Raw genomic sequence first — 226692 nt, forward strand, 5'->3', positions numbered from 1 at the left:
TGTTCGGGGCGGACATGGAATCCGACGCGCAGGAACTGCGCTTCGCCGCGCCGCATATGTATCTCAGCTGGCGCCTGAAAGACGAGGGCGCTGACCGGCTCCGGTTCGAGCAGATCCCGGATGCACCTGTGGTCGCCGCGCTGGCCGAGGAACATGGCGCCCGCTGGCTGAACCGCGCGGACGACGCAGCGGCGGCTGGCCCGTCGTCAGGCGGCTGAGGACGGGCGTGCCTTGATGCGGGCGTGATAGGCCAGCACATTTGGATGCTCCTCCCCGGCGCGCAGGTTCACCCATTTGGCGAAATCGATCGCGACGAAGGCGGTGATGTCCGCGATGGTGAAGCGATCGATCGCGACATGGTCCCGCCCCTCCAGCCGCCTCTCAAGCCTGTCGAGCCAGTGCCGGGCGAGCGAAAGCCCGCGTTCGGTGAGCCCCGGGATGCGCGGCGTGGCCGGGGCAGCGCCTGCTGCACCGCGTTCGGAATAGGCTTCGGCTGAATTGCGGAAGGCGGCCGCGATGTTGAAAAGGCCTTCGAATTCCATCTGGCGTTGCTGCTGCTCGACTTCGGCCTGTTCCCATGGCGTGCAGCCGAAAAGATTCGGTTCCGGATTGAGCGCTTCGAAATAGCGGCAGATGGCGATGCTTTCATCCAGCACCCTGCCGTCCTCCAGCACCAGCGTCGGAACCACGCCGCGCGGATTGATCGCCAGATAGGCCGCAGACAGATTTTCCCCCGACGGAATGTCGACCGGCACCATGGAGATGTCGATCCCCTTCTCCGCAAGGAAGATTCGCACCCGACGCGGATTGGGGGCCTTTGCCATGTCATAGAGTTTCATCGGTCTTTTCATTCCTCCCGATTGTCGTTATACGCGCGCCCACCATGCAAGGTCACGTCTTCAAACAGTTGATGCGACGCGGCTGACCGCCGCGCGCCCCGCATATGGGCGCAGCGCGGCGGGCGGGTGGCTGGCGGCCATCCGGCGGGGCTGAAGCCCCCAGAGACAAGAGGCAGGCCGGGCGATGCTTCGGATACCGCCTCTGGAAGTTCAAACTTCCTTCATGGCCTCGAAACAAATCAATTGCATGGACATGCCTGTGGACTTTCTATCTCAAGATGCTGTGGCCCCTGAACGGGTGGCCGAACTTCTGGACCTCTGTTTCGGGCCTGCCCGTCAGAAGCGCACAGCCAGCCTGCTGCGCGCCGCAGCGACGCGCATCGATCGTGCCAGCTTCGTGGCGCTGGACGGCGATGATCTGGTCGGCAGCGTGGAATGCTGGGAACTGGAGTGGCGGCACCCGATGGGCAACCGCCGCATCGCGCTGCTGGGGCCGCTGGTTTCCCACCCCGACCGGCGCGGGGAGCAGATCGGCGTGCGCCTGATGGATCTTGCGCTCGCCGAACTGGATGCAATGCATCTGCCGGTCATGCTGATCGGCAACGAACCCTATTACAGGCGCTGGGGCTTTTCGGCGCAGCATACCGGAGAATGGATCCTGCCGGGGCCGGTTGATCGCGACAGGCTGCTGCTTCGGGCCAAGGCAGGCCATCGTCTGCGCGGGCCCGCCCAACTGATGGCGCACGGCGTCGGCAGCGCCGCCGCCTGAAGGCGGCCTCTACGCGCTCCTCGCATCCGCACACCTCGCAGCTTCGATGCTTGACGACAGGTGCGGCCGGCCGCATGTCCGGCGCATGGTCTCGACTGCGGAACCGATCAGGCCGGAGGCGCTGGATCTTTCCCGCGCGAGCCTTGCGGATATCGCAAAGGCCGTGGCCGAACGCCGCCTGCCGCCGGTGGAGCAATGGAACCCGACCCATTGCGGGCACAGCGACATGCGGATCCGCGCTGATGGCAGCTGGCTGCATGGCGGTACGCCCATCGGCAGGCCTGCGCTGGTGAAGCTGTTTTCCACCATCCTCAGGCGCGAGGCGGACGGGCGTTTCGTACTGGTCACGCCGGTGGAGAAGCTGGACATCGAGGTGGATGATGCGCCGTTCCTTGCGGTCGAGGCCTTGAGCGAGGGCGAAGGGCGCGAGCGCCGGATCGCCTTCCGCCTGCTGACGGACGACATCGTGATGGCCGGGCCCGATCATCCGCTGCGGCTGGAAACCGCGCCCGATGGTTCCCCCCGCCCCTATCTTCATGTGCGCGGTCCGGCCGACCGGGCGCTGGATGCCCTGATCAACCGCCCCGTCTTCTATCAGCTGGCCGACCTGGCACTGGCTGAGCAGGAACGGCTGGGCGGGCGGCTGGGCCTGTGGAGCGGAGGCGCCTTCTTTGCCTTCGCTGATTGACCGCGTCCGGGCTGGTCTGCTGGCGTCAGACAGCCCGGTTCTCACCGGGGACCAGGATTTCGGCAGTTTCGGCACCACGCCATCCGGCCTGCTGGTCCCTGCCGCCGTGCTGGTGCCCATAATCCGCGCGTCGGAACCGCGCCTTCTTCTGACAACGCGGACCTCGCACCTGCGCAACCATGCCGGGCAGGTGGCCTTCCCTGGCGGTCGCATCGACACGGCTGACGAAGGGCCGGTGGCCGCCGCCCTGCGAGAGGCGCAGGAAGAGATCGGGCTGGAGCCGTCGGCCGTGGACGTGATCGGCATGGGCGACCCCTACCAGACCGGAACCGGTTATTCGGTGCAGCCCGTCGTCGGCGCAATCGAACCGGGCCTGTCCTTTTCCCCCAACCCGCATGAGGTGGCGGACCTGTTCGAGGTGCCGCTGGCCTATGCGCTGGACAGGCGCAACCATCTGCTCCGCGAGGCGGAGTGGCAGGGCCGGCTCAGGCGATACTATGTGATTGAATATGAAGGACGGATGATCTGGGGTGCAACTGCGGGGATGCTGGTGAACCTGGCGGCACGGCTGGCATGACGAGGCTGGATCCCGCATTGTGGTCCGGGCGGCCCGGCATGGACAAGCTGTTGCGTGCGCTATCCGCCGAAGCGGGCGAAACGCGGCTGGTGGGCGGTGCCGTACGGGACTGGCTGCTGAACCTGCCCGCATCCGATCTGGACTTCGCGACACGGCTTCCGCCGCAGACCGTGATCGAACGGCTGGAAGCGGCGGGCATCCGCGCCGTGCCGACCGGGCTTGCCCACGGCACCGTGACAGCGGTTGCCGGCGGCGCGCCCTATGAAGTGACAACGTTGCGCCGCGACGTAAACACATTCGGGCGCCATGCCGAAGTGGCCTTCACATCCGACTGGCAGGAAGATGCGGCCCGGCGGGATTTCACCATCAACGCGCTTTATGCGGACCCGCTCACAGGCGAACTGTTCGACTGGTTCGGCGGGCTGGACGATCTTTCCGCGCGCCGGATCCGGTTCATCGGGGAACCACTGGCCCGCATCGCGGAAGATCATCTGCGCATCCTCAGGTTCTTCCGTTTTTCGGCGCGCTTCGCGCCCGAGCTGGATGACAAGGGTCTTTCGGCCTGCGCAATGCGGGCAAATGACCTGATGGCCCTTTCGCGCGAACGCATCCGCGATGAACTGCTGAAGCTGCTGGCCCTGCCCGCCCCCCAAGCCACCGTCTCCGCCATGCTGGCGCATGAGATCCTTAAGCCGGTTCTGCCCGAAATCGAGCCTGCGAGGCATGCCGACCTGGAGCGTCTGATCGCTGCGGAAATCGCCGCACACCTGCAGCCGGACAGCTTGAGACGACTGGCAAGCCTTCTTCCGGAAGATCCTGTTATTGCATCTGAAATCGGATCCAGATTAAAGCTGTCCAATGCAGACAAGGCACGTCTTGCGCACGCCGCCTGCCGCACATCCGTTCCAGCCGATCCGCGGGTGCTTGCCTATTCGATCGGCCCGGCAGCGACGCAGGATCGGCTATTGCTGACGGCCGACGACCGGGCTGCGCAATGGGCTGGCCCCCTGTCGGGCTATGTCCGCCCGCGCATGCCGGTTTCCGGAAAGGATCTGATCGCAATGGGCCTGGCGCCGGGGCCTGCCGTTTCCCGACGGCTGGCAGAGGTGGAGCAACGCTGGATCGAAGCCGGATTTCCGCCCGACCGGAACAGGGTGATGGCGATCGCGCGCGACGTGCTGGGATTGCGCTGATGGACCTGAAACTATCGGTTCTGGATCAATCCCCGATTGCCGAGGGTGGAAGCGGTGGCCAGGCCTTGCGCAATTCGCTGGAGCTTGCGGCGCTGGCGGACAGGCGTGGCTTTCATCGCTTCTGGATGGCAGAACATCATGCCACGCCCGCACTTGCATCCGCATCTCCGGAAGTCCTGCTGGCCGCGATCGGCCGCGAAACGAAGCAGATCCGCATCGGCACTGGCGGGGTGATGCTGCCGCACTATTCCCCGTTCAAGGTCGCCGAAAGCTTCTCCATGCTTGAGGCGCTGTTTCCCGGCCGCGTGGATCTTGGCCTTGGGCGTGCGCCGGGCGCCGACCAGTTGACCGCCTATGCCCTTCAGCAGGACCGACGGCAGCGAACCGCCATGGAGTTTCCGCAACAGGTGCAGGAGCTGATGGCCTATTATGATCGCACGCTGCCGCAGGATCATCCGTTTCGCCATCTGGCGATGACTCTTCCAGGCGGAGAGGCGAAGCCTGACATCTGGATGCTGGGCTCCAGCCCCGACAGCGCGGACCTCGCCGGTGTCCTTGGCCTCCCCTATTGCATCGCCGATTTCATTGCGGGTGAAGTGCCGCAGCTGGCCGACCGCTATCGAGCGACCTTCCGGCCCTCGGCCCGTGCCCGGCAGCCGCAACTGATGGTGGCCTGCTGGGTGGTTGCAGCCGAAAGCAGTGAGCGCGCGCACTGGCTTGCCGGGCCTTCGCGGATGATGTTCGCACATCTGCAGCAGGGCCGGCTGATCCCGGTGCCCGAACCGGCCATCGCCGCCGACTGGCTTGCCCGAAACCCCGTGCCGACACCGGCCGCCCGCCGGCCGATCGTCGGCACTGCGGGGGAATGCCGGACGGCGCTGGAGGCGAAGGCCGCGATCTACGGGGCCGAGGAATTGATGCTGGTGAATATCCTGCACGGACATCAGGACCGGCTGCGCAGCCACGAGCTGATCGCGGACGCCTTCGGGCTCTAGCCGCCGCGCGGGATCTGCCGCACCATCACCACCTCATCGACGGCGAACGCATGGGTGAAGTGGCCTGGCCGTGTCGCGGCTTCCGCGATGGCTCCGTCCATCCGGATCGCCAGCACCCCTTCGATGAGGCCGCCGGATCTGAGCAGAAGGCTGACACTTTCCGTGCGACCGGATCCAAGGGCGGCCCAGGCCGTTGCCAGCAGGGACAGGCCGATCCGTGTCGGCGCGTCCTGCCGCACGGATGGCGAAGAACCCATTCGGAACGCGCCATGCCCGCCCAGATCCATTGTCCGCGCCTGCCTTTCAACCTGTGACGGGGTATTCCCCCACAGGTTTACGGCCGCCAGCGCAGCAACTGAAGGCCGCCGGCGTCAGCCAGCTCCGCCGTTGGCTTTCAGATAGGCGATCAGATTCGCACGCTTCTGGGGGTCCGCAATGCCGGCGAAGGCCATTGTGGTGCCAGGCACCATTGCTCGCGGATTCTTCAGATATTCGAACAGCTTTTCTTCCGTCCAGACGATCCCGCTGCCCTTGTTGGCATCGGAATAACGGAAATCCGAAACATGCCCCGCAGTTGCGCCGATCACCTTGTGCAGGGATGGCCCCACGCGGTTTTCGCCTTCCTTCAGCGAGTGGCAGGCCTGACACTGGATGAACACCGTCTTGCCGGCAGCGGCATCGCCGGTGAGTTCGGCGAACACCTCCGGCACAGGGGCGGACGCCGGCTGAACGGGCGCGGCCGGTTCCGCCGGAACGGGCGCCGAACCGGAAACCTCGGCTTCAGGCGCCGCAGCGCCGGGCTCCTCCGTCTTCGAGCCGCAAGCAGCCACCAGCGCGAACAGCGCGACCGAAGCGAACATCCCCGGAATTCCCTTGCTCATCATTACCCCTTCAAAAATGAACTGTGCCCCTCAACCGGATCAGACCTATAGCCGGGCTGCCGCCTGCTGCAAACGCGCCCGGGCCTGAGGAATGGATGCGTTGCGAAAAGGCGTCAGCGGCGCGGCGGCAATGCCAAGCCAGCCGATACCGCAGCGATCGGCAGCTTGTCCGATGGATACAGCTCTCTTAGCGGTTCGGATTGAGCCGTTCCTGCGGCGACTGATAGCGGCCGGAGCCCGTGATGACGACGATAGTCCTGATTTTGGGCGATCAGCTTACGCCCGGCATCGCCGCGCTGAAGGCAAGCGATCCCGCCGACACGATCGTGCTGATGGCCGAAGTGCAGGCTGAGGCATCCTATGTGGGCCATCACAAGAAGAAGCTAGCGCTGATCTTTTCCGCCATGCGCCACTTCGCAGACGAATTGCGGCAGGAAGGATGGACCGTCGATTATGTCACGCTGGACGACCCCGACAACACGCACGACCTTGGCGGGGAAGTGCGGCGGGCGATGCACCGCCACGGCGCAGACAGGATCAGGGTGACGCACCCCGGGGAATGGCGGGTTCTTGAAGGCATGCGTCTATGGAACCCCGCGCCCGAAATCCTGCCGGATGACCGGTTTCTTTGCAGCCCAGCGGAATTTGCCGAGTGGGCCGACGGGCGGAAAGCCCTGCGGATGGAATATTTCTATCGCATGATGCGCCACAAGACCGGCCTGCTGATGGATGGTGACAAGCCGATCGGCGGACAGTGGAACTTCGATCACGACAATCGCAAGCCCGCGAATGCAGATCTGTTCATGCCGCGCCCGCAACGCTTCGCACCCGACGGCACGACGAAGGCCGTTCTGGCATTGGTGGCGGACCGCTTTGCCGGGAACTTCGGCGATCTGGAACCGTTCTGGTTCCCTGTTACCCGCGCCGATGCCGAACGGGCTGCTGCCTTCTTCATTTCACACGCCCTGCCCCGCTTCGGCGACTATCAGGACGCCATGCTGACACGGGAATATTTTCTCTATCACAGCGTTTTTTCACCCGCGATCAATCTGGGCCTGCTGGATCCGCTGGCCCTGTGCCGCATGGCCGAGGAGGCCTTTCACCGCGGCCATGCGCCGTTGAATGCGGTGGAAGGCTTCATTCGGCAGATTATCGGCTGGCGGGAGTTTGTGCGCGGAATCTATTGGCGCGAAGGGCCCGATTACGTCAGGCGCAACGCGCTGGAAGCGTTCCGCTCTCTGCCGGCTATGTACTGGAACGGGAACACCGGCATGGCGTGCATGGCAGCCGCCATCGGGCAGACCAGGGAGGAAGCCTATGCGCATCACATCCAGCGACTGATGGTGACCGGCAATTTTGCCTTGCTCGCCGGCGTTGACCCACATGAACTGCACCAATGGTATCTGGCAGTCTATGCGGACGCCTATGAATGGGTCGAAGCACCCAACACGATCGGGATGAGCCAGTTTGCCGACGGCGGACTGCTTGCATCGAAGCCTTATGCCGCCAGCGGTGCCTATATCTCTCGCATGTCCGATTACTGCGGGTCCTGCCGCTATGATGTGAAACAGAAAGTGGGCGCCAATGCTTGCCCGCTGAACGCCCTTTACTGGGATTTTCTGGCGCGCCATCGCGAACGCTTTGCCGGCAATCCGCGCATGGCCCAGATGTATCGAACCTGGGATCGCATGGCCCCGCAACAGCAAGCCGAAATTCGCGGTCAGGCTCAGGGCTTCCTTGCCAGGATCGATGAACATGGGAGTGACAATTCGTATCAAGGGCTAGCCCAGAATTGAACAGACGCGGCAAGTTCGTGGCCGAGAAGATCTCAGTCCAGCTCGTGGACCAAATGGTGAAGCGGGGCTATCATTCGCCAAAACTAATCGATCACCTCGTCATCAGGTGCGTACTGCCATCGCTTTCGGTGAACGACATCTTTGCGGTTGCCGATCAGCCTTGGGTAAGCAGATGGACATTATTTTTAACTGAATACGCCAGCGGCCTGATATCAGTGGAAGCCTGCCACGAATGCTGTGGCCGTGAGTGTGACGTGGACATCTAGCGGCGGATACAATTCGAAGGCCCTCGGCTCACGCGAGAAGTTCCAAAGCCGGAACAGGCACCATTCGGATCGGCGCTCGTCCGCCACCGCAAGCTCGTTGCGAGTGATGTGGAAAGGCGTCCGTTCCCACCCATTCGTCGTCTTCACCTCGATCAAGCGCACCTGACCATCTGGCGTGAAACTCGCGATGTCATAGCCCGTGCCATCGCCGTCCTCCTCAGACACCCAACGAACCTTTCGCGCCAAGTCATTACGTCCCGCAGATCGTAGCGATGCCCACTCATGCGCCAGAACACGCTCCTCTCCGGCGCGACCAAGGGAGCGATTGCGCTCATCCCGGCCTGCCACGTCGAACTTCCTAGCGATGTGCAACATTTGCTCCAGTTCCTGCGGAGGCGGCTGGTTCGACAGCGTTGGGGGTGGTCCGATCCAGATCGGCGCGGATTCCTGAAGGCCTGTCGCCGCGCGCGAGTCTGGCAGACGGCCAAGCCATGCTGGATTTTTTGCTAACCAACGCGCCACCGCGTCGACGAGCGACATTTGAAAATTGAACGCAGGCTTGTAGCCGGAGATCCAGTCCTCGCCGAGCCCCTTCAGAACCGCGCTGATGTTCTGGTGCTTGAACTCGATTGACCCCTCCGAGCGCCCGTTCAGCAACGGCAGGAGCGTAAGGCGGTGCTCCGCCTTGTTGTACGGAAATCCGAATATGTCTTCAGCCAGCATCGCGAAGTAATCCGAGACGATCAGATCGTTCTCCTGATCGGTCCAAGGCTCGCTCGACATCGGACTAGGCTGCTGAAATCGCGTTCAATTGTCAACGAAAGTCAAAAACCACCGGGTCCTTGATACCCTTCATAGCGACGGGCTGTGAACGGCTTACCCCATCGGTTCAGAAGCGGTGGAGCTTGACGTGGTCTGCTAGCGATTTTAGCCTTATGAAGATGGGAGGCGGCACCGGCTCGAACACAGGCACGGCTGGTTCTGTATGAATCGTCAGCACAACGTTCTCGACATTCATGGTGTCGCGCTTACCGACTGCGATCCGAAACTCGCCCTGCCACGCAAAGCCTTCGGGTTTGATGAGGACCAACCTTTCGGGGAGCGCCCAATCAGCACCCGGTTCCCTGCTATGCTCACGGTAGTCAACCGTGTCGCAAACGACTTGTTCATAATCAAACTGTGAGGTGGCCTGCGCTCGCATTTTCAACCGCCGCACCAGTATGTCCGGGTCCGGTATCTCTACACAGAACGGGCCGAATTTTTCAGCCAGTTCGGAGGACAGTATATTGCTGGCACAATAGATGAATATATCGTTCTGATTGACTGAAGAATTAAAGCTGCCGCCTTCAAGCGTGATAACTCGCCCGTCCTCCATATTCATGACTAGCCCGTCCTTCGGAGCATAGGTCAAAATGCCGTCGCGTGGATCTCCTCGAACCCCATCGGCTTCCCGCGCCCGGAAATGGGAAAGGGGCTGCATCATCAATTCGCCCTTATTGATAAGTGCCCGCGCGTGCGCTTCCTCGGTGAAGTATTTGTAGATCGCCATGCGAACACAATGCCATGGCTCGGCATTGTGGTCACCATGTGCTGGGCTCCAGCGCCGGGAACCAGCGCGCAACAGCACCACAGCCCTCGCTAGGGGTGCTCCCCAACGGGTGACAAATTCAGCCCAAACAGACCTATCCCTCTTGGGGCGGGCTATCTGCATGAGCGCTTGTTTTTACTTGGTTTTGGCGGAGTCGGAGGGATTCGAACCCTCGGTACCGGTTACCCAGTACGGCAGTTTAGCAAACTGCTGGTTTCAGCCACTCACCCACGACTCCGAGCAGCAGCAGACGGCGGGCTATAGAGAGGGAAGCCCGCCGTTGCAACCGGCCGCTAGCGGCCAATTCCACTATAGTTGAGGCCGTGGCGCGCCATTTCCTCAGGGCGATAGACATTGCGCAGATCCACCACCACCGGTGAGCGAAGCAGGCTCTTTACCCGCGCCAGATCCAGGGCGCGGAAAGCGTCCCATTCCGTCACCAGCACCATCGCATCCGCGCCTTCCAGGGCGGCATAGGGGCTGTCGGCATAATCGACATTCTGAAGCACCAGCTTGGCCTGTTCCACCCCTTCCGGATCGAAAGCGGAAACATTCGCGCCGGCATCCTGCAACGTCTGGATGATCGCAATAGCCGGGCTGTCGCGCATGTCATCGGTGTTGGGCTTGAACGTCAGGCCCAGCACGCCGATCTTCTTGCCCCGCACGTCGCCCCCGGCTGCGGCGATCACCCGGCGGCCCATCGCGCGCTTACGGGTATCGTTCACCTGGGCCACCGTTTCGACGATTCGGACGGGGGCGTCATTGTCCTGCGCTGTCTTGATCAGCGCCAGCGTATCCTTGGGGAAGCAGCTGCCGCCATAGCCGGGGCCGGCGTTCAGGAATTTCGAGCCGATGCGGTTGTCGAGCCCGATCCCGCGCGCGACATCCTGCACATTGGCCCCCACCTTCTCGCACAGATCCGCAATCTCGTTGATGAAGGTGATCTTCACCGCGAGGAAGGCATTGGCCGCATATTTGGTGAGTTCCGAGGTGCGCCGGCTTGTCACCATGATCGGCGCCTGATTCAGATAGAGCGGACGATACAGTTCTTCGAGGACGGCCTTTGCGCGATCATCCTCGACCCCGATCACGATGCGGTCCGGCCGCTTGAAATCCGCGATGGCCGCGCCTTCGCGCAGAAATTCCGGATTGGAAGCCACCGCGAAATCGGCTTTCGGGTTGGTTTCGCGGATGATCCGTTCCACTTCGTCCCCGGTGCCGACGGGAACCGTCGACTTGGTGACGACCACCGTGAAGCCGTCGATGTTCGCGGCAATTTCCTTTGCCGCCGCATAAACATAGCTGAGATCGGCATGGCCATCGCCACGGCGAGACGGGGTTCCGACGGCGATGAACACGGCCTGCGCGCCATTCATGCCCTCGGCAAGATCAGTCGTGAAGCTGAGACGGCCGGCCTTCACGTTCGTTTCCACCAGATCGTCGAGCCCGGGCTCGAAGATGGGCATCACATTCGCCTTCAGCCGCTCGATCTTGCCGGGATCCTTGTCGACGCAGACGACATCATGGCCGAAATCCGCGAAGCATGCGCCGGACACCAACCCGACATATCCCGATCCGATCATGGCGACGCGCATGCTGCTTATCCATTCCTGCCGTTGTAACGGGCTCTCGTTAGCCGTTGCAGCATTGCTGGCGCAAGCGCTCCGGCTGGTTAAGGCGCAGCGCGCCCCTGCGGCGCGGCCCCGGCCGGTGCTGTGTTGCCTGGCACTGTCTGGGCTGGCGCTGACTGGGCGGCGCGCCTGGCTGCTTCGGCCGCCGCCTCGTTGATTGCTGCCGCTTCCAGCCGTGACAGGGCCGTGTCGGCTTCCAGCAAAAGCTGTGCATCACCCAGCCACTGGCGGGTATCGGCCGTCTGCGGAAGCGGCTTGAGCGCGGCGATTGCCAGCGTGACATCGCCGGCAGCCATGGCTTCGCGCGCATTGCGGATATGGGCATTGAAATCGAGCGGCTTCGTCCCGCCTTCGGTCCGCACGGTGACCAGGCTGCCCAGACGCGTCTTGAGACGATCCCACCAGTTCTGACTGGCAGGGCTGGCTGCCTGCGCGTCGGCAATCGTCTGAAGCCGCAGCTGCAGGCTGTGACGGGACTGCGGCGAGCGCGACCAGGCCAGAAGCGCATCAAGGCTGGCGGAATCCGTTGCGCGATATCGGGCCTCCAGCGCAGGCTCCAGCTGAGTCAGCGGTCGGCCGGCCTCCAGCATGCGCCGCGTGACGCCCAGCAGGAAAAGATCCCGCAGGCGTGCGTCTTCCATTGCCAGCGCGCTGCTCGTGCGCTGCTGATCTGCCGCCAGCGCGTTCATCGCAGCCAGGACTTCACCCATCCGCATTTCCAGTGTGGCAATGCGCGAATCAACCGCAGTCACATCCGCCGCAGGCGCCTGAGCCGGCAGGCTTGCGGGCCTGGCGCCGCGTGCTTCCAGCTGTTCGACCCGTTCGGTGAGCCCGCCCACGCGCGGATCCGGTGCGGGCACGGATTCGCTGCGCAGTTCGGCAGGCAGGTGGCTTCGCGCCGCACGCTCGAACACGGGGCTGCCGATCAGGCCCAGCGCGAAGGCGAGCAGGCCGGCAGAAATCAGCCAGGGCCAGATCGGCCGAGCGCCCCTGCGCTTCGCCTCTTCCTCGCGCGCGGCAAGGCTGCGGGCGGCAAGGCGATCCAGTTCATCAAAGGAGCCATTAGTCATGCGGCAAGCCTTGCCACAGCCCCAAAGCTGCGGCCAGTGCCTGCTCCCGCGCGGGCATTGCCGCAATCGCGATGTCGCGCCAGCCCGGCCCTGCCGCAGCGGCAACGGCCGGGCTTAACGCGACGATGCGCTGGCCGGCGACCGGCACATCATGCGTCTCCAGCAGTTGACGAAAGTGCCGCGCCGTCCGCGGCGAGAACAGGAGCGTTGCGAACAGCGAGCCGGACCGCAGAGCCAAAAGCGCGGAATCTGGCAGGGCGGGCACAAGGCGGGCTGCATAGACCGGCACGCGGATCAGCCTCGTGCCCGGGGGGCTGGTGATCCGGGCCGTCTGCTCCCCTGACAGATGCAGGATCCGTGCACGACCGTCGGCAGCCGCGCGCGCAACGATGGCGCTGCCATCGGTTGCGCCGGTCGATACGATCCGAAAGCCGGCTTTCTCCACGGCTTCCTTCGTATTTGGCCCCACAGCATAGGCTGGCAGGCCCTTCAATGCGGGCGGCAGGCCCATCGCGAAGGCTGGCGCGCGGGCGCTGGTGAACAGAAGGCTGTCCGGCGCGGCATCCGCCGGCACGGACCATTCGATCGGCACGATCTCCAGCAACGGGGCGGCAAGGGTGTCGAAGCCGGCAAGCCGTGCGGCCTCCGCCGTTCCCGCCACCTCTTCGGCTGGGCGGGTCAGCAGCAGGCAGGGTCTGGTCAAGTCGCCGCCTTCTCCAGCGAAGCCAGGATTGCGGGGGGCGCCTGATCCAACAGGATCCGGGCCAGCTCAAGCCCCAGTTCGTGCGGATCACCCTGCCCCGCAACTTCCGCGCAGACCTGTTCCTGCCCGTCCGGGCTCAGCAGTTCGGCCCGCAGGCTGATCGCCTCCGCCGCCAAGGCGTGAACGGCAACCGACGTATGGCAACTGCCGCCCAGCCCTTCCAGAACCGCGCGTTCGGCCGTTAGGGCGCGGAATGCGCCGGCATCGTTCACCTGTGCCAGAAGGGACAAAACGCGGGTATCGGCCGGCCGGCATGTCATTCCCACGATCCCCTGCGATGCCGCCGGGAGCCAGTCCGTCAGTGGCAGCGGCGCGCCCGCCTCTATTCCAAGCCTGTCGAGCCCGGCAGCGGCGAGAAATGTCGCGGCGACCCGCCCTTCCCGGATGGCGCGAAGGCGCGTCTCGACATTGCCCCGAAGACTTTCAACCCTGAGATCCGGCCTGCGATTCAGCAACTGGGCCGCACGCCGCGGGCTGGATGTGCCGACGATGGCGCCCGGGGCGATCGCCTCGATCGCATCCGCGCCGATCAGCCTGTCGCGCACATCGGCGCGGGGAAGCACCGCGGCCAGGGCAACGCCATCTGCCAGCCGCGTTTCCACATCCTTCATGGAGTGAACCGCGAAATCGATTTCCCCGTCGATCAGGGCCCTGTCCAGTTCCCTGGTCCACAACGCCTTGCCGCCGATTTCCGCCAGTGGCCTGTCCTGGATCCGGTCTCCGGTCGTCTGCACGGGAATGATGCGAATCTGATCATCCGAAAGACCATGGGCTGCCTGAAGGGCAGCGGCAGCCATCCGGGCCTGCGCCATCGCAAGTGGGGACGATCGGGTGCCGAGACGGAGCGGAGCCAGAAGTTTCACGCGGGCTCTTCTGCCCTTATCCCGCCCCTGCGCCAAGCCTGGAATGCGCACGATTGTCAACAAACAGGCTTGAAATATGAATCGGCTTCATGCAAGGCGCAAAAACTTCGTGGCGGCGGCACATCTGTTTTCGCCGTTCACGGGTTTGCGGCCGCAAGGTCCCAGTTTTGGGTTCGTCCCCATGGCCTGCAACAACTTGGGACATGTGCCCGATCAGGAGGTCAGAATGAACAAGGCTCTCACCATCGCTGCTGTTGCCAGCCTCGCCGTCCTCGCCGCTTGCGGCGAAAAGAAGGCCGCCGACGCGACCGCCGAAGCCGCTGCCGACACGGCTGCCGCTGCCGACGCCACCGCTGAAGCTGCTGCCACCACGGCTGACGCCGCTGCGGCCACGGTTGACGCTGCTGCCGACACGGCCGCTACCGCTGCCACCGACGCTGCTGCCGGCGCGACCGCCGCTGCCGCCGACGCGACCGCTGCTGCTGCTGGCCAAGTCGAAGCGGCTGCTTCGGCTGTCGAGCAAAAGGCTGCTGAAGTCGCCAAGTAAGCGACTCTCAGGCTGAAAAGCGGAAGGGCCGCGATCTTCGGATCGCGGCCCTTCTTTTTTCCTTGTGCATTGATGACCGGGCGGATGCGCCTCAGATCTCGACCTGGGATCCCAGTTCCACCACGCGGTTGGTGGGCAGCTTGAAGAACTCCATCGCGGATTCCGCGTTGCGCAGCATCCATGCGAACAGCTTTTCGCGCCAGATCGCCATGCCCGGCCGTTCCGAAGGCAGCAGGGTCTGGCGGGCCAGGAAGAAGCTGGTATCCATCATCTTGATCTGCGGCCCGCAGTTTTCCACGATCTTCAGCGCGGCGGGCACATCGGGTTGCTGCATGAAGCCATAGCGCAGGATCATGCGGTAGAAGTTCTCGCCCAGATCGACGACTTCGACCCGGTCCTCAAGATCCACGAACGGAATCTCGTCGATCACGACTGTCAGGATCAGGATGCGCTCGTGCAGCACCTTGTTGTGCTTCAGATTGTGCAGCAGCGCGTGCGGCACCCCCTGCGGTGTCGATGTCATGAATACGGCTGTGCCCGGCACGCGCGTCGCGGCGCGGGCGGCGGACTTGATGAACACCTCCATCGGCATGGCCGATTCCGTCAGGCGCTGGTTCATCAGGTAACGGCCCCGCGACCAGGTGGTGAGAAGCGTGAAGGCAAACAGGCCGATCGCCAGCGGGAACCAGCCACCGTCGGGAATCTTCGTCAGGTTCGCGCTGAAATAGGCCCCGTCGATCACCAGGAAGGCGCCGATCACGAGCCCGGCCAGCAAGCGGTTCCATTTCCACACATAGAGGATCAGGATCCCCATCATGCAGGTGGATATGAACATCGTGCCCGTCACGGAAATTCCGTAGGCAGCCGCCAGGTTGGACGAGGTTTCAAACCCGAGCACGAGGATGATCACAAGAACCAGAAGGGTCCAGTTGATGAAGGGGATATAGATCTGCCCCTGTGTCGACGCCGAGGTGTGCAGGATCCTGAGCCGTGGCAGATAACCGAGCTGAACGGCCTGCCGCGTGATCGAGAAGGCGCCCGAGATGACCGCCTGGGAGGCGATGACCGTGGCCATGGTGGCGAGGATCACCAGCGGAAGGCGCAGATGTTCCGGCGCCAGCAGGAAGAAGGGGTTACGGATGGCAGACGGATCCCCGATCAGCAACGCGCCCTGCCCCAGATAGCACAGCATGAGCGACGGCAGCACGATGGTCATCCAGCTGAGCCGGATCGGATTGCGGCCGAAATGCCCCATGTCGGCATAGAGCGCTTCGGCCCCCGTCACCGCGAGCACCACCGACGAGAGGGCAAGGAACGCCAGCAGCCCGTCCGTCCGGAAGAAATTGAAGGCATGGTGCGGCGAAAGTGCCTGCAGGATCATCGGGTTGGCGAGGATGTTGGTGACGCCCAGCGTCGCCAGCGTCAGGAAATAGACAAGCGTGATGGGGCCGAACAGCGCCCCCACCTTCGACGTGCCATAGGCCTGGATCAGGAAAAGGGCCACGATGATCCCGATGGAGATCGGAAGAACCAGCGGCTGGAGCTTGGCTTCCACAACCGTCAGCCCCTCGACGGCCGACAGCACGGAAATCGCCGGCGTGATGATGCTTTCCCCGAAGAACAGGGCCGTCGCCAGGATCCCCAGCACGACCACCCATGGCGCCCAGCGCCGGCCATGGCCATGGCGCATCAGCAACGCCTGCAGCGCGATTGTGCCGCCCTCCCCCCGGTTGTCCGCCCGCAGGATGATGCCGACATATTTCACGGTGACGATCAGCATCATCGTCCAGAAGATCAGACTGATGACACCCTGGATATGATAGGGATCGACCGGCAGCGGATGATGCCCGGCAAAGGTTTCCCTGAGCGCATAGAGCGGCGAGGTGCCAATGTCGCCGAAGACGACACCCAGCGCACCAAGCATCAATTTCGGCAACCCATCCTTCGCATGGGTTGAGCCGCCATGGCCTGCTGTTGCTGTCGTCATCCGCGCAAGACCTGCGCTGTTGTCCCGAACCGTTGGAAGCGGCAAGCGAATCTCATATCTTCACCGTGCAACGGCGGCCTCTTGCGAGGTCTGACAGTCCGCGCGCTAGCACCGTTTCGCACCAGCAGCAACGGGGGGTCAGAGGAAGGCGTAGGGCCCGCCCTTCTCCAGCGCGCGCTGGTAGGCCGGGCGCGCCTGAAAGCGGCGGACCCAGGCCTCGATGGCGGGAAAGCTGCCACGAACGCCGAACGCGCCGGCAACCTCGCCGACGAAGCTCATCTGGATGTCCGCCCCGGTGATGTCGTTCCCCACAAGCCAGTCACGACCCGCCAGCTCCGATTCCAGCCAACCAAGGTGCCGTGCGATCTCGCTGTCGATCCGGGGTTGCAGCGGCGCACCGCCCTCTCCCAGCCGGCCGACATAGAGCTGAAGCATCAGCGGCAGCATGGCAGAGCCTTCGGCATAGTGCAGCCACATGATGTAGCGATCATGATCCGCACTGCCGTCCCGGGGCGCCAGACGGCCGCCGCCGGCGCTGCGGATCACCGTTTCGATGATCGCGCCGGATTCGATCAGCAGCCGCCCGTCCAGTTCCAGCATGGGCGACTTGCCCAGCGGATGCACAGCCTCCAGCTCGGGCGGGGCGAGATTCGTGACCGCATCGCGCTGGTATTTCAGGATTTCGTACGGCAGCCCAAGCTCTTCCAGCAGCCAGAGAACCCGCTGGGAACGGCTGTTGTTCAGATGATGGACAAGGATCATCGCGCAGACTCCTCCCCAGGGGCAGCCATGCCGGATTTCGGCATCATTCCCTGCCCCACCCCCATCTGCTTCATCGTTTCGGCCGCCGCAATCTGGCGATCGAGCAAGGGGCGCCATGGCGCATCGGGCGTGCTGCGGGCCTGCAGGGCGCGCCAGGTTTCCAGCGCCCGATCCACATCGGCCGATTGCAGCCAGGCCAGCCCCAGGAAATAGCTTGGCGCCGGATGGTCGGGTGACAGGCGCGCCGCGCGATCGAAGGCCAGCCGCGCGGCCGGAACCACCTCTCCATCGGCATGCGCAACCAGCGCGACCCCCATCTGCACCCACAGATCGGCATTGCCGGGAATCGCCTCAAGACCGCTCTGCAGCGAGGCGACGGCGGTTTCCGTCCGCTTCGCCCGGATCAGCGCGTCAGACAGGGTCAGCCAGGCCCGCACGTCGCCGTAATTGTCGAGAAGGGCCTTGGAGGCCTGTTCGGCGAGCGGGGTCAGTTCGGGATTCGGCACGAACTTCGGCGCCGGGGCGGACGGAAGCCCCGGGCGTCCGACGATCGCATAGCCGCCAAGGCCGGCCGCAAGCACGATCGCGACGGCGAGGATCTGTGGCCACTTCACCGGCGGAACCTCCGTGCGACCAGAACCAGGCCGATCGCAAGGAACAGCAGCGGCGCGGCCCACAGCAGGGCCGTATCCTGACGTGCGGGTGGCACGAAACTGACCCAGTCCCCGTAGCGTTCGACAAAGAAGGCGCGGACGGCTTCCGGTTCCTCGCCGGCGGCGATGCGTTCCCGGACTTCCGCACGCATCGCCTGCGCCTGAGCTGCGTTCGAATCCGCGATGGTCTGGTTCTGGCAGGTCAGGCAGCGCAGTTCGGCCATCAACGCCCTGGCCTTTGCCTCCTGCGTGGCATCGGCAAGCGGCACGTCCGGTGGCGGCGGCGGTTCCGCGACAGCGGGAGAGGCTGCCAGCAAAAGCAGCAGGGCAATTGCGACCGGCCTCATCGTGCCTTCTCCAATTCGGCCAGCAGCAGGTCCACATGTTCGGGACGGATCTCGCCCAGATGCTGGTAACGGATCACGCCGTTGCCATCGACAACATAGGTTTCCGGCACGCCAGACGCCCCGAAGGCCAGCATCATCCGGCCGCCGGGATCCTGCCCGATCCGGCTGAAAGGATTGCCGTGTCGTGCAAGGAACGCCTCAACATCCTGCGGCCGGTCCCGAAGTGCGATTCCGTGGATGGTTGCGCCAAGCTGCTGCAGATCCTGAAGCCGGGGCGCCTCGACAGCGCATGGCAGGCACCAGCTGGCAAAGATGTTCACCAGCACGGGCCTGCCACCCTTCAGATCCGCAAGCGCCAGACCCGGCGCGCCGGCGACCCCTTCCAGCGCGAAATCAGCAAGCGGCTTGCCGATCATCCTGCTGCGGATCACCTGCTGCTGTGGCGCACCCAGATGGTTCGCCATCAGCGCGACCAGCCCGCCGAACAGCAGCAGGGGCAACAGCCAGACAAGGCGGAAACGGCCGCGCACCTCAGGCGGCCTGCATCGCAGGGGCGGCGCGCCTGGCAGCGCGCGGGAAGCGCGCCCGCACGCGGCCGCCCAGCGCCAGCAGTCCGCCGAACGCCATCAGCAGCCCACCCCACCAGATCAGGCGGACCAGCGGCTTCACCCACAGGTGGATCTGCCAGCGGCCGGAACCGTCCGGTTTGCCCAGCACGGAATAGACTTCGCCACCCCACCAGCCTGCGCGGCCCGCTTCCGTCGTTTCCTGGGGCGGGGCCACGAACATGCGCGATTGCGGCTTCAGCACCGCCACGGGCCGGCCGTCCCGGCGAATATCCAGCGTTGCTTCGATCGCGGTCCAGTTCGGGCCGGCCACCGGGCGGACATCGACGAGTTCGGCCGTCCAGGGGCCCATCTCGATCGCATCGCCCACCCGCAGAGAGACCAGCGCTTCCCGCTGCAATGCGCCGGATGCCGTCGCGCCCAGGATCGACACGGCGACCCCCAGATGAGCAAGCGCCATGCCGGCGACATTCAGGGTCAGCCCACGCTGTAGCAGAAGCGAAAGGCTGGCGACGCCCAGCCAGGCTGCGGCGCCAAAGCCGACAAGAGCGCCAACGCCGCGGACGCCAAGAGGCCAGACGGCAATGACCGCCACGGCCGCCACCGCAAGCCCGGCGGGCAACAGACGGGCCGAAAGATGGCCCGTCGCGCTCCGCCGCCAGCCCAGATGCGGGGCAACCGCCATCAGCGCAGCGGCAAGGAACAGCATCGGCAATGTGGTGCGGTTGAAATAGGGCGGGCCAACCGAGATCTGCGCACCGCCCGCCGCTTCCAGCGCCATTGGATAGAGCGTCCCCAGCAGAACCACGCCGAGGATGGCCGACATCAGCAGATTGTTGGCGACGAGGGCGGATTCCCGGCTGATCAGCGCGAACTGGCGCCCTTCGGCTACCCGTCCGGCGGCCAGCGCATAGATGGTAAGGGCGCCGCCGATATACAGCGCCATCAGCAGCATCAGGAACAACCCGCGCGAAGGGTCGACGGCGAAGGCATGGACCGAGGTAAGAAGGCCCGACCGCACGATGAAAGTGCCCATCATCGACAAGGAGAAGGCCGCGACCGCCAGCAGCAGTGTCCAGGCCCGCAGCGCATCGCGCTTCATCACGACGGCGATGGAATGCAGCAGCGCGGTGCCCGCGAGCCAGGGCATCAGCGCCGCATTCTCGACCGGATCCCAGAACCACCAGCCGCCCCAGCCAAGTTCATAATAGGCCCAGAAACTGCCAAGCGCGATGCCGAGCGTGAGGAAGGCCCAGGCGCCCGCCACCCAGGGGCGCGTCGCGCGGGCCCATGCCGGACCCACCTTGTCTTCCAGCATGCCGGCAACCGCGAAGGCGAAGGCAACGGAAAAGCCGACATAGCCGAGGTAGAGAAGCGGCGGGTGGAAGGCGAGCCCGGGATCCTGCAGCAGTGGATTGAGCCCTTGCCCTTCGGTCGGCGCCGGCGAAAGGCGTTCGAACGGGTTCGAAGCGATCAACAGGAAGGCAAAGAAGCCCAGCGCAACGAAGGCCTGAACCGACAGCACCCGGGCACGGAAGCGTGCGCCAAGCGTCGCGGGGGCCAGCGCCACGGCAGCGCCCGCCAGCGCCATCACCATTACCCACAGCAGCAGCGAGCCCTCATGGTTCGCCCACACACCCGTCAGCCGGTACATGTCGGGCTTCAGGCTGTGGCTGTTGCTGGTCACCAGCTTCACGGAAAAGTCGGACACCCAGAAAGCCCAGGTGAGCGCGCCAAAGGCGAACAGTGTGAGAAGCGCCTGCGCGACAGCCGACGGCCGGGCAAGGCCGATCAGGCCTTCATCCCCGCGCCACAGGCCGATCGAGGGGGCGAGTGCCTGCAGAAGTGCCGCTGCAGCGGCAAGCCACAGCGCCAGATGGCCAAGTTCGGGGATCATGCCCCGCCGCCCTGCCCGGAACTGCCCTTCCCGCCGGGATGCCCCTGTTCCTCCAGCTTTTTCGCGACTTCGGGGGGCATGTAATTCTCGTCATGCTTGGCGAGGAGTTCCTGTGCGACGAACCGCCCTTCGGAATCGAGGCTGCCCGTCGCGATCACGCCCTGATTTTCCCGGAACAGGTCCGGCACGATTCCGCGATAACTGGCCGGTGTTTCCGCGTGCATGTCGGTGACGGTGAAGTTCAGCACCAGTCCATCCGCCGAGCGGCTGACGGAGCCCGCCTTGACGAGGCCGCCCAGCCGGAATGTCTCCCCCGGCGAAGGGCGATCCGTTGCAAGGTCGGACGGCGCCTTGAAGTAGGCGGCCGTGTCCTGCAGCGCAAATGTAGCGACAAGGCCTGCCACAGCCAGAACAGCCAGCGCCGAGAGCGCCAGCACCAGCCGCTGCCGCTTGGGTTTGGGTGCTGCCATCAATCTTCTCCGCCCAGCGCGCGTTCTGCCCGGCGAAGACGCAGCAGAGACCAGATGACAAGCCCGCCAAGGCCCGCGAACGTCACGGCATAGGCGGCCACGATGAAGGGAAGATGCGGCATCGGTCCGGCCCTCTCAACCAGCCCGCGCCGCGCGGCGCAGCGCGCGCATTTCCAGGCGTTGCTCGGCAATCAGGGTCCGCATGCGGATCAGCACCAGGCTTGCGAACAGCAGAAGGAAACCCAGAGCCGACAACAGAAGCGGCGCCAGCATCTCGGGATGGATGGAACTGCCCGACAGGCGGATCGAGGCCGGCTGGTGCAGGGTATTCCACCATTCCACGCTGAACTTGATGATCGGCAGGTTGATGGTGCCCACGATCGCCAGGAAGCCCGCCATCTTCAGACCGCGCGACTTGTCCTCGTGCAGATGAATGAGGGCGATGACCCCAAGATACAGAAGGAACAGGACAAGCATGGAGGTCAGGCGGCCATCCCACACCCACCAGGTTCCCCAGCTGGGCTTGCCCCAGATGGCCCCGGTGATCAGGCAGATGGCCGCGAAAGTTGCGCCGACGGGCGCGATGGCGCGCACGCTGAGGCTGGCCAGCGGATGCTTCCACACCATGCCCGACAGCGCCGCAATCGCCATGCCCAGATAACCACCCATCGCGAACCAGGCCGCAGGCACATGCACATAGAGGATCCGCACCATGTCACCCTGCAGATAATCCGGCGGTGCCAGGAACAGGCCACGCGCCAGCCCAAGCCCAAGGAACCCAAGGCCCGGCAAAAGCAGCCAGGGGGTCAGGACCGTTGCGAACCGCTGGAATCGAAGCGGGTTGGCCAGTGCGTGGAAATCAGGGGCAGGCATGTCGTTGCAATCGGCCCTAGCATGGGAATTCGCAAGCCGTCAGCCCCACAGCTTGCCGCAGGGCGATCGCCGACGGCCCGCGCCGACGCGGCGATGGCATGTCTTACCCCCTGGAAGCGCGGAGCGCCGCACCCGCCGCAAAGGGGGCGATGGCCGCCAGCAACAGCGCAGTCGCGGTCGCCAGCCCCAGGGCGCCCGGTTCGGACGGACTGCTGCCGAAAAGAAGCAGCGGAATGGCCAGCGGCACCACCAGCAGCGCCACCAATCCGGCGCCACCGCGCGCGCCCAGCGTGACGGATCCCGCCACGATCGCCAGCGCCGACAAGCCCAACGCCCCTGCCAGAAGCCCCGGCAGAAGATGGCGGAGCGAATCGATCGGGTAACCGAGCAGCAGCGAAGCGATCGGCGCCGCCAGCAGCAGCGGCAGGCCGAACCCCAGCCACAGGGCGACAAGCCGGGCCGCCGCCAGCGTTTCCGCCGCAATCCCCCGCACCAGCAGCTGATCCAGCGTGCCGTCGGCCGAATCGAGCGCGAACAGGGTGGAAACAGGAATCAGGCTAGCCAGCAGCGCCCCCACCCACAGGATTCCGGGCGCGAGCCTCGCAAGCAGCCGGGGTTCCGGCCCGATGGCGAAGGGCAGCAGCAGAGCCACCAGCAGAAAGAAAAGAAGCGGCATCAGCCACTCGCCCGGCCGGCCGGCCATCAGCGACAGATCCCGCAGGATCAGTTTTCCGAACAGGCTCACTTGCGGAACAACGCGTCCGCCACCGAGCGGAATGCAGTCGCCGAATCGCGCTTGGCCTTCGTGCGCGCGATTTCACCTTCAAGAAGGGAAATCCGTTCGGCCAGTTCGTCCACCGACAGCCTGTCCAGATCTTCCCGCATCAGCTGGGCGAGCGGGCTTTCCGGCCGCCGGGTCAGGAAATCTTCAACGTCCATGGGCGCCTCCTGACGGGCACTCTTGCACTTTCGCGCGCGGCCCAGCAACGATTGCCGCATGACAATTCCCAGCCTGATGCGTGCGATTGACCCGGCCCGGCCCGGCGGCCCCGATGTGCTTGAAATCGTGGAAAGGCCAGTGCCCCTGCCCGGGCCCGGCGAAGTGCTGATCCGGGTACATGCCGCCGGCGTGAACCGGCCGGACGTGCTGCAACGCATGGGGCGCTATCCGATGCCGCCCGGCGCGCCGTCGATCCTGGGCCTGGAAGCCGCCGGCGAAATCGTCGCGCTGGGCGACGGTGTTGACACCCTGACGGTCGGGGATCCGGTAACGGCGCTCGTCGCGGGCGGGGCCTATGCCGATTATGTGACGGCCCCGGCCGTGCAGTGCCTGCCGGTGCCCCCCGGCATGCGATTCGCCGAAGCCGCCACCCTGCCCGAAACCTGGTTCACCGTGTGGGCCAACCTGCATGAACTGGCGCACTGCCAGTCCTGCGAATCGCTGCTCGTGCATGGCGGCACATCGGGCATCGGGGTGACGGCGATCGATTTCGCCCGCCTTCGCGGGCTTGAGATCATCGTGACCTGCGGAACCGATGCGAAATGCCAGGCGGCGCTGGAAAAGGGCGCCACCCATGCGATCAACTACCGGAATGGTGATTTCGCACCGATTGTCCGGGATCTCACCGGCGGACGCGGCGTGGATGTCGTGCTCGACATGGTGGGCGGCGAATATTTCCCGCGCAACCTCGCCGCCCTGAAGGAAGGCGGGCGACATGTTTCCATCGCGTTCCAGATGGGCGGGCGGCTGGAACTGGATATCGCCTTCGTGATGCGCCGCCGCCTGCACATCACGGGCTCCCTGCTGCGTCCGCGCAGCGTCGCGGAGAAGGGCCTTCTGGCCGATGCGCTGAAGGCCGAAGTCTGGCCGCATTTCGCCGATGGAACCCTGAAGGCACATCTGTTCAGGGAATTTCCGCTGGAACAGGCGGAAGCCGCGCACCGTCTGATGGAACAGGGCGGGCATGTCGGCAAGATCGCCCTTACCCTCACCTCTGCGGGAGGTTGACGAGACACCCTCTCGCAGCGCCATTTCACATCATGCGTCACGCCTCGGCCATCAAGCAGGAACTCGCGACCCTTGGCGCGGAAACCGAAGTCGGTTTTCGCGCCGGGCCTGCCGCGACCGCCCGTATCCGCGAACTCGCCACAGAGCTCGAACGGATGAATCCCACACCGGAACCAGCCCGCGCTTCCAGCCTGCTCCGCGGCCGCTGGCGGCTGCTCTATTCCAATTTCGAGCTGCAGCGGCGCACAACGCTGGCCCAGCTGTCCCTCGGAACGCTTCCGGCGGATCCGGTCGAGGTGGTCGAGCTCTACAACGAGATCGACCCCCGGACCGGTCTGTACGACAATGTCATCTACATCCTGTTCGAGGACGGTACCCCCGGCACGATCGTGATGGCGGGCCGTTACGAGGCTGAGGACGATCAGACCATCGACATCCGCTATACGGATGCCCTGCTGTTCGGTCCGGGATCACCTCTGCGGATGCCGGCGACGGGTGTTCGGGTCGATTCCCTGAAGACCGACGTGACCTATCTTGATGACGGCTTCAGGCTGGTGCGCGGCGCCTATGGCAGCCTCTACATCCTTGAGCGGCTGGATCCGGCGCCGATGATGTGGAGCCGCGACAGCTGATCGCCGCCGACAGCGCGCAATCCCCCCTGACATTGTTCAGGTCGCCCTGCCGCCGCTCTGTCGCCTATGCCCATTGCCGTGCCCGCATGCAGGGCCTGATGGGGAGACCAAGATGAGCGATAAGCCCGACGGCGTTGGCCGCGAAGTTCTTTACGAAGTCGTCGAAGGCCATATCGGCCTTGTGCGACTGAACCGCCCAGACAAGCGCAACGCCGTGAACGGCGACCTTGCAGCCGCAATGGACTGGATCGTGAAAGAGACGGAAGCGAATCCCGACATCCGCGTCGTGATTCTCGCCTCCACCTCAGACGGGGCCTTTTCGGCCGGCGCGGACCTTTCGGAAATTTCCAAGGGCCGCGGTCACACGCTTTCCACGCCGGATGGCGGTTTTGGCGGCCTTGCCCGGGCAAAGCGGGAAAAGCCGTGGATCGCGGCAGTTGCCGCCCCGGCGCTTGCCGGCGGATGCGAACTGGCGCTGAGCTGCGACATGATCGTTGCTTCCGACAACAGCCGCTTCGGCCTGCCCGAAGTGAAGCGCGGTCTGTTCGCGGGCGCCGGCGGCGTGTTCCGTCTGACCCGGCGTCTGCCGGCGGCCATCGCTTATGAACTGGTCGCGACTGGCGATCCGATCGACGCTCCGCGCGCCTATCAACTGGGGCTTGTCAATCGCCTGACCACCGCGGACAAGGTTCTGGACGAAGCCATCGCCCTGGCGAAGGCGATCAGCGTCAATGCGCCGCTGTCGGTGCGCGAGTCGCTGAAGGTTTCGCGGATGAGCTTCGACGCGGCCGAAGAAGAGCTGTGGAAGATCTCCAACAAGACATCCGCACTCGTCTTCAGCTCGGAAGATGCGAAGGAAGGCCCCATTGCCTTCCTGGAAAAGCGGGCTCCCGTCTGGAAGGGTCGCTGAAGAATGCTGGAAGGGCCGGAACGCCGGCCCTTCCCCTACCGAAAGTCCACCCCCATATCCTGCCGCACGCAGGGAATTTGGGGGCGAAATGAATCACAAACGTGGTAGACCCCGCAGCCGTCGTGCCGGCTGCAAGCTGTGCAAGCCCTGGAAAGTGAACGGCTATCGCACCGAGAGGCGCGACGGCGAGAAGTTCAGCGACCACCGCCGCCGGACGGGGGCCGCCCCGGAATCGGGCGATCAGGCCGGATCGACGTCAGGCTCCAGCAGGCGGTGCAGATGAACCACCACATATTTCATCTGCGCATCATCCACCGTCCGCTGGGCTTCGCCGCGCCAGGCGGCTTCCGCAGCCGCATAGTCCGGAAAGATGCCGACGATATGCAGGGCCGACGGATCCTCGAAATCATGGCCGCGCGGATCTTTCACCCGGCCGCCGAACACAAGATGCAGTTTGCTCATGCCGCGGCCTCTAGTGCGCGGAATTCCTCGGTCAAGCGGCTGAGCGTGGATTGCAGCCATGCATCGAACTCAGGCCCCTCCCACGCGCGATGGTCGCCCTGCGCATAGGCCAGCGCGTTGCGGTGATAGAACAGGGCGTTCATCCGGTTGGCGACCCAACTGTTGGCCATGCGGATCACCTTCGCCGGGCTTCCCACCACGATCGAATTGGGCGGCACGATCGTCCCGTCCTTCACATAGGCGTGCTGGCCCACGATCGAATTGTCACCGATGTGGGAGCCGCCGTAGATGGTGGCATTGATGCCCACGAGCACATTGTTGCCGATTGAAGAGCCGTGGATCGTGGCATGATGGGTAATCGAGCAATGGCTTCCGATCACCACCGGCCGGCCAGGGTCGGTATGAATCATCACGAAATCCTGGATGTTCGTGAAGGCCCCGATCTCCACATGCGCGGCTTCCGACCGGATCACCGCATTGCACCAGATGGAACTGCCCTCCGCCATCCGCACTTTCCCGTAGAGGAGTGCACTGGGGTGGACGAAGGCAGCCGCCGACAGATCAAGTTCGCTGTTCCCGCTCATGGCAGGCAGGTTATTTGGCCTTCTTCATGAAGTCCACCAGCGCATCGAATCCGTTCTTTTCGATATAGGCCTTGAAGTCAGCTTCCTGGGTCAACGCGACGTTCACACCGTTCACGGTGATGTTGGAAACCAGCGGCTTCGCACCAGCTTTCACCTGCCAGATCGCATCGATCGGTTTGCCGCCCTTTGGGTCGCTGATGCGCGTGAACACATCCACTTCGCCGCGGGTTCCGCGCGGAACGCTGCGAACGACCGTGACCTTCGCGGTGGCGAAATCATACAGCCGGTCCGAATAGGTGTTCACAAGGAAGTCCGGAAGCGCCGCGCGATAGGCGTTCACCTGCGCGTCCGTCAGCTTGATGGGGCTACCGGGCGCCCGATAGGCACGAATCAGCCGCAACCCGGTGCCGTCCACATCGAAGTTGGCGCGCAGCAGACTACGGAACTTCGCCCGCGCCTGATCCTTCGACAGGCTTTTGTCGCGCAGCACCGCGAAGGCCTGATTGGCGAGATCGTCGATGAACTCGCTGGCGGCCTTCTGTTGCGCCGCAGTCGCGGGACCGGTGGCGGCCGATTGCGCATACGCGGGGGCGGCCATCAGCGCAGGGGAAGCAAGCGCGATCGAAATGGCAAGTGTGAATGGCTTCAATTCCAGGCTCCGGTTCTTGGGGGCGGGCACTGAAAAGGGGCCAGCCTGACGGCCAACCCCTTTCCATAAAACGACTTTCTGCCTGCTGAACGCCGGATCAGGCGCGGCGGCGGCCGGATGCCGGCAGAAGTGCGCCGATCAGCGCGCCGGCGGCCAGCGCCACCAGCACCACCGTCGCCGGATTTTCCTGCGGCTGCTTCTTCGCCCAGTCCCCGGCTTCACCTGCCGCGATCCTTGCCTTCTCGGCCGCTTCGCGCGCGGCTTCAGCGGCTTCATGCGCTTTCTGCCGGGCAACGACGGCAGCTTCCGCCGCGCGCTCCTTCGCGTCTGCCGACAACTCGGCCGCCCGCGAACGGGCCGCATAATAGCTGCCTTCCGCCTTCTCCGTCAGGTGGAGGGCCTCTTCCTTTACCTTGCCCCAGGCAGACGCCACCTTGGCGGACGGAACTTCATCCGTGTCGGTCATCAGGGGATCCTCCATATCATAGGCCGCATACAGCGGGGTTGGCTTCCGGCGGGTCGCGAACCAGACAAGGCCGGCAGCCGCCAGCCCGACGAGCCCACCCCCCGCGACAAGGGTTCGATTCTCGCGCACCCAGTCCATGCTGTCGTGCACCAGATCTTCGGCAATGTTCAGTACGTCATCCGTCACGCGATCCACCTCCGCCCAAGCCATGTCCTTTGCTTCCTGCACCAGGTTGCCGGGCCGCATGCGAACCGACAGTTCATCCAGATTCCCGGCCAGACGCATTCGTCTGGCACTGGCTTCGGCACGAAGGGCCTCCATGCGGGCGTCGTCCGCTTCAGGCTGCTTCACGCACGCCTCCGCTTTCGTCCGGCCGAACCTTAGCCTCGGGCAAGGGGGCCCGATCCGCCAGACGATCCAGATCCCGCCCCATCCGCTTCAGCACCCGCTCAGGCAGAATGGACTGCCCTGAAACACCTTCAAGGCCCCTGGAAATCAGCAGCCAGCCGGCCCCCAGGCTGAAGGCTGCAACGACAAGCAGGGCCGGCAGCAAGCCGATGAACTCTGCAAGCGCGACCACGGCCGCGATGGTCAGGAACACAAGCGCCATCAACGCAAGCATTCCACCGACGAGAATCTTCGCAGATTCGCGGCCGATCAGCCGGATGTTGCGTTCGGTTTCCGCCCTGGCAAGCGCGGCTTCGGCCCGGACGAGGCCGCCGGCATCGGCGACAACCTCGGTCCAGGTTTCGACGATCGAGCGCCGCCGGGGTTCGGCCGCGCCTGTTTCGTCGCTGTCGAACTCAGGCCTCGCGTCCACCAGAGCCCTTCAGGAACCGCGCCAGGGCAAAGCCGATGACGGCCGCAGCCCCCACCGCAATCGCGGGGTTGTTGCGCACCACGCTGCGGGCGTCCTCGGCAATCTCGCCCACTTCCTTTTCGCGAAGCTTCACCGAGAATTTGTCGATCGACTCAGCCGCCTTGCGGGCGAACTCAGCCGCCTTGGCGTTGCCACTGTCGGCAGGCGAATCCCCGAGCTTGCCGGCGATCTGCCGTGCCGCGTCGGCCAGACCCGCCAGCCCTTCGGCTGCATAGTCCTTGCCGGTCGAGGCCGCTGTCCTCGCGCCTTCGCCAGCCTTTTCGAAGATCTCCGCCGTGCCACCCTTCACTTCGACGATCACGTCCGACGCCTTGTCGGCCGCCTTCTTCGAAGCCTGGCTGGCCTTGCCGGCGACATCGTCAGCCAGGTCGGTAATGGTCTTGCCGTTGGTTGCCATGGTCAGCTCCTAATCCAGCGCCCCGGCTTACAGGGGCAAAACCTCTCTCGCCCATCAAGTTAGGATGGCTGCCGGCCGGTTCCAACCCCCCTTGCGGGGAATGGTGCCGGCCGGCGGGGGATCAGAGGACTTCGAACAGGCCTGCGGCGCCCATGCCGCCGCCCACGCACATCGTCACGACAACATGCTTCACACCCCGGCGCTTCCCTTCGATCAGCGCATGGCCGACGAGCCGTGCCCCGGACATGCCGAACGGATGGCCGATGGAAATGGCGCCGCCGTTGACGTTCAGACGGTCCATCGGAATGCCGAGCTTGTCGGCGCAATAGATCACCTGCACCGCGAACGCCTCGTTCAGCTCCCAAAGGCCGATGTCGTCCACCTTCAGGCCATTCTGCTTCAGAAGCTTCGGGATCGCATAGACGGGGCCGATCCCCATTTCGTCGGGCTCAAGGCCGGCCACCGCCATGCCCGCATAGCGGCCCAGCGGCTGAAGGCCCCGTCGCGCGGCCTCACCGGCTTCCATCAGCACGGCGGCAGAAGCGCCGTCCGAAAGCTGGCTCGCGTTGCCGGCCGTGATGTTCAGCCCGGGTCCGCGCACCGGCTGCAGACCCTTCAGGCCCTCCAGCGTCGTTTCGGGCCGGTTGCCTTCGTCCTTCGTCAGCGTGATCACATGCTCGGAGACTTCCTTCGTCTCCTTGTTGACCATCTTCATTGTCGCCGTCACCGGCACGATCTCGTCGTCGAACTTGCCGGCCTGCTGGGCAGCCGCAGTGCGCATCTGCGACTGGTAGGCATATTCGTCCTGCCGGTCGCGGCTGATGTTATAGCGCTTCGCAACCACCTCTGCGGTGTCGATCATCGGCATGTAGATAGACGGGTGCATCGCAACCAGTTCCGGATCGCCTTCTGCCCGGAACCTGTCATTCTGGACCGTCGAGATCGAGTCGACACCCGCGCCCATTGCGATCTGCTGGCCGTCGATGATGATCTGCTTGGCCGCCGTCGCGATCGCCATCAGGCCCGACGAGCACTGGCGATCGATGGTCTGGCCCGAAACCGTCACGGGAAGGCCGGCGCGCAGCAGGGCGGTGCGGGCGATGTTGCCGCCGGCCGATCCCTGCGTCAGCACGCAGCCCATCACAACATCCTCGATTTCCGGCCCTTCCAGCTTCGCGCGCGCCACGGCCGCTTTCACGGCATGGCTGGCCAGCGTCGGGGTCAGGGTGGCGTTGAACGCCCCGCGGTGCGCCTTTCCGATCGGCGTGCGGGCGGTGGAAACAATGACGGCTTCACGCATTCTGGTTCTCCCCTGGAATAATCAGTCTGGCCGGGCACGACACCCTGTCCGCATCACACATAGGCGAGCGTGACCCACTCTGCTGCGAGTGCGGGCTTGTCCTCGCCCTCGATCTCCACCTTCACCTCGACTGTCGTCTGAACGACCCCGGGCGAACGCTCGCTCACGTCCTTCATGGTGAAATGGCCGCGAACCCGCTTCCCGCTCTTCACCGGGGCCAGGAAGCGCACGGAGTTCAGGCCATAGTTCACACCCATCTTCGTGCCTTCGATCCCCGGCAGCACGCCATAGGCCATGGCGGACAGCAGAGAGAGGGTGAGATAGCCATGGGCGATGGTGGTTCCGAACGGCGTCTGTTTCGCCAGTTCCGGATTGACGTGGATGAACTGGTGATCGCCCGTCGTCTCGGCGAACTGGTCGATCCGCGCCTGGTCGACCAGGATCCAGTCCGACGTGCCGAGTTCCTTGCCCTTCAGCGCCAGATAGTCCGCAAGTGGAAGTCCCCGCCCCATATCTCTCTCCCAGAATTGGCGTTTCGAATGGGAACCGTCCTTGCCGACTGCCCCTTCCCTGCGCAACCCCGCATTGAAGAGGACGCGGCCGCCGCTGTCAGGCCCGGGCCCGCGCGTGGCCGGGCGGCAATGCGGTCCCGCCGCCGGGCGGGTGCGGATCGACGATTTGCCCGTCCGGTCCGGCAAGGAAACTCATCTGCGCCGGGAAGGCGAAACTGATCCCAAGCTCTCCGAACCGGCGAATCGTCGCGATCATCACCGCCTGCCGCGCATCGAACATGGCTTGGAGGTCGGCCTTCTGCACCGTGAACACCAGTTCATAATCCAGCGCAGAGGCCGCGAACTGGAACAGATGCGCCCGGTCGAACCGGCAATCGGCCACGCCATTCACGATCCGCTCCAGCTCTGCCGGGATGCGTTCCAGCAGTTCCGGATCCGTCTGGTAGATCACCTCGATCAGGATCACCACGCGGCGGTGCGAGTAGTCTGCAAAGTTGTTGATCTGCTGATTCAGCAGATTGGCGTTCGACATGACCACGACTTCGCCGGAAAGCGCGCGCAGCCGCGTGGTCTTGAGCCCGATATGCTCCACCGTGCCGATTGCACCCTGCGGCCCGCCGATCTGGATCGTTTCCCCGCGCCGGAACGGCTGATCCAGCAGGATCGAAAGCGCTGCGAACAGATCGGAAAAGATGCCCTGTGCAGCAAGGCCGATGGCAATACCGCCGATCCCGAGGCCAGCGACAAGCGCGGTGACGTTCACGCCCAGATTGTCGAGCAGGATGATCAGCGCGAATGCCCAGACAACGACATTGATCAGAACGGTCAGCACGCCGACTGCAGACGACATGGTGGCGTCGCCGGTCTGTGCGGCCGCCTTGCGTTCCACCAGCGCGATCAGGAATTCCCGCACCCAGAAGGCGCCCTGCACCGCAGACGCCACGGTGAACAGGAAGGCGATCAGCGATTCCCATGCAGCCGGCGCCTGGAAGAAACTGGTTACGATCCTGGCGGATACCATCACCAGAAAGAAGCTGCGGGTGCGGGATGCCACCCTCAGCGCCACCCAGCCCCAAGATCCGAACACGGTGCTGCGCGAAAGCCGCCGCCGCGCCCAGCTGCGCAGCGTCCAGAACAGGCCATAGAGCAGCGTGCCCAGAACAAGCCCCGCCAGCAGGCCCAGACTATCCGTCTGCAACCAGTGGAAAAGTTCGCGGGTCAGCTGCTCGGTCTGGTCGGGAAGGCTCAGCAGGTCTTCGGCGGCCTTTTCGGCAAGCGGCCCTGCCTTGCTGGTCGATGCGTCGGTGGAAACTGGATCTGCCATGGCGCCATCTAGCCGCACCCCACTAGCCGAGGCAAACGGCCCGCCCTATGTCGTTGGGCATGTCGTTACCCGATGAATTCCGGTCGCAATCCGGTGATGCGCCAATCGCGCTCATGACCGGCGGCGCGAAGCGTGTCGGACGCGCGCTGGCGGAAGCACTGGCCGCGCGCGGGTTCCGGATCGCCCTGCACTTCAACCAATCCCGGCCAGAGGCGGAGGCGGCCGCAGCCGCAATCAGGTCCGCAGGGAACGCGGAGCCGATTCTGGTTCAGGCGGACCTGCAGGAAGCGGATGCCCCAGCCCGCATCTTCGCGGCGTTGCCCGCCGCGCCGTCCTTGCTGGTGAACAACGCCTCCCTCTTCGTCCAGGACAGTTTCGGCCGGATCGATCTTGAGCTCTGGCAACAGCATATGACGGTCAACCTTCTGGCCCCCGTGCTGCTGTCCCAGGCGTTTGCGTCCGCCCTGCCCCCGGATCGGAACGGCCTGATCGTGAATCTGTCGGATGCGAAGCTGTCCAGCCCAAATCCCGATTTCTTCAGCTACACGATTTCCAAGATGGGGCTTGCCGGCGCGACCGAACTGATGGCGCGAACCCTTGCGCCGCGGATCCGCGTCAATGCCATCGCGCCGTCGGTCACGCTGGTGTCCGGTCCGCAAAGCCGCGCCAACTTCGAGAAGGCGCATGTGATGAACGCGCTTGGCCGGGGGGTCGATGTGTCGGATCTTGTCCGCGCGCTGATTTATCTCGTGGAAACCCCGACTGTCACAGGCCAGACACTCGTGATCGACGCCGGCCAGCGTTTCCTCGCCCTTCCCAGGGATGTCGCCTATATGGTTCACCCATGACCGTGATTCCCCTTTCCGACGGGCGCCACCCCGTCCTCACGCCGCGTACGCACGAAGTGATCCTGGAAGATCTCGAGCTGATCGCTGACATCGGTTTCCACGACTTCGAGGTCGGCGTTCCGCAGCGCCTTCTGGCGACAGTCAGGGTCAGGCTCGATCTGGCCCACTGGCCGGAAGCCGACACCCGTGAGGCAAGCTGGAACTATGATTTCATCCGCACGGGTATCCACGCGCTGATGGATGGCCGGCGCTTCAACCTGCAGGAAACGCTGGCGCAGGAAATCTTCGACATGATCGCGGGCAAGCCCGGCGTCATCGGGCTGACGGTCAGCCTGCGCAAGCCCGACGTCTATCCGGATGCCCGGGCCGTGGGTGTGCTGCTCTCTTCGGATTAACCGGGCGTCCGCCCGCAGGCGCCGATGCGGCGCTTCGCCAGCGCCCAGTCTGCGGTCAGTGCCGGGGATGATGCGAACGCAACGGGCAACTGATCCGGCATTCCGCAGGCAAGGCCGCGCCAGAGCAGCGTTCGCGGCTGCACCGGCTGGGCCATCTCCACCAGATCGCCCGTTGCCACCAAAACGGTTTCACGCGCGCCCGGCGCCCGGGTGACGACCAGAGTCAGCGGGGCGCCGCCTTCCGTTCGCAGGAAGAACTGGCTTTCGGATGCGCCGGCAACATCCCCATCGCTGTGGAAGGCATCCCGAACCCCGGTGACCATCAGGCCGGTCGCACCGGGCTTCAGTGCCTGCTTCAGCACATCGCGAACGATGGCGTCCGCCTCCGCACTCCAGGGCTGTTGGCCCGAACGGCTGATCAGTGCCAGCGGCTGAACGGCGGGATCCGACCCCCCGTCCAGCGGGCGCGCGAACACCAGCACATCGGCCTGCTTGCCGAAGGGTGGGCGCCCCCTGGCGTCGGCGGGGCCTTGCCACCGCCAGGCCGCCTCGGCCGGCAGCACCGAAGGCGATTTGAGCGCCGCGGAAAGACCGGCGCGGACAAGCGCGCGAACCTCTGCCGGCGGAACATCCGGCGCCTCCTTGCGTGACAGCCGGTCCACCCGGTTGACGGATGCCCGGATCACGACAGGGCTGGAAAGGGCGAGATCGGCCCAGTCCGTCCAGGTAAGGGGCGTCGCAGCCGGCGGCGATTGCGCAGGCGCGGAGGCAAACGGCACGAAGGCCGCAAGCACACACAACAGGGTCGGGCGCAGCAAAAGCATGTAAAAACGCGGCTACACGAAAAGCGGTTGCGGCTGAAAGAGGCCAGCGGTATCAAAACTGCATCCGGATCGCAGTTTGCCGCGATCCGGCCCGATGCAAGCCCAAGGGACCAGAAGGGCACGACGGCCATGAAGAGCCGCAGCTAGGGCCGGGTCAATCGCGGGCATATTCAGGTTGCGCGCCCGGAAGGTCAGCCGGTAAGGGTGCGTCCGAATCGGATGTTCCATCTTTCCGGGCGTTTTGGTCCACAGTTTCCGCTTTTTTGGAATCGGTGGCATCTGAAGGCTCGGACGCCTGTGGGGGGCGTGATCGGAACCTGAGATTAACAGGGTCGGGTTTCACTGCCGAACGGCCGTGATTACCTTGCCTTGTAGTGGAACTGCGACTTCTTTCCGAGGTCGTGATTGAACTGGGCAGGCAGCCCTTCATTGGGCCGCGCAGCTGAGAGGGAGTGGCACTGAGCCTATGTCGTATCTTCAGCAGGAAGGCATCAGCAAGCGGACGTGGTACGCGATCATTGCGGTCGCGATTCTCCACGTTCTGCTGGGCTACGCCCTGATTTCGGGCCTTGCCATCAAGGCCGTGAAGGTCATCACCGGGCCGCTGGAAACGGTGAACATCGAAGAGCAGGCGCCGCCGCCGGACGAACCGCCGCCGCCGCCGCCGAAGCTCGAAGATATTCCGCCGTATGTCCCGCCGCCGGACGTGCAGATCGAAACTTCTGCACCGCCGCCGCCGACCATCACCACGCAGACTGCGGTTCCGCAACCGCAGCCGACCGTGACGGCACCGCCGGCACCGCCGGCACCGCCGGCGCCGGCCGCCGTTCCCGGCACGCCGCCGCAAGCCATCGCGCGCACCTTCACCGTTTCCGAAGACGATTACCCGGACGCTTCGCGCCGGGCCGGCGAAGAAGGTGTGACGAGCGTGCGTGTGACGGTTGGCACCGATGGTCGCGTGAAGGCCTGTTCGGTCACCAACTCGAGCGGGTTCTCCCGCCTCGACGAACGGGCCTGCCAGATCGCCGAACGGCGCTGGCGCTTCAAGCCCGCCACCGAAAACGGCCAGCCCGTGGAAGCGACGATCACTCGCAACTATCGCTGGCAGCTTCGGGAAGGCCGCTGAGGCGGTTTCGCGGACCAAGACCAACCGAAATCCTTGAACAACCCAATTTACGCTAGAGGGACTTAAACATGGCTGCTGTTACCACCGAGAACCCGTACGGCCTGGTTGCCGCACTCGAACAGGGCGGCATCATCGCCCAGGTCATCTTCGGCATCATGGTGCTGATGTCTGTCGTGTCGTGGTACATCATGTTCACCAAGTGGTTCGAACAGAAGAAGATGCTCAGCGAAGCTGCTGATGTCGAAAAGAAGGTCTGGTCCGCGACCAGCCTGAAGGAAGGCACCGCGAAGCTCGACAAGAACTCGGCGTTCCGCCAGCTGGCCGAAGACGGCCTGCGCGCTTTCGATCACCACGAAGGCAAGCTGACCGACCAGATCGACCAGCACGAGTGGGTGACGATGACGCTGAACCGTTCGGCCGGCCTCATCGGCACGAAGCTTGGTTCGGGCCTGTCGTTCCTCGCCTCGGTCGGCGCCACCGCTCCGTTCATCGGTCTGCTCGGCACCGTCATCGGCATCTACCGCGCCCTGATCAACATCGGGATCTCCGGCTCGGCCGCCATCGACAAGGTCGCTGGCCCCGTCGGTGAAGCCCTCATCATGACGGCCATCGGTCTCGCGGTCGCGGTTCCGGCGGTGCTCGGCTACAACTACCTGGCCGGCCGCAACAAGACGATCATGGAAAAGCTGAACACCTTCGCGGCCGACGTGCACGGTTACCTGCTGTCGGGTTCGCGCATGGCCCGTCAGGCGCCGGCTGCTCCCGCCGCCGCTCCCGTCAAGAAGTAAGCGCGTCTCGCGCACCGCCAAGGGGAATTACCCATGGGAATGAGCGTAGGGGGCGACAACGAAGAAGGCGCCCTGATGTCGGAAATCAACACCACGCCCCTTGTGGACGTGATGCTGGTTCTCCTCATCATCTTCCTGATCACCGTGCCCGTCGTTATCCAGACGGTTCCGGTGGAACTGCCCAAGGTGGCAAACATCGTCACCATCACCAAGCCCGAGAATGTTCCCCTGTCGGTGGATGCGAACTGCGACATCTTCTGGGGAATGGGCAAGATGGAGTCGACCGAGCAACTTCGGGAAAAGGGCGCCAACTATCTCCTCGAGGAAGTCGAGAAGCAGAAGGCGGCCGGTGCGAAGATCGAACTTCCGGAAGTCCATATCCGGGGTGATGCGAGCACTGAATACCGTTGCATCGGCGGAGCCATCTTCGCCATGCAGCGGGCCGGTTATCAGAAGATCGGTTTCATCTCGAACCCGCCCCCCGGCACCGTGCCAACCCGCTAAGAATCCGGAGAAATATCATGGGAATGTCAGTGGGATCCGGTGGCGGCGAAGACAAGCCAATGGGCGATATGAACACGACGCCGTTGATCGACGTCATGCTCGTTCTGCTCATCATGTTCATCATCACCATTCCGATCCAGACCCACGCGACGAAGCTCGACCTTCCGCCGCCGACCAACCTGCCGAACGACATCAAGCCTGATTTCAACCAGGTGAACATCGACTTCCTGAACACGATCTACTGGAATGATCAGGAAGTCACGCTCGAGCAGCTGAATACCTACCTGACGCAGGTCGGGCAGATTCAACCGGCGGAATCGCAACCCGAGCTGCGGCTCAAGCCGGACCAGCTGGCCCGGTACGAGATCGTCAACAAGGTTATGGCGATGGCGCAGCAGGCTGGAATCCAGAAGATGGGTTTCGTCGGCAACGAGGCTTACGCGTAAGCGAACGCCTTCCGGACACCACGGCAAAGGGTATCGCCCGGCGCCACAGTGTTCCGCACAAACCAAATGGAAAGGCGGGGTTTCGGCCCCGCCTTTTCTTTTTTGGGGCCTGCCTATTCTGCACGGCAGGCCCCGCCCACGAGGGGGCCTGCCCCGGCCTCAATTCGGGCGGCTGTTCATTCAGGCGAATAGTTCCGCCAGGCCGGCCTGCCACGCGCAATCGGGCGACGGCTGCCGTCCTTCAAAGGGACGCATCGTCAGACGCCCGAATAACCATATCGCAGATAACGAAGCCCGAGGTTCCTCCCGAGCCTTGTTCCTGTTGCAGCCTCTGTTGCGTTCAATCCCGGCTGGGATCCAGCCCGGCAAACTGCAGGCTCGCCAGCCGGGCATAGAGGCCCTCTGCCGCGACAAGTTCCTCATGGCGTCCGATCTCCACGATCTCGCCCTTGTCCATCACCACGATCCTGTCCGCATCCCGAACCGTCGCAAGGCGGTGCGCGATCACCAGGCTGGTGCGGCCCTGCATCAGATGCTCCAGCGCTTCCTGCACGGCGGCCTCGCTTTCCGCATCGAGCGCGCTGGTTGCTTCATCAAGCAGCAGGATGGGGGCGTCTTTCAGCAGGGCGCGGGCAATTGCGATCCGCTGGCGCTGCCCACCGGACAGTTGCGCCCCACCCTCCCCCAGTTCGGTTTCCAGCCCTCTGGGCAGGGCTCGAAGGAAGCCGGCGGCATTGGCGGCTTCGGCGGCGGCCCAGATATCCGCTTCGCTGGCGTCCGGTCGGCCGTAAAGGATGTTCTCCCGTGCGGATCCCATGAACACAACGGCTTCCTGCGGAACGATCGCGATCCGGGCGCGGATTTCTGCCGGATCGGCCAGACGAAGATCGACGCCGTCCATCAGCACGCGACCCTCGGCGGGATCATAGAAGCGCTGGACCAGCTGGAACAGGGTCGTCTTGCCGGCACCCGACGGGCCGACGACGGCAACCCGTTCCCCCGGGCGGATATCCAGGCTGAATCCGTTCAGCGCGGCCATGTCCGGCCGGCTGGGATAGCGGAACGAAACCCGATCGAACTGAAGGCGGCCCTGCGATGGCTGCGGCAGGGCGACCGGGTTGGCGGGCCTTGTGATCGCCGGCCGCTCCGCCAGCAACTCCCGCAGACGCGCGGATGCACCCGCTGCCCGAAGGAAATCACCATATACCTCGGTCAGCGCCCCGAACGCACCCGCCACAAGCGCCGCCGCCAGCACGAAGGCCGTGATCGTTCCGCCGCTCATCCGGCCCGCGATCACGTCGCGCGCACCTTCCCAAAGCACCAGCGTGATCGCACCGAACACCAGCGTGATCACGATCGCCGTCATCACGGACCGCAAAGAGATGCGCCGCTTCGCCGTGGCGAAAGCGGCTTCGGCTGCTGCGGCAAAGCGCCGGGTTTCCCGATCTTCCGCGCCGAAGGCCTGCACGACCTTGATGGCACGCAACACCTCGGACACGATTGTGCCCACGTCGGCCACCCGATCCTGGCTCTTCTGCGAAAGCGCCCGCACCTTGCGGCCCATGAACACGATCGGCAGGATAACGACCGGGATGACCACCAGCATCAGCGCGGTCAGCTTTGGGCTCAACCAGAACAGGTAGAGGATTCCGCCAAGGCCCATGAACAGGTTGCGCAGCGCCACGGAAACAGATGTCGCGACCACCTGATCGATGATGCTGGTATCCGCCGTCAGTCTGGAAGCGATTTCCGATGGCCGGTTCAGTTCGAAGAAGGCCGGATCCAGCCGCACCAGATGCGCCTGCACATCGCGGCGCAGGTCGGCAACCACGCGTTCACCCATCCAGCTGACGAAATAGAAGCGCGTCGCCGTGGCCAGGCCCATCACCAGCACGATCGCCAGCATGCCCATGAAGTAGGGCGCGATATCTGCGCCGGCCCCGGCCCCGAAACCCTTGTCCACCACCAGTTTCAGGCCTTGCGGGATGGCCAGCGTGGCGCTTGCCGCAACGATCAGCGCGACCAGCGCGGCGGCGATCTGCGGGGGATAATTGCGCGCATAGCCCCACAGCAGGCCAAGGTTGGTCAGCTTTCGAGAGGGCGGTGCCTCGAACGATCGGCGGTCGGGGCTGGGTGGCGGCGCGGGGGCGGATGGAGCATTCACGCGGACCAGATAGGCGCTTGGCGGTCCCGCCTCAATCACCCCACTTGCCAATCCACGCTTCAGGCAGGCAAATTCCGGCATCGAGGGGGTATTGAAGGATGGGACCAGCCGAACTGATCGCCATGGCCGCCAGTTTCAGCCTGCTGGCGGGCTGGCGCCTCTATGCAGCCGTTCTCGTGGCCGGCATCGCCATGTTCTTCGATCTCATCCCCCTGCCCGAGCATCTGGCCACCCTGAAGGTGCTGGGCAATCCATGGGTGCTGGGTGTCGCCCTCATCGGCGCCGTCGCGGAGTTCCTCGCTGACAAGATCGCCTGGGTCGACAGCGCATGGGATGGCGTGCACACGATCATCAGGCCGCTGGGCGGCGCGCTTCTGGCGCTGGCCATCATCGACCCGGCGCAGCCTGTCTGGCAGATCGTGGTTCTGCTGCTTGGCGGGGGCTCGGCGCTGCTCTCGCACGGGGCCAAGGCCAGCACGCGCGCGGCCGTCAACGCCAGCCCCGAACCCGTTTCGAATGTGATCATGTCCTCGGCGGAAGATGTGGCGACGACAACGGCTCTGCTCGTGGCACTGGCAAATCCATGGATCGCCCTTGGGCTCGTGCTGCTGCTGCTGGCGGTTACCGTCGGCATCTTCTTTGCCGTCAGGCGCTTCGTGAAGGATGTCGGCGATCTCTTCCGGACGCCCGAACCGCCCGGCCCCAAGGGCTGAGGCAGGGGCGGAACGCCCCTGCCCTTCCAGCTATTTTCCGTCCTGGAACAGCGCCTTGCGCGGCCCCAGATAGCCGAACAGATAAGCAGCCACCTTGCGCATCTGGATTTCTTCGGACCCTTCCGTGATGCGATAGCGGCGGTGGTGCCGGAAGATATGTTCGAACGGCTTGTGGCGCGAATAGCCGATGCCGCCATGCACCTGCATCGCCCTGTCTGCCGCCTCGCACACCAGCCGGTTCGCCCAGTAGTTGCACATGGAAATCTTGTCCGACAGCTGCTGCTCGATCGCCTCGTGCGGCAACCGGTCCATTTCCCACGCCGTCTTGTAGATCAGCAGACGCAACATCTCGCACTGGGTCGCCAGCTCGACCAGAGGGAACTGGATCGCCTGATTCTTCGAAAGCGCCTCGCCGAACGGTTTGCGCTCCCGGGCGTAGCGCACGCTTTCCTCGACGCAGAAGGTCGCGGCCCCCAGGGAGGACGCCGCCTGACGGATGCGGTTCTGGTGCACAAAGCTCTGCGCCAGCGCCAGTCCGCCTTCCGGCGGCCCCAGAAGTGCTGTTTCAGGCACCCAGACGTTGGTGAAGCTGACACGCGGGTGATCCGTCGGCATGTTGAAGGTCCACAGATACTCCTCAACCTTCACGCCGGGTGTGTCGCTGGGCACCAGAAGGCAACTGATGCCACGCGCCGCGCCATCTTCCCCCGATGTACGGCAGAAAGTGGCCACATGCGTCGCCACATGCATGCCCGTCGTCCACATCTTCTCGCCGTTGATCAGCCAGCCCGGCACACCATCGCGCGTTTCCCGAACGGCGCGCGTTTCCATGTGGGTCGCGTCCGAACCATGGTTCGGCTCCGTCAGGCCGAAGGCGGTGATGCGGGTTCGGGCGAAGCCGCCAAGGATGAACTCTTCCTGCTGGGCCTTGGTTCCGAAGGTTTCGAACATGGCGACAAAGGGGAAATTGCCCACGATCGAATGTTCATTCTGAAGATCATTGTGCAGGCCCAGGCCCTTGCGGGCGAAATGGTCGCGGATCACCGCCATCCACAGGTTGGAACCATCCTTGCCACCATATTTTTTCGGCGCGGAAAAGCGCCAGTGGCCGGCCTTGTCGGCCCGGATCGCGGCTTCGCGCAGCAGCGATTCCCATTCGTGGCGCGGCAGGCCGCCATTTTCGAAATCGGTACGCGCCCATTCGCGGCGGTGATCGAAGAAGCGGATATTGTCGTCCGCATTCTCCAGCGGCTTGATCTCGGCATCGATGAAGGCATCCAGCTCGGCAAGATAGGCCTTCAGATCCTCTGGCAGCGAAAAGTCCATGGTCGGTTCTCCCTCCGCGCCACATTGCGCACAGCAGCCGCTCAGGCCACTTGGCGAATTGGGGAGCGGACGCGCGCCAGAAGCAGAATACTGACCAGCAGAAAGACGATCGCGACCGCAATGCCGGGCCTGACGGAGCCCGTGATGCTGGCGATCAGACCAACCAGGGTCGGACCGACGAAGGCGGTCGCCTTGCCCACGAAGGAATAAAGCCCGAAATAGGCCGCGATCCTTTCGCGTGGGGCCAGCATCGCCATCATCGTGCGCATCCCCGCCAGCGTGAAGGCCGCCCCCAGCGCAATCAGCGCGCCCGACGCCATGAAGCCCCATTCCTGCGGCGACACAAGCGGCACCCCCAGCGCCACGCCGGTCGGAACGCCCAGCAGCCGCCCGGCGTCCGTCAGGATCACGGAAACCGTACCTGTGAACATCAAGGCCAGCCCCAGCAGCGACAGCCGCCGGGGCCCGATCCACCCATCGATGAAGCCCCCCGAAAATCCGCCGATGACCCCGAAGCTGGTGATGACCAGCCCGAACCGGGCAAGCGTGTCGGCTTTCCAGCCGAAGGCTGCCGCCCCCAGAACGGCCCCGAAGGCGAAGATGACCGCCATGCCATCGGCGGAAACCATTCGCACGATCAGGAAAAGCCGCATGTTCCGATCGGCCCAGGCTTCGCGCAATGTCGCCTTCAGGTCGTGCAGCCCCTTCCGGATGGATGGCCGCTCATCGCCCTGCCGATCCGTCCCGACCAGCAGGAATGGCCCCAGGAACAGTAGCACGGCCCCTGCCGCGATCGGCCCTGCCATGCGATCCACTCCATTCTCGACATCGGCCAGAAAGGCCGGCGGCGCCGAAGACAGCGCAAGCACGATCAGCAGCACAGCAATCCCGGCAAGCTGGCTGAAGCCGAACGCCAGCCCCGAAAGAAGCCCCATGCGTTCCGGTCGGGCTGCCACAGGCAGGAAGGCATTGCCGAACTGGTTCATCAACTCGACAGAGACGCCCGCGACGAAGATGGGAATGGCGACCGCCAGAAGCGGTGAGCCCGGCGCGGCAAACCAGAGCGAGAGCGCCGACAGGAAAGTGACCAGCCCGGCCCCGCCCAGCCAGGGCTTCAGCCGGGCGCCGGAATCCGCAATGGATCCAAGAATGGGCGCCAGGATCGCGATCGCAAGCCCGGCCGCCCCCAGCGCATAGCCCCACATGCTCGCGCCCTGCGCCTGTGTCGCGGCGATCGTGCCGGCAAAATAGGGGGCGAACACATAGCGCTGGACAAGGTTCAGATAGGGCTCGTTGGCGGCTTCGGTCATCGACCAGGCCGCTTCCTGCCGGGTCAGCCGGGCCATGGTGTCACTCTCCGCGCATCGATGGGCCAGGGTTCCATCCGCCCATCCTCATCCGCGATCCACAGCACGTCGTGGAGATTCACGGTCGGATCGACATGGCCCGGCCGAAGCCAGACAAGGCTGCCTTCCGCCGGCCAGTCCGGCCAAGGGAAGCCGGGATCGGCATCCAGCGCAGCCACCGCCGCAAACCCTTCGGATTTCAGCCGCCCTTCCGCCGATGGATGGACAAGTGCGCCATGCTCGTCGCCCTGGAAACGGAACCGGGCACCTGCCGGTGCGCCGGCCACCAGCCGCGCAGGCGGTCCGTCTGCCGAAAGCGCCTTCAGCCCGGCATCCAGGGTGATATGGCTCTTGTGCTGCACGGAAACCACGGTGGCCGCCAGCAGCAGCGCCGTTTCATACGGTGCACCGGCTGCGGCATAAGCCACGTCCATCAGTGCATAGGAACCGGCCTGCAGTTCCGTGAAGATGCCTGACGCCAGATCCAGGCCGGCGGTGCCCGTTCCGCCGCCGCTGATGATTGCGGGCGGAAGACCTTGCGACCGCAACATGGACACCAGCGCACCAAGACGGCCCATCGCCTGCCGGTGCGCCGCCGACCGATCCGGATCCGCCTGCAGATGGCCCAGATAGCATTGCACGCCTGCCCATCGTCTGCCTGTCGCCAGAATTTCGCGCACAAGCGCCGGGGCAGCCTCGAAGCTGGTCCCGCTCCGGTGTTGTCCTCCATCCACATCGACCAGCAGGTCGATCGTCCGGGGCGCCATGTCGATCTGGGAACGGCTGTCGACAACGGCCGCAACCCGGACCCCGCGCGAAGCCAGCGCCTCCAGAAGCGGCCAGCCCCAGGGCGGAACGGGCGCAGACAGCAGCAGGTCGCCGATTCCGGCGGCCGCAAATGCCTCCGCTTCCCCGACAGTCTGGCAGCAGATCCCGATCGCCCCCAGCTCAAGCTGACGCCGTGCAAGCCGACTGCACTTCGCCATCTTGCCATGCGGTCTCAAGGCAACCCCGGCGACATCGCACGCCGCCTGCATGGCGGCCAGATTGGCTTCCATGGCGGCTCGGCGCACGATCAGTGCCGGTGTGCGCCCTGGCCGAAGCTTCGCAACGAAGTCCGTCAGCGGGTCCAGGGCAGCCGCTCCAGATCGACATTGCCACCCGTCAGGATCATCCCCACCGCTCCGCCCGCCGGTTTCCACGCGCCTTCCAGAAGGGCAGCGAGCGGCACCGCACTGCTGGGTTCGACAATGATCTTCATCCGTGACCAGATCAGGCGCATCGCCGCCACGATCGCCGTCTCGGATACGGTCACCACATCCCTTGCCATCGCGCGCATCACGCCAAAGGTCATCTCGCTCATCGCCGTGGTCAGGCCGTCGGCTACGGTCGCCACCGGCAGCACCTGCGGCTGCAGGGCGCCCAGCCTGAAGCCGCGCGCGGCATCATCGGCGGCGAGAGGTTCCGTGCCGATCACCGGCACGTCCGGCAACAGTTCGGCTGCCGCCACCAGCGTGCCCGCCAGCAGCCCGCCCCCGCCGACAGGGCAGAGGATGGCACCAAGCGGCTCATTCGCGTCTGCGATCAGTTCCAGGGCAACGGTGCCCTGCCCCGCCGCGACCATTCGGCTGTCGAACGGGGGAATCAGCGCCGCGCCCGTCTGGGCCACGATGGCATCCGCCGCGGCAAGCCTCGCTGCAAGCGTCGGCTCACATTCCACGATCCTGCCGCCATAGCTCGCGACAGCCGCCTTCTTCGGATGGGGCGCGGTGTTCGGCATCACGACATGCGCCGGAATGCCCCGTTCCCTTGCGGCCAGCGCCAGCGCGGCTGCATGGTTGCCACTGCTGTGCGTGACAACGCCACGGGCGGCTTCTTCCGACGAGAGCGCCAGCACCGCATTGAAAGCCCCCCGCGCCTTGAAGGCGCCTGTCCGCTGGAAATTCTCGCACTTGAAAAGGATCCGGCATCCGGCTGCGGCGTCAATCTCTCGGCTGGTCAGGATAGGTGTGCGATGCACATGGCCGGCGATCCGTGTTTCGGCGATACGGATGTCGGCAAAGGTCGGAGTTGTGGTCATGCGGCCTGACTTTGCGGGCAGGCGGGCGGCTGGTCAACGCGGGCCGGAATTTTCGCACATCCAAGGTTGATTCCGGCCGGCATGGCGCCGGGTTAGCCGATGCTTCACTGGTGGGTATTTTGAACAGGAAATCCGGCGGTGGCTGGGGTGCCAGGATTCGAACCTGGGAATGGCGGTACCAAAAACCGCTGCCTTACCGCTTGGCTACACCCCAATGCCGGCTGTTACAGGAGGGAGGCCCGAGGGGCCGATCCGTCCGGAGGCGCGCTGATAGCCGGAACATCGGGGTGCTTCAAGCCCCGATTTGCGTCCTTATACCGCCCGGATACGAGAGGTGGATATGGCGAACCACAGCAGGGCGAAATAGGCTGCCAGCGTGAACATCAGCCAGAACAGTGCGGTGCCCGGAAATGCCACCGCCAAGAGGTTCGGAACGGCAACCAGCGCAAGCACCCATGGCAGCGGCCGCGGCCAGCCCCAGCGGGCATAGAGATAATGATGCAGATGATCACGGCCCGGCGTGAACGGGCTCTTGCCCTGCCACAGGCGGAGGATGATCAGGCGTAGCGTATCGAACACCGGCACGGCGAAAATCAGCGCGATATCGTCCGCCCGGACATCCGCGAACCCATGATTCCAGGCATAGATGCCCAGCAGGCCGAACATCGCGGACAGTCCGTAGCTGCCATTGTCGCCAAGGAACAGGCGCCCCTTCATGTTGAAATGGAACAGAACCACCAGCGCGCCGGCAATCGCGGCCATCAGCGGCACCATGTGCGACGGCAGCCTCAGCATCAGGATCGCAGACCAGATCAGGGCCTGGCCGATCACGAGGCCGTTCTTCCCGTCGGCCATGTTCACGGCATTCAGCAGCCCGACAAAGCACAGCAGGGTGAAACCAATGCCGACCAGCCCCGGCATCAGGATCAGACTGGACTGGCCCGAGAACAACAGGAAACTGATCGCAAAATCCGGCACCTGCGCAACCGCGGCCAGCAGGAAGGCGGCGGCGATCATCAGGCGGATCCGCGCGGAAAGACCGAACCTGTCATCCATGGCGCCGACAAGGAAAAGGCCGGTCACTGTCAGCACGAACCAGAACAGAACCGATGCCTGCGCCTGATCCGTGACGAACAGCAACGCACCAACCGCAAGACCGGCCGCGCAAACCAGGGCCAGCCCGCCCACAAGCGGTGTCACACGCGCATGCAACTTCCGTCCGCCTTCAGGATCCGGAAAATCCAGCAATCCCAGAGCCGTTCCGATCGGCATGGCCCAATGGGACACGACGAGCGCAACAAACGCCCCCAGCATCGCAAAGGGGACAGCCAGCAACATCAGTTGTTCGCCAGCACCGCCACCGTTGCAACCGATGTCGCAAGCTGTGCGATGATGGCTGTCACGTCCCGGAAGACCGACAGGCGGTAAAGCGGATCGATATTCTTCGGCACGATGATCGTGGTTCCAGGCGGCGGCGTACCGCCCCCGCGGCCGCTCGCACGGATCGGCTGGGCCATGCCATTTGGCAGCACCATGAACGCCCTGTCGTCATCTGCCGTCCGCTGCATGCCCCCGGCCTCCCGCAGATAGGATTGTGCGGGCTTGCCCTCCACGAATTGCAGGGCGCCCGGATTGTTCACGTCCCCAAGGGCCAGAACATAATTCGGCCGCTTCGGAATGAAAATGCTGTCCCCGGGTTCAAGGATCGTATCCAGGTCCGGTCGCAGTTCCAGAACGCGCGGGTCCGCTTCCACAACCATCCGGCCTGGTGCTTCGGCCGTGCTCAGTGTCTGGATCAGCGCGGCGGCACCTGCCAGCCCATCGCCACTCGACTGGCTCGAACGCGCCGCAATCGCCAACAGGCTGTTGTTCAGTTCGCGCGCGGTCCGCCTGAACCCTTCCTCCTGCGCCTCCTTCACACTCCGGCGGGTAAAGACGGCGCCATAGGCATAACCATAACTGGTCAGGCCGCCCGCCCGCCGAAGCAGCTCGGATAATTTCTCGCCCTTGCGAATGGAATAGAGCCCTGGTCGCGCGACTTCACCCGACAGCAGGATACCCGATCCCTCGAAGGCGCCCTGGCGTGCGTTGAAGCGGATATCGTCCCCGGGCATCAGGGTGGTCACAGCCATCATGGGGCCGCCCGTTTCCACCTGCACACGCTCGGTCGAGCCGCCCGTGCCCCGGTTGATATCAAGCACCAGATCAGTGGCGCCGACGATCAGCCCGTCCGCGACCATCGAAAGGTCACGGGCCGATGCCGCATTGCCGACGGGATAAGCGCCCGGCCGCCTGACTGCGCCGCCGATGCTGACGCTGTGCTCCAGCAGAACAGGCAGAAGCTCGGGTTCGTCTTCGAACACCTTCGGGCACTCGGGGACGGCCTCTTCGTCGGCCTTTCGGCTCTGTGTTCCTGAGACCGCCTGGTCGATCGTCCGACGGCTGGTCTGGCCCAGTGCCGCGCCGACAGTTCCCAGCTTCGCGCCTTCATTCGACACCACCACCAGCCCGGCCCTGGTAACGGCGTTGAAGCGCGAGGCCTCCGTATCCTTCACCAGAGTCTCGAGGCGTTCCAGCGAACGGCATTGCGGAATCGGGTTCGGCTGGCCCAGAACGACCTGCCGCACCGCAACGCTGTTCATGAACTCGATGTCCCGACGCGAGAAGAGGAACAGCCGGTCCTCGCTCTGCAGCGACGTGGAGGAAGGTTCCCGCAATTCCCTCGCAAGATTGACCATCTGGAAGTAACGGGCGCCGCTTGAGGGATCCCGCCGGATCAGCACCGCCCCCAGCTGATAGGTGTCGCTGCGCAGATCGCTGGGTGATCCAACCAGTTCGGCGATCGTCCCTGCTGCAACCAGTGGCCGAGGCCCGGCATTGTCGACATTGCCCGCCAGTTCCACGCGTCCCGTCGCGCCGCCGGCAGAGCCGCCGAACAGCTGCACGGCATCGCCGGCATAGACGGTCGCGCCAAGGCCAGGTGCCCGAACGAAGGTTTCGGTTCCCTCAGGGCCGATCCGGCTGATCACCACCTGCGCACCGCGCTGGCGGATCGCGCCGCCCGCGAAGCCGACTACCGCACTGACCGTGGGAGATCCCCGCAGTTCGTAGATGCCCGGCCGCGCAACCGCGCCGGTCACAGCAATCGTCGGACCGATCACCGGCACGATCACCTTGTCGCCATCCTGCAGGCGGATGGTTGGCGGCGAACCGATTCCCAGAAGACCGTAAAGATCGACCGTCACCGTGCCGCCGCCCGGGCGAACGACACGCACATGCCGCAGGGAGCCAGACCGACGGATGCCCCCGGCCTGTGCCAGAGCCGTTCCCACATCCGAAAGGGATGTCAGGCTATACTGACCCGGCCGCTCCACTTCGCCACCCACGAACACGCTGATGGCGCGAACTTCGCCGACCGAGACGTAAACGTCGGTCGCCAGAAGCGTCCGGCGCGTTTCCGCAGCCAGGTCGTTCCGCACGCTGCCAAGCGAGCGCCCCGCCGCCGGTATCGGCCGCAAATCGCCGACAACAAGCTTTCCGTCACGGTCAACGCGCACCGTCTGCGTACGATTCGTGGCGCCGCGGAAGCTGACCTGCACCTGATCGCCGATGCCCAACACATAGTCGTCGCCGATGGCCCCCGCGCGTGTGCCTGTCGGCGGCGGGGCTGACTGGAAGAAATCATAGCCGAACTGACGCAGATTCTTGTCCTGCAGCCGCAGCCGGTAGTCCTGCTCGATCTGGGAAGGCCTGTAGATTTCGCGCAGATGTTGCCGCGCCTCGGCGCGCCGGACTTCCTGCTCCTCCAGCGTGTCCACCCGCGCACCCGGGACTGAAACCTCGGCGCCAACCGCCTGCGGAAGAGACGATGACGACTGGACCGCCTGTTGCGCGACCCCATCGGCGCCGAGCTGGGATTGCAGGCTCTGAAGAAGACGCGGATCGAGGGATTGCGCCAGAGCGCCGCCCCAGGGCAGGGCAACTGAAACAGAAAGCAGGAGCGCGACCGGACGTTTGAAACAGTACATGGGTCGCACCAGCGAAAACTCCTGCGGTTTGGCGTCGTTTAGGAATCTCGCCCCTGACGGTCAACCATGACAGGCAACGCATCAGTGGGAAATCCAGCCCATCTCCCTACAGAGAAATGTCGGACGCGTCCCGCACGGAAAGCAGATTCCGGACTTCACGGGCCGCCACCTTGTCTGCCGAGCGAGCGACCGAATCCTGTACGGGCCCAGGCTGATCCGCAGCCAGGCCGAGCCCCAGGAACATTGGCGCCAGCAGGAAGAACAGCAGAGCCGCCCCGAATATGCCAAGCACCGCCCAGACGGAGAGCGCGCGAACCCGCCCGCCGTCTCCTTCACCTTCGATCACCACCCCAGTACACCCATGACCAAACTGCCGGACCTCATGCACCGTTCCATGCCCATGAATTTGTGGCGCAGCCATTTCACGAACCAGGACAACAAGCACGCTTAACCAGAAGACAAGTTTAAATTTTCCTCGAAGAATATGAGGAAGTTCTATGATTAATGGACCTTTGCGTGCAGTGCAACATAAATTCGCCCACAAGTTCGGAAATGGCGTCGAGACGGAGCCCTGAGGCAATGGTCACGCCATGACCCCGCAAATTCCCGCAGCATGCAGCCCACCCCTCCGGTCAGGACGCTTGCCGGGGGACCGACAACACGCCAAAATCAGGCAGCATGGCTGACGCATCCACCTCCTCCCTTGGCGCTTCTCGCGCCTCCCCGCTTTTCCTGCGTGAACCGGAAATCCGACGTGGAATCGAACTGCTTTACTTCGGATACGCCAACATGATCCGGGGCGCCGATGCCATACTGGAAAACAGGGGACTGGGGCGCGCCCACCATCGGGCCCTCTATTTCATTTCCCGTCAGCCTGGCCTCGCCGTCTCAGACCTTTTGCGCCTTCTTGCGATCACAAAACAGTCGCTGTCGCGGGTGCTGGCAGATCTCGTGTCCGCCGGCTTCGTTGCTCAGGCGGTTGGCACGCACGACAGGCGTCAGCGTCTGCTGACGCTCACGCCGGAAGGCGCCGCGCTGGAAGGCCTGCTTTTCGAAGCGCTGAAGGAACGGATGGCAGCCGCCTACGCACAGGCAGGACAGCAGGCGGTCGGCGGATTCTGGGCTGTGCTGTCCGGCCTTATTCCGCCTGAGGAACGGGCGATGGTTGAGGAACTGGATCGCCGCTCCCGCGCGGGCGGGGCAGCGGCAGCCGGCTGAGCAGCGACGTCAGGCCCGGAAGGCCGACAAGGTCCGGGCTCGGCCCGTTCAACTCCGCATCCTCTGCCCGGCCAAGCAGCCGATCCAGCGCGGCCATCGTTGCCGACATGTCGGCGCTTTCATCCTTCGCCCAGGATCGGAACGCCTGAACGCAAAGCCCTGAAAGAACCGCCAGGCGCAACCGCCCCCGCACACCGCGGATATCGACTCCCGCAGCCTGTGCCAGACGGCGGACATGAAAGGCGCCTTGCCCGGCAAGCAGCAAGGCCACAACCGGATCCCGGCTTTTCCAGATCGCAAGCGCCGCTGCGCGTCGGGCCTGCAAGGCATCGAACCCCTGCATCAGGCCATCGAACAACCTGTCCCGAACCGAGCCCTGCGCCGCCTGAGCCCCAGCGACAGCATCGGCCGCGACACGATCCAGAAAGGCGGCGGTGGCCTCGATCCGGTCGCCCAGCCGCCGCACAAGCTCGTCGGGCTCCGTACCGGCGCGAGCCGCGACAGCTTCCGCCGCAGCCCGTCGCCAGCCGGCTTCGCCGATCTCGGCCAGCCAAGCGTTCAGCAGACTTTCCCTTTCGGTCGTCACAGCAGCAGACCCTGCTGCGGCTTCGGCGCAACCGGGGCCTGCGCCTGCTCCCCATCGGCCGCAGCCGCCAGCTGCCGTGATCGCTCCGTGGCAGCCCGCACGGTCGAGCGCATCAGGCTGCTGAGAAGCCCGTCACCGTCCAGACGCTGCAGACCCGCAGCCGTCGTCCCGTTCGGGCTTGTCACCTGATCCCGCAGCTTCGCGGGCGAAAGGTCGGATCGGGCCGCCAGCTCCGCAGCGCCGGCCACGGTCTGCAGGGCAAGCGACTTGGCGATCCCCTCCGGCAGGCCTACGGCCTCCCCCGCGTCCGCCAGCGCCTCGATGAAGCGGAACAGATAGGCAGGGCCGGATCCGGACAGGCCCGTGACAGCGTCGAACTGATCCTCGTCCTCAAGCCACAGCCAGCGGCCGGCAGCCTCCGCCATCCATTCCACGGCCGCGCGCACCCCGGCCCCGGCCCCATCCGCATACAGGGCCGTCATGCCCCGCCCGATCCGTGCCGGCGTGTTCGGCATCATCCGCACCACTGCAGCAGCCGGAAATGCCGACTTCAGCGTCGCGATCCTGACGCCAGCCAGCATCGACAGAATGGGTGCATCCCCGGCAGCCGTGGCGATGGCAGGCCCCGCCTGCGCCAGCATCTGCGGCTTGATCCCCAGCACCACAATCGTCGGGGCGCCCGACATCGCCATCGCCTGGCCCGGATCGTCGGCCACGGGCCCAGCAAACCCTGCCGGCAATCCGCGGGGATCCGGATCGACAACCGTCACAGAGGCGGCCGGCAGGCCGGATTCGATCCAGCGCGACAGCAACGCCCCCCCCATTGCCCCGCACCCCACCAGCCAGGGGCGCCGCAAAAGGGACGGAACCGGATCAGGTTCGAAATGAAACATGATCCGTCTCTAGAGATGGAAGCCGGCATGAGCAAGACGAGCCTTTACCCATTGCCCTGAAAGGAAAAACCTTGCCATCAAAAGCTGCACGGCAGCCCGCTCGCCACTGGTCGGAAGACAGCTCGGCCACGCTTCGGGCCCTTCTAAGCTTCAATCCTATGCAAGCCTTAGTATTTCACCGAAGTTTCACAAAATTCGACCACAAGCCGCGCACCCTGCTTGACCAGATCGGCCTGCTGGGTCAGTGAGGAGGTCGGTCGGCGCATGATCGCCCGGCGATATGTCAAAAATTGACCGAAAGATCGGTGAATTAGTGAATACTTTGACAATTTCCGATCTTCCCGACCGCAAACTGTTTGCCGGGCCGCGGGTGCGTCGCCTGCGGATGGGAATGGGCCTGACGCAAAGCCGGATGGCGGCAGACCTGGGGCTCTCGGTTTCCTATCTGAACCTGCTGGAACATAATCAGCGCCCGCTTACGGCCGCCGTTCTCGTCAGGCTGGCCGACACTTACGACATCGATGTCCGCCAGTTCACGGCCGCCGATACGGATCGCAGGGCGGATGATGTCGCAGCAGTCCTCGTCCGTCAGGGCGTGTCGGCCGGGCGGCCCGACATCCGTGAATTCACAGAGCAGTTTCCCGAGATCGCGAATGCCCTTCTCAGAATGGCGGAGGCCGGGCCCGAACGCCGGGATATGCCGGGCGCCGGCGGTGCCCGGCCGCCCTCCCCGCTCGAACTGGTTCGCGCCAGGCTGCTCGACCGGGGCAATCATTTCGCGGATCTAGACGCCCATGCCGAAGCGCTGGCTGATGAACTTCGCCATTCAGGCCAGTCACTTGATGGCGCCGTCCGCGAAAGGCTTCGGGCCCGCCACGGCCTCAATGTCCGGATTCTTCCGTGGGACGTGATGCCCGATCGCCTGCGCCGCCACGATCACCACAACCGGCAGGTGCTTCTGTCCGAAGTGCTGGATGGTGCTTCCCGCCTGTTCCACCTCTGCGTGCAACTGGCCCAGCTGGAAGCCCGGCCGCTGATCGAGGAAGAGGTGAATGCGGCTGCATCCCTGCTCTCACCGGGCGGCGCTGTCGCCGCTCAACTGATGGGCGCCAATCTCGCCAGTTACTGGGCGGCGGCACTGATGATGCCCTATGGCCGGTTCCATGCCGCCGCCGAATCTCTCGGCTACGACATGGAGCTGCTGCAGGCTCGCTTCTCTGCCGGATTCGAACAGGTCGCCCACCGGCTGACCACGCTGCAACGCCCAGGCGCGCGGGGCATCCCCTTCATGCTGCTGCGGACGGATCGCGCCGGCCAGATTTCCAAGCGGCTTGCCGCGGGCCGTCTTCCCTTTGCGACCGGCGGCGGGCAATGCCCGCTGTGGATCCTGCATGAGGCGTTCGAACAGCCCGGACGAATCCTCACCCAGGTGGCCGAAGTGGAAGGCGGGGAACGGATGTTCACCATCGCCCGCACGGTTCGACCGCAGATCACGCCATGGGGCGCCGAACGGCCCCGCTTCGCGATCGCGCTTGCCTGCGCGCTCGATCATGCGCGCGGGCTCGTCTATGCAGGCGGGGTCGACTTCGAGAGCAAGGCGGTCGTTCCCATCGGTCCCGACTGCCCGGCCTGCACCCGCGCCGATTGCCGCCAGCGGTCCGCGCCGCCGGCCGGCGCAAACCTTCACATCGATCAGCATGGCCGGGGGCTATCGCCCTATGGCTTCACCCCGACAACCACAGGAGAGCAGCGAGCATGATGACCGGCATCGAGATCAAGGGCGAGATGAAGCCCGGCTTTGACAGCATCCTGACGGAACCGGCGCTGGTCTTCATCGCACAACTGCACCGGATGTATGAACCCACCCGCCAGTCGCTGCTGCGCGCCAGGGCAGACAGGCGGCGCTGGTGGGCCGAAGGCAATCCGCTGGATTTCGCGCCGGAAACCTCCTCCGTCCGCGACGGGAACTGGAAGATCGCCGGAACGCCCGCCGACCTGCAGGACCGGCGGGTGGAGATCACCGGCCCCTGCGACCGCAAGATGGTGATCAACGCCCTGAACTCCGGGGCACGATGCTTCATGGCCTGCCTGGAAGACGCCACGTCGCCGACATGGCACAACATTGTCGACGGCCAGATCAACCTGCGCGATGCGGTCGCCGGCACGATCAGCCTTGAAGACAAGGGCAAGACCTACAGACTGAATGACAAGACCGCCGTGCTGATCTGCCGCCCGCGCGGATGGCACCTGCCCGAAGCTCATCTGGAAGTCGATGGAGAGGAAGTTTCCGGCGCAATCTTCGATTTCGGGCTATATTTCTTCCACAATGCCCGCGCGCTGCTGGCGAAGGGGTCCGGCCCCTATTTCTATCTGCCGAAGATGGAGCATTATCTGGAAGCCCGGCTGTGGAACAACATCTTCGTCACGGCCCAGTCGATCCTTGGGCTGCCGCTGGGTACCATCAAGTCCACGGTGTTGATCGAAACCCTGCCCGGCGCCTTCATGGCAGACGAGATCCTCTATGAACTGCGGGATCATATCGTAGCGCTGAACTGCGGCCGGTGGGATTATATCTTCAGCTATATCAAGAGCCTGAGCCACGATTCCACGAAGATCCTGCCGGATCGCGCAGCCGTGAACATGACGGTTCCGTTCATGGCGAAATATGCCGCCCATGTGGTGCGCACCTGCCACCGGCGCGGCGCCCATGCGATGGGCGGCATGTCCGCCTTCATCCCGGTCAAGGATGATGAAGCGAAGAATCAGGCGGCCTTCGCGGCCGTGAAGGCAGACAAGGAACGGGAAGCAACTCTTGGCCATGACGGCACCTGGGTCGCGCACCCCGGCCTCGTTCCGGTGGCGATGGAAGTGTTCGACCGCCTGATGCCAGGCGCGAACCAGCTGTCGAAGCTGCCGGAAGGTACGGCCTCGGCCGAAGACCTCACCACACCCAGCGAAGGCCCGAAGTCGGCTGCGGGCCTTGCGATGAACGTGAATGTCGCGATCGGCTACATCGCGGCCTGGCTGCGTGGCCAGGGCGCGGTGCCGCTGCACAACATGATGGAGGATGCGGCCACCGCTGAAATCAGCCGCGCCCAGCTCTGGCAATGGCGCCACCACGGCGTCAGCCTGGATGACGGCACGAAGGTAACGGGCGCCCTCATCAACGACGAAATCAAAACCCAGCTGAAGGTCTGGAAGGATGCCGTCGGCGACAATTTCTACGAAGCCGGCAAATACCGCGAAGCCGCCACGATCCTCTCGGATCTGGTGATGGCCCGCGATCTGCCGGACTTCCTGACGACACCCTGCTACCGCAAATTCATGGCTGGCTAACTGACTGCATGGCCCGGGTTCCGCTGGATTCAATGCCCGCACCGGGCAGCCGCATGGCTGACACCCGGAGGACAACTCCCAGACGAACAGGCAGCGGATCGTGCAAGCGATCGGCTGCCTGTATTTGCGTCTGGACGGCATCTGCCGCGCCCACTAGAGAGCCCGCCCATGGCCAGACTGTATGACAGCCGAAAGCGCATCCTGATTACCGGTGGCGCTGGATTCCTGGGTTCTCACCTGACGGACCGGCTTCTCGACGCCGGGCATGAAGTCCTGTGTGTGGACAATCTGTTCACCGGGACCAAGCGCAACATCGAGCATCTGCACGGGCACCCCCGCTTCGAGTTCATGCGCCATGATGTGACGATGCCCCTCTATGTCGAAGTGGACGAGATCTACAATCTCGCCTGCCCGGCTTCTCCCGTGCATTACCAGCACGATCCAGTTCAGACGATCAAGACATCCGTTCATGGCGCCATCAATATCCTAGGCCTTGCCAAGCGGCTGAAATGCAAAGTTTTCCAGGCGTCGACGAGTGAAGTCTATGGCGACCCTCACGTCCATCCCCAGCCGGAGGAATACTGGGGCAATGTCAACCCGATCGGCATCCGCTCTTGCTATGATGAGGGCAAGCGCTGCGCGGAAACCCTGTTCTTCGATTATCATCGACAGCATGACGTCCAGATCAAGGTGGCGCGGATCTTCAACACCTACGGCCCGCGGATGCACCATGCGGATGGGCGCGTGGTTTCCAACTTCGTTGTCCAGGCCCTGCTGGGCGAACCGATCACAATCTATGGTGAAGGCCAGCAGACGCGGTCATTCTGCTATGTGGACGACCTGATTTCCGGCTTCATCAAGTTGATGGACAGCCCGGCCGATGTCACCGGCCCGGTGAATATCGGCAATCCGAACGAGTTCACCATCAAGGAACTTGCGACCCGGGTTATCGCGCTGACCGGATCGAACTCGGAACTGGTCTTCAGGGATCTGCCGAAGGATGATCCGCAGCAGCGACAACCGGACATCAGCAAGGCGCGGAAACTCCTCGGCTGGGAGCCGGCAGTCGAACTCGAAGAAGGCCTGTCGGCCACGATAGACTTCTTCCGGAAGAGGCTTGGTGAACTCTGAGACCGTTCCGCCCCATTCGCCCTCGCGCATAGCCATCATCGGAACCGTGGGCGTGCCGGGGCGCTACGGCGGGTTCGAAACTCTTGCGGAAAATCTGGTCGACTGGCACGCATTACATGCGTCGTCCTCAGATCTTGCCGTCTATTGCTCGAAACGCGGATCGACACTGCGGCCATCGCGTCACAGGAACGCCGAACTCCGCTGGATCGGGCTGGACGCCAACGGCCCGCAAAGCATCCTCTATGATTTCGTCTCGTTGCTGGATGCCGTGCGTCGCGGCGACCGGCGCCTGCTGATTCTTGGTGTGTCCGGCGCGATGATCCTGCCGCTTGTGCGGCTGGTGCCGCGGGCGCGGATCATCACAAATATCGATGGCATCGAATGGCAACGGGCCAAGTGGCGGGGTCTTGCAAAGTGGGTGCTCCGCCTGTCGGAGTGGTTCGCGGTTCGCTTTTCCCATACCGTCGTCGCCGACAACCAGGCCATCGCAGACTATGTGGCCGATCACTATGGGCGCGACAGCCTTGTCATTCCCTATGGCGGGGATCATGCCCTTCTACATGCTGCCGACAGCGCCGCCGCTGCGGGTCTCCCCGACCGCTATGCCCTCGCTCTTTGCCGTATCGAGCCGGAAAACAACGTCGACATGATCCTGGAGGCATGGCGTTCGGTTGGTTCCCTTCCGCTGGTGTTCGTCGGCAACTGGGCGGCCAGCGCCTATGGCCGCGAACTCAAGGCCCGCTACACCGCAGTGCCGGGTATCACGCTGATGGATCCGGTCTATGAACCGGCTGCGCTCAGAGCCATCCGCGACCGGGCGACCCTGTATGTTCACGGCCATTCCGCAGGCGGAACAAACCCATCGCTGGTGGAAATGATGCACTTCGCGATCCCGGTGCTGGCGCACGGCTGCAGCTTCAACCGGCACAGCACCGAGGGCCAGGCGCTCTATTTCCACTCCGCAAGCGACATCGCTGCAGCGGTCGCTTCGCTGGATGCCGACCTGTCCGGAAAAATCGGCACCGCAATGGCCGAGATTGCCGGCAGGCGCTATCGCTGGGACGACATCGGCGCACGGTATTTCACGTTGCTTCAGGATTGATCGAGCCATTTCCATGACTTGCCCTCCGACAGGAAAGCAGTGGACATGAAAGTCGTTCTCCTCATGGGCGGCGTGGGGAACCGGCTGTTCCAGATCGCACGGGCGTGGGATCTCAAGGCGGCCGGCCATGATCCGATTCTCGTTCCGGTGGAGGCCTTGCCGGAAATCGACTGGTTTGCCGGCCGGTTCCTTGGCTGGACGCGGCACCGGCACTGGGCCGATATGGATCTTCTGGCCCGAGACATGGGCATGACGCGGCGCGACCTGTCAGCATCAGCCCGGCTTGCCATCCTGGCCGAGCTTGTCCTCACGCGGCTGCCGGGCGGAAAGGCCCGCTTCAACCTGTCGCTCGACGCCGACGACCGGACCGCTCAGATCGGCTATTTCCAAGGCGCCGGCTGCCTAAGCCCGGCAAGCGTGGCGGCCGTCAGCGATGCCTTGGCAAACATGCTGCCACTTTCCGGCCACCCCACGCATACAGCCGTTGTGCACATCCGGGGCGGGGATTTTGCCCAGGAAGACCGGCTGTCGGCGGCCGAGGTGCATCGTTTCGGTTCTGCCACCGGCGCTGCGTGCATGGGCGTCACCAACGATCCCGCCTATGTGAACGCGCACTTCCCTGCGCTCTCGCTTGCCCCCTCCACGGGGGCGCTCGACGACTTCTGCACACTCTGCAAGGCGCAAACCATCATGCCGTCCAACTCAACCTTCTGTTTCTGGGCCTGCACAATCGCGACCCGTCGCAGCGGGGCGAAGCTCTGGTTCCGGCCGCCCGATTCCTACTGGGACCTGCTCGACCCGTCTGCCTGGCATCCGGAGGCCCTGAATGGACAAGGCGTTGCGACCCGTGGCGTCTGATCAGGCCTGCGCGGAACCCGTCACCAGCCGAAAGCGCGTGCTGGTTATCGCCTACGCCCTTTCGCCCGTGCTCGGCTCGGAATATCGATCAGCCTGGGAGCTTGTTCAGCATTTCGCGGCCCGACACGACGTGACGGTAATCTTCGGCGACAGCGACGGGCTGATGGGCGGCTTCGATCATTTCGATGCCCATGCAAAATCCAATCCCCTGACCTTCACACCGGTCAGGATCTTGCCGACCGACGGGGAACGGCGGATGGCGGAACGCATGCTGCGCATGCCGTGGGCGCTCTTTTTCCCGGCGCTCCTGAAGCGCTGGCACGCGCGGGCATTCGAGGAGGCTCAGGCCCTCCATGCGCACACCCCGTTCGATGTGGTGCACCAGCTGGGGCCGATCGGTTTCCGCAATCCCGGCTTTGCCTGGAAGCTCGGCTGCCACAGCTACTGGGGCCCGATTGGCGGCGCACAGTTCATCGACCGGCGGATGATCCGCAACAAATGGTCCGCCTATCATGCCGAAGCGCTGTTCCGGAACCTGTCGGTCCGTCTGCAGGGACATAGCCGGTATATTGCGAAGGCGGCGCGCGGATTCGACAGGCTGAGCTTCGCGACAGTCGAGAATGCGGCGTATTTTCAGGCCCGCTTCGGTCGAACCGGGCCCATCATATCCGACCAGGGCCTGACCTTGCCCGTCCTCGCGCCGGCAGAGGGTCAGGTACGCGAAGGGCCACTCCGGGTGGCTTGGGCAGGCAGCCTGACGCCCCGCAAGAATGTGGCCGCGCTGATCGAGGTGGTGCGCACAGCCGATCCCGACATCCGGTTCGATGTTATCGGAGACGGGCCGCTCGGCCCGGACATCGCAGAACTCGCCAGGCTGCACTCCAATCTGACGGCGCACGGACGGTTGCCACGCCCGCAGGTGATGAAGATCCTTCAGGCGGCCGACGTGATCCTGCTGACATCGCTGTCGGAAGCGAACACAGCCATCCTGTTCGAAGGACTGGAAAATGGCTGCATTCCGATCACGCCCGCCATCAACGGGTTCGTCTCCACCCTGACGGACGACGTGGCCTTCCTCATCCGCCAGGGCGATCCGGACAGAGCGGTCGCCGACACGGTGGCAGCCTTGCGCACACTGAAGGATCCGGATGTCCGCCAGCGCTACCGCGAGGCGCTTGGCAGGCACCTCGGCACCCTGACATGGGAGCGTCTGGGCGAAGCGCATGAGGCCAGCTATGTCTGACGGCCGGATGAAGATGGCGCTGGCAATCGTTCGCGCCAACGGCGTCGGCGGCATCGCATGGGCGCTCGGCATGGCGCTGATGCTTGCCAGGGCAAATCTGAAGCTGCTGCTCTCCCTCAGCCCGCCCGGACTGATATTCGCCGGCCGGATGGCGCGCCTCCAGGGCATGCGCCACGCCAGCATCGGGCGCCATGCCCGGATCGCCGCCTTTTGCCGGATAACGGCCTGGAAGGGCGGCGTGATGCGAATCGGGCGCAATTTCAGCCTGGGCGAAGGCTCGATCATCGAAAATGGCTTCAATATCGCCGCGAAAAAGGGCCTGATCGAAATCGGCGACAATGTCGGCATAGGGGCGTTCAGCTTCATTTCCTGCCCCAGCCTCGTGCGCCTGGGCAGCGACTGCATCATCGGCCAGTATTTCTCGGTTCACGCGCAGGATCACAGGTTCGGCGGGCAAGGCTTGATCCGGCTCCAGGGCACAACCGAACAGGGGATCGAGATTGGCGACAATTGCTGGATCGGCGCGAAGGTGACGGTTGTGGACGGGGTGACCATCGGTTCGGGCTGCGTGATCGCGGCGGGTGCAGTGGTGACACGCAGCTTCCCCGACAACAGCGTCATCGGCGGCGTGCCCGCGCGCCTTCTGCGGCAGAGGGACTGATGCGTTACTGCCTGCAACATCTGAACGACCTCAGCGGTTCGCCGCTTATCCTGCGCGAGCGGCTGGACGCCATGCCTGCCGACGAACCGGTCACGCTGATCACCAACCAGACACAGGGCTTCCTATCGGGCTGGACGGGGCCGACCGTGCGGTTCCGTTATGTGAAGCACGACGGCCGGGTGCTGCGCTTCCTCTCGTTGACGGCCTGGTATCTGAAGGCGGGCGCATGGCTGCTGTGGCATCTGAAGCCGGGCGACAGCCTCACGGCCTCCACCCTCATCAGTTCGCCGCTGCTGGCGCTAATTCGCCTCAGGCGAGGCGTGGACGCCGAACTGATGGTGAACGAGATCTTCTTCCGGGTTCCCGTCTGGCGGGAAATCGGCCTCCGCATGGCGCGTTCCCCTCGCGTGCTGAAGACTTACCTCAGCCGCTTCGTCGAGCAGACATGGGGCTTTGGCGAACCCAGCCGGATCATCTATCCGAAGCTGCGGCGGGAGCTTGTCGCCCTGTCCGATGCCACGCCGATCCCCCCAAAGGACCGGGATTGCCTCCGGTTCTTTCTGGTCGGCTCGCAAATCGAGGCGAAGGGCTATCGCCTGTTCATCGAGATTGCGCGCCACTTCGCGGCACTGGGCGCCCGCCACCGCTTTCATCTGTTCCTGGCAGGCAATCCCGACCGGTTCGCCGCAGACTATCCACCGGAATCGCTGCCGGCGAACCTGACTGTCACCTTCAACGACTCCTCGCCTGCCATCTTCGCCGGCCAGGACATCTTCCTCGGCCTTACCAACACGGCGCTCTGGCTGGAAACTTTTGGCCAGACCTTTGCCGAGGCGATGATGATGGGCAACATCGTGATCGTACCCGACAAGGGTGCGCAACTGGAGTATGTGGAAGACGGCATGTCGGGCTTCCTGTTCCGTGAACATTCGGTCGCCGGCGTGCTGGAGCAGGTCGACCGGGTGCTTGTGCATGGGGATCTGGACAATCTGGCTGCCCAAGCGCGCCGGTCCATCCGCAGCTTCTACGGTCTGGACTGAGCCTTGGACCGCATTCCGTTCCGGACTGCGGCGACAGGCTGAGCGCACGCCTGTGGACACCAGCATTCTCAAACTTTCTCTGCTGTCCTCGGCCTTTCTGTTCCTGGGCATGGTGGCCTTCATCCTCAACAGGCCCTTTGCCTGGAAACGACCGCTCCTCGGGTTCCTCATTCCGCTGCTTGTCGTCGCGGTCCACTATGTTCTCGTCGGCTACTCGGTCAGTGCTGCCAACACATTTGCGCTGCTGAACGGGCTTGCCCTGCTGGCCGTTGCGGCAACAGGTTCCGCGGCACTTTCGCCCGAAGCCTTCCTGACCGGCCTTCGCCGATTTGTGCTTGTCCTGACCTTTCCGTTCCTTCTCTATCTGCTCGCTCTGCAACTGAGCGGTACAGGCCAGGACGACGTCGGAAACTTCATCGGCTTCACCGAAAATTCGAACATGATGGGCGGCTATCTCGCCCTTCTCATGTTCCCGGCCGTTGCACAGAATTTCCTGACGGCACCCGGCCCGCGGGCCAAGCTTGTGCCGTTCCTGTCGGGCGTCATCATACTGTTCCTGATTTATGAGACGGCCTCGCGCGCGGCGCTCCTGTCCATCATCTGCGGCCTCGCTTTTGTGGCGTTCTTCTCCAAGGCCCTGCCGCGACGGATCCGCCTGCTCATTATCCTGAGTGTGCTGGTATCTCCGCTCTTCCTCACCACCTTCATCCAGAAGAACGAGGATCTTACGCTCTTCTCGACCCGCCTCTTTCTCTACACGCTGCGCTTTGAAGCGATTTCCAGCAGCCCCTGGGTCGGCTGGGGCCTCGCGGCCGACGTGAACAACACATACAATGCCACAAATATCTTCCCGCCCCAGGAAAAGGGAAACACGATCCTTCAGCTGATGGAGGAGTTCGGCGTACCACTTGGAGCGCTGTTCACACTTGCCATCACGCTCGTCATTCTCTCGACCGGCCGACGCCTGTCGAAGGTTCGCGCGATGGTCTGGGTTCCCATCTTCCTGGTCGCGGCCTGGGTGCACTCCATGTTCGAAACCTGGATGTTCAATTTCCAGTCGCTGCTGGCAATCTTCTTCTGGCTTACCCTGATCGTGGCGACGTTCCACGCACAGAGCCTGAAGCCCCGTCGAACGGTGCGCCAGGAGCCCCTGGTGGGAACCACATGACCCGGATTCACGGCAGCAAAGACGGCAAGCTGCTTGGCGAACCTGCTTCTTCCCCTGTAGTGGCCCTGCTACGCGGCAGCTTCCTGCGGTACCCATTGCCAATTCGCGCTGAAGGACGATCATGAATTCGGACCAGTCGGCTCTTCCCCCTGCATCCTTCTTCCAGATCCTTCGTGCCCACGCCGGTTTGCTGGTAGCGGGCCTGCTGCTGGGCCTTGGGGCGGCCATCGCATATGTGAATCTCGCGGAGCGGCGCTATGCAATCACGATGGTACTCGTCCCCACCGAGGACAGCAGCGTAGCCCTGAAATCCATGAGCGGAAGTCTGGGCAGCCTTGCTTCGCTCGCCGGGGTCAACCTGCCCGGCGGCGCGGATTCCCTGAATTTCGAACTTATGCCCGACGCCCTGGTCAGCCGGGAAACTGCCGCAGCGCTCGCCAGCGATCCTGAGATGCTGAAAGGCGCCTTTCCTTCACTTTGGGACAACACAAGCAACAGCTGGCGCGAACCCGCGGGCCCTCTGCGGCCAGTGAAGAAGGGCCTGAAGGGTATCGCAGCCGCCGTGCTCGGCCTGGATGTCGAGCCTTTCTCTGCGCCTGGGGCAGAGGATATGCAGGAATTCCTTCAAAAGCGGATGAGTGTGAGCACGGATCGCAAGCGGCCGGTGCTAACAGTGTCGATCCTCCATAAGGATCCGGAATATGGGAAGGAGCTGCTGCACCGCGCCTGGTCCGCAACGGATCAGCGCATGAAGCAGGCTTCGCTTGCGCGCAGCACTGCGAACATTGACTATCTCACGCGCCGGCTCGCCGAAACGCAGACCATGGAATACCGGCTCTACCTGAACACCGTTATGTCTCAGGAGGAAAAGCGCCGCATGACGACAAGCAGTTCGCTGCCCTATGTGGCAGAGCCCTTCGGTGCGCCGGTTGCCTCCGTCCGGCCGGTGTCGCCAAACATTCTGCTCGCGCTTGTCTCCGGATCGCTCGTCGGCCTGTTTCTGGCGTTTGGTATCATGATCGTCCGTCGGCGCGAGGATTTTGCCCGGATGGTTGGCGCCCTGTTGAAGAACGACACGGCTGCATGAGGCGCGCCACGCCGGAAGGCCGCAGCTGATGCTGCTGTCCCTGCTCAACAGCGCGATCACCGTCCTGAATGCCGCCGGTTTCCTGCTGATGGCGGCCGGGCCGGAACTGCTCGAGTATATCGTGGTGTCGTCGATCTTTTCCGTCGCATCGCTACTCTACAGCTGGCTGCTGCCGGCTGCGATCGCCTACGATCCGGCGCGAATGGGCCATCTGAGGCTGATGCAGTTCATCACGGTGGGTATTGCGTCGTTCATTATCCTCTATACCCATTCATCGCTCATCGGTTTTATCTTCACAGCCATGATGCTGATCGAAGCGGCCGTCTTTCCGGGGCACATGCTGCTCTTCCGATCCCGCACTCAGCTATTTATTCGGTCGGAACTCGTCCGCAGCATCGCCAATTCGGCCGCACTTCTCGTCACGCTAGCCTTCTTCGGCGGAAGCCCGCAAAGCTATGTCCTATTGCTGCTGATCAACGTGGCCTGCGCCTCGCTGCTTCTGATGGCGACGCGGACACATCTTCCCCCATCGCTGATACCCGCGCCGCCCTCGGCCCTCTTCGCGGTCGGGTTACGCCAGTTCTGGAGCCGCCAACTGCTTGCAATGCTGATGGCCCGAGGACTTGAAACATCCGCACTGATCGGCCTCAGCCGAATTGAAGCACTCTCTCCGGTGCTCAGCCTGAAGATCGGCATGTCCCTCTCGTCTGCCCTGTCGATGAACGCCCGCAACCGGCCGCTGCCGCTGCTGATCGGCGTCCACATGCTAGTCTATACGGGGGGAACGGCATTCATCCTTCTACTTCAGCGGATTAAGGGCCTAACCCTGCCCGAAACATTGTTGCTGATCTCACCGATGAACGCTCTCACGATGCTGCCTGTAATCCTCGTCGCGTTCGTGCTGAACATTGTCGGCCTTCGCCTCTCCGCGTCAAAGCCCGCGGCACTTGGCGAGCCCTGAGTGCCACGCAATGCGGCGCACCAATCCAATTTATGCGGAGGGCATTCGATCTGATGGAAATGATGTCCGCAGGATCCACCCGTGCAACCCGGATATGTAATCTGGGTATCAACGCGCCGATGCTTGACCTTGATCCTCGTCGGCCGGGACATAGGCGCTTCATGCCGCGATCTGCGGGCGCAGCCGATTGAGCTTCCTATCCGCGTGCGTCGGGCATTTCGGCATCGGCTGCTATTCCGCCCCTCTGAACCCGGGTGAACATATGGCAAGGTTCCGCAATATCCTGCGGATAATGGCCCTTGGGGGATCGTTGCAGTCCATGGGATTACTCATATGGCATTTAAGTAAATATAATTCGAGGTTAACAAATCATTTTGACATTATAAAATTACAAATCGAAATTAATTTATTAACGCCTATTTATAATTGAACTATTTATTATACAAATTTCATCTAAAATTCATGAGTGTGACTATTTGATGTCAATAGATATACCGACTTTCCACGGATGCAGAATCCATGCGTTCCGCAGTGCTTCACGGCAACCCCTGCAAAGGCATCGGTATCATGCACACGACCAGCCTTTCTTTTCGAATTCCAACCCCCTAAGGCAACCCTTCCATGCAGACAGACATTCATCCGAAACGACGGATCCACCGTTCCGCAGTTGCCTTTGATCCGACGCATTGCCAGCAACGGAGCGCGCGGAGGTGAAGACAGGAATTTTCGACCTGACCGGCGCACGGGTATGGGTTGCCGGACACCGTGGAATGGTTGGTTCAGCTGTTGTGCGCCGGCTGGCAGCCGAACCCGTGGAATCCGTCCTCACTGTCAACCGCTCCGAAGTCGATCTGCGTCGCCAGTCCGAGGTCGAATCCTGGGTCACCAAAAATCGTCCCGATGTGGTCGTACTGGCGGCGGCGAAGGTGGGCGGCATCCTCGCCAATGATCGGTATCCGGCAGATTTCCTGTTCGATAATCTCGCTATCCAGAATGCCGTGATCCGCGCATCGGCCGATCTTGGTGTCCGCAAGCTGCTTTTCCTCGGATCGTCTTGCATCTACCCCAAGTTTGCCCCTCAACCGATCCCGGAAGAAGCCCTGCTGACAGGGCCGCTGGAGCCGACAAATCAATGGTATGCTATCGCAAAAATTGCCGGAATCATGATGTGTGACGCCTTGCGGCAGCAGAACGGCCTCGATTTCATTTCGGCGATGCCCACCAACCTGTACGGGCCCGGCGACAATTACGACCTCGAGTCCAGCCATGTCATTCCCGCGCTGATCCGCAAGGCGATTGCCGCCCGCGAAGCGGATGCCGAAACCATGACGGTATGGGGCAGCGGAACGCCTCGCCGGGAATTCCTGCATGTCGATGATCTGGCGGATGCCCTTGTCTTCCTGTTGAAATCCTTTTCCGGCAAAGGGCCAATCAACGTCGGCACCGGAACCGATGTAACCATTGCCGAGCTGGCCCGTACGATTGCTGACGCTGCAGGCTACAAGGGCCGCCTGGTGTTCGACACCAGCAAGCCCGATGGCACCCCGCGCAAGCTGATGGATGGCAGCCGGCTGGCGGAACTGGGGTGGAAGGCCAGCATTGACCTGAAGACCGGCATTGCGCGCACGATCGCGGAACTACCCGCCACTGTCGGCGGTCGTGTCTGATCGCACAAATCTGAATCCTCAAGGAGTATCGTGTGACAAAAACAGCCCTCATCACCGGCGTTACCGGGCAGGACGGCGCCTATCTGTCTGAATTGCTGCTGGCAAAGGGCTATGTCGTTCATGGCGTGAAACGGCGCGCCTCGTCGTTCAATACGGCCCGTGTGGATCATCTGTACCGCGACCCCCACGAGGGCCCGACACGGTTCCACCTGCATCATGGTGACATGACGGACGCCACCAACCTGATCCGCCTGGTTCAGGAAGTGCAGCCTGACGAGATCTACAACCTTGCAGCACAGAGCCATGTGCAGGTCAGCTTCGAGACTCCGGAATATACGGCCAATGCGGATGCGCTTGGAACCCTCCGCCTGCTGGAAGCGATCCGGATCCTGAATCTGGAGAAAAAGACCCGCTTCTATCAGGCCTCGACATCAGAACTATATGGCAAGGTCCAGGCTGTTCCCCAATCTGAAACTACGCCCTTCTATCCGCGCAGTCCCTATGCTGCCGCCAAGCTCTATGCATATTGGATCTGCGTGAACTACCGCGAAGCCTATGGAATCTTCGCGGCTAACGGCATCCTGTTCAACCACGAAAGCCCCCTGCGCGGCGAAACCTTCGTGACACGCAAGATTACGCGCGCCGTTGCCGCCATCGAGCTCAGGCAACAGACCCGCCTGTATCTCGGCAACCTCGATGCCAAGCGCGACTGGGGGCATGCCAGGGACTATGTGGACGGCATGTGGCGGATCCTCCAGCACGACCGTGCCGACGACTGGGTACTGGCAACCGGCGAGACTACGACTGTTCGCCAGTTCGTCGAACTGGCCTTCGCTGAAGTCGGGCGCAGGATCATCTGGGAAGGCGAAGGGGTCGAGGAAGTCGGCCGGGATGCCGCCAGCGGCGATATTCTGGTTGCGATTGATCCGGCCTATTTCCGCCCGACAGAGGTTGATCTGCTCCTCGGCGATCCGTCCAAGGCCGAACGCGAGCTCGGGTGGAAAAGCAGCACGCCCCTGCGCGACCTGGTGAGCGAAATGGTGAAATCGGACATGGCCATCGCCAGCCGGACAGCCACGCACCAGAGCTAGAAGCGCCTTTCGGCCTCACCGGCCCGAACCTGCCGGACAGGTGGCGCGGGATTGCCCTGATCGACCGTGCGGCGTTGCTTCCGCACGGCATCAGGCAGACCCATCAGGCCTGCGACATGCCCGATCGCCCGTAGAGGTCGGCCAGCCGGACGATATCATCCTCGCCAAGATACCCCCCCTGCTGGATCTCGATCAGTTCCAGAGGCTCGGGCCCGGGATTTTCCAGACGGTGCACGGCCCCCAGCGGAATGAACACACTTTCGCCCGCCGATAGCTGGCGCACCCGATCATCGACCTGCACATCGGCCACTCCTGAGGCGACAACCCAGGTTTCGGCACGCTGCGCATGCTTCTGCAGGCTCAACTTTGCGCCCGGCTTCACCGCGATCCGCTTCACCTGCCAGCCATCACCCTGACCAAGGCGTCGATAGCTGCCCCAGGGCCGCCGGACCTCATGGCTTGTCCGTGTGAGTTCGAGCCCTTCATCCTCGATGCGTTCAACCACCTTGCGGATCTCCTCCGCCCGATCGCGCGGGGCGATCAGAACAGCGTCCCCCGTGGCAACCACCACCATGTTCTCAAGCCCGAGTGCCGCGACGAAGGGGCCGCCATCGTTGCGCACTAGGCTGTCGCGGCAATGCACAAGCGCGCCCGCCCCGCGGAGCACGTTTCCGTCGCAGTCAGGTGCCGTCACACGCCACAGGGCATCCCAGGATCCAACGTCCGACCACCCCATGTCCACGGGAACCACGCTGACAGCATCGGATCTTTCCATCACCGCATAGTCAATGCTGATCGACGGAATAGTGGCGAACGCATCTGCGCAGGGCCGCCAGAAAAGGCCGTCCTGAACCATTCCATCCATTGCGGAACGGGTGCCCGATGCAACTTCGGGCGCGTGGCGCTCGATCGCATCCAGCAGCGCATCCGCCCGCAAAAGGAAGATGCCGGCATTCCACAGCATACCGGCCTTCACATAGGCCTCCGCCGTCGGCGCATCCGGCTTTTCAACGAACCGCCGGACCGGCAGCACGCCAGTGCCATCGCCGCTGGCAGGCTCGATATATCCATAGCCCGTCGCCGGCTCGCTCGGCCTGATCCCGAAGGTCACCAGTTGCCCGGCCGCGGCCTCCGGTGCCGCCTGTTCGATTGCGTCGCGAAAGGCATCCTCGTTCCCGATCAGGTGATCAGACGGCATCACCAGCATCAGCATGTCAGGCCGCCCCTGCCGCACGTGCCAGAGTGCGGCCGCCGCAATGGCAGGCGCCGTGTTCCGCCCCTGCGGTTCCAGGATCACAGCTTCCGGCTGCACATGCACATGCAGCAGCTGCTCGCTCACAAGGAAGCGATGAGCTTCGCCTGAGACCACCAGCGGGCGTCCGAAACGAAGCTGGGCAGTTGCATCCCTGACCCGAAGCGCCGTGGCCTGAAGCATGGTTTCTTCATGCGCCAGAGCCTGAAGCTGCTTGGGCATGTCCGCTCTTGAGAGCGGCCAGAGCCGTGTTCCCGAGCCTCCGCAAAGAAGCACGGGGGATATTTCAAATGCCGTCAATCCGGCCTCCATCGCTCAACACTGCGAACAGGCGCCTAGCCCCCATGCCAGGCGGGCACAACCCGTTGTGACCCGGCGCCACCCGGGATGAAAGCGTCCTTCCGCAGATGCGCGCGCCTACCGCCCCACCCATTTCCCCGGCCGCTTTTCCACGAAGGCCGCCATGCCTTCCTTCTGATCCTCGGTCCCGAACAGGCCGTGGAACAGGCGGCGTTCGAACAGCACGCCTTGCTGAAGCGTCGTCTCGAAGGCGGCGTTCACCTGTTCCTTCACGGCGATCGCGGCCAGTGGCGGCATGGCGGCGATGGCGTCCGCTGTCTTCAGCGCTTCGGCCAGCAGGTCGGCAGCCGGAACCACCTTCGCTACCAGACCGGCAGCCTCGGCTTCCGCTGCATCCATCATGCGCCCCGTCAGGCACATCTCCATCGCCTTCGCCTTGCCGACCGCGCGGGTCAGCCGCTGGGATCCCCCCATGCCCGGCGTGACGCCCAGCTTGATTTCGGGCTGGCCAAACTTCGCGCTGTCAGCCGCGATGATGAAATCGCACATCATCGCCAGTTCGCAGCCGCCGCCCAGCGCATAGCCGGAAACCGCCGCGATCACCGGCTTGCGGGTGCGGATGAACAGATCATATCCGGCGAAGAAATTGCTGCCGAACATGTCGCCGACGCCCTGCGGCGCCATTTCCTTGATGTCCGCCCCCGCAGCGAAGGCCTTCTCGCTGCCTGTCAACACGGCGCAGTTCTGCGTCCGGTCCGCATCGAACGCGGCAAAGGCCGCCAGCAGATCCGCCAGCACCTGGCTGTTCAGCGCATTCAGCGCCTGCGGCCGGTTCAGCGTGACCAGCGTGACAGCACCCTTGCGTTCAACCAGCAGCGTTTCATAGGCCATGATCTTGTCCTTCCAGTCTGGTCCTGCCCTGCCACATCGCGAACCGCGCCGCCAACAGGGGGGCAAGCCGGTCATAGCTCGCCCAGTCGTCAGCCACGCTGTACGCATTCGCGGCTTCGGCAAAACTCTTCGCATAGTCAGGCACATAGGATGGCTCGCCCGCCTCATGCCGATCCTCGTCGTACAGATAATAGGCCCGGGTGAAACGATTGCCTTCGTCCGAAAGGGACTCCGCAGTCAGCCTGCCCGCGCAGTTCAGGAAAAGCCAGGCGCCCGGCGTGTCTGACCGGCCAAGCAGCGCCTCCAAGCCATCCGTATGTGCGGCGCCGCCATGGCCGTTCAGCAGCATCCATGCCAGGAACAGGCCGATGTGCGTGCCGCCCGCCACCGGGTCCAACCCCTCAGGGAAATCGCCACCGGAATGCCAGCTTGCGTCATCATAGATCATGCCGGCAGCCCCACGGCTCGGCGCACCGCCCGCGCCACGCAATCAGCGGCGCGTGTGCCCAGTTCCGCCATCCGTAGCGGCTCCACACGGACAGGCGCTTCATCGGACAGGCTCATGGCGAACAGCACATCCCCGTCGAACGGCGTATGGATGGGGCGGATCGTGCGAGCAAGGCCGTCGTGCGCCATCATGGCCATCCGTTTCGCAGCCGTTCGGGTCAGCGGAAGGTCGGTCACGACCGCACCGATACAGGTGTGGCCCTCTCCGTAAACGGCCCTGCCCTGAAGCTTCGGCATTGGAACCGGGCCGTCCAGCGGCGGCTCGCCGGGTTCGACTTCCCCGAAGCAGTTCACAGCCACCAGCGCCGCCACCTGGCCGCCGCCATCCATCGCCGCGCGCGCAATCCCGATACCGCCCGCGCGGCTCCCGGCCCGCGCGCCGAACGCAGCTCCCACCGCCCCTTCCGCATCCCTATCGGCGGCGGACGCATAGGCTTCACGCGCAAGCCGGCGATAAGGCGCCTCTCCGCCGCCAGAGCGCGCCCAGCTCTTGTCGCCGCCGTTGGCCAGATCGAACAGGATCGCAGACGGGATCACCGGCACCGTCAGGCCGGCCGCCACGGGCAGACCGATCCCGTCCTTCGCCATCAGAAGCGACAGTTCGGATGCCGCCTCCAGCCCGAACACCGATCCGCCTGCCAGCACCAGGCCATGCACCCGCTCGACCAGCGTTGTCGGCTCAAGCGCGTCCGTTTCCCGCGTCCCCGGTCCGCCGCCGCGCACGTCGACGCCCATCACCACTGGGCAGTCGGGCACCAGCACGGTCACGCCCGTCCGCGCCGTGGCGCAATGGGCATGACCGATGCGAAGGCCGGCCAGCATCAAAGAAAGCCGACTGCGTCCCGGACTTCGCGCATCGTTTCACGTGCGACGATCCGCGCCGCTTCCGCGCCGTCTTCCAGCGCCCGGTCAATTGCGGCGGGGGCTGCCAGCAGTTCGCGGTAACGCGCGTTCATGGGGGCCAGCTGTTCCACCAGCAGGTCGCCAAGCGCAGGCTTGAACAGGCCGAAACCCTGCCCGCCGAATTCCGCCAGAACATCCGGGATCAGCCTGCCCGAAAGGGTCGCGTAGATCTCTACTAGATTGCGCGCTTCCGGGCGGCCTTCCAGCCCCTTCTCGTCAAGCGGCAGGGGTTCCGGATCGGTCTTGGCCCGCTTCACCTTGTTGCGGATCTCCTCCGCGCTGTCGATCAGGTTGATCCGGCTCTGGTCAGAGGGGTCGGATTTCGACATCTTTGCATTTCCGTCGCGCAGCGATTTCACCCGCAGCGCCTGCGGCGGCATGATCGGCTCTGGCAGAGGGAACAGCTCGACGCCGAAATCATTGTTGAACTTCGTCGCGGTGTCCCGCGCCAGTTCCAGATGCTGCTTCTGGTCCTCGCCCACGGGCACATGTGTTGCCTTGTAAAGCAGCACGTCAGCGGCCTGCAGCACGGGATAGGTATAAAGCCCGACAGAGGCGCCCTCGCGATCCTTGCCGGATTTTTCCTTGAACTGGGTCATCCGGTTCAGCCAGCCGATGCGCGCCGTGCACCCCAGCACCCAGGCCAGCTCCGCATGCTCCATCACGCGGGACTGGTTGAACAGCACCGCCTTTTCGGGATCGATCCCGGCCGCCATCAACGCAGCCGCGATTTCCCGCGTGGAACGCCTCAGATCGGCCGGATCCTGCTTCAGCGTGATCGCATGCATATCGGCGATGAAGAAGAAGGCCCGATCACCCGGCTTCAGCGAATCCTGCATCAGCGCCCAGTTGCGGATGGCGCCCAGATAATTCCCCAGGTGCAGGTTGCCAGTCGGCTGGATGCCGGAAACGATCAGCATGTTCATCCTCTGCGAAACGAATTCAGAAGCTGCTTCGGATCATAGGCGCCGATCAGCAGGCCGCCGCCGGCATAGACCAGCCCGCCCGCGCCCACCAGAAGCAACATGCCCAGTGCGCGGCTGATCAGCGTTCCTTCCGCCATCGGCAGGACAATTCCGTTCAGCGCCCAAAGCAGGGTTGCCATCAGCAGGGCCGCCAGCAGCATGCGCGGCGCCGCCCGCTTCAGCCCGTCATCCGGATGCCAGGCGCGGCGATGGATCAGTACGCCGGCCAGCAGCACAACGTTGAACCAGGCCGAAATCGAAGTCGCCACCGCGATCCCCACATGGTCCAGCATGCGCGAAAGCAGGAGGTTCCCGAACAGGTTCAGCGCGATCGCGGCCAGCGCGATATGCATGGGCGTCCGCGTATCGCCCCGCGCATGGAAGCCGGGCGTCAGCACCTTCACCAGCATGTAGGCGACAAGCCCGCTGGAAAAGGCCCTCAGTGCAGCGGCGCAGGCGATGCGGTCCGCCTGGGTGAATTCACCGTGCTGGAACAGGGCGGCCACGATCGGATCCGCCGAAACCATCAGCGCGACAGAGGCTGGAAGCCCGAACAGCAGCACGAACTCCAGCCCGCGGTTCTGCTGATGGATGGCCGCCTCGGGGTTTCCCGCCCCGATCAGCCGCCCCATCGTCGGCAGCAACGCCACCCCCATGCCCACGCCAATCATTCCCAGCGCCAGCTGGTTCAGCCGGTCCGCATAGTAAAGGTAGGAAACGGATCCCTGCGGAAGGTTGCGCGCCGCGATCATCGTGGAAACCAGCAGGTTGATCTGCGTCGCCCCCGCACCGATGGCCGCCGGGCCGATCCGCTTCAGCAGGGTCTTCACCTCCGGCGTCAGCTTCGGCCAGGTCAGGCGCGGCAGCACGCCGATGCGCCAGCAATCCCAGCTAAGCCAAAGGAATTGCAGCACCCCTGCTATCGCGATGGCGGCGGCCTGCGTCGTGGCTGTCTCCACGGGCGTCGCACCCCTGAACAGCAGGAAGCCGCCGATGAAGGTCAGGTTCAGCAGCACAGGGGCCGCCGCATAGACCCAGAAGCGACCCAGCGCATTCAGCAGCCCGCCCAGCAGCGAGGCGAGCGAGATCAGCATCAGATAGGGGAAGGCAAGCCTGGTCAGCTGAACGGTCAGGGCCAGCTTCTCCGGGCTGCGATCCTCGAATCCGCCGGTCATCGCCCACACCACGGGGCCGGCGGCCGCCATGATCACGATGGTAAAAACCAGCAGCACGGGGAACAAGACGGCCAGCGCCTGCTCCGTAAGCCGGACGGCGCTTGTAACCCCGTCGTCCCTCCCGTCCTGGCCCAATTTCTGGGAAACAAGCGGAACGAAGGCGGCCGAAAAGGCCCCTTCCGCAAACAGCGACCGGAACAGGTTCGGCAAGCGGAAGGCCACAAGAAAGGCGTCGGCGGCAAAGCCGGCCCCCAGATAGCGCGCCATCAGGATCTCGCGCACCATTCCCACAATGCGGGAAAGCAGCGTCATGCCGCCAACCGTGGTTGCAGCGCGGATCAGCGACATGGGCCAGCCGCCCCCGTCATGCGCAGTTCAGGCCGGCTGCAGGTCAGGCGTGGCCGAAGGTTTGCGCACCGGCGCCCCGCGCTTCCAGCTGCCGCAGATACAGGCCGCCGAAATCGATCGGCTCCAGCATCAGCGGCGGGAAGCCGCCGTCGCGCACGCAATCCGCAATCACGCGACGCGCGAAGGGGAACAGGATGCGCGGGGCTTCCACCACCAGGAACGGCTCCAGCGCTTCCTCGGGCGCACCCACCAGCCGGAACAACCCGGCGTAGAGGAGCTCGACCTGGAAGGCCAGCGTCCCGCTGTCCTGCGCCCGGGCGGACGCCTCGATCTTCAGCTCCACCTCGTACATGTCCTGCCCACCGGCCCGGGCATTCACGTTCACGTTGATCTCGATCTTCGGCTGTCCCTGCATCTGCAGCGAACCGGGCGCGTTCGGGTTCTCGAACGACAGATCCTTTACATATTGTGCGAGGATGCCGGCCTGCGGGGCAAGATCCGCGCCATTGGCAAGGGCTTCGGCGGCTTCTGGGGTGATTTCGGTCATGAACGAGCTCTCGGCTGGGCAGGCATTAGCCCGCCATGGACAATCTGCCGCGCGGGCTAGCAGCGCAGGCCTTTCGCCGCAAGCGCCGGCCCGACCCTCAGCCGCCCCCGGCGCACCGCCGGCAGGCTTGCACTCCGCCCGAGTTTCCCTATTTCTGCGAAAGAACGAAATGCAATCCGTCCCGTTTGCGCCGTCAAAGGTGTATTGGGGCGATTGCCGCCGGCCACCTTCTGTGAAATGAGGAGCCGGCACATCAGGGCGTCATGACATGCAGAGCGGTTGGGTCGAAATCTTCTTTCTGGCGATGCTTGCAGGCTTCATCGGCCTCAGGCTCTACCATGTGCTCGGCCGCCGCACGGGGCATGAAAAGCCCGTCGCCGATCCCTATCGCCCCGCAAGCCCCGATACCCTTCGTCCGGCCGGGCGCTCGCGCAATGAACCGGAATCGCCGATCACCATCGATCTGCCGGCCGACATCGACCCAGATGTCCGCCCCGGGCTCGAACTCATCGCGCGCGCCGATCGCAACTTCGTGCCGGAACGCTTCCTCGCCGGCGCACAAGGCGCCTATGCAATGGTGCTGGAAGCCTTCTGGAAGGGCGATGCCGATCAACTGGCCGATCTCGTCTCCGACGAGATGCTGGCGAACTTCCGGGCCGCCATCGAAAACCGCAAGGCCGCTGGCGAGCGATTCGAGAACCGGCTGCTCCAGGTCGATCGCGCCCAGATCGTCGGCGCGCACATGAACGGCGCCATGGCCGAAGTGACGGTCCGCTTCGATGCGGAAATCGTGTCGGTCACGCGGGATGCCGAAGGCCGGGTCATCGCCGGCGATCCGGGCAAGTCCGTCGAAACCCACGACCTGTGGACGTTCAGCCGCCACACGACCTCGTCCGATCCGGCCTGGCTTCTCGTCGACACCGACGAAGAGGCGTGATCCCGGAATCCGGGCGTCCCGCGCGGCGCGCGGCGGCCCTGCTCGTCTGTGCGCTGCTTGGTGCCTGCGCCCGTCAGCCCGCGCCCCGTCCTGTCTCTCCGCCGCCGGAACCTCAGGCCGCAATCATCGTCGCGCGCGCCTCCGGCCCGATCGCAGGCTTCACCGCGACGGCAGAGGCGCTCGAAGCCTTCCGACGCGCCTGCCCGCGCCTGCTCAAGCGCGAGGATGGCTCCGGCCTCACTCGTCCGTCGGACTGGCAGCCGGCCTGTGAAGACCGACAGTCCGACGCTGCCACCTTCTTCGCACGGCACTTCACTCCGGTCGTTCTGAACGACGGACGGGGGCTGGCGACCGGCTATTTCGAGCCGGAGATTGCCGGTCTGTACGGGCCTGCGCCCGGCGCAGCCCCGGTTCTCGCGCGGCCGCCCGAACTGGTCGACCTGAACCTGAAGGACTGGAATATCCCCGGCGGGATCATCCGGGGCCTGGTCAAGGGATCCCGTGTGGTCCGGGCGCCGGACCGCGCCGCCATCGAAGCGGGCACATTCGCGGGGCGAGGGCTTGAACTTGCCTGGGCGGCCGACCCGGTCGACCTCTTCTTCCTGCAGATCCAGGGCTCCGGGCGGCTGTCCATGCCTGACGGCCGCACGCTCAGGATCGGCTATGATGGTCAGAACGGCCATGCCTATGTCGCCATCGGCAAGCTGTTGAAGGATCGCGGCATCCTGCCCAGGCCTGGCATGGCCGAAATCAAGGCCTGGCTTCGCGCCAACCCGGCGGAAGGGACGGCGCTGATGCGGGAAAATCCCAGCTACATCTTCTTCCGCAGACTGTCCGACACGATCGACGGCCCCATCGGGGCGCTCGGCGTGCCGCTTCTGCCCGAAGCGAACGCCGCCGCTGATCCGGCAACCATCCCGCTCGGCGCCCCCGTCTGGATGGAAACGATCGTGGACGGCCAGCCCTTCAACCGCCTGCTTGTCGCCTCCGATACCGGCGGCGCGATCCGGGGCCCGAACCGTTTCGACATCTTCTTCGGGGCCGGCGCCGAAGCCGGTCGAAAGGCTGGCCCGCTGGCTGCGCCGCTGGAAGCACGGATTCTGTTGCCCAACAGCGCAGCGCAGCGCCTCAAGCCATGAGCCGGCGGCTCGCGCCCGACGAACAGGCGCTGTGGGCGCTGGTCGCAGCCACCGTCAAACCACTCCACCCCCAAGGACATGCGGATTCCGAATGGCATGCCGATGCGCCATCGACGTCAACCGCGCCGGCCCGGCCGATCGCAGTCGATCGGCACCGCGTCGGCGCGATCAAGGCCAGGCCAGCCCCGGCTCCCCTGCCCGCCCCCGCCCGCCAGCACAGCGAATCGCTTGATTCCAGCTGGGACAGGCGCCTGTCGTCCGGCAAGGTGGTGCCGGATCTGGTGATCGACCTGCATGGCCTTCGCCGCGAACAGGCGCGCCACCTTCTATACGAGCGAGTGGCGGACGCGGAGCGACGGGGACTTCGCCTGATCCTGGTGATCACCGGCAAGGGCCACAACCCGGCCCCCTCACCTGCGGATCTGATGGAAGGAAAGCCGGCGCGCGGCGCGATCCGCGCCGATCTGCCGCGCTGGCTGGGGGAAGACGGGCTGTCATCGCGCATCGCGGCCGTTCGCCGGGCCCATCCCAGGCACGGGGGAACAGGCGCCGCCTACCTGATCCTGAAGCGCCGGCGCGGCTGACACCCGCCTGCATGGCTCCTGCGAAAGTCGCGGAGGGTCTCGGCGCCCGGCCCGGCTTGGCAAGCCCGAAACCCCATGCTACGGCCCGCGCGAAAGCATCGGGTGGCCTTCGGGGGCCGCACGGCCCGGCTTTACTGTTTCTCCCGCCCGCGACAAGGCATGATGGCCTGCCGTGGGCGATTGCACATCACCGCCGGGCGTTTCCAACGGGAAGGCTCCGGCACCAGAAAGACAAGAGGCTGTTGGTGGATCTGAACAACATGCGCGTGTCTGTGGCGGCGGCCGGTCTTCCAGGGCGCTATGCGGCGGCCCTCTTCGATCTCGCGCAGTCCGGCAAGGCTTCGGCGAAGACACTGGATGCCACCGCGAAGGATCTCGCCACCCTGAAGGACGCACTGGCCGAATCGGCCGATCTGCGTGCCCTCACCACCTCGCCGGCGATCAGCCGCGAACAGGCCGGCAAGGCGGTCGCGGCCCTTGCCCCCGCGCTCGGCCTCACGGATCTCACCGCCCGATTCCTGGGCGTCCTAGCGCAGAATGGGCGTCTTGCCGTGCTGGCAGACGTGATCCGCCAGTTCGAACTCATGCTTTCCGCCCACAAGGGGTCCACCACGGCGCAGGTAATCGCCGCCCACAAGCTGACGGCGCCGCAGAAGAAGGCGCTGGAAACCAAGCTGAAGGCCCGCACGGGCCGCGCAATCGCGGTGGATGTCACCGTGGATCCCTCGATCCTCGGCGGCCTCATCGTCCGCATCGGTTCCGAACAGATCGACAGCAGCATCAAGACCCGGCTCACGCGCCTCGGTCAGCAAATGAAAGGCCAATAAGAGATGGATATCCGCGCCGCGGAAATCTCCCGCGTCATCCGCGACCAGATCTCGAGCTTCGGCACCGAAGCCGAGGTGTCGGAAGTCGGCCAGGTCCTCTCCGTCGGTGACGGCATTGCCCGCGTCCATGGCCTCGACAATGTCCAGGCCGGCGAGATGGTCGAGTTCCCGGGTGGCATCAAGGGCATGGCCCTGAACCTGGAAGCCGACAATGTCGGCGTCGTGATCTTCGGCGCCGACACCGGCATCAAGGAAGGCGACACCGTCAAGCGCACCGGCACCATCGTGGACGTGCCGGTCGGCAAGGGCCTGCTCGGCCGCGTCGTCGACGCGCTGGGCAACCCGATCGACGGCAAGGGTCCGATCGAAGCCGCCGAGCGCCGCCGCGTCGAAGTGAAGGCGCCGGGTATCATCCCGCGCAAGTCCGTGCATGAACCGGTGCAGACCGGCCTGAAGGCGCTTGACGCCCTGGTCCCCGTCGGCCGTGGCCAGCGCGAACTGATCATCGGCGACCGCCAGACCGGCAAGACGGCCGTCGCGCTCGACACCTTCATCAACCAGCGTGAAGCCAACAAGGGCGACGACGAAGGCAAGAAGCTCTACTGCATCTATGTCGCTATCGGGCAGAAGCGCTCCACCGTGGCGCAGATCGTCCGCGCGCTGGAGGAAAACGGCGCGATGGAATATTCCATCGTCGTCGCCGCAACCGCCTCGGAACCGGCCCCGCTGCAGTTCCTCGCGCCCTACACGGGCTGCACCATGGGGGAATTCTTCCGCGACAATGGCATGCATGCCGTCATCGTCTACGACGACCTTTCCAAGCAGGCCGTCGCCTATCGTCAGATGTCGCTGCTGCTGCGCCGTCCGCCGGGCCGCGAAGCCTATCCGGGCGATGTGTTCTACCTGCACAGCCGCCTTCTGGAACGCGCCGCCAAGATGAACGACGCCAACGGCAACGGCTCGCTGACGGCCCTGCCCATCATCGAGACCCAGGGCGGCGACGTGTCGGCCTATATCCCGACCAACGTGATTTCCATCACCGACGGCCAGATCTTCTTGGAAAGCGGCCTGTTCTATCAGGGCATCCGCCCGGCCATCAACGTCGGCCTCTCGGTCAGCCGCGTTGGCTCCGCCGCGCAGACCAAGGCGATGAAGAAGGTCGCCGGCTCCATCAAGCTGGAACTCGCCCAGTATCGGGAAATGGCCGCCTTCGCCCAGTTCGGTTCCGACCTCGACGCCTCCACGCAGAAGCTGCTGGCCCGCGGCGAGCGCCTGACCGAGCTGCTGAAGCAGCCGCAGTACAACCCGCTTCCCTTCGAGGAGCAGGTCGCCTCCATCTTCGCTGGGGTGAACGGCTATCTCGACGGCGTGCCGGCCAGTGCCGTCACCCGCTATGAAGCGGGCCTTCTGTCGGACCTTCGGACCAACCACCCGAACATCCTGAAGGATATCCGGGACACGAAGGACCTGTCCGACACCACGAAGGCTGCGCTCAAGGACGCGATCGCGGCCTTCACCAAGACCTTTGCCTGAAGGAACGACTAGATGCCTTCATTGAAGGATCTGAAGGTCCGCATCGCCTCGGTGAAATCCACGCAGAAGATCACCAAGGCGATGAAGATGGTTGCAGCCGCAAAGCTGCGCCGCGCACAGGAGCGGGCCGAACAGGGCCGCCCCTACGCCGCGCGCATGGATGCGGTGATTGCCAGCCTTGCCGCCAAGGTGTCGATCGGGCCCGGCACGTCGCCGCTGCTCGCCGGAACCGGCCGGGATCAGGTGCACATGCTTGTCGTCGCAACGGCCGAGCGCGGCCTGTGCGGCGGCTTCAACACCAACATCGTCCGCGCCGCGCGCCGCCATGCCGCAGAGCTTGAGGCGCAGGGCAAAACGGTGAAGCTGTTCCTGATCGGCAAGAAGGGCCGCGCCGCCCTGGTGCGCACGCATCGCGCCGCCATCGTTGAAACGGTTGACCTGTCCGCGCACAAGACGGTGGGCTTCGATATCGCCCAGGGCATCGCCGCCGATCTGATCGCCCGCTTCAACGCCGGCGAATATGACGTGGCGACGCTTTTCTATTCCGAGTTCAAGTCCGCCCTGGTCCAGGAACCGCAGGCACAGCAGCTGATCCCGGTGAAGGTGCCGGAAGCGGCACCCGCCGGAACGGCTTCGGCCGTTGTCGAATATGAACCGGACGAAGAGGCGATCCTCAACGACCTGCTTCCGCGCAACGTGACGGTCCAGCTGTATCGCGCGCTGAACGAGAATGCGGCTTCCGAACAGGGCGCCCGCATGACCGCGATGGACAACGCCACCCGCAATGCCGGGGACATGATCAACCGCCTGACGCTGACATACAACCGCACGCGCCAGGCCGCGATCACCAAGGAACTCATCGAAATCATTTCGGGCGCAGAAGCGCTCTAACCGACGGGACAACAGCTCATGGCAAGCACCACCAACAATGTCGGCCGGATCACCCAGGTCATCGGCGCCGTCGTCGACGTGTCGTTCGAGGACAATCTGCCGGAAATCCTCACTGCGCTGGAAACCACGGTCGAAGGCCGCCGCCTCGTCCTGGAGGTTGCCCAGCACCTGGGTGAAAACACCGTGCGCACGATCGCCATGGATTCGACCGACGGCGTCGTCCGCGGCCAGGAAGTGACGGACACCGGCTCGCAGATCCGCGTGCCCGTCGGCCCGCAGACGCTGGGCCGGATCATGAACGTGATCGGCGAGCCCATCGACGAGCGCGGCCCCGTGGGCGCCACGCAGACGGCCCCCATTCACGCGCCGGCCCCGGAATTCACCGACCAGTCGACGGAAGCCGCCATCCTCGTCACGGGCATCAAGGTCGTCGACCTGATCGCCCCCTACGCCAAGGGCGGCAAGATCGGCCTGTTCGGCGGCGCCGGCGTGGGCAAGACGGTTCTGATCCAGGAACTGATCAACAACATCGCCAAGGGCCACGGCGGCTATTCCGTGTTCGCCGGCGTGGGCGAGCGCACCCGCGAAGGTAACGATCTCTACCACGAGTTCCTCGATGCGGGCGTCATCGCCAAGGACGCCGATGGCAACCCCACGCCGGAAGGTTCCAAGGTCGCCCTGGTGTTCGGCCAGATGAACGAGCCGCCGGGGGCCCGCGCCCGCGTCGCCCTCTCCGGCCTCACCATCGCGGAATATTTCCGCGACGTGGAAGGCCAGGACGTGCTGTTCTTCGTGGACAACATCTTCCGCTTCACCCAGGCCGGCTCGGAAGTGTCGGCGCTGCTGGGCCGCATCCCGTCGGCCGTGGGCTATCAGCCGACGCTCGCCACCGACATGGGCGCGCTCCAGGAACGCATTACCTCCACCACCAAGGGCTCGATCACCTCGGTGCAGGCCATCTACGTTCCCGCCGACGACTTGACCGACCCGGCGCCTGCCACCTCCTTCGCCCACCTCGACGCGACCACCACGCTCAGCCGCCAGATCGCCGAACTCGGCATCTATCCGGCCGTGGACCCGCTGGATTCCACCAGCCGGGTGCTGGAGCCGCGCATCGTCGGCCAGGATCATTATGAAACGGCCCGCGCCGTCCAGCAGATCCTTCAGAAGTACAAGTCGCTGCAGGACATCATCGCCATCCTCGGCATGGATGAACTGTCGGAGGAAGATAAGCTGGTCGTGGCCCGCGCCCGCAAGATCCAGCGCTTCCTCAGCCAGCCGTTCCACGTTGCCGAAGTGTTCACCGGCCAGCCCGGCGTGTTCGTGCAACTTGCCGACACCATCAAGGGCTTCAAGGCCATCGTGAACGGCGAATATGATCATCTGCCCGAAGCCGCCTTCTACATGGTCGGCACCATCGAGCAGGCCGTCGAAAAGGCCCAGCGCCTGGCGGCGGAAGCCGCGTAATGGCCGATCTGCACTTCGAACTGGTCTCGCCGGAGCGGCTCGTCCGCTCCGGCCCGGTCCATATGGTCGTGGTGCCCGGCACCGACGGCGATTTCGGTGTCCTGGCCGGCCATGCCCCGATGATGAGCACGATCCGCCCCGGCGAGATCGCCATCTATGCCTCGGCCGGCGCCACGCCGGAACGCATCCATATCGAAGGGGGCTTCGCCGAAGTCTCCGAAAAGGGCCTCACCATCCTCGCCGAAAAGCTGGAGCCGGTGACCACCCACTGACGTGAAGCGCCCGCCCCGGCCGCGCGCCGGGGCAGGCAGCCATCCGTCTTCAACGCCTGTGCGGCAAACCGCCAGCGAAACAGCCTTGTCCAACCCGCCAGGCGGATCTCCGCCATCGGCAGATCGCTTTCCCGGCCGGCAAGGTTCACCCCAAGTATCAGCCCGCGGCCCGACCCCGCGCCCCGCTTCTTGCGGTCAATCCCTCATCTGCCAGTGTTGACAGCCGCGATCGCCCGGCCTTTCCTGATCGCGGAAGGGACTATTCATGCGCGATGCCGCAGTCGAGATCGCTCCGGGCCGCTACCGGGAAAGCCAGGGCCGCTGGTTCGAGGATTTCCGCGTGGGCGACATTTACGAGCACCGCCCCGGCCGAACCATCTCGGAGGCGGACAACACATGGTTCACCCTGCTCACCATGAACAGCCACCCGCTGCATTTCGATCATGAATATGCCGCGAAAACCGAATTCGGCCGCCCGCTCGTCGTCTCCACCCTCACGCTTGCAATCCTTACCGGCATGTCGGTGTCCGATGTCAGCGCCAAGGCCGTCGCCAACCTGGGGTGGACGGATATCCGCCTTCCCCACCCCGTCTTCCACGGCGACACGCTATATGCGGAAAGCGAGGTGACCGAGCTGCGCGACAGCGAAAAGCGCCCCGCGCAGGGCATCGTCACCATCCGCACCACAGGCCGGAACCAGCATGGCACGGTGATCTGCACCTACCTGCGCACCATGCTTGTCTGGAAGCGGGGCCACGGCCCCGACAGCCTCTGAAGGGTCCGAAAATGGCCACAGCCTCAGCCCCGCGCACCATCGACCCGGCCTTCGAAGCCCAGTTGCTGGACAGCATCGAACGCTGGACCGATCGGGAACTGAAGCCCATCGCCCGGCGGCACGACATCGAAGACCTCTACCCGGAACACCTCATCGATCAGATGCGCGAACTGGGTCTGTTCGGCGCGACGATCGGCCAGCAATGGGGCGGGCTCGGGCTGCCGGCCGCCACCTATGTGAAGATCGTCGCCGCCATCTGCCGGGTCTGGATGGCGCCAACCGGCATCTTCAACTCGCACCTGATGCTGGCCCACGCCATCGAACGCGCCGGCACGCCCGAACAAAAGGCAAAATGGCTGCCGCGCCTTGCCAGCGGGGAGTTGCGCGGCGGCCTCGCCCTGACAGAGCCCGGCGCCGGCACCGATCTTCAGGGCATCCGCACAACAGCCCGCCTCGATGGCGATCACTATGTGCTGAACGGCCAGAAAACCTGGATCACGAACGCCGTGAAGGGCGATGTCGTCGCCCTCCTCGCGCGCACTGATCCCGCGGCAGAGCCGCGCCACGCAGGCATGGGCCTGTTCATCGTCGACAAGCCGCGCGAAGGCCTCTCCACGCCGGCCAAGCTGCCCAAGATGGGCTATCGCGCGATCGATACCGGCCCGATCTATCTTGACAATGTGCGCGTGCCTGCGGACCAGCTGATCGGCGGCATCGAAGGCCAGGGTTTCTATCAGGCAACCGGTGGTCTTGAGCTGGGCCGCATCAATGTCGCTGCGCGCGGCGTCGGAATGGCTGAAGGGGCGCTCGATCTCGCCACCGCCTATGCCCAGCAACGCCAGACCATGGGCAAGCCCATCTCAGCGCATCAGGCGATCCAGCTGAAACTGGGGGAAATGGTCACCCGGGCCCGCGCTGCCCGCCTCCTCACGCTGGACGCGGCAGACGCCTATGACCGGGGCGAGCGGTGCGACATGGAAGCGGGCATGGCGAAGTATTTCGCCTCCGAAGCTGCCCGCGACAATGCCGAGGAAGCGATGCGGATCCACGGCGGCAACGGCTTCAGCCAGGATTATGAGGTCGAACGTTTCTACCGCGACGCGATGCTGCTGATCATCGGCGAAGGCACCAACGAAATGCAGCGCATCATCGTGGCCCGCCAGTGGGTGAAGCGGAACCCCGCCTGATGCACCTGCCGCTGTCGGGCGTCCGCATCCTCTCGGTCGAGGCCTATGGCGCCGGCCCCTATGGCACCATGATGCTGGCCCAGCTTGGGGCGGAAGTGATCAAGATCGAACCGCCAGGCCGGGGCGACAGCGCGCGGGATACCGGGCCCCATTTCCTGGGCCCCAACGACAGCCTCTTCTTCCAGACGTTCAACCTGAACAAGCGATCGCTGACGCTGGATCTGAAATCGCCGGATGGGCAGCAAATCCTGCACCGGCTCGTGGCGACGGCCGATGCCGTTACCAACAATGCAAGGGGCGATCAGCCGGCGAAACTGGGGATCGACTATGCCACGCTCGGCCCGATCAGGCCCGCCATCGTCTGCGTCCACGCCTCCGCTTATGGCCGCCAAAATGAACGCGCCGCCTGGCCCGGCTATGATTACCTGATGCAGGCCGAAGCCGGTTTCCTCTCCGTCACCGGAGAGCCCGGCCAGCCGCCGACGCGTTTCGGCCTCTCCATGGTGGATTACATGACCGGCCAGATGCTGGCGACGGCAACGCTCGCGGGCCTTCTGGATGCCCGGGCCAGCGGAAAGGGGCGCGATTACGACATTTCCCTGTTCGACGCCGCCCTGCACCAGACAAGCTATCCCGCGACCTGGTACCTGAACCGGGGCGATGTCACGGGCCGCGCCCCGCGATCCGCACATCCGTCCGTGACGCCCTCGCAACTGTTCCGCACGGCAGACGGCTGGCTGTTCGTGATGGCGCAGCTTCCCAAATTCTGGAGCCGGCTGGTCGAAGCCCTCGATGCCCCCCAGCTTGCCGCAGACCCGCGCTTCGAAACCGTCGCGGCCCGGCTCGCAAACCGCGATGCGCTGACCACCGAACTGGACCGCATCTTCGAAACCGCGCCAACAGCCCACTGGATCGGCCTTCTGGGCGGCATCTGCCCCGTCGCCCCCGTCAACGACATCCGGCAGGCGCTGGAAAATCCTTTCGCAATCACCGAAGGGCTGATCGAACCGGTTCCGCACCCACTGGAACCGTCCATGCGCGTGCTGGCCAATCCCGTCCGTATCGATGGCCGCCGGCTGCCGGCTCGCCCAGCGCCGGCGCTGGGCGCAGACACGCAAGATCTGCTGACAGAACTGGGCTACTCCTCCGGCGAAATCCAGCGACTCACCGGCAACGGAACTGTCTGATAAGCCAGACAAATCTGCCAGATTGTGTCGGTTTGGCAACAGTCGTTCAGCAAATTCTCCAGATTGAAGCATGACGCTTTCATGACAGATGTGACTGTCCCATCCTCTGTTCATGTAATGGTCAGATTCGGGGAAAAGTAATGCGTTCAATCCTCCTTATCGGCGCCTCTCTGGCTGCCCTCGTGTCCACACCGGCACTTTCCCAGGCCGAAACCGCCGCCACCGATAGCGCTGCCGACGAAATGATCGTCGTCACCGGTTCGCGGATCTCGCGCCCCAATCTTGATTCCGCAGTGCCCATCTCTACCATCACCGCGCAGGAACTGCGGGAAACCGGCGAAGTATCGCTTGGCGACACGCTCAACCTGATGCCGCAGTTCCGCCCGACCTACAGCACCCAGAACTCCGGCCGCTTCATCGGCACCGCCGGCATCAGCGCACTGGATCTGCGCGGCATGGGCACGTCGCGCACGCTGGTGCTGCAGAATGGCCGCCGCCACGTCTCGTCACAGCCCGGCCAGCAGACGGTCGATGTGAACACGATTCCCTCGGAACTGGTGGAACGCGTCGATGTCGTAACCGGCGGCAACTCCGCCCTCTACGGCTCCGACGCCGTTGCCGGCGTCGTCAACTTCATTACCAAACGGGATTATGAAGGGCTCGAAATCCGGGCTCAATCCGGCCTGTCCTCGCGGTTCGACCGTGGCAACTATTACCTCAGCGTCACAGCCGGCAAGAACTTCGCCGATGGCCGCGGCAACATCGCCGCGAATGTCGGCATAAGCTCCGCACCGCCTCTTTTCTTCGCCGACCGCGACGGGCAGACAGGCGCCTTCTCCGGCCGCCGCCAGTTCCAGTTGACGGAAAACACCACCTTCTCTGGCCCGAACAACACCACGGAACCTGCGGCTGGCAACGGCATTCCAGACACAACCCTGCTCTCGGGCCTGAAGAATGCCGGCATCTCGACGGGTGGGGCCATCACCTCCGTCTGCACAGGCTCCGCAGACCGTCGGGCTCTCAACTGTTCGGGCATCCTGTCGCCCTCGTCGCGCAACGCCGACGGCTCGCTGAATTACACCGAACTGGGGAACATCTTCGTGTTTGCCCCGGATGGCAGCCTGGTCAAGAACAATGGCACGCTGGATTTCCGCCCGTTTGGCTCAGGCAACTTCCAGGGTGGCAGCGGCTCGACGCTGCGTGAAACCGGCCTGCTTCAGGTCGGGCAGACGAACTACACCGGCAACCTTCTGGCTTCCTACGAATTCAGCGATGCCGCCCGTCTGTTCTTCGAAGGCAAGTTCGTCCGCTCGGAAGCAATCCAGGAAGGTCAGCCGACTTTCTCGTCCGGCGCGCTGAACCCCACCTTCTCCATCAACAACCCCTTCCTCACCCCGCAGGCCCGCGCCCTGCTGGTGCAGAGCCTGGCGCCCGGCGCCACCGGCTTCACCATGCAGCGCTTCAACATCGATTTCGGCGGCCGCGGCGAAAACCACAAGCGCGACGTGTACCGGATCGTTACCGGTCTCGAGGGCAACTTCCTCGACTCCTGGCGATACGAAGTGTCGCTGAACTACGGTCATGCGGATACCTTCTACCGCACACGCGGCAACGTGAATCTGGCGAATTTCACCCGTTCGGTGAATGCCGTGCTGAACAGCGCAAACCAGATCGTCTGCGCGGTGAACGCAGACGCCATCGCCACCAACGACGATCCGGCGTGTGTCCCCATCAACCTTTTCGGCGTCGGCAAGCCGTCGGCAGCGGCGCTGAACTACATCGTCCACGAATCCAGCCGGAAGCAGTGGGCCGAACAGTTCAACGCACTCGCCTTCGTGTCGGGGGATTCCGCGAAGTGGTTCGAACTGCCCGGCGGTCCGGTCGGCTTCGCGATCGGTGCCGAATACCGCCAGGAAAACAGCTTCTCCGCCTATGATCCGTTCACGGCCGGCGGTGGCACCTTCCTGAACGCCATCGCCACCTTCGATCCGCCGAAGCTGGAAGTCTGGGACGGTTTCGGTGAAATCCGCCTGCCGATCCTGGCAGAGGTGCCCTTCTTCCATGAACTGTCGCTGGAAGGCGCAGCGCGGGTTTCCAACTACAATGTTGGCAACACCGGCACGGTCTGGGCCTACAACATCGGCGCCATCTGGGCCCCGGTGCCGGATGCCCGCTTCCGCGCCAGCTACGCCAAGGCCGTCCGCGCGCCGACCCAGACGGATCTGTTCGGATCGACCGCACAGACCTTCCTGAACGGCCTCATCGACCCCTGCGGCCAGCAGAACATCAACGCCAACCCGAACCGGGTGGCGAACTGCGCAGCCGCCGGCGTGCCGACAACGCAGACCTTCACGGTCGGCGGGACGACGACGACAGAACCCTTCACCAATCGTCCGGCTTCGGGCATCCTCGGCCTGTCGGGCGGCAACCCCGATCTCGAGGAAGAGCGTTCGACCAGCTGGACAGTCGGCGGCGTGTTCCAGCCGCGCTGGGTGCCGGGCCTGACGCTGTCGGTCGATTACTACAACATCGACATCGACAATGTGATCGTCACCATCGGTGCGCAGACGATCATCAACCAGTGCTATGACAGCCCCGACGGCATCAACAACCAGTTCTGCAAGGCGATCACCCGGAACCCGAACGGCACCTTCGCGGGCCAGCAGAACGTGCTGCACGGGGGCGGTCAGGCCAACTTCGCCACCACCGGCAACTCCTTCCTGCAAGGGCCGTTCAACTATGCACGGCAGACAACGGAAGGCGTGGACTTCGACCTGGCCTATACCTACCCCAGCAAGGGCGACTGGCGCCTGAGCGCCCGTGCAACCGTGGCATGGCTGATGGGCCGTGACCAGTTCACCTCCGTCACGGAACCCGATCGCCGCACCCGCATCAAGGGCACACTGGGCGATCCGGAATGGAACGCCCGACTGAACATGACGCTGGGCTACAAGGCCGTCGATTTCGTGTGGACCATGCGCTACATCGACAAGATGACGATCGCGCCGAACTACGGCACCATGCTTTCCGAGCAGGATCGCCCGCCGACGAACGCCGACAATTTCCCGAAGATCTGGTATCCAGCCTACACCTACCACGACTTCCGCATTGATGGGAAAATCGGCAACCACTCGCTGTTCGTCGGTGTGGACAACGCGTTCGACGCGCTGCCGCCCTACGACCTGCTCGGCACCGAAGCCGGCGCGCCCTACACCAACACGGGCCGCTTCTTCTATGTCGGCGCTCACCTGAAGTTCTGATCGGCAATCTGCCTGGAACGACGAAAGGGCGGGGTCTTTACCCCGCCCTTTTTTCATGCACGCCTGCCGTGCGGTTCACGCGATCCGCGCTTCACCCTCCCCACCCCTACAGGTGGCGAACGCCCGCACATGTGGCATCGCACCCTCAAAGAGGAGACCACGCACATGCTCGACATTCGCCACCGCACGGCCTTCAATGAAGACCACAACGCCTTCCGCGATCAGGTCCGCAAGTTCTTCGACAAGCATCTTGTCCCCAACCTCGATCGCTGGGAAGAAGATGGCCTGGTGGATCGCCAGTTCTGGCTCGCCGCCGGCGAAGCCGGGCTTCTGTGCCCCACCGTTCCGGAAGAACTCGGCGGCCTGGGGCTCGATTTCGGCTACAACGCCGTCATCGATGAAGAGCTGGCATATCTCGGCTCCTCGGCGGGCATCACGCTCCAGTCCGACATCGTCGCCGACTATCTCGTCAACTACGGCTCCGACGAGCAGAAGGCGAAGTATCTGCCCAAGATGATCACGGGCGAATGCATCACCGCCATCGCGATGACGGAACCGGGCGCCGGTTCCGATCTTCAGGGTGTGCGCACCACCGCCCGCCGCGACGGCAACCATTATGTGATCAACGGCTCGAAAACCTACATCACCAACGGCCAGAACTGCGACATGGTGATCGTCGTCGCCAAGACGAATCCCGATGCTGGCTCCAAGGGCACCAGCCTCATCATCGTGGATGCCGGCACGCCTGGCTTCTCCAAGGGCCGCAACCTCGACAAGATCGGCCAGAATTCCGCCGACACGTCTGAACTCTTCTTCGAAGACGTGCGCGTGCCCATCACCAACTGCCTGGGCGCTGAAAACCAGGGCTTCATCTACCTGATGAGCCAACTGCCGCAGGAACGTCTTTCCATCGCCGTTGGCGCCATGGGCGGCGCCCAGCGCGCTTTCGACGAAGCGGTGAAGTTCGTCCGCGACCGCAAGGCCTTCGGCAAGCCGATCCTCGATTTCCAGAACACCCGCTTCGTGCTGGCTGATCTGAAGGCCAAGCTGCAGGTGGGCTGGGCGCACCTCGATGTCTGCCTGAAAAAGCACATGGCCGGCGAACTGGATGCGTATGAAGGCGCGGCAGCCAAGCTGTGGCATACCGAGCTGCAGTGGGAAATCTGCGACAAGGCACTGCAACTGCATGGCGGCGCGGGCTACATGAACGAATATCCGATCGCCCGTCTGTGGCGCGACGCGCGCGTGCAGCGCATCTATGGCGGCACCAGCGAGATCATGAAGGAACTGATCGGCCGCAGCATCTGAGGTTCAGGGGCGGGGGCCAGGCGCCTCCGCCCTGCCCTCATTCGCCGGCAAGGAGATCCCGCACGAAGCCGGCCAGCCCGCGCTGCCGTTCCCGGCGCAGCCGCTCCGTCGTCAGGATGGAGCGGATCTCGTGCAGGCACTGGCCGGGATCGTCATTCACCAGGATATAATCATATTCGGCCCAATGGCTGATCTCGTCGGCCGCGCGGCTCATCCGCTGGGTGATCACGTCCTCGCTGTCCGCCGCGCGGGTCCGCAGGCGCGATTCCAGCTCTTCAAGGCTGGGCGGCAGCAGGAAAATGGAAACAAGGTCGCCGCCGGCCTGGCTCTGCCGAAGCTGCTGGGTGCCCTGCCAGTCGATGTCGAACAGGATGTCCCGGCCTTCGCTCAGTGCCGTTTCCACCGGGCCGCGCGGGGTGCCGTATCGGTTGCCGAACACGGTCGCCCATTCCAGGAACTGCCCCGTCTGCACCATGTGGTCGAACTGGTCCTGGCTCACGAACTGATAATCATGGCCGTCGATCTCGCCCGTGCGCGGCTTGCGCGTCGTGGCTGAAACCGACAGCGAGATCTGAGGGTCCGTCGCCAGAAGGCGCTTGGTCATGGTGGTCTTTCCCGCACCGGACGGGCTGGAAAGGACGAGCATCAGCCCGCGGCGGGCACCGGGAATCGACATGGCAAGCGACTAGAACATGCCGGCGCCCGATGGAACCCCGGCCGGAAGCGAACAGGTCAGCTCTGCCGGATCGGCGAACCGCCAGCTGCCATCGGCATAAGGCCACGAAGCGGTCGAAGGCGGCACGGAAGGCGGGGTGAGGGCCCGGTTGCGGCAAACGCCGGCACCGTTGCCAGCATCCCGCCAGCCAATGCGCCCCCGGCCAGCAGATTCCGGCTCGGGATGTGCTTGTGTCAGCCCCCTGTCGTCATTGTCTCCGGGCGAACGAGCCGCCGGAACTGCGACTCCGTCACATGGCCCAGCTTCAGCCCCGCCTCCAGCAGGGTCGTCCCCTCGTGGTGCGCCAGCTTGGCGATCTCGGCCGCCTTGTCATACCCGATCTCGGGCGCCAGCGCCGTCACCAGCATCAGCGACCGGCCGACCAGCTCCGCGATGCGTGCCCGGTTCGGTTCCAGCCCCTCCACGCACCGCGCTGCGAAGCTTTCCATGCCCACCGCCAGCAGATCGATGGAGCGCAGGATATTGGCCCCGATCAGCGGCTTGAACACATTCAGTTCAAGATGCCCCTGAAGCCCCCCAACCGTCACCGCGACATGATTGCCCATCACCTGGGCCGCCACCATCGTCAGCATCTCACTCTGCGTGGGGTTCACCTTCCCCGGCATGATGGAGCTTCCCGGCTCGTTCGCGGGCAGCTCCAGTTCGCCCAACCCGGATCGCGGCCCGGAACCCAGCAGGCGGATGTCATTCGCGATCTTCGTCAACGCCACGGCCAGGCTGTTCAGCCGCCCGGAAAAATCCACCAGCGTGTCGTGGCTCGCCAGCGCCTCGAACTTGTTGGGCGCGGTTTCGAACGCCACCCCGGTCAGCACGCTGATCTCGCGCGCGAAATCCGCGCCGAAGCCGTCGGGCGCGTTCAGCCCGGTGCCCACTGCGGTCCCGCCCTGCGCCAGCTTCGTCAGCGCATGCGCAACCAGCGGCTCCGTGCGCATCCGCGCCAGTTTCAGCTGCGCCACATAGCCGGAAAACTCCTGACCCAGCGTCAGCGGCGTCGCATCCTGCAGGTGTGTCCGCCCGATCTTCACGATGTCGGCCCAGCTTCCGGCCTTGGCCAGAAGCGCCGATTCCAGCCGCTCCAGCGCCGGGAACAGCTTCCGCCGCGCCGCCAGCACAGTGGCCACATGCATCGCGGTCGGGAAGCTGTCGTTGCTGCTTTGCCCCATGTTTACATGGTCGTTGGGATGAACCGGGCTCTTTCCGCCGCGCCGGCCGGTCAGCAACTCGTTCGCGCGGCCCGCGATCACCTCGTTCACGTTCATGTTGCTCTGGGTGCCGCTGCCCGTCTGCCAGATCACCAACGGAAACTGGTCGTCCAGCCGGCCGGCGACCACTTCAGCCGCAGCGGCTTCGATCGCATCCGCAATGTCGGGGGCAAGCCCATGCCTGCGGTTCACCCGCGCAGCCGCCTGCTTCACCAGCGCCAGCGCATGCACCAGGCCCACAGGCATTCGCTCGGTGGCGCCAAAGGGGAAATTCCCGATGGATCTCTGGGTCTGAGCGCCCCAGTAGGCTGTGTCGGGCACCTCGATCGCGCCCAGGCTGTCGGTTTCGGTGCGGCTCACTTCTTCCGCTTGAAGTCGAACGAAACCACGTTCGACCCGGCTTCGCTGTCCTCCACAGGCGGAGGCGGCGGTTCGTCGGCCGGCTCCGGCATGGTCACCACGAACTGAAGCGCGAAATTCACCGCCGGATCCACAAAGCCCGTGATGGCCTTGTAAGGGATCGAAAGCTTGGCCGGCACCTGATTGAAAGTCAGCCCCACCTCGAAATGCTCGTCATCAACGAGCAGATCCCAGTACCGGTGCTGCAGCACCACCGTCATCTCTTCGGGATAGCGTTCCAGGAGATGCTTCGGCATGTCCACGCCCGGAAACCGGGTGCGGAACGCGATGAAGAAATGATGGGCTCCGGGCAAGCCGCCACCATCCGCCACATCACCAAGCACACGCCGCACGACTTGGCGAAGCGAATCCTGAACGATCTCATCATAAGGGATGAGGCTGTCCGGTGGTTCCTGATTCTCGGGCGGTTCGGTCACACGCCACAAGTGGCCTTGGCGCCAGTAAGCGTCAAGGGGCGGGAAAGCATGCGGAGAGGGGTTCGTGGCATCATCAGCCGTCTGGGTGGGATGCAGGCGCTTCTGTTGCCCGGCGCGCCTGCGAGCCGCTGGAATCCGATTCTGTTACCGGGTTCGGCCCGAACCCTGCTCAAGCGTTGTAACCAAGGCCGTTAGGCCAACAGGTTACGCAGCAATCGCAAATGCCTCGTTGTCGTTGGCATTTGTGGGTTTTGAACGGTTTAACGGCGCATTCAGGCCGGGCAAAAATACCGTCGTTCCGCACACGTCTATCCTGGTTCGGCCCCGTCAGAGGCCTCGCCCTGCAATCGCTCGCATGGCGGGGCTTTTGGTGGAGCCGCCGGGTACTGCCCCCGGGTCCGCTGTGAGTACTGGTACGGCATCATTCATCACCATCTCCGCCCGAAGGCGGCAATGGCGATATAAGCCCAACGATCCGGAAATGTAAGGGCCTGGGCGGTCAGCCACGCCCCGTCAGGGCCAGATACCGGTCGATGACGGAATCGTTGATTGCATCCCAGTCATAGGCCTGTGCGCGCACGAAGCTGGCTTCGCCGTGGGCGCGGCGCAGATCGGGGTTGCGCACATAAGCCTCCACCGCATCCGCAAAGGCGCCGATGTCGCCGGCCGGCACCAGCCGCCCCGAAACCCTGTCCGCCACCAGAGAGGAAGCCCCGGTCGCCCGTGCCGCAATCGGCGGCACCGCGCACGCCATGGCTTCCAGGGTGACGTTTCCGAAGGTCTCGGTCACGCTGGGGTTCAGGAACATGTCGAAACTGGCATAAGCCCGGCCCAGCGCCGCCCCGGTCTGGAAGCCGGCGAATGTCGCGCCCGGAACCTGCCCCTCGAACTCGGCGCGCGCGGGGCCGTCCCCTACGACCAGCAGATGATGCGGCACACCGCGCCGTCGCAGCTCGGCCATGGTCGCCGCCACCACGTCCAGGCCCTTTTCAAGGACCAGCCGCCCCACGAACCCGATCACAGGCACGTCATCGCTGATCCCCAGGCCGTGGCGCCAGCCCATGTCGCGCGCCTCCGGCGTGAAGATCTTTCGATCAACCCCCCTGCTCCAGATCCGGATCTTGTCTGAATAGCCCTCGGCCCTCAGCACATCCGCCATGCTGTCCGAAGGCGCATAGATTTCCGTCAGGTCGCCGTAAAAGCTTTTCAGCAACCGTTCCACGCCACGCCGGATGAAGCCCATCCGATAATAGTCGAAATAGGTTTCGAACCGGGTGTGAACGGATGCGACGACAGGCAGCCCCTGCCCCTGCCCCCATTTCTTCGCGTCATGGCCCAGCCAGTCCGGCGCAGACAGATGCACGATATCCGGACGGAAGGATTCCAGATCGGCCTTCACCGCGCGCGGCAGGCCCAGCGCCACCCGATATTCGCCCCGCCCGGGGATCGGCACGGATGGCACGCCGATCAGCGTCCCCGTCGCCTCGAAAGCCGGCACATCCACCACCGGCGAATAGACCCTGGGCTCCAGTCCACGAACCAGCATCCGCCCCACCAGCCGGTTCAGGGCCTGGTTCGCCCCGTCCTTCACATAATTGTAGTTGCCCGAAAACAGCGCGACGCGCAGCGGCCCATTTTCAACACCCATGATCACGCCGCCTAAAACCAGACTGTGGCAGACGTGCGGCATGAAAAGGGGGCCGGCGGCTGGCAGCCACCGGCCCCCTTCAATGCTGGCCTGATATCAGGCGGCCGTGTGCGCCAGCGTCCGCTTGCGGCGGGCCGCAAGTCCGATGGCGCCAAAGCCGATGATCAGCATCGCCCAGGTCGCGGGTTCGGGCACGGCGCCCGGATCGCTGATCTGGTCGACAGAGCTTGCGATGATGGCCGCATTGCCGTTGGCGAAGCGGGCCAGCACCTTTGCCGGATTTTCCCCTGTCAGCTGCGCGCCAAATTCCACGGCGGATGGATTGTAGGGGAAAGTGGTGTCAGCCGTGATCGGGCTGGTCTGGCCGGCCGGCGTCAGATCGATGGTCAGATTCGATCCGCCTTGTGCATAGCCACTGACGCCCGAATGCCCCTGCACCAGCCCGATGGGATTGTTGCCATCGTCGTTCGCGGCATAGGCCGCGAAGGCGCCCCGATATTCACCGATATAGCCCTTGCCGTTGCCGTTCAGCACATAGGTCAGCGCGTTGGTGAACAGGGCCGCCGTCTCCGCGCTGTTCGGGATGTCGTCCTGCCAGTCCCCGTTGAACAGCACGACATTGCCGGTCACATAAGCCTTCACGTTCGCCGCAGCCGCAACGGAAAGACCAACCCCGAAGCTGTAGCCGTCGCGCGTATAGACGAAGGCATCATAGCTATCGAGGAAGCCGGCCGTCGCCAGCTGGGCATCGGTCACATAGGTTACGGTGTGGCTGTCATCGTACAGTCCGCCGATGAAATTTTGCCCGAAAACAGCCAGGTTTGCGGCCTGTGCGCCGGAAGCAGCAGCCAGCAGCGCTGCGCCGGCAAGTGCAAGTCTGAAATTCGACATTCGGATCCTCCTGTTGGAACTGCCCACCCCACAGATCCAGCAAAATCCATGCCGACCGATCAGATAAATTTTCCCTATGATTCTCAGATAATTACAATGCCAGAAGCACATGCCATCTGAGAGTTTCGTAAAAAAATCTTACGTCTACTGGGTAATAAAGTGGCGCAACAGATACAATCCGCAAACAGAAAGACCCCCGCGGCGTGCACCGCGGGGGTCTTTGCTTCAGCCTCTGCCCGTGGCGTCAGGCGTCGGCGGTCGCGTCGCTCGCCGCCGCCAGCGCCGCCTGCTGCGCCCGAAGCGCAGCATCGCGGCTCGTCGCCGTCACCCGCAGGCGGCCCAGCGCCGCCCCGGTGCCGGCCGGGATCAGGCGGCCGACGATCACATTCTCCTTCAGGCCCTGCAGCGTGTCCGCCTTGCCCTGAACGGCCGCCTCGGTCAGCACGCGCGTCGTTTCCTGGAACGAAGCGGCTGAGATGAAGCTGCGGGTCTGCAGGCTCGCCTTGGTGATGCCCAGCAGCACCGGCTTGCCTTCCGCGGGCCGCTTGCCTTCCGCAATGGCCTTGGCGTTTGCCTCGTCCATTTCCTCGCGGTCGACCTGCTCGCCCTTCAGCAGCGTGGTGTCGCCGTCGTCGGTGATTTCCACCTTCTGCAGCATCTGGCGAACGATCACTTCAATGTGCTTGTCGTTGATCTTCACGCCTTGCAGTCGATACACTTCCTGAATTTCCGAGCAGAGATATTCAGCCAGCTTCTCGACACCCAGCACATCCAGGATGTCGTGCGGGTTCGCAGGGCCGTCCACGATGAAGTCGCCCTTGCGCACAAGGTCGCCTTCCTGAACGGACATGTGCTTGCCCTTCTGCAGCAGATAGACGATCGGCTCCGAACCGTCCTCGGGGTGCAGTTCCACGCGGCGCTTCGCCTTGTAGTCCTTCCCGAACACGATCCGGCCATCCACCTTGGCGATGATGCCGTTGTCCTTCGGCACGCGGGCTTCGAACAACTCGGCGACCCGCGGCAGACCGCCGGTGATGTCCCGCGTCTTGGCGGCTTCGCGCGGCATCCGCGCCAGCACGTCGCCCGCTTCCACCCGCTGCCCATCGGAAACCGAAAGGATGGCGCCCACCGGCAGCAGATAGCGGCCGGCTTCGCCGCTGCTGTCGTCCAGCAGCGTCATCCGCGGGCGAAGATCGTCCTTCGCCTTGGATGCCTTCCATTCCGAAACCACCTTCTGCGCAATGCCCGTGGCGTCGTCGGTTTCTTCCTTCAGCGTCTGGCCGTCGACCAGGTCCTGATACTTCACCACGCCGGATTTGTCGGTGATGATCGGCCGGGTGTAAGGGTCCCACTCGGCAAGCCGCTGGCCCTTCTTCACCTTTTCCCCGTCCTTCACCGACAGGATCGCACCGAACACGATCTTGTGAACCGAACGTTCGCGCCCTTCGGCGTCCACGATCACCAGTTCACCACCGGTCGGCGCCATGCCGATGATCCGGCCCTTGCTGTCCTTGATGACCGGCAGGTTGCGGTACTGTGCAACGCCGTCGACAGGCGCGTCATGGCTGGATTGCTCGCTCACCTGTGCGGCGCCGCCGATGTGGAAGGTGCGCATCGTCAGCTGCGTGCCGGGTTCGCCGATGGACTGGGCGGCAATCACGCCGACAGCCTCGCCGATGTTCACCGGCGTCCCGCGGGCAAGATCCCGTCCATAGCAGCGGCCGCAAACGCCCTGCTGGGCTTCGCACACCAGCGGAGAACGGATCTTCACATCCGCGATGCCGGCATCCTCGATGGCCTTCACCATCTTCTCGTCCAGCAGCGTATCGCGCGCGAACAGCACCTCGCCCGTCTTCGGATCGACGATATCGTCGCACACGGTCCGGCCCAGGATGCGTTCCGCCAGCGTCACGATGACAGAGCCGCCTTCGACGATGGCCTTCATCATCAGCCCGCGCGACGTCTCGCAATCGTCCTCCAGCACCACGCAATCCTGCGACACGTCGACAAGACGGCGCGTCAGATAGCCCGAGTTCGCGGTCTTCAACGCGGTATCCGCCAGGCCCTTCCGGGCACCGTGCGTGGAGTTGAAATACTCAAGGACGGTCAGACCTTCCTTGAAGTTGGAGATGATCGGCGTCTCGATGATCTCGCCCGAAGGCTTGGCCATCAGGCCGCGCATGCCGGCCAGTTGCTTCATCTGGGCCTGCGAACCCCGCGCGCCCGAATGCGCCATCATGTAGACGGAGTTGATCGCCCGCTGGCGCCCGGTCTTGGGATCGATGGGCGTCGCGGAGATTTCCTTCATCATCTCCTCGGCGACCTTGTCGCCGCAACGCGCCCAGGCGTCGACCACCTTGTTGTACTTCTCGCCCTGCGTGATCAGGCCGTCCTGATACTGCTGCTCGAAGTCCTTGGCGAGCGCGCGCGTCTCCTCGACCAGCGGCTCCTTCGTCGCCGGGATCACCATGTCGTCCTTGCCGAACGAAATTCCGGCCTGGCAGGCGTGGCGGAAGCCCAGCGCCATGATCGCATCCGCGAACAGCACGGTCTCCTTCTGCCCGGTATGGCGATAGACGGTGTCGATCACATCGCCGATCTCCTTCTTGGTCAGAAGGCGGTTCACCGTTTCGAAGGGCACCTTGTGGCTCTTCGGCAGGCATTCGGCGATCAGCATACGCCCGGGCGTGGTCACGAATCGCTTCATCGCGGTGTGGCCGGCCTCGTCCGTCTGCGGAACGCGCGCCTCGATGCGCGTATGCAGCGTCACCACGCCGGCTGTCAGCGCCGCATGCACTTCCGCCATGTCGGCGAACAGAGGCAGCTTCTCGCGCCGGGTGCCGTCCGGCAAGTCGATATACTCGGGCGACTTTTCCTGCCGCTCCATGGAGAGGTAGTAGATGCCCAGAACCATGTCCTGCGACGGCACGATGATCGGCTTGCCGTTCGAAGGGCTGAGGATGTTGTTGGTGGACATCATCAGCACACGCGCTTCCAGCTGCGCCTCAAGGCTCAGCGGAACGTGAACGGCCATCTGGTCGCCGTCGAAGTCGGCGTTGAAGGCGGCGCACACCAGCGGGTGCAGCTGGATCGCCTTGCCTTCGATCAGCACCGGCTCGAACGCCTGGATGCCAAGGCGGTGCAGCGTCGGCGCCCGGTTCAGCAGAACCGGATGCTCGCGGATCACCTCGTCCAGGATGTCCCAGACTTCCTTGCGCTCCTTCTCGACATACTTCTTCGCCTGCTTCAGCGTCATCGACAGGCCCTTGGCGTCCAGCCGAGCGTAGATGAACGGCTTGAACAGCTCCAGCGCCATCTTCTTGGGCAGGCCGCATTGGTGCAGCTTCAGTTCCGGGCCTGTCACGATAACCGAACGGCCGGAATAATCGACGCGCTTGCCAAGCAGGTTCTGCCGGAACCGGCCCTGCTTGCCCTTCAGCATGTCGGACAAGCTCTTCAGGGGCCGCTTGTTGGCGCCCGTGATGGTGCGGCCACGGCGGCCGTTGTCGAACAGCGCGTCAACGGCTTCCTGCAGCATGCGCTTTTCGTTGCGCACGATGATGTCCGGCGCGCGCAGTTCGATCAGCCGCTTCAGGCGGTTGTTCCGGTTGATCACGCGGCGGTAAAGGTCGTTCAGGTCGGATGTCGCGAAGCGGCCACCATCCAGCGGGACCAGCGGGCGCAGTTCCGGCGGGATCACGGGGATCACCGTCAGGATCATCCACTCGGGCCGGTTGCCGGATTCCAGGAAGCTCTCGACGATCTTCAGCCGCTTGATGATCTTCTTCGGCTTCAGTTCCGACTTGGTCGTCGCCAGTTCCTCGAGGAGCTCTTCCTTCTCGGATGCGAGGTCCAGTTCCATCAGCAGTTCGCGGATCGCCTCCGCGCCGATGCCGGCACGGAAGGCCTCCTCGCCATACTGGTCCTGGGCGTCCAGATACTCGTCCTCGTTCAGAAGCTGGAACTTCTTCAGCGGGGTCATGCCCGGCTCGGTGACGATGTACATCTCGAAATAGAGGACGCGCTCCAGATCCTTCAGCGTCATGTCCAGCAGCATGCCGATGCGGCTGGGAAGCGACTTCAGGAACCAGATGTGGGCAACGGGCGCCGCCAGTTCGATATGGCCCATCCGTTCCCGACGGACCTTCGAGACCGTGACTTCAACGCCGCACTTCTCGCAGACGATGCCCTTGTACTTCATGCGCTTGTACTTGCCGCACAGGCATTCGTAATCCTTGATCGGGCCGAAGATACGCGCGCAGAATAGGCCGTCACGCTCGGGCTTGAACGTGCGGTAGTTGATGGTTTCGGGCTTCTTGATCTCCCCGAACGACCAGCTGCGGATCTTGTCGGGCGACGCGATCGAGATCTGGATCTGATCGAACGTCTCCGGCTTGGCGGCCGGCGAGAAAGCGTTGGGAACCAGTTCGTTCATGATTTCTCCTCGCCCCCCTTGAAGGGGGGCTGATCAGATTCGGATATCAGGCGTCGGCGTCGGTTGCTTTCAGCTCGACGTTCAGGCCGAGCGAGCGCATTTCCTTCACCAGCACGTTGAAGCTCTCGGGGATGCCGGCCTCGAAGGTGTCGTCACCCTTGACGATCGCTTCATAGACCTTGGTGCGGCCGACCACATCGTCCGACTTCACCGTCAGCATTTCCTGCAGCGTATAGGCCGCGCCATAGGCCTGCAGCGCCCAGACTTCCATTTCCCCGAAGCGCTGGCCGCCGAACTGGGCCTTGCCGCCCAGCGGCTGCTGAGTAACCAGGCTGTACGGCCCGATGGAGCGCGCGTGGATCTTGTCGTCCACCAGGTGGTGCAGCTTCAGCATGTAGATGTAGCCGACGGTCACCTTGCGGTCGAACGCCTCGCCGGTGCGGCCGTCGAACAGCTCGACCTGTCCCGAACTGTCCAGCCCGGCCAGTTGCAGCATGTGCGACACATCCGCTTCCTTGGCGCCGTCGAACACGGGCGTCGCCATGGGAACGCCCGGCGTCAGGCTGTCCGCGAACTTGATCAGGTCCTCGTCCGTCATCGCCGCGACATTCGCCTGCTCGCCATACACGGCGTCCAGGTTTGCACGCAGCTTCGCCAGGTCACCCGCGGCATCGGAAACCGCCGCTTCGTTCTGGTGGCGGATCGATTCCAGGAGCCCGGCCACCTGGCGGCCAAGGCCGCGCGCGGCCCAGCCCAGGTGGGTTTCGAAGATTTGCCCCACGTTCATCCGCGAAGGCACGCCCAGCGGGTTCAGCACCAGATCGACGGCCGTGCCATCTTCCAGGAACGGCATGTCTTCCGACGGCAGGATGCGGGAAATCACACCCTTGTTGCCGTGGCGGCCGGCCATCTTGTCGCCCGGCTGAAGCTTGCGCTTCACGGCAACGAACACCTTCACCATCTTCAGCACGCCCGGCGGCAGTTCGTCGCCACGCTGCAGCTTGTCCTTCCGGTCTTCCAGCCGTTCCGCGATGGACTTCATCGCCTCGTCATACTGGGCCCGGCTGGCTTCCAGGTTCGCCTGGCAGTTGTCGTCGGCAACGCCGAACTTCCACCATTCGCGCTTCGGCTGCTCGTCCAGCAGCGCCTCGTCGATGACGGCGCCCTTCTTCACGCCCTTGGGGCCGGTCACCACCGTCTGCCCCAGCAGCATGTCCTTCAGGTGCGCGAAGGTCGCCCGGTCGAGGATGCCGCGCTCGTCGGCCGCATCCTTTTCCAGCCGGTCGATTTCCTCGCGCTCGATGGCCAGCGCCCGCTCGTCCTTGTCGATGCCGTGGCGGTTGAACACCCGCACTTCCACGATGGTGCCCGCCACGCCCGGCGGCAGACGCAGCGAGGTGTCGCGCACGTCGCTCGCCTTTTCACCGAAGATGGCGCGCAGCAGCTTCTCTTCGGGCGTCATCGGGCTTTCGCCCTTGGGCGTGATCTTGCCGACAAGGATATCGCCCGGCTCGACCTCGGCGCCGATATAGACGATGCCGGCTTCATCCAGGTTGCGAAGCGCTTCCTCGCCGACGTTCGGGATGTCGCGCGTGATGTCTTCCGGCCCAAGCTTGGTGTCGCGGGCCATCACTTCGAATTCCTCGATGTGGATCGAGGTGAAGATGTCCTCGCGCACGATGCGCTCGTTGATGAGGATGGAATCCTCGTAGTTGTAGCCGTTCCAGGGCATGAACGCGACGAGCGCGTTCCGACCCAGCGCCAGCTCGCCATACTGCGTGCTGGGGCCGTCGCAGATGATGTCGCCCTTGGCCACCACATCGCCCACCTTCACCAGCGGACGCTGGTTGATGCAGGTGTTCTGGTTGGAGCGCTGGAACTTCATCAGCGTGTAGATGTCGACCATGGTCTTGCCCGGCTCGACCTCTTCCGTCGCCCGGATCACGATCCGGCCGGCGTCCACCTGGTCAACGATGCCCGCCCGGCGGGCGGCGATTGCAGCGCCGGAATCCCGGGCCACCGTCTCTTCCATGCCGGTGCCCACGAACGGCGCTTCGGCCTTCACCAGCGGCACGGCCTGCCGCTGCATGTTCGATCCCATCAGCGCCCGGTTGGCGTCATCGTTTTCCAGGAACGGGATCAACGAGGCGGCGACGGACACCAGCTGCTTGGGCGACACGTCCATCAGCGTGATCTGCTCGCGCGGGGCGATCAGGAATTCGCCGGCTTCGCGGGCGGAAACCAGATCCTCCACGATGCGGCCTTCGGCATCCAGCTCGACGTTCGCCTGCCCGATGGTGTGGCGCGCTTCCTCCATGGCCGAGAGGTAGATCACCTCGTCGGTCACCTTGCAGTCCACCACCTTGCGGTACGGTGTTTCGATGAAGCCGTACTTGTTCACCCGGCTGAAGGTCGCCAGGCTGTTGATGAGGCCGATGTTCGGCCCTTCCGGCGTTTCGATGGGGCAGATCCGGCCATAATGGGTCGGGTGAACGTCGCGGACTTCGAAGCCCGCGCGTTCGCGGGTAAGCCCGCCCGGCCCGAGCGCCGAAACACGACGCTTGTGCGTCACTTCCGACAGCGGGTTCGTCTGGTCCATGAACTGCGAAAGCTGGCTGGAACCGAAGAACTCGCGCACGGCCGCCACGGCCGGCTTCGCGTTGATCAGATCGTTCGGCATCACGGTGGAGATGTCGACAGACGACATCCGCTCCTTCACCGCGCGCTCCATGCGCAGCAGGCCGACGCGATAGCTGTTCTCCAGCAGTTCGCCCACCGAACGCACCCGGCGGTTGCCCAGGTTGTCGATGTCGTCGATCTCGCCCTTGCCGTCCTTCAGCTCCACGAGCGTCTTCACGACGGCGAGGATGTCCTCGTTGCGCAGCGTCGTCAGATCGTCCGGCGCGTCGAGGCCCAGACGCATGTTCATCTTCACCCGGCCCACGGCGGACAGGTCATAGCGCTCGGGGTCGAAGAAGAGGCCGGCGAACAGCGCTTCGGCGGTTTCGCGCGTCGGCGGTTCGCCGGGGCGCATCACGCGATAGATGTCGGCCAGCGCCTGGTCGCGCTCTTCGGCCTTGTCCGCCATCAGCGTGTTGCGGATCCAGGGGCCCACGTTCACGCCATCGATGTCCAGCACGTCGACATGGGCGAAGCCCGCATCGGTCAGCTTGTCCAGATGCTCCTGCGTCAGCTCGTCACCGGCCTCCACATAGATGGCGCCGGTTTTCTCGTTGATCAGGTCAAAGGCAGAGAAACGACCAAGGATCTCGTCGGCGGGCACCAGCAGCGTGGTCACGCCTTCCGTCTGCGCCTTCTTGGCGGCGCGCGGCGTCACCTTCTCGCCGTCCTTGAACAGAACTTCGCCGGTGTCCGCGTTCAGCACGTCGAACGTCGGCTTCTGGCCGCGCCACTGCTCGACCACGAAGGGCATGCGCCAGCCGTTCAGCTTGGTGTCCCGCTCCCAGCGGACGGTGCCGTAGAAGTGGTTCAGGATCTCCTCGCCACTGAGGCCCAGCGCATACAGCAGCGACGTGACCGGCAGCTTGCGCTTCCGGTCGATCCGCACGTTCACGATGTCCTTGGCGTCGAATTCGAAGTCCAGCCAGCTGCCACGATAGGGGATCACACGGGCCGCGAACAGGAACTTGCCGCTGCTGTGGGTCTTGCCGCGGTCATGGTCGAAGAACACGCCCGGCGACCGGTGCATCTGGCTCACGATCACGCGCTCGGTGCCGTTCACCAGGAAGGTGCCGTTCTCCGTCATGAGCGGCATGTCGCCCATGTAGACATCCTGTTCCTTGATATCGATGACGGAGCGGGTGCCGGTATCGGCGTCCACCTCGAACACGATCAGGCGCAGCGTCACCCGCATCGGGGCGGCGAAGGTCATGCCGCGCTGGCGGCATTCCTCCATGTCGTACTTCGGGTCTTCCAGCTCATAGTTCACGAAATCCAGCTCGGCGGTGCCGGCAAAGTCGCGGATCGGGAACACCGAGCGAAGGGTCTTCTCCAGGCCGGATACATAGCCGATCTCGGGGCGCGAACGCAGGAACTGCTCATAGCTCTCGCGCTGAACCTCGATCAGGTTCGGCATCTGCACGGCTTCGGCGATATTGCCGAAAACGCGGCGGATGCGGCGGGTTGCGCGGAAACGATTCGCAGCGGAACGGGTGGGTTCAACGGCCTTGGTCGCCATGTGGCACGGGTCCTTCGGTCAAGAATTCTTGTGCGCGATCGAGACACGAAAAGCCGCATGACCAAGGCGTTACCCCGGCTGCGGCTGTGCGCGTATCCCGAAACACTCCGGCCCAATGCGTGAAGGCGCTGCGCGACGGCGCCCCTATCCCGAACTGAAGTGAGGCAGCGCCTATAGAAAGGCTGCCGGTGCCTGTAAAGGGTCAGCCGGCTTCGCAGCAAACCGCCGCCATCCTCGCCCTGCCGGCATCTGCATCGAATATCGATAAATCGTCTTGACAATGACAAGTCACAGATTATTGATTTTCGATATTTCATGTATCGGAGTTCGATATGTCCTCACGTCCAGGCTTCGCTCTCGCCACCAGCCGCATCATCTGTGTCGCGGGCATGTCCATCTCGATCCTCGTCGCAGTGGCCCTCGGCCTGACGGCCATCGCCCTCGCGCTGGGCTGGCCGCAACTGCTGGTAGAGGCTGCGGAAAAGGGCATGACCGCCAGGATCGCCGGGCTCCAGCCCTGGCTCAGCCTCGTGCTTGTCGGCGCCACCACCATCCTCGCACTGACGGCAGCCGTATTCCGGGATCTGCTCGCAGTGCTGGATGGCGTATCACATGGCGATCCGTTCACGGCGGACAGCAGCCTGCGCTTGCGGCGCATCGGCTGGATTATCCTCGGCATCCAGGGCGCAGGCTTCCTCACCGGCCTCGCCGGGCACGCCATCGCCCGCCATACGGACATTGGCGCCAGCTTCGAATTCTCCTTCACCGGCCTGCTCGCGGCGCTCCTCGCCTTCGTTCTGGCCGAAGTGTTCGAACAGGCCCGGCACCTGCGCGACGATCTGGAAGGCACCGTCTGATGCCGATCACCGTCCGGCTCGACGAGCTGCTTCATGCCCGCCGCATGACGCTGACCGATTTGTCCGAAAAGGTCGACATCACGCTGGCGAACCTTTCCATCCTGAAGACCGGCAAGGCCAGGGCGATCCGCTTCTCGACGCTGGCGGCGATCTGCGCGGCGCTGGATTGCCAGCCCGGAGATCTGCTGCACCATATCCCTGACGAGGAGGGTCAGTAGCCGGTCAGATAACGGGAACGGGTGCCAAGCAGGCGCTTCACCAGCAGCAGGATGGCAAGGCACAGCGCCAGAACCAGCGCCGCGGAAACCAGGATCGCCAGCATCACGGCCCATGCCGGCTGCGCCGTCGGCACAATCGGCCCGATGGCGTGTGCGATCAGCCGCAGCAGGGGGCCGTGCAGGAAGTAGATCCCGAACGAGGCGGCCGCGACCAGCCCCAGGAACCTGCGCGGCTGTCCGTCCGGCGGCGGCCGCCAGCCGGACAGCCAGGGCAACAGCAGGCCGGCAAGCGAAAGCCGGAAGATGTAGAAGATGCTTTCCCGCAACGAGGTGAACCCCACCTCGTCCAGCCCGGCCAGATGCAGCAGCAGCAGCACCAGCGCCGATATGGCCGCCACCATCCCCACAAGGCCCGCTTCCGCGTGCAGCCAGGCAATCGTACGTGGCAAATCCCGCCCGGCCAGCATTCCGCAGCAATAGACCCCCGCGAAATAGACGAGCATCTGCGCTGACAGCATCGTGCCTGTCCGGGTGAAGATCAGCGGCAGGCACAATATCAGCAGCGCCAGCGCGTCCAGCCTCCGCTCTGTCATCACCCGCCACAGCAGCGGGCTCAGAGCATAGAGAGTCAGGATCACGGGGATGTACCAGAATGTATTCCAGGCATCGCCGAAGATCAGGTTCCGCAGGATCGACACCGGCAGGCTTTCGGAATGCCGCGATCCCGCCAGCCACAGGATGGTCGTCAGCCCGGCCGTCATCACCAGATAGGGGGCCCCCACATTGGCAAGCCGCGCGCGCAGGAACGCCCCGTGCGGCCGCCCGGCGAACAGATGCGCGTAAAGGATGCCGGATATCAGCGCGAAATAGATGGTGCTGTTGTGGAACAGGATATCGGTCGCGACGCCCACATGCTGCGCGGCGGGCGAAAGCGGCTTTGCCAGCCCACGGTTCAGCATGGCGTTCGCCGAATGCAGCAGCACGATCGCCAGGATCGCCAGCCCCCGCATGTCGTCGATCGCCTGAAGATGCCCCTGTCTGCGCCCCCCTGATGCCGTCATGGTCCGGCGCCCCCGCCGCACAACCGCCCGGCCTGTCGAAGCGGATGCTCCTGCGGTAACATGCTGGGTGGTGGAACCGGGCAGCAGCGGGCCGGATCGGCGCTGCCGCCCCGCTGCAGGGGCGGAAGGTTGAGCGCCAGGTTCAGCACCGCCACAGCGGCCAGCGGCAGACCGTGCAGACCACCCAGCCCTGCCGCCGCGCCGATCACCAGCAGGAACAGCCACTGCGGGCTGTACAGCAACACTTCCCCGGGGTTGAAGACCAGATAGAACAGGAAAAGCGCCCCCGTTCCGGCAAGGCAGGCCAATGCCAGATCACGGCTGCGCCTGATCCCCAGGGCCCGAACCACACCGATCGCCAGCAGCAGGGCAGACAGCCCCATGCCAGCCAGGCGCAGCCGATCCGCGCCGGCGAGAAGACCCGCCCCGTAACGGCACTGCACAAGATCCAGTGGCGCCACCAGCGCATACAGCCAGAAGCCTGCGGCATAGTCCGCGAACAGCCCCATATCCCGCACGCCATCCAGCGTGGCATAGCGCCTCGCATATCCCAGCCCCCAACCGTCGGAAACCAGCATCGGCAAGGCCAGCGCCAGCAGCGCCGCGATGGCGGCAGGGCCGGCCAGATCCCGCATCAACCGACTGTCGTCCGGTAGTCCGCTCCGGCGCAGGGCGGCATATAGCGGCAGGATCGACATCGCCGGGGGATTGGCCAGCCCGGCCGCTGCAACCGCCAGCCCCGCCCCGATCACGCCCCGCGCCCCTGCGCATCCGCGCGCCAGTTCCCCCATCGCCAGCACGGCCAGCGCGGAAACCGCGAACGTCACGCCATAGCTGTCCGTCACGCCGAACAGGGTGGCCGGGCCGAACAGCGACAGGAAGAACAAGGTCGCAACCAGCGCCGTCCACCGCCCCGTCACATTGCGGGCCAGAAACAGGAACATGGCGGCCGCGCCAAGCCCCTGGATCAGCGCCAGCCCGGCGGAGGTCGCCTGCCGGGGGTTCAGTCCCGCCCTCGCCAACGGTTCCGAAGCGGTCGCCACCAGCACAACGGCCATCGGATGCTTCCGCAGGCGCAGGCCCCTGTAGATCCCCTTGTCCAGCGCCGCACCGATCGTGGCGTTGTCGGCGCCCAGCACGCAGTTGTTCACAGCATAGGCTGACCGGCTGGCTTCCAGCCGCTGATATGACAGGGCCGCCACGGCCAGAAACAGCAGGGACGTTATCAGAACCAGCTTGCGCCCACCCCCGCTGTCCATCGTGCCGGGGGTCACCAGGCCAGAAGCAGGATTGCGGCGATCAGCGCCCCGCACAGCAGGCTCTTCAGATCCGTGGTGGCGAACACCACCGGGTCCTCATGAAGGTCGCCGCGGTTGGCCAGCAGCAGCAGTCGCAACAGCCAGTACAGCAGGATGGGTGCCACGAACCACAGCACCACCGGCTTGCTGTACACCGCCAGCACCTCCGTCTCGCCGATGTAACGCGCGAAGATGGTGACGGAAGCCAGCGCCGCAGCCCCCGCAAGCGGCAGCAGGATGCGCAGATCCTCTGTGCGATAGGCGCGATTGGGCGCCTGATCCGTCCCGCCGATCCCCAGCGCCATCAGTTCGGAATGCCGCTTGATCAGCGCAAGGGCCAGAAACAGGAACATCGAAAAGCCGACCAGCCATTCGGTGGGATCGGCCCCGATCGCCTCGTTCCCGGCCAGCACCCGAAGCGTGTACAACAGGCACAGGATCACGACGTCCAGCGCCAGCCGCCGCTTCAGATAGAGCGAATAGCTCAGCGTTCCAACCAGATAGGCCCCCAGCGCCACAAGGAAGGATTGCGGCAGGAACAGCACACCGATCGCGATCGCGCCGGCCGTCAGCAGCGGGATCAACGCCCAGGCAAGCTGCGCGGAAAAACGGCCGGATGCCAGTGGGCGGTGGCGTCTGGCCGGATGCGTCCGGTCCGCCGACATGTCCACCAGATCGTTCACCAGATATCCCGCCGAAGAGGCAAGGCAGAAAGCCGCAAACCCCATGGCAGAGGCCAGAAGCGCCTGCTCTGTGAACTGGTGCCCCACCACCATCGGCGCGAACAGAAGAAGGTTCTTCGACCACTGATGAACGCGCAACTGGGATGCAAGCTGGGCAAGCTGCTCACGCGCGCCTGCGGCGCGGGCTGGAAACACGGCTCGCTTCGTCTCGTTCTCAAGCCTCGCCAACGTGGCCACTCCCCCAACAGACAGCCCACAAGCCTGCGCGTCGCCCCTGTCCGCCGCAGAGACTGCAATCTAACCCATCGCGCCGGGCGGATGTTGTGACCAAAAGGGGCATAGCCCCATGCGCAACGCCTTGGGGGAACATGCGCGGCGCGCATGCGAAAGGGGCGGCCCTTCGCAGGACCGCCCCTTCATTTTGCCTGAATGCGTCGAAAGACTTACTTGAGTTCGACGGTCGCGCCGGCTTCCTCGAGCTGCTTCTTCAGCTTCTCGGCTTCTTCCTTGTTCACGCCTTCCTTCACGGCCTTCGGAGCGGATTCCACCAGGGTCTTCGCTTCGGTCAGGCCCAGGCCGGTGATGGCGCGGACTTCCTTGATGACGTTGATCTTCTTGCCACCGTCGCCGGTCAGGATCACGTCGAACTCGGTCTTTTCTTCGGCGGCCGGGGCAGCAGCGCCACCAGCACCCGGAGCAGCGGCAACAGCCACGGCCGCAGCGGCGGAAACGCCCCACTTTTCTTCCAGCAGCTTGGCCAGTTCGGCAGCTTCCAGAACGGTCAGGGCGGACAGGTCTTCAACGATCTTGTTCAGGTCAGCCATTTTCGTACTCCTTGATCTCTATCAGGCGGCGGCGCTGTCGCCGTAAGCCGCAAACACGCGCGCCAGCTTGGCGGCCGGGGCCGTCGAAAGCTGCGCAATCTTGGTCGCAGGTGCGTTCAACAGACCCACCAGCTTCGCCCGGAGCTCGTCGAGCGACGGAAGTTCGGCAAGCGCCTTCACCCCGTTCACATCGAGAAGCGTGCCCGCCATCGAAGCACCGACGATTTCGAACTTGTCGGTGGTCTTCGCGAACTCGATTGCGATCTTTGCAGCCGCAACCGGATCGACGGACGTGGCAAGACCGACAGGGCCGACCAGAAGCTGGCCGATATCCTGATAGGGCGTGCCCTCCAAGGCAATGCGGGCAAGCCGGTTCTTCGTCACCTTGAACTGCGCACCAGCTCCGCGCATCCGCGTGCGCAGGTCGGAAACCTGCGCAACGGTCAGACCGTGGTTGCGGGTGATCACCACAACCTGGGTCTCACCCAGCGTCTTCGCGAGATTGGCGACCAGCTCTTTCTTCTGGTTCCGATCCATGCTCACTCCTTGCACATCGCTGCCCCCCCGGATTGAGGAACAGCAAGAAGAGCCAGAGGCCTGGATGGAGTCCGGGCCCGCTGGCCCGCCCGAAAAGGATCGCCGGCAGCGAAACCATTGGTTCGCCGCAATCCCTCAAGCCATCGCACGGCAACAGAGGGCCAAAGCTGTTCCTCGTCTCATGCAGGCCCATCTGGCTTAAACCCGGCCTCCCTTACGGGACTGGGGCACCTGCAATCTCGGACGGCGTCGCAGGCCGAAGCCTGCAAACGGAACGCGCGCTATAGAGGATTCGCCTCACAGGTCAAGATCGCCCGCGCGAACCCTGCCCGCAAGCGCCCTGCCCGTTCGCGCGCCCCTCCACAAAAAGAGGCCAGGGATCGCTCCCCGGCCTCCGCTTGTTCGGTAAGGTGGACTGGATCAGGCCCCGACGGTCGCCGGATCCACTTTCACGCCCTTGCCCTGGGTTGAGCTGAGAGAGATCTTTTCCACATACTTGCCCTTTGCGCCCGAAGGCTTGGCCTTCACCAGCGCATCCAGGAACGCCGTCAGGTTTTCCTTCAGGTCTTCCTGGGCGAAGCTCGCCTTGCCGAGACCGGCGTGGATGATGCCCGCCTTCTCGACGCGGAACTCGATCTGGCCGCCCTTGGCAGCCTTCACCGCTTCGCCAACGTTCATGGTCACGGTGCCCAGCTTCGGGTTCGGCATCAGGCCCTTGGGGCCCAGCACCTTGCCCAGGCGTCCGACGAGGCCCATCATGTCGGGCGTCGCAATGCAGCGGTCGAAGTCGATGGTACCGCCCTGCACGATTTCCAGCAGGTCTTCGGCGCCAACCACGTCGGCACCGGCTTCGCGGGCTTCATCGGCCTTCGGGCCGCGGGCAAACACACCCACGCGCACCGTCTTGCCGGTACCCTTGGGCAGTGTCACCATGCCGCGAACCATCTGGTCCGCGTGGCGGGGATCGACGTTCAGGTTGACGGCCACTTCGATCGTCTCATCGAACTTGGCGGTCGCGTTCGCCTTCACCAGGCCCAGCGCCTCGTCAACGGGGTACAGCTTCAGCGGCTCGACGGTCGAGGCGAGAGCCTTGCTCTTCTTGGTCAGCTTGGCCATCGGATCAGCCCTCCACCACTTCAAGGCCCATCGCGCGGGCGGAACCTTCGATGGTCTTCATGGCCATCTCGATGTCGTTCGCGTTCAGGTCCTTCATCTTCGTCTCGGCGATCTCGCGGATCTGCGACTTCTTCACCTTGCCCGCAGGCGCGCCCTTGCCGGGCGTCGTCGCGCCGGATTTCAGGCCGGCCGCCTTCTTCAGAAGGAAGCTCGCCGGGGGCGTCTTGGTGATGAACGAGAAGCTGCGGTCGGCATAGACGGTGATCACCGTGGGGATCGGCATGCCGGGCTCGAGGCCGCCGGTGGCAGCATTGAAGGCCTTGCAGAATTCCATGATGTTCACGCCGCGCTGACCCAGCGCCGGCCCGATCGGCGGGCTCGGGGTGGCCTTACCAGCTGCAACCTGCAGCTTGATATAGCCAGTGATCTTCTTTGCCATATCACTTGCTCCAAATCAGGGCCGGGTGGCGAACCACCCTTCCCTCCGGTTGTGCGGCCGTGTGGTGCAAACGGATCGGGGCAAACCCCTCGCCTCCCACGATGTCACCCCCGTCCGACCGCGGCGCGGGGGCCTGCATCCCTTGCGGGAATTACTTGGTCTTCTCGACCTGCTCGAAGTCCAGCTCCACCGGGGTCGCCCGGCCGAAGATGGAAACGGAAACCTTCACGCGCGACTTTTCGTAGTCGATCTCTTCCACCAGGCCGGAGAAGCTGGCGAACGGACCGTCCAGCACCTTCACCGAATCCCCGATCTCGAAGTTCGCCTTCTTCTTCGCCTTGGGCGCAGCGGCGTCGGCCTCAGCCTTGGTGTTCAGGATGCGCGCCGCCTCGGCTTCCGAAATCGGCTGCGGCTTGCCCGAAGAACCAAGGAATCCAGTCACCTTCGGCGTGTTCTTCACAAGGTGATAGACCTGGTCGTTCATTTCCAGCTTGGCCAGCACATAGCCGGGGAAGAATTTCCGCTCGCTCTGCACCTTCTTGCCGCGCCGAACTTCCGTCACCTTCTCGGTGGGCACCTCGACCGCCTCGACCATGCCTTCCAGCCCCAGCCGGGCCGCGTCCGACACGATCTGGTCGCGCACCTTGTTCTCGAACCCGGAATAGGCGTGAATGATGTACCAGCGCGACATGAGGATTACGCTCCCAGACCCAGGAAGAACTTGACCGCCCGGCCCAGCACCTGGTCGACGCCAAGGAAGAAGACGGCAAGGATCGACGTCATGATGAGGACGAGGATCGTCGTGCGCACGACTTCAGGACGCGACGGCCAGACGACCTTCGACGTTTCCTGCCTCACCTGCCGGACAAACTCGCCCGGGCTCGTCTTCGCCATTCGATTCAACCTTCCATCCGCCGCCGGTTCCCACCCGAAGCATTCCGCCCCGCGCTTTCACCAACGACAACTCCCGGCAGACGCCCCTCTTCTGCGGGGCACCGGCCGGGCCAGAAAACTTGCCCGCCCTCCAGCGACCTGGGGTCTCCAGACGCCTCATTCAAGACGTCTTCTCCCAAGGCGTTGGCAGGAGTGGAGGGACTCGAACCCCCGGCCCTCGGTTTTGGAGACCGATGCTCTACCAACTGAGCTACACTCCTACGGAGCGCGGGTGCGGGGCTATAGGCGACCGCGCGTTGTGAGGCAAGCGGCAAGATGCCATGGCCGGCTCACTCTCGAACCTTGGGAATTCCGCAGCTTCGGCAGCATCTTCAGAATGTGCCGGGCTGGAGCGGGTAGCGGGAATCGAACCCGCGTATTCAGCTTGGAAGGCTGCTGCACTACCATTGTGCTATACCCGCCCACGCCACGCAGACCTAACCCGGCGCCAAGGCCGCCGCAAGCGCGACTGCGCGCCGGCGCCAGTGCGCCGAACATCGGCCTTCGGCCGATGCCCGCACAGAAGTGGTGGAGGGGGTTGGATTTGAACCAACGTAGGGAAAACCCGGCAGATTTACAGTCTGCTGCCATTGACCGCTCGGCCACCCCTCCGAACCCTTCGGTGCGGGAGGCGGGCAAATGGCGAATGGGCCCCGCCTTGTCAACACCGCAAAGCCGTGCGAGCCCTGTGCCGGGCAGGAAAAGCACCGGGGAAGGAGAAGGCATTTGCGCATATTGGCCTGGATCGCAGCAATCCTGTCCGGCCTGGTTCTGGCCGCCCTCCTCGCTGTCCGCCTCAGCCCGGAACCCGGCGTCTGGGTCATACGGCAGGTCTTTGATCGCGGAGACGCCGAACTCGCCGCAGCATCGGCCGGGCATGTCCCGCCGGGCGTGATCGCCCGCAGGGATCTCCGCTACGGCACCGATCCGGATGAACGCTTCGACCTCTTCCTGCCGCCGCCCGGTACGCCCCGGCAGGCGCCCCTCATCGTCTGGGTCCATGGCGGCGGCTTCGTCGCGGGCAGCAAGTCCAGCGTCGCCAACTGGCTCTCGGTGCTTGCGGGCCATGGCTATCCGGTCGTGTCAGTCGAATACCGGCGCGGTGCCAGCGCAGCCTATCCCCTGCCCGTTCGCCAGGTGAACGCGGCAATCGAACATGTCGAAGCCAAGGCCGCCGAACTCGGCGTCGATCCATCGGCCATCATTCTCGGGGGTGATTCGGCGGGCGCCCATATCGCCACCCAGCTGGCGGTCGCCATCACTGATCCGGCCTATGCCGAAAAGCTCGGCGTCAGGCCGTCGATCCCCCCGGGCAGGCTACGCGCCATGCTGCTCACCTCCGGCATCTACGAACTGCCCGATCTGGATGGCGGCGGCCTCATCGGGGCCTTCGTCCGCGCCGCCTTCCGCGGCTACACCGGCGAAACCGATCCGGCAAAAGTGAAGGGTGGAGAGCTGTTTTCTACCATCGATCATGTCGGCCCGACCTTCCCGCCCAGCTTCATCACCGGCGGCAACGCCGATCCGCTCACCGCGCAGGGGCTGAAGCTGGCACACAGGCTGGAAACTCTCGGCGTGAAGACAGACACGCTCTTTTTCCCTGATGCCTACCAGCCCCCACTCGGTCATGAATATCAGCTACGCCTGAACACAGCGGAGGGCCGTCTCGCATTTCAGCGCATGCTGGCCTTCCTTTCGGCGCAACAGGCCCCTCAGGCGAAGATCGCGACGGACTGACGTCCCCGCATCAGCGGCCGGCCGGCCTCGTCCCACATCCCCATGTCCTGCCCGGCATAGCCGTCTCCCACGCCGTCGTCGCGCGAATGCAGCAGCATCCAGCCGGATCCGTCCGCCGTCTCCGGATCGAACAGATCGAAGCTCCAAGTCATGGTGCTGATCATCGCAGGCCCCACGAAACGGGTGAAGCTTGCAGGCGGTAGCGCGTCACCCATCGCCACCAGCGCTACCTGCCCGGGCGTCACGGGCTCGGCATGCCGCACCCACAACAGCAGATCCCCGCTGTCCGCCCCCGAAAAGGGCAGCAATGGCCCGGCCAGGCGCTGGTTCAGGTGCCCTGCAAAGGCCGGCCCCATTCCTTCGGGCCACAGGCGCGGGCAATCCTCCGGCGCGCGCCAAACCGGCGGCGGCGGCGCCACGGCGGCATAGCGGCTCTCCCTCGAAGCGCCGAAGGCAAACAGGGCCCGCAGCGCCACCACCCCGCCCGAGAGCAGGTCGCAGCTCATGAAAGTCACCGACTTGCCCTGCCGGATCATGCGCGGCTGCAGCAGCACCTCGCCCGCCGCCGGGCCGATATAGGCCAGTTGCCCCGATCGCAGCTGCGGCAGGCCCGGCACCGCCAGTTCGCAGGCCCTCAGCGCCAGCGCCGCCGAAAGCCCGCCATACAGGGTCCGCCCCTGCAGCCAGTCGTCCGTCGGCGTCGTCGCCCAGCCGTCATCGCGCGCCGTAAGCCCCGTGATCACCGATTCAAAGCTTGCCATGGCCACTCCTTTGCCAACCGCTGTCGTGCGGGCTTTCCTCTCGCGCCACCCATGGCTAGTGACAGGGCCGCCCGATCGCGGGCCCGGGAAGCAGGAACATGGGACGAAGACCGAACAAGCGCCACGGCACCGCCAATCGCACCGATCCGAACCGGCCGCGTCTCTACGGCCGGCACGCCGTCTATGCCGCGCTCGACAATCCGGAACGCAAGCTCAGGAAACTTTACGGCACGCACGAGGAACTGGCGAAGATCGTGATCCCCGAAGGCCTGCAGGTCCAGTTCGGGGATGGCCATGACCTCGCCCGCCTCGTGCCGGCGGACGCCCCGCACCAAGGCCTGGTGCTGGAAGTCGAGCCGCTCGAATCGCCCTGGCTCGACGAGGTGCTGGAAAACCCGGATCCAAAGGCCCCGCTCGTCCTCCTCGATCAGGTGACGGATCCGCACAATGTCGGCGCCATCATCCGCTCGGCGGCGGCATTCGGCGCCCGCGCCATCATCACCCAGGATCGCCACAGCCCCCCCGAATCCGGCGCACTCGCCCGGGCAGCCTCCGGCGCGCTGGAGGTGTTGCCCTGGGTCCGCGTGGTCAACCTCGCCCGCGCGCTGGAGGAGATCGCAGAGGCCGGCTACTGGCGCATCGGCCTTGCCGGTGAAGCAAAACTGACGCTGGCCGAAGCCCTCACCCCGCAGCCGCAGGCCATCGTGCTGGGTGCAGAGGGTGAAGGCATGCGCCACAACACCCGCGAACATGTGGATGTGCTGGCGAAGCTTCCCATCACCCGCGCGGTCGAAAGCCTGAACGTCTCCAACGCGGCAGCCATCGCGCTTTACGCCGTGGCGAGCCGATAAGCCCGACGCCCGTCACCCGAGGGACCCAAACAGAACCCGGCGGCAAAGCCGCCGCAAGGCCGACCGGCCGCCGCGCCAGGTGGCGCGAAAGCCTAGGGCCGCGGATGCGGCCCACCCGGCGCCTGAGGGACAAAACAAAAGCCGGTGGTGCAGCCACCGCAAGCGCGACCGCGCGCCCGAAGCGAAGCGGAGGAAAGCCAAGGGCCGCGGATGCGGCCCGCCCGGCGCCTGAGGGACAAAACAAAAGCCGGTGGTGCAGCCACCGCAAGCGCGACCGCGCGCCCGAAGCGAAGCGGAGGAAAGCCAAGGGCCGCGGATGCGGCCCGCCCGGCGCCTGAGGGACAAAACAAATACCGCTGGCGCAGCCACCGCAAGGCCGACCGGCCGACCGCAGCGAAGCGGAGGAAGCAAGCCGGACGGAAGCCCGGCGCCCGCAGGGGCTAAATCAAAACAACGCCTCGTCCCAGATCGGGTCGATCTTCCCGCCCCAGGGGCCGTGGAAGCGCTCCAGCCAATGTTCGGCCAGCGTCTGGCCGCTGTTGGCGATCTCCCACAGCGGGGTCAGGAACCCGGACTCGCTGTCGCCGATGCCGTTCTCGCGCGCGCGCCGGTCCAGTCCGCCCGAAGCGATTGCCAGCACTTCCTTGGCCAATGTCTGCAGGCTCTTGCCATCGGGCGCGGTCGCCTTCAGCGCCAGCCTCGGCACTTCGTCGCGCATGCGTTGCTGGCCTTCGATGTCCCAGCCCTTCACCAGATCCCAGGCCGCATCCAGCGCGGTGCCGTCGTACAGCAGGCCCACCCACAGGGCCGGCAGCGCACAGATGCGGTTCTGCGGCCCGGAATCGCTGCCGCGCATTTCCAGATAGCCCTTCAGCCGCACCTCGGGGAACGCCGTCGAAAGATGGTCCTTCCAGTCGCCATATGTGGCGCGCTCACCGGGCAGCACGTCCAGCCGGCCCTCGATGAAATCGCGGAAACTCTTGCCCGCCGCGTCCAGATACCGGCCATCGCGATAGGCGAAATACATCGGCACGTTCAGCGCATAATCGGCATAGGCCTCATAGCCGAAGCCCGCGTCGAACACGAAGGGCAGCATGCCCGTGCGTGCAGGGTCGGTATCCGTCCAGATATGGCTGCGATAGGAAAGGAACCCGTTCGGCCGGCCTTCGGTGAAGGGGGAATTGGCGAACAGCGCCGTGCCCAGCGGCTGCAATGCCAGGCTCACCCGGAACTTCTTCACCATGTCCGCTTCGGAGCCATAGTCCAGGTTGGTCTGCACGGTGCAGGTGCGCTGCATCATGTCCAGCCCCAGCGCGCCTACGCGCGGCATGTGCCGCCGCATGATGGCGTAACGTCCCTTGGGCATCCACGGCAGGGCCTCGCGCGTGGCGACGGGGTTAAACCCCAGCCCCAGGAAGCCCAGCCCCAGCTCCTCGCCGATCGCCAGGCATTGCTCGCGGTGCCGCCCGGTCTCCGCGCAGGTCTGGTGCAGGTTTTCCAGCGCCGCGCCCGAAAGCTCGAACTGCCCGGCCGGCTCCAGGCTCAGGCTGCCGTCCGCGCCGGTCGCGGCGATGATCCGGCCATCCTCCAGCACAGGCTCCCAGCCATAGCGACCGAAGGCCGTCAGCAGGTCGCGGATGCCGTTCGGCTCTTCCCACGATGGCTGGCCATGATCGCGCGTGCGGAACACGAATTTCTCATGCTCGGTTCCGATCCGCCAATCGGATTTCGGCTTTTCCCCCCGCTCGAACAGCCCGATCAGGTCGGCCTTGCTCTCGATGGGGGCTCCGTCCCCGGCCGCTTCCAGCTTGTTGCTCATGCGCCGCGCCTTAGCCGCGCCCGATGCCCCGCGCCAGCCCGATTCTGAGTGGCGCTCAATGTCCACCAGACAACTGGAATTGCGCGATTGCCGCAACGACCGCGGTATCCGCCCGCAGGATGCGCGGCCCCAGCGCCAGCCGCCTCGCCTGCGGCAGCGCCAGCACCGCCGACCGCTCGGCAGGCGAAAAGCCGCCCTCCGGCCCGACCAGGATGGCGGCCGGCGTCGAAGGCTTCAGCGCGTCCATCGCCGCCCCGCCCTCCTCATCCGCAAACAGCAGTGCCCGCCCCGCGCCCCATCCCGCCAACAACGCCGGCAGCTTCACGGCATCGGCCAGTTCCGGCAGCGCAGTGCGTCCGCACTGTTCGGCTGCCTCCACCATGTGCGCGCGCAGCCGTTCGGGCTTCAGCCGGGCGTGGTTGGTCCGCTCGGTCAGCACCGGCACGATCCGCCGCACCCCCAGTTCGGTCGCCTTCTCGACGATCCATTCGAAGCGATCCGCCCGGATCGGCGCCGTCAGCAGCCAAAGGTCGGGCGTTTGCTCCCGCCCGCGGATCATCGCGCCCACGCGCACGCTGACCCGGCGACGGCCCACGTCCGCCACTTCGGCGGCCCATTCCCCCGTCCGGTCGTCCAGCAACCGAAGTTCGGCGCCCCGGTCCAGCCGAAGCACGGTGGCCAGATAATGCACCTGCCCCCCTTCCAGCTCGAACTCGGCCCCTGCCGCAAGCGGCGCGTCCACGAACAGTCTGGGAATCTGGCGCATGGCGCGGCGCTAGCACGCAAGCTAAGGCGGTTCCATGGCGCTCACGCTTGCAATCACCGGCGGCACCGGTTTCGTCGGCGGCCACACGCTGGAACGTGCGCAGGCGCGCGGCCACGTCGTTCGTGCGCTCGCTCGAAAGCCGCAGGCCGCGCGCGAAGGCCTGAGCTGGGTGCCGGGCACCCTCACGGATCCGGCCGCCCTGGATGATCTGGTGGCCGGCGCGGATGCCGTGATCCACATCGCAGGCGTCACCAACGCCCCGTCACGCGCGGGGTTCGAGGAAGGCAATATTCTCGGCACCGCCCATGTCCGGCGCGCGGCCGCAGGCCGCCCTCTGGTCCATGTCTCGTCCCTGTCCGCACGCGAACCGCAACTGTCCACCTATGGCTGGTCAAAGCTGATGGGCGAACAGATCGCGCGTGGCGCGGCCGGCCCGGTCACGGTCGTCCGGCCACCTGCCGTCTATGGCCCCGGCGACAGGGAGTTTCTGGAACTGCTGCGAACCGCCCGCACCGGCCTTATTCCGATGCCCAGGGCCTCCGTCGCGGCGATGATCTACGGCGCGGATCTTGGCGAGGCCCTCGTCGCCCTCGCGGAGGATCTGATCGGCCCTGCGCGCGGGGCTGGGCAGATCTACGAGATCGACGATGGGGCCGGCGGCTACACACCCGCGCAGGTGGCGGATGCGATCGGCGGCGCGCTGGGCAGACAGGTCCGGCCCGTGGAGGTGTCCGCCCCCATCCTCCACCTGGCCGCGATGGGGGACACCGCCTGGGCCCGGCTGAAAGGCACACTGCCCCGAATCAGCCGGGATCGCGCCGCCTACATGTCCCACCCGGACTGGTCAGCCGACAGCGGCGCCCTTCGCACGCTCGGCATCTGGCAACCCGCCACCGGCCTCGCCGAAGGCATGGCCGAAACCGCCCGCTGGTACCGGGCGCAGGGCCTTCTGCCCTAGCCGTGCCGGTTTCCCCGTCCGCATTCCGCCACAATCTGCGCTAAAAGGGGCATCAAACCCGCATTCCGGAGACACATGATGGATCGCGCCGCGACTTACGCCCGCCTGACCGAACTGATCGAGCCCTTCAACAAGAAGGGCATCCCGCTGGTGGAAGCCACCAGCTTCGCCGACGATCTGGAGCTCGACAGCCTGACGGTGATGGACCTCGTCGCCAACATCGAGGACGAATGGGACATCAACATGCCCCTCAATATCCTGCCGGATCTGGAAACCGTCGGCCAGCTGGCGGATGCCGTGGTCAAGCTGAAGGGCTGAGGCGCATGACCGACCTTCTCTCGAAGTTCGATCCCTACATCGCAGAGCACAAGGGCCTGCTCGACACCGGCGTGAACGACCCGTTCGGCGTGGTGATGACACAGGTGCTGTCGCCGACCCGCGCCGTCATCAACGGGCGGGAAACGATCCTCGTCGGCACCTACAACTACATGGGCATGACGTTCGATCCGGACGTTATCGCCGCCGGAAAGGCCGCGCTCGAATCCTTCGGCGCGGGCTCCACCGGCAGCCGCGTGCTGAACGGCACCTTCGCCCCGCACATCGCGGTGGAACAGGCTCTGAAGGACTTCTACGGCACGAAATCGGCCATCGTGTTCAGCACGGGCTACCAGGCCAATCTCGGGATGGTCTCAACCCTTGCCGGCAAGGGCGATTACATCATCCTTGACGCCGACAGCCACGCCTCCATCTACGACGGCTGCAAGCTGGGCAACGCCGAAACCGTCCGCTTCCGCCACAACAATGTGGAGGATCTGGACAAGCGCCTCGGCCGCCTCCCCCCCGAAGCGGGCAAGCTCGTCATCCTCGAAGGCGTCTATTCGATGCTGGGCGATGTCGCCCCGCTTCCCGAACTCGTCGCTGTCGCAAAAAAACACAACGCCATGACGCTGGTGGATGAAGCCCACGCCATGGGCTTCTTCGGCAAGCACGGCCGCGGCGTCTACGAGGAAATGGGCCTCGAGGACGAGATCGACTTCGTCGTCGGCACCTTCTCCAAGTCGGTCGGCACCGTCGGCGGTTTCGCCGTCTCCAACCACCCGAAGTTCGAAATCCTGCGCCTGGTGTGCAACCCCTATCGCTTCACGGCTTCGCTCCCCCCCGCCGTGGTCGCCACGGCAGAGGCGAGCATCCGCAAGCTGATGAACGCGGGCGCCAAGCGCGACAATCTCTGGGCCGTTTCCCGCAAGTTGCACGCGGGCCTGAAGGCCGCCGGCTTCCGGATGGCAACGGAAACCCCGGAATCCGCCATCATCGCCGTGCTGCTGCCCGATCAGGAAAGCACCGTCGCCATGTGGCACCAGCTGCTGGAGCATGGAATCTACTGCAACATGAGCCGCCCGCCGGCGACGCCTGCCGGAATCTTCCTGCTGCGCTGCTCGCTCTCGGCCGCCCACAGCCTGGACGATGTCGACGTGATCGTCAGCCGCTTCGTCGCCGCGCGCGACAGCCTCTCGTCCATGCCCGCCTGACCGGAACAGCCCTCCCCTCGGGGGGCTCAGGCATGCCGCCAGAAACCCGCATCAACAAAGACAACAACCACAAGGGGAGAGACTGATGCACTTTGCTTACCCGCACGCGGCCCTCGCCACCGGCCTCGCCATCCTGATCTATGTCTGGACCGGATTCGTCGTCGGCAAGGCCCGGAAGCTTCACGGCGTGGACTATCCCAACACCCACGGCCCCGACGATTTCAACCGTGTCTGGCGCGCGCACCAGAACACGCTGGAACAGCTGGTGATCTTCCTGCCCTCGCTCTGGCTGTTCGCGCTCGTCGTGAACGAACTGTGGGCCGGCATCCTCGGCCTGGTCTGGGCGGTGGGCCGCATCCTCTATGTCCGCGGCTATATCATCGCGGCGCCGAAACGCGCACCCGGCTTCACCATCGCCATCCTCGCCACCGCCGTCCTTCTGTTCGGCGCGCTGGGCGTGGTCATCTCGCAACTGTTCAGCTGATTAAGGGCGCCCCGCTTGCCGCGACAGGCGGGGCGTTCTAATCCCTTCCCCCAAGGGAGAAGGGGAAAATATGGCCGAAGCTGCGGGTGATCAGCCCATCGATTTCAGGCGCGACCGCCTCGTCATCGTCGCCTCGTCGCTTGGCACCGTGTTCGAATGGTATGATTTCTTTCTCTACGGCATCCTGGCGGCGCTGATCGGCCGCCTGTTCTTCCCGATCGACAACCCCACTGCCGCCACGCTTGCCAGCCTTGCCACCTTCGGTGCGGGCTTTGGCGTCCGCCCGCTGGGCGCCATGCTGTTCGGCCATTACGGGGATCGGATCGGCCGCAAATACACCTTCCTCGTCACCATCACCGTGATGGGCGCGGCAACCGCGCTGATCGGCATTCTCCCCACCTATGCGCAGGCAGGCCTCTGGGCCCCTGCCCTCCTCGTGCTCCTGCGGCTTCTGCAGGGCCTCGCCCTTGGCGGCGAATATGGGGGCGCCGCCATCTATGTCGGCGAACATGCCCCGAAGCACCGGCGCGGCGAATATACCAGCTGGATCCAGATCTCGGTCGCCGGCGGCTTCCTCCTGTGCCTCGTGGTCGTCCTCGCCACCCGCTCCGTCATGAGCGTGGAACAGTTCGACGCCTGGGGCTGGCGGATCCCCTTCCTCCTCAGCCTGGTGATGCTTGCCATCTCCATCTACATCCGCATGCAACTGTCCGAGAGCCCGGTGTTCCGGGAAATGAAAGAGGCTGGCAAGACCGCGAAAAACCCCATCGTGGAGGCCTTCTCCGACAGGTCCAACATCGGCAACGTCCTCGTCGCCCTCTTCGGGGTCGCGGCCGGTCTCACTGTTGTCTACTACACCAGCCAGTTCGGCACGCTCTATTTCCTCACCGGAACGGCAGGGGTCAGCGAAACCGAAACGCTCATCTACCTCGCCGTGGCGGCCATCTTCGCCGCTCCCTTCTATGTGCTGTTCGGCATGCTGTCCGATCGCATCGGCCGGAAGAAGCTGCTTCTCGTCGGCTACGGCCTCTCCATCCTCCTCATTTTCCCGCTGTTCCACCTCATGGCGGACGGCGCCAATCCCGCGCTCGCCCGCGCCACCGCCGCCAGCCCCGTCACGCTCGAGCTTCCGGACTGCGAGTTCCGCATCTTCGCACGCAAGCAAACGGAAGAGTGCGCGAAGGCGCTCGGCTTTCTCACGAAGCGCGGTGTCGCCTACAGCCGCCAGGACGCGCAGACCGTCGCCCTCGTGGTCGGCGATCAGCGCGTCGAAGGCTTCGACGAAGCCGCCTTCGCCGCCGCCCTGAAAGCTGCCGGCTATCCGGAAAAGGCCGATCCGGCCGAAAAGCAGCGCTGGAAGATCATCCTCGCCGTCTTCGCCATCATCACCCTGTCCGCGATGACCTACGGCCAGGTCGCGGCAATCCTCGTCGAACTGTTCCCGGCCAGGGTGCGCTACACGTCCATGTCGATTCCCTATCATATCGGCACCGGCTATTTCGGCGGCTTCCTGCCCTTCATCCAGCAGCTGATCGTCGTCCGCACGGGCGATCCGTTCGCCGGACTCTGGTACACCGTCGGTGTCGTCGCCATGGCCTTTGTCGTCAGCTTCATCTGGCTGCCCGAAACGAAGGATCGCGACATCCGGGCCTGACGCCGCTGACAGTTGCGCCGACCGCCCCGCCGCACGATGCTGGCGCCCGAAAAGGGAGACAGGCAGATGGGTCCACTGCGCGGAATAAAGGTGCTCGATCTCAGCCAGATCGTCTCGGGGCCGATGGCAACGGCGTGGCTCGCCGATCAGGGCGCGGATGTCGTCAAGGTCGAAGCCCCGGCGGGCGATCCTGTCCGCTTCGTCGGCGCGAAGAAGGGCCGTGTCTCCGCCCTCTATGTCAGCGTCAACCGCGGCAAGCGAGGCGAGCTTGTCGATCTGAAGCAGGCCGAAGGCCGCGCCCGTCTGGAAGAGCTGATCCGATGGGCCGATGTGCTGGTCGAGAATTTCCGCCCCGGCGCCATGGACAGGCTGGGGCTGGGCGAAGCCAGTTGCCGCACCCTCAACCCCCGCCTCATCTGGTGCGCCATCACCGGCTTCGGCCAGGATGGCCCCTATTCGGGCCTGCGCGCCTATGATCCCGTGGTTCAGGCCGCATCGGGCCTTGCCGCCATCCAGGCGGATCCCGATGGCACGCCCCGCCTCGTCGGCACCATCATCTGCGACAAGGTCGCCGCCCTCACCGCCGCACAGGCGATCACCGCTGCGCTCTTCCACCGGGAACGCACGGGCGAGGCACAGCGCATCGACATCGCCATGCTGGATGCCGCCGTCGCCTTCACCTGGCCTGAAGGCATGTACAACCAGTCCTTCACCGATCCGGCGGATCCCGCGCCCGAATATGCCAGCCTCGGCCGGCTCTGGCAGGCGGCAGACGGGCATGTGGCGCTCGGCGCCCTGCAGGATATCGAATTCGAAGCCATCCGCGCGACACTCGGCCACCCGGAAAGCCTGTCAAATCCCGCCTACGACAGTTTCGAAGGCCGCCTGGCCGACTATCCGGCCGTGCAGGCAGCGATGGAGGCAGAGGTCGCAAGGCACAGCCGCGAACGGCTGATGCAGGGTTTCACCGCCCATGGCGCCGTCGGATGCGTCGTCAACAGCCGCGAAGACCTGCTCAGCGACCCGCAGGTCGTCCACAACGGCTGCCTGGTGGAAGTGGAGCAGCCCGGCTGCGGGCCGGTCCGCGTTGCCCGCCACCCGATCCGCTTCTCCGCTTCCCCGGCTGCCGCCGTGCCCGGCCCCGCGCCCGATACGATCCGCTAGATCCTTAACGCGCCAGCTTATCCCCACCCAAGAAGGTTAGTCCTCCGCCGGGCAATTGCGCATCGCAGCAGCCGCACCCATATTGCGCATCTATGACCAGTATCGACCAACTGACCCGTCCGATCCTTCCTTTGCGCGACATCGTGGTGTTTCCGCAGATGATCGTGCCGCTCTTCGTCGGCCGCGAAAAGTCGGTGAAGGCGCTCGAGGCCGTGATGCAGGGCGAGAAGACCATCTTCCTTCTCAGCCAGAAGAATCCGGCGGACGAGGATCCGGCAGCCGATGCCCTTTATGAAATCGGCACCCTCGCCACGGTGCTTCAGCTGCTGAAACTGCCGGACGGAACCGTAAAGGTTCTGGTCGAAGGTCAGCAGCGCGCGCGCAGGCTCCGCATGGAGGAAGGCGGGGAGTTCCTAACGGCTGAGATTGAGCTTCTGACCGACACCAACACCGAATCGCCCGAGGTCGAGGCGCTGATGCGCTCCGCCGGAAAGCAGTTCGAAACCTATGTGAAGGCCGCCAAGCGGATCTCGCCCGAAGTGGCGCTGCAGGTCGGTCAGATCGAGGAGGCCGGCCGCTTCGCGGATTCGGTCGCTGCGAACCTCAACCTGAAGATCGCGGACAAGCAGGCGCTCCTGTCCGAAATCGATGTCGCGAAGCGGCTGGAAATGGTCTTCGGCTTCATGGAGGGCGAGATCGGCCTTCTGCAGGTCGAGAAGAAGATCAAGAGCCGGGTCAAGCGCCAGATGGAGAAGACCCAGCGCGAATACTATCTGAACGAGCAGCTGAAGGCGATCCAGCGCGAACTGGGTGACGGCGACGAGGAAACCGACGAAGCCGCCGAATACGAAGCCCGCATCCGCAAGACGAAGCTCTCGAAGGAAGCCCGCGAAAAGGCGCTGGCCGAAGTCAAGAAGCTGAAGGCGATGAGCCCGATGTCGGCGGAAGCCACCGTCGTGCGCAACTGGCTCGACGTGCTGCTGTCGCTGCCTTGGGGCAAGGCCTCGAAGGTCAAGCGCGACATCGTCGAGGCGCAGAAGGTGCTCGATGCCGATCACTACGGCCTCGAAAAGGTGAAGGACCGGATCGTCGAATATCTGGCGGTCCAGGCCCGGACCAACAAGCTGAAGGGCCCGATCCTGTGCCTCGTCGGCCCGCCCGGCGTCGGCAAGACGTCGCTCGGCCGCTCCATCGCCAAGGCCACAGGCCGCGAGTTCATCCGCCAGTCGCTCGGCGGCGTGCGCGACGAAGCCGAGATCCGCGGCCACCGCCGCACCTACATCGGCTCAATGCCGGGCAAGATCGTGCAGAACCTGCGCAAGGCCGGCACGAACAACCCGCTGTTCCTGCTGGATGAAATCGACAAGCTGGGCCAGGATTTCCGGGGCGATCCCGCATCCGCCCTGCTGGAAGTGCTGGATCCGGAACAGAACAACAAGTTCAACGATCACTATCTCGAAGTCGATTTCGACCTTTCGAACATCATGTTCGTCACCACCGCGAACAGCTACAACATGCCGTCCGCCCTGCTGGACCGGATGGAAATCATCCAGCTGTCCGGCTACACCGAGGACGAGAAGGTGGAGATCGCAAAGCGCCACCTGATCCCGAAACAGTATGAGGCGCACGGCCTGAAAACCCGGGAATTCGCCGTCACCGACGAGGCGCTCAGGGATCTCATCCGCTACTACACGCGCGAAGCCGGCGTCCGCACGCTGGAACGGGAACTGGCCAAACTCGCCCGTAAGGCACTGCGCCAGATCCTTGAAAAGAAGGCGGAAACCGTCACCATCACGCCCGAAAACCTCAAGGATTTCGCGGGTGTGCGCAAGTTCCGCTTCGGCACTTCCGAAAGCGAGGACCAGATCGGAATGGTCACCGGCCTCGCCTGGACATCCGTTGGCGGCGACCTGCTCACCATCGAATCCGTGACGGTTCCCGGCAAGGGCGTGATCAGCACCACCGGCAAGCTGGGCGAAGTGATGAAGGAGTCGATCACGGCCGCCTTCAGCTTCGTGAAGGCGCGCTCGGCGGCTTATGGCATCCACCCCTCGACCTTCCAGAAGAAGGACGTCCACGTCCATGTGCCCGAAGGCGCGACGCCGAAGGACGGCCCGTCGGCCGGCATCGCGATGGTCACCTCCATCGTCTCGACGCTCACGGGCATTCCCGTGAAGCGCGAGGTTGCGATGACGGGTGAGGTCACGCTCCGCGGCCGGGTGCTGCCCATCGGGGGGCTGAAGGAAAAGCTGCTGGCCGCCCTGCGCGGAGGCATCACCACCGTGCTCATTCCGGCCGAGAACGAGAAGGACCTTGAGGAGGTGCCTGCCAATGTCCGCGAGGGCCTGAAGATCATTCCGGTCAGCCATGTGGACGAGGTGCTGAAGGTCGCCTTCGCGCGCCCCGTCGAGCCGATCGAGTGGAACGAGGCGGACGAGAAGGCGGCTGCTCCCGTGCCGCCCACCCCACCGGCCACGCCGGCAGCGCCGACCACGCACTGATAAGGAACAAGGCTGTTGACAGGCGGCGGGTCATCCCTTACCCGCCGCCGCTCACCGGATGGAAACGGGCGCGTAGCTCAGCGGTAGAGCACTGCTTTCACACGGCAGGGGTCACAGGTTCAATCCCTGTCGCGCCCACCATCCGGTCTTCCCGCCACGCGCTCCACGGCCTATCCTCTGGCCAACCAGAACGGAGCGACGCAGCATGAACAGCCAGTTTGTCCTCACCATCATGGGAGAGGACCGCCCCGGCCTCACCAGCGCCCTGTCCGCCGCCATCTTCCGCTGCGGCGGCAACTGGCTGGAAGGACATCTCTCCCGCCTTGGCGGCCTGTTCACGGGCGCCGTGCTGGTTGCCCTCCCGCCAGAGCGGACCGCCGATCTTCTGGCCGCGCTGGCCGCCCCCGATCTGGCCGTGCTGAAAACCGAACTGCTGCCGGCCCGCGAAGGAAACCAGCCGGGCAGCACCCTCCGCCTCTCTCTCACCAGCGCCGACCGGCCGGGAATCGTGAACGAACTCAGCCTTGTGCTCGCCCGGCTCGGCGTCAACATTGTCGAACTGAAAACCAGCGCCGCCGAAGGCGCCTGGCAGGGCTCCCCCATCTTCCGCGCCAGCGCACAGATCGCCCTGCCGGCCGGCCTCGGCCATGCCGAACTGCAGGAAGCGCTGGAGCAATTGTCCGGCGATCTGATGGTGGAACTGGAGCCGGCCTGACTGCCCCCGGATGCGCCTCCACCCCTCAGACAGGAAGGCCATGGCACTCGCGGCCGTGATCCTGCTGCACCTCGGGGTGTTCATACTCCTCCTCCGCCCGATCCTCGTGCCGGTCGCCCCCCCGGCCGAAGCTCTCATCCTCTTCGACGTGCCGCCACCTCCAGCGCCCGCGCCGGAAGCGGAAAAGCTAGGCACGCCCGAACCCGAAGCCGCCGCAGCGCCGCCGGCCCCGCGCGCAAAGCCCAGGCCGGTCGCGGCGCCCCCGCCACCTCTTCCCTCACGGCCCGAACCCTCACCCGTCGCCCCGGCGCCTTCCACCGGCACTGAAACGCAATCCGGTGCTGCCGCCGCTGGCCCCGGCACGGGGGCCGCCGGAACGGGTTCCGGCACTGGCACAAGCAACGCCGGCGCCGGCCAGGGCGGTGGCGGCGGCAAGGTGCGCGCACGCTGGAAATCCGGCCGCATCGACAGGCGCGATTACCCGGCGGATGCCGCCCGCGCGAACCTCGGCGGGCAGGTCACGGTGCATCTCGAAATCAGCGCGGAAGGCCGTGTCACCGGCTGCACGGTCGCCCGCTCCTCCGGCATCCCCACGCTCGACTCCACCACCTGCCGCCTCATCCGGCAGCGGTTCCGCTACGTACCCGCACGCGACAGCCTCGGCAACGCCGTCCCCGATCTCGTCGGCTGGCGGCAGGACTGGTGGCTGGAACCCCCGCGCTGAACGGTCTAACCTTCTATCCGGAGGCCTCGCATGACAGACTTGATCACAGACGCGCAGACCCTGCTCCCGGATCTGATCACGCTCAGACGCGCCATCCATCAGGAGCCTGAAGTGGGCCTCCACAATCCGAAGACGGCCGAAAAGATCCGCGCCGCCCTCGCCGGCCTGCCGCTCGAATGGCGGGAGGGTCCGTCCACGTCCGGCCTCGTCGCAACGCTGCGCGGCGGCGCAAACGGGCGCACAGTCCTGCTTCGCGGCGATTCCGATGCCCTGCCCATGCAGGAAGATACCGGCCTGCCCTTCGCTTCGGAAATACCCGGCGCGATGCACGCCTGCGGCCACGACAGCCATGTGGCGATGCTCGTCGGCGCCGCCCGCCTTCTCGCCGCCCGGCGGGCGGAACTGCCGGGCACCGTCCTCTTCATGTTCCAGCCGGGTGAGGAAGGCCATCACGGCGCCCGCTTCATGCTGGAGGATGGCCTTCTCGATCCGCTTCCGGATGCCGCCTTCGCGCTGCACGTCATGCCCAACGCTCCGCATGGGCTCATCAGCGGCCGGGCAGGCCCGCTGATGGCCTCGGCAGACAAGATCCGAATTACCGTCAACGGCCGCGGCGGGCACGCCTCCATGCCGCATGATGCGCTCGATCCGGTGCCCATCGCAGCCGAAATCGTCCTCGCCATCCACAGCTGGGTCACCCGAAACGTCTCCATCGCCGATCCGGCCGTCGTCACCATCGGCGAAATGAAGGCCGGCAGCACCGACAATGTCATCCCCGAAACCGCGATGCTCTACGGCACAATCCGCACCCTCAGCACAAGGCAACGCACCGCCGTGCAGGCAGGCCTGAAACGGCTGGTCGAAGGGATCGCCGATGCCCATGGCGCATCGGCCAGCGTGGCGTTCCGGCAGGGCTTCCCGGTCACCGTCTGTGATGCAGCCGCCGTCGCCTTCGGGGAACGCACCGTGAAGGACCTGCTCGGCGAAGAATCCTGGCACACCCTGCCAGCCCCGATGATGGGGGCAGAGGATTTTTCCTACGTGCTGGAAAAGCTGCCCGGCGCGATGTTCTTCCTCGGCGCGTCGCACGAAGGGGCCGACTGGCGCGGCTGCTGCGCCCTGCATTCGAACCGCATGGTGCTGGATGAAAGCGTCATGGCGCGGGGCGCGGCGGTCCACGCCGCACTCGCCGCCCGCTTCCTGGCCGAGGGCTTCGGCTGAAATCCCCTACAGCCGGATCCCCACGCGCGGGGCCAGCCAGAACATTCCCAGATACAGCAGTGCCGCCAGCCCGATGGAAAGCGCCATCGCCAGCCAGAATCCGAAGCCGCTGCGCAGCAGAAACGGCAGCAGCAGGAACATCGGCATGGACGGCAGGAGGAACCAGAAGGCGCTGGTCGAAAGCTGCGCGACCTTTTCGGTGTCCCGTGTGCCCGTCCACAGCCACAGGAAGGTCAGGATCGAAACCAGCGGCAGCGAAACGATCAGCCCGCCTACCGCAGGCCAGCGGCGCGCCGCTTCCGAGGCGATCGCGATGATCGCCCCGGAAACCAGCGCCTTCATCAGAAGCAGCCACATCGTCGGCTATTTTCCGCCTTCCAGCGCCGCCTTCAGCCCCGGCGCATATTCCGCCCCGTGCGGCACCTGCGCGGAAGAGGCCTTCACCGTTCCGCCGATCGGCTCGGCCCGGCCGCCGATGCACTGGCTCAGGAAATTCTCCGCCACCGCCATGAAGGCAATGTTGTTAACCGGGCGGGCAAAGCCATGGCCTTCATCCGGGAACAGCACATAGGTCACGGGAATTTTCTTTGCTTCCATCGCGGCCACGATCTGGTCGCTTTCCGCCTGCTTCACGCGCGGATCATTCGCCCCCTGCCCGATCAGCAGCGGCTTCCGGATCCGGTCGGCATAGGTCAACGGAGAGCGCTCCTTCAGCCACTTCTGACCTTCGGGCGTCTGCGGATCGCCCATGCGCTTCACCAGCTGCTTGTAGAAGCTCTCCCAATAAGGCGGCACGGTCGAAAGCAGCGTCTGCAGGTTCGACGGGCCAACGATATCCACGCCGCAGGCAAAGGTGTCCGGCGTGAAGGTCAGCCCGGCCAGCGTCGCATAGCCGCCATAGCTGCCACCCATGATCGCAACCCGCTTCGGGTCCGCAAAGCCCTGCGCCACCGCCCAGTTCACGCTGTCGATCAGATCGTCGTGCATCTTCGCCCCCCACTCGCCGTTGCCGGCGTTGGTGAAGGCTTTGCCGAACCCGGTGGAGCCCCGGAAATTCGGCTGCAGCACGGCATAGCCCCGGTTGGCCAGGAACTGCGCATAGCCATCAAAGCCATAGCTGTCGCGCGCCCAGGGGCCGCCATGCACCAGCAACACCATCGGCAACGGCTTGTCGGGCCGGCTCTCCACGCCTGCGGGCAATGTCAGGTAGCTGACGATTGTCTTCCCATCACGAGACAGGATTTCCACCGGCCGCATCTGCGCCAGCGGCGCCCCCACCAGTTCGGGCCGGCTGTCGAACAGCTTCGTCAGCACCTTCGCCTTGCGGTCGTACACGAAGGCCGCGGCGGGGGCCGTCGAATTGTCGGTGGTCACGATCCAGCGATCGTCCGCCTCCGTTCGCGAGGAAAGCAGCCAGTTCCCCATCTTCGCCTTCAGGAAGGCGATGTCATCCGCCACGGCCGGGTCCAGCACCGTCCATTCCGGCTTCAGATAGTCATAGCTCGCCGCCTCGACTGTCTTCGTAACCGGATTCACCAGCAGATTGCCCAGGTCCGCCTTCGGATTTTCCGAAACCAGACGCGTCTTGCCGGTCGCCCAGTCCATTGCGAACAGCGCGCCGGTGTCCCGATTGCGGCTGTCGATGAAATACAGCGTCTTCCCGTCGGCCGTGAAATGCTGGATGCCCGTCGTCTGGCTGTCGTCCAGCCCATAGGTCAGGAACGGCTTGTCGGCGATCCTGCCGCCGTCGATGCGGAACACATCCTGCCCGCCTTCCGCATTCGGCCGCACCGCTGCGCGCAGAACCAGCTCCTCATCCGCCACGAAGCCGGCATAGCCCTCGTTGCGCATCACCTCGGTCAACTGGCCGGTCTTCAGGTCCAGCGACCAGACATCGTGCCACTTCGCATCGCGGTTGTTCAGTCCCACCAGGATACGATCCGGATGCCTGTCCGACATGCCGACGATCTGCACCGTCGTTTTCTGGAAATCCGTCAGCAGCTTCGGTTCGCCGCCCTCGGCCCGCACGCCATACAGCAGGAAATCCTCGTTCCCGCCGGCATCGTTGATGAACAGGATCATCGAACTGTCCAGCGCCCAGAAATGCTGGCGGATCGGTCGCTTCGTTTCCGCCGTCAGAGCCCGCGCCTTCGAAAGATCGCCTGCAGGCGCAACCCAGATGTTCAGCACCCCGTTGTTCGGGGCCAGCCAGCTCACCCATTTGCCGTCGGGCGAAAAGCGCCCTTGCGCTTTCGTCGGGTTCCCGAACAGCTTCGTCCGTTCGATGAGGGGGGTATCAGTCATCGCAGATCCTTGTGCAGATGCGGGAACAGCCGTCGCGCACAGCAGCGCAGCGAGCCCAGCCCTGATGGCGGTCGTCATCAATCCGTCTCCCTTGTTGTCAGCAGGCCGGTTCCCCTCAGCCCCGGCTGGCCGTCCCCGCAGCCTAGGCAAGCTGCTCCCGCCGGGCAAGTGCCACAGCGACACCCCGCCCGATCGGGCGCGGGCAAAAAGAAAGGGCGGAGGTTTCCCTCCGCCCTTCCCTGTTCTCTGGCTCGACGCCGGACTTAGAAGTCCATGCCGCCCATGCCGCCCATGCCGCCCATGCCGCCCGGCATGCCGCCGGCAGCCGGCTTGTCTTCCGGCAGTTCGGCGATGGTGGCTTCGGTCGTGATCAGCAGGCCAGCGACAGAAGCCGCGTCCTGCAGCGCCGTGCGGACGACCTTGGTGGGGTCCACGACGCCGGCGGCGACGAGGTTTTCATACACGTCGGTCGCGGCGTTGAAGCCGAAGGTGGTTTCCTTCTGCTCCAGCAGCTTGCCGGCAACCACGGCGCCGTCATGGCCGGCGTTCGCGGCGATCTGGCGAACCGGGGCCTGCAGCGCGCGACGGATGATGTCGATGCCGCGGGTCTGGTCGTCGTTCACGCCCTTCAGGCCGTCCAGCGCACGGGTGGCATAGAGCAGCGCGGTGCCGCCGCCCGGAAGGATGCCTTCCTCCACGGCTGCGCGAGTGGCGTGCAGGGCATCGTCAACCCGGTCCTTGCGCTCCTTCACTTCCACTTCCGTCGCGCCGCCAACCTTGATAACGGCAACGCCGCCGGCCAGCTTCGCGAGCCGCTCCTGCAGCTTTTCGCGGTCATAGTCGCTGGTCGTGGTTTCGATCTGCGCGCGGATCTGCTCGACGCGTCCCTTGATCGCGTCGGCCGCACCGGCACCGTCGACGATGGTGGTGTTGTCCTTGTCGATCGTCACCTTCTTGGCCTGGCCCAGCATCTGGAGCGTCACATTCTCCAGCTTGATGCCCAGATCTTCGCTGATCATCTCGCCGGCGGTCAGGGTGGCGATGTCTTCCAGCATCGCCTTGCGGCGATCACCGAAGCCAGGCGCCTTCACGGCGGCAACCTTCAGGCCGCCACGCAGCTTGTTGACCACCAGGGTCGCCAGCGCTTCGCCTTCGACGTCTTCGGCGATGATCAGCAGCGGACGGCCCGACTGCACCACCGCTTCCAGCACCGGCAGCAGAGCCTGCAGGTTGGACAGCTTCTTTTCGTGGATCAGGATGTAGGGGTTGTCGAGCTCGACCTGCATCTTCTCCGCGTTGGTGATGAAGTAGGGGGAGAGGTAGCCGCGGTCGAACTGCATGCCTTCAACGACATCCAGCTCGAAGTCGAGGCCCTTCGCCTCTTCCACGGTGATCACGCCTTCCTTGCCGACCTTCTCCATGGCTTCGGCGATCTTCTCGCCGACTTCCTTGTCGCCATTGGCCGAAATGATGCCGACCTGGGCGATTTCCGCCGAGTTCGCGACCGGCTTGGAACGGCTCTTCAGGTCTTCGACGATCTTCGTCACGGCCAGATCGATGCCGCGCTTCAGGTCCATCGGGTTCATGCCCGCCGCAACCGACTTCAGGCCTTCGCGCACGATCGCCTGCGTCAGCACGGTGGCCGTCGTGGTGCCGTCGCCGGCCAGGTCGTTCGTCTTCGAAGCGACTTCGCGCACCATCTGCGCGCCGATGTTCTGATACTTGTCCTTGAGCTCGATCTCCTTGGCGACGGTGACGCCGTCCTTGGTGATGCGCGGGGCGCCGAAGCTCTTTTCGATCACGACGTTGCGGCCCTTCGGCCCCAGCGTCACCTTCACTGCATCGGCGAGGATGTCCACGCCCTGCAGAATGCGCTCACGGGCGTCGCGCCCGAACTTCACGTCCTTGGCTGCCATATGCTTCGTTCCTTCCAATTGTCATCCCCGCGCACGGCGGGGATCCGGTTCCCGTGAAAAGCGTCCTCAGCCGATGATGCCGAGGATGTCGCTTTCCTTCATGATGATCAGATCCTTGCCGTTCAGCTTCACTTCCGTGCCGGACCATTTGCCGAACAGGATCTTGTCACCGGCCTTCACATCCAGCGGAATACGGTCGCCGTCTTCATCCTTGGTGCCCAGGCCCACGGCGATCACTTCGCCTTCCTGCGGCTTTTCCTTGGCGGTGTCCGGGATGATGATGCCGCCGGCCGTCTTTTCCTCGGCCTCGATGCGGCGAACCAGCACGCGGTCGTGCAGCGGGGTGAAATCCACCATGTCGGTCCCTCTTTATTGCCTGGACTTCGGTTCGAAGTCGCTTGCGTTGAATTTCGGGCAGGCGCCTACAGCTCCCGCCCGCATTTAGCACTCACCCTCGGGGAGTGCTAACACAAGGTCAGATATGGTCGCTCCCCTGCCCGGTCAAGGGCACGCCAACCATGAAATTTTGATGTCCGCAGCCGCCTCGGGGCGACTGACCCACTTGCCATTTCCGCAACGCCCGCCACACTCCCTCTCAGTTGCGTAGAAGGAGTTCCAGGGTCGTGCGTTTCATGTCCGTTGCCGCGCTGTGCACCACAGCGCTCGTCGCCCTGACCCCACAGATTGCAGTCGCGCAGGATGCGCAGGATCTTGCCCGCAAATTCGGCGCAAGGCCAGGCGTGGAAGATGCCGCCCTGTCGCCGGATGGCCAGCGCATCGCCTATCTGGCGCCAGCCAGGGGACAGGGCGCCGTCGTCCAGGCGGTCGACCTCGTTGAAAGTGCAACGCCGCAGGCACTGTTTGCCGCCAATGGAGAGCCGGTCCGTCTGCAATGGTGCAACTGGGTCACACCGGAGCGTCTTGTTTGCCGCATGGGCGGTATCAAGACGGACGGCAACGATCTCTCCACCTTCTCGCGCATGCTCGCGATCAATCGCGATGGCTCCAACGTTCGGGAATTGTCGAATCGTCAGACCGCTTACTCCATGTCTTCGCCGGATTATGGTGGCGGCGTCATTGACTGGTTGCCAGACGATCCAGACGGCAAGGTTCTCATGCAGCGGCAGTATGTGGAGGAATACGCAACCGGACGGGCCGCAGCCAAAACAGATACCGGCCTTGGCGTTGACCGCGTCGACACCAACAATCTCAGGGTAACACCTGTCGAGAGGCCCGAGCGCCTCGGTTCAGAATTTATCACCGATGGCCATGGCACTGTCCGAGTGCGCGGCCTGTTCGAGCTAAAGGGCGATGGCTATGATTCCGGTTTCCGGCGATATTTCTATCGCCTGCCGGGCAAGAGCGAATGGAAGCCGCTGTCCACCCGCAACACCATGACGGATGAAGGCTTTGACCCCTACGCCGTCGATCGCGACAAGAATGTCGCCTACGGCTTCGACAAGTATCAGGGTCGGCAGGCATTGTTCAGCCTCTCGCTCGACGGGGCCGACACGAAAACCCTCATCGTCGCACGCAAGGATGTCGATATCGACGGTCTCGTCCGCATCGGCCGCCATCAGCGTGTCGTCGGCGCCAGCTACGCAACCGACCGGCGCACAGTGGACTATTTCGACCCGGCCATCTCCCGGCTGCACGCCAGCCTCTCGAAGGCCCTGCCCGACAAGGGCCTTCTCAGCATCATCGATTCCTCCGTGGATGAACAACGGCTGCTGATCATCGCCAGCTCAGACAGGCACCCCGGCACCTATTATCTGTTCGACCGCGCCGCCAAGAGCCTCAGTCCCGTCCTCACCGTCCGGCCCCAGCTGGAAGGCATGACGCTCGCGGAAATGAAGCCCATCGAATATCCGGCGGCGGACGGCACGATGATCCCCGGCTACCTCACCCTGCCGCCGGGCAAGGAGCCGAAGAATCTGCCGGCCATCGTCCTTCCCCATGGCGGCCCCTCCGCGCGGGATGAGTGGGGCTTCGACTGGCTGAGCCAGTTCTACGCCGCAATGGGCTATGCCGTCCTCCAGCCGAACTTCCGCGGCTCGGCCGGCTACGGCGACGCCTGGCTGCAGACAAACGGCTTCCAGTCCTGGAAAACCGCCATCGGAGACGTGTCGGACGCCGGCCGCTGGCTGGTGAAACAGGGCATCGCCGATCCGAAGAAGCTGGGCATCGTGGGCTGGTCCTACGGCGGCTATGCGGCGCTGCAATCCGCTGTGATCGATCCCACCCTGTTCAAGGCCGTGGTGGCCATTGCGCCCGTCACCGATCTCACCAAACTCAAGGATCAGTACCGCCGCACCTCCGGCCGCACCACCGCCTTCGATTTCATCGGCGCCGGCCCGCACATCATCGAAGGCTCGCCAGCCCAGCGCGCCGCCGAGATCAAGGCCCCGGTGATGCTGTTCCACGGCGCGCTCGACGTGAACGTGGATATCGCCCACTCAAGGCTGATGGCCGAAAAGCTGAAGGCCGCAGGCGCCGCGCCGCGCCTCGTCACCTGGGACAATCTCGACCACTATCTGATCGACAGCGAAGCCCGAACGAAGATGCTCTCCGAAAGCGAAGCCTTCCTGCGCCAGTCGTTCGCGCACTGAAACGGTCGGGGCCGGCGCACGCGCGCCGGCCCCGTTCCGTCACTTGCCGCCGCTCAGCGCCATCGCGCCCTGCGCCGATCCGGTGTCCGGCACGATCTCGCCGTCGCGGTCGCGGATCTTCGCGATGTTGGCGGCCACCGTCTCCGGCGTCAGCGCGTCACCGGCGGCATGAATGCCCTTCGTCAGCGTCACATGGGCGGCCTCGAACCCGCCGCCGCCCGCGTTCAGGATCACGTTCGAAGGCGCATCCTCGCTCACCAGATACAGCGACGCCGGCGCCACCGTCTCGGGGCCCATCTTCGCCAGCATCTCGGGCGGCATCAGGTCTTCCGTCATGCGCGTCGCCGCCAGCGGCGCGATGGTATTCACCTTCACATTGTATTTCGCGCCTTCCAGCGCCAGCGTCTTCATCAGGCCCACCAGCGCCAGCTTGGCGGCGCCATAATTGGCCTGGCCGAAATTGCCGTAAAGCCCGGTGGAGCTCGTCGTCATCAGGATCCGGCCATAGGCCTGCTCACGCATCAGATCCCAGACTGCCTTGGTGCAGATCACGCTACCCATCAGGTGCACGTCCACCACCGCCCGGAAATCATCCAGCGTCATCTTGGTGAAGGTCTTGTCGCGAAGAATGCCGGCGTTGTTGATCAGGATGTCGATCCGCCCCCACTTCGCCTTCACGTCCGCCACCATGGCGAAGATGGCGTCGGCGTCGGTCACGCTCGCCCCGCTGGCCATGGCCTCGCCCCCGGCCGCCACGATCTCGTCCACCACCGCCTGGGCGGCGGTCACGCTGCCACCGGTGCCGTCCCGGGCGCCGCCCAGATCGTTCACCACCACCTTCGCGCCCCTCGCCGCGAGGTCCAGCGCATAACGGCGACCAAGGCCGTTGCCCGCGCCCGTCACGATGGCAACACGATTGTCAAAGCGGATGGTCATCAATGCACTCCCTCAGAACATTTGCTGCCGGCTCTCTAAAGGCCGGGCAGCCGCCTTGGGAAGCCCCGTTCAACCCGCCATTTTAAGGGAGGCGTCCGAATCCAGCGCATAGCCGGCAGACCTGACCGTGCGGATCAGATCCGGCAATCCGTCCCCGTTGATCGCCTTGCGCAGCCGGCGGATATGCACGTCCACCGTGCGCTGCTCCACATAGACATCACGGCCCCACACGGCATCCAGCAGCTGCTCGCGGCTGAACACGCGGCCCGGATGCTCCAGGAAATGCCGCAGAAGGCGGAACTCCGTCGGCCCCAGCTGCACCGATTGCCCGTCGCGCGTCACCTTGTGCGCGCTGGTGTCCATCGCGATCCCGGCATATTCCAGATTGCCGCCGGAAAGCGCCGGCCGCAGCCGCCGCAGCAGCGCCCGCACCCGCGCCACCAGTTCGCGCGGGGAAAAGGGCTTCGTCACATAATCGTCCGCGCCCGTTTCCAGCCCCCGCACCCGGTCACTCTCCTCGGCGCGGGCCGTCAGCATGATGATGGGCAGCCCCGATGTCTCCGGCGCGCGGCGCAGCCGTCGGCACACCTCGATCCCGGAAAGATTGGCGATCATCCAGTCCAGAACCACCACGTCCGGCCGGTCCTCCTCGGCCAGAACCAGCGCCTCCTCGCCGTCCGGGGTCGAAACGACATCGAACCCCTCCTTGTCCAGGTTGTAGCGGATCAGCTCCACCAGATTGGCGTCATCCTCGACCAGCAGGATCTTCGGGCGCATGTTCGCAATTCTCCAATCGCCCGCACAATGCGGACGCTACGGCTTCGGTCTTCGCGTCGTCGGGCTGAACGGCCTTCGGTCGTCCAGGCGGGGTCAGTCGGTCACGTCAGGGGCTGCGATCGTCGCTGTGTTATCCGTCTTGGGGCGATCCCCCAGCTGCGCGCCCGTCACGGAAAAATACACCATCTCGGCCAGGTTGGTGGCGTGGTCGCCGATCCGCTCCAGGTTCTTGGCGATGAACAACAGGTGCGTGGCCGGCGTGATATGATGGGGATTTTCCATCATGTAGGTCAGCAGCGAACGAAACAGCGAATTGTAGAAATCATCCACCTGCTGATCCCGTTCGGCCACGGCGCGGGCCAGTTCGGGGTCGCGGTCGACATAGCAATCCAGCGCGTCGCGGATCATGCTGGCAGCCGCCCGCGCCATTTCGGGGATGATCACCCCGGGCCCGATGGGCGCGGCCTGGGTCAGCACCGGCACCCGCTTGGCGATGTTCTTGGCATAGTCGCCGATGCGTTCCAGCATGGCGGAAATCTTCAGCGCCGCCACGATCTCGCGCAGGTCGTCCGCCAGCGGCGCACGCAGCGCGATCATGGAAATCGCCAGCTGCTCGGCCTCCCCTTCCAGGGTGTCGATCTCGGCATCCTTCGCCACAACCTCCAGCGCGGCGTCGATGTCGCGCCGCACCAGTGCGCTCACCGCGTCGGTCGTCTGCGCCTCGGCAAGCCCGCCCATCTGCCCGATCAGTGAACGCAGCTGGTGGATCTCGTCATCGAAGGACTTAACCGTATGGGCGGAAGGGGCACGATCCATCATCTGTCTCCTCAGCCGTACCGGCCGGTAATGTAATCCTTGGTGCGGGTTTCCTTCGGATTGGTGAAGATCTCCCGCGTGTCGCCATATTCCACCAGCGTTCCCAGGTGGAAGAAAGCGGTCTTCTGGCTGACGCGCGCGGCCTGCTGCATGTTGTGCGTCACGATCACGATGGCATAGCGGCCGCGCAGTTCGTCGATCAGCTCCTCGATCTTGGCCGTCGCGATCGGATCCAGCGCGGAAGCCGGCTCGTCCATCAGGATCACTTCCGGGTTCACGGCGATGGCCCGCGCGATGCACAGCCGCTGCTGCTGCCCGCCGGAAAGCGCCGTTCCGGAATCGGCAAGCCGGTCCTTCACCTCGTCCCACAGACCCGCGCGACGCAGGGATTTCTCCACGATCACATCCATGTCGGGCCGGCTTCGCGCCAGCCCGTGAATGCGGGGCCCATAGGCCACATTCTCGTAGATGCTCTTGGGGAACGGATTGGGCTTCTGGAACACCATCCCCACCCGTGCCCGCAGCTGTACCACATCCATGCCAGAGGAATAGATATCCTCGCCGTCCAGCCGGATGTCGCCCTGCACCTTCGCGCCGGCCACCGTGTCGTTCATCCGGTTCAGGCAGCGCAGGAAGGTCGATTTCCCGCAGCCCGAAGGCCCGATGAAGGCCGTCACATCCTCGCGCGTCACATCGATGGACACGCCCTTGATCGCTTCGAACTCGCCATAGAAAACGCGCACGTCGCGCGCCGTCATCTTCAGGGAATTTGCGGTGGCTGGCGCATCCGCCGCCGTCGTCAGGCTCAAGTCGTTCACCAGCGCACCTCGAAACGGTTCCTAAGATAGATGGCAAGGCTGTTGATCGCCAGAAGGAACAGCAGCAACACGATGATCGCGCCGCTCGTCTTCTCCACGAAGCCCCGGCTCACATTGTCAGACCAGATGAAGATCTGCACCGGCAGCGCGGTCGCGGGCTGGGCCAGCCCCTGCGGCACCGATGTCAGGAAGGCCCGCATCCCGATCATCAGCAGCGGCGCCGTTTCGCCCAGCGCCCGCGCCATGCCCAGGATGGTGCCCGTCAGCATGCCCGGCAGCGCCAGGGGCAGCACATGGTGGAACACCACCTGCACCGGCGAAGCACCGATCCCCAGCGCCGCGTCCCGGATCGAAGGCGGCACCGCCTTGATGGCGGCCCGGCTGGCGATCACGATCACCGGCAGCGTCATCAGCGCCAGCGTCAGCCCGCCCACCACAGGCGCCGATCGCGGCATGTTCATCGTGTTCAGGAACACGGCCAGCCCCAGCAGACCGAAGATGATCGAAGGCACCGCCGCAAGGTTGTTGATCGAAACCTCGATGATGTCCGTCCAGCGGTTCTTCGGCGCGAACTCCTCAAGGTAGATCGCCGCCAGCACCCCCACCGGAAAACTGATCAGCAAGGTCACGATCAGCGTCAGGAAGCTGCCCTTCAGCGCGCCCCAGATGCCGGCCAGTTCAGGATCCACGGAATCCGCGCCGGTCAGGAACGTCGTGTTCAGCACAGTGCGGATGTCGCCCTTCGCCTCCAGCTGCTTCCATGCCGCGATTTCCGCCGCCGTCACCGGCAGGTCGCCTTCCTCGGCGGTCAGATCGATCCGTCCCTTGGCCAGCTGGTCCAGGTTCGATGTCGCGATCACCCACATCGGCACCGTGGAACCGATCATCTCGGGGTTCGCCTCCACCGCGCGGCGCAGCGCCAGCCAGGCGCCGTCGGAAATGATCTCGGCTTCATCGCCATGGGCTTTCGCCGCGCTGTCCGCCAGCACGCCCTGGAAGTTCGCACGCCGCAGCAGGGCGGGATCCGCCTTCGCCTGCGCCGCCGTCACGCCCAGCCGCACCGGGTCGATCACCACGGGCACCGATACCTCGGTCTGGCGAAAGCTGGTCCAGCCGCTCGAAACGATGCTCGCCATCAGGAACACCAGGAACCCGGCGGCCAGCGCCAGCGCCCCCATGCCCGTCAGCTTGAACAGCCGTTCCTGGCGGTAGCGGCGACGGATCCGCGCCTGCATCTGCGGCGAGGCCCAGGCCGTCGGCGTCACGGCGGCCGGTGCGGTCGAACGATCAGTCATAGGCTTCCCGATACTTCTTCACCACGGCCAGCGCGTAGATGTTCAGTGCCAGCGTCACCAGGAACAGCACCAGTCCCAGCGCAAAGGCGGACAGCGTCTTGGCGCTGTCGAACTCCTGATCGCCCGTCAGCAGCGCCACGATCTGCGCGGTCACCGTCGTCACGCTGTGGAAGGGGTTGGCGGTCAGGTTCGCGGCAAGTCCGGCTGCCATCACCACGATCATCGTTTCCCCGATGGCCCTGGAAACCGCCAGCAGCACGCCGCCCACGATCCCGGGAAGCGCAGCCGGTATCAGCACCTTGCGGATGGTTTCCGAAGGTGTCGCGCCCATCGCCAGGCTGCCATCCCGCATCGCGCGCGGCACCGCCGTCAGCGCGTCATCCGCCATTGAGGACACGAACGGGATGATCATCACCCCCATCACAAGGCCGGCGGCCAGCGCTGATTCCGAACTCGCATCCGATATACCGATGGAAATCGCGAAGCTGCGCACCGCGGGCGCCACCGTCAGGGCGGCGAAAAAGCCGTACACCACGGTCGGAACCCCGGCCAGCACCTCCAGCATCGGCTTCGCCCAGCGCCGGAAGCCCGGGGCCGCATATTGTGTCAGGTAGATGGCCGTCATCAGCCCCAGCGGAATCGCAACGACCATCGCGATGATCGCCCCGATGAACACCGTTCCCCAGAACAGCGGCACGGCCCCGAACGCACCCGACGATCCCACCTGGTCCGCACGGATCGCCGTCTGCGGGGACCATTTCGTGCCGAACAGGAATTCCGTCGGGCTCACCATCTGGAAGAAGCGAAAGCTCTCGAACACCAGGCTGGCCACGATTCCGAAGGTCGTCAGGATGGCAACAAGGGATGCCACCACCAGCAGCCCCATGGTCAGCCGCTCCACCCGCGTCCGCGCCCGGAAATCGGGCCGCAGCCGCGAAAGTCCCCACATCGCGCCGGCGGCGCCCAGCGCCAGCGCCCCAAGGCCGAACACCAGACCATAGCGCAGCGAAGCCGCCTTCCACACGGCGGCGGCCGCTTCCGCATGCGGGTTGAAGGCGGCGGCATAACTTCCGCTCACCAGTCCGCGTACTTCGGCCAGGAACGCCGCCTGCTCAAGATCGCTCGGCCCGACAGCACCCCCCGGCACGCTCGCCAGCACCTCGCGGGAAACCAGCCCCGGCCCGGCAATGCCCCATGCCGCCAGCAGAAGCAGCGCCGGCAGCAGCGCCAGGATCGCCACGAACGCCCCATGATAGCCAGGGCGTGAATGCACGGCCCCCACCTCGGCCTTGCGGCTTGCCGCAAAGCCGATCCCGCGCCGCCAGCCCATCCACCAGGCAAGTCCGCCCAGCGCCAGAACCAGCAAGAACCCAAGACCCAGCGTCATTCCAGGTCGCCTTTCGTCAGCGGGGTCAGCTCGGCCGCCCGCACCCGGTTCTCGGCCCGCACCCCATCCGGCGCCGGCACCAGCCCGCGCCGCTGCAGATAGCCGCCGGGCCCCCAGGCGCGTTCGCTCGTATATTCGTCCAGGAACTCCCTCAGCCCGCGAATGGCCTTCACATGCTGCGCCTTCACATAGATGAACAGCGGCCGCGATGCCGGATAGCTGAAGTCGGAAATCGTCTGATAGGTCGCCATCACCCCGTCGATCGGCACGTCGCGGATCGTATCAAGATTGCGCTCCAGAAAGCTGAAGCCCAGAACGCCGATCGCGTCCGGATTGGCGCCAAGCTTCTGCACGATCAGATTGTCGTTCTCGCCTGCCTCCACATAGGCGCCATCCTCGCGGATCCTGTTGCAGATTTCCTTGTGGCGCCCTTCGTCGGACTTCTTCAGCGCCTTCATCGCCGGGTCGGTGTCGCAGCCGGCCACCATGTACAGCTCGTTGAAGGCGTCCCGCGTGCCCGATGTCGGCGGCGGTCCGATCACTTCGATCCGCGTCGCCGGCAGGGCCGGATTCACATCCTTCCAGGTGCGCGCCGTCTGTTTCCGGCCGAACGGTTCGGCCGCCAGCGCCGCATAGACATCCCGCAGCCTCAGTTGCAGCGTCGTGCCCTTCTTGCCCTGCACCAGAACCACACCGTCGATGCCCACCTTCACCTCGACGATGTCCTTCGCCCCGTTCGCCTGACAATCCGCCAGCTCCGAAGGCTTCATCCGCCGCGAAGCGTTCGCCACGTCGGGAAAGCGCGACCCGACGCCCTGGCAGAACAATTTGATGCCGCCCCCGGTGCCGGTCGCTTCCACGATAGGCGCCAGATATTCGGGATTGTTGCGGCTGAAGTTCTCGGCGACAGCCGTCGTGAAGGGAAACACCGTGGACGATCCGACGATCCGGATCTGCGTGCGCGAATCACCGCAGGATGCCAGCAGCCCCGCGGCTGCGACTCCCAATATGACAGGCCGGATCATCTTCAACGGTCTCAAGGAAATTCCAAACATTCACAATAGCTTGTCTGCACACCTCAAGCAGTGCGACAGGGCCGCGCCCCGCTCTCTAGAGCCGGACGATGGGGCTTATGTGACAGCAGCGTTGCGGTTTTGTGACGATACCCCCGCAACCCCTGCCGCATCCCCTTCCGCCACCCGCACCGGCAGCAGAACGGGCAGCAGGAAGGAAACGCATGTTCCTTCGCCCTGCCGGCTGGAAATCTCCAGCCGCCCCCGGTGTCGCTCCACGATATGCTTCACGATGGCCAGTCCCAGCCCGGTTCCACCCATCGATCGTGATCGCCCGGTGTCGATGCGATAGAAACGCTCGGTCAGACGCGGCAGATGCTCCGGCGCGATGCCCTCGCCCTGATCCGTCACCGAAACCCGCACCATATCCTCGCGCCCGGCGTGATCCCGCATGGCCGAAACCGTTATCGGCGTTCCCGAATGGCCATATTTCAGCGCGTTCGAAACAAGGTTGTGCAGCACCTGAAGGATCTGGTCCCGGTCGGCCACCACGGGCGGCAGGTCGGGCTCCACCTCCAGCACCAGCTTGCGGCCGTCCGCCTCCAGCCGCATCGCCAGCGTCTTGCCCACGTCCAGCAGCAACGGCGGCAGGTCCAGGAAGGTCTGCGGCCGCACATATTTGTCCAGCTCGATGCGCGAAAGCGACAGCAGATCATCGATCAGCCGGCTCATACGCCCGGCCTCTCGGCTCATGATGTCCAGAAAACGCCGCCGCGCGGGCTCGTCCTCGGCCGCCGGTCCCAGCAGCGTCTCGATGAAGCCAGAGATATTGGCCAGCGGCGTGCGCAGTTCATGGCTGGCGTTCGCCACGAAATCCGCCCGCATCCGCTCCGTCAGCCGCGCCTGGGTCACATCGGTGAAGCTCAGCAGCAGCCGCCGGGAATCCGGATCCAGCGCGACAACCCGCACCCGGAAGGCGCCATCCTGCGCGCCCAATGTGGTCACCTCGCGCACGAGCGGCGATTCCCCCTCCAGTCCGCCGCGAACAGCCTCCACGACCACAGGATGCCGCACCGTCTGCCGAAGGTCACCACCCACGATGCGCTGGCCGAACAGGCCCAGGGCCCCTTCGTTCGCCGCCAGCACCCGCCACCCGGCGGAAACCACAAGCGCCGGATCGGCAAGGGCCGAAATGCTGATCTGGTCGCCCGCTTCGGCAGGCGTCAGAATCCCGGCCCGGGGTTTCAGGGGCAAGCGGTGTTCATCCTTCGCTGGTTGCGACTGAACCACACGATAGACCAGGAACATGACAAGTCCGATAACCGGAACGAACAGCAGCGGTGAAATCGCGGCGCGATCGGCCAGTGCCCCGGCCAGCACCCCCAGCGCAACCACGGCGCCCGACAGCAACAGGCGGATCACACTCATGGCCTGTTGCTGCCTCAGCCCTGCTTCAGCCTGGCGACAACGCCTTCCCCCATCTGCCCCATCACGTCGAACAGCATGTCGGGATTCTGCCGCTTCAGGTCCAGCAGTGCCATTTCCGGCCCCTGTCCGCCCACGGGGATCTCGCGCTGTCCTCTGGCGAAGCCGTCCAGTATGATGGCGGCCGCCTCGTCGGCGGAAATGCCGGCGTCCACATCATCCTCGCCCGCGCCCTTGGGGGTGCCGTCCGCCGTCAGCGCCCGCGCGCCGATCTCCGTCCGGACGAACCCGGGCACGATCGTCGTCACCCGGATGCCCCGTCCACCCACTTCCGTCCGCAGGGCATCGAAAAAGCCCATCACGGCATGCTTCGCCGCGCAGTATCCGGTTCGCTGCGGGGATCCAACCTTTCCCGCCACGCTGGCCACCGCGGCCACATGCCCGCTGCCCCGCGCCAGCATCTGCGGCAGCACCAGCTTGGTCAGGTGAACCGGCGCGAAGAAGTCCACCTCCATGATCGTGCGATAGACCTCGAAGGCCGTGTCCTCCGCCAGGCTGCGCTGGGAAATGCCGGCGTTGTTGATCAGGATGTCCACCGGTCCCGCTTCCTGCACGATCGCGGGCAGCGCATCGTGATCGGTCGCCTCGAACGACAGGATCTGATGGCTCGGCACGTCCGCCGCCACGGCCGCCAGCGCATCCCGGTTGCGCCCGGAAAGGATCACCGTGGCGCCCTGCGCGCCGAAGGCCCGCGCCAGTCCGGCGCCGATACCCGAAGACGCGCCAGTGATCCAAACTCTCTGTCCGGCAAAACTCATTGCATGGCTCCCCAGGGCGGCACCACCGGTGCGCCCATCAACATCGGATGAAGAAAGGTCAGCACGGCCCACAGCGCAACGCCCAGGATCACCGGAACCGGCCCCGGCCAGATAGCGCTCCAGGGCTGCCACCCCGCCACCTGCGCGCCCAGCGGGAAAAAGCTGGTCTGCGCCTCATATCGAACCCAGGTTTCGCCCATCTGCCGCCGCTTGCGCCCGTCCTGGTGGGCCGCCCCCGCCAGCGCCAGCACACCGATCCCGATCGCAAGGATCACCGTCGGCAGGCTGCCGGACAGCGTCGCATGCACAAAGGCCCAGATCGCGAAACTCCACATCATCGGATGCCGGGTGATCCGCATCACGCCCGAAGGTGGCGCGGCGCTCTGCGGCACCCCGGCCAGCGCCTTGTTCGCCGGCGTCAGCGATCCCGCAAACAGAATGGAAGCCGCCAGCATCAGCACCGATGAAGGCAGCCAGGCCCATTGCGGCGCCACCCAGATGATCTCGGGCGCAAGCCCGCGATAGATCCAGATGGCCCCGCCAAACAGCACAAGGGAAATCAGGGAATACAGCCCCTGAAATCCCTTTTCGCCAACCATGGCCACCAGCTTCATCCTGACCGGCCTTGCCGCCAGCAGGATATGGCTGGCAACGAAAGCCGCCAGAAGCCAAACAAACATCGTCATCCCGGCATCTCCTCCCCAAGCGACTGCCGAACGAAAGCCCGGCCTATCGGCGATAGGCTTCCGGCAACTGCGTCCTGTCCCGGCCCGGCAGATACCGCTTCGCCAGCTTCGATTGCCGGCTTTCCAGGCTCTGCGGCACGCCCCGGATGAACATCTGTTCAGGATGAGAGGACAGTTCCAGCGGATCGCCGTTCCAGATCACCACATCACCGCTCGAGCCCGGCTTCAGAATGCCCTGTCCCGCCAGCCCGAAGATCTCGGCGGGGGCCCGGCTCACCGTGGCAAAGGCCTGGTCCCAGGTCAGCCCTGTCGCGCCCGGCAGCCTCGCCTGCGCCACCATGTTGCCGGCATAATGGGTCAGGTTGCGCGGCTGGAACGAGGCATCGAGGTCAGGTGTGCCCAGCGCAACCTTCACCCCCGCCGCCACCAGCCGGCCCACGTTTGATTGCGTGGCCGCCAGCGATTCGAATGCGTCCGGCCTGTTCTGCATCCCCAGCGTGATCACCGGAACGCCGGCACGGGCGATCTCGTCGGCCACCAGCCAGCCCTCGTTCGCCGAAACCAGCACCAGCTTCAGCCCCGGATACATCGTCGGCAGCTTCAGCACCTGCCGGATGTCGGATGCGCGATCCACCCGCACCATCAGCGGCTGCGCGCCCCGCAGCACCAGCGTCAGCACCTCCGCATCCTCGCGCGTCAGGCGCAGATCCTTCGACTGGTCATGTTCGCTGAACCGGCCCTGCTGGAAACGCCGCGCCTCCTCCAGCGCGTTGGTGATCTCCGCCCAGGCCGCCGCCCGCGATCCGCCCGAAAGCGCCGCGCCGCGTTCCCCGTATGCCACATACTGGAACGCCTGCCGCTTCAGCGGCGCGGTCGCCCCTTCCGCCAGCGACAGCACGAAGCCCTGTCCTGCAAACAGCGTCCGCCCCGGCGCCGGCCCGACAATGGCCGTCGTCACACCACCGGCCCGGGTCACGGGAATCGATGTCTCGGCCGGGTTCAGGGCAGCATCCAGCATCAGCGCCGCGTTGGAAGCGGATTGCCTGGCCGAATTGTCATTGGCCGAATCCTCCCCATTCACTTCAGACGTGCCGATCTGGCTGATGCCCGCGATGATTCCGGGCGTCACCCACTTGCCGCTCGCATCCACCACGCGGAAGTTCGCCGGCACAGCCGTTCCCGCAGGCCCCACACCCACGACGACCCCGTCATTCATCAGCACCACGCCGCCTTCGATCGGGGCGCCATTGTTCGTCACCACCCGGCCGCCCGTGATTGCGATGCGCTCCTGCGCCATCGCCGGAAGCGCAACAGAGGCGAGTGACAGAACGATCAGAAACCTGTTCATTTCCGATCTCCCTCACCCGGCTGGCCCAGTTCAAAGTCGCTCACAGGCCGCCGCCCCGGATCCTTCGTGTCGTACATCAGCGCTCCGTCGATCCACACCATCTCGGGCCGCGAATAGACACTCAGCGGATTGCCATTCCACAGCACCACGTCCGCCTGCTTGCCCGGTTCCAGCGAACCCACCTTGTCCGCAATCCCCAGGGCCTTCGCCGGATTGATCCCAATCCAGGTCCAGGCTTCCTCGTCCCTGATCTGCAGGCCCATCGCCCGGCCATGGCCCAGCGCCTTCGCGGTTTCCTGATTCAGCCGCTGGATCCCGTCGGCATCGTCCGAATGGGTCACCGCGCACCCGCCAGAGGCATGGAGGAAGGGCAGATTCTCCTGGATGCCGTCATAGCTTTCCATCTTGAAGCCCCACCAGTCGGCCCACATTGCGCCGCAGATGCCTTCCTGCTTCATCAGGTCGGCGATCTTGTAGCCCTCGACCGCATGGTGGAACGCACTGATCCTGTATCCGAATTCCTTCGAAAGCTGGATCATGTTCGCCATCTCGTCGGCGCGGTAGCAGTGGTTCTGGATCAGGATCTCCCCGTCCAGCACGCCGGCAAGCGTTTCCATCTGCAGGTTGCGCTGCTGCGGCGTCTTGGCCGCCTTCATCTTCGCCTGGTAATCGCGCGCATTCGCCCAGGTCTGCCGTGTCATGGCGATGTTGCCCATGCGCGAACCCGGCATCTGGCTGCGGCTGCCGTAAACCCGCTTCGGATTTTCCCCGCAGGCCATCTTCAGCGTCCAGGGGGCTTCGGGCATCAGCATGTCCTGCGCCGTGCGGCCATAGACATTCTTCAGCGTCGCCCCGCGCCCGCCGAACAGGTTGGCGGAACCGGGCAGCACATGCAGCACCGTCACCCCGCCGGCCAGCGCCCGCGAAAAGCCCGGATCCTGCGGCCACACGCCATGAATGGCCCACACCTCCGACCGCACCGGCCCGGTCACCTCGTTGCCGTCCGAATGCGCCTGCACGCCGGGGGAAGGATAATTCCCCAGGTGGGAATGGATGTCGATGATGCCGGGCGTCACCCACTTGCCCGCGCCGTCGATCAGCGTCGCGCCGGCCTGATCCACGGTCTGGCCGATCGCCGTCACCTTGCCGTTCTCGAAGCGCACGGCGCCATTCTCGATGCGCCCGCCCTTGCCGTCATAGATGGTCACGTTGCGGATCACCGTCGGCACGCCCGGCCAGGCCTTGTAGGTCGATCTCAGTTCGGCTTCGGCTTTCGCGCTTCCACCCTGAAGCGCCGGCACCGGCGCCGGGGAAGCCGCCTGCTTCCCGCCACTCGTCGTCGCACACCCTGCCAGCAACGCCGCCAGCAGCCCAACACCTGCAATCCGCATCAGTTCACCTTTCCGGGGTGCACGCCGGCCGCCGCCGGTTCCCCAATCTCAGCCTCGCCCGCAACCGCGTCGTCCTGCAATGTATCCAGATGCATCAGCCGACGGATCAGCGGGCTCACCACCAGCACGGCCACGCCCACACCGACACCAAGCCAGCCAACATTGGCATAGACTGCCAGCACCGACTCCTTCGTTGCCGTGCCCTCATGGCCGCCCGTGGCAGATGCAATAAGCCCGGCCGCAAAATTGCCAGTGGCCGAGGCGAAGAACCAGGTTCCCATGATCAGGCTCGCCATATGTGCCGGTGCCAGCCGGTTCATCGCGCTCAGTCCAACAGGGCTCAGGCACAGCTCACCGGTCGTCGCCAGCAAGTACAGAAGGAAGATGAAGATCACCGGCACCAGATCGGGCGCAGCCGCCGCACCCCATACCAGCACCAGGAAGGAAAGCCCCACCAGCACCAGCGCAATCCCGAACTTCGCAGGGCTCGAAGGCTCCAGACCCCGCTTCGCCAGGAACAGCCACAGCGCCGCGAACAGCGGCCCCAGCAGGATGATGTAGAAGGCGTTCACGCTCTGGAACACGCTGGCCGGTACGTCGATGCCGAAGATGGTCCGGTCCACATGCCGGTCGGTGAACAGGTTCACGCTGCTGCCATGCTGCTCGAACAGCGCCCAGAACAGGATCGATCCGCAGATCAGGAACAGCGCCGCAAAGATCCGGTCCCGATCATGCGGCGGCAGCTTCGTCACCGCCGTGAAGATCACATAAGCCACGAGCAGCGCTCCGAACGCGCCCAGCAGGGTTCCCACCAGTTCCTGATTCTGGATCATCCACCAGACCACACCAACGCACAGCACGCCGCCCAGATAGATCACCCATTCCAGCGGCATGCCCATCACAGGCTTCTTAAGCAGCGCCGGGTCTGCGGCCTCGCCACGCCCTTCCAGCCACGGCTTGCCGATCACGAACACCACCAGCCCCAGCAGCATTCCCACGCCCGCCGCGCCAAAACCATAGGCCCAGCCATAGGTCTCCCCCAGCCAGCCCGCGATCAGCGCGCCCAGGAAAGCGCCCAGGTTAATCCCGATGTAGAAGATGGTGTAGGCCGGGTCACGCCGGGGGTCCGTCCGGCGATACAGCTGCCCCACGATCACCGAGATATTCGCCTTAAGGAACCCGCTGCCCACGATGATGAAGGAAAGCGCCAGCCAGAAGGCGTTGATCGCAGGGTCGGATTGGCCGCCGCCGCCTTCCACCGCCATCAGCAGATGCCCGAACGTCAGCAGCACCGCCCCGAACAGCACCGCCCTCCGCTGCCCCAGCCAGCGATCCGCCAGATAACCGCCAATCACCGGCGTGATGTACACCAGTGCCGTGTACGCCCCATAGATCACCCCTGCCTCGCCGTCCGAGAACAACCAGTGTTTGGTCAGGTAGAAGATCAAGAGCGCCCGCATCCCGTAATAGGAAAAGCGCTCCCACATCTCGGCGAAGAACAGAACGAACAGGCCGCGCGGATGTCCCAGCCATGTCGGCCGGCCCGGCTCGCCTGCGATTGCCGCAGCCTTGTCGGTCACTCAAATCTCCCTGGCGTTGGCCCGTCTGGTGCGGGCCCCGTGCATGAACGCTTGATGCGGCTCCCCGCCCGTCAGCGCAACCCCAAACGCGGCGAAACGCATGCACCGCCCGCATCACCCCCTCCCAATATCTCCATTGGAAAATCGGCCCGCTGCGCCGCACAAGGGGGGCGAAAGGATTTCCCGAATGAGCAACCCGACGCGTTTCGAGGGCACAGACGCTTACGTCGCGACAGACGATCTGAAGATCGCGGTCAACGCCGCCGCCACGCTCCGGCGCCCGCTGCTGGTGAAGGGCGAACCCGGCACCGGCAAGACCGTCCTCGCCCACGAAATCTCGAAGGCGCTCAATGCCCCGCTCCTCGAATGGCATGTGAAGTCCACCACCAAGGCGCAACAGGGCCTCTACGAATATGATGCCGTCGCCCGCCTGCGCGACAGCCAGCTGGGCGATCCCCGCGTCGCCGACATCGCCAACTACATCCGCAAGGGCAAGCTCTGGGAAGCCTTCACCGCCCCAACCCTCCCCGTCCTTCTGATCGACGAGATCGACAAGGCCGACATCGAATTCCCGAACGATCTCCTCCAGGAACTCGATCGGATGGAATTCAACGTGTATGAAACCGGCGAGACGGTGAAGGCGAAGCAGCGCCCGATCGTCGTCATCACCTCCAACAACGAGAAGGATCTGCCCGACGCCTTCCTGCGTCGCTGTTTCTTCCACTACATCCGCTTCCCCGATGCCGATACCATGAAGGCCATCATCGAGGTGCATTTCCCCGGCATCCAGAAGGCCCTCGTCCGCGAAGCCCTCACCATCTTCTACGACATCCGCGAAGTCCCCGGCCTCAAGAAGAAGCCCAGCACCTCCGAACTCCTCGACTGGCTGAAGCTCCTCCTCCACGAGGATCTCCCACTCGACATCCTCCAGTCCCGCGATCCGAAGAAACTCATCCCGCCCCTCCACGGCGCCCTCCTCAAGAACGAGCAGGACGTCATGCTCTTCGAACGCCTCGCATTCATGGCTCGCAGGGAAAGCGCAAAAAACTGAAGTGCCCGGGCGCGCGGGCGCCCGGATCAGAACTGCATGGCCGGAATAGTAAACCATAGTTCACAATCCCGGCCTTGCCCGCCCCCACCCCGCGCCATAACCTTGGGGCAAGGCCGGAAAACGGCCGCTGATCAAAAACAATCCGGGTCGAAGGCGCGAAAATGTCAAACAAGGGGCAAGCCTCCTCAATCCAGCTTCCGGCCGTCGGCGCGGATCTTCAGGATCAGCCGGTCGAAACGCTGGTGGAACAGCTGCTCGGCCGATGGAATGGCCGCGGCGCCCCCCATTCGGTGCTGGCGAAGGCCGCCCGTGTAAACCGGGAATTCCGCACCCAGCATGCGTCTGTCCGACATGATCGCCAGTTCGTCTCCAACCTCGCCTTCCTCACCGCATTCCTGGGCGGTCTCGGCACCGTCACCATCGGCATGACGCTCGCCGAACTGCCCATCAGCTCGGCGGAACTCCTGTCCCGCATGCTGGTACTGGGCCTCCTGATCGGCGCCTGCGTCTCGCTCGCGACGCGCGGCGGGCACCGCCTGCCGGTGCAACTCGCCATCCTCGGCGTCTTCGTGGCGATCCTGTTCGAAGGCCCGCCGTCCGATTTCGCCCTGCGCGGCTGGGACAAGACATCCGTGATCATCGGCACGGCGCTGATCGCGGCAAAGGCGATGCGCCTGTTCGCGGATCGCCTGCTCGATCGCCACGAGGCGCGCCTCCTGCTCGAAGCCGCCGGCCGGCGCTGAGGCGGCCGCATGGCCCGGCGTCAGGCCTGGCCTCGATGCAGCAGTTCCTTCACATAGGCCGCCGCCATCTTCACCAGTTCGCCTTGCAGGCGCCCCCTCGAATCCGCGTCGTCAAACTGGATGATGGCGTCCACCCCCGCCAGAATGGCCTGCATCAGCACGCGGGATGCGGCGATCCGCGTCGGTTCGTCCAGCAATGGATTGCGGGCCAGGATCGAGTCCGCAATCGCCATCTCGATCCGGAGGTTGGAAGATATCCACACATCCGAAAGCTCGGGCGAGAGGCGGGCATATCGTTGCAGCCGGCGATCGGCCGGGGTGCTCGCGGCCAGCAGCAACCCCACCGCCTGTCCAACCAGAACATCGACGCTGAGCCCGGCAAGCAACATCGCCTCCAGCGGCGCATCGACCAGTTCCATCGCCTCCTGCGCCAGCGCCCGGAAGATATCGCTCCGGTTCGCATAATAGCGATAGATCGAACCCACCGGCACGCCTGCCCGCTCGGCGATCTGCACCGTGCCGATCTCCTCGGGCTCATGCGTCTCCAGTAGCGAGTGGGCGGCGTTCAGGATCGCGCGGCGGGTCGCCAGCGCACGGGCCTGGGTCGGGGTCTTGCGGTTCATCGACACCTCGAAAAGCGCGCGCCCTACTGAGGCGCGAACGCAAAGGCAACAAAAATGAATTCATTTCAACTTTTGGCTTGCGCCCTGTCGGAACCCATGCGAGCAACATCCCAATTCTGCCCGGGGGAGGGAGCAGCATGACCAATCGTCCCGTCAAAGCGGCCCTGTTGTGCGGCGCGCTGCTTCTGGCTGCCTGCAAACCGCAAGCGGCTGATCAAAAGGCGGGCGAACGCCCCGCCCCGGCCACCGCGGAGGCGACCGAACGGTTGCTCGAACAACTGGTGACGGCAAAGCCGGGGGATGTGATCCGCATTCCCGAAGGTTTTTACAGCCTTGATCGCTCGCTCAGCCTCTCCAGCCCTGGCGTCACCATCCGCGGCGCCGGGATGGACAGGACGATCCTCTCCTTTAAGGGCCAGATCGCGGGTGCCGAAGGCCTGCTGGTGACGGGCGGAAACTTCCTGATCGAGGATCTCGCCATTGAGGATTCAAAAGGCGACGCCCTGAAGATCAACGGTGTGGAAAATGTGATCATCCGCCGTGTCCGCACCGAATGGACGAACGGGCCCGACACCGGGAACGGCGCCTATGGCATCTATCCGGTGCAGACGAGGAATGTCCTGATCGACGGCTCCGTTGCGATCGGCGCATCGGACGCGGGCATCTATGTCGGCCAGTCCCGCGACATCGTCGTGAAGAACAGCCGCGCCGAGTTCAACGTGGCCGGGATCGAGATCGAGAACAGCGTGAACGCCGACGTGTTCGACAATGTCGCCACCAACAACACCGGCGGCATCCTGGTGTTCAACATGCCCAACCTGCCCGCCGTCGGCCATACCACGCGGGTTTTCAGGAACCGGATCTTCGCCAACAACACCGGGAACTTCGGCGCCAAGGGCACGGCGGTCGCCTCTGTCCCCGCCGGATCGGGCATCGTCATCAACTCGAATGACCTGGTCGAGATCTTCGACAACGACATCGCCGACAACGCGACGGCCAACATCATCGTCTCCAGCTATTTCTCGACCGGCTACATGACGAAGGAAGGCGTTGCCGACAGTTTCGATCCCTGGCCACAGGGCATCCATGTCCATGGCAACCGCTTCAGGGGCGGCGGAGATTCGCCCGGGACGATCGAACTGAAAGCGCTGAAAACAATGAAGTTCGGCCTGAACGGCCGCCTGCCCGACATCCTGTGGGACGGGTTCGCCAATCCGAAACCTGCCAAGGGCACGCCCGCCGTGCTGTGCGTGAACAATGCGCCGGCAGAGGTGCTGAACGCCGACGGCCCGAACAAGTTCAAGAACCCTGCCATCAGCACCGCCCATGCCTGCACCCTGCCGCCGCTGCCCGCCGCGGTGGTGGACACCAGCTGGGCGTCATCCCCCGGCCAGTGATGCGCATCGCGGCGCTTGCCGCCCTGCTGCTGCTGGCCGCCTGCGGCCGGCAACCGGGCGTTGCCTTTCACGAAACGGCGGATCCGGCCTCGCTTGCGGACTGGGGCGTCCTCTCGCGGGAGGGCGACATGTTGCGGCTGGCCGAGGGCGTCATGCCCTATGAGCTCGCCACCCCGCTGTTCACGGATCATGCCACCAAGCTGCGCACAATCTGGATACCGCAGGGCAAGGCGGCCGCCTACAATGCGGAAAAGGCGCTGGATTTCCCCATCGGCACCATCCTCACCAAGACCTTCTACTACCCGCTCGATCCCGAAGGCCGCGCCATCGCCGCCGATGGCCCCGCACAGCTGAACGGCAATGCGCTCGATGTCTCCCGCGTGCGGCTCGTCGAAACCCGGCTGCTCGTCCGGCGGCAGGCAGGGTGGGTCGCCCTGCCCTATGTCTGGAACGCTGAAGGCACACAGGCGAAGCTGAAGCGCACCGGCGGTGTGCAGGCCATCACGCTCGCGCCCCATGGGGCGGAACCGGGCGGCGACTTCGCCTATGTGATCCCAAATGCCACCCAGTGCGGCTCCTGCCATGTGCCCGATGCGCAGACGAAGGCGATGTCCCCCATTGGCCCCACTGCCCGCAGCCTCGACATTGCCTCCCCTTTTCTCGCCGGCGCGCCGAACCAGCTGAAGGTGATGGCGGATGGCGGCCGCCTGTCCGGCCTTCCGGCCGCACCAACGCACCTGCGCAACGTCGACTGGACGGATGAGTCCCAGCCGCTGGAGGCGCGCGCCCGCGCCTATCTCGACACCAACTGCGGCCATTGCCACAGCGCCACCGGCCCTGCCCGCACCTCCGGCCTGCATCTGGACGCCGCCGCCACCAACCCGCGCGCGCTGGGCCTGTGCAAACCGCCGGTCGCAGCCGGGCAAGGCACGGGGGACCGGCTGTTCGACATCGTGCCGGGACAGCCGGACCAGTCCATCCTCCTCTACCGCATGCAAAGCGTGAAGCCGAACGAGATGATGCCGGAAATCGGCCGCACGACCGCCCATGCAGAGGGCATCGCGCTGGTCGGCAGCTGGATCGCCGCGATGAAGGGGCAATGCCACGCAGGCGGCTAGAACTGCCTTCAGGAAAACAGGCGGCTGAAGCCGCTTGCGGGGCACCCGCCCGCCCGATAGCGATGGGGGCATGAAAACCCGCCTCCTCGCCACCGCAGCCCTGCTGCTCCTGTCCACCCCGGCGCTCGCTGCGAAGCCCGCCGATCCGCTGGCCGGGACCGTGCAGCAGGCAGGCCTTCTTCCCGTGCATGTGGACAAGGCAGGCGGGCGGATCCTGCTGCAACTGCCCGCGCCAAGGCCCGACGGCGTCTCCGCGCGCCTCCTTTATATGGCGCAGCTGCGCACGGGCGTCGGCTCGGCGCCGCTCGGCCTCGATCGCGCCCGCCCTGGCCCGGCCAATATCCTCGCCATCCGACGCCTGGGAAAGAAGGTCGCCTTCGAACTGGAAAACCCCCGCTTCCGGGCGACGAACGCGCCAGCCCCAGAACAGGCCGCCGCGCGCGACGCCTTCGCCGCCTCGACCCTGTGGCTGGGGGACGCGATCCCCGGCCCCGGCGGCACCCTCCTCGTCGACATCGCCCCCTTCCTCGCACGGGACGCGCAGGATGTGACGGGCGATCTGAAGGGCGCGGGCGAAAAGAACTGGAAGCTCGCGCCCGAGCTGACCGCGGCCGACCCCAATGCCGTAAAGGCCTTCCCCGACAATCTGGAATTCGAAGCGCGGCAGACCTTCACCTCGGATTCCGCAGGCCCCGAAATCCGCAACATCGCCCCCGATCCGCGCCAGATCAGCCTCACGGTCCGGCACAGCTTCATCCGACTGCCTGAACCCGGCTACACCCCGCGCCGCTTCGATCCGCGCGGCGGCAGCTTCGCGACGCAGGTGGTCGATTTCGCCGCCCCGCTGGGCAGTCCCATCGTCCATGAGCTCGCGAACCGCTTCCGGCTGGAAAAGACGGATCCCGCCGCGCCACGGTCCCGCGTGAAGAAGCCGATCCTCTTCTATATCGACAACGCCGCGCCCGAACCCATCCGCACCGCGTTGCTGGAAGGCGCGCGCTGGTGGGAAAAGGCGTTCGAGGCCGCCGGCTACATCGACGCCTACAAGGTGGAAATCCTGCCAGAAGGCGTCGATCCGCTGGATATCCGCGTGAACGTCGTGAACTGGGTGAACCGGGCAACGCGCGGCTGGTCCTATGGCTATGCCGTCACCGATCCCCGCACCGGCGAAATCCTGAAGGGCACAGTCCTCCTCGGCTCCCTGCGCGTGCGGCAGGACATGCTGATCTTCGAAGGCCTTGTCGGCGCCGACAAGGTGGGAACGGGCGGACCGAACGATCCCGTCAATGCAGCCCTCGCCCGCATCCGCCAGCTCTCCGCCCATGAAGTGGGCCATGCGCTGGGCCTGCTGCACAATTTCGCCGGCAGCACCCAGGATCGCGCCACCGTGATGGACTATCCCGCCCCGCGCGTGACGCTGGTGAACGGCGCGCCCGATCTTTCGGATGCCTATGGCGTCGGCACCGGGCGCTGGGACGCCTATGCCATCGACTGGCTCTATGGCACCGATGACGATGCCGCCGCGCGTGCAAAGGCTGACGAAGCCGTCCGGCAGGGCCTGCGCTTCGTCAGCGACGAACAGGCGCGGGACGTGGGCAGCGCCCACCCCCATGGCAGCCTGTGGGATGATGGCGCCGATCCGGTTTCGGAACTCGGCCGCATGATGCAGGTGCGGCAGGCCGCCGTCGATCGCTTCGGCCCGCAGGCGCTGGCCGCGAACGAACCGGCCATGTCGCTCCGTCGCAAGTTCGTGCCGATCTGGCTGCTGCACCGCTATCAGGTGGAAGCGGCGGCGAAACTTCTGGGCGGAACCGACAGCCGCTATGCCGTGGGTCCGGCCGCAAGCCCCATCGCGGTGCCCGTGGAAGGCGCCCGGCAGCAGGCGGCGTTGAACGCCCTCGTCGATACACTCGCTGAGTCCCCGCTGCAGGTGCCGCCCCGGCTTGTGCCAATGCTGTCCGCCGGCTGGTCCGGGGAACGGGATCGCCAGCACGAAATCGAGATCTTCGCCACCAACGGCGGCACCGTGTTCGAACCGCTGGCCGCGACGGACGCCGCAGCGGCCGTGACGCTGGAGGCGCTGCTGCACCCGGCGCGGCTGAACCGGCTGGCGACGCAGCATGGGCAGGATGCGCAGGTGCCCTCCCCCATGGATGTCGCGGCGCGCCTCTTCTCGCTGGCGCTCGCCCCCCGTGGCGATCCCGCAACAGACGAGGTGCGGCTGCGCGTGGCGACACGGATCGTCGGCGCCATCCTGCGCGCCCAGCAGCAACCGGGTCTCTCCCCCGTCGTCGCGCTGCAGTTACAGGGATCGGTCGAGCGCTTCCGCGCAGACCTTGCCGCCAGCCCCGCCACATCCGCCGCCCAGCGCAACTGGAAAGCGGGCCTCGTGAAGCTGCTGGCGGACCGGGATGCCGTGGAGGCCTTCGTCGCCGCCCCCGACAGTGCGCCCCGTGTGCCGCCCGGCATGCCGATCGGCGCCGCCGACATGGACTGATATGCGACGAACCGCGCTGGAAATTTCGCCTAAGCAGTTCTAGGAAGGGCGGGAAACGAGCAGGGGAACAGCAATGAAGAAGGGTATTCTGGCCGCATCGTCCATCGCGCTGATGATCGCGCTCAGCGCCTGCGGGCGCGGCGGCATGTATGCGGATGTGGCGCGGTTCCACACCAACCAGCCGATCAACCGGGGAACGCTGTTCATCCAGCCGGCGGATCCCGCCATCGCCAACAGCCTGGAATTCCGCACCCATGCGGAATCCGTCGCGGTCGAAATGCGCCGCCAGGGCTTCCAGACCGTGCCGAACGCCGGGCAGGCGCAATATGTCGCCACGCTGGACATCACCCAGACGGACGGCACCACCGTCACCCGCCCCGGCACCACTGTCGGCGTCCCCGTCGGGCCCACAATCATCGCAACCCCGGTCGGCCGCGGCCCGCGCAACAGCACGGAGCGCACCACCACCATCGCCGTCCAGATCCAGCGTCAGGGTGACGGCCAGAAGGTCTGGGAAGGCCGCGCCTCCAAGACGGCGAACGCCGGCTCGCAGGAAGCAACCCTGACCTGGGCCGTTCCGCGCCTCGCCACCGCGCTGTTCACGGACTTCCCGGGAACACCCGGCGTCACCCAGCAGGTCCGCCTGTAACCATGCGCGCCGCATCCGCCGCACTGGTCGCCGTCACGCTCGCACTGGGGGCCTGCTCCACCACGCCCACGGCCAGCGTGCTGCGCTTCCATCAGAACCAGCCACTCGGCAGAGGGGCCGTCTATATCCGCCCCGCCAACCCGGAAATGGCCGGTAGCCTGGAATTCCAGCAGCAGGCGAATGCGGTGGGCGCGGAACTGCGCCGCCAGGGGTTCGAGCCCGTCTCCAGCCCTCAGGCGGCCCAGTTCACGGCCGTGGTCGATGTGCAGACATCGGAACGCGTGGGTCCACCGCGTCAGTCCGGCGTCTCCATCGGTATCGGCGGCGGCTTCTCCTCGGGCAATGTCGGCGTCGGCACCAGTGTGAACGTCCCCGTCGGCGGGCAACCGTCCCCATCGGTCGCCACCACGACGACCCTGTCCGTCTCGCTTGTGCAGAACCCGGGCAATCAGGCCGTCTGGGAAGGCCGCGCCAGCCTGGACACTCAGGCAGGCGGCCAGCGCGGAACCCCCCTTACCCCGGTGCTTGCCACCGCCCTGTTCCAGGATTTCCCCGGCCCCGCCGGAAAGACGGTGCAGGTCCCGATCCGCTGACCGGCGTGCCGGCCGGCGGCGTCAGGCCGCCAGCCGGTAGCCCGCAAACTGTTCGCGCAGGGTGGTCTTCTGGATCTTGCCTGTGGCCGTATGCGGGATCGAATCCACAAACTCCACGGCGTCGGGCATCCACCATTTGGCGATCTTGCCTTCCAGATAGGCCAGCACATCCGCGCCCGTCACGGCCGCGCCCTCCTTGCGCACGATGATCAGAAGGGGCCGTTCGTCCCACTTGGGGTGGGCCACGCCGATCACGGCGGCTTCCGCGACGCCCGGGCAGCCCACCGCCAGATTCTCGATCTCGATGGAGGAGATCCATTCCCCGCCGGACTTGATCACATCCTTCGACCGGTCCGTGATCTGCATATAGCCATTGTGGTCGATGGTCGCGACGTCGCCGGTATCGAACCAGCCGTCCCGGTCCAGGATGTTGCCGCCGTCGCCCTTGAAATAGCTGCCCACGATCCACGGCCCGCGCACCATCAGCCGGCCAAAGGCAATGCCGTCGCGCGGCAGTTCCCGCCCTTCATCGTCCACCAGTTTCAGTTCCACGCCGAAGATGGCGCGGCCCTGCTTGCACTTCAGGTCGATCTGCCTTGCGCGCGGCAGCGTTCGCGCCTCGGCGGAAAGCGTGCCCAGCGTGCCCAGGGGCGTCATCTCCGTCATGCCCCAGGCGTGGCACACCTCGACTCCGTATTTTTCCTCGAACGCCTCGATCATGGCACGCGGCGCAGCCGATCCGCCGATCACCACGCGCTTCAGCGGATCCAGGTTCGTGCCGGTCGCCTCCAGATGCTGCAGCATGCCCAGCCACACGGTCGGCACCGCCAGCGTCAGCGTCACGCCTTCCTTGCGGATCATGTTGGCAATGGTGGGCGCGTCGAAATTGGGCCCGCACATCACAAGCTTCGCGCCGGTTGCCGCCGCCGCATAGGGCACCCCCCAGGCGTTGGCGTGATACATGGGCACCACCGGCAGGATCACCGTTTCCGAACGAATGTCCAGAACATCGCCCATGCAGGCGCCATAGGCGTGCAACACATTGGCCCGGTGGGAATATTGCACCCCCTTCGGGTTCCCCGTGGTGCCGGATGTATAGCACAGGCCAGACGGCGCGGTTTCCGCAACGACGGTCCAGGGCGCATCCGCATCCTGCCCCGCGATCAACTCCTCGTAGCAGATCAGGTCCAGCGCGCAGTCATCCGGCATGTGGGCGCGATCCGTCAGCAGAACGAAATGCTCGATCGTGCTCAGCCGCGGCGCCAGCTTTTCCACCAGCTTCACGAAGGTCAGATCGAAGAACAGCACCCGGTCTTCGGCATGGTTGGCGATATAGGCGATCTGGTCCTCGAACAGACGTGGGTTGATGGTGTGCGCCACGCCGCCCATGCCTGAAATCCCGTACCAGCTTTCCACATGCCGATATGTGTTCCAGGCTAGGGTCGCCACCCGGTCGCCGGGCCTGATGCCCAGCCCGCGCAGCGCCTGCGCCACCTGCCGGGCACGCCCCTGCACCTGGCGCCAGCTCGTGCGAACCTCATGCCCCTCGCATGTCAGGCTCACGATCTCCCGCTCGCCATGATTCAGCGCCGCATGATCGATCAGCTTCCACACCAGAAGCGGCCAGTCCTGCATCGTGCCCGTCGTCATATCCCGTCGTCCTCCCATGCCCCCTTCCCTAGCGCAAAGGCGCGGCGCACGGAAAGGCCCCCCTGTTTCACGGCCGCAACACAGCGCCACCGACCTGGCCTGACCAGGCTTGACTCGTTCGGAACAAAAGAAGAACATTCAAATCGAACCCGATTCGAAAGGATGATGCGGATGCTCGCTTCCACCACGGCCCTTCTTGGCCCGATTGCGCTCATGGCAATCGTCGGGCTGAACCTTGTCCTGCTGTGGCGGCGGTCGCCTGCGCTGGCGCTGGCGCTTCGCGGCCCTCAGCCCAGGCTTGTCCGCCTGTCCACCGGCGGCACGGGGGAATCGAATGTCATCGCCTTCCCCGCGCGCCGCGCGGTTGCCACAAACCTCAGGATGGCGGCCTAGGTTCCCCGTCGTCCTGCGCCATCCGTTCCGCCTTGCGCAACTGGTTGTAGCGGATGGTGGCGAACGGAAAGGACAGGCCATAGGCCAGCGAAAGAACGAACAGCGTCATCCAGGGCGCCTGCGCCAGCGCCGCCGCGAACAGCCCCACGGCGGCAAGCACGAACAGCCTGGCGCTCCGCGGGATGCGGACGGCCTTGAACCCCCAGCCCGGCAGGGCGGATACCATCAGGAACGCAGTCACGCCCGTCACCACGGCCACCAGAACGGCCCGGCTGTGCGGGTCCGGATCCAGCGCGCCATCATGGGCAAGGCTCCAGAACAGGGGGGCCAGCGCAAGGCCTGCGCCTGCCGGCGCGGGAACGCCGGTTGTGAAACCCAGCCGTTTCTTGGGCAGATCCTCATGATCCAGCGCGGTGTTGAACCGCGCCAGCCGCAGCGCACAGCACACGGCCAGCGCCAGCGCGACCACCCAGCCCGGGCGGCCCAGATCTTCCAGTGCCCACAGGTACAGAATCAGCGCCGGCGCAACCCCGAACGCCGTCACGTCCGACAGGGAATCCAGCTCCGCGCCGAACCGGCTGGTGCCGCGCAGCAGCCGCGCCACCCGGCCATCGATTCCATCCAGCACGGCCGCGATCACGATGGCGGCAGCCGCCTTGTCGAACTCGCCGCCGATGGCAAAGCGCACGCCGGTCGCCCCGGAACAGAGCGCCAGCATGGTGATGGCGTTGGGAATCAGCGCCCGCAGGGGAAGCGGCGGCGGGCCGGGCCGGACAGGCTCGCTCATTGGCGCGGCCCCGGCCGGGCCGGGCCAACGCCTCTGGCGGCAATCACCGTTTCTCCGGCGACGGCGCGCTGCCCCTTCACCACCTGCGGCGCATAGCCTTCGGGCAGGAACACATCCACCCGGCTTCCGAAGCGGATCAGTCCCACGCGCTGCCCGACTCCCACGACAGAGCCTTCCCGCACGAAGCCCACGATGCGGCGGGCAATCAGCCCGGCGATCTGCGTGAAGCCGACGCGCGTGCCGTCGGCGCCCTCGATCAGGAAATATTGCCGCTCATTCTCCTCGCTCGCCTTGTCCAGATCCGCGTTCAGGAAAGCGCCCGGCACATAGGCCATGCGCGTCACCGTGCCCGCGATCGGCGCACGATTGATGTGCACATCGAACACCGACATGAAGATGGAGATGCGCGTGGCGGTTCCATGCGTCAGCGCGCCCTCGCCCACCAGTTGGCGCGGCAGTTCCACCGTCATGATCTGGCTGACCAGGCCATCGGCGGGGGAAAGGATCAACCCGTCGCCTGCCGGGGAGGCGCGCTTCGGATCGCGAAAGAAGGCGCAGATGAACACAGCCAGCGCCACCATCGGCCAGGCGACGATGCTCCAGCCGGACAGGAAGGACACCAGCGCCAGCGCAGCTGGCACGGCGGCATACTTCCACGCTTCGGGGTGAACGGATGGCCATTCCCAGGCCACCGGGGCAACACCGCCGGAATGGGGGGCCGGGGCGGATACCTCGGCGACGACAGGGGGGGCGGCCGGGGCAGTTACGGGCGTTGCCGCCGGCGCCGGTTGCGGATCAGGGGATTTTTCAATGTCCATTATGCGACAAGACTAGGCGGAAAGGCGACGATCCGAAAGAGGCCCCGCGCCATCCGGTCGCAACAGGGCGCCCCTTTTTCCGTCTGCACGCCCCGGCTAAGGATGCGGCATGCCCAGCAACCCCGTCTTCACGCCGCCGTCCGCCCGCCCGTCCGCGCTTGCGAACTGGCTGCTGGCCGTTGCCTTCCTCGTCTTTGCGATGGTCGTGGTGGGCGGCATCACCCGCCTCACGGAATCGGGCCTTTCCATCACCGAATGGAAACCCATCACAGGCGCCGTGCCCCCGCTCAACGAAGCACAATGGATCGCGGAGTTCGAAAAATACCAGCAGATCCCGGAATATCAGGAACTGAACCAGGGGATGAGCCTGGCGGATTTCAAGTTCATCTATTTCTGGGAATGGGTGCATCGCCTGCTGGGCCGCCTGATCGGCGTCGCTTTCGCGCTGCCGCTGGCCTGGTTCGCAGCCCGCCGCGCGATTCCCAGGGGCTATGCCCCTCGCCTGCTTGCCCTGCTGGCGCTGGGCGGGCTGCAAGGCGCGATCGGCTGGTGGATGGTGTCGTCGGGCCTCTCCGAACGCACGGATGTCTCGCATTACCGGCTGGCCGTCCACCTGCTGACCGCGCTGTTCATCCTGGCCGGCCTGATCTGGACCGCGCTGGATCTGCGCGCGCTCGCCGCCGATCCGGCCACCAGCCCCGCACGATTCACGCCGCTGGCGCTCACAACCTCGGCCATCCTGTTCGTCCAGTTGCTGCTCGGTGCATGGGTTGCCGGGCTGAACGCTGGGTGGGCTTCGGATACATGGCCGCTCATGAACGGCCGCTTCTTCCCGGAAAATGCGCAATTCACAGGGCTTTCCAGCCTCGCGGATGATCCGCATCTGGTGCATTTCCTGCACCGCTGGTGGGCCTGGGTGGCCGTCGGCGCGCTGATCCTGCTGGCCCGCGCCGCCCGCAAGGCGGGCTGCAGGCGTGCATCCGTCGCTATCCACAGCGCCTTCGGAATCCAGATCCTGCTGGGGATCGCCGTGGTCATGACGGGCATGAACATCACCCTTGCCGTGCTGCACCAGGCGGTCGGCGCACTTGTTGTCGCAGCCACGGCCTGGGGCGCGCATGTTGTGGGCAGGCCATAGCGGAGGAGGCTGCATTGACCGGCATCGTTTCCGTCTATTGCGTCTTCGGCTCGATGGAGGAAGCCCGGCGGGTCTCCAGGGCCATGGTGGAGCGGCGGCTTGCGGCCTGCGCCAACATCCTTGGCGGCTGCACGTCGATCTATCGCTGGAATGCGGACGTCGTCGAGGCGTCCGAAGTCGCGGTCATCTTCAAGTCGGCCAACAGCACAGCACAGGCGCTGGTCGATTCCATCGCCAGCGAACACAGCTATGAAGTGCCGGCCATCACAGTCTGGCCCGTCGAAGCCAGTCTTGAGGCCTATGCCGCCTGGGTCAGGTCGCAAGGCGAACCGTCCGGATAGGTCCGCAAGACATGGGGTATCAAAATACCACACCTCATTTCCTTGCCATTTGCACCCTGTTCGCGTAGGGGCCGCGCCTGATCTGAATACCAACCCAAGGACAAGCGATGCTCACCCGCACCACTGCCTCGGCAAAACCTGCCGAGGTCGAAAAGAAGTGGATCCTGATCGATGCCGACGGCCTCGTCGTCGGCCGTCTGGCCACCATTGTCGCCAACCGCCTGCGCGGCAAGCACAAGGCAAGCTTCACCCCGCACGTCGACTGCGGTGACAATGTCATCGTCATCAACGCGGACAAGGTGCGCTTCACCGGCCGCAAGGCGACGCAGAAGTTCTACTATCGCCACACCGGCTACGCCGGCGGCATCAAGGAAGTCCGCGCCGACAAGGTGCTGGAAGGCCGCTTCCCCGAGCGCGTCCTTGAAAAGGCTGTCGAGCGGATGATCCCGCGCGGGCCGCTTGGCCGCCAGCAGATGCGCAACCTGCGTGTCTTCGCCGGCACTGAACATCCGCATGCCGCGCAGAACCCCGAGGTGCTCGATGTCGCCTCGATGAACCGCAAGAACGTCCTGGGCGCCCAGGCAGAAGGCAAGGTTGCCGCGAAATGAGCGAGAACACCCCTCAGGAAGACACCCGCATGAGCCTCGCGGATCTCGCGAAGCTGCAGCAGTCCCAGCCCGCCGCGCCGGCGCCCGCCCCTGAAGCCGCCCCGGTTGCCGAAGCTGCCCCGGCAGCGCCGGTCGTGCAGGCCGAGCCCGTGGCTCTGCGCCCGCAGATCCTCGACAAGTTCGGCCGCGCCTATGCGACCGGCCGCCGCAAGGATGCCGTCGCCCGCGTGTGGCTGAAGCCGGGCTCCGGCAAGATCATCGTCAACGGCCGCGATCAGACCGTCTATTTCGCCCGCCCCACGCTGCGTCTGGTGATCAACCAGCCGTTCGACGTGGCCGAGCGCCGCGAACAGTATGATGTGGTCGCCACCGTCGTCGGCGGCGGACTCTCCGGTCAGGCCGGCGCGGTGAAGCATGGCATTGCCCAGGCGCTCACCCGCTACGAACCGGCCCTGCGCACCGCCGTGAAGCAGGCCGGCTTCCTCACCCGCGACAGCCGCGCGGTCGAGCGGAAGAAGTACGGCAAGGCCAAGGCCCGCCGCAGCTTCCAGTTCTCGAAGCGCTGATCCGAAGCGGCCGCAGCCAGCGCCCAGCGCCGGCAGGCGGATTCGCCGCAAGATTGTCGAAACAGGAAAAGGCGGGGTTCATCCCCGCCTTTTTCTTTGCCGTCCTGAAGCCGGGGCTTCATTCTGTCGGCAAACGCACCCCTTCCCCCGCTACGCCCGCTCCCTTAAAACAGGCGGCGATGCTTTCACGCCTGATCCTGGCTCTCGCCGCCCTCGTCGCTGCCCCGGCCCTTGCCGCCAGCAGCGCCCAGCTTGAAAATACCCGTGTCGAACTGGTCAGCGAGGTCGGGGCCCCGGCGCCCGGCCAGCGCTTCACCATCGGCCTGGTGATGAAGCCGAAACCGGGCTGGCACACCTATTGGGAAAATCCGGGCGATAGCGGCATGCCCACGCGCGCCGATTGGCGGCTGCCGAAGGGCGTCACCGTATCCGGCTTCCGATATCCGGTGCCGGAAACCTATATCGTCGCCGGGCTGATGAACCATGTCTATGGCGAGGAAAACATGCTTCTCGCCGACGTCACCGTGCCACAGGGCGCGTCGGGCGACCTGCCACTGAAGGCACGGATCGACTGGCTGGTGTGCGACGACAAGATCTGCATTCCCGAAGGCGCCGATCTGGCCCTGAACCTGCCGGTCGGCGACGGGGCGGCCGATCCGGCGCAGAAGGCCCGCTTCGATGCCGCCCGCAGCGCCCTTCCCCGCCAGCTTGCCGAACCCGCCAGCTTCCGGACGGAAGGCGGGCGTATCCGCCTGTCCGTCCCCTTCGCGGATACAGGCTCCGTCACTGCCGCGCACTTCTTCGCCAGCGGGGACGACAGCTTCCTGTTCGCTGCACCACAGGTCGTCAGCCGGACATCGACAGCCCTCATCATCGAGGGCGAAGCCGTTCCCGGCTCCCGGCCGTCCGCCGTTCCGGGCCTGTTGCGCATCGAACGCGACGGAGAGGTGATGGGCCTCACGCTGACGGCACAGCCGGGCGAGGTCCCCGTGGGTCAGCCGCTTGCCGGCGCAGCCGCCAAAAGCGGCGGCATGGCCGCTTTCTGGCCGGCGCTGGGCCTCGCCATCCTCGGCGGGCTCATCCTGAACCTGATGCCCTGCGTCTTTCCGATCCTCAGCCTGAAGGCGCTCAGCCTCGCACGGGCTGGCGAATCGGCTGCCCACGCCCGGTCGGAAGGCGTCGCCTACACGGCGGGCGTGGTGCTGGTCACGTCGCTGCTCGGCCTGGCCGCCATCGGCATCGCGGCTGCGGGCCAGGGCGCCGGATGGGCCTTCCAGCTGCAGGATCCGCGCGTGGTTCTGGTGCTGATGCTGCTGACGCTTGCGATCGGCCTCAACTTCGCCGGCCTCTATGAAGTGGATCTCGGCGCGGCGAACATCGGATCTGGTCTGGCATTGAAACCGGGCGCGAAGGGCGCCTTCTTCACCGGGGCGCTTGCGGCCTTCGTGGCGACGCCCTGTACCGGGCCCTTCATGGCCGGCGCGTTGGGGGCCGCCCTGCTGCTGCCGCCTGTCGCGGGGCTGGCCGTGTTCGCCGGGCTGGGCTTCGGGCTGGCGCTTCCCTTCCTCGCCATCGGCTTCATTCCGGCGCTGCGTCGCCGTCTGCCGAAACCGGGGCCCTGGATGGACAGCTTCCGTCGCATCCTCGCCGTCCCCATGTTCCTGACCGCGCTTGCGCTGGCCTGGGTACTGGGGCGGCAGGCCGGGCACAACGCCCTGATGATGGGCCTCTCCTTCGCGCTCGCATTGTCGGTGCTGCTGTGGATCCTGGGGCTGCGGCAGCGCAGGCAGGCCTCGATCGTCGTCACGATCTCGCTGGCTGCGCTGATCGCCCTGCTGTCGCCGATCGCGCTGGCCCGTGTTCCGGCGGAACAGGATCCCCTCACCCGCGAACCCGGTCCGTCGGGCCTGTCCGCCACACCCTTCACGCCCGAGGCCATCGCAAAGGCCCAGGCGGACCGGCGCGCCACCTTCCTCTACTTCACGGCGGACTGGTGCCTGACCTGCAAGGTCAACGAAAAGGGCGCGCTGTCGGATCCCGCCGTCGCAAAGGCCTTCGCCGATGCCGGCATCCAGGTCATGGTCGGGGACTGGACCCGGCCGGATCCCGCCATCGCCCGTTTCCTGGAACAGCGCGGCCGCGCCGGCATTCCGCTCTACCTCTTCTACGATACGAATGGGCAGGTCACGGAACTTCCGCAGATCCTGACCGTCGATACGCTGACATCGCTTGCAAGCCCGCGTTCATCCGCCGGCTGACATGTTGCGCCTGACCATGAAGGAGACAATCATGACGAAGCCCCTGTTCGCAGCAGTTGCCCCGATTGCGTTCCTCGGTGTCCTGGCCGCCCCCGCATGGGCGAACGCCGTCGTCGGCCAGCCCGCACCGGCCTTCACGGCAACCGATTCGAACGGACGCAACGTCAGCCTCTCGGATTTCAAGGGCAAGCCGGTGGTGCTGGAATGGACCAACCCGGAATGCCCCTTCGTGCAGAAATATTATTCCGGCGGCGACATGCAGAAGCTTCAGGCCGAAGCCCGCAAGGGCGGCGCCGTCTGGCTGACGATCAACTCCGGCGCGCCCGGCAAACAGGGCCATCTCAGCGGGGAACAGGCCAACGCCAAGATCCGCCAGCAGGGCTTCCAGTCCAGCGCCTATCTTCTGGATCCGGATGGCGCCGTGGGCCGTGCCTATGGCGCACGGACCACGCCGCACATGTTCGTGATCGCGCCCGATGGCACGCTGGCCTATGCCGGCGGGATCGACAGCATCCCCAGCGCCAACCCGGCCGATATCGCCAGGGCCGAACCGCTGGTGAAACTGGCTCTGGCGGATGTGAAGGCCGGAAAGCCGGTCGCCACGCCCACCAGCCGGCCTTACGGCTGCTCGGTCAAATACTGATCGCCCGCGGCCGGCTGTTCCGCTTGCCCTAACCCGGCGGGGCGCATCGCGCCCTGCCGGGGCAGGCTTCCCACCCTTTATGCGGGCTTGCGCGGCTGGATGTGCAGTTCGCGCAGCTGCTTTTCCGTCACGGCCGAAGGCGCGTTCATCATCAGATCCTCGGCCTTCTGGTTCAGCGGGAACAGCGTGACTTCGCGGATGTTCGGTTCGTCCGCGATCAGCATCACGATCCGGTCCACGCCCGGCGCGGAACCGCCGTGCGGCGGCGCCCCATATTTGAAGGCGTTGATCATCCCGGGGAAGTTCGTGTCCACCTGATCCCGCGTGTAGCCGGCGATTTCGAACGCCTTGTACATGATTTCGGGCTTGTGGTTCCGGATCGCACCGGAAGACAGCTCCACCCCGTTGCAGACGATGTCATACTGATAGGCCAAGATTTCCAGCGGATCCTTCGTCTCCAGCGCCGCCATCTCGCCCTGCGGCATGGAGAAGGGGTTGTGGGAAAAGTCGATCTTTCCGGTTTCCTCGTCCGCCTCGAACATCGGGAAATCGACGATCCAGCAGAAGCGGAAGGCGCCCTGCTCGATCAGCCCCAGCTGTTCCCCCACGCGGGTGCGGGCAAACCCGGCCAGCTTGGCCGCGGCAAGTTCCTTGCCTGCCGCGAAGAACAGCCCGTCGTCCGGCCCCAGGCCCAGCTGGGCATAGATGGCTTCCATGCCTTCGGTGCCATGGTTCTTGGCGATCGGGCCGCCGAATTCGCCGCCCTTGCGCGTCACATAGCCAAGGCCCGCATGGCCTTCGCTGCGCGCCCATTCGTTCATGTCATCGAAGAACTTGCGGCTCTTGTCCGCCGTGTTCGGCGCCGGAATGGCCCGCACCACGCCGCCTGACCCCACGATCTTCTCGAACAGGCCGAAGCCGGATTGCTTGAAATGATCCGACACATCCTGAATAATCAACGGGTTGCGCAGATCAGGCTTGTCGTTGCCGTATTTCAGCATGGATTCGCGATAGGGGATGCGCGGGAATGCGCCTTCCGTCACGGCCCAGGGCGTCTCCCGGCCCCAGCCGGCAAACTCGCGGAACACGCCCGCCAGCACCGGCTCGATCGCCTGGAACACATCCTCCTGCGTCACGAAACTCATCTCGAAATCGAGCTGGTAGAACTCGCCGGGGGACCGATCCGCCCGCGCATCCTCGTCGCGGAAACAGGGCGCGATCTGGAAATAGCGGTCGAATCCGGCCACCATCAGCAGCTGCTTGAACATCTGCGGCGCCTGCGGAAGCGCATAGAATTTGCCCGGATGCAGGCGGCTGGGCACCAGGAAGTCGCGCGCGCCCTCGGGGCTGGAGGCCGTCAGGATCGGTGTCTGATATTCGGTGAATCCTTGCGCCTGCATGCGCTGGCGAAGGCTGGAAATCACCTTCGAACGCAGCACGATGTTCCTGTGCAGACGCTCCCGCCTCAGATCCAGGAAGCGGTAGCGCAGGCGGATGTCCTCGGGATACTCCGCCTCGCCGGCCACCGGCAGCGGCAGTTCGGCCGCCTCGGATTGCACCGAAACCCCGCGCACCCGCACTTCGATGGCGCCGGTCGGCAGGTTCGGGTTCACCGTGCCCTCGCTGCGCGCCACCACTTCGCCGTCGATGGTCACCACGGATTCCAGCCGCAGCCGGTCCAGTGTTTCCAGGAAGGGGGATCCGGCCGCAACCACAAGCTGGGTCAAGCCATGATGGTCGCGCAGATCGATGAACAGCACGCCGCCATGGTCGCGCTTGCGGTGGATCCAGCCGGACAGCCGGACGGTCTGGCCGACATGCGCGGCCGTCAGCTCGGCGCAATGGTGGGTACGATAGGCGTGAATTTCGGTCGTGCTCATGGGCGGGGGGTCAAGGCCAAGGCCACCCTTTTGTCAAGCACGCATCCAGAAGCTATCGGGCATCCATGCAAATTCATCCGCTTGTCACAGACAGTGAAACACTCGCCCGGCTCGTCGCCCGGTTGCAGCAGCATGACGTCGTCTGCGTCGATACCGAATTCATGCGGGAAAACACCTATTATCCAGAGCTTTGCCTGATCCAGCTGGCATCGCCGGAAGATGCGTTCGCGATCGATCCGCTCGCCGAAGGGCTGGATCTCGCGCCCTTTTTCGCGCTTCTGGCAAACGAATCGATCCTGAAGGTGCTGCACGCCGGCGGCCAGGACATCGAGATTTTCATGAATCTAACCGGAAAAGTGCCCTTTCCGCTGTTCGACACCCAGATTGCCGCGATGGCCATGGGGATGGGCGAACAGGTCAGCTACGCCAACCTCGTCGCCCATTTCACCGGCCAGCAGATCGACAAGGGCGCCCGCTTCACGGACTGGGCCCGACGCCCCCTGTCTGACCGGCAGATTCACTATGCCATCGGCGACGTCACCTATCTCTCCCAGCTGTTTCCCAGGATGCTCGCCCGCCTGCGCAAAACCGGCCGCGGGGCGTGGCTGGACGAGGAGATGGCCCGTCTGTCGGACCCCTCGAACTATGTGGTGAACCCGGACAACGCCTGGCAACGTCTGAAGCTTCCGAACCGCAAGCCTGAGGTGCTGGGGCGGCTGAAGGCGCTGGCCCGCTGGCGCGAGCTGGAGGCCCGCGACAAGAATGTTCCGCGCGGCCGCATCGTCAAGGACGAGACGCTCGCCGATCTGGCCGCGGCGCCACCTGCTGCCCAAGCCGATCTCGGCAAGGTGCGCGGCCTTTCCACCAGCTGGACAACCAACGCCATCGGCCAGCGGATGCTGGCGGCCATCGCCGCCGCCGAACCCCTGCCGGAATCGGAAATGCCGCCCCGGGAAAACCGCCCCGGCCTCTCGACGGACGCGTCCCTGATCGCGGATCTGCTGAAACTGCTGCTCAAGATCCGTGCCAAGGAAAACGGCGTCGCCCCGAAGCTCGTCGCCCGTTCCGACGAGATGGAGGCGCTGGCCGCCGGCGTGCGCGAAGGCCTGCCCATCCTCGAAGGCTGGCGCCGCCAGCAGTTCGGGGAAGACGCGCTGGCACTGGTGGAAGGCCGGCTGGGCTTTTCGGTGCGCAACGGCAAGCTCAGGATGCAGCCGCTGATTTTGGCTTCCGATGATGAAGCCGATGCGGCCGACGCCGCGGCCGATGCAGCCGAAGCCGGTTTCAGCGAAGCCGAAGCGCCGGTTCCAGCCCCACTGCCTGCGCCAGAAGGCGATGCCGCCGCAGAACGGAATCGGCGTAGAGCGCCTCGGCGGCGCGCGGCAGGCTGAGGATCAGCGCCCCGCCCTCGCGGAGAAGGGCGGCATTCTCAAGCCCGTCGGCCGCTCCGCCGCCCAGCCTCTGCCCCAGCCGCAGCGCAAGGCCCCACTGGCGCGCCAGCGCCAGCTGATCCGGCGTTGCCAACTGCGACAGCACTGCCGTTCCCTCGCCCGGCATGGCACCGCCGTTCACCACCCACAGCGCAGCCGCAAGCATCGCGCGCTCCGCCGCGTCGATCCCCACCCAGGTACCGTGCAGCGCCAGATCCATGCCGTCTTCCGCGCGCATGTCCGGGTGGGCACGCCAGGCCGTATCGGCCAGCAGGCAGGCCGCATGGCGGATGCGCCGCAGATTGGGGGCTTCCTGCGGGAACAGCGTGTCGGTGAAGGTCAGCAACGCCTCGCCCACATCGGCATCGCTGCCGTCGGAAAAGCGGCCCATGCGATCGGCGGCCTCCCGCGCGGCAGACAGCAGCGGATCCTGCCGCCGCGCAGCCGGCGACAGCGCCTGAAACAGCAGCCCCTCGCGCAGGCCATAAGCGGAACTGACGATGCAGGAACTGCCAAGCCGCTTGGTCACCGCCCGCAGCATCGCGGCCGCGCCCGGCAGCTGCGGCACCCGAGAGGATGAAATGGATGGAACATCCTTCAGGGATTTCAGAGAGATATGGGCCAGTGTCCGCACCAGTCGTTCAGGCGCATCGGCAGGCATACGGTGCTGGTGCGTCACCGGCAGCGGCCAATCTGTCTGGTGCATGTACAACTGGGTCAGCGCCCGCCAGCTGCCGCCCACGGCATAGAAGGGCTTGCCCTTCCCCAGGGCGGCCCACCCCAGCCCCTTCAGGCCCTCGTCGATCTGGCCGACAAGCTCACGCCGGCCCTTTTTGCGGAACGCATCCAGCCGCAGCGACCCCAGCGGCAGCGACACGCGCTCATGCACCTCGCCGCCTGCGATCCGCACCAGTTCCAGCGAACCGCCACCCAGATCGCCGACAACGCCGTCGGCATCGGGGATGCCGGCGATCACGCCATAGGCCGCGCCGCGCGCCTCGGTTTCGCCGTCGATGATGTCCACCTCGATCCCGGTCCGTTCCGCGATCCGCGCCACAAAGGCGGGGCCGTTCGCGGCATCCCGCACGGCGGCGGTTGCAACGGCCCGCAGGCTGTCGACCCCCATCGAATCGCACAGCAGGGAAAAACGCGCCAGCGCCGCCAGCGCCACGTCCATGGATTCGTCCGAAAGCCGCCCGCCCGCGCTCAGGCCCTTGCCCAGCCCGGCCATCACCTTCTCGTTGAACAGCACGGCCGGCGTGCGCGTCAGCCCCTTGTAGACGACAAGGCGGACAGAATTCGAACCGATGTCAATGATCGCGATCCGGGGGCTTGCGTGGGCCACAAGGGATGCCTCGCCAGGCGGGACCGCGACCGTCGCCATGGTCAGGCCGCGACCGCCTGACGGATCGCGGCCTTCACCGCTTCAATCGCGTCGGCCGCCCTTGCGGCCTCCGGGCCGCCGCCCTGCGCCATGTCGGGCCGGCCGCCGCCGCCCTGCCCGCCCAGCGCCGCCACGCCCGCGCGCACCAGATCGACAGCGTTGGCCTTGCCCGCCAGATCGGCAGACACCGAAACCGCGATGGAGGCCCGCCCGTCCCGCGTGGCGACGATTGCGAACACGCCCGATCCGTGGCGCTGCTTTTCCTCGTCCAGCAGGCCGCGCAGTTCCTTCGGATCCAGATCGTCGATCACCCGGCCCAGGAAGGGCACATCGCCCAGTTGCTCCGGCGCAACTTCGGCGGCCTGCCCCGGTCCGGCCAGCGCCAGCGCCTTCTTCGCGTCGGCCAGTTCGCGCTCCAGCTTCTTCACGGTGTCGGCCAGCGCCGCCACGCGCTCGGGCACATCCTCCACCCGCGCCTTCACACTCGCGGCTGTCGCCTTCAGCAGATTTTCCTGGGTCACCAGATGCTTCAGCGCCTCGATGCCCGTCAGCGCCTCGATCCGCCGCACGCCGGACGAAACCGCGCTTTCCGATACGATGCGGAACAGCGCAATGTCGCCCGTGGCGTTCACATGCGTGCCGCCGCACAGTTCCACGGAATAGCTGCGGCCCGCTTCGCCCGCGCGGCCCATGGAAAGCACGCGCACCTCGTCGCCATATTTCTCGCCGAACAGCGCCAGCGCACCTGCCTCGATCGCGGCATCCGGCGTCATCAGCCGCGTGCCGACCGGAAGGTTCGCGCGGATCTCGGCATTCACCTCGGCCTCGACTGCCGCGATCTCCTCCGCCGTCATCGGCTTCTGGTGCGAAAAGTCGAAGCGCAGCCTGTCCGGCGCGACCAGCGAGCCCTTCTGGCTGACATGCCCGCCCAGCACCCGGCGCAGCGCTGCATGCATCAGGTGTGTCGCCGAATGGTTGGCCTTCACGGCCGCGCGCCGCTCGGCATCGACCTTCAGCTGCACGGCGTCGCCCACTTTCAGCAGGCCCGAAACCAGCCGACCCGAATGGGCATGCAGCTTGCCAAGCGGCTTCTGCGTGTCCGTCACTTCGAACCGCGCATCGCCCAGCGAAATCACGCCGGTGTCGCCCACCTGCCCGCCGCTTTCGGCATAAAATGGCGTCTGGTTGGTCAGGATCACCAGTTCGTCGCCGGCATGGGCCTCGGAAACCTCCGTCCCGTCCTTCACAAGCGCCACGATCGCACCTTCCGCGCCGGTCGTCGAATAGCCGATGAAATCCGTCGCCCCCAGCTTCTCGGCCAGATCGAACCACAGGCTGTCGGTGGCGTTCGCGCCGCTGCCCGCCCAGGCCGCCCGCGCACGCGCCTTCTGCTCGGCCATGCTGGCGTCGAAGCCGGCCCGGTCCACGCCCAGGCCCTGCGCCTTCAGCGCATCCTCGGTCAGGTCATAGGGGAAGCCATAGGTATCATACAGGCGGAAGGCGACATCGCCCGGCAGCACCGCGCCCGGCTTCAGCCCTGCGGTCGCATCGTCCAGCAGTTTCAGCCCGTTCTGCAGCGTCTGGCGGAAACGGGTCTCCTCAAGCTTCAGCGTTTCCGCGATCAGCGCCTGCGCCCTGACCAGTTCCGGGTAAGCCCCGCCCATCGTGCTCACCAGCGCCGGCACCAGCCGATGCATCAGCGGCTCGCTCGCACCCAGCAGATGCGCATGGCGCATGGCCCGGCGCATGATCCGCCGCAGCACATAGCCACGACCCTCGTTCGCGGGCAGAACGCCATCCGCCACCAGGAAGCCGGCGGACCGCAGATGGTCCGCGATCACCCGGTGGGAAGCACGGGTGTTCACCGCGTCCGTCGGGGTCTTCGTCAGCGCGGCGGATTCGCCGATCAGCTGCCTGAAGATATCGATCTCGAAATTGTCGTGCGTGCCCTGCAGCACGGCGGCGATGCGCTCCAGCCCCATGCCGGTATCGATGGAAGGCCTGGGCAGGTTCAGCCGGGTTCCGTCCGGCTGCTGGTCGAACTGCATGAACACCAGATTCCACACTTCCACGAAGCGGTCGCCATCCTCGTCGGGGGAACCGGGGGGGCCGCCGGGAATGTGCGGTCCATGATCATAGAAGATCTCGGAACAGGGGCCGCAGGGGCCCGTATCGCCCATGGACCAGAAATTGTCGGCTGTGGGGATGCGGATGATCCGCTCCTCGGGCAGCCCTGCGATCTTCTTCCACAGGCCGAACGCCTCGTCGTCCGTGTGATACACGGTCACCGTCAGCTTGTCCTTCGGAAGGCCCCAGGTGCCCGTCAGCAGATCCCACGCCAGCGTGATCGCCTCCGCCTTGAAATAATCGCCGAAGGAAAAATTCCCCAGCATTTCAAAGAAGGTATGGTGGCGCGCTGTATAGCCCACATTGTCCAGATCGTTGTGCTTGCCGCCCGCCCGCACGCACTTCTGGCTGGATGTCGCGGTCGTGTAGGGGCGCGTTTCCAGCCCCGTGAACACATTCTTGAACGGCACCATGCCGGCGTTCACGAACATCAGCGTCGGGTCGTTCTGCGGCACCAGCGGCGCGGATGGCACCAGCGCATGACCATTCTTGGCAAAATGGTCGAGGAAGGATGCCCGGATGTCGGCAGTCGATGTCATGGCTCTCGCTATTCCGTGATACGCGGGCCGCAGGCCCTGTCCCTGTCTCAGGCGCCCATTAGGGGGCGGCATGGCAGCCGCGCAAGTGCAGCGCTGTCCCACCCCCCTTGAAACCCCTGTTCCCTATCCCAGATTCCGGTTCGTGGACAGCGGCAGCCTCCGGGGGCCGCGCCCCACGACGGCCCGGCCAACCGGCGGGCCAGAACAGGACCATTGCTTTGAAAGGATGGAAATCCATGCGTACGAACTTCGATTTCGCCCCCCTGCTCCGCTCGTCCATCGGCTTTGAGAACCTCAACCGCCTGATCGACAGCGTGGCCCGCGCCGCCGAGACGGATACCAGCTTCCCGCCCTACAACATCGAGAAGCTGGGCGACGATGCCTATCGGATCACCATGGCGGTCGCCGGCTTTACGCGTCAGGAACTGGACATCACCGTTCAGGAAAACACGCTGGTCGTCACTGGCAAGGCTGCGGATGAAGTGCAGCCGGCCGAACGCACCTTCCTGCATCGCGGCATCGCCAAGCGCGCGTTCGAACGCCGCTTCCAGCTGGCCGATGTGATCAAGGTCACCGGCGCCTCGTTCGAGAACGGGCTGCTGAACATCGATCTCAAGCGCGAAGTGCCCGAGCACAAGAAACCCCGCAAGGTAGAGATCGGCGCGAACGACACGGCCATGATCGACGGCGAAGCCGCCTGATCGCCTCCGGCGGTCTGCAATCGAAGGGGCCGGGAAACCGGCCCCTTCTTCAATTGCGGCAACCTGTTTCCACCACATTCCCCCCGGCCGTCCCTTTTCAATCAGGGGGGTGCAGTTTCCGCCAGTTCGGATAGCCTCTCCGGATCGAGGAGAGGGAGTTCGTCGACATGCGTGGCTATTCCATCGAAGTCAGCCGGTCCGATCTTGCGGATCACCATCAAATCCCGCTGGACCTTGCCGCGGCCGAAGATGAGATCATCGCCCGCGTCGATCTCGCCGCGCTCACATCCAACAACATCACCTATGCCGTGCACGGCGGTGCCCCGCTCCACTACTGGAACTTCTTCCCGGCCTCAGCGCCTGATCGCGGCATCGTGCCGGTGTGGGGCTATGGCACCGTGATCCAGAGCCGGGCGGCAGGCGTCGATGAAGGCCTGCGCCTGTTCGGCTACTGGCCCTCCGCCACGCATCTGAAGCTCAGGCCCGGCCCGGTAAAGGCAGGCGGGTTTTCGGATATCGCCGATCACCGGCAGTCGCTCGCGCCGGTCTACAACAGCTATCGGCCCACCCCGCATGTGCCCGCGCAGGCGGAACCGCTGGTGGCCCTGTTCCAGCCGCTCTACGGGACCGGCTTCGTGCTGGCCCACAGCCTTGCCGCCGATGTCGCGGCCGGGCGGCAGATCCTCCTCACCAGCGCCTCTTCGAAGACCGCGCTGGCGACCGCCTGGAACCTGAAACGGGCCGGCCACGGCACCATCGGACTCACCTCCGCCGCCAACAGGGCCTTCGTGGAACGGACAGGATTCTACGGCCGGGTCCTCGCCTATGACGAGCTTGAGTCGCTCGACGCGGCTGCGCCTGCGGTTCTGGTCGATTTTTCCGGCAACGCCCGGCTGAAGGCGCGGCTGCATCGCCACCTGAAGGGCCTGTCCGCCAGCCACATCGTCGGCGACACCAACTGGAACGAAACCGCAGACGAGCCGCTGGAAGGCCCGCAGCCCGCCCTGTTCTTCGCCCCCGCCCACTGGGAAGCCCGCGCCCGGCAGATCGGCCCGCAGGCGTTCGATGCCGAACTGGCGCAGAGCATGGCCGATTTCCTCGCCACCACCCCCGGCTGGCTGCACGTCGAAAGCAGCAGCGGCCCGGCAGGTTATGCCGACAGCTTCAACCGGCTGCTGGCAAACAAGGTCCGGCCGGATCAGGGGCTGATCTGGCGGCCCTGAAACCTACCCCCGCGCCGTCTTGCGCCGCTCCACGGAAAAGCGCTTCAGCTGCTCCGCCGGTTCCTTCCAATCCGGGGCCAGCGCGGCGGCGGCGGCATAATCCTCATAGGCCTCGCGCACATTGCCCAGCATCTCGTGCGCGACGGCGCGGGTATAAAGCGCCACTTCCGGCTTGTCGGGCTTCATTTCCAGCGCACGCGTCAGGGAATCGATGGCCGCCTGATCCTGCCCGCCCCGGTGCAGCAGCGCGATGCCCAGATTCACATGCGCCTCAGCCAGCCCCGGATCCAGGGCGATGGCGGATCGATAATCCGCCACGGCGTTTTCCAGATCGCGCGCCTGCATGTGGATGATGCCCCGGTTCACCAGTGTCGCCGCCCGGTCGCGCCGGGTCAGCGAATCAAGATCCAGCGCACGTGAACAGACATCCAGGCTGGCCCGGGTCTCCCGCTTGAATTCGGCCGCCAGATAACAGTCCCGCCCGGCCGAATTTCCGCCCAGGATTGTGGCGGCGGCGTTTGCCGGGCTTGCGGCAGCCAGAAGGGCGGCGACCGGCAGCCCGCTCCAGAGCATCTTGGTCATGGATCGATCCTCCCACGATCTTTCTGCCGGGGGAGAATATCATATCCGCGCATCGCCGCCAGAGCGGAGACTAGGGCTGCTGCAACAGGTGCGTCACATGGCCCATCTTGCGCCCGGGCACGGGGTCGCGCTTGCCATAAAGATGCAGGTGCGCCGTCGGGTCGGCCAGGATCCGCCCCCATTCGGCCGAACTGTCCCCCAGCAGGTTGCGCATCTCGACCAGCGGCGCCGTCAGCCCCACCGGCCCCAGCGGCAGGCCGCACACGGCGCGGATATGCTGTTCGAACTGCGATGTCTGCGCACCCTCGATCGTCCAGTGCCCGCTGTTGTGCACCCGGGGCGCCATCTCGTTGAAGACAGGCCCTGTTTCGGTCGCGAAAAACTCACAGGCCAGCACGCCCACATAATCCAGCGCATCGGCGATCCTGACGACCAGTGCCGTCGCCGCATCCAGATGCCCCGGATCGATCCCCTGCGCCGGAACCGTGGTGCGCGACAGGATGCCGCCCTCATGCACGTTCAGGCACGCCGGATAATGCGCTTCCCGCCCGCGTGGGCAACGGGCGACCAGGATGGAAAATTCGGCGGCGAACCGCACGAACCCTTCCAGGATCAGGCCCCGTCCGCCAACGGCGGCGAATGCGGCGGCCGCCTTGTCCGCCGAACCGATCCTGGCCTGCCCCTTGCCGTCATAGCCGAAGCGGCGCGTCTTCAGGATCGCGGGCGTCCCCAGCTCCGCCAGGCCCGCCTCCAGATCGGCCAGAGTCTCGACGGCGCGATAAGGCGCCGTCCGGCCGCCCAGCGCCTCCACGAACCGCTTTTCCGAAAGCCGGTCCTGCGCAACATCCAGCGCGGCATGGCCTGGCCGAACCGGCTTCAGCGCCTCCAGGAAGGCGACGCTGGCCGAAGGCACATTCTCGAATTCGTAGGTGATCACATCGCAAGCAGCGGCAAAGCGCGCCAGCGCGGCCTCGTCGGAATAGTCCGCGCGTGTTTCCGCTGCCGCCACGTCGGACGCCACCGATTCCCCGTCCGGCGCGAACACATGCACCCGATAGCCCAACGGTGCTGCCGCCAGCGCCAGCATCCGGCCCAGCTGGCCGCCGCCCAGGATCCCGATGGTCGCGCCCGGCAGGATCGCCATCAGAGAGGGGAATCCGCCACCGCGTCGGTCTGCGCCTGCCGCCACGCCCTCAGGCGGGCGGCAAGATCCGGATCGGTGATCGCCAGGATGGAGGCCGCAAGCAGCCCCGCGTTGATCGCCCCGGCCTTGCCGATCGCCAGCGTTCCCACGGGAATCCCCGCCGGCATCTGCACGATGGACAGCAGCGAATCCTGCCCCGACAGCGCAGCAGACTGAACCGGCACGCCCAGCACGGGCAGATGCGTCAGGCTGGCGACCATGCCGGGCAGATGGGCCGCGCCCCCGGCCCCGGCGACGATCAGCTTCAATCCCCGGTCCGCCGCGCTTTCGGCATAGGCCACCATCCGGCGCGGCGTCCGGTGCGCCGACACGATCTTCACCTCGTGCGGAACCTGCAGCGCCTCAAGCGTTTCGGCGGCATGGCGCATCGTCTCCCAGTCCGACGCGCTGCCCATGATGATCCCAACCAAAGCCGTCACAAGCCCATCCCCGGCAAAAAACGCGCCCTACGGGCGCTGCATCGGCTTGGCAAGCCTCAGAGCGGCAGGAAGCGCCGGTCCGTCGCCTTCAGCCCGGCGTCCAGCGTATAGAGGATCGGCACGCCCGTCGGGATCTCGAACGCCACGATGTCGGCGTCCGAAATGCCGGACAGATGCTTCACCAGCGCCCGCAGCGAATTGCCGTGCGCGGCGATCACCACCCGCTTCCCCGCCTTCAGCTCGGGCACGACCAGCTCGTCGAAGGCTGGCAGCACGCGGGCGATGGTGTCTTTCAGGCTTTCCGTCGCCGGAATGGGAATTCCCGCATAGCGCCGGTCGGTGGAAACATCGAATTCGCTGCCCTTTTCCTGCACCGGCGGCGGAACGTCGAAGCTGCGCCGCCAGATCTTCACCTGCGCGTCGCCGTGCTTCACCGCCGTCTCGGCCTTATCCAGCCCGGTCAGCCCGCCATAATGCCGCTCGTTGAAGCGCCAGTCCTTCGTCACGGGCAGCCACAGCCGTCCCATTTCCTCCAGTACCAGGTTCAGCGTCTTGATCGCCCGGGTCTGCACGCTGGTAAAGGCCACATCGAAATCGAACCCGCCCGCCTTCAGTGCGGCGCCGGCCGCCTTCGCCTCGGCAACCCCCTTCTCGGTCAGGTTCACGTCCCACCAGCCGGTGAAGCGGTTTTCCAGATTCCACGCCGACTGGCCGTGGCGGATAAGCACGAGCTGAGCCATTTCAAACCCTTGTGTCAAAGATCTTCGAGAATGTCCGCCAGCGCAGACAGGCAGGAACGCCCCAGGTGCCGGCTGCGCGCCGGCGACCAGCCGACCGCGGGATCCGGCAGATCAGCCGAATCCTTGAACGGCATCTCCAGCGTGGCGGACACACAGCCGAACCGGTGCGCCAGCTGGTTGGTGGACATCGTCAAGTTCGCCTTGCCGGGCGGCGTCACGGGGTAGCCGATCCGCGTCTGGAATTCCGGATTGTGTCGGCACAGGGCGGATTTGTACCGTTCCAGCAGGTCCAGTTGCTGGCTCGTCACGCCGGGCACGCCTTCGAAGCCGGCGATGAAATTGTGCGGCAGGGCCTCGTCGCCATGCACGTCCAGCGCGAAATCAACGCCCGTCGCATCCATTGCGTTTCGCACGCACAGCACTTCGGGCGACCTGTCCGGGGTGGGGGCGGCCCACTCCCGGTTCAGATTGGCCCCGGCCGCATTCGTCCTCAGATAGCCGCGAAACGCGCCGTCCGGGTTCATGTTGGGAACGATATGGAACCGCGCCTTCGCCCGCAGCGTCCGCGCCAACGGAGAGGCAGGGTCCGTCAGTTCCTCCAGCGCACCTTCCATCCACCATTCGGCCATCGTCTCGCCGGGATGCTGGCGGGCATACAGCCAGATCTGCTTCGTGCCCTCGCCCAGCTCCAGGCAGTCGATCGGCCGCCCGTCCAGCGAATGCCCCAGCACGCGGGCCGAAACGCCCGGCTGCGTCGCCATCCGCGCGATCAGGTCCAGATGCCGCTCGTTCGAATAGGGCGCGAAATAGGCCACCCACAGCAGATCGCTCTCCGGCGTAACCCGGATGGTCAGGGTGCCCTCGGCCTCGCCCGCATTATAGCTTGTCTCGGCCTGCACCCATGTTTGCCGGTCTGCCGAGATCCGGGCCTGATAATCCGGCCAGCCGCCCGGATAGGCGGATTTCTCGAGCCCGGTGATGTCCAGCGTCAGCGGCACACCCTTCGCGCCGGCCACGCGGAAGTGGAACCACTGGAAGAACTCGCCGCCGGCGTCCGCCTGGATCGCCAGCGCAAAATGATGCGGGCCGGGCTGGCCCAGCACGCGGATGTTGCCCGAATCGAAGGCGCTGGAAATGGTGATCGCCATGGGACAAACCGCCTAGCAGCGCGCCGACATGCTTGCCAACCGCCCGTCTCGGCGAAGGCCGTGGCAAGATCCCCCCCTGATTGACTTTCCCCCGCCCGCCCCTTATGCGCGCCGCTCAATTTCGAATCCCCCGGGGAAGCATCATGAAGATCCGCAACAGCCTCAAGTCGCTCAAGGGGCGGCACCGTGACAATCGTGTGATCCGCCGTCGCGGCCGCACCTATGTCATCAACAAGACGAACCGCCGCTTCAAGGCCCGCCAGGGCTGAAGCCCGCGCAACGGTCGAAGATCGTGCCGCGTCCCGGCGCCGTCGTCTGGGACGTCGGGCACGTCCTCTATGATTGGGATCCCCGCTTCCTCTACGCGAAGCTGATCCCGGATCCTGATCGGCTGGACTGGTTCCTGTCGAACGTCGTCACGCGCGCCTGGCATTTCCAGCATGATGCGGGGCGACCATTCGCGGAAACCTCCGCCGAACTGATGGCCGAACATCCGGATGTCGCGGATCTGATCGCGGCCTACGGTCCGCGATGGCTGGAAACAATCCCCGGGCCCATTCCCGGAACCCATGATCTGGTCCGGGCGCTGGCCACTGGCGGCGTACCGCAATATGGCATCACCAATTTCTCCGCCGAATTCTGGGACCGGTTCCGTCCCACCGCGCCACTGTTCGATCTGTTCCGCGACATCGTCGTGTCCGGCCACGAACGGCTGGTGAAGCCCGATCCCGCCATCTACGCCCTTGCGCGCAGCCGTTTCGGCCTCGGCGACGGAGAGGCGATCTTCATCGACGACAATGCCGCCAATGTGGAAGCCGCCCGCAACGCCGGCTGGCTGGCGCATCATTTCACGGGGGCAGAGGCATTGGCCGCAGAGCTCGGCTCGCTCGGCTTCCCGCTCTAAAGGCCGGCGGCCTTCATCAGCGCTTCGGTCGAAGGGTCGAACCCGCCCGTCTCCCCGGCCGACAGCCGGTTCGCCACCTGCTTGCCCAGCTCCACGCCCCACTGGTCGAAGGGGTTGATCCCCATCATCATGGCCGCACTGAATGTCCGCGCCTCATAGAAGGCCAGCAGCGCACCCAGCCGGTCGGGCGTCAGCCGGTCGATCAGGATCGTCGCGGATCCGCGATTGCCCGGAAAGCCCTTCGCCCGCGCCAGCGCCACATCCCCCTTCGCCTCGGCCAGCGCTTCGGCGTCCGTCCGCCCCTTCAGCAGCGCCGCGCCCTGTGCGAAGCAGTTCGCCAGCAGCAGCCGGTGATGAACCGGGTCCAGGTCATGGCCCGGGGTCGCCACCGCCACGAATTCGATCGGATCGGCGTGGGTTCCCTGATGCAGCAGCTGGAATACCGCATGCTGCGCATCCGTGCCCGTTCCGCCCCAGCTGATCGCGGCGGTCGGGAACGGCAGCGGCGTACCGTCTCGCGCCACGGACTTGCCGTTCGATTCCATTTCCAGCTGCTGCAGATAGGACGGCAGCAGCCGCAGCCGCTCGTCATAGGCGAAGATGGCGCGGGTCGGCTTCTTCAGGAAACAGGCCTGCCACACGTCGGCCATGGCCGCCAGCACCGGCGCGTTCATCGCCAGCGGCGTATCCAGGAAGTGCCGGTCCATTGCCGCCGCCCCATCCAGCAGCGCCTCAAATGCGGCGGGCCCGCAGCGGATCGCCAGCGGCAGGCCCACGGCGGACCACAGGGAATAACGCCCGCCCACCGATTCCGCGAACGGCAGCACCTCGGTGATCCCATGCGCCTTCGCCTTGTCCGGCGCGGCCGTCACGGCCACCACCCGACGAACCGGATCGGCCACGTCATGGCCTGCCAGCCAGTCCAGCGCGGATTTCAGGTTGGTCAGCGTTTCCTGTGTCGTGAAGGTCTTGGAAACCGCGATCAGCAGGGTTTCGGCCGGGTCGCAGGCGTCGAACGCCCGGGCCAGGGCGGCGCCGTCGATATTGGCCGCCACATGCACCTCCGGCCCGTCGGCGCCGGTGCCCAGCGCATCGACCAGCAGTTGCGGCCCCAGCGCGGATCCGCCGATCCCGATATGGATGATGTGCCGCACGGGGCCCAGCGCCCCTGCCCGGATGCGGGCGGCGGTGTCCAGCAGCGCGGCCTGTTCACCCCGCCTGGCCGGATCGCGCAGCGCCATGTGGGTCGCGGCACGGCCTTCCGATCCGTTCACCACCTCGCCGGCGGCCATCTTTCGCCGCCAGTCCGGCAGGTCGGCGTCAGCCGCCAACGCGGCCAGCGCCTGCAGATGCGCCAGCGTCAGCGGCAGCTTGGAAAAGTCGAAGCGGATGCCCTCGACCACGGGCGCCATCACCTCCAGCCGGCGCGGTTCGGCCTCGAACAGGCCGGCGATGGAAGGGGCCGGCGCGGCGGACAGGGCGGACAGGACGGCCCATGCGTCAGTCTGATGAGGCAGCATGGCCCCATTCACTAGACGAAACAAGCGCCTCGCGCGACTCCGTGCGAATGCCCGGCGTCCGGACTTGACACTCTGTTGCATGGTCTCCACGCCAGCCCGCCATGGACAGTGCAGACGCCATCGAAGCCGCGCGCACCCGGCACATCACCGGCAGCCGGCGGCTGGCCATCTGGCTGATGCCGTTGCTGAAGCTGGCGGGGGGCGCGCTGCTGCTGGCGCTTCTTGTGCGCACGCTGCTTGTCCAGCCGTTCGCGATCCCCTCCGGTTCGATGGCGCCTACCCTTATGGCCGGCGATTTCGTGCTGGTGGACAAGCGCGCCTATGGCTGGTCCCTGGCATCGCTGCCGCTTGCGCCCGGCTCCGTTCTGGCCCCGGATGAAGATTTCCGCCTCTTCGGGCGGGATATCCCCCATGGCGACGTGATTGCATTTGTCGGCCCCGACGGCCGGGACTATGTAAAGCGCGTGATCGCGCGGGGGGGAGAAGTGGTGGAACTGCGACAGGGCCTGGTGCTGCTGAACGGCCGGCCGCTGCCCTGCCCGCCCGAAGCCCCCGGCCTTTGCCGCGAAGGGATGGCGGATGGCCGCGCCCATGTCGTGCAGGGAAAAGCAGACGGCCCCCATGCAAACTATGGCCCGGCCCTCGTGCCTGCGGGTCATCTGTTCGTCCTTGGGGACAACCGCGGACGCAGCGCCGACAGCCGCGTCCGGCCCGAGGACGGCGGCCTGGGCTTCGTGCCCGAAGCCCGGGTGATCGGCCGTGCATCGCGCATCTTCCTGTCCTATGATCAGGGCGTGCGCTGGAACCGGATCGGAACAAGCATTGACTGACCGGCTTTCGGCATGGGCCGACAGCGCCCTTGGCGCCCCCTTCCACGACAAGGCCCTTCTGCACAGCGCACTCACCCACAAGAGCGTGGGCGCCGACAATTACGAACGGCTCGAATTTCTGGGCGATCGCGTTCTCGGCGCCGTGATCGCGGACTGGCTCTACACCCAGTTTCCCACGGAACCCGAAGGCAAGCTGACCCGCCGCTTCCACCACCTCGTCAGCCGGGAGGTCTGCGCCCGCGTCGCCCGCAGCATCGGCATCCCCGAAGTGGTGAAGCTGGGGCAGCAGGCCCGTGCAGACGGTGGCTCCAACAGCGACAACATCCTGGGCGATGTGATGGAGGCGCTGATCGGCGCGGTCTATCTCGATCGCGGCGTCAACGACGCGCGCGACATGATCCGTCGCCTGTGGGCCTCCGAAGTCAGCACGGCAGCGGACGCGCCCAAGCACCCCAAGATGCGGCTGCAGGAATGGGCGGCGGCGCAGAATCTGAAACTCCCCGTCTACACGCTGCTCGGCCGCAGCGGCCCGCATCATTCGCCCCGCTTCCGGGTCGAGCTTGCGATTCCGGGCCTGCCCCCGGTCGAGGCGGAGGGCAGCTCCAAGCAGGATGCCGAAACGGCAGCCGCCCGCAACTTCCTGGAAACCCATGCCCGATAATCCCACCACCCGCTGCGGCGTGATCGCGCTGATCGGCGCGCCGAACGCCGGCAAGTCCACCCTCGTCAACGCGCTGGTCGGCCAGAAGGTCGCCATCGTCAGCCCCAAGGTGCAGACAACGCGCGTCCGCCTCACCGGCGTCGCGCTGGAAGGTGATGCCCAGTTGCTGCTGGTGGATACGCCCGGCGTATTCCAGCCGCGCCGGCGGCTGGATCGCGCCATGGTGCAGAACGCATGGGAAGGCGTGGCCGACGCCGATGTGCTGCTCGCCATCGTCGATGCGAAGGCCGGCCTCCGGGAAGAGGTGCGCGCCGTGCTGGAAACGGTCGCCCAACGCCCCGAACCGCGCTGGCTGGTGCTGAACAAGGTGGACCAGGCAGACAAGGCAAGGCTGCTGGCGCTGGTCGCCGAAGCCAATGCGCTCGCCCCCTTTGCCGAAACCTTCATGATCTCGGCCCTCACCGGGGATGGCGTGGCCGATCTGAAGCGCGCGCTCGCCGCCGCCGTGCCGCAGGGCCCCTGGCTGTTCCCGGAAGACCAGCTGTCGGATGCGCCCGCCCGCATGATGTCGGCTGAGCTGGTGCGCGAGCAGCTATTCCTTCAGCTGGGGCAGGAACTCCCCTATTCCACCGCCGTCGTGATCGAGAAGTTCGAGGAAAAGGCCGACGGCTCGGCCGCGGTCCACGCCCAGATCCTCGTCGAGCGTGACAGCCAGAAGGCCATCGTGGTGGGGGCGCGGGGATCGCGGGTGAAGGCGATCGGCGAAGCCGCCCGCAAGGAAATGACCGAGCTTCTGGGCCGCCCTGTCCACCTGTTCCTGCATGTGAAGGTGAAGCCGGGCTGGGCCGACGACCGCCACACCTGGCGCGACCTCGGCATGGACTGGGTGGACTGAGGCCGGACGGATCGGATGTCCGGCTTCGAGGATGAAGCCCTCGTCCTCACGGCCCTTCCGCATGGCGAGAATGGCGCCGTCGTCCGCTTCCTGACAATGCGGGGCGGCCTGCGCGCCGGCTATGTGCCGGGCGCGCGCGGCAAGGCCCGCCGCGCCCTGCTCCACCCCGGCAACCGTGTCGCCCTGTCGCTGCGCACACGCGCCGAAGGGCAGCTGCCCGGCGCCTCGGCCGAACTGATCGAAAGCCGCGCGCTCCTGGCCTTCCGCCCACAGGCCGCCGCCATGCTGGCCTGGCTGTGCGAACTCACGGCAACGGCCCTGTCAGAGGCCGTGCCCCACCCGCGCCTTGCTGCCGCGTTCGATGCCCTGCTGTCGGGTCTCGCCGCCGACATGGACCCAACCGCCGCCCGCGCCTTGCTTGCCCGATACGAGCTGCTGCTGCTGGAAGAGGAAGGCTTCGGCCTGGATCTGTCGGCCTGCGCGCTGGGCGGGGCCGCATCCGATCTCGCCTTCGTCAGCCCGCGAAGCGGCCGCGCCGTCAGCCGTCAAAGGTCCACGGGCCAGCCCTGGGCGGCCCGCCTGCTGCCGCTGCCCGCATTCCTCCTCTCGGGCGACCCCGCCACCGAGGAAGAGGCCCGGCAGGCCCTGTCCCTGTCCGGCCATTTCCTGGCGCAGCACTGGCGGATCGGCGAAAGCCGCGAAGCAATGCGCCGCAGGGCCATTGGCAGCGCGCGCGCGCCCCTCTAAACCCCACGGCATGACCGAAACTGCCGAGCCCGGAATCATCGAGACACCTTTCGATGCGGCTCTCTCCGAACGTTATCTCGTCTATGCGCTCAGCACCATCACGGCGCGCTCGCTGCCCGATGTGCGGGATGGCCTGAAGCCCGTCCACCGCCGCCTGCTCTGGGCGATGCGGCTGCTGAAGCTCGATCCGGCCTCCGCGCCCAAGAAATGCGCCCGCGTGGTGGGCGACGTGATCGGCAAATACCACCCGCATGGCGACACGGCCGTCTATGATGCGATGGTGCGCCTCGCGCAGGATTTCGCCCTTCGCTACCCGCTGGTCGAAGGCCAGGGCAATTTCGGCAACATCGATGGCGATAACGCCGCCGCCATGCGCTACACGGAGGCCCGGCTGACCCGCGCCGCCATCCTGCTGATGGAGGGCGTGGACGATGAAACCGTGCCCTTCCGCCCCACCTACAATGGCGAGGAGGAAGAGCCCGAGGTGTTCCCGGCCGCCTTCCCGCACCTGCTGGCGAACGGCGCCACGGGGATCGCGGTGGGCATGGCCACCAGCATCCCGCCCCACAATGTGGCCGAGATCGCAGCCGCCGCCACCCTCCTCATCGACGAACCCGCCACCAATCTTGCGGATCTGATGGCGCTGATGCCCGGCCCGGACTTCCCCACCGGCGGTGTCATCGTGGAACCCCGCGAAAGCCTGATCGAGGCTTATGCGACCGGGCGCGGCGCCGTCCGTCTGCGCGCCCGCTGGACGCAGGAGGATCTGGGCCGCGGCACCTGGGCCATCGTGATCAGCGAAATCCCCTGGGGGGTGCAGAAGTCCCGGCTGATAGAACAGATCGCCCAGCTGATCGCCGACAAGAAGCTGCCGATCCTCGAAGACGTCCGCGACGAAAGCGACGCCCACATCCGCCTGGTGCTGGAGCCGAAATCGCGCAACGTCGATCCGACCCAGCTGATGGAAAGCCTGTTCCGGCTGACGGATCTCGAAACCCGCATCTCCATCAACCTCAACGTGCTGATGCCTGATCGCACGCCGCGCGTGCTGGGCCTTCGCGCCCTGCTGCAGGCTTGGCTCGATCACCGGCAGGATGTGCTGGTCAAGGCCAGCCGCCACCGCCTCGCCGAAATCGCGGACAGGCTGGAACTGCTGGCGGGCTACATCATCGCCTATCTCGATCTGGATGAAGTGATCCGCATCATCCGCACGGAGGATGAGCCAAAGCCGGTCCTGATGGCGGCCTTCAAGCTGACGGAACGACAGGCCGAGGCCATCCTGAACATGCGACTTCGATCCCTGCGCAGGCTCGAGGAAATGGAACTCCGGCGCGAGCAGGAAAAGCTCAGCGCCGAACAGGCCGAACTTGATGCGCTGGTCAATTCCACCGCCCGCCAGCGCACCGCGCTGAAACGGCAGCTCGCGCAGTTGATGAAGGATTATGGCCGGGACACGCCGCTGGGCCATCGCCGCAGCATTTTCGCCAATGCGCCGCAGGCCGTCGCCCTCAGCCGCGAAGCCATGATCGAGCGCGAACCGCTCACCATCATCCTGTCCCAGCGCAACTGGATCCGCGCCCAGAAGGGCCATGTCGATCTCGCCGCCCTGGATGGCCTGAAGTTCAAGGAAGGCGACGGCCTCGCCCGTGCCTTCCATGCCGAAACGACCGACAGGATCCTGATCGCCGCGTCCGGCGGCCGCTTCTTTACCCTGCTCGCCAACGATCTGCCCGGCGGGCGCGGCTTCGGGGAGCCCATCACCCTGATGGTCGATTTCCCGCAGGGCGAGGACGTGATCGCCGCCTTCCCCGCGAAGCCGGGGCTGAAACTACTGCTCGCCGCATCCGACGGGCGCGGCTTCCTCGCCAGGGCAGAGGAACTTCTGGCCGAAACCCGCAAGGGCCGCCAGGTGATGAACCTGAAGGACAAGGCCCGGTTCACCCACATCCGCCCCGTCGGCGAAGGCCACACCCATGTCGCCATCATCGGGGAAAACCGCAAGCTGCTGATCTTCCCGCTGGAAGGCCTGCCGGAAATGACGCGCGGTCAAGGCGTTGCGCTTCAGAAGTACAAGGACGGCGGTCTTTCGGATCTCATCACGCTGAACCCGGCGGAAGGTCTTTCCTGGAAATTGCAGGGGGATTCAGGCCGCATCCGCACCGAAACCGATCTCACCCCATGGCTGGGCAACCGCGCCGCCGCGGGCCGCCTGCCGCCACAGGGCTTTCCGAAGGACAATCGTTTCCAATAGGGTCGTCAAGGGGGGAGAGTAACAGATGAGAACGCCGTCCCTTTTCATCGCCGCGCTGCTGATGGGGGCCCCGATCCTCGCCCAGACGCCGCCGCCAGACGAAACCCTGTTCCGCAACGTCCGCGTCTATGACGGCAAGTCGGATCGTCTGTCCGCCCCCACCTCGGTGCTGGTGCGCGGCAACACAATCGCCGCCATCGGCGCCAACGCCACCCCCGCGCCCGACACGGCGATCGTGGAGGGCGAAGGCCGCACTCTGATGCCCGGCCTGATCGATGCCCACTGGCACGCCATGATGGTCCGCTCCACGCCCGAACAGCTGCTGTTCGGCGACGTCGGCTTCGCCAATCTGCAGGCCGGCGCAGAGGCCACCGCCACGCTGATGCGCGGCTTCACCACTGTCAGAGACGTCGGTGGCCCCGTCTTCGGGCTGAAGCAGGCGATCGACCGGGGTATCGTGTCCGGCCCGCGCATCTGGCCCTCGGGCGCGATGATCACCATCACCAGCGGACACGGCGATTTCCGCCCCACCTCCGAACTCCCGCGCGACAATTCCAAGCCGCTCTCCCGGATGGAGGTGCTGGGCGGCGCACTGGTGGCCGACGGCCCCGATCTCGTCCGCCAGCGCGTGCGCGAACAGCTGATGCTGGGCGCCAGCCAGATCAAGCTGACGGCAGGCGGCGGCGTCGCCTCCCCGCACAGCCCGCTTGATGTCTCCACCTTCACGCCGGACGAGCTGAAGGCCGCCGTGGAAGCGGCGGACAATTGGGGCACCTATGTGATGGTGCACGCCTACACGCCGGTCGCCGTGCGCCGCGCCATCGATTCCGGCGTCCGGGTGATCGAACATGCCCATCTGATCGACGACACCACCGCAAAATATATGGCTGACAAGGGCGTCTGGCTGTCCTCGCAGCCGCTCACCCAGGCCGAATTCGGTGGCATCTTTCCTCCCGGCTCGGATCAGTATGAAAAGCTCAACGAGGTGTTCACCGGCACCGAGCGGCTGTTTGGGCTGGTGAAGAAATACAAGCTGAAAATGAGCTTCGGCACCGATGTCCTCTTTTCCGAAGCGCTGGGGCGGCGGCAGGGCGCGATGCTGGCCGGGATGGGCAATTGGTTCACGCCCGCCGAAGTCCTGCGGCAGGCGACCTCGACCAACGGCGAACTGCTCGCGCTGTCGGGCAAGCGCTCGCCCTACAAGGGCAAGCTCGGCGTGGTGGAGGAAGGCGCGCTTGCCGACCTGCTGCTGGTCGAAGGCGACCCGCTCGCCAACCTGCAGTTGCTGGCCGATGCAGACCGCAACTTCCGCGTCATCATGAAGGATGGCAAGATCTACAAGAACAGTCTGGAGGGCAAATGATGCGTATCACTCTCCTGCTCGCCACCGCGCTCTGCCTAGCCGCCCCGGCGCAGGCCGACACGCTGTTCCGTAACGTCCGCGTCTTCGACGGCCAGTCCCCCACCCTCTCCGCCCCCACGTCCGTGCTGGTGCGCGGCAACCGGATCGCGGCCATTGGCCCCTCCGCTGCCGCGCCCGGCGCAACCATCGTGGAAGGGCGGGGCCGAACCCTGATGCCCGGCCTCATCGACGTGCATGTCCATCTCACCTTCTCTGCCCTCAGCATGCCGCAGCTGATGGCGCCCGATCTCACCCCGGCAAAGGCCGAAGCCGCAGCCGCCGCGGAAGCCAGCGCGATGCTGCTGCGCGGCTTCACCGCCGTGCGCGACCTGGGCGGCCCCATCTTCAGCCTCAAGGCGGGCATCGACGCCGGCCGATATCAGGGTCCGCGCGTCTGGCCGTCGGGGGCCACCATCAGCCAGACGGCCGGCCACGGCGATTTCCGCACACCCGCCGAACGCTCACGCCGCTTCTTCGGCAAGCCCGCCCGCGCAGAGGAACTGGGCGCGACCTTCATCGCCGACGGCCGCGACGATGTGCTGACGGCGACACGGGAAAACCTCCGCTTCGGTGCCAGCCAGATCAAGCTGATGGCGGGCGGCGGCACCTCGTCCGAATACGACCCGGTCGATGTCACCCAGTACACGCTCGACGAGATGAAGGCCGCCGTCGAGGCGGCAGAGGACTGGAACAGCTATGTCACCGTCCATGCCTACACCGACAAGGCCATCCGCCGCGCCATCGAAGCCGGCGTGAAAAGCATCGAACATGGCCAGATGATGTCGGACGACACGTTGAAACTGATGCGCGACAAGGGAATCTGGCTGTCGCTGCAGGTGCTCAGGGAAACAACGCCGGACATGCCGCCCCAGCGCGCGGAAAAGCGCAAGCCCGTGATCGAAGGCCAGCCGCGCGTGTGGGAAGGCGCGAAACGACTGGGCGTGAAACTGGCCTGGGGCACCGATTTCCTGTTCGAACCCGCGCTCAACGCCGGCCAGAACGCGAACCTTCTGGCGCTTCGGCAATGGTTCACCCCCGCCGAGATCCTGAAGATCGCCACGCACGACAATGCCCAGCTGCTGGCGCTGTCCGGCCCGCGCAGCCCCTATCAGGGCAGGCTCGGCGTGGTGGAGGAAGGCGCACTGGCCGACCTGATCCTGGTCAACGGGGACCCGATCGCCAACATCGACCTGATCGCGAACCCGGATCGCAACTTCGCCGTCATCATGAAAGACGGCCGGATCTACAAGGGCGCGCCGGCCCGATGAAATGCTTGCTGCTGTCGTTCCTCCTCCTCGCCTCCCCGGCCTTCGCGCAGGCTGAAGCCCCGGCGCCGAAGCGCTATGAACTGCCGAACACCCAGGTTCTCGGCATCCACAGCGAGCGGCTGGGCCGGGATTATGAACTCTATGTCTGGCTGCCGCCCAGCTACGCTTCGTCGCCGGATCGCAGATATCCGGTGGTCTTCACAACCGACGCGCCGCAGAGCTTTCCGCTGATGACGGGCCTGCACCGCCGTCTGCGCGCCTCCGAACGGGGCATGCAGGATGCGATCATCGTGGGGCTGGGCTATGCCGTGGGCGACACCGGCGAATACAGCCGCCGCCGGGATTACACGCCCTCCATCTTCGGCGACATCGACGCCCGCTCCGACATGCCCGGCCGCCCGGTGAAATATGGCGAGGCCGAGCAATATCGCCTTCACCTCAAGGAAGAAGTGTTCCCCTTCCTCGAATCCCGCTTCCGCATCGATCCCGCGCAGCGCATCTATGCCGGCCACAGCTATGGCGGGCTGTTCGGCACCCATGTCCTGTTCGCGGACCCGCAGATGTTCCGCAAATATATCCTGATCAGCCCCTCGCTCTGGTACGGCCGCCGCCAGATGATCGGGCAGGAACGCGGCTATGCGGCAGGCCACAGGGATCTTCCGGCGGAAGTCTATTTCATGATCGGTGGTGAGGAAACCGTCCCCGATCCCGATACAGAACCGTTCAGCCAGAGCCGGATGGCCATGGTGGAGGACATGGACGAGATGGCCCGGATGCTGAAATCCCGCAACTATCCGTCGCTGAAGGTGCAATCCCGTATCTTCCCGGGCGAAGACCATGGCTCGGTCTATCCGGATGCCATCCGCGCCGGCATGGAATGGGCCATCCCCGGCTCGGGCAAGCGCCCGCATGTGCCGTGCGAAACCCCCGGCTGCCGCCTGCCCTGGACCCCGCAAGACAAGGTCGAGAACCGGTAAGCAGCCGATCGGCAGGCCCTCAGCGCCGCCCTTTCGGCGTTCCCCTGGTCTTGCCCCAGCGGTTCGTCCGCGTCCCCGGCCGCCCGGCGTCGGCCCGGCCCTTCACGGGCGCCGCGCGTTCCGTCGCGATCCCCAGCTCGTCCGCTTCCAGCCGCCTTATGTCGTCGCGGATGCGCGCGGCCTCCTCGAACTCCAGGTCGGCCGCCGCCTTCTGCATCTTCTTCTCGAGCTCTGCGATATAGGCCTTCAGATTATGCCCGACCAGGTGCGGCGTCTCGTCGTCGATGGGGACCGTCAGATGATCCTTCGCCGCCACATGCCCCACCACATCGGCGATCGCCTTCTTCACCGTGGCCGGCGTGATGCCATGTTCCGCATTATAGGCCATCTGCTTCACGCGCCGGCGCTCCGTCTCGGCGAGCGCCCGGTCCATGCTGCCGGTGCGATGATCCGCATACAGGATCACCCGCCCTTCCACGTTGCGCGCCGCCCGGCCGATCGTCTGCACCAGCGACCGCTCCGATCGCAGGAAGCCTTCCTTGTCCGCGTCCAGGATGGCGACAAGGCCGCATTCGGGAATGTCCAGCCCCTCGCGCAGCAGGTTGATCCCAACCAGCACGTCATACACCCCCATGCGCAGGTCGCGGATCAGCTCGATCCGCTCCAGCGTCTCCACGTCAGAGTGCATGTAGCGCACCCGCATCCCCGCCTCATGCAGGAACTCGGTCAGATCCTCCGCCATCTTCTTCGTCAGCGTCGTCACCAGCGTGCGATAGCCCTTTTCGGCGGTCGCTTTCGCCTCCGCGATCAGGTCGTCCACCTGGTCCTCGACGGGTCTGATCTCCACCGGCGGGTCCACCAACCCTGTGGGGCGGATCACCTGTTCCACGAACACGCCGCCCGTCTGCGCCATCTCCCAGTCGCCGGGCGTGGCAGAGACGCTCACCGTCTGCGGCCGCATCAGGTCCCATTCCTCGAACTTCAGCGGGCGGTTGTCCACGCAGCTGGGCAACCGGAATCCATATTCGGCCAGAGTCACCTTGCGCACCCGGTCCCCCCGGCTCATCCCGCCGATCTGCGGCACCGTCACATGGCTCTCGTCCACGAACAGCAGCGCATTTTCCGGCAGATATTCGAACAGGGTCGGCGGCGGCTCGCCCGGCAGCCGCCCCGTCAGAAAGCGACTGTAATTCTCGATACCCGCGCACGAACCCGTCGCCGCGATCATCTCCAGGTCGAACTTGGTCCGCTGCTCAAGCCGCTGATATTCCAGCAGCTTGCCCTCCGCTTCCAGCTCCTTCAGCCGCTCCGCCAGCTCGAACCTGATGGCCTCCGTCGCCTGCTTCAGCGTGGGGCCGGGCGTCACATAATGGCTGTTGGCATAGATCTTCACATGGTCCAGCGTCGCGATGCGGTTCCCCGTCAGCGGGTCGAACTCGGTGATCGCCTCGATCTCGTCGCCGAAGAATCCGATCCGCCAGGCCATGTCCTCATAGTGCGACGGGAAGATTTCCAGCGTGTCGCCCTTCATGCGGAAACTCCCACGCACGAAGTTCATCTCGTTGCGCTTGTATTGCAGCGCCACCAGCTTCCGCACGATCTCGCGCGGGTCCACCGTCATGCCCTTCGCCAGGCTGAACGTCATCGCCGAATAGGTCTCGACGGATCCGATCCCGTACAGGCAGGAAACCGAGGCCACGATCAGCACATCGTCCCGCTCCAGCAGCGCCCGCGTCGCCGAATGCCGCATCCGGTCGATGGCCTCGTTTACGGATGATTCCTTCTCGATATAGGTGTCCGTCCGGGGCACATAGGCCTCCGGCTGGTAATAGTCGTAATAGGAAACGAAATACTCGACCGCATTGTCCGGGAAGAAGCTCTTGAACTCCCCGTACAATTGCGCCGCCAGGATCTTGTTCGGCGCCAGCACAAGCGCCGGGCGCTGCAAGGCCTCCACCACCTTCGCCATCGTGAAGGTCTTGCCGCTGCCCGTCACCCCCAGCAGCACCTGGTCCTTCTCGCCTGCCTCCGCCTGCCGCACCAGTTCCGCGATCGCCGCCGGCTGGTCGCCTGCCGGTTCATAATCGCTCTTCAGCACGAAACGCTTGCCGCCCTCGCTCTTGGCAGGGCGCTCCGGCCGGTTCGGGGTAAAGCCGGGCGCCAGCGGAATGTCGGCCAGGCTGGTACGAATCGCGATTGCCATGCCGACAGTCTAGGTGTTCGCCATTCGTTCTTCCAGCCCGTTGCGCGGGATCAACGTAGTCCGGCCGAACCTGCGCCAAACCCCTCCCAATCTCCCGCACAAAGGCCTAAAGGCGAACCATGCCCCACACCCCTTTCGACATCCCCTGGTATCTGGGCGTCCTGCTGTTCCTCGGCACCGTCGCCGCGATGGAGGTCGCCGCCATCCTGGGCCACAAATATGTGATGCACGGGTTCGGCTGGTTCCTGCACAAATCCCACCACACGGATCGCTTCGGCTGGTTCGAATGGAATGATCTCTACGGCGTAATGGGCGCAGCAGTCGCCATCAGCCTGTTCTGGTTCGGGGTGGAGGAACAGGGCGGCAGCTTCTACGTCTGGCTCGCCGCCGGCATCACCGCCTATGGCGCCATCTACTTCGGCTTCCACGACATCATCGTCCACCGCCGCATCGAAACCGGCTACATCCCGCGCTCGAACTACATGAAGCGCATCGTGCAGGCTCACCGCCTGCACCATGTGGTGGAAAGCCGGGACGGCACCGTTTCCTTCGGCTTCATCTGGGCCCCCCCGATCGACGAACTGAAGCGCCAGCTCGCCGAAAACACCCGCACCGGCAAGGCCATCGTCCGCCAGAACCCGGTGGGCCGCAACATGACCGGGCCGGCGTAAGGCGGGATCACCCCCAGCGGGGCGATGCCCCGCGTGGGACAGCCATATCGGTCAACTCAACCGCGCGCCCGCAAATCCCGCGTCTGTGCACCGGTCAGATCGTCCCGCGCAATGCGGAACGTCATGCGAAATCGGGCGTCCACAACCCCGTCCGGTCCGAAGGGGTCGAAACCCGGATATTGCGCTTCCAGATCGCTTCGGGCGCGGCCAGCGCCACCGCGATCAGCTTGTCCCGTCGCCGCGTATAGGCCCGCCGTTCCAGCGCTTCGGGCCCCTGCCCCCGCACCTTGCGGCCGATATCGCCATAGATCTGCGCGGCCGAAAGAACCGCCCAGGCCTGCCGGTTGCGAAGCGCCGGCACCCCGTGCGCGGCCGACGCCTCATAGCGTTCCGCCAGGTCGACAAGCCGCGTCACCACCCGATGCAGCGCCGCCCTGTTTTCCGGAAGCGCATAGGTTTCCAGCGTCAATCCCTCGGCCTCCAGCCAGTCCAGCGGCAGGTAACAGCGCCCCCGCGCCGCATCCTCCGCCACGTCACGCGCGATGTTGTTCAGCTGGAACGACAAACCCAGGTCGGATGCCCGCGCCAGCGTGGCGTGATCGGATGGCGGCACGCCCATCACGATCGCCATCATCACCCCCACACAACCCGCCACATGATAGCAGTAGGTCAGCAGGTCATCGGCGCTCACCACCGTCTTCCAGTCGACATCCATCGCAAAGCCGTCGATCAGGTCATGCGCATAGCGCGCCGGCAGACCTGTTTCCGCCGCAACCCGCGCCAGCGCCTCGAACGCAGGCTCGCCGGTCGGCTCCCCGGCCAGCGCCTTGTCGGTGCAGGCGCGCAGCCGTGCCAGCCGTTCGGCGGGCGTCGCCCCCCAATGGCCCCATTCATGCGCACCTTCGCCCAGCATCTGGTCGTCGATCACATCATCGCAGTGCCGGCACCAGGCGTACAGCAGCGTCGCCCGGTCCCGCGTGCCGCCATCGAACAACCGGCTCGCCAGCGCGAAGCTCTTCGAACCCTTCTGGATCGCCTGATGGGCAGCAGCGAGAACGGCGTCGGTCATGTCGGAGGCTTACGCCGCCCCGCCCACGGCCTCAAGCCGCGGCCCGCCGTTGGAAGGCCAGCCCAGCGCGTCCGCGCCAAGATCCGCCAGCATCAGCCGCGCCGTCGCCTTGGCAGACCCCACGACACCCGGAATCCCCGCGCCGGGGTGCGTGCCCGCGCCCACGAAATACAGGTTCTTCAGCTTGTCGTCGCGGTTGTGCGTGCGGAAATAGGCCGATTGCCACAGCACCGGCTCCAGACTGAAGGCGGACCCAAGGTGCGCGCTCAATTCCGTCTGGAAATTGGCCGGCGTGAACCAGCTCTTGTGCACCAGATCGGCCGAAAGCCCCGGGATCAGCCGCTTTTCCAGATAGGACAGGATCTTGTCGGCATATTTCGGCGCCACCGCATCCCAGTCGAGCGGCGCCTTGCCCAGGTGCGGCACGGGGGAAAGCACATAGAAGCCCGAATGCCCTTCCGGCGCGAGGCCCCGGTCGGTCGCGGTCGGGTGGTGCAGATAGAGCGAGAAATCATCCGCCAGCCCGCCGGCGGAATAGATGTCGTCCAGCAGTTCCCGATAACGCGGCCCGAACAGGATCGAATGCTGCGGAATATCGGCGCGATAGCCCTTCAGGCCGAAGTAGATCACGAACAGGGAAGGCGAAAAGCTCTTGCGCTTCATCGTCTTCGCCATTTTCACCCCACGCGGATGATGGCCCAGCAGATCCTGATAGGTATGCACCACATCCCCGTTGGAGGCGACGGCGTCCACCCGGATCTCCCGCCCGTCGGCCAGTGTCACGCCCATCACATGCCCGGCCGCCGCCTCGATCCGCGTCACCTTGGTGCCCATGATCACCGTGCCGCCCAGATCCTCGAACAGCTTCAGCATGCCGCGCACCAGCGCATGCGTCCCGCCCTTCGGGAACCACACGCCCCATTTCTTCTCCAGCGCGTGGATCAGCGCATAGATGGAACTGGTCTTGAACGGATTGCCGCCCACCAGCAGCGTATGGAAGCTGAATGCCTCGCGCAGTTGCGGGTTCTGGATATAGCTCGCCACCACCGAATAGACAGAACGCCAGGCCTGATATTTCGCCAGGTTGGGTGCGGCCTCGATCATGGACCGGAAATCCAGGAAGGCCTGGTGTCCAAGCTTCTCATAGCCTTCGGTGAACACGCCTTCGGAATATTCCATGAAGCGGCGATATCCGTCCACATCGGCCGGGTTCTTCGCCGCGATCTGCGCCAGCAGCTTCTCGTCGTCGTTCGAATAATCGAAGACGGATCCATCCTCCCACATCAGCCGGTAAAAGGGGGTCACCGGGATCAGTTCCACATAGTCGGCGATGTTCCGCCCGCTCAGCGCGAACAGTTCCTCGATGCAGCTGGGATCGGTCACCACCGTCGGCCCCGCATCAAAGCTGAAGCCATCCACTTCAAAGACATAACCACGGCCACCGGGCTTGTCCCGCGCCTCGATCAACGTCGTCTGGATGCCGGCTGACTGAAGCCGGATCGCAAGCGCCAGCCCGCCGAATCCGCTGCCGATCACTGCTGCCGTTCGCTGCATCTTGTTGGTCAACCTTTCAGAATGGCGCGCACCGCGCGGCCGATGGGCACGGGGGGCTTGCCTGTCAGCACCCGCGCCTTGTCGGCCAGCGTGCTATGGCCAGCATAGAAGCGCGAAACAAGGCCGTCGGGCAGCGTGTAGAAGCGCTCCAGCACCCGCCGCCGCTCGTCCGGCAAGGCGGCGCGGAACAACATCTTGTTCAAAAGCCGGTAAAATCCGTTTCCAGCCCACACATCGGCGGCATAGGCCCGCACGGCGCGGTCGATGGCCGCACCTGACAGGTCCGGCAGGGCCGCCACATGCTGCGCCAGCCGCACCGCATCGGGAAAGCTATAGCCCGTAACGGGATGGAACAGCGCCGCCGCCATCCCCACGGGCGCGATCGCGGCCGGATATTGCGCCAGATGCGCCCGGATGTCCCCGCCGATGGCGATCGGCAGCACACCGTCCTCGTCGCGGATCACCCGGGCGATGCGCCAGCCCTGCGCCTCGGCATAGGCCTTCACCCGCGCCGCCACCGCATCCCGGTCCAGTGCCGGGCCATCGGCGTAGTAGGTGTCCTCGATCAGCGCCGTCGTCGGGCTGAACGGCAGGGTATAGACGAAACGATAGCCGTCCGTCTGGTCCACCGTTGCGTCCATGATGATCGGCCCCGCCAGCCCGTGCGGCGCCTCGAATTCCACTTCCAGCCCCACGAATTTCTGGAACCCCAGGTCCAGATGCGGGGACGGCCGCTGCCCGCGCGCATCGATCAACGCACCCGCCGTCAGCACCCGCTGGTCCGCCAGCACCACCCGGTCCGGCGCCACCTCCACCACGGGCGCACCCGTGAAGCGCCGATCGGCGGGCACGATCCCGCGCAGGGCTGCATCCAGCCGGTCGGAGGTGGCGGATTGGTATCCATTGGCCAGCCGCCGCGAATAGGATGGAAAGCGCACGTCATACCCATCCCAGCTGTGCGCGATCAGCGGCGCAACCAGCGCGCGCCCATCCGCGTCCAGGTCGCTGCCGAAGCTGGACCAGGTGTGGTTTCCGCCGAAGCGGTCCGCCGCTTCCACGATCGCCACCCGCACATCCGGCCGCCGCCGCTTGAGGGCCAGCGCGATCAGTCCTGCGGAAAGCCCGCCGCCCAGCAGCAGGATGTCGGCATCGGTCGTGCGGGAAACTGTCACGGCTACAGCCTCTAGCGATGCCGGCCGCATCCCGCTAGGGCCATGCCATGCCCGCAACAGCTCTCTGGGTCTCCCTCGCCGCCATGTGCCTGATCGTGGCGATCCGCTATCTCGCCATTTCCGGCCTGTTCGCCTGGATGGCGAAGCGCATCCGCCCGGATGTCTATGCCCCCGCCGATCCGAAGAAGGCCGCCCGGATGGCGCGGCAGGTCAAGCGGGAGATCGCCTGGTCGCTCTCCGCCGCCGTGCTCTATGGCCTTCCGGCGGGGCTGGTTGCGCATCTGTGGGCCACACAGGGCCTGACCCGCATCTATGTCGATCCGAACGCCCATGCCCTGTGGTGGATTCCCGTCTCGGTGTTCCTCTACCTCGCCATCCACGACGCCTGGTTCTACTGGACGCACCGCGCCATGCACCACTGGCCGTGGCTGTTCCGAAAGGCGCATGCTGTCCACCATGAAAGCCGCCCGCCCACGGCCTGGGCGGCGATGGCCTTCCACCCCTGGGAATCGCTGTCGGCCGCCTGGCTGATCCCCGCCCTCACCTTCGTCATTCCCATCCACATCGCGGGCCTGGGCGTGGTGCTGACGATCATGACCTTCTTCGGCGTGACGAACCACATGGGCTGGGAAATCTTCCCCCGCCGCTGGATCGAAGGCTGGTTCGGCCGCCACTTCATCTCGGCGTCGCACCACCATGTCCACCACGAACGCTACCTGTCCAACTACGGGCTCTATTTCCGCTTCTGGGACCGGCTCTGCGGAACCGACAAGGGCCTTTCGCCAGAACTGCTGGCCGCGAAGGACCGGGCTTTCAGGTAGAATGGGGCGCTCAAAGCGCCGCAGCCGCGATAGCCGCCGTCACCGCGTCCAGCGGCTGCGCCGCATCGATCCGAACCATGCGCGGATCCTTTGCCGCAAAGGCCGCGAAACCGCGCCGCACCTTTTCATGATAGGCAAGCCCCAGCGCCTCGAAGCGCTGCTCCTGCGGCAGATGCGCATCCTGCGCGGCCGCGCGCTTGGTGGAGCGCGAAAGCCCCAGTTCCACCGGCACATCCAGCCACAGCACCAGATCAGGCCACAGATTGCCGGTCGCAAAGCTGTGCAGCCGCTTCAGCAGGCCGATGGGCACGTCCTTGCCGCACCCCTGATAGGCCAGGGTCGAATGGATATAGCGGTCGCACAGCACCGTCTTCCCGGCCGCCAGCGCCGGACGGATCAGCCGCGCCACATGGTCGGCGCGCGCGGCCGTCACCAGCAGCACGTCGGTCTCCACCGTCCAGCGGCCCGTGGCTCCCTGCACGAACAGATTGCGGATTTCTTCCGCGCCCGGCGTCCCGCCCGGCTCGCGGGTCACCACCACATCCTCGCCGCGCGCGCGCAGCGCCTCGGCCAGCCGTGCGATCTGGGTGGATTTCCCGGCGCCCTCGCCACCTTCGAAGGCGATGAACCGCCCGCTCAACTCACCACCCGCGCTTCCACATAGCCGGCCGCCCGCACATCCTCCAGCAGGTCGGCCGCGGTTTCATCCGCCAGCGGCCCGATGCGAACGCGCCACATGCCGCTGCCCGTGGGCGCAGCAAAGGCCGGGCCGAAATCCCCCAGCACCGAAGCCAGCGCCCGCGCCTTCGCTTCGTCCGACAGGGCGGCAACCTGGATGAAGCGCCCGCCCGCACCAGCCGGCGCAGCCGCGACGACGACGGGCGGCGCGGAAACCGGCTGAGACACCTGTGCCGGCCGCGAGGACGCCGGGGCAGACGCAAGAACAGGCGCATTCCGCGCCCAGTCGCCTTCGGGAAACACCCGCTTCACCCGCACCCGCGCCAACCCCGGGCCATCCACGCCCAGCAGCTGCGCCGACTTGCGCGACAGATCGATGATCCGCCCATCCACGAACGGCCCGCGATCATTGATGCGCACCACCAGCACCCGGCCATTGTCCAGGTTCGTCACCTCAACCCAGCTCGGCATCGGCAGCGTCTTGTGCGCGGCGGTGATGTCGTCCTGGTTATAGATCTCGCCGTTCGCTGTTGCCTTCTCGTGGAAGGTCGGCCCGTACCAGCTGGCGATCCCCTGCCTGTCGTAGCTGCGGTCGTCGGCCGGATAATAGGTTACGCCGAACACCTGATAGGGCTTGCCCACCTTCACCCCCGGCACGGCCGGCCCGGCCGGCACATGCGCGGTCGGCTTCGGCAGCGGCCGCGAAGCCGTCACCGGCGCCTTGGGTTGAGAGGCGCAGGCTGCCAGCAGCAACAGCGCGGCTGCGGAAAACGGGCCGAACCGCATTGGCCTACCGCACCGCCGGCGCAACGGCATTGCCAAGCAGCGCCACGGACAGCGCATAGAAGTTGGAACAGTTGTACTGCATGATCGCACGGTAATTGGCGGTCGTCAGAAAGGCGCCCTCCCCCGGCCCGTCGGGTTCCACCAGTGTCATCTTCACATCGTCAGCCGGCCACATGGCATTCAGCGGAACAAAGCCCTTCGCCCGCCATTCGCCAGCCGTCAGCCAGCGGGAATGCACCTGCATCGGCCGGATGCAGCTGGTCGGCTTCTCCGGGTTCGCCACCGTCGTCCGATCGAACCGCTGCGGCACGCCCACGCGGAAGCCCCAGGTCAGCCCCGGCTGCCAGCCGTTCTTCGCCAGATAATTGCCGATGGACATGAAAGTGTCCGCCTGAGAGCCCCAGATGTCCGCCAGCCCGTCGCCATCACCGTCGACAGCGAAGTTCAGATAGCTGGAGGGCAGGAACTGCGATTGCCCGAAGGCCCCCGCCCAGCTGCCCTTCAGCTGGTCCCGCCGCACGCCCCGTTCTCCCACCATCCGCACAAGGGCGTCCAGTTCGCGCGTGAACAGCGCCTCGCGTCGTCCGTCATAGGCCAGCGTCGCGATGGCCGACGGCAGGTCGAACCCGCCCAGCACCCGGCCATAGCTGGTTTCCATTCCCCAGATCGCCACGATGATCTCCGGCGCCACGCCTGTCTGCGCGGAAACCCGCTGCAACAGCGCCTTGCCGGCGGCCGCGCGCGAAAGCCCGTCGTCGATGCGCTGCTGCGTCAGTTGCCGCGCCAGATAGTCGGCAAAGATGTTGCGCTTGCCCGAATCATCGGGCTGGCTGCGATCCAGCAGCACCGCGCGCTCGGAATAAGTGGCGCCCGCCAGGGCCGATTCCAGCCATTCCGCCTTCAGCCCCCGCGCCACCGCGCCGGCCTTGTAGTTGGACAGCCAGATGGGAAAGCCATCAGCAGATGACGTCACATCGGCCCCGGCGGGCACAGCGGCCAGCAACATGGCGGTCAGAAAGGCGGCGGCAACAGGCAGTCGTCTCATCGGCATCCCTGTGCCACAGGCGGACTCCCGCGTGAATCCCCTTTCGCCCGCACGCCACCCCCGCTAACGAGACCGCCAAGGACAGGTGGCCGAGTGGTTTAAGGCAGCGGTCTTGAAAACCGCCGTGGGTGGAAGCTCACCGTGAGTTCGAATCTCACCCTGTCCGCCAACTATCTGATATAATTATATAATTATGCCATCACAGGCTTTTCTCCCCGCTTTTCCGGGGGTTTGCGGGTGCTGGCCAACCTGAGCCTGGCTGTGACCCGGCGGAACCCGGCACAAATGCCTCGGATTCTCAGTGGCCGATTTTGGCGGTTGGGAGTTGTGGTGAGGGGCTTCAGCCGCGTTGTTCGGCGAACCCCATGAGCCGACGCTGGTCGGACCAGGATGGTGCGATGCGCTTCAGGTCCTTCGTGCTCTCGAGGTTGAGGGCAGCTGGCGCGCTTCCGTCGAGCAGCGCTTCCACGATATCGGGCGCCAGGAACGACAGGCGGAGGATGCGATCAAGGTAAGGGGGAGACAGGCCTTCAGCCCTTGCGAGATCGGTGACCGTGAGGTTGCTGTCAGCCGTCAGACGCTGCCACCAGCTACGACCTTGGGCAATGGCGGCAAGGAACTTGTCGTCGACCGGCCCTGGCGCGGCGCGCTGACCATTGTCCAGAATGAACCGCACCGCGAGCCCCGAGCGTCGGATGCGAGCTGGGATGATGATGATGGCCATCTCAGCCGATGCAACTGCTTCCGCTGGGAGCCCTAGCTCCTTGCCGAGAGCGGTGGGCTCGAAGGTGAGTTCGACGGCATCTTCCTGCACGGCAACACGACGGACGAGGCGGCCGAGCAGCACCTGAACGGGCAGGCCTCGCTTGCCATCGAGTTTGGCGAGCAACGCTGCTGAACGGCTGACGATGGTGGCCATGTGCTTGGGGTCAGCCGTTGATGCACCAAGCTGTCGGGCGACCCCAATGGGGTCCTTCATCTGCCCTACGATAGCCTGGAGCACGACCTGCTCCAACTCCCGTGCCGGGATGCGGAGACCATCCAGGCGCTTGTCCCCATCTCCTTTAGCAATCCCATGTTGCAGGTGCCGGCTGACATAGTAGCGATAGCGGACCTTGCCCTTGTTGGCATGGGTGGCAACGAGTGGCCGGCCCTGCTGGTCCACAACCTTGCCTACGAGCAGGCTGGGGTCCTTGACCGTTGGACCAAGCTGCTCGCCCTGGGTGTTGTCGTTCAGCTGCGCCTGCACCTTCTCCCATAGCTCCATGTCGATGATCGCCTTGTGGTTGCCGGGATAGGTCTTGGCCCCGTGCCGGATATGGCCGGTGTAGAGCGGGTTCTTCAGCATGTTGTAGAGCTGACCGCGCTGGAACGGGGTGCCGCCGAAGGTTCGGCCGTCCATTGTCGTGCGGACCGGCTGGTGGGTGCCGTCCCTGACAAGCTGGTCATGCAGCCGCCGGACGGTGCCGAGTTCGAGATAGCGCTGGAAGATGGAACGAACGAGATCCGCATCGGTGTCGATGATAGCAAGCGACCTTCCATCGGGCTTATAGCCGATAGGCGGAGTTCCGCCCATCCACATGCCGCGCTGCTTCGACGCCGCAATCTTGTCGCGGATGCGTTCGGCGGTGACCTCGCGTTCGAACTGCGCGAATGACAGCAGCATGTTGAGGGTCAGCCGGCCCATGGAGGTGGTGGTGTTGAACGACTGGGTCACCGAGACGAAGCTGACGCCTGCGCCATCGAACGCTTCCACCAGCTTCGAGAAGTCCAGCAAACTGCGGGTCAGCCGGTCCACCTTGTAGACGACCACGATGTCGACCTGGCCCGATGCAATGTCGGACAGCAGTTTTTTGAGCCCCGGCCGTTCCAGCGTGCCACCCGAGATGCCACCGTCATCATAGCGGGTGTTCAGCAACGTCCAGCCTTCGCTAGCCTGGCTGGCGATATAGGCGGAGCAGGCAGCATGCTGCGCATCCAGGCTGTTGAAGTCCTGCTCGAGGCCCTCTTCCGACGACTTGCGGGTGTAGATGGCGCAGCGGATGCTCTTCATGCCGCAACCTTTCGGTCCCGCAGGCCAAAGAACTTCGGGCCCGACCATTGGGTTCCGGTGATGGCCCGTGCCACCACGCTGAGGCTGCGCCAGGTCCGCCCGTTCCACTCGATGGTGCCATCGTCGGACACGGTCACCACATGCGCGATGTCGTTCCACACCCGCACCAGCCGCATGCCAGGGCGGGCGGCGGGGAGGCGCGGCACTGGCTTCGCCGCAGTCTTGCCCGGCGCATAGCTCGCCAGCACCTTGTCTGATGCCGACGAGAGGCCTCCCATGGCCTTAGCCTGGAGTTCATAGGCCAGCGCCAGGCGCAGCAGCCCTGCGCTCACCTTGGGCGGGTCGGAGTTCATCCGAACCCGCCATTGGTGGCGTAGCGCCTCCAGGTCCATCGACTCCAGCTTCTCCAGCTCGGCTTCGATGTTGACCTTTGCCATCAGGCGACCACCGTGGCTGGCTGGGCCGTGATGGCGAACCGGGTGACGCCATCCACGTTCGACCGCTCGATGCTGTGCCCCTGCTTGCGCAGGCCGGTCATGCCAGCACGGACACTGTGCTGCTGCCAGCCGGTGGCAGAGGCAAGTTCGTTCAAGGTGACGCCGGAAGGCTGGGACAGAAGGTTGCGGATCAGGTCGAGCTTGCTGGGGCGGGGAGTGTGTCCACGTTCGTCGTTGGCCGGCGCGTCAGCAGGGATCGGTTGGGCAGGCGTGGTTGCCTTGCGGTTGCGAGTAGGACGTTGCGGTCGCGGAGCGGTCATGGGTGGTCTCCTGGATATGGAGCAGCACCTCGCCGCTCCCACCAGCCAAAGACCCAGGGTCAAAGACCTCCAGGCTATCCCCGCTCGCGACTCCGACGCGCTTGGCCCGGTCAGCAATGCTTCGTGTGAGCGGGAAGTCGAATGGAATGTCAGGGCGCGCCTGAATACCGGTCGTTACGTAGCCCAAACTGAATCCCTGATAGCTGTCGCTCGTTCATCTAAACTTACCAGTTTTCCGGCCCGTATCGGCAGCTGAGACGGCCGGCGACCTGTGCCTCCAGATGAGCGCGAGCGCTGTCGATCGCATCTGGATTGGTCTTCGAGGATAGCGCTTCGCGCTCTTTTCGCCCGAGGAAATAGGCAATTCGTTCGGCATTGGCGCCGCTCGGATGCGGGAGACCGGCAATGATGCGTGTGCGATCGAGCCGCCCGCGCTGCGAAAGATAGAGGAGGGCTGCCTCGGCATGGCCGCCGAGTGGCACCCAGATCGCGTTTTTGATGCGAGCCACCTCCTCGGCAAGATACCGCTCAATCATAGCAGTGAGAAGTGGGTGGCGCAGAAGGTTTGGCGATCCGGAATAATTGCGGCCGTCCACATAAACGGGATAGCGCAACGCCGAAGTGAAATGCACCCGTCGCCCGCTCTCGAAGAATTCAAACGCCCTAGAGCGGCCGAATAGTGCCGGCACTCGGATCGCATCCAGAAGGGCGAGAAGGTTGGATCGCATCGGGCCGCTAAAGCTCGCACTGCGCTTGGCATTTGCTAGGGCGTCAACGAGGGACGCGCCCGCGGACAGGGAACTCGCCATGGCTTCGATCGCATTCGCCGCTTGGACCCGCCCTGGGGTAAGCCCGACCAGAACGAGTTCGGCATCCTCCTCAATGTAGTCAAAGGGTGCATAATCGACGGTGATCCCATCGCTAGCCTCGAGCAGCAGGTCGGGTGAAGAAATGCCCGAACGGTAGGAGCGTAGGTCGGTACGAAGAACGGCGTCGCGAAACCGTTGAGGCAGTGTGGCGGGCATTTGGTCCAATCTTTTATATTTTGTCTGCTGGCGCAGCTAATGGGATGCGGGCATACCTCAAAAGACAAAAGGGGGGACCCAGCTCGTGAACCGACTTTGGCTTTTCCTTTTGGCTGTGCTGTTGCCGGCGCTCTTCGCCCTCGGAATCTTTATAGGCGCGAGCATAAGGCAGCCCATGCTGCTCAACGAATCTGCGCGGAGCGTTCTCGCCCAGGCTGACGAGATCGACAGAGCGCTGCTGAGCGGACTTCAAGATACCCGCAGCATCTCAGTAGAGATGCGCACGCTGCGCGCGCAGATCGCCAAGCTGCCCAAAGGTAAGCACCCGCCAACCTGTTCTGCATTAGGCCGGACGCCAGGATGACAGCTGCGGCCTTATCGCGACCAAGCTGGTCCCGCGTGCGGGCGCTGACCAGCCCATCAAAGATCACCGTCAGAAGAAGCGCGCTCACCACAAACGCCACCAGCACTTCGACCAGCGTGAAGCCCTGCTCGGACAGCTCAGGTGCCCGCATGGCGCACCTCGCCGGAAAGCCAGTCTATCGTCAGCAAGGCCCGGTCATTTCGGCGGATGGCACCCCCTGTCGAAGAGCCATCGGAATAGAAGAGCAGCACCCCAGCCTTGGACCCCGGGAGTCGCGGCGCATATTGAAGATCGCCCGGCACCTCGATCGCCACGCTGCGCCCCGACGACATCGCGGTCTTGCGCGCGGCGATCATCTGGGAGCGCAGTGTGGCCAGTTCCTGTTGCACGACGACCCCGCCACCCTGCCGCCGCATTGCGGGCACCGCAAAGGTCGCGATCAGGGCCAGAATCCCCATCACCACGAGCATCTCAACCAGTGTGAAGCCCAGCTCGCGACTATTTGGTCGCGAAGAGGTCGGCGTCATCGCCTTCGCCACCCTCTTTGCCGTCCGCGCCATAGGTAATGAGATCGAACGCACCACGCTCGCCAGGAACCTTATAGATGAGCTTCCGACCCCATGGATCGACTAGCTGTTCCGGCCGGCGAATGTAAGGCCCGTTCCAACCGTCTATCGCATCCGCCTCCCACAAAACGTCCAGCCCCTGTTCTTGGGCCGGGTAGGTGCCGACATCGATGTTGTAATAGTTGAGTCCGTTCAGCACGGTTTCCAGCTGCACCTTCGCGGCTTTCGATTTCGAACCCGAGAGCATCTTCATGACCTGCGGCACCTCGAAACGAATCACCCGGCTTATGCGACGCGTGGTGACCTGCCCCTTTGATTTCAACCGGAGGGGCAGAGCCGGGCAGTTGCAAGCACGCACTTGACCAACGTCAAGACCAGCGTTGGCGGAATCGTCCACCAAGTTCCCATGCGTTGGATTGTGGTCTTCCTGATGCTCTCTGCCGCAGGCAGCGCCTTGGCCGGGACGCTCGACCCCTATGCCAGCCTGCGCTGGCGGCTCGAACTCGTGGATCAGCAAGGCCTGCCAAGGGACGCGACTGCCTCGACCTTGCGGATGCGGGCCGGGGTGAAGGCCGGCCCCTGGAATGGCTTCACCGCCCAGGTCGAAGGGGAAGCCATCACCCGCATAGGCCCAGAGCGCTTCAACGACACGGTGAATGGCTTGACCCGGTTTCCCGTGGTGCCCGACCCTTCCGATCATCTCCTGAACCAGGCGATCATCGGCTGGAGCGACAAGGAGGTAGGCACGGTCAGCGCAGGGCGACAGGCGGTCAACCTTGACAACCAGCGCTGGATCGGTTCGGTCGGCTGGCGCCAGAATGACCAGACGCTCGACGCCGCGCGCGGTGAAGTGACTGCACTCAAAGGAGTTTCGCTCGGCTATGGTTTTGCCTGGCGGGTGAACCGGCCGTTCGGACCGCGCTCGCCGCAGGGCATATGGCGCGACACCGAAATCCACCTGCTGCGCGCCTCGGCCGAAGTGGCGCCGATCGGGACCATCGTCAGCTACGGCTGGCTCCTAGACATTCCGGATGCGCCGGCCGCCTCGTCGACCACGATCGGCGCGCGGCTGACCGGCCGCCAGAAGTTCGGCGATGTCTCCTTCATCTATGCCGCCGAGCTTGCCCGCCAGTCTGACCGAGGGCCAAACCCGCAGGACTTCGCGCTCAGCTACCTGCTCCTCGAACCGGGGATCGCAACCGGCGCGGTGACGGCGAAGCTCGGCTATGAGCGGCTTGACGGCAACCGGCAGACCGCTGTGCAGACACCGCTCGCAACACTCCACGCCTTCAATGGCTGGGCCGACAAGTTCCTGACGACACCGCCTGACGGGCTTCGCGACCTCTATCTCGACGTGACGGTCGCCCCGAAGACTGCGGGCTTGCCCAAGGGGCTTGCCCTGAAGGCAGTGCTGCATGATTTCCGCAGTACACGCGATGATCGCCCGTATGGCCGTGAGTTCGATGCGCAGATCGGGGTTCCAGTCGGCAAGCATGTCTCGCTGCTGGCGAAGGCTGTGCTCTACAAGGCGCGCGGGTTCGCGACCGACACCATAAAGCTCTGGTTGCAGGCCGAGGCGACCTTCTGATGACGACTCCTAGCGGCAGCCGGAATGCGGGCGACAGGCGGCGCGCTTATGCCGGGCCGGCGCTTTTCAGTTTCGGCTTTCGCCCCTTCTTCCTGTCTGCTGCGCTGTTCGCAGGCCTTGCCGTTCCGCTCTGGCTCGCGGCCTTCGCCCACGGCGGGTCGTTCGGCCCGGGCGGGGACTCAATGGGCTGGCACGCCCACGAGATGCTGTTCGGCTTCACCGGCGCCGTGATTGCGGGCTTCATGCTGACGGCGATCCCCAACTGGACCGGGCGCGCCCCGGTAATGGGCCGGCCGCTGGCGCTGCTGTTCGCGTTGTGGCTCGGCGGGCGCATCGCCATGCTGCTGCCCGAGCCAGGCCTTGCCGGCCGCGCGGTCGAGGCACTGTTCCTGCTGGCGCTGGCGGCCTCCGTCTGGCGGGAGATCCTGTCCGGGGCCAACTGGCGCAACCTGCCGGTCGCAGGGCTGCTCTCGGCCTTCACGCTCGCCAACCTCCTCTGGCACTCCGAGGCATCGGGGCTCAGGCTCGAAGGGCTCGGCCAGCGGCTTGCGCTTTGTGCGCTCATCGGACTGATGGCGCTGATTGGCGGGCGCATCATCCCCTCCTTCACCACCAACTGGATGAAGAAGGAGCGAATGGCACCGCTGCCTCGGCCGTTCGACGGGTTCGACAAGTCCGTGCTGGCCGTCACCGGAATCGCACTTCTGGGGTGGCTAGCCTTTCCATTCGCGTCGGCGACCGGGGTACTGCTCGGCCTTGCCGGCCTCGCCCATACGGCGCGGCTGCTGCGCTGGCGCGGCTGGTGCACAATGGTCGAGCCGCTCGTGACGATCCTGCACATCGCCTATCTCTGGCTCGCGGTGGCCCTGTTGTTGTTGGGAAGCACCATCCTGGCGCCCGGCCTGTTTGCCGGCGCCAGTGCACTGCACGCGTTGACGGCCGGAGCCGTCGGCCAGCTCACCATGGCGGTGATGACCAGGGCCACGCGCGGGCACAGTGGCAGGCCGCTGGAGGCCGATAGCGCGACCGTGCTCATCTACGCCTGCATATTCGTCGGCGCCATGTTGCGGCTGGTGCTGCCCTTCACACCCCTCGGCTATCCGCTGGGCGCCTCGATTGCGGGGCTATTCTGGTCGGCCGGGATGCTGCTGTTCGCAGCCACCTACGGCCCGATGCTGCTCATGAAGCGTCCGGCCGGAGTTGCGCCTCGGCGTTGAAGCGCTTGCCGGGGTCATTCCGCCCTGCGCGTCGTCATTGTTCGGGACATCGCCTGCTGATCCTCGGGCGTGAAGCGCAATCGGGCGATCGGCAGCACAACGGCGTTCTCCAGCGCGATATGCTGCAACTTGTGTGTCACGAGGCGTCCGATCTTGTTCGCCAACCCCGGCCACGAAGCCGGCCCGGCTCCGGTTTCCGCTGCCGCCATCAACTGCGTTCGGACATCGCGCGCCAGCGCACGGTCGGCATCATGGTCGGCGCTCAGGACCCCGAGCACGCGTCCGATGTCGTCCTCCGGCTCTGCCCGCTGGCGCAACAGCGGGAACAGATCCTCCTCCTCATCGCGCACGTGCAGCACCATGTCCGCCCCAAGGAAGTCTGCAAGCCGCCTGAGCAGCGCGGGCGGCCCGGCCGGGAGCGCTGCAGCTTCCCCCAGAGCGCGGCAGTATTGACGGTGGCGCCAATGCTCGGCGAACAGATAGGCTAAAGGGTCCGCTAGCAGTTCCGGCGGCGCCCGATCCACATCGTGCACCATAAGAAGTTGCGGCGTCGTGCTCATGCGCCGGCCTCCGCCGCCAGCGACCATTCGAGCATCAGGCGAAGCGCCGTGAGGCCGGGGCTGTCGCCATCGCGCACAGCCGAAACCAACCGGACCCAATCCTCGTGGCCCGCATCGTGGGCGAAGCCGCCCACGGCTTCCCGGATTCGCCCGATGTGCGTGTCGCCGGGCTCAAGCGCGGCGTCGAGGCGGGCGTGAAGCGGCGGATCGTGGCGCCGAAGCCAATCGGCGAAGAAGGCAGACCTACCGCGCGCCTCGGCGAGGATTTCACCCAGGGTCGGCGCAGCGGTCATCCCGCCGCCTCGAGAGTCAGGCCCTCGATCAGTGCACCACGACCGAGTGCCGCCACATAGCGCGTGGCAGCCGTGGTCCAGGCGCGCGCACGAAGCCGGTCGCGGATGCGCTCGTGTACCACTTCGAAGGGGATCGGCCGCGCAGGCACCCTCCGGTCAAGCCTGACCAAATGCGCGCCGAAACGGCTCTGTACCGGCACGGGCGCAATCTGCCCCGGCTCCAGATCGGCAAGCGCATCCTCCAACTCTTGCGCCAGGTCACCCGGACGGAGCTGCCCGAGCGACCCACCAGATGCACCGCTGGGGCAGGCCGATTCCGTCCTGGCAATCGCTCGAAATCTGTCTTCGCTCGCACCGATCCGCTCCAGCGCCGCAGCGGCCCGCGCCTGCGCAGAGGGCAGGTCGACCGCATCCTCGAACAGGATATGGCTCGCCTCCACCAGCGCAGGCGCGGTGAAGGCAAGAGAATGCGTCCGCCAATAGCGAAGGCAGGCTGCCTCGTCGGGTTCCTCGGGGGTCAACTCGCGTTCAAAAAGCTGCCTGATCAGCGCTTCCTCGTCGGTCTCGCGGCGCCCCTGCGGATCGGTTTCGGGCGCGGGCTCTAGGGCGAGGAGCCGGGCCCGATCCAGCAGCAGATGTCGGATGACCAGTGCTCTTGCAGCGGTCGCACGGGCTTCGGCCGGGCTTTCGGCTGGATGGTTCTGGGCCTCGGCGGCGATCGCCTCCTCGGGGATTTCCACCCCGTCCACAAACACCGGCGGAGCGGATTTGCCGCGGACCGCCGCCGGTCGCGGGCCCGATCCACAGCCCCCGCAGCTTCCCGCATCGGCGATGATGCCGGCGCCTGCCAGCCCGCTCACCGGAACTGCTCCGTGGGGATGCTGGTCGGGATCTCGGCAGGCGGGGTCATGTCGGGCCGCGCCGTGCGCACCACCTGCCAGCCCTTGCGGTTCAGATACCACACGGGTGCCGACAGCATGTGAACGAGGCGGGTGAACGGGAAGAGGAGGAAAATCGTCATCCCCAGCAGCAGGTGCACCTGGTAGGGCCAGTCCAGCCCCTTCACATATTGCGCGACACCCGGCTGGAAGGTGAGGATGCCCTGAGCCCAGGCCGATAGCCTGAGCATCACGCCGGCATCCCCGTGCGACAGCGAGAAAGGCACCGTAATCAGGCCCAGAAGCAGCTGCACGAACAAAACGATGAGGATGGCGTTGTCGCTGTGTGTTGAGGTGCGGCGGATGCGTGGATCCAGAAAGCGCCGGTGCATCAGAAGCACCAGGCCGACAAAGCAGACGAAGCCCGCGATCGAGCCGGCGACGATGGCTAGCATCTGCTTGTTCTCGGCCGAAATGACATGACTGTAGAGCGCATGCGGCGTCAGCAGCCCGACCGTGTGGCCCAACAGCAGGAACAGAATGCCAAGGTGAAACAGGTTCGACCCCCACATCAGCTGCTTTCGCCGCAGCAACTGAGAAGATCCGGTTCGCCAGCTATATTGCTCCCTGTCGAAGCGCACGATCGAGCCGACAATGAACACCGACAGCGCGATATAGGGAAACACCCCGAACATCAGCTGGTTCAGCCAGAAATCCAGGGTGAGAGGTTCGAGGGCAGAGTGTCCGATGGCGGCAGACATGGGGTCAGGCTCCCTTGCTGATGGGGTCGGCGGTCATGCCCTCGACGAGAGCTGCAGCACGGGGACAACCGTCCGGGCTCCCGCGCGAGCCGGGCCCGAAGGCAACCGCCTCCTCCGCCCAGATGCGATCCAGTTCCTCGAGATCGTCGGGGTCGTCCTCAGCCTGCGCCAACAAGGCCTGCAACGCCGCCTGGTTCGCCTCGACAGCCAGATGCGCCAGCCCCAGCATCGGCCACTGGTAGGGCGAACGCCGCTTCTTCAGTCGCTCGGCCAGTGCCGCCACCACATGGCCCGCCTCTCCCAACAAGGCTCGCGCCTCGTCCAGCGGACGCGAGGAGAGGAACTCCAGAAACAGCGGCAGATAATCCGGCAGCTCGCGGGCATCGAGCAGATAGCCATGTGTCTCGTACAGCCCCACAAGCTCCACCATCGCCTGGCCGCGATCCCGGCTTTCGCCATGCACATGCTCGAACAGGTTGAGCGACAGCGAGCGCGAGCGGTCGAACAGCTGGTGATAGCGGCCCTCGAGATCGAAGCGGTCTTCGCTGGCCAGTTCGCGGGCGAACGTCTCGAGCTGGGAAACCAGCATGCCCGGCAGCAACCCCTCGGCGGCGATGGCCTCGACCGCCGCAGGCGCCACCTCGGCCACCTCCGCTGACGGATAGCTGAGCAGAAGGCCCAGTGCCTTGAACGTGCGCGCCATGCTCAATTCTCCTGCGGCATCATGGGCTTGGGCGTACGCCGCTTCACCTGCCCGAACAGCCCCACTTCCGAACGCCCGCCCGATGCCTGGTTGCCGAAACTGAAGCCGGTGGTGCCGCGCAGGTGATAGGCATCGGTCGCCTTCTCGCGATGCACGGTCGGGATCACAAAGCGGTCCTCGTAATTGGCGATCGCCATCACATGATACATGTCCTCGATCGCCGCCGGCGTCATGTCGACGCGGGCGGCCACTCCTTCGTCGATCATGCCGTCGATCGATTTGGCACGCATGTAGGCGCGCATCGCGAGCATCCGTTCCAGCGCGGACACAACAGGGGTCTCGTCGCCCGCGGTCAGCAGGTTGGCCAGATACTTCACCGGAATCCTCAGGCTCTTCACGTCGGGCATGCCACGATCCTCGGCGATCACGCCCTTGGCGGCGGCCGACTGGATCGGCGACAGCGGCGGAACATACCATACCATCGGCAGCGTCCGGTATTCCGGGTGGAGCGGCAGCGCCACGCGCCAGTCAATCGCCATCTTGTACACCGGACTCTTGCGCGCGGCATCAAGCCAGGCCTCCGCGATCCCGTCCTTCCGGGCCTGGGCGATCACCGCCGGGTCGTGCGGATCCAGGAAGATCGCCAGTTGCCGTTCGTACAGCTCGTCTTCGGGGCCAGACGCCGCCCACTCGATGCGGTCGGCATCATAGAGCACCACGCCAAGGTAGCGGATTCTCCCAACGCAGGTCTCCGAGCAGACGGTCGGCTGTCCCTCCTCGATGCGTGGATAGCAGAAGATGCACTTCTCGGATTTGCCAGACGACCAGTTGTAGTAGATTTTCTTGTAGGGGCAGGCAGAAACGCACATGCGCCAGCCGCGGCACTTCTCCTGGTCGATGAGGACGATGCCGTCCTCCTCCCTCTTGTAGATCGCGCTCGACGGGCAGGCGGCAACGCAGGTCGGGTTGAGGCAATGCTCGCACAGCCTCGGCAGATACATCATGAAGCTGTTTTCGTACTGCCCGTAAATCTCCTTCTGCACGCCCTCGAAATTCACATCCTTGGAGCGCTTCTCAAATTCGCCGCCCAGGATCTCCTCCCAGTTCGGCCCCCATTCGATCTTCTCCATCCGCTCGCCGGTGATGGCCGAACGCGGGCGCGCGGTCGGGAAGGCCTGCAATTCCGGCGCGGTCTGCAGATGCGCATAGTCAAAGTCGAACGGCTCGTAATAGTCGTCGATCTCGGGAAGGTCGGGGTTGGCGAAGATCTTGGCCAGAATCCGCCACTTGCCCCCCAGCTTGGGTTCGATGCGGCCGCTCGCCTTCTTCACCCAGCCGCCATTCCAGGTTTTCTGGTTCTCCCACGCCTTGGGATAGCCGATGCCCGGTTTGGTCTCGACATTGTTGAACCAGGCGTACTCAACGCCCTCACGATTGGTCCACACATTCTTGCAGGTGACGGAGCAGGTGTGGCAGCCGATGCACTTGTCCAGATTCAGGACCATGCCGATTTGAGCGCGGATTTTCATTTCGCTGCCTCCAGCGCAGGGGTTGAGGCGTGGGCGGCAGGACGTTCCAGCCAGTCGACCTTGTTCATCTTGCGGATCACCACGAATTCGTCGCGATTGGAGCCGACGGTGCCGTAGTAATTGAAGCCGTAGCTCAACTGGGCGTAGCCACCGATCATGTGGGTCGGCTTCAGCACGGTGCGGGTAACCGAATTGTGGATGCCGCCACGCTGACCCGTCATTTCAGAGCCCGGCACATTCACTGTCTTTTCCTGCGCGTGGTACATGAAGGTCGTGCCTTCGCGGATTCGCTGCGACACCACGGCCCGCGCCGTCAGGGCGCCGTTGGAATTGAACGCTTCCACCCAATCGTTGTCGGCGACACCGATCTTGCGGGCGTCGGTTTCCGATATCCAGATGACCGGGCCGCCTCGGTTCAGCGTCAGCATGAGCAGATTGTCGGTATAAGTGGAGTGGATGCCCCATTTCTGGTGCGGGGTGATGAAATTCAACGCAATTTCGGCGTTGCCATTGCCGTATTTGTCCTGCAGCGGCGCCGTCGTCTTCAAGTCGACCGGCGGGCGATAGACGCAGAAACTCTCCCCGAACGCCCGCATCCATGGGTGGTCCTGGTAGAGTTGCTGCCGCCCCGAAAGGGTACGCCACGGGATCAGCTCGTGCACGTTGGTGTAGCCGGCGTTGTAGCAGACATGTTCGCTCTCGAGCCCGGACCAGATCGGCGAGGAGATGATCTTGCGCGGCTGGGCGACGATATCGCGAAAGCGGATCTTTTCCTCCTCCTTGGGCAGCGCCAGATGCGTGTGATCGAGCCCCGTCTGCCTGGAGAGCGAGGCCCAGGCCTTCACCGCCACCTCGCCGTTGGTCTCCGGCGCCAGCATCAGCACCGCCTCGCAGGCGTCGATATCGGTTTCGATCCGCGGCAGCCCCTTGGTCGGGCCGTCGGCGACCACCCCGTTCAACTGGCCCAGCAGGGCCACCTCATGCTCGGTATTCCAGGCCATGCCCTTGCCGCCATTGCCCACCTTGGTCATCAGCGGCCCAAGCGAAGTGAATCGCTGGTAAAGAGCCGGATAGTCCCGTTCCACCACCGAAATCGCAGGCGCCGTCTGGCCGGGGATCAGGTCGCATTCGCCGTGCCACCAATCCTTGATGTCGGCGCCTTGTGCCATTTCCGCCGGGCTGTCGTGCTGGATTGGGGTCAGCACCAGGTCGCGCTCGACGCCAAGCACCTCGGGCGCCACGCGCGAGAAGGCCTTAGCGATCCCCTTGAAGATCTCCCAGTCGGAACGGCACTCCCACGCCGGGTCCACCGCGCTTGTCAGCGGGTGGATGAATGGGTGCATGTCCGACGTGTTGAGGTCATTCTTCTCGTACCAGGTGGCGGTGGGCAGAACGATGTCGGAATAGACCGCAGTCGTCGACATGCGGAAGTCGATGGTGACGAGCAGGTCGAGCTTTCCTTCCGGCGCCCTGTCGTGCCAGCGCACGTCTACAGGCTTGCGACGCCCGGTGTGCCCCAGATCCTTGCCAAGCACGCCGTTCGAGGTGCCGAGCAGGTGCTTCAGGAAATATTCGTGCCCCTTGCCCGACGAGCCCAGCAGGTTAGACCGCCAGACGAACATGTTGCGCGGCCAGTTTTCAGGCGCGTCCGGGTCCATGCAGCTCATTTCCACCCGCTTGGCCGCCATCTCCTGGATGGCATAGTCCTTCGGGTCCATGCCCACCGCTTCGGCCGCCTTGCTCAGATCGAGCGGGTTCACCTTCAGGGCAGGCGCACTCGGCAGCCAGCCCATGCGCTCGGCCTTGGCGTTGAGGTCAAGGAAAGTTCGCTCCCAGCCCCCCTTCGGCTCGGTGGGCGAGAGAATTTCCGACACATCCAGCGTCTCGTAGCGCCATTGGTCCGAGTGGGCATAGAAGAAGCTGGTCGAGTTCTGCTGGCGCGGCGGGCGCGCCCAGTCCAGTGCAAACGCAAGCGGCGCCCAACCGGTCTGCGGGCGCAGCTTCTCCTGCCCCACATAGTGCGACCAACCGCCACCCGATTGCCCGACGCAGCCGCACATCACCAGCATGTTGATGGCACCACGATAATTCATGTCCATGTGGTACCAATGGTTCATCGCTGCCCCGATGATGATCATCGACTTGCCGTTGGTTTTCTCCGCGTTGGTCGCAAATCCGCGCGCGGTCGCGATGATCTGATCCCGGGGAACGCTGGTGATTTCTTCTGCCCAGGCCGGTGAATAGGGCGCCGGGTCGTCAAAGTTCGCCGGCATATGCTCGCCGCCCAAGCCCTGGTCGACACCGTAGTTGGCGAGGAACAGATCGTACACGGAGGCGACCAGCACCTCGCCATCCTTCAGCATCATCCGCTTTGCCGGAATGCGTCGCATCAGCCGGTCCGGATGGTCGGTGGAGGAAAAGCCATTGGCGGCGCTGTTGCCGAAATAGGGGAAGTCCACCTCGGCGACATCGTCGTGCACGCCCATCAGACCAAGGCGGAGCTTCAGCTCGGCGCCTGCCGCGTCCTTCTCGGCGAGATTCCATTTCGCCTGTTCGCCCCAGCGGAAGCCGATCGACCCCAGCGGCACCACCGGCTTGCCGGTCTTCTCGTCGATCCCCACCGTCTTCCAGTCGGGGTTGTTGGTCTCGCCAAGGCCGCCCGGGAAGTCCGAAGCTCTCAGCAGCCGCTCGGGGATCAGCCGGCCCTCGCTTTCTACCAGGCGCACCAGCAGCGGCATGTCGGTATACTGTCGGCAATAATTGCGGAAATAAGGCACCTGCCGGTCGCGGTGATACTCGCTCAGGATCACATGGCCCATGGCTAGGCCGAGCGCGGCATCGGTGCCCTGCTTCACCGAAATCCACAGGTCGGCGAATTTCGAGGCTTCGGAATAGTCCGGGCTGATCACCACGGCCTTGGTGCCCTTGTAGCGCACTTCAGTGAAGAAGTGCGCATCAGGCGTGCGCGTCTGCGGCACGTTCGAGCCCCAGACGACGATGAAGCCGGAGTTATACCAGTCGGCGCTTTCCGGGACGTCGGTCTGTTCGCCCCAGGTCTGCGGCGACGCCGGCGGCAAATCGCAGTACCAGTCGTAGAAAGATCCGCAGACGCCGCCGAGCAGCTGCAAATAGCGCGCGCCCGCCGCATAGGAGATCATCGACATCGCCGGGATCGGCGAGAAGCCGAATACCCGGTCGGGCCCCCATTTCCTCACCGTGTGGGCGTTGGCGGCCGCGACGATCTCGGTCGCTTCCTCCCAGCCTACTCGCACGAAGCCCCCGCCGCCCCGCCGCTTCACCCAGGAGGCGCGCTTGGCATCGTCATTCACGATCGAGGCCCAAGCCGCAACCGGCAGCATGGTGGCTCGTGCGTCGCGCCACAGCTTCAGGAGCCGCGCTCGGATCAGCGGATATTTCACCCGGTTCGCGGAATAGAGATACCAGCTATAGGAAGCTCCGCGTGAACAGCCACGCGGCTCGTGATTGGGCAGGTCCGGGCGGGTGCGAGGGTAATCCGTCTGCTGCGTTTCCCAGGTGACGATCCCGCCCTTCACATAGATTTTCCAGCTGCACGAGCCGGTACAGTTCACACCATGTGTCGAACGCACGATCTTGTCGTGCTGCCAGCGGTGCCGATAGGCATCCTCCCATTTGCGGTCATAATTGTTCATCTGCCCGTGCCCGTCGGAAAAGGGCTCCGACTTGCGGCGGAAGAAGGTCAGGCGATCGAGGACGTGGCTCATGGGAAGTGCCCTTATTCAGCCGGCTGCAGGGAGACGCCGCGCTCGGCGTTATGGAGCATCCCGCCCGGGCGTGCGTAGAAGACCCAGGTGACGACAAGGCAGGAGACGTAGAAGGCAAGAAAACCCCAAAGTGCGCCGCTCGCCCCGCCCGTCGCGTCGATCGAGAATCCGAAGCTCTTGGGAATGAAGAAGGCGCCATAGGCTGCAATCGCCGAGGTGAAGCCGGTGATAGCGGCACTTTCCTTCTCGGCCTGCACCCGGCTGGCGTCGGCCGAAAGACCCGGCTCCAGCCGCGAGATCTCGTGACGCATGATGCCGGGGATCATCTGGAAGGTGGAGGCATTGCCGACACCACTTGCGAAGAACAGGAGGAGGAACAGACCGAAGAAGGCCGGGAAGGCCCAGGGCGCCCCGGGTTGGCCGAGCACCCAGATGAGGGCGGCCGTCCCCGCCATCATCAGCAGGAAGACCCAGATCGTGACCCGGGCACCGCCCAGCCGATCCGAGATGCCGCCGCTGAAAGAACGGCTGAGCGCGCCGACCAGGGGCCCCAGGAAGGCGATCTTCAGCGCGTTCACCTCGGGGAAGAGAAGCTTCGTCAGTAGAGGGAAAGCCGCCGAGAAGCCGATGAAGCTGCCGAAAGTGCCGGTGTAGAGCCAGCACATGATCCAGTTGTGAAAGCGGGTAAAGATCACCGACTGCTCGGCAAAGCTGGCCTTGGCGCTTGCAAGATCGTTCATCCCGAACCAGCAGGCAAAGGCGGAAACGGCGATGAAGGGCACCCAGATGAAGCCTGCATTCTGAAGCCAGAGCATTTCGCCTTCGGCGGTCGGGCGCGGGTCGCCGCCTAGGATACCAAATACTCCAGCCGTGATTGCAAGCGGCACCAGGAACTGCATTGCCGAGACGCCCAGGTTACCAAGACCGGCATTTAGCGCCAGCGCCCGGCCCTTCTCTTGCTGGGGGAAGAAAAAGCCGATGTTGGACATGGAGGAAGCAAAGTTGCCGCCGCCTAGCCCGCACAGGAGGGCGAGCGCCAGCATAATGCTGAAAGGCGTCTCGGGGTTCTGCACGGCAAAGCCGATGCCCAGCGCCGGGATCAGAAGAGACCATGTGGTGAGCGTCGACCAGAGGCGACCGCCGAAGACGGGCACCATGAAGCTGTAGAAGATGCGCAGTGTCGCGCCCGAGAGACCAGGCAGGGCAGCGAGCCAGAAGAGCTGACTGGTCGAATAATCGAAGCCGACAAGCGGCAGCTTCGCGACAACCATTGACCAGACCATCCAGACCGCGAAGGACAGAAACAGCGCAGGGATGGATACCCAGAGGTTGCGCCGGGCGATTGTGCGGCCGGTCGTATCCCAGAAGGCCGGGTCTTCCGGCCGCCAGTCAGTGATGACATGGCCCTTTAACGCGCCCTCCTCCCGCTCGGTGTGAATGGGGCGCATCTCGGGCAGTTCGGGCAGCTTGCTCAGGGCCTCCCCGCTTGCTTCGCGTTCCATCTGGCGAACGGCCGTGTGCATCCAGATGAGGGCGCCTGACGAGATCAGGAACAGCAGCATGAAGCAACTCTGCCAGATGCCGGTCAGATCATTCAGCACACCGAACGCAACTGGAAGGATGAAGCCGCCAAGACCGCCCATCATCCCGACAAGGCCACCAACCGATCCGACATCCTTCGGGTAATAGATGGGTATGTGCTTGTAGACCGCGGCTTTCCCCAGGCTCATGAAGAAACCCAGCACGAAAATCAGGACGACGAAGGCCATCGGCCCCGTCGCCAGCCGGAATCTGATCGGCCCGTCGATGCCGTCGACGACATAGGATGTAGGCGGATAGGAGAGCAGGAAGGTGGCGACGATAGAGACCAGGAATGTCCAGTACATAACCGTTCGCGCACCGACCTTGTCGGAAAGATGGCCGCCGTAGATGCGGAACAGCGAAGCCGGAACCGAATAGGCAGCCGCGATCATGCCCGCCGTCTTGACGTCGAATCCGTAAGCCCCGATCAGGTAGCGTGGCAGCCACAGCGACAGGCCCACGAAGGCGCCGAACACGAAGAAATAATAGAGCGAGAACCGCCACACCTGGACGTTGCGCAAGGGGGCAAACTGCTCGGAGAAGCTTCGGGGTTGCGCACCGCGGGCGCGACGTTCGGCAAGATCGGGCTCGTCCTTGGTGGTCACGAAGAACAGGATCGCCATTACCACAAGGCCGGCGGCCCATATCTTCGCAACTCCTTCCCAGCCCATCGCCAACATCACGGCCGGTGCAAGAAACTTGGTGACGGCGGCTCCCACATTTCCCGCACCGAAGATGCCGAGCGCGGTCCCCTGACGTTCTGACGGGAAGAATTTGGAAACATAGGTCACGCCCACGGCAAAGGCGCCACCGGCAATGCCGACGCCTAGCGCCGCAACCAGGAATTGCGGATAGGTTGAAGCGTAAGTCATTAGATACGTGGCCAGCGCCGCAGCCAGCATCACGATCACCTGCATCCTGCGGCCGCCCAACTGGTCGGTCCACACGCCCAGCACCAGCCGGATGAGCGAGCCGGTGAGGATGGGCGTTGCGATAAGCAGGCCGAATTGGGTTTCGTTGAGGCCGAGATCCTTCTGGATCTGGATACCCAGGATCGAGAAGATGGTCCAGGCCGCGAAGCAGACGGTGAAGGCTGCCGTCGACATCCCGAGTGCGATTGGGGCGCCAGGTGCGGCCCGGGCGGGGGTTATGCCGGTGATGGGGGTGGGCGACAGCGTGGCCATGCAATCCTCTGGGGTGACGTATTGCGGCCACTCGCCGCAGCACAGAGGAAGCTCAGCGCCCCGATAGCCATTCCAGTTGATCGACATCAAGTGGATGCCCTGTTGCCAAGCGAAACAAGGAGACAGCGGCCACGTGTCAACGAAGCAATTGTCTAAAGAGGTGCAGATACTTGACTTACATCAAGCGAAAGTGAAAATTGGGCCCTGCAGTTACTGAAGGGACCTTTATGCGCCCCGGAGATTCGGAACGGGTTCGTGCTCTGCCGATTTTTGCTAGCCTCGATGATCGGAGCTACGCCAGCATCATCGGCTCTGCGTTCCTGCAGCGGTTCCCTGCAAACACACAGCTTCTGATCGAGGGGGATCCCGTCGATTTCCTGTATGTCCTGCTCGAGGGCCAGGTGGAGCTGTCCGGCACCTGGAACGACAAGGAGACCGTGCTCTCGATCCTGCGGCCGGTATCCTCCTTCATCCTGGCGGCGGTTGTTCTGGACGCTCAAGCGCTGATGGGCGCGCGCGTCCTGGAGCGCTCCGACATATTGATGATCCCCGGGGCCGCGATCCGCGCCCGCATGGAGCAGGATGCGGCTTTCACGGTTGCCGTCGCCCGCGAGCTTTCGGGCTGTTACCGGGGCCTTGTCCGCACCATCAAGAATCAGAAACTGCGCAGCGGTGTGGAACGCCTCGCCAACTACCTGCTTCAGTTGCACTTCCGAAGCGGTGAGACAGAGGTTTTCCAGCTCCCGCATGAGAAACGCGTACTTGCCTCGCTGCTAGGCATGGCGCCCGAGAATCTCTCCCGCGCCTTCCACACGCTGAAGCCCTATGGTGTGCACGTGAACGGTGCCGAAGTGCGGCTGACGCTTCTTGCGGACCTGCGGCGGCTCGCCAAGCCCGATCCGCTGATCGAGAAGCCGGCGGATCAGCATGGCACTCCGCTTGCCGAGTTCGAGGCCGAACTGGGCGCGGCGCGCAGCTCCGCCTGATCGGTCAGAGCCCGCCGAAGCGTATAGAGGCGCCAGCAGCCACGAAAAGTACCGACAACAGGGTCACGCCCCGAATGTGCCAGGCCAGTTGCGGGAGGTGAGCAGTGTCGAGCTTCGGGATGATGAACAGGCGCGCATGAACCGCCAGCATCGCCGTGAACCCGAGTATGACAAGCTTCAGTCCGATCGTCCGCCCGAGCGGGTCGTCAAGGTCAGCCCAAAACGCGGGCGGAGCAGCGCGCGCCGCCAGCCACAGGCCGGTCACCACCTGCACCCCCAGCGCCGGCAGTCCGACGCGCTCGAAGGCGTCCTCGAAGGCACGGATCGCCGCGACATCACAGGTCTTCAGTGCGGCCGGCAGCACCGAAAGCGCAAGGACCAGATGCCCGCCCGTCCAGATCGTGGCGCCGAGAATGTGAGCGAAAAGGAGTGGAGGATAGAAGTCCATCGAAAACCTCAGTCAGCAAGAGAGAGCGGCGAGCGTACCGGAACATTGCCAGCTGGCCGCAAGAGCCACGACGCAAGGGCAAAGCCGCCTAGACCGGTCAACTGCCCGAAGCCCGGGTCACATCCTCGATCCACGAGAGCGCCCGCATTGCAGCGGCGAATCCAATGCTTGGCACGGCCAGCAGCGCCACCTGCTCCAGCATTCGCGGATCAAGCCCTTCAGCGAGGCCTCGCCGGGTATGCGAATGCACGGCCCCTTCAAGCCCCGACGCCGAGGCAAGGGCAAGCTTTACCAGACGCTGCTGGGTCACATCGAGTGGACCGGCTGCGGCACAGGCTTCCCCCAAGGCGGCATAGGCCTTCCAGATGGCCGGTTGTTAGGCCGCAAGCGCACCCGCCCGGGCCGGCAGCTTGGATGGTGTGGGGGTGTCGATCATGCGTTGCTCCCGTGTTGCAGCGTCGTTGCCCGATCAGCCAGATCGCCGCGGTTGGCTTCGGGCAGACCGGCGGCAAAGGCCCCCAGCCTGACTTCCGTCACGAGGTCCCCCGCAAAGGCCCTGAATGCCGCGACATTGCGCCAGGGAACCGCAACAAGAACCGGCACACCCAGTTCGACGGCGCGCGCGATCATCGCACGCCCGCCGCCGCCGTCCGCCTCGACCTTGCCGAACCGGTTGAGAATCAGCAGGTCGGTCCCGGTGTCGAGGCAGGACTCGGCGGCGGACAGCGCCTCCACCAGCAAGCCCTGGTCCAGCCGGCAGCCGCGCGCACCCGAACCGCGATTTTCCGAAATCGGCAGGCGTTTCCCGCCCGGCAGCAGCTCGACGACCATGTTGCACCGGCTTCCCGCCGGCTCCTCAGGCGTTCGCTGCACCAGCCCGGCAAGGCGCAGGCCCTCGCCCTGCCACCGATCCGCCAGCGCCGCGAGCAGCGGGTCAGGCGCTTCACCTGCCCCGTAAACCAGAGCAAGGATCGGGCGATCCCCAAAGGGCAGCATGGCGATCACGGCCTATCGACCATGTCGAAGTCGCGCTTCCCGCTGCGGCAGGCGGGGCAGATCCAGTCGTGCAACACATCGGCCCAGCGCCTGCCCTGCGCCGGCCCTACCCCGACGCAACCAGCAAAACTGGCCGCCGGGTTCCCGATGGCGACTGCAAGCTGCGTGATTTTGACTGGCGCTGGCATTTGCCCTCCATTCCCGTCTGCACGATTATTCGTCGGCAATCGGGGTTGGCAAAGGCTATCCGGATCAGACCAATTTCGCTTGATTATCGTCAAGCCGAAGCATGTTTGGCCGCCCGTTCCGCGAAGACTCTGCATGGCCTGCGCGCTCGTTCGGGGTCAGAGGTCGGGTTTCCCCCTTGGCTAGATCGCCGAGCGACACTCCGCCGATGGCAACGCGCACCAGCCGCAGGACATTCGCGCCCCGGGCGGACACCATACGTCGAACCTGCCGGTTGCGCCCTTCGGTCAGCACGATCTCGATCCAACTCGACCGACCGGAGGTACGCAGCAGCCTCACAGATGCGGCGCTGAGGCGCTCGCCGTCATGCTCGACAGGTTCGGCAAGGGCCGAGACGAAACCCGCGTCCGCAAGGCGGTCAATCTTGACGTGATAAGTCTTCGGGACGCCCGAAGCCGGGTTCATCAACCGTTCGGCCCACTGAGTGTCATTGGTGAGAAACAGCAGCCCCTCGCTCGCCTTGTCGAGCCGGCCGACTGGCGCAAGAAACGGCAGTCCTTCGGGAAGGTAATCGTAGACCGTGCCGCGCTGCTGCGGATCGCGCCGCGTGGTGACGGCCCCGCGCGGCTTGTTGAGCGCGAGGTAGATCTTGTCCTGCGCGATGACCCTGCTGCCATCGACAGTAATCACTTCCCGGGCCATGTCGACCCGCTGGCTGGCGCCACGCGCAGGCTTGTCATTCACCAGCACCCGTCCGGCCTCGATCAGAGACAATGCCTCGGTTCGGGAACAATGTCCCAGCTTCGACAGCGCGCGCGGAAGGCTGACGGTGGATGTCACATGGGCAGGTGGCCGGACGCGCCGGGTGACAGGGCGCGTCGCGCCCTGCCTGGAATCGTGATGGGACATGGTATGGTTCCGCCCCCCGATGCCGAATTGTCGGAAAGGAGCATGGCTGTAACGGAAAATGCAGCGAGTAAGCAGCACTGCGCGGATATCCTGACCCCGAGCAGCCGCAAGTGCGCCCGGGGCTAGATGCCCGCGATCAGTCTGCCGGCGCGCAAGGCGCGATGGTAATTGCCAACCGTCATGCGGCCCTCATCGGCTCGTCGACTGCCGGCGTCAATGCTTGCGGGCGTCCTTTACGCCAGAATGCAAGCACGCAAGGGCGCCCGACTGTTCGATAGACGTGCTATTGTGCTGGTGGAAACCAGGGAGGCGCGTCATACGGGATGACGAACCCTATTGTATCAACCTGCCCTGGGGCCCATCGGTCCAAGCCGGGATTTCCCCTGCCGATGCAAAACTTAGATGACTCCAAAAGCTGTCATGGCAGCAGCCACACGCTCAAACCCGGCGATATTGGCACCCAAAACATAGTCGCCAGGGGCGCCGTATTCCTCGGCGGTTTCAGCACAAGTATCATGAATGTTGCGCATGATGGCGGCGAGACGTTCCTCGGTTTTCTCAAAGCTCCAGCTATCGCGCGAGGCATTTTGCTGCATTTCCAAGGCTGAAGTCGCAACTCCGCCAGCATTGGCCGCTTTGCCAGGGCCAAACAGCACTCCCGCGCTTTGTAAGACGCGGACGGCATCGGGCGTGCAGGGCATATTCGCCCCTTCGCCCACAGCGACCACCCCATTCTTGACCAGTGCGAGCGCATCCTTGCCGGTCAACTCGTTCTGCGTGGCCGATGGCATGGCAACATCGCACGACACATCCCATATCGAACCGCCAACGATATATTGGGTTCCGCTGCCTTTCATGCGGACATACTGCTCGATACGTTCGCGGCGAACGTCCTTGATCTCCTTTAGCAGGTCGAGATCGATGCCGTTTTCATCGACAATGTAACCATTTGAGTCCGAGCAGGCGATGACGATGCCACCGAACTGTCGGATCTTTTCGATCGTGTAGATCGCAACATTGCCGGACCCGGACACCACACATTTGCGTCCTTCGAGATCCATGCCCCTGGTGGCGAGCATGCTTGAGACGAAATAGGTGGCACCAAACCCCGTGGCTTCAGTCCGGGCACGCGAGCCGCCATAGACCAACCCCTTGCCGGTCAGGACCCCGGCTTCGTACCGATTGGTCAGGCGCTTGAACTGGCCAAAGAGGTAACCGATCTCTCGTCCGCCAACGCCAATGTCACCGGCTGGGACATCTGTATATTCGCCCAGATGTCGTTGCAGTTCAGTCATGAATGACTGGCAAAAGCGCATGACCTCGCCGTCGGAGCGTCCACGCGGATTGAAATCCGAGCCGCCCTTGCCACCACCAATCGGCAGTCCTGTAAGAGCATTTTTGAAGATCTGTTCAAAACCCAGAAACTTGATGATGCCAAGGTTCACCGAAGGGTGAAACCGCAGGCCACCCTTGAAGGGGCCAAGCGCAGAATTGAATTGTACGCGAAAGCCGCGATTGATCTGCACCTGACCGGCATCGTCAACCCATGGCACGCGAAAAATGATCTGACGTTCAGGCTCGCATAGTCGCTCTATAAGAGCATGGTCGGCATAATAGGGTTTCTTGGCGATCACGCGCCCGAGACTTTCCAGGACCTCGATCACGGCTTGGTGAAACTCGGTTTCGCCGGCATTACGGCGCAGCACCTCGGCGAGGATAGGTTCAAGCTTTTCGTCAATCTTTGTCATTGAGATTTCCTGGCTCCGGGGCTGGGGTCGGCTACCGCATGCGCGTGCATACAGGCCATAAAGAAGTTTGGCTGCTTTCGTTTCATCTTTCATGGCATCGGCGGCTATCTTTTTGAGGATGAGTTCATCCGTCGTAATCCCCAGCCTTCGTCCTCCCATATTCACATCAACCTTGGTGCCTAGGACCTTGGCCCATCCTGCTAAACGAAGCGTCTGACCGCCCTCAAGACCAGGAAAGCTGGTTCTTTGGCAGCCGCCCGCTTGGATCGAAGGCGATCACTTGGTGACCGGCGGCCGCTCGCCCAGTCGAAAGAGCGCCCCCAGGTCGAAAAATCGGTAAGCATCGAGCACGAGCCCATTGTCTTCAGACATGCGCACTTCAGCACTCAAACGGCGACCCGAGGGAACAGGAAATAGTCGAACGGGCGGCGGTTGGGGGTGTCCATCCGCGCCGCGCTGGCCTTCAGCTTCCCTTGAACTTCACGGCTGCGTTCCCTGATACTGCCGAACAGATTCCCTGCTACGCGCGATCAAATTCCCTGTTCCTGCTTGACCGTAGCGGTAGATGAAGTCTTGATAAATCAGCTACTTGATGGAGATTTGTGGCCGTGCAAAGCTCCGAAAATGCGCAATTTCCCTGTTTTCGACGCTATAATAGGGAATAACAGGGAAGAGACCGGTTCGCGGCAGACCGATTCCACCGCCAGTTCCCGCGACCTGATCCTTATCCTTGCTGGCCCAGGCGAAGCGGCAGGGCTTTCATCGCACCCACGAAATTGGACCGGATATAGACCGGCTCCGCGAGCACCTCATAGTCAGGGAAGTGGCGCAGCAGGGCTTCCAGGATCAGGCGCAGCTGCAGGCCGGCCAGCCGGGAACCCAAGCAATGATGGATGCCATAGCCGAATGTGATGTGGCGTGCGGCGTTGGCCCGCCCCACGTCCAGCCGATGCGGGTCCTCGAACATG

The 226692-nt window shown here is 65.0% G+C and carries 216 protein-coding genes, 7 tRNA genes, 1 other RNA gene and 1 pseudogene (2 of these 225 only partly in view); 95 read left to right on the forward strand and 130 right to left on the reverse strand.

Annotation, left to right across the window (positions count from 1 at the left end):
- On the forward strand, window positions 1–218 hold the final stretch of the coding sequence (locus ACW9TV_RS10665; protein ID WP_494303458.1) for a hypothetical protein. It extends 397 nt beyond the left edge of the window; the window shows 218 of its 615 coding nt (coding positions 398–615); its start codon lies off the left edge, out of view; it ends in the stop codon at window positions 216–218.
- Here the strand turns inward: ACW9TV_RS10665 and ACW9TV_RS10670 are convergent.
- Entirely contained in the window at window positions 207–851 is a 645-nt protein-coding gene (locus tag ACW9TV_RS10670; RefSeq protein WP_494303459.1) for a glutathione S-transferase family protein, read from the reverse strand. The genes ACW9TV_RS10665 and ACW9TV_RS10670 overlap by 12 nt on opposite strands.
- Window positions 852–1137: 286 nt before the next feature.
- Here ACW9TV_RS10670 and ACW9TV_RS10675 point away from each other — a divergent pair, with 286 nt between their 5' ends.
- The 5 genes from ACW9TV_RS10675 to ACW9TV_RS10695 all read left to right on the forward strand — a co-directional run bounded on the left by ACW9TV_RS10675 (window position 1138) and on the right by ACW9TV_RS10695 (window position 5061).
- On the forward strand, window positions 1138–1608 hold the full coding sequence (locus ACW9TV_RS10675) for a GNAT family N-acetyltransferase (protein ID WP_494303460.1): 471 nt from the start codon (window positions 1138–1140) through the stop codon (window positions 1606–1608).
- Between the two features lie 85 nt (window positions 1609–1693).
- Window positions 1694–2296: a DUF1285 domain-containing protein gene (locus ACW9TV_RS10680; protein ID WP_494303461.1), complete on the forward strand. Its 603-nt coding sequence runs from the start codon at window positions 1694–1696 to the stop codon at window positions 2294–2296.
- Entirely contained in the window at window positions 2280–2873 is a 594-nt protein-coding gene (locus ACW9TV_RS10685; RefSeq protein WP_494303462.1) for a CoA pyrophosphatase, read from the forward strand. The genes ACW9TV_RS10680 and ACW9TV_RS10685 overlap by 17 nt, the downstream gene beginning before the upstream one ends.
- 38 nt (window positions 2874–2911) lie before the next feature.
- Entirely contained in the window at window positions 2912–4066 is a 1155-nt protein-coding gene (locus ACW9TV_RS10690; protein WP_494303463.1) for a CCA tRNA nucleotidyltransferase, read from the forward strand.
- Entirely contained in the window at window positions 4066–5061 is a 996-nt protein-coding gene (locus ACW9TV_RS10695; RefSeq protein WP_494303464.1) for an LLM class flavin-dependent oxidoreductase, read from the forward strand. Before ACW9TV_RS10690 ends, ACW9TV_RS10695 begins: the two co-directional genes overlap by 1 nt.
- On the opposite strand, the gene ACW9TV_RS10700 is transcribed toward ACW9TV_RS10695, so the two are convergent.
- Window positions 5058–5318, reverse strand: a complete 261-nt coding sequence (locus tag ACW9TV_RS10700; RefSeq protein ID WP_494303465.1) for a hypothetical protein — start codon at window positions 5316–5318, stop codon at window positions 5058–5060. The two genes, ACW9TV_RS10695 and ACW9TV_RS10700, sit on opposite strands and share 4 nt — an antisense overlap.
- Window positions 5319–5432: 114 nt before the next feature.
- The gene (locus ACW9TV_RS10705) at window positions 5433–5942 is read right to left on the reverse strand and encodes a c-type cytochrome (protein ID WP_494303466.1); all 510 of its coding nucleotides are present in this window, start codon (window positions 5940–5942) and stop codon (window positions 5433–5435) included.
- Window positions 5943–6184: 242 nt separating this feature from the next.
- Here ACW9TV_RS10705 and ACW9TV_RS10710 point away from each other — a divergent pair, with 242 nt between their 5' ends.
- Window positions 6185–7738, forward strand: a complete 1554-nt coding sequence (locus ACW9TV_RS10710; RefSeq protein ID WP_494303467.1) for a cryptochrome/photolyase family protein — start codon at window positions 6185–6187, stop codon at window positions 7736–7738.
- A 212-nt stretch (window positions 7739–7950) separates the two neighbouring features.
- On the opposite strand, the gene ACW9TV_RS10715 is transcribed toward ACW9TV_RS10710, so the two are convergent.
- The 7 genes from ACW9TV_RS10715 to hemC all read right to left on the reverse strand — a co-directional run bounded on the left by ACW9TV_RS10715 (window position 7951) and on the right by hemC (window position 13919).
- Window positions 7951–8787 (reverse strand): protein NO VEIN domain-containing protein, encoded by an 837-nt coding sequence (locus ACW9TV_RS10715; RefSeq protein WP_494303468.1) that lies wholly within the window; start codon window positions 8785–8787, stop codon window positions 7951–7953.
- Between the two features lie 106 nt (window positions 8788–8893).
- Entirely contained in the window at window positions 8894–9553 is a 660-nt protein-coding gene (locus tag ACW9TV_RS10720) for a hypothetical protein (RefSeq protein WP_494303469.1), read from the reverse strand.
- Between the two features lie 185 nt (window positions 9554–9738).
- Window positions 9739–9830, reverse strand: a tRNA-Ser gene (locus ACW9TV_RS10725).
- Between the two features lie 55 nt (window positions 9831–9885).
- Entirely contained in the window at window positions 9886–11187 is a 1302-nt protein-coding gene (locus ACW9TV_RS10730; protein WP_494303470.1) for a UDP-glucose dehydrogenase family protein, read from the reverse strand.
- A 77-nt stretch (window positions 11188–11264) separates the two neighbouring features.
- Entirely contained in the window at window positions 11265–12293 is a 1029-nt protein-coding gene (locus ACW9TV_RS10735) for a hypothetical protein (protein WP_494303471.1), read from the reverse strand.
- Window positions 12286–12996 (reverse strand): uroporphyrinogen-III synthase, encoded by a 711-nt coding sequence (locus tag ACW9TV_RS10740; RefSeq protein ID WP_494303472.1) that lies wholly within the window; start codon window positions 12994–12996, stop codon window positions 12286–12288. Before ACW9TV_RS10740 ends, ACW9TV_RS10735 begins: the two co-directional genes overlap by 8 nt.
- Complete coding sequence (hemC, locus tag ACW9TV_RS10745) at window positions 12993–13919, reverse strand: hydroxymethylbilane synthase (protein WP_494303473.1); 927 nt, start codon at window positions 13917–13919, stop codon at window positions 12993–12995. The genes ACW9TV_RS10740 and hemC overlap by 4 nt, the downstream gene beginning before the upstream one ends.
- Before the next feature lie 76 nt (window positions 13920–13995).
- Here hemC and ACW9TV_RS10750 point away from each other — a divergent pair, with 76 nt between their 5' ends.
- Window positions 13996–14466: a hypothetical protein gene (locus tag ACW9TV_RS10750; protein WP_494303474.1), complete on the forward strand. Its 471-nt coding sequence runs from the start codon at window positions 13996–13998 to the stop codon at window positions 14464–14466.
- A 91-nt stretch (window positions 14467–14557) separates the two neighbouring features.
- On the opposite strand, the gene ACW9TV_RS10755 is transcribed toward ACW9TV_RS10750, so the two are convergent.
- From ACW9TV_RS10755 to ACW9TV_RS10805, 11 genes are all read right to left on the reverse strand, one after another.
- Window positions 14558–16453 (reverse strand): potassium transporter Kup, encoded by a 1896-nt coding sequence (locus tag ACW9TV_RS10755; RefSeq protein ID WP_494303475.1) that lies wholly within the window; start codon window positions 16451–16453, stop codon window positions 14558–14560.
- Between the two features lie 138 nt (window positions 16454–16591).
- Complete coding sequence (locus tag ACW9TV_RS10760) at window positions 16592–17215, reverse strand: glutathione S-transferase family protein (RefSeq protein ID WP_494303476.1); 624 nt, start codon at window positions 17213–17215, stop codon at window positions 16592–16594.
- Window positions 17212–17829, reverse strand: a complete 618-nt coding sequence (locus ACW9TV_RS10765; protein ID WP_494303477.1) for a tetratricopeptide repeat protein — start codon at window positions 17827–17829, stop codon at window positions 17212–17214. The genes ACW9TV_RS10760 and ACW9TV_RS10765 overlap by 4 nt, the downstream gene beginning before the upstream one ends.
- Window positions 17826–18215 (reverse strand): cytochrome c-type biogenesis protein, encoded by a 390-nt coding sequence (locus ACW9TV_RS10770; RefSeq protein WP_494303478.1) that lies wholly within the window; start codon window positions 18213–18215, stop codon window positions 17826–17828. Before ACW9TV_RS10770 ends, ACW9TV_RS10765 begins: the two co-directional genes overlap by 4 nt.
- Window positions 18212–18745 carry a redoxin domain-containing protein gene (locus tag ACW9TV_RS10775; protein WP_494303479.1) on the reverse strand — a complete coding sequence of 178 codons (534 nt, stop codon included), beginning with the start codon at window positions 18743–18745 and terminating at the stop codon, window positions 18212–18214. Before ACW9TV_RS10775 ends, ACW9TV_RS10770 begins: the two co-directional genes overlap by 4 nt.
- A gap of 1 nt (window position 18746) precedes the next feature.
- On the reverse strand, window positions 18747–20678 hold the full coding sequence (locus tag ACW9TV_RS10780) for a heme lyase CcmF/NrfE family subunit (protein ID WP_494303480.1): 1932 nt from the start codon (window positions 20676–20678) through the stop codon (window positions 18747–18749).
- A complete protein-coding gene (gene ccmE, locus ACW9TV_RS10785; protein WP_494303481.1) occupies window positions 20675–21148 on the reverse strand; it encodes a cytochrome c maturation protein CcmE in 474 nt (157 codons plus the stop codon). Before ccmE ends, ACW9TV_RS10780 begins: the two co-directional genes overlap by 4 nt.
- Window positions 21148–21270: a heme exporter protein CcmD gene (gene ccmD, locus ACW9TV_RS10790; RefSeq protein ID WP_494303482.1), complete on the reverse strand. Its 123-nt coding sequence runs from the start codon at window positions 21268–21270 to the stop codon at window positions 21148–21150. Before ccmD ends, ccmE begins: the two co-directional genes overlap by 1 nt.
- Window positions 21271–21283: 13 nt before the next feature.
- Entirely contained in the window at window positions 21284–22021 is a 738-nt protein-coding gene (locus tag ACW9TV_RS10795) for a heme ABC transporter permease (RefSeq protein WP_494303483.1), read from the reverse strand.
- A 103-nt stretch (window positions 22022–22124) separates the two neighbouring features.
- Window positions 22125–22766, reverse strand: a complete 642-nt coding sequence (locus ACW9TV_RS10800; protein WP_494303484.1) for a heme exporter protein CcmB — start codon at window positions 22764–22766, stop codon at window positions 22125–22127.
- Window positions 22763–22960 (reverse strand): DUF1192 domain-containing protein, encoded by a 198-nt coding sequence (locus tag ACW9TV_RS10805; protein ID WP_494303485.1) that lies wholly within the window; start codon window positions 22958–22960, stop codon window positions 22763–22765. Before ACW9TV_RS10805 ends, ACW9TV_RS10800 begins: the two co-directional genes overlap by 4 nt.
- Window positions 22961–23018: 58 nt before the next feature.
- Here ACW9TV_RS10805 and ACW9TV_RS10810 point away from each other — a divergent pair, with 58 nt between their 5' ends.
- The 3 genes from ACW9TV_RS10810 (at window position 23019) to ACW9TV_RS10820 (ending at window position 25571) form a co-directional block, all read left to right on the forward strand.
- Window positions 23019–24029, forward strand: a complete 1011-nt coding sequence (locus tag ACW9TV_RS10810) for an NAD(P)H-quinone oxidoreductase (protein WP_494303486.1) — start codon at window positions 23019–23021, stop codon at window positions 24027–24029.
- A gap of 32 nt (window positions 24030–24061) precedes the next feature.
- On the forward strand, window positions 24062–24661 hold the full coding sequence (locus ACW9TV_RS10815) for a PAP/fibrillin family protein (protein ID WP_494303487.1): 600 nt from the start codon (window positions 24062–24064) through the stop codon (window positions 24659–24661).
- A 112-nt stretch (window positions 24662–24773) separates the two neighbouring features.
- Entirely contained in the window at window positions 24774–25571 is a 798-nt protein-coding gene (locus ACW9TV_RS10820) for an enoyl-CoA hydratase-related protein (RefSeq protein ID WP_494303488.1), read from the forward strand.
- 240 nt (window positions 25572–25811) lie between these two features.
- Here ACW9TV_RS10820 and ACW9TV_RS10825 read toward each other — a convergent pair whose 3' ends face one another.
- From ACW9TV_RS10825 to ACW9TV_RS10865, 9 genes are all read right to left on the reverse strand, one after another.
- A complete protein-coding gene (locus ACW9TV_RS10825) occupies window positions 25812–26033 on the reverse strand; it encodes a DUF4170 domain-containing protein (protein WP_494303489.1) in 222 nt (73 codons plus the stop codon).
- Window positions 26030–26617: a gamma carbonic anhydrase family protein gene (locus ACW9TV_RS10830; RefSeq protein WP_494303490.1), complete on the reverse strand. Its 588-nt coding sequence runs from the start codon at window positions 26615–26617 to the stop codon at window positions 26030–26032. Before ACW9TV_RS10830 ends, ACW9TV_RS10825 begins: the two co-directional genes overlap by 4 nt.
- Before the next feature lie 10 nt (window positions 26618–26627).
- The gene (locus tag ACW9TV_RS10835; protein ID WP_494303491.1) at window positions 26628–27215 is read right to left on the reverse strand and encodes an MlaC/ttg2D family ABC transporter substrate-binding protein; all 588 of its coding nucleotides are present in this window, start codon (window positions 27213–27215) and stop codon (window positions 26628–26630) included.
- 148 nt (window positions 27216–27363) lie between these two features.
- The gene (locus tag ACW9TV_RS10840; RefSeq protein WP_494303492.1) at window positions 27364–28083 is read right to left on the reverse strand and encodes a DUF3618 domain-containing protein; all 720 of its coding nucleotides are present in this window, start codon (window positions 28081–28083) and stop codon (window positions 27364–27366) included.
- Window positions 28070–28552: a phage holin family protein gene (locus ACW9TV_RS10845; protein ID WP_494303493.1), complete on the reverse strand. Its 483-nt coding sequence runs from the start codon at window positions 28550–28552 to the stop codon at window positions 28070–28072. The genes ACW9TV_RS10840 and ACW9TV_RS10845 overlap by 14 nt, the downstream gene beginning before the upstream one ends.
- Window positions 28536–29009 carry a hypothetical protein gene (locus ACW9TV_RS10850; protein WP_494303494.1) on the reverse strand — a complete coding sequence of 158 codons (474 nt, stop codon included), beginning with the start codon at window positions 29007–29009 and terminating at the stop codon, window positions 28536–28538. Before ACW9TV_RS10850 ends, ACW9TV_RS10845 begins: the two co-directional genes overlap by 17 nt.
- 121 nt (window positions 29010–29130) lie before the next feature.
- Window positions 29131–30309, reverse strand: a complete 1179-nt coding sequence (locus ACW9TV_RS10855; protein ID WP_494303495.1) for an acetyl-CoA C-acyltransferase — start codon at window positions 30307–30309, stop codon at window positions 29131–29133.
- Window positions 30310–30362: 53 nt separating this feature from the next.
- Window positions 30363–30821, reverse strand: a complete 459-nt coding sequence (locus ACW9TV_RS10860; RefSeq protein ID WP_494303496.1) for a MaoC family dehydratase — start codon at window positions 30819–30821, stop codon at window positions 30363–30365.
- A gap of 97 nt (window positions 30822–30918) precedes the next feature.
- Entirely contained in the window at window positions 30919–32145 is a 1227-nt protein-coding gene (locus ACW9TV_RS10865) for a mechanosensitive ion channel family protein (RefSeq protein ID WP_494303497.1), read from the reverse strand.
- Between the two features lie 59 nt (window positions 32146–32204).
- Here ACW9TV_RS10865 and ACW9TV_RS10870 point away from each other — a divergent pair, with 59 nt between their 5' ends.
- Both ACW9TV_RS10870 and ACW9TV_RS10875 read left to right on the forward strand, forming a co-directional pair.
- A complete protein-coding gene (locus ACW9TV_RS10870) occupies window positions 32205–32993 on the forward strand; it encodes an SDR family oxidoreductase (RefSeq protein ID WP_494303498.1) in 789 nt (262 codons plus the stop codon).
- Complete coding sequence (locus ACW9TV_RS10875; protein WP_494303499.1) at window positions 32990–33388, forward strand: dihydroneopterin aldolase; 399 nt, start codon at window positions 32990–32992, stop codon at window positions 33386–33388. The genes ACW9TV_RS10870 and ACW9TV_RS10875 overlap by 4 nt, the downstream gene beginning before the upstream one ends.
- On the opposite strand, the gene ACW9TV_RS10880 is transcribed toward ACW9TV_RS10875, so the two are convergent.
- Window positions 33385–34212 (reverse strand): hypothetical protein, encoded by an 828-nt coding sequence (locus ACW9TV_RS10880; RefSeq protein WP_494303500.1) that lies wholly within the window; start codon window positions 34210–34212, stop codon window positions 33385–33387. The genes ACW9TV_RS10875 and ACW9TV_RS10880 overlap by 4 nt on opposite strands.
- 466 nt (window positions 34213–34678) lie before the next feature.
- Here ACW9TV_RS10880 and ACW9TV_RS10885 point away from each other — a divergent pair, with 466 nt between their 5' ends.
- From ACW9TV_RS10885 to ACW9TV_RS10900, 4 genes are all read left to right on the forward strand, one after another.
- Window positions 34679–35338 carry an energy transducer TonB gene (locus tag ACW9TV_RS10885; RefSeq protein ID WP_494303501.1) on the forward strand — a complete coding sequence of 220 codons (660 nt, stop codon included), beginning with the start codon at window positions 34679–34681 and terminating at the stop codon, window positions 35336–35338.
- Window positions 35339–35406: 68 nt separating this feature from the next.
- A complete protein-coding gene (locus ACW9TV_RS10890) occupies window positions 35407–36126 on the forward strand; it encodes a MotA/TolQ/ExbB proton channel family protein (protein ID WP_494303502.1) in 720 nt (239 codons plus the stop codon).
- 33 nt (window positions 36127–36159) lie between these two features.
- Complete coding sequence (locus ACW9TV_RS10895; RefSeq protein ID WP_494303503.1) at window positions 36160–36630, forward strand: ExbD/TolR family protein; 471 nt, start codon at window positions 36160–36162, stop codon at window positions 36628–36630.
- Window positions 36631–36653: 23 nt separating this feature from the next.
- Window positions 36654–37076, forward strand: a complete 423-nt coding sequence (locus ACW9TV_RS10900) for an ExbD/TolR family protein (protein ID WP_494305082.1) — start codon at window positions 36654–36656, stop codon at window positions 37074–37076.
- A 340-nt stretch (window positions 37077–37416) separates the two neighbouring features.
- Here the strand turns inward: ACW9TV_RS10900 and ACW9TV_RS10905 are convergent, their stop codons facing one another.
- Entirely contained in the window at window positions 37417–39240 is a 1824-nt protein-coding gene (locus ACW9TV_RS10905) for an ABC transporter transmembrane domain-containing protein (protein ID WP_494303504.1), read from the reverse strand.
- A 98-nt stretch (window positions 39241–39338) separates the two neighbouring features.
- On the opposite strand from ACW9TV_RS10905, the gene ACW9TV_RS10910 reads away from it, so the two are divergent.
- A complete protein-coding gene (locus ACW9TV_RS10910) occupies window positions 39339–39953 on the forward strand; it encodes a DUF4126 domain-containing protein (protein WP_494303505.1) in 615 nt (204 codons plus the stop codon).
- 30 nt (window positions 39954–39983) lie between these two features.
- Here ACW9TV_RS10910 and ACW9TV_RS10915 read toward each other — a convergent pair whose 3' ends face one another.
- The 8 genes from ACW9TV_RS10915 to ACW9TV_RS10950 all read right to left on the reverse strand — a co-directional run bounded on the left by ACW9TV_RS10915 (window position 39984) and on the right by ACW9TV_RS10950 (window position 49082).
- Complete coding sequence (locus ACW9TV_RS10915; protein ID WP_494303506.1) at window positions 39984–41279, reverse strand: acyl-CoA dehydrogenase family protein; 1296 nt, start codon at window positions 41277–41279, stop codon at window positions 39984–39986.
- Between the two features lie 41 nt (window positions 41280–41320).
- A complete protein-coding gene (locus ACW9TV_RS10920; RefSeq protein ID WP_494303507.1) occupies window positions 41321–42625 on the reverse strand; it encodes an MFS transporter in 1305 nt (434 codons plus the stop codon).
- Complete coding sequence (locus tag ACW9TV_RS10925; RefSeq protein ID WP_494303508.1) at window positions 42613–43698, reverse strand: alanine racemase; 1086 nt, start codon at window positions 43696–43698, stop codon at window positions 42613–42615. Before ACW9TV_RS10925 ends, ACW9TV_RS10920 begins: the two co-directional genes overlap by 13 nt.
- Before the next feature lie 47 nt (window positions 43699–43745).
- On the reverse strand, window positions 43746–44705 hold the full coding sequence (locus ACW9TV_RS10930) for a pyridoxal-phosphate dependent enzyme (RefSeq protein ID WP_494303509.1): 960 nt from the start codon (window positions 44703–44705) through the stop codon (window positions 43746–43748).
- 139 nt (window positions 44706–44844) lie between these two features.
- Window positions 44845–44919 (reverse strand) — tRNA-Gln (locus tag ACW9TV_RS10935).
- A gap of 98 nt (window positions 44920–45017) precedes the next feature.
- Complete coding sequence (locus ACW9TV_RS10940) at window positions 45018–45917, reverse strand: MraY family glycosyltransferase (protein WP_494303510.1); 900 nt, start codon at window positions 45915–45917, stop codon at window positions 45018–45020.
- Window positions 45918–46042: 125 nt separating this feature from the next.
- Complete coding sequence (locus ACW9TV_RS10945; RefSeq protein ID WP_494303511.1) at window positions 46043–48733, reverse strand: SLBB domain-containing protein; 2691 nt, start codon at window positions 48731–48733, stop codon at window positions 46043–46045.
- Between the two features lie 106 nt (window positions 48734–48839).
- Entirely contained in the window at window positions 48840–49082 is a 243-nt protein-coding gene (locus ACW9TV_RS10950) for a hypothetical protein (RefSeq protein ID WP_494303512.1), read from the reverse strand.
- A 329-nt stretch (window positions 49083–49411) separates the two neighbouring features.
- Here ACW9TV_RS10950 and ACW9TV_RS10955 point away from each other — a divergent pair, with 329 nt between their 5' ends.
- Window positions 49412–49951: a MarR family winged helix-turn-helix transcriptional regulator gene (locus tag ACW9TV_RS10955; RefSeq protein WP_494303513.1), complete on the forward strand. Its 540-nt coding sequence runs from the start codon at window positions 49412–49414 to the stop codon at window positions 49949–49951.
- Here ACW9TV_RS10955 and ACW9TV_RS10960 read toward each other — a convergent pair.
- Together ACW9TV_RS10960 and proC are read right to left on the reverse strand one after the other, a co-directional pair.
- The gene (locus tag ACW9TV_RS10960; protein WP_494303514.1) at window positions 49872–50537 is read right to left on the reverse strand and encodes a hypothetical protein; all 666 of its coding nucleotides are present in this window, start codon (window positions 50535–50537) and stop codon (window positions 49872–49874) included. The genes ACW9TV_RS10955 and ACW9TV_RS10960 overlap by 80 nt on opposite strands.
- Entirely contained in the window at window positions 50534–51430 is an 897-nt protein-coding gene (gene proC / locus ACW9TV_RS10965; protein ID WP_494303515.1) for a pyrroline-5-carboxylate reductase, read from the reverse strand. The genes ACW9TV_RS10960 and proC overlap by 4 nt, the downstream gene beginning before the upstream one ends.
- A gap of 280 nt (window positions 51431–51710) precedes the next feature.
- Here proC and ACW9TV_RS10970 point away from each other — a divergent pair, with 280 nt between their 5' ends.
- From ACW9TV_RS10970 to gmd, 13 genes are all read left to right on the forward strand, one after another.
- A complete protein-coding gene (locus tag ACW9TV_RS10970; RefSeq protein WP_494303516.1) occupies window positions 51711–53189 on the forward strand; it encodes a helix-turn-helix domain-containing protein in 1479 nt (492 codons plus the stop codon).
- Window positions 53189–54766, forward strand: a complete 1578-nt coding sequence (gene aceB / locus ACW9TV_RS10975) for a malate synthase A (protein ID WP_494303517.1) — start codon at window positions 53189–53191, stop codon at window positions 54764–54766. The genes ACW9TV_RS10970 and aceB overlap by 1 nt, the downstream gene beginning before the upstream one ends.
- Window positions 54767–54934: 168 nt before the next feature.
- Entirely contained in the window at window positions 54935–55897 is a 963-nt protein-coding gene (locus ACW9TV_RS10980) for a UDP-glucuronic acid decarboxylase family protein (RefSeq protein ID WP_494303518.1), read from the forward strand.
- Window positions 55887–56999: a DUF1972 domain-containing protein gene (locus tag ACW9TV_RS10985; protein WP_494303519.1), complete on the forward strand. Its 1113-nt coding sequence runs from the start codon at window positions 55887–55889 to the stop codon at window positions 56997–56999. Before ACW9TV_RS10980 ends, ACW9TV_RS10985 begins: the two co-directional genes overlap by 11 nt.
- 45 nt (window positions 57000–57044) lie before the next feature.
- Complete coding sequence (locus ACW9TV_RS10990; RefSeq protein WP_494303520.1) at window positions 57045–57857, forward strand: hypothetical protein; 813 nt, start codon at window positions 57045–57047, stop codon at window positions 57855–57857.
- Window positions 57847–59100, forward strand: coding sequence for a glycosyltransferase family 4 protein (locus tag ACW9TV_RS10995; RefSeq protein WP_494303521.1), 1254 nt, complete (start codon window positions 57847–57849; stop codon window positions 59098–59100). Before ACW9TV_RS10990 ends, ACW9TV_RS10995 begins: the two co-directional genes overlap by 11 nt.
- Window positions 59093–59761, forward strand: coding sequence for an acyltransferase (locus ACW9TV_RS11000; RefSeq protein ID WP_494303522.1), 669 nt, complete (start codon window positions 59093–59095; stop codon window positions 59759–59761). Before ACW9TV_RS10995 ends, ACW9TV_RS11000 begins: the two co-directional genes overlap by 8 nt.
- On the forward strand, window positions 59761–60801 hold the full coding sequence (locus ACW9TV_RS11005; protein WP_494303523.1) for a glycosyltransferase: 1041 nt from the start codon (window positions 59761–59763) through the stop codon (window positions 60799–60801). The genes ACW9TV_RS11000 and ACW9TV_RS11005 overlap by 1 nt, the downstream gene beginning before the upstream one ends.
- Before the next feature lie 52 nt (window positions 60802–60853).
- Window positions 60854–61969 (forward strand): O-antigen ligase family protein, encoded by a 1116-nt coding sequence (locus ACW9TV_RS11010; RefSeq protein WP_494303524.1) that lies wholly within the window; start codon window positions 60854–60856, stop codon window positions 61967–61969.
- A gap of 121 nt (window positions 61970–62090) precedes the next feature.
- Window positions 62091–63056 (forward strand): YveK family protein, encoded by a 966-nt coding sequence (locus tag ACW9TV_RS11015; protein ID WP_494303525.1) that lies wholly within the window; start codon window positions 62091–62093, stop codon window positions 63054–63056.
- Window positions 63057–63084: 28 nt separating this feature from the next.
- Window positions 63085–64017 carry a hypothetical protein gene (locus tag ACW9TV_RS11020; RefSeq protein WP_494303526.1) on the forward strand — a complete coding sequence of 311 codons (933 nt, stop codon included), beginning with the start codon at window positions 63085–63087 and terminating at the stop codon, window positions 64015–64017.
- A 710-nt stretch (window positions 64018–64727) separates the two neighbouring features.
- Window positions 64728–65684 (forward strand): GDP-L-fucose synthase family protein, encoded by a 957-nt coding sequence (locus ACW9TV_RS11025; RefSeq protein ID WP_494303527.1) that lies wholly within the window; start codon window positions 64728–64730, stop codon window positions 65682–65684.
- A gap of 32 nt (window positions 65685–65716) precedes the next feature.
- Complete coding sequence (gene gmd, locus ACW9TV_RS11030; RefSeq protein ID WP_494303528.1) at window positions 65717–66775, forward strand: GDP-mannose 4,6-dehydratase; 1059 nt, start codon at window positions 65717–65719, stop codon at window positions 66773–66775.
- Window positions 66776–66878: 103 nt separating this feature from the next.
- Here gmd and ACW9TV_RS11035 read toward each other — a convergent pair whose 3' ends face one another.
- The 7 genes from ACW9TV_RS11035 to secB all read right to left on the reverse strand — a co-directional run bounded on the left by ACW9TV_RS11035 (window position 66879) and on the right by secB (window position 73663).
- Entirely contained in the window at window positions 66879–68339 is a 1461-nt protein-coding gene (locus ACW9TV_RS11035; RefSeq protein ID WP_494303529.1) for a mannose-1-phosphate guanylyltransferase/mannose-6-phosphate isomerase, read from the reverse strand.
- 105 nt (window positions 68340–68444) lie between these two features.
- Entirely contained in the window at window positions 68445–69218 is a 774-nt protein-coding gene (locus ACW9TV_RS11040) for an enoyl-CoA hydratase (protein WP_494303530.1), read from the reverse strand.
- Window positions 69208–69666, reverse strand: coding sequence for a DUF7832 domain-containing protein (locus ACW9TV_RS11045; protein ID WP_494303531.1), 459 nt, complete (start codon window positions 69664–69666; stop codon window positions 69208–69210). The genes ACW9TV_RS11040 and ACW9TV_RS11045 overlap by 11 nt, the downstream gene beginning before the upstream one ends.
- Complete coding sequence (locus ACW9TV_RS11050) at window positions 69663–70547, reverse strand: P1 family peptidase (protein WP_494303532.1); 885 nt, start codon at window positions 70545–70547, stop codon at window positions 69663–69665. The genes ACW9TV_RS11045 and ACW9TV_RS11050 overlap by 4 nt, the downstream gene beginning before the upstream one ends.
- Window positions 70547–71548: a tryptophan--tRNA ligase gene (trpS, locus tag ACW9TV_RS11055; protein WP_494303533.1), complete on the reverse strand. Its 1002-nt coding sequence runs from the start codon at window positions 71546–71548 to the stop codon at window positions 70547–70549. The genes ACW9TV_RS11050 and trpS overlap by 1 nt, the downstream gene beginning before the upstream one ends.
- A gap of 2 nt (window positions 71549–71550) precedes the next feature.
- Window positions 71551–73116, reverse strand: a complete 1566-nt coding sequence (murJ, locus tag ACW9TV_RS11060) for a murein biosynthesis integral membrane protein MurJ (RefSeq protein WP_494303534.1) — start codon at window positions 73114–73116, stop codon at window positions 71551–71553.
- A 43-nt stretch (window positions 73117–73159) separates the two neighbouring features.
- A complete protein-coding gene (secB, locus tag ACW9TV_RS11065) occupies window positions 73160–73663 on the reverse strand; it encodes a protein-export chaperone SecB (RefSeq protein ID WP_494303535.1) in 504 nt (167 codons plus the stop codon).
- Window positions 73664–73931: 268 nt separating this feature from the next.
- Between secB and ACW9TV_RS11070 the strand changes: the two genes are divergently transcribed.
- From ACW9TV_RS11070 to ACW9TV_RS11130, 13 genes are all read left to right on the forward strand, one after another.
- The gene (locus ACW9TV_RS11070) at window positions 73932–74600 is read left to right on the forward strand and encodes a Tim44/TimA family putative adaptor protein (RefSeq protein ID WP_494303536.1); all 669 of its coding nucleotides are present in this window, start codon (window positions 73932–73934) and stop codon (window positions 74598–74600) included.
- Window positions 74597–75739 carry a murein transglycosylase A gene (mltA, locus tag ACW9TV_RS11075; RefSeq protein ID WP_494303537.1) on the forward strand — a complete coding sequence of 381 codons (1143 nt, stop codon included), beginning with the start codon at window positions 74597–74599 and terminating at the stop codon, window positions 75737–75739. Before ACW9TV_RS11070 ends, mltA begins: the two co-directional genes overlap by 4 nt.
- On the forward strand, window positions 75736–76323 hold the full coding sequence (locus tag ACW9TV_RS11080; protein WP_494303538.1) for a Smr/MutS family protein: 588 nt from the start codon (window positions 75736–75738) through the stop codon (window positions 76321–76323). Before mltA ends, ACW9TV_RS11080 begins: the two co-directional genes overlap by 4 nt.
- Before the next feature lie 260 nt (window positions 76324–76583).
- A complete protein-coding gene (locus tag ACW9TV_RS11085; protein ID WP_494305083.1) occupies window positions 76584–77150 on the forward strand; it encodes a F0F1 ATP synthase subunit delta in 567 nt (188 codons plus the stop codon).
- Window positions 77151–77153: 3 nt separating this feature from the next.
- The gene (gene atpA, locus ACW9TV_RS11090) at window positions 77154–78683 is read left to right on the forward strand and encodes a F0F1 ATP synthase subunit alpha (RefSeq protein ID WP_494303539.1); all 1530 of its coding nucleotides are present in this window, start codon (window positions 77154–77156) and stop codon (window positions 78681–78683) included.
- Between the two features lie 12 nt (window positions 78684–78695).
- Window positions 78696–79574 carry a F0F1 ATP synthase subunit gamma gene (locus ACW9TV_RS11095; RefSeq protein WP_494303540.1) on the forward strand — a complete coding sequence of 293 codons (879 nt, stop codon included), beginning with the start codon at window positions 78696–78698 and terminating at the stop codon, window positions 79572–79574.
- 18 nt (window positions 79575–79592) lie between these two features.
- On the forward strand, window positions 79593–81041 hold the full coding sequence (gene atpD, locus ACW9TV_RS11100) for a F0F1 ATP synthase subunit beta (RefSeq protein ID WP_494303541.1): 1449 nt from the start codon (window positions 79593–79595) through the stop codon (window positions 81039–81041).
- Window positions 81041–81313, forward strand: a complete 273-nt coding sequence (locus ACW9TV_RS11105) for an ATP synthase F1 subunit epsilon (RefSeq protein WP_494303542.1) — start codon at window positions 81041–81043, stop codon at window positions 81311–81313. The genes atpD and ACW9TV_RS11105 overlap by 1 nt, the downstream gene beginning before the upstream one ends.
- Window positions 81314–81578: 265 nt before the next feature.
- Window positions 81579–82088 carry a MaoC family dehydratase gene (locus ACW9TV_RS11110; protein ID WP_494303543.1) on the forward strand — a complete coding sequence of 170 codons (510 nt, stop codon included), beginning with the start codon at window positions 81579–81581 and terminating at the stop codon, window positions 82086–82088.
- An 11-nt stretch (window positions 82089–82099) separates the two neighbouring features.
- Window positions 82100–83275, forward strand: a complete 1176-nt coding sequence (locus ACW9TV_RS11115; protein WP_494303544.1) for an acyl-CoA dehydrogenase family protein — start codon at window positions 82100–82102, stop codon at window positions 83273–83275.
- Complete coding sequence (locus tag ACW9TV_RS11120; RefSeq protein ID WP_494303545.1) at window positions 83251–84462, forward strand: CaiB/BaiF CoA transferase family protein; 1212 nt, start codon at window positions 83251–83253, stop codon at window positions 84460–84462. Before ACW9TV_RS11115 ends, ACW9TV_RS11120 begins: the two co-directional genes overlap by 25 nt.
- Window positions 84463–84602: 140 nt before the next feature.
- Complete coding sequence (locus tag ACW9TV_RS11125; RefSeq protein ID WP_494303546.1) at window positions 84603–87722, forward strand: TonB-dependent receptor domain-containing protein; 3120 nt, start codon at window positions 84603–84605, stop codon at window positions 87720–87722.
- 165 nt (window positions 87723–87887) lie between these two features.
- The gene (locus ACW9TV_RS11130) at window positions 87888–89030 is read left to right on the forward strand and encodes an acyl-CoA dehydrogenase family protein (RefSeq protein ID WP_494303547.1); all 1143 of its coding nucleotides are present in this window, start codon (window positions 87888–87890) and stop codon (window positions 89028–89030) included.
- A 37-nt stretch (window positions 89031–89067) separates the two neighbouring features.
- Here ACW9TV_RS11130 and gmk read toward each other — a convergent pair whose 3' ends face one another.
- From gmk to rpoB, 8 genes are all read right to left on the reverse strand, one after another.
- Window positions 89068–89706, reverse strand: coding sequence for a guanylate kinase (gene gmk / locus ACW9TV_RS11135; RefSeq protein ID WP_374389273.1), 639 nt, complete (start codon window positions 89704–89706; stop codon window positions 89068–89070).
- A gap of 233 nt (window positions 89707–89939) precedes the next feature.
- The gene (gene fumC / locus ACW9TV_RS11140; RefSeq protein ID WP_494303548.1) at window positions 89940–91328 is read right to left on the reverse strand and encodes a class II fumarate hydratase; all 1389 of its coding nucleotides are present in this window, start codon (window positions 91326–91328) and stop codon (window positions 89940–89942) included.
- Window positions 91325–91804 carry an SspB family protein gene (locus ACW9TV_RS11145; protein WP_494303549.1) on the reverse strand — a complete coding sequence of 160 codons (480 nt, stop codon included), beginning with the start codon at window positions 91802–91804 and terminating at the stop codon, window positions 91325–91327. Before ACW9TV_RS11145 ends, fumC begins: the two co-directional genes overlap by 4 nt.
- Before the next feature lie 130 nt (window positions 91805–91934).
- Window positions 91935–92295: a transfer-messenger RNA gene (gene ssrA, locus ACW9TV_RS11150) on the reverse strand.
- Window positions 92296–92303: 8 nt separating this feature from the next.
- Window positions 92304–93452, reverse strand: a complete 1149-nt coding sequence (locus ACW9TV_RS11155) for a glycosyltransferase family 4 protein (protein WP_494303550.1) — start codon at window positions 93450–93452, stop codon at window positions 92304–92306.
- Between the two features lie 96 nt (window positions 93453–93548).
- Window positions 93549–94343, reverse strand: a complete 795-nt coding sequence (locus ACW9TV_RS11160; RefSeq protein WP_494303551.1) for a PEPxxWA-CTERM sorting domain-containing protein — start codon at window positions 94341–94343, stop codon at window positions 93549–93551.
- 244 nt (window positions 94344–94587) lie between these two features.
- Window positions 94588–98778, reverse strand: coding sequence for a DNA-directed RNA polymerase subunit beta' (gene rpoC / locus ACW9TV_RS11165; protein WP_494303552.1), 4191 nt, complete (start codon window positions 98776–98778; stop codon window positions 94588–94590).
- A 46-nt stretch (window positions 98779–98824) separates the two neighbouring features.
- Window positions 98825–102976 carry a DNA-directed RNA polymerase subunit beta gene (gene rpoB, locus ACW9TV_RS11170; protein ID WP_494303553.1) on the reverse strand — a complete coding sequence of 1384 codons (4152 nt, stop codon included), beginning with the start codon at window positions 102974–102976 and terminating at the stop codon, window positions 98825–98827.
- Between the two features lie 332 nt (window positions 102977–103308).
- Here rpoB and ACW9TV_RS11175 point away from each other — a divergent pair, with 332 nt between their 5' ends.
- Both ACW9TV_RS11175 and ACW9TV_RS11180 read left to right on the forward strand, forming a co-directional pair.
- Window positions 103309–103833: a DUF2975 domain-containing protein gene (locus ACW9TV_RS11175; protein WP_494303554.1), complete on the forward strand. Its 525-nt coding sequence runs from the start codon at window positions 103309–103311 to the stop codon at window positions 103831–103833.
- The gene (locus ACW9TV_RS11180) at window positions 103833–104051 is read left to right on the forward strand and encodes a helix-turn-helix domain-containing protein (RefSeq protein ID WP_494303555.1); all 219 of its coding nucleotides are present in this window, start codon (window positions 103833–103835) and stop codon (window positions 104049–104051) included. The genes ACW9TV_RS11175 and ACW9TV_RS11180 overlap by 1 nt, the downstream gene beginning before the upstream one ends.
- On the opposite strand, the gene ACW9TV_RS11185 is transcribed toward ACW9TV_RS11180, so the two are convergent.
- The 12 genes from ACW9TV_RS11185 to ACW9TV_RS11240 form a co-directional block, all read right to left on the reverse strand.
- On the reverse strand, window positions 104045–105112 hold the full coding sequence (locus ACW9TV_RS11185; RefSeq protein ID WP_494303556.1) for an acyltransferase family protein: 1068 nt from the start codon (window positions 105110–105112) through the stop codon (window positions 104045–104047). The genes ACW9TV_RS11180 and ACW9TV_RS11185 overlap by 7 nt on opposite strands.
- Window positions 105109–106386, reverse strand: a complete 1278-nt coding sequence (locus tag ACW9TV_RS11190) for a hypothetical protein (RefSeq protein WP_494303557.1) — start codon at window positions 106384–106386, stop codon at window positions 105109–105111. The genes ACW9TV_RS11185 and ACW9TV_RS11190 overlap by 4 nt, the downstream gene beginning before the upstream one ends.
- Entirely contained in the window at window positions 106383–107321 is a 939-nt protein-coding gene (locus tag ACW9TV_RS11195; RefSeq protein WP_494303558.1) for a UbiA family prenyltransferase, read from the reverse strand. The genes ACW9TV_RS11190 and ACW9TV_RS11195 overlap by 4 nt, the downstream gene beginning before the upstream one ends.
- Window positions 107322–107536: 215 nt before the next feature.
- Entirely contained in the window at window positions 107537–107917 is a 381-nt protein-coding gene (gene rplL / locus ACW9TV_RS11200) for a 50S ribosomal protein L7/L12 (protein WP_494303559.1), read from the reverse strand.
- A 21-nt stretch (window positions 107918–107938) separates the two neighbouring features.
- The gene (rplJ, locus tag ACW9TV_RS11205) at window positions 107939–108454 is read right to left on the reverse strand and encodes a 50S ribosomal protein L10 (protein ID WP_374387955.1); all 516 of its coding nucleotides are present in this window, start codon (window positions 108452–108454) and stop codon (window positions 107939–107941) included.
- Window positions 108455–108874: 420 nt separating this feature from the next.
- The gene (gene rplA, locus ACW9TV_RS11210) at window positions 108875–109570 is read right to left on the reverse strand and encodes a 50S ribosomal protein L1 (RefSeq protein ID WP_494303560.1); all 696 of its coding nucleotides are present in this window, start codon (window positions 109568–109570) and stop codon (window positions 108875–108877) included.
- Between the two features lie 4 nt (window positions 109571–109574).
- Window positions 109575–110009 carry a 50S ribosomal protein L11 gene (gene rplK / locus ACW9TV_RS11215; protein ID WP_494303561.1) on the reverse strand — a complete coding sequence of 145 codons (435 nt, stop codon included), beginning with the start codon at window positions 110007–110009 and terminating at the stop codon, window positions 109575–109577.
- A gap of 151 nt (window positions 110010–110160) precedes the next feature.
- Entirely contained in the window at window positions 110161–110700 is a 540-nt protein-coding gene (nusG, locus tag ACW9TV_RS11220; RefSeq protein WP_374387951.1) for a transcription termination/antitermination protein NusG, read from the reverse strand.
- Window positions 110701–110705: 5 nt separating this feature from the next.
- Window positions 110706–110903, reverse strand: coding sequence for a preprotein translocase subunit SecE (gene secE / locus ACW9TV_RS11225; protein WP_374387949.1), 198 nt, complete (start codon window positions 110901–110903; stop codon window positions 110706–110708).
- A 184-nt stretch (window positions 110904–111087) separates the two neighbouring features.
- Window positions 111088–111163: transfer RNA gene (locus ACW9TV_RS11230), tRNA-Trp, on the reverse strand.
- A gap of 127 nt (window positions 111164–111290) precedes the next feature.
- Window positions 111291–111364 (reverse strand) — tRNA-Gly (locus ACW9TV_RS11235).
- 104 nt (window positions 111365–111468) lie between these two features.
- Window positions 111469–111554: transfer RNA gene (locus tag ACW9TV_RS11240), tRNA-Tyr, on the reverse strand.
- A 114-nt stretch (window positions 111555–111668) separates the two neighbouring features.
- Here ACW9TV_RS11240 and ACW9TV_RS11245 point away from each other — a divergent pair.
- Window positions 111669–112679 carry an alpha/beta hydrolase gene (locus ACW9TV_RS11245; protein ID WP_494303562.1) on the forward strand — a complete coding sequence of 337 codons (1011 nt, stop codon included), beginning with the start codon at window positions 111669–111671 and terminating at the stop codon, window positions 112677–112679.
- On the opposite strand, the gene ACW9TV_RS11250 is transcribed toward ACW9TV_RS11245, so the two are convergent.
- Window positions 112655–113440, reverse strand: a complete 786-nt coding sequence (locus ACW9TV_RS11250; protein WP_494303563.1) for an acyl-CoA thioesterase — start codon at window positions 113438–113440, stop codon at window positions 112655–112657. The two genes, ACW9TV_RS11245 and ACW9TV_RS11250, sit on opposite strands and share 25 nt — an antisense overlap.
- Before the next feature lie 98 nt (window positions 113441–113538).
- Between ACW9TV_RS11250 and rlmB the strand changes: the two genes are divergently transcribed.
- Window positions 113539–114291: a 23S rRNA (guanosine(2251)-2'-O)-methyltransferase RlmB gene (rlmB, locus tag ACW9TV_RS11255; RefSeq protein WP_494303564.1), complete on the forward strand. Its 753-nt coding sequence runs from the start codon at window positions 113539–113541 to the stop codon at window positions 114289–114291.
- Between the two features lie 445 nt (window positions 114292–114736).
- Here the strand turns inward: rlmB and ACW9TV_RS11260 are convergent, their stop codons facing one another.
- Entirely contained in the window at window positions 114737–116110 is a 1374-nt protein-coding gene (locus tag ACW9TV_RS11260; RefSeq protein ID WP_494303565.1) for a glutamate--cysteine ligase, read from the reverse strand.
- A 55-nt stretch (window positions 116111–116165) separates the two neighbouring features.
- A complete protein-coding gene (locus ACW9TV_RS11265; RefSeq protein ID WP_494303566.1) occupies window positions 116166–116876 on the reverse strand; it encodes a 16S rRNA (uracil(1498)-N(3))-methyltransferase in 711 nt (236 codons plus the stop codon).
- Window positions 116877–116910: 34 nt separating this feature from the next.
- Between ACW9TV_RS11265 and ACW9TV_RS11270 the strand changes: the two genes are divergently transcribed.
- The 11 genes from ACW9TV_RS11270 (at window position 116911) to ACW9TV_RS11320 (ending at window position 127826) form a co-directional block, all read left to right on the forward strand.
- The gene (locus tag ACW9TV_RS11270) at window positions 116911–117834 is read left to right on the forward strand and encodes an NAD-dependent epimerase/dehydratase family protein (RefSeq protein ID WP_494303567.1); all 924 of its coding nucleotides are present in this window, start codon (window positions 116911–116913) and stop codon (window positions 117832–117834) included.
- A gap of 75 nt (window positions 117835–117909) precedes the next feature.
- On the forward strand, window positions 117910–118152 hold the full coding sequence (locus ACW9TV_RS11275) for an acyl carrier protein (RefSeq protein WP_494303568.1): 243 nt from the start codon (window positions 117910–117912) through the stop codon (window positions 118150–118152).
- A gap of 5 nt (window positions 118153–118157) precedes the next feature.
- Window positions 118158–119363: a serine palmitoyltransferase gene (spt, locus tag ACW9TV_RS11280; protein WP_494303569.1), complete on the forward strand. Its 1206-nt coding sequence runs from the start codon at window positions 118158–118160 to the stop codon at window positions 119361–119363.
- Between the two features lie 85 nt (window positions 119364–119448).
- Window positions 119449–119847 carry an MAPEG family protein gene (locus ACW9TV_RS11285; protein WP_494303570.1) on the forward strand — a complete coding sequence of 133 codons (399 nt, stop codon included), beginning with the start codon at window positions 119449–119451 and terminating at the stop codon, window positions 119845–119847.
- 70 nt (window positions 119848–119917) lie between these two features.
- Complete coding sequence (locus ACW9TV_RS11290) at window positions 119918–121501, forward strand: MFS transporter (RefSeq protein WP_494303571.1); 1584 nt, start codon at window positions 119918–119920, stop codon at window positions 121499–121501.
- 66 nt (window positions 121502–121567) lie between these two features.
- Window positions 121568–122665, forward strand: coding sequence for a CaiB/BaiF CoA transferase family protein (locus ACW9TV_RS11295; RefSeq protein ID WP_494303572.1), 1098 nt, complete (start codon window positions 121568–121570; stop codon window positions 122663–122665).
- Window positions 122666–122757: 92 nt separating this feature from the next.
- Window positions 122758–125166: an endopeptidase La gene (gene lon / locus ACW9TV_RS11300; RefSeq protein ID WP_494303573.1), complete on the forward strand. Its 2409-nt coding sequence runs from the start codon at window positions 122758–122760 to the stop codon at window positions 125164–125166.
- 66 nt (window positions 125167–125232) lie between these two features.
- Window positions 125233–125307, forward strand: a tRNA-Val gene (locus ACW9TV_RS11305).
- 64 nt (window positions 125308–125371) lie between these two features.
- Window positions 125372–125881 carry a glycine cleavage system transcriptional repressor gene (locus ACW9TV_RS11310; protein ID WP_494303574.1) on the forward strand — a complete coding sequence of 170 codons (510 nt, stop codon included), beginning with the start codon at window positions 125372–125374 and terminating at the stop codon, window positions 125879–125881.
- Window positions 125882–125921: 40 nt separating this feature from the next.
- Complete coding sequence (locus tag ACW9TV_RS11315) at window positions 125922–126605, forward strand: energy transducer TonB (RefSeq protein ID WP_494303575.1); 684 nt, start codon at window positions 125922–125924, stop codon at window positions 126603–126605.
- Between the two features lie 30 nt (window positions 126606–126635).
- Window positions 126636–127826, forward strand: coding sequence for a M20 metallopeptidase family protein (locus ACW9TV_RS11320; protein ID WP_494303576.1), 1191 nt, complete (start codon window positions 126636–126638; stop codon window positions 127824–127826).
- A 6-nt stretch (window positions 127827–127832) separates the two neighbouring features.
- Here ACW9TV_RS11320 and ACW9TV_RS11325 read toward each other — a convergent pair whose 3' ends face one another.
- The 4 genes from ACW9TV_RS11325 to groES all read right to left on the reverse strand — a co-directional run bounded on the left by ACW9TV_RS11325 (window position 127833) and on the right by groES (window position 132400).
- Window positions 127833–128183, reverse strand: a complete 351-nt coding sequence (locus ACW9TV_RS11325; RefSeq protein ID WP_494303577.1) for a DUF3147 family protein — start codon at window positions 128181–128183, stop codon at window positions 127833–127835.
- 6 nt (window positions 128184–128189) lie between these two features.
- Complete coding sequence (locus tag ACW9TV_RS11330) at window positions 128190–130130, reverse strand: S9 family peptidase (RefSeq protein WP_494303578.1); 1941 nt, start codon at window positions 130128–130130, stop codon at window positions 128190–128192.
- Between the two features lie 263 nt (window positions 130131–130393).
- Complete coding sequence (groL, locus tag ACW9TV_RS11335; protein ID WP_494303579.1) at window positions 130394–132046, reverse strand: chaperonin GroEL; 1653 nt, start codon at window positions 132044–132046, stop codon at window positions 130394–130396.
- A gap of 66 nt (window positions 132047–132112) precedes the next feature.
- Window positions 132113–132400, reverse strand: coding sequence for a co-chaperone GroES (gene groES / locus ACW9TV_RS11340; protein ID WP_374387795.1), 288 nt, complete (start codon window positions 132398–132400; stop codon window positions 132113–132115).
- A gap of 278 nt (window positions 132401–132678) precedes the next feature.
- On the opposite strand from groES, the gene ACW9TV_RS11345 reads away from it, so the two are divergent.
- Complete coding sequence (locus tag ACW9TV_RS11345; protein ID WP_494305084.1) at window positions 132679–134655, forward strand: alpha/beta hydrolase family protein; 1977 nt, start codon at window positions 132679–132681, stop codon at window positions 134653–134655.
- A gap of 39 nt (window positions 134656–134694) precedes the next feature.
- On the opposite strand, the gene ACW9TV_RS11350 is transcribed toward ACW9TV_RS11345, so the two are convergent.
- From ACW9TV_RS11350 to ACW9TV_RS11410, 13 genes are all read right to left on the reverse strand, one after another.
- On the reverse strand, window positions 134695–135591 hold the full coding sequence (locus tag ACW9TV_RS11350) for an SDR family NAD(P)-dependent oxidoreductase (RefSeq protein ID WP_494303580.1): 897 nt from the start codon (window positions 135589–135591) through the stop codon (window positions 134695–134697).
- Between the two features lie 69 nt (window positions 135592–135660).
- A complete protein-coding gene (phoB, locus tag ACW9TV_RS11355; RefSeq protein WP_494303581.1) occupies window positions 135661–136368 on the reverse strand; it encodes a phosphate regulon transcriptional regulator PhoB in 708 nt (235 codons plus the stop codon).
- 93 nt (window positions 136369–136461) lie between these two features.
- On the reverse strand, window positions 136462–137184 hold the full coding sequence (gene phoU / locus ACW9TV_RS11360) for a phosphate signaling complex protein PhoU (RefSeq protein WP_494303582.1): 723 nt from the start codon (window positions 137182–137184) through the stop codon (window positions 136462–136464).
- Between the two features lie 11 nt (window positions 137185–137195).
- The gene (pstB, locus tag ACW9TV_RS11365; protein ID WP_494305085.1) at window positions 137196–137942 is read right to left on the reverse strand and encodes a phosphate ABC transporter ATP-binding protein PstB; all 747 of its coding nucleotides are present in this window, start codon (window positions 137940–137942) and stop codon (window positions 137196–137198) included.
- Window positions 137943–137998: 56 nt separating this feature from the next.
- Window positions 137999–139180 (reverse strand): phosphate ABC transporter permease PstA, encoded by a 1182-nt coding sequence (gene pstA / locus ACW9TV_RS11370; RefSeq protein WP_494305086.1) that lies wholly within the window; start codon window positions 139178–139180, stop codon window positions 137999–138001.
- Between the two features lie 109 nt (window positions 139181–139289).
- A complete protein-coding gene (gene pstC, locus ACW9TV_RS11375) occupies window positions 139290–140684 on the reverse strand; it encodes a phosphate ABC transporter permease subunit PstC (RefSeq protein WP_494303583.1) in 1395 nt (464 codons plus the stop codon).
- On the reverse strand, window positions 140681–141709 hold the full coding sequence (locus ACW9TV_RS11380; protein ID WP_494303584.1) for a substrate-binding domain-containing protein: 1029 nt from the start codon (window positions 141707–141709) through the stop codon (window positions 140681–140683). The genes pstC and ACW9TV_RS11380 overlap by 4 nt, the downstream gene beginning before the upstream one ends.
- Before the next feature lie 105 nt (window positions 141710–141814).
- On the reverse strand, window positions 141815–143125 hold the full coding sequence (locus ACW9TV_RS11385) for an ATP-binding protein (protein ID WP_494303585.1): 1311 nt from the start codon (window positions 143123–143125) through the stop codon (window positions 141815–141817).
- A 14-nt stretch (window positions 143126–143139) separates the two neighbouring features.
- On the reverse strand, window positions 143140–143940 hold the full coding sequence (locus ACW9TV_RS11390; protein ID WP_494303586.1) for an SDR family NAD(P)-dependent oxidoreductase: 801 nt from the start codon (window positions 143938–143940) through the stop codon (window positions 143140–143142).
- The gene (locus ACW9TV_RS11395; protein WP_494303587.1) at window positions 143937–144626 is read right to left on the reverse strand and encodes an NnrU family protein; all 690 of its coding nucleotides are present in this window, start codon (window positions 144624–144626) and stop codon (window positions 143937–143939) included. Before ACW9TV_RS11395 ends, ACW9TV_RS11390 begins: the two co-directional genes overlap by 4 nt.
- 43 nt (window positions 144627–144669) lie before the next feature.
- Window positions 144670–145974: an amidohydrolase family protein gene (locus ACW9TV_RS11400; RefSeq protein ID WP_494303588.1), complete on the reverse strand. Its 1305-nt coding sequence runs from the start codon at window positions 145972–145974 to the stop codon at window positions 144670–144672.
- On the reverse strand, window positions 145971–147365 hold the full coding sequence (locus ACW9TV_RS11405; protein WP_494303589.1) for an amidohydrolase: 1395 nt from the start codon (window positions 147363–147365) through the stop codon (window positions 145971–145973). Before ACW9TV_RS11405 ends, ACW9TV_RS11400 begins: the two co-directional genes overlap by 4 nt.
- Window positions 147365–148945, reverse strand: a complete 1581-nt coding sequence (locus ACW9TV_RS11410) for a peptide MFS transporter (RefSeq protein ID WP_494303590.1) — start codon at window positions 148943–148945, stop codon at window positions 147365–147367. Before ACW9TV_RS11410 ends, ACW9TV_RS11405 begins: the two co-directional genes overlap by 1 nt.
- Before the next feature lie 187 nt (window positions 148946–149132).
- Here ACW9TV_RS11410 and ACW9TV_RS11415 point away from each other — a divergent pair, with 187 nt between their 5' ends.
- Window positions 149133–149996 carry an AAA family ATPase gene (locus ACW9TV_RS11415; protein WP_494303591.1) on the forward strand — a complete coding sequence of 288 codons (864 nt, stop codon included), beginning with the start codon at window positions 149133–149135 and terminating at the stop codon, window positions 149994–149996.
- Between the two features lie 161 nt (window positions 149997–150157).
- A complete protein-coding gene (locus ACW9TV_RS11420; protein WP_494303592.1) occupies window positions 150158–150739 on the forward strand; it encodes a hypothetical protein in 582 nt (193 codons plus the stop codon).
- 20 nt (window positions 150740–150759) lie between these two features.
- On the opposite strand, the gene ACW9TV_RS11425 is transcribed toward ACW9TV_RS11420, so the two are convergent.
- Window positions 150760–151362 carry a TetR/AcrR family transcriptional regulator gene (locus tag ACW9TV_RS11425; protein ID WP_494303593.1) on the reverse strand — a complete coding sequence of 201 codons (603 nt, stop codon included), beginning with the start codon at window positions 151360–151362 and terminating at the stop codon, window positions 150760–150762.
- A gap of 137 nt (window positions 151363–151499) precedes the next feature.
- On the opposite strand from ACW9TV_RS11425, the gene ACW9TV_RS11430 reads away from it, so the two are divergent.
- From ACW9TV_RS11430 to ACW9TV_RS11450, 5 genes are all read left to right on the forward strand, one after another.
- Window positions 151500–152759 carry a parallel beta-helix domain-containing protein gene (locus ACW9TV_RS11430; protein ID WP_494303594.1) on the forward strand — a complete coding sequence of 420 codons (1260 nt, stop codon included), beginning with the start codon at window positions 151500–151502 and terminating at the stop codon, window positions 152757–152759.
- Complete coding sequence (locus ACW9TV_RS11435; protein WP_494303595.1) at window positions 152759–153877, forward strand: SO2930 family diheme c-type cytochrome; 1119 nt, start codon at window positions 152759–152761, stop codon at window positions 153875–153877. Before ACW9TV_RS11430 ends, ACW9TV_RS11435 begins: the two co-directional genes overlap by 1 nt.
- Window positions 153878–153947: 70 nt before the next feature.
- Window positions 153948–156374: a zinc-dependent metalloprotease gene (locus ACW9TV_RS11440; protein ID WP_494303596.1), complete on the forward strand. Its 2427-nt coding sequence runs from the start codon at window positions 153948–153950 to the stop codon at window positions 156372–156374.
- Window positions 156375–156447: 73 nt separating this feature from the next.
- Complete coding sequence (locus tag ACW9TV_RS11445) at window positions 156448–157023, forward strand: DUF4136 domain-containing protein (RefSeq protein WP_494303597.1); 576 nt, start codon at window positions 156448–156450, stop codon at window positions 157021–157023.
- Between the two features lie 2 nt (window positions 157024–157025).
- The gene (locus tag ACW9TV_RS11450) at window positions 157026–157616 is read left to right on the forward strand and encodes a DUF4136 domain-containing protein (protein WP_494303598.1); all 591 of its coding nucleotides are present in this window, start codon (window positions 157026–157028) and stop codon (window positions 157614–157616) included.
- 21 nt (window positions 157617–157637) lie between these two features.
- On the opposite strand, the gene ACW9TV_RS11455 is transcribed toward ACW9TV_RS11450, so the two are convergent.
- On the reverse strand, window positions 157638–159266 hold the full coding sequence (locus ACW9TV_RS11455) for a long-chain-fatty-acid--CoA ligase (protein WP_494303599.1): 1629 nt from the start codon (window positions 159264–159266) through the stop codon (window positions 157638–157640).
- A gap of 171 nt (window positions 159267–159437) precedes the next feature.
- Here ACW9TV_RS11455 and ACW9TV_RS11460 point away from each other — a divergent pair, with 171 nt between their 5' ends.
- Window positions 159438–159659, forward strand: a complete 222-nt coding sequence (locus ACW9TV_RS11460; protein ID WP_494303600.1) for a hypothetical protein — start codon at window positions 159438–159440, stop codon at window positions 159657–159659.
- Here the strand turns inward: ACW9TV_RS11460 and ACW9TV_RS11465 are convergent.
- Together ACW9TV_RS11465 and ACW9TV_RS11470 are read right to left on the reverse strand one after the other, a co-directional pair.
- Complete coding sequence (locus tag ACW9TV_RS11465; RefSeq protein WP_494303601.1) at window positions 159643–160446, reverse strand: CDP-alcohol phosphatidyltransferase family protein; 804 nt, start codon at window positions 160444–160446, stop codon at window positions 159643–159645. The genes ACW9TV_RS11460 and ACW9TV_RS11465 overlap by 17 nt on opposite strands.
- Entirely contained in the window at window positions 160443–161264 is an 822-nt protein-coding gene (locus ACW9TV_RS11470) for a phosphatidylserine decarboxylase (RefSeq protein WP_494303602.1), read from the reverse strand. The genes ACW9TV_RS11465 and ACW9TV_RS11470 overlap by 4 nt, the downstream gene beginning before the upstream one ends.
- Before the next feature lie 109 nt (window positions 161265–161373).
- On the opposite strand from ACW9TV_RS11470, the gene ACW9TV_RS11475 reads away from it, so the two are divergent.
- From ACW9TV_RS11475 to ACW9TV_RS11500, 6 genes are all read left to right on the forward strand, one after another.
- Entirely contained in the window at window positions 161374–162402 is a 1029-nt protein-coding gene (locus tag ACW9TV_RS11475; protein ID WP_494303603.1) for a COX15/CtaA family protein, read from the forward strand.
- A gap of 14 nt (window positions 162403–162416) precedes the next feature.
- Window positions 162417–162743, forward strand: coding sequence for a divalent-cation tolerance protein CutA (gene cutA / locus ACW9TV_RS11480; protein ID WP_494303604.1), 327 nt, complete (start codon window positions 162417–162419; stop codon window positions 162741–162743).
- 107 nt (window positions 162744–162850) lie between these two features.
- Window positions 162851–163351: a 50S ribosomal protein L13 gene (rplM, locus tag ACW9TV_RS11485; RefSeq protein ID WP_494303605.1), complete on the forward strand. Its 501-nt coding sequence runs from the start codon at window positions 162851–162853 to the stop codon at window positions 163349–163351.
- Window positions 163348–163917 carry a 30S ribosomal protein S9 gene (gene rpsI, locus ACW9TV_RS11490; RefSeq protein WP_494303606.1) on the forward strand — a complete coding sequence of 190 codons (570 nt, stop codon included), beginning with the start codon at window positions 163348–163350 and terminating at the stop codon, window positions 163915–163917. The genes rplM and rpsI overlap by 4 nt, the downstream gene beginning before the upstream one ends.
- A gap of 179 nt (window positions 163918–164096) precedes the next feature.
- Window positions 164097–166175: a protein-disulfide reductase DsbD family protein gene (locus tag ACW9TV_RS11495; protein ID WP_494303607.1), complete on the forward strand. Its 2079-nt coding sequence runs from the start codon at window positions 164097–164099 to the stop codon at window positions 166173–166175.
- 31 nt (window positions 166176–166206) lie between these two features.
- Complete coding sequence (locus ACW9TV_RS11500; protein ID WP_494303608.1) at window positions 166207–166818, forward strand: thioredoxin family protein; 612 nt, start codon at window positions 166207–166209, stop codon at window positions 166816–166818.
- Between the two features lie 77 nt (window positions 166819–166895).
- Here ACW9TV_RS11500 and aspS read toward each other — a convergent pair whose 3' ends face one another.
- A complete protein-coding gene (gene aspS, locus ACW9TV_RS11505) occupies window positions 166896–168683 on the reverse strand; it encodes an aspartate--tRNA ligase (RefSeq protein ID WP_494305087.1) in 1788 nt (595 codons plus the stop codon).
- A gap of 80 nt (window positions 168684–168763) precedes the next feature.
- Between aspS and rnd the strand changes: the two genes are divergently transcribed.
- Window positions 168764–170089, forward strand: a complete 1326-nt coding sequence (gene rnd / locus ACW9TV_RS11510) for a ribonuclease D (protein WP_494303609.1) — start codon at window positions 168764–168766, stop codon at window positions 170087–170089.
- On the opposite strand, the gene ACW9TV_RS11515 is transcribed toward rnd, so the two are convergent.
- Both ACW9TV_RS11515 and alaS read right to left on the reverse strand, forming a co-directional pair.
- A complete protein-coding gene (locus ACW9TV_RS11515; protein WP_494303610.1) occupies window positions 169983–171512 on the reverse strand; it encodes a Ppx/GppA phosphatase family protein in 1530 nt (509 codons plus the stop codon). The two genes, rnd and ACW9TV_RS11515, sit on opposite strands and share 107 nt — an antisense overlap.
- A 2-nt stretch (window positions 171513–171514) precedes the next feature.
- A complete protein-coding gene (gene alaS / locus ACW9TV_RS11520; RefSeq protein ID WP_494303611.1) occupies window positions 171515–174178 on the reverse strand; it encodes an alanine--tRNA ligase in 2664 nt (887 codons plus the stop codon).
- Between the two features lie 236 nt (window positions 174179–174414).
- Here alaS and ACW9TV_RS11525 point away from each other — a divergent pair, with 236 nt between their 5' ends.
- Entirely contained in the window at window positions 174415–174879 is a 465-nt protein-coding gene (locus ACW9TV_RS11525; RefSeq protein WP_494303612.1) for an Hsp20 family protein, read from the forward strand.
- A 167-nt stretch (window positions 174880–175046) separates the two neighbouring features.
- Window positions 175047–176102: a DUF2855 family protein gene (locus tag ACW9TV_RS11530; RefSeq protein WP_494303613.1), complete on the forward strand. Its 1056-nt coding sequence runs from the start codon at window positions 175047–175049 to the stop codon at window positions 176100–176102.
- A 3-nt stretch (window positions 176103–176105) separates the two neighbouring features.
- Here ACW9TV_RS11530 and ACW9TV_RS11535 read toward each other — a convergent pair whose 3' ends face one another.
- The 5 genes from ACW9TV_RS11535 to ACW9TV_RS11555 form a co-directional block, all read right to left on the reverse strand.
- Window positions 176106–176684 (reverse strand): tetratricopeptide repeat protein, encoded by a 579-nt coding sequence (locus tag ACW9TV_RS11535; RefSeq protein ID WP_494303614.1) that lies wholly within the window; start codon window positions 176682–176684, stop codon window positions 176106–176108.
- Between the two features lie 70 nt (window positions 176685–176754).
- Window positions 176755–177828, reverse strand: coding sequence for a 5-(carboxyamino)imidazole ribonucleotide synthase (locus tag ACW9TV_RS11540; RefSeq protein ID WP_494303615.1), 1074 nt, complete (start codon window positions 177826–177828; stop codon window positions 176755–176757).
- On the reverse strand, window positions 177828–178283 hold the full coding sequence (gene purE / locus ACW9TV_RS11545; RefSeq protein WP_494305088.1) for a 5-(carboxyamino)imidazole ribonucleotide mutase: 456 nt from the start codon (window positions 178281–178283) through the stop codon (window positions 177828–177830). The genes ACW9TV_RS11540 and purE overlap by 1 nt, the downstream gene beginning before the upstream one ends.
- 80 nt (window positions 178284–178363) lie before the next feature.
- Entirely contained in the window at window positions 178364–179047 is a 684-nt protein-coding gene (gpmA, locus tag ACW9TV_RS11550; RefSeq protein WP_494303616.1) for a 2,3-diphosphoglycerate-dependent phosphoglycerate mutase, read from the reverse strand.
- A 14-nt stretch (window positions 179048–179061) separates the two neighbouring features.
- Window positions 179062–180195 carry a M14 family metallopeptidase gene (locus ACW9TV_RS11555; protein ID WP_494303617.1) on the reverse strand — a complete coding sequence of 378 codons (1134 nt, stop codon included), beginning with the start codon at window positions 180193–180195 and terminating at the stop codon, window positions 179062–179064.
- Window positions 180196–180338: 143 nt separating this feature from the next.
- Between ACW9TV_RS11555 and ykgO the strand changes: the two genes are divergently transcribed.
- Window positions 180339–180464 (forward strand): type B 50S ribosomal protein L36, encoded by a 126-nt coding sequence (gene ykgO / locus ACW9TV_RS11560; RefSeq protein ID WP_004210176.1) that lies wholly within the window; start codon window positions 180339–180341, stop codon window positions 180462–180464.
- 23 nt (window positions 180465–180487) lie between these two features.
- Window positions 180488–181099, forward strand: a complete 612-nt coding sequence (locus tag ACW9TV_RS11565) for an HAD family hydrolase (protein WP_494303618.1) — start codon at window positions 180488–180490, stop codon at window positions 181097–181099.
- On the opposite strand, the gene pgi is transcribed toward ACW9TV_RS11565, so the two are convergent.
- Entirely contained in the window at window positions 181096–182619 is a 1524-nt protein-coding gene (pgi, locus tag ACW9TV_RS11570; protein WP_494303619.1) for a glucose-6-phosphate isomerase, read from the reverse strand. The genes ACW9TV_RS11565 and pgi overlap by 4 nt on opposite strands.
- Before the next feature lie 101 nt (window positions 182620–182720).
- Here pgi and lepB point away from each other — a divergent pair, with 101 nt between their 5' ends.
- The 8 genes from lepB to ACW9TV_RS11610 are packed head-to-tail and all read left to right on the forward strand — an operon-like array spanning window position 182721 to window position 191650.
- Window positions 182721–183449 carry a signal peptidase I gene (gene lepB / locus ACW9TV_RS11575; RefSeq protein ID WP_494303620.1) on the forward strand — a complete coding sequence of 243 codons (729 nt, stop codon included), beginning with the start codon at window positions 182721–182723 and terminating at the stop codon, window positions 183447–183449.
- Window positions 183442–184110, forward strand: a complete 669-nt coding sequence (gene rnc / locus ACW9TV_RS11580) for a ribonuclease III (RefSeq protein WP_494303621.1) — start codon at window positions 183442–183444, stop codon at window positions 184108–184110. The genes lepB and rnc overlap by 8 nt, the downstream gene beginning before the upstream one ends.
- Window positions 184100–185005: a GTPase Era gene (gene era, locus ACW9TV_RS11585; protein WP_494303622.1), complete on the forward strand. Its 906-nt coding sequence runs from the start codon at window positions 184100–184102 to the stop codon at window positions 185003–185005. Before rnc ends, era begins: the two co-directional genes overlap by 11 nt.
- A 15-nt stretch (window positions 185006–185020) precedes the next feature.
- Window positions 185021–185752, forward strand: coding sequence for a DNA repair protein RecO (gene recO, locus ACW9TV_RS11590; RefSeq protein ID WP_494303623.1), 732 nt, complete (start codon window positions 185021–185023; stop codon window positions 185750–185752).
- Window positions 185753–185762: 10 nt separating this feature from the next.
- The gene (parC, locus tag ACW9TV_RS11595) at window positions 185763–188003 is read left to right on the forward strand and encodes a DNA topoisomerase IV subunit A (RefSeq protein ID WP_494303624.1); all 2241 of its coding nucleotides are present in this window, start codon (window positions 185763–185765) and stop codon (window positions 188001–188003) included.
- A gap of 25 nt (window positions 188004–188028) precedes the next feature.
- The gene (locus ACW9TV_RS11600; protein WP_494303625.1) at window positions 188029–189366 is read left to right on the forward strand and encodes a metal-dependent hydrolase family protein; all 1338 of its coding nucleotides are present in this window, start codon (window positions 188029–188031) and stop codon (window positions 189364–189366) included.
- A complete protein-coding gene (locus ACW9TV_RS11605; RefSeq protein ID WP_494303626.1) occupies window positions 189366–190673 on the forward strand; it encodes a metal-dependent hydrolase family protein in 1308 nt (435 codons plus the stop codon). The genes ACW9TV_RS11600 and ACW9TV_RS11605 overlap by 1 nt, the downstream gene beginning before the upstream one ends.
- Entirely contained in the window at window positions 190670–191650 is a 981-nt protein-coding gene (locus tag ACW9TV_RS11610) for an alpha/beta hydrolase (protein ID WP_494303627.1), read from the forward strand. Before ACW9TV_RS11605 ends, ACW9TV_RS11610 begins: the two co-directional genes overlap by 4 nt.
- Window positions 191651–191669: 19 nt before the next feature.
- Here ACW9TV_RS11610 and uvrB read toward each other — a convergent pair whose 3' ends face one another.
- Window positions 191670–193853 carry an excinuclease ABC subunit UvrB gene (gene uvrB / locus ACW9TV_RS11615; protein ID WP_494303628.1) on the reverse strand — a complete coding sequence of 728 codons (2184 nt, stop codon included), beginning with the start codon at window positions 193851–193853 and terminating at the stop codon, window positions 191670–191672.
- A 119-nt stretch (window positions 193854–193972) separates the two neighbouring features.
- On the opposite strand from uvrB, the gene ACW9TV_RS11620 reads away from it, so the two are divergent.
- A complete protein-coding gene (locus tag ACW9TV_RS11620) occupies window positions 193973–194524 on the forward strand; it encodes a sterol desaturase family protein (RefSeq protein ID WP_494303629.1) in 552 nt (183 codons plus the stop codon).
- 121 nt (window positions 194525–194645) lie between these two features.
- Here ACW9TV_RS11620 and ACW9TV_RS11625 read toward each other — a convergent pair whose 3' ends face one another.
- The 3 genes from ACW9TV_RS11625 to crtY are packed head-to-tail and all read right to left on the reverse strand — an operon-like array spanning window position 194646 to window position 198319.
- Window positions 194646–195593: a phytoene/squalene synthase family protein gene (locus ACW9TV_RS11625; protein ID WP_494303630.1), complete on the reverse strand. Its 948-nt coding sequence runs from the start codon at window positions 195591–195593 to the stop codon at window positions 194646–194648.
- 9 nt (window positions 195594–195602) lie between these two features.
- Window positions 195603–197147 carry a phytoene desaturase gene (locus ACW9TV_RS11630; RefSeq protein WP_494303631.1) on the reverse strand — a complete coding sequence of 515 codons (1545 nt, stop codon included), beginning with the start codon at window positions 197145–197147 and terminating at the stop codon, window positions 195603–195605.
- Window positions 197148–197155: 8 nt separating this feature from the next.
- Complete coding sequence (gene crtY / locus ACW9TV_RS11635) at window positions 197156–198319, reverse strand: lycopene beta-cyclase CrtY (protein WP_494303632.1); 1164 nt, start codon at window positions 198317–198319, stop codon at window positions 197156–197158.
- Window positions 198320–198366: 47 nt separating this feature from the next.
- On the opposite strand from crtY, the gene ACW9TV_RS11640 reads away from it, so the two are divergent.
- Window positions 198367–199140 (forward strand): sterol desaturase family protein, encoded by a 774-nt coding sequence (locus ACW9TV_RS11640; protein ID WP_494303633.1) that lies wholly within the window; start codon window positions 198367–198369, stop codon window positions 199138–199140.
- Between the two features lie 10 nt (window positions 199141–199150).
- Here ACW9TV_RS11640 and tmk read toward each other — a convergent pair whose 3' ends face one another.
- From tmk to ACW9TV_RS11655, 3 genes are read right to left on the reverse strand one after another with little or no spacing between them, the layout of a single operon-like run.
- Entirely contained in the window at window positions 199151–199780 is a 630-nt protein-coding gene (gene tmk / locus ACW9TV_RS11645) for a dTMP kinase (protein ID WP_494303634.1), read from the reverse strand.
- A complete protein-coding gene (locus ACW9TV_RS11650; protein WP_494303635.1) occupies window positions 199777–200604 on the reverse strand; it encodes a septal ring lytic transglycosylase RlpA family protein in 828 nt (275 codons plus the stop codon). The genes tmk and ACW9TV_RS11650 overlap by 4 nt, the downstream gene beginning before the upstream one ends.
- Window positions 200605–200608: 4 nt before the next feature.
- On the reverse strand, window positions 200609–201649 hold the full coding sequence (locus ACW9TV_RS11655) for a lytic murein transglycosylase (protein ID WP_494303636.1): 1041 nt from the start codon (window positions 201647–201649) through the stop codon (window positions 200609–200611).
- Window positions 201650–201728: 79 nt separating this feature from the next.
- On the opposite strand from ACW9TV_RS11655, the gene ACW9TV_RS11660 reads away from it, so the two are divergent.
- Window positions 201729–201818: transfer RNA gene (locus tag ACW9TV_RS11660), tRNA-Ser, on the forward strand.
- Window positions 201819–201989: 171 nt separating this feature from the next.
- Here ACW9TV_RS11660 and ACW9TV_RS11665 read toward each other — a convergent pair.
- The 4 genes from ACW9TV_RS11665 to ACW9TV_RS11680 all read right to left on the reverse strand — a co-directional run bounded on the left by ACW9TV_RS11665 (window position 201990) and on the right by ACW9TV_RS11680 (window position 205484).
- Window positions 201990–203702 carry a recombinase family protein gene (locus ACW9TV_RS11665; protein ID WP_494303637.1) on the reverse strand — a complete coding sequence of 571 codons (1713 nt, stop codon included), beginning with the start codon at window positions 203700–203702 and terminating at the stop codon, window positions 201990–201992.
- Entirely contained in the window at window positions 203699–204139 is a 441-nt protein-coding gene (locus ACW9TV_RS11670) for a DUF2924 domain-containing protein (RefSeq protein ID WP_494303638.1), read from the reverse strand. The genes ACW9TV_RS11665 and ACW9TV_RS11670 overlap by 4 nt, the downstream gene beginning before the upstream one ends.
- Window positions 204139–204459, reverse strand: a complete 321-nt coding sequence (locus ACW9TV_RS11675) for a DUF3489 domain-containing protein (protein ID WP_494303639.1) — start codon at window positions 204457–204459, stop codon at window positions 204139–204141. The genes ACW9TV_RS11670 and ACW9TV_RS11675 overlap by 1 nt, the downstream gene beginning before the upstream one ends.
- A 224-nt stretch (window positions 204460–204683) precedes the next feature.
- Window positions 204684–205484 carry a uracil-DNA glycosylase family protein gene (locus ACW9TV_RS11680; RefSeq protein WP_494303640.1) on the reverse strand — a complete coding sequence of 267 codons (801 nt, stop codon included), beginning with the start codon at window positions 205482–205484 and terminating at the stop codon, window positions 204684–204686.
- 175 nt (window positions 205485–205659) lie between these two features.
- On the opposite strand from ACW9TV_RS11680, the gene ACW9TV_RS11685 reads away from it, so the two are divergent.
- Window positions 205660–205848 carry a hypothetical protein gene (locus ACW9TV_RS11685; RefSeq protein ID WP_494305107.1) on the forward strand — a complete coding sequence of 63 codons (189 nt, stop codon included), beginning with the start codon at window positions 205660–205662 and terminating at the stop codon, window positions 205846–205848.
- A 91-nt stretch (window positions 205849–205939) separates the two neighbouring features.
- Here the strand turns inward: ACW9TV_RS11685 and ACW9TV_RS11690 are convergent.
- From ACW9TV_RS11690 to ACW9TV_RS11700, 3 genes and pseudogenes are all read right to left on the reverse strand, one after another.
- Window positions 205940–205999 (reverse strand): annotated as a pseudogene (locus ACW9TV_RS11690) (prepilin-type N-terminal cleavage/methylation domain-containing protein); the annotation flags it as partial.
- A complete protein-coding gene (locus ACW9TV_RS11695) occupies window positions 205986–206387 on the reverse strand; it encodes a pilus assembly FimT family protein (protein WP_494303641.1) in 402 nt (133 codons plus the stop codon). The pseudogene ACW9TV_RS11690 and the gene ACW9TV_RS11695, both read right to left, overlap by 14 nt.
- Window positions 206347–206736 carry a type II secretion system protein GspG gene (locus ACW9TV_RS11700; RefSeq protein ID WP_494303642.1) on the reverse strand — a complete coding sequence of 130 codons (390 nt, stop codon included), beginning with the start codon at window positions 206734–206736 and terminating at the stop codon, window positions 206347–206349. Before ACW9TV_RS11700 ends, ACW9TV_RS11695 begins: the two co-directional genes overlap by 41 nt.
- Before the next feature lie 36 nt (window positions 206737–206772).
- Here ACW9TV_RS11700 and ACW9TV_RS11705 point away from each other — a divergent pair, with 36 nt between their 5' ends.
- Together ACW9TV_RS11705 and ACW9TV_RS11710 are read left to right on the forward strand one after the other, a co-directional pair.
- Window positions 206773–208002, forward strand: a complete 1230-nt coding sequence (locus tag ACW9TV_RS11705) for a hypothetical protein (RefSeq protein WP_494303643.1) — start codon at window positions 206773–206775, stop codon at window positions 208000–208002.
- Window positions 208002–209219: an NnrS family protein gene (locus ACW9TV_RS11710; protein WP_494303644.1), complete on the forward strand. Its 1218-nt coding sequence runs from the start codon at window positions 208002–208004 to the stop codon at window positions 209217–209219. Before ACW9TV_RS11705 ends, ACW9TV_RS11710 begins: the two co-directional genes overlap by 1 nt.
- 14 nt (window positions 209220–209233) lie before the next feature.
- Here ACW9TV_RS11710 and ACW9TV_RS11715 read toward each other — a convergent pair whose 3' ends face one another.
- From ACW9TV_RS11715 to ACW9TV_RS11750, 8 genes are read right to left on the reverse strand one after another with little or no spacing between them, the layout of a single operon-like run.
- Window positions 209234–209779, reverse strand: coding sequence for a hemerythrin domain-containing protein (locus ACW9TV_RS11715; protein WP_494303645.1), 546 nt, complete (start codon window positions 209777–209779; stop codon window positions 209234–209236).
- A complete protein-coding gene (locus ACW9TV_RS11720; RefSeq protein WP_494303646.1) occupies window positions 209776–210072 on the reverse strand; it encodes a hypothetical protein in 297 nt (98 codons plus the stop codon). Before ACW9TV_RS11720 ends, ACW9TV_RS11715 begins: the two co-directional genes overlap by 4 nt.
- Entirely contained in the window at window positions 210069–210932 is an 864-nt protein-coding gene (locus ACW9TV_RS11725) for a peptidylprolyl isomerase (protein ID WP_494303647.1), read from the reverse strand. Before ACW9TV_RS11725 ends, ACW9TV_RS11720 begins: the two co-directional genes overlap by 4 nt.
- Window positions 210929–211711, reverse strand: a complete 783-nt coding sequence (narI, locus tag ACW9TV_RS11730; protein WP_494303648.1) for a respiratory nitrate reductase subunit gamma — start codon at window positions 211709–211711, stop codon at window positions 210929–210931. The genes ACW9TV_RS11725 and narI overlap by 4 nt, the downstream gene beginning before the upstream one ends.
- A 4-nt stretch (window positions 211712–211715) precedes the next feature.
- On the reverse strand, window positions 211716–212414 hold the full coding sequence (gene narJ, locus ACW9TV_RS11735) for a nitrate reductase molybdenum cofactor assembly chaperone (protein ID WP_494303649.1): 699 nt from the start codon (window positions 212412–212414) through the stop codon (window positions 211716–211718).
- Between the two features lie 2 nt (window positions 212415–212416).
- On the reverse strand, window positions 212417–213919 hold the full coding sequence (gene narH, locus ACW9TV_RS11740) for a nitrate reductase subunit beta (RefSeq protein WP_494303650.1): 1503 nt from the start codon (window positions 213917–213919) through the stop codon (window positions 212417–212419).
- 20 nt (window positions 213920–213939) lie between these two features.
- Window positions 213940–217686, reverse strand: a complete 3747-nt coding sequence (locus ACW9TV_RS11745) for a nitrate reductase subunit alpha (RefSeq protein WP_494303651.1) — start codon at window positions 217684–217686, stop codon at window positions 213940–213942.
- Window positions 217687–217697: 11 nt separating this feature from the next.
- Window positions 217698–220451: a nitrate/nitrite transporter gene (locus ACW9TV_RS11750; RefSeq protein WP_494303652.1), complete on the reverse strand. Its 2754-nt coding sequence runs from the start codon at window positions 220449–220451 to the stop codon at window positions 217698–217700.
- 227 nt (window positions 220452–220678) lie between these two features.
- Here ACW9TV_RS11750 and ACW9TV_RS11755 point away from each other — a divergent pair, with 227 nt between their 5' ends.
- Complete coding sequence (locus tag ACW9TV_RS11755; protein ID WP_494303653.1) at window positions 220679–221437, forward strand: cyclic nucleotide-binding domain-containing protein; 759 nt, start codon at window positions 220679–220681, stop codon at window positions 221435–221437.
- Window positions 221438–221441: 4 nt separating this feature from the next.
- Here the strand turns inward: ACW9TV_RS11755 and ACW9TV_RS11760 are convergent, their stop codons facing one another.
- The 6 genes from ACW9TV_RS11760 to ACW9TV_RS11785 all read right to left on the reverse strand — a co-directional run.
- Window positions 221442–221885, reverse strand: a complete 444-nt coding sequence (locus ACW9TV_RS11760; RefSeq protein ID WP_494303654.1) for a CopD family protein — start codon at window positions 221883–221885, stop codon at window positions 221442–221444.
- A gap of 97 nt (window positions 221886–221982) precedes the next feature.
- Complete coding sequence (locus tag ACW9TV_RS11765) at window positions 221983–222195, reverse strand: carboxymuconolactone decarboxylase family protein (protein WP_494303655.1); 213 nt, start codon at window positions 222193–222195, stop codon at window positions 221983–221985.
- 122 nt (window positions 222196–222317) lie between these two features.
- The gene (locus ACW9TV_RS11770; RefSeq protein WP_494305089.1) at window positions 222318–222881 is read right to left on the reverse strand and encodes a DUF2478 domain-containing protein; all 564 of its coding nucleotides are present in this window, start codon (window positions 222879–222881) and stop codon (window positions 222318–222320) included.
- A 252-nt stretch (window positions 222882–223133) separates the two neighbouring features.
- Window positions 223134–223976, reverse strand: a complete 843-nt coding sequence (locus tag ACW9TV_RS11775) for a pseudouridine synthase (RefSeq protein WP_494303656.1) — start codon at window positions 223974–223976, stop codon at window positions 223134–223136.
- Window positions 223977–224374: 398 nt separating this feature from the next.
- Window positions 224375–225724: an NADP-specific glutamate dehydrogenase gene (gene gdhA, locus ACW9TV_RS11780; protein WP_494303657.1), complete on the reverse strand. Its 1350-nt coding sequence runs from the start codon at window positions 225722–225724 to the stop codon at window positions 224375–224377.
- Between the two features lie 724 nt (window positions 225725–226448).
- Window positions 226449–226692, reverse strand: the final stretch of a protein-coding gene (locus ACW9TV_RS11785; RefSeq protein ID WP_494303658.1) for a cytochrome P450. Its footprint extends 977 nt past the window's final position; the window shows 244 of its 1221 coding nt (coding positions 978–1221); its start codon lies beyond the right edge, outside the window; the stop codon is at window positions 226449–226451.

Source organism: Sandaracinobacter sp. T42 (assembly GCF_059115405.1).

Excerpts from the sequence above, each read along its gene's own strand:
- ACW9TV_RS10670 (WP_494303459.1), bottom strand. The coding sequence starts at position 851 with ATGAAAAGACCGATGAAACTCTATGACATGGCAAAGGCCCCCAATCCG.
- ACW9TV_RS10680 (WP_494303461.1), top strand. The coding sequence starts at position 1,694 with ATGGTCTCGACTGCGGAACCGATCAGGCCGGAGGCGCTGGATCTTTCC.
- ACW9TV_RS10690 (WP_494303463.1), top strand. The coding sequence starts at position 2,912 with ATGGACAAGCTGTTGCGTGCGCTATCCGCCGAAGCGGGCGAAACGCGG.
- ACW9TV_RS10695 (WP_494303464.1), top strand. The coding sequence starts at position 4,066 with ATGGACCTGAAACTATCGGTTCTGGATCAATCCCCGATTGCCGAGGGT.
- ACW9TV_RS10700 (WP_494303465.1), bottom strand. The coding sequence starts at position 5,318 with ATGGGTTCTTCGCCATCCGTGCGGCAGGACGCGCCGACACGGATCGGC.
- ACW9TV_RS10705 (WP_494303466.1), bottom strand. The coding sequence starts at position 5,942 with ATGAGCAAGGGAATTCCGGGGATGTTCGCTTCGGTCGCGCTGTTCGCG.
- ACW9TV_RS10710 (WP_494303467.1), top strand. The coding sequence starts at position 6,185 with ATGACGACGATAGTCCTGATTTTGGGCGATCAGCTTACGCCCGGCATC.
- ACW9TV_RS10715 (WP_494303468.1), bottom strand. The coding sequence starts at position 8,787 with ATGTCGAGCGAGCCTTGGACCGATCAGGAGAACGATCTGATCGTCTCG.
- ACW9TV_RS10720 (WP_494303469.1), bottom strand. The coding sequence starts at position 9,553 with ATGGCGATCTACAAATACTTCACCGAGGAAGCGCACGCGCGGGCACTT.
- ACW9TV_RS10730 (WP_494303470.1), bottom strand. The coding sequence starts at position 11,187 with ATGCGCGTCGCCATGATCGGATCGGGATATGTCGGGTTGGTGTCCGGC.
- ACW9TV_RS10735 (WP_494303471.1), bottom strand. The coding sequence starts at position 12,293 with ATGACTAATGGCTCCTTTGATGAACTGGATCGCCTTGCCGCCCGCAGC.
- ACW9TV_RS10750 (WP_494303474.1), top strand. The coding sequence starts at position 13,996 with ATGAATCGGCTTCATGCAAGGCGCAAAAACTTCGTGGCGGCGGCACAT.
- ACW9TV_RS10755 (WP_494303475.1), bottom strand. The coding sequence starts at position 16,453 with ATGACGACAGCAACAGCAGGCCATGGCGGCTCAACCCATGCGAAGGAT.
- ACW9TV_RS10760 (WP_494303476.1), bottom strand. The coding sequence starts at position 17,215 with ATGATCCTTGTCCATCATCTGAACAACAGCCGTTCCCAGCGGGTTCTC.
- ACW9TV_RS10770 (WP_494303478.1), bottom strand. The coding sequence starts at position 18,215 with ATGAGGCCGGTCGCAATTGCCCTGCTGCTTTTGCTGGCAGCCTCTCCC.
- ACW9TV_RS10780 (WP_494303480.1), bottom strand. The coding sequence starts at position 20,678 with ATGATCCCCGAACTTGGCCATCTGGCGCTGTGGCTTGCCGCTGCAGCG.
- ccmE (WP_494303481.1), bottom strand. The coding sequence starts at position 21,148 with ATGGCAGCACCCAAACCCAAGCGGCAGCGGCTGGTGCTGGCGCTCTCG.
- ccmD (WP_494303482.1), bottom strand. The coding sequence starts at position 21,270 with ATGCCGCATCTTCCCTTCATCGTGGCCGCCTATGCCGTGACGTTCGCG.
- ACW9TV_RS10795 (WP_494303483.1), bottom strand. The coding sequence starts at position 22,021 with ATGCCTGCCCCTGATTTCCACGCACTGGCCAACCCGCTTCGATTCCAG.
- ACW9TV_RS10805 (WP_494303485.1), bottom strand. The coding sequence starts at position 22,960 with ATGGACGTTGAAGATTTCCTGACCCGGCGGCCGGAAAGCCCGCTCGCC.
- ACW9TV_RS10810 (WP_494303486.1), top strand. The coding sequence starts at position 23,019 with ATGACAATTCCCAGCCTGATGCGTGCGATTGACCCGGCCCGGCCCGGC.
- ACW9TV_RS10815 (WP_494303487.1), top strand. The coding sequence starts at position 24,062 with ATGCGTCACGCCTCGGCCATCAAGCAGGAACTCGCGACCCTTGGCGCG.
- ACW9TV_RS10820 (WP_494303488.1), top strand. The coding sequence starts at position 24,774 with ATGAGCGATAAGCCCGACGGCGTTGGCCGCGAAGTTCTTTACGAAGTC.
- ACW9TV_RS10825 (WP_494303489.1), bottom strand. The coding sequence starts at position 26,033 with ATGAGCAAACTGCATCTTGTGTTCGGCGGCCGGGTGAAAGATCCGCGC.
- ACW9TV_RS10830 (WP_494303490.1), bottom strand. The coding sequence starts at position 26,617 with ATGAGCGGGAACAGCGAACTTGATCTGTCGGCGGCTGCCTTCGTCCAC.
- ACW9TV_RS10835 (WP_494303491.1), bottom strand. The coding sequence starts at position 27,215 with ATGGCCGCCCCCGCGTATGCGCAATCGGCCGCCACCGGTCCCGCGACT.
- ACW9TV_RS10850 (WP_494303494.1), bottom strand. The coding sequence starts at position 29,009 with ATGGCAACCAACGGCAAGACCATTACCGACCTGGCTGACGATGTCGCC.
- ACW9TV_RS10855 (WP_494303495.1), bottom strand. The coding sequence starts at position 30,309 with ATGCGTGAAGCCGTCATTGTTTCCACCGCCCGCACGCCGATCGGAAAG.
- ACW9TV_RS10860 (WP_494303496.1), bottom strand. The coding sequence starts at position 30,821 with ATGGGGCGGGGACTTCCACTTGCGGACTATCTGGCGCTGAAGGGCAAG.
- ACW9TV_RS10865 (WP_494303497.1), bottom strand. The coding sequence starts at position 32,145 with ATGGCAGATCCAGTTTCCACCGACGCATCGACCAGCAAGGCAGGGCCG.
- ACW9TV_RS10870 (WP_494303498.1), top strand. The coding sequence starts at position 32,205 with ATGTCGTTACCCGATGAATTCCGGTCGCAATCCGGTGATGCGCCAATC.
- ACW9TV_RS10875 (WP_494303499.1), top strand. The coding sequence starts at position 32,990 with ATGACCGTGATTCCCCTTTCCGACGGGCGCCACCCCGTCCTCACGCCG.
- ACW9TV_RS10880 (WP_494303500.1), bottom strand. The coding sequence starts at position 34,212 with ATGCTTTTGCTGCGCCCGACCCTGTTGTGTGTGCTTGCGGCCTTCGTG.
- ACW9TV_RS10885 (WP_494303501.1), top strand. The coding sequence starts at position 34,679 with ATGTCGTATCTTCAGCAGGAAGGCATCAGCAAGCGGACGTGGTACGCG.
- ACW9TV_RS10890 (WP_494303502.1), top strand. The coding sequence starts at position 35,407 with ATGGCTGCTGTTACCACCGAGAACCCGTACGGCCTGGTTGCCGCACTC.
- ACW9TV_RS10895 (WP_494303503.1), top strand. The coding sequence starts at position 36,160 with ATGGGAATGAGCGTAGGGGGCGACAACGAAGAAGGCGCCCTGATGTCG.
- ACW9TV_RS10900 (WP_494305082.1), top strand. The coding sequence starts at position 36,654 with ATGTCAGTGGGATCCGGTGGCGGCGAAGACAAGCCAATGGGCGATATG.
- ACW9TV_RS10910 (WP_494303505.1), top strand. The coding sequence starts at position 39,339 with ATGGGACCAGCCGAACTGATCGCCATGGCCGCCAGTTTCAGCCTGCTG.
- ACW9TV_RS10915 (WP_494303506.1), bottom strand. The coding sequence starts at position 41,279 with ATGGACTTTTCGCTGCCAGAGGATCTGAAGGCCTATCTTGCCGAGCTG.
- ACW9TV_RS10920 (WP_494303507.1), bottom strand. The coding sequence starts at position 42,625 with ATGGCCCGGCTGACCCGGCAGGAAGCGGCCTGGTCGATGACCGAAGCC.
- ACW9TV_RS10930 (WP_494303509.1), bottom strand. The coding sequence starts at position 44,705 with ATGACCACAACTCCGACCTTTGCCGACATCCGTATCGCCGAAACACGG.
- ACW9TV_RS10945 (WP_494303511.1), bottom strand. The coding sequence starts at position 48,733 with ATGTACTGTTTCAAACGTCCGGTCGCGCTCCTGCTTTCTGTTTCAGTT.
- ACW9TV_RS10955 (WP_494303513.1), top strand. The coding sequence starts at position 49,412 with ATGGCTGACGCATCCACCTCCTCCCTTGGCGCTTCTCGCGCCTCCCCG.
- proC (WP_494303515.1), bottom strand. The coding sequence starts at position 51,430 with ATGTTTCATTTCGAACCTGATCCGGTTCCGTCCCTTTTGCGGCGCCCC.
- ACW9TV_RS10970 (WP_494303516.1), top strand. The coding sequence starts at position 51,711 with ATGTCAAAAATTGACCGAAAGATCGGTGAATTAGTGAATACTTTGACA.
- aceB (WP_494303517.1), top strand. The coding sequence starts at position 53,189 with ATGACCGGCATCGAGATCAAGGGCGAGATGAAGCCCGGCTTTGACAGC.
- ACW9TV_RS10980 (WP_494303518.1), top strand. The coding sequence starts at position 54,935 with ATGGCCAGACTGTATGACAGCCGAAAGCGCATCCTGATTACCGGTGGC.
- ACW9TV_RS10990 (WP_494303520.1), top strand. The coding sequence starts at position 57,045 with ATGAAAGTCGTTCTCCTCATGGGCGGCGTGGGGAACCGGCTGTTCCAG.
- ACW9TV_RS11000 (WP_494303522.1), top strand. The coding sequence starts at position 59,093 with ATGTCTGACGGCCGGATGAAGATGGCGCTGGCAATCGTTCGCGCCAAC.
- ACW9TV_RS11005 (WP_494303523.1), top strand. The coding sequence starts at position 59,761 with ATGCGTTACTGCCTGCAACATCTGAACGACCTCAGCGGTTCGCCGCTT.
- ACW9TV_RS11015 (WP_494303525.1), top strand. The coding sequence starts at position 62,091 with ATGAATTCGGACCAGTCGGCTCTTCCCCCTGCATCCTTCTTCCAGATC.
- ACW9TV_RS11020 (WP_494303526.1), top strand. The coding sequence starts at position 63,085 with ATGCTGCTGTCCCTGCTCAACAGCGCGATCACCGTCCTGAATGCCGCC.
- ACW9TV_RS11035 (WP_494303529.1), bottom strand. The coding sequence starts at position 68,339 with ATGGAGGCCGGATTGACGGCATTTGAAATATCCCCCGTGCTTCTTTGC.
- ACW9TV_RS11040 (WP_494303530.1), bottom strand. The coding sequence starts at position 69,218 with ATGGCCTATGAAACGCTGCTGGTTGAACGCAAGGGTGCTGTCACGCTG.
- ACW9TV_RS11045 (WP_494303531.1), bottom strand. The coding sequence starts at position 69,666 with ATGATCTATGATGACGCAAGCTGGCATTCCGGTGGCGATTTCCCTGAG.
- ACW9TV_RS11050 (WP_494303532.1), bottom strand. The coding sequence starts at position 70,547 with ATGCTGGCCGGCCTTCGCATCGGTCATGCCCATTGCGCCACGGCGCGG.
- trpS (WP_494303533.1), bottom strand. The coding sequence starts at position 71,548 with ATGCTGATCGTTTCCGGCATCCAGCCGACTGGCAACCTGCACCTGGGG.
- murJ (WP_494303534.1), bottom strand. The coding sequence starts at position 73,116 with ATGTCGCTGATCCGCGCTGCAACCACGGTTGGCGGCATGACGCTGCTT.
- secB (WP_494303535.1), bottom strand. The coding sequence starts at position 73,663 with ATGACCGAAATCACCCCAGAAGCCGCCGAAGCCCTTGCCAATGGCGCG.
- ACW9TV_RS11070 (WP_494303536.1), top strand. The coding sequence starts at position 73,932 with ATGCAGAGCGGTTGGGTCGAAATCTTCTTTCTGGCGATGCTTGCAGGC.
- ACW9TV_RS11080 (WP_494303538.1), top strand. The coding sequence starts at position 75,736 with ATGAGCCGGCGGCTCGCGCCCGACGAACAGGCGCTGTGGGCGCTGGTC.
- ACW9TV_RS11085 (WP_494305083.1), top strand. The coding sequence starts at position 76,584 with ATGCGCGTGTCTGTGGCGGCGGCCGGTCTTCCAGGGCGCTATGCGGCG.
- atpA (WP_494303539.1), top strand. The coding sequence starts at position 77,154 with ATGGATATCCGCGCCGCGGAAATCTCCCGCGTCATCCGCGACCAGATC.
- ACW9TV_RS11095 (WP_494303540.1), top strand. The coding sequence starts at position 78,696 with ATGCCTTCATTGAAGGATCTGAAGGTCCGCATCGCCTCGGTGAAATCC.
- atpD (WP_494303541.1), top strand. The coding sequence starts at position 79,593 with ATGGCAAGCACCACCAACAATGTCGGCCGGATCACCCAGGTCATCGGC.
- ACW9TV_RS11105 (WP_494303542.1), top strand. The coding sequence starts at position 81,041 with ATGGCCGATCTGCACTTCGAACTGGTCTCGCCGGAGCGGCTCGTCCGC.
- ACW9TV_RS11110 (WP_494303543.1), top strand. The coding sequence starts at position 81,579 with ATGCGCGATGCCGCAGTCGAGATCGCTCCGGGCCGCTACCGGGAAAGC.
- ACW9TV_RS11115 (WP_494303544.1), top strand. The coding sequence starts at position 82,100 with ATGGCCACAGCCTCAGCCCCGCGCACCATCGACCCGGCCTTCGAAGCC.
- ACW9TV_RS11125 (WP_494303546.1), top strand. The coding sequence starts at position 84,603 with ATGCGTTCAATCCTCCTTATCGGCGCCTCTCTGGCTGCCCTCGTGTCC.
- ACW9TV_RS11130 (WP_494303547.1), top strand. The coding sequence starts at position 87,888 with ATGCTCGACATTCGCCACCGCACGGCCTTCAATGAAGACCACAACGCC.
- gmk (WP_374389273.1), bottom strand. The coding sequence starts at position 89,706 with ATGTCGATTCCCGGTGCCCGCCGCGGGCTGATGCTCGTCCTTTCCAGC.
- ACW9TV_RS11155 (WP_494303550.1), bottom strand. The coding sequence starts at position 93,452 with ATGGGTGTTGAAAATGGGCCGCTGCGCGTCGCGCTGTTTTCGGGCAAC.
- ACW9TV_RS11160 (WP_494303551.1), bottom strand. The coding sequence starts at position 94,343 with ATGTCGAATTTCAGACTTGCACTTGCCGGCGCAGCGCTGCTGGCTGCT.
- rpoC (WP_494303552.1), bottom strand. The coding sequence starts at position 98,778 with ATGAACGAACTGGTTCCCAACGCTTTCTCGCCGGCCGCCAAGCCGGAG.
- rpoB (WP_494303553.1), bottom strand. The coding sequence starts at position 102,976 with ATGGCGACCAAGGCCGTTGAACCCACCCGTTCCGCTGCGAATCGTTTC.
- ACW9TV_RS11175 (WP_494303554.1), top strand. The coding sequence starts at position 103,309 with ATGTCCTCACGTCCAGGCTTCGCTCTCGCCACCAGCCGCATCATCTGT.
- ACW9TV_RS11180 (WP_494303555.1), top strand. The coding sequence starts at position 103,833 with ATGCCGATCACCGTCCGGCTCGACGAGCTGCTTCATGCCCGCCGCATG.
- ACW9TV_RS11185 (WP_494303556.1), bottom strand. The coding sequence starts at position 105,112 with ATGACGGCATCAGGGGGGCGCAGACAGGGGCATCTTCAGGCGATCGAC.
- rplL (WP_494303559.1), bottom strand. The coding sequence starts at position 107,917 with ATGGCTGACCTGAACAAGATCGTTGAAGACCTGTCCGCCCTGACCGTT.
- rplJ (WP_374387955.1), bottom strand. The coding sequence starts at position 108,454 with ATGGATCGGAACCAGAAGAAAGAGCTGGTCGCCAATCTCGCGAAGACG.
- rplA (WP_494303560.1), bottom strand. The coding sequence starts at position 109,570 with ATGGCCAAGCTGACCAAGAAGAGCAAGGCTCTCGCCTCGACCGTCGAG.
- rplK (WP_494303561.1), bottom strand. The coding sequence starts at position 110,009 with ATGGCAAAGAAGATCACTGGCTATATCAAGCTGCAGGTTGCAGCTGGT.
- nusG (WP_374387951.1), bottom strand. The coding sequence starts at position 110,700 with ATGTCGCGCTGGTACATCATTCACGCCTATTCCGGGTTCGAGAACAAG.
- secE (WP_374387949.1), bottom strand. The coding sequence starts at position 110,903 with ATGGCGAAGACGAGCCCGGGCGAGTTTGTCCGGCAGGTGAGGCAGGAA.
- ACW9TV_RS11250 (WP_494303563.1), bottom strand. The coding sequence starts at position 113,440 with ATGGCAAGCTTTGAATCGGTGATCACGGGGCTTACGGCGCGCGATGAC.
- rlmB (WP_494303564.1), top strand. The coding sequence starts at position 113,539 with ATGGGACGAAGACCGAACAAGCGCCACGGCACCGCCAATCGCACCGAT.
- ACW9TV_RS11260 (WP_494303565.1), bottom strand. The coding sequence starts at position 116,110 with ATGAGCAACAAGCTGGAAGCGGCCGGGGACGGAGCCCCCATCGAGAGC.
- ACW9TV_RS11265 (WP_494303566.1), bottom strand. The coding sequence starts at position 116,876 with ATGCGCCAGATTCCCAGACTGTTCGTGGACGCGCCGCTTGCGGCAGGG.
- ACW9TV_RS11270 (WP_494303567.1), top strand. The coding sequence starts at position 116,911 with ATGGCGCTCACGCTTGCAATCACCGGCGGCACCGGTTTCGTCGGCGGC.
- ACW9TV_RS11275 (WP_494303568.1), top strand. The coding sequence starts at position 117,910 with ATGATGGATCGCGCCGCGACTTACGCCCGCCTGACCGAACTGATCGAG.
- spt (WP_494303569.1), top strand. The coding sequence starts at position 118,158 with ATGACCGACCTTCTCTCGAAGTTCGATCCCTACATCGCAGAGCACAAG.
- ACW9TV_RS11285 (WP_494303570.1), top strand. The coding sequence starts at position 119,449 with ATGCACTTTGCTTACCCGCACGCGGCCCTCGCCACCGGCCTCGCCATC.
- ACW9TV_RS11290 (WP_494303571.1), top strand. The coding sequence starts at position 119,918 with ATGGCCGAAGCTGCGGGTGATCAGCCCATCGATTTCAGGCGCGACCGC.
- ACW9TV_RS11295 (WP_494303572.1), top strand. The coding sequence starts at position 121,568 with ATGGGTCCACTGCGCGGAATAAAGGTGCTCGATCTCAGCCAGATCGTC.
- lon (WP_494303573.1), top strand. The coding sequence starts at position 122,758 with ATGACCAGTATCGACCAACTGACCCGTCCGATCCTTCCTTTGCGCGAC.
- ACW9TV_RS11310 (WP_494303574.1), top strand. The coding sequence starts at position 125,372 with ATGAACAGCCAGTTTGTCCTCACCATCATGGGAGAGGACCGCCCCGGC.
- ACW9TV_RS11315 (WP_494303575.1), top strand. The coding sequence starts at position 125,922 with ATGGCACTCGCGGCCGTGATCCTGCTGCACCTCGGGGTGTTCATACTC.
- ACW9TV_RS11320 (WP_494303576.1), top strand. The coding sequence starts at position 126,636 with ATGACAGACTTGATCACAGACGCGCAGACCCTGCTCCCGGATCTGATC.
- ACW9TV_RS11325 (WP_494303577.1), bottom strand. The coding sequence starts at position 128,183 with ATGTGGCTGCTTCTGATGAAGGCGCTGGTTTCCGGGGCGATCATCGCG.
- ACW9TV_RS11330 (WP_494303578.1), bottom strand. The coding sequence starts at position 130,130 with ATGACTGATACCCCCCTCATCGAACGGACGAAGCTGTTCGGGAACCCG.
- groL (WP_494303579.1), bottom strand. The coding sequence starts at position 132,046 with ATGGCAGCCAAGGACGTGAAGTTCGGGCGCGACGCCCGTGAGCGCATT.
- ACW9TV_RS11345 (WP_494305084.1), top strand. The coding sequence starts at position 132,679 with ATGTCCGTTGCCGCGCTGTGCACCACAGCGCTCGTCGCCCTGACCCCA.
- ACW9TV_RS11350 (WP_494303580.1), bottom strand. The coding sequence starts at position 135,591 with ATGACCATCCGCTTTGACAATCGTGTTGCCATCGTGACGGGCGCGGGC.
- phoB (WP_494303581.1), bottom strand. The coding sequence starts at position 136,368 with ATGCGCCCGAAGATCCTGCTGGTCGAGGATGACGCCAATCTGGTGGAG.
- phoU (WP_494303582.1), bottom strand. The coding sequence starts at position 137,184 with ATGGATCGTGCCCCTTCCGCCCATACGGTTAAGTCCTTCGATGACGAG.
- pstB (WP_494305085.1), bottom strand. The coding sequence starts at position 137,942 with ATGACGGCGCGCGACGTGCGCGTTTTCTATGGCGAGTTCGAAGCGATC.
- pstA (WP_494305086.1), bottom strand. The coding sequence starts at position 139,180 with ATGGGGGCGCTGGCGCTGGCCGCCGGGTTCCTGGTGTTCCTGATGGCG.
- pstC (WP_494303583.1), bottom strand. The coding sequence starts at position 140,684 with ATGACGCTGGGTCTTGGGTTCTTGCTGGTTCTGGCGCTGGGCGGACTT.
- ACW9TV_RS11380 (WP_494303584.1), bottom strand. The coding sequence starts at position 141,709 with ATGATCCGGCCTGTCATATTGGGAGTCGCAGCCGCGGGGCTGCTGGCA.
- ACW9TV_RS11385 (WP_494303585.1), bottom strand. The coding sequence starts at position 143,125 with ATGAGTGTGATCCGCCTGTTGCTGTCGGGCGCCGTGGTTGCGCTGGGG.
- ACW9TV_RS11390 (WP_494303586.1), bottom strand. The coding sequence starts at position 143,940 with ATGAGTTTTGCCGGACAGAGAGTTTGGATCACTGGCGCGTCTTCGGGT.
- ACW9TV_RS11395 (WP_494303587.1), bottom strand. The coding sequence starts at position 144,626 with ATGACGATGTTTGTTTGGCTTCTGGCGGCTTTCGTTGCCAGCCATATC.
- ACW9TV_RS11400 (WP_494303588.1), bottom strand. The coding sequence starts at position 145,974 with ATGAACAGGTTTCTGATCGTTCTGTCACTCGCCTCTGTTGCGCTTCCG.
- ACW9TV_RS11405 (WP_494303589.1), bottom strand. The coding sequence starts at position 147,365 with ATGCGGATTGCAGGTGTTGGGCTGCTGGCGGCGTTGCTGGCAGGGTGT.
- ACW9TV_RS11415 (WP_494303591.1), top strand. The coding sequence starts at position 149,133 with ATGAGCAACCCGACGCGTTTCGAGGGCACAGACGCTTACGTCGCGACA.
- ACW9TV_RS11420 (WP_494303592.1), top strand. The coding sequence starts at position 150,158 with ATGTCAAACAAGGGGCAAGCCTCCTCAATCCAGCTTCCGGCCGTCGGC.
- ACW9TV_RS11425 (WP_494303593.1), bottom strand. The coding sequence starts at position 151,362 with ATGAACCGCAAGACCCCGACCCAGGCCCGTGCGCTGGCGACCCGCCGC.
- ACW9TV_RS11430 (WP_494303594.1), top strand. The coding sequence starts at position 151,500 with ATGACCAATCGTCCCGTCAAAGCGGCCCTGTTGTGCGGCGCGCTGCTT.
- ACW9TV_RS11435 (WP_494303595.1), top strand. The coding sequence starts at position 152,759 with ATGCGCATCGCGGCGCTTGCCGCCCTGCTGCTGCTGGCCGCCTGCGGC.
- ACW9TV_RS11440 (WP_494303596.1), top strand. The coding sequence starts at position 153,948 with ATGAAAACCCGCCTCCTCGCCACCGCAGCCCTGCTGCTCCTGTCCACC.
- ACW9TV_RS11445 (WP_494303597.1), top strand. The coding sequence starts at position 156,448 with ATGAAGAAGGGTATTCTGGCCGCATCGTCCATCGCGCTGATGATCGCG.
- ACW9TV_RS11450 (WP_494303598.1), top strand. The coding sequence starts at position 157,026 with ATGCGCGCCGCATCCGCCGCACTGGTCGCCGTCACGCTCGCACTGGGG.
- ACW9TV_RS11455 (WP_494303599.1), bottom strand. The coding sequence starts at position 159,266 with ATGACGACGGGCACGATGCAGGACTGGCCGCTTCTGGTGTGGAAGCTG.
- ACW9TV_RS11460 (WP_494303600.1), top strand. The coding sequence starts at position 159,438 with ATGCTCGCTTCCACCACGGCCCTTCTTGGCCCGATTGCGCTCATGGCA.
- ACW9TV_RS11465 (WP_494303601.1), bottom strand. The coding sequence starts at position 160,446 with ATGAGCGAGCCTGTCCGGCCCGGCCCGCCGCCGCTTCCCCTGCGGGCG.
- ACW9TV_RS11470 (WP_494303602.1), bottom strand. The coding sequence starts at position 161,264 with ATGGACATTGAAAAATCCCCTGATCCGCAACCGGCGCCGGCGGCAACG.
- ACW9TV_RS11475 (WP_494303603.1), top strand. The coding sequence starts at position 161,374 with ATGCCCAGCAACCCCGTCTTCACGCCGCCGTCCGCCCGCCCGTCCGCG.
- rplM (WP_494303605.1), top strand. The coding sequence starts at position 162,851 with ATGCTCACCCGCACCACTGCCTCGGCAAAACCTGCCGAGGTCGAAAAG.
- rpsI (WP_494303606.1), top strand. The coding sequence starts at position 163,348 with ATGAGCGAGAACACCCCTCAGGAAGACACCCGCATGAGCCTCGCGGAT.
- ACW9TV_RS11495 (WP_494303607.1), top strand. The coding sequence starts at position 164,097 with ATGCTTTCACGCCTGATCCTGGCTCTCGCCGCCCTCGTCGCTGCCCCG.
- ACW9TV_RS11500 (WP_494303608.1), top strand. The coding sequence starts at position 166,207 with ATGACGAAGCCCCTGTTCGCAGCAGTTGCCCCGATTGCGTTCCTCGGT.
- rnd (WP_494303609.1), top strand. The coding sequence starts at position 168,764 with ATGCAAATTCATCCGCTTGTCACAGACAGTGAAACACTCGCCCGGCTC.
- ACW9TV_RS11515 (WP_494303610.1), bottom strand. The coding sequence starts at position 171,512 with ATGGCGACGGTCGCGGTCCCGCCTGGCGAGGCATCCCTTGTGGCCCAC.
- alaS (WP_494303611.1), bottom strand. The coding sequence starts at position 174,178 with ATGACATCGACTGCCGACATCCGGGCATCCTTCCTCGACCATTTTGCC.
- ACW9TV_RS11525 (WP_494303612.1), top strand. The coding sequence starts at position 174,415 with ATGCGTACGAACTTCGATTTCGCCCCCCTGCTCCGCTCGTCCATCGGC.
- ACW9TV_RS11530 (WP_494303613.1), top strand. The coding sequence starts at position 175,047 with ATGCGTGGCTATTCCATCGAAGTCAGCCGGTCCGATCTTGCGGATCAC.
- ACW9TV_RS11535 (WP_494303614.1), bottom strand. The coding sequence starts at position 176,684 with ATGACCAAGATGCTCTGGAGCGGGCTGCCGGTCGCCGCCCTTCTGGCT.
- ACW9TV_RS11540 (WP_494303615.1), bottom strand. The coding sequence starts at position 177,828 with ATGGCGATCCTGCCGGGCGCGACCATCGGGATCCTGGGCGGCGGCCAG.
- purE (WP_494305088.1), bottom strand. The coding sequence starts at position 178,283 with ATGGGCAGCGCGTCGGACTGGGAGACGATGCGCCATGCCGCCGAAACG.
- gpmA (WP_494303616.1), bottom strand. The coding sequence starts at position 179,047 with ATGGCTCAGCTCGTGCTTATCCGCCACGGCCAGTCGGCGTGGAATCTG.
- ACW9TV_RS11555 (WP_494303617.1), bottom strand. The coding sequence starts at position 180,195 with ATGGCGATCACCATTTCCAGCGCCTTCGATTCGGGCAACATCCGCGTG.
- ykgO (WP_004210176.1), top strand. The coding sequence starts at position 180,339 with ATGAAGATCCGCAACAGCCTCAAGTCGCTCAAGGGGCGGCACCGTGAC.
- pgi (WP_494303619.1), bottom strand. The coding sequence starts at position 182,619 with ATGCTGCCTCATCAGACTGACGCATGGGCCGTCCTGTCCGCCCTGTCC.
- lepB (WP_494303620.1), top strand. The coding sequence starts at position 182,721 with ATGGACAGTGCAGACGCCATCGAAGCCGCGCGCACCCGGCACATCACC.
- era (WP_494303622.1), top strand. The coding sequence starts at position 184,100 with ATGCCCGATAATCCCACCACCCGCTGCGGCGTGATCGCGCTGATCGGC.
- recO (WP_494303623.1), top strand. The coding sequence starts at position 185,021 with ATGTCCGGCTTCGAGGATGAAGCCCTCGTCCTCACGGCCCTTCCGCAT.
- parC (WP_494303624.1), top strand. The coding sequence starts at position 185,763 with ATGACCGAAACTGCCGAGCCCGGAATCATCGAGACACCTTTCGATGCG.
- ACW9TV_RS11600 (WP_494303625.1), top strand. The coding sequence starts at position 188,029 with ATGAGAACGCCGTCCCTTTTCATCGCCGCGCTGCTGATGGGGGCCCCG.
- ACW9TV_RS11605 (WP_494303626.1), top strand. The coding sequence starts at position 189,366 with ATGCGTATCACTCTCCTGCTCGCCACCGCGCTCTGCCTAGCCGCCCCG.
- ACW9TV_RS11610 (WP_494303627.1), top strand. The coding sequence starts at position 190,670 with ATGAAATGCTTGCTGCTGTCGTTCCTCCTCCTCGCCTCCCCGGCCTTC.
- uvrB (WP_494303628.1), bottom strand. The coding sequence starts at position 193,853 with ATGGCAATCGCGATTCGTACCAGCCTGGCCGACATTCCGCTGGCGCCC.
- ACW9TV_RS11620 (WP_494303629.1), top strand. The coding sequence starts at position 193,973 with ATGCCCCACACCCCTTTCGACATCCCCTGGTATCTGGGCGTCCTGCTG.
- ACW9TV_RS11625 (WP_494303630.1), bottom strand. The coding sequence starts at position 195,593 with ATGACCGACGCCGTTCTCGCTGCTGCCCATCAGGCGATCCAGAAGGGT.
- ACW9TV_RS11630 (WP_494303631.1), bottom strand. The coding sequence starts at position 197,147 with ATGCAGCGAACGGCAGCAGTGATCGGCAGCGGATTCGGCGGGCTGGCG.
- ACW9TV_RS11640 (WP_494303633.1), top strand. The coding sequence starts at position 198,367 with ATGCCCGCAACAGCTCTCTGGGTCTCCCTCGCCGCCATGTGCCTGATC.
- ACW9TV_RS11650 (WP_494303635.1), bottom strand. The coding sequence starts at position 200,604 with ATGCGGTTCGGCCCGTTTTCCGCAGCCGCGCTGTTGCTGCTGGCAGCC.
- ACW9TV_RS11655 (WP_494303636.1), bottom strand. The coding sequence starts at position 201,649 with ATGAGACGACTGCCTGTTGCCGCCGCCTTTCTGACCGCCATGTTGCTG.
- ACW9TV_RS11665 (WP_494303637.1), bottom strand. The coding sequence starts at position 203,702 with ATGAAGAGCATCCGCTGCGCCATCTACACCCGCAAGTCGTCGGAAGAG.
- ACW9TV_RS11670 (WP_494303638.1), bottom strand. The coding sequence starts at position 204,139 with ATGGCAAAGGTCAACATCGAAGCCGAGCTGGAGAAGCTGGAGTCGATG.
- ACW9TV_RS11675 (WP_494303639.1), bottom strand. The coding sequence starts at position 204,459 with ATGACCGCTCCGCGACCGCAACGTCCTACTCGCAACCGCAAGGCAACC.
- ACW9TV_RS11680 (WP_494303640.1), bottom strand. The coding sequence starts at position 205,484 with ATGCCCGCCACACTGCCTCAACGGTTTCGCGACGCCGTTCTTCGTACC.
- ACW9TV_RS11685 (WP_494305107.1), top strand. The coding sequence starts at position 205,660 with ATGCTGCTCAACGAATCTGCGCGGAGCGTTCTCGCCCAGGCTGACGAG.
- ACW9TV_RS11710 (WP_494303644.1), top strand. The coding sequence starts at position 208,002 with ATGACGACTCCTAGCGGCAGCCGGAATGCGGGCGACAGGCGGCGCGCT.
- ACW9TV_RS11715 (WP_494303645.1), bottom strand. The coding sequence starts at position 209,779 with ATGAGCACGACGCCGCAACTTCTTATGGTGCACGATGTGGATCGGGCG.
- ACW9TV_RS11720 (WP_494303646.1), bottom strand. The coding sequence starts at position 210,072 with ATGACCGCTGCGCCGACCCTGGGTGAAATCCTCGCCGAGGCGCGCGGT.
- narI (WP_494303648.1), bottom strand. The coding sequence starts at position 211,711 with ATGTCTGCCGCCATCGGACACTCTGCCCTCGAACCTCTCACCCTGGAT.
- narJ (WP_494303649.1), bottom strand. The coding sequence starts at position 212,414 with ATGGCGCGCACGTTCAAGGCACTGGGCCTTCTGCTCAGCTATCCGTCA.
- narH (WP_494303650.1), bottom strand. The coding sequence starts at position 213,919 with ATGGTCCTGAATCTGGACAAGTGCATCGGCTGCCACACCTGCTCCGTC.
- ACW9TV_RS11745 (WP_494303651.1), bottom strand. The coding sequence starts at position 217,686 with ATGAGCCACGTCCTCGATCGCCTGACCTTCTTCCGCCGCAAGTCGGAG.
- ACW9TV_RS11750 (WP_494303652.1), bottom strand. The coding sequence starts at position 220,451 with ATGGCCACGCTGTCGCCCACCCCCATCACCGGCATAACCCCCGCCCGG.
- ACW9TV_RS11755 (WP_494303653.1), top strand. The coding sequence starts at position 220,679 with ATGCGCCCCGGAGATTCGGAACGGGTTCGTGCTCTGCCGATTTTTGCT.
- ACW9TV_RS11760 (WP_494303654.1), bottom strand. The coding sequence starts at position 221,885 with ATGGACTTCTATCCTCCACTCCTTTTCGCTCACATTCTCGGCGCCACG.
- ACW9TV_RS11770 (WP_494305089.1), bottom strand. The coding sequence starts at position 222,881 with ATGCTGCCCTTTGGGGATCGCCCGATCCTTGCTCTGGTTTACGGGGCA.
- ACW9TV_RS11775 (WP_494303656.1), bottom strand. The coding sequence starts at position 223,976 with ATGTCCCATCACGATTCCAGGCAGGGCGCGACGCGCCCTGTCACCCGG.
- gdhA (WP_494303657.1), bottom strand. The coding sequence starts at position 225,724 with ATGACAAAGATTGACGAAAAGCTTGAACCTATCCTCGCCGAGGTGCTG.